General features: G+C 56.3%; 186 protein-coding genes, 1 other RNA gene and 3 pseudogenes (2 of these 190 only partly in view). 109 read left to right on the top strand and 81 right to left on the bottom strand.

The genetic code is table 11. The annotated features are described in order from the left end of the window. From HDF14_RS04510 to coaBC, 6 genes are all read right to left on the bottom strand, one after another. Positions 1 to 376 carry the 5' portion of a 23S rRNA (pseudouridine(1915)-N(3))-methyltransferase RlmH gene (locus HDF14_RS04510; protein ID WP_183973981.1) on the bottom strand. It extends 74 nt beyond the left edge of the window, so only the first 376 of its 450 coding nucleotides appear in the window; the start codon lies at positions 374 to 376; its stop codon lies beyond the left edge, outside the window. 42 nt (positions 377 to 418) lie between these two features. After that, positions 419 to 988, bottom strand: coding sequence for a ribosome silencing factor (gene rsfS / locus HDF14_RS04515; RefSeq protein ID WP_183973983.1), 570 nt, complete (start codon positions 986 to 988; stop codon positions 419 to 421). A 136-nt stretch (positions 989 to 1,124) separates the two neighbouring features. Further along, entirely contained in the window at positions 1,125 to 2,513 is a 1,389-nt protein-coding gene (locus HDF14_RS04520) for a class I SAM-dependent methyltransferase (protein ID WP_183973985.1), read from the bottom strand. A 164-nt stretch (positions 2,514 to 2,677) separates the two neighbouring features. Beyond that, positions 2,678 to 3,277, bottom strand: coding sequence for a nicotinate-nucleotide adenylyltransferase (gene nadD / locus HDF14_RS04525; protein ID WP_183973987.1), 600 nt, complete (start codon positions 3,275 to 3,277; stop codon positions 2,678 to 2,680). 27 nt (positions 3,278 to 3,304) lie between these two features. Next, positions 3,305 to 3,940 (bottom strand): hypothetical protein, encoded by a 636-nt coding sequence (locus tag HDF14_RS04530; protein WP_183973989.1) that lies wholly within the window; start codon positions 3,938 to 3,940, stop codon positions 3,305 to 3,307. 91 nt (positions 3,941 to 4,031) lie between these two features. Further along, positions 4,032 to 5,309 (bottom strand): bifunctional phosphopantothenoylcysteine decarboxylase/phosphopantothenate--cysteine ligase CoaBC, encoded by a 1,278-nt coding sequence (gene coaBC / locus HDF14_RS04535; RefSeq protein WP_183973991.1) that lies wholly within the window; start codon positions 5,307 to 5,309, stop codon positions 4,032 to 4,034. A 158-nt stretch (positions 5,310 to 5,467) separates the two neighbouring features. On the opposite strand from coaBC, the gene HDF14_RS04540 reads away from it, so the two are divergent. Continuing rightward, complete coding sequence (locus tag HDF14_RS04540; RefSeq protein ID WP_183973993.1) at positions 5,468 to 6,490, top strand: proline iminopeptidase-family hydrolase; 1,023 nt, start codon at positions 5,468 to 5,470, stop codon at positions 6,488 to 6,490. Positions 6,491 to 6,520: 30 nt separating this feature from the next. Here HDF14_RS04540 and HDF14_RS04545 read toward each other — a convergent pair whose 3' ends face one another. Together HDF14_RS04545 and HDF14_RS04550 are read right to left on the bottom strand one after the other, a co-directional pair. Beyond that, positions 6,521 to 7,177: an energy transducer TonB gene (locus tag HDF14_RS04545; RefSeq protein WP_183973995.1), complete on the bottom strand. Its 657-nt coding sequence runs from the start codon at positions 7,175 to 7,177 to the stop codon at positions 6,521 to 6,523. A 478-nt stretch (positions 7,178 to 7,655) separates the two neighbouring features. Beyond that, the gene (locus tag HDF14_RS04550; RefSeq protein ID WP_183973997.1) at positions 7,656 to 8,309 is read right to left on the bottom strand and encodes a ribonuclease T2 family protein; all 654 of its coding nucleotides are present in this window, start codon (positions 8,307 to 8,309) and stop codon (positions 7,656 to 7,658) included. Positions 8,310 to 8,375: 66 nt separating this feature from the next. Here HDF14_RS04550 and ruvA point away from each other — a divergent pair, with 66 nt between their 5' ends. Then, a complete protein-coding gene (gene ruvA, locus HDF14_RS04555; protein ID WP_183973999.1) occupies positions 8,376 to 8,975 on the top strand; it encodes a Holliday junction branch migration protein RuvA in 600 nt (199 codons plus the stop codon). 223 nt (positions 8,976 to 9,198) lie between these two features. Here the strand turns inward: ruvA and rnpB are convergent. Beyond that, positions 9,199 to 9,655: RNase P RNA component class A (gene rnpB / locus HDF14_RS04560), an RNA gene on the bottom strand. 122 nt (positions 9,656 to 9,777) lie between these two features. Between rnpB and HDF14_RS04565 the strand changes: the two genes are divergently transcribed. The 3 genes from HDF14_RS04565 (at position 9,778) to hpnI (ending at position 13,609) form a co-directional block, all read left to right on the top strand. After that, positions 9,778 to 11,001, top strand: coding sequence for an ABC transporter permease (locus HDF14_RS04565; protein WP_183974000.1), 1,224 nt, complete (start codon positions 9,778 to 9,780; stop codon positions 10,999 to 11,001). Between the two features lie 24 nt (positions 11,002 to 11,025). Then, positions 11,026 to 12,273 carry an ABC transporter permease gene (locus tag HDF14_RS04570; RefSeq protein ID WP_183974001.1) on the top strand — a complete coding sequence of 416 codons (1,248 nt, stop codon included), beginning with the start codon at positions 11,026 to 11,028 and terminating at the stop codon, positions 12,271 to 12,273. Between the two features lie 154 nt (positions 12,274 to 12,427). After that, positions 12,428 to 13,609, top strand: a complete 1,182-nt coding sequence (hpnI, locus tag HDF14_RS04575) for a bacteriohopanetetrol glucosamine biosynthesis glycosyltransferase HpnI (protein ID WP_183974003.1) — start codon at positions 12,428 to 12,430, stop codon at positions 13,607 to 13,609. A 580-nt stretch (positions 13,610 to 14,189) separates the two neighbouring features. Here hpnI and HDF14_RS04580 read toward each other — a convergent pair. Continuing rightward, entirely contained in the window at positions 14,190 to 15,545 is a 1,356-nt protein-coding gene (locus HDF14_RS04580; RefSeq protein ID WP_183974005.1) for an SGNH/GDSL hydrolase family protein, read from the bottom strand. Between the two features lie 168 nt (positions 15,546 to 15,713). Between HDF14_RS04580 and alr the strand changes: the two genes are divergently transcribed. Next, positions 15,714 to 16,907: an alanine racemase gene (gene alr, locus HDF14_RS04585; protein WP_183974007.1), complete on the top strand. Its 1,194-nt coding sequence runs from the start codon at positions 15,714 to 15,716 to the stop codon at positions 16,905 to 16,907. 102 nt (positions 16,908 to 17,009) lie between these two features. Here the strand turns inward: alr and HDF14_RS04590 are convergent, their stop codons facing one another. Then, positions 17,010 to 17,852 carry an alpha/beta fold hydrolase gene (locus HDF14_RS04590; protein ID WP_183974008.1) on the bottom strand — a complete coding sequence of 281 codons (843 nt, stop codon included), beginning with the start codon at positions 17,850 to 17,852 and terminating at the stop codon, positions 17,010 to 17,012. A 120-nt stretch (positions 17,853 to 17,972) separates the two neighbouring features. Here HDF14_RS04590 and HDF14_RS04595 point away from each other — a divergent pair, with 120 nt between their 5' ends. The 4 genes from HDF14_RS04595 (at position 17,973) to HDF14_RS04610 (ending at position 20,417) form a co-directional block, all read left to right on the top strand. Beyond that, the gene (locus HDF14_RS04595) at positions 17,973 to 18,182 is read left to right on the top strand and encodes a hypothetical protein (RefSeq protein ID WP_183974009.1); all 210 of its coding nucleotides are present in this window, start codon (positions 17,973 to 17,975) and stop codon (positions 18,180 to 18,182) included. Then, the gene (locus HDF14_RS04600; RefSeq protein WP_183974010.1) at positions 18,182 to 19,231 is read left to right on the top strand and encodes a Gfo/Idh/MocA family protein; all 1,050 of its coding nucleotides are present in this window, start codon (positions 18,182 to 18,184) and stop codon (positions 19,229 to 19,231) included. The genes HDF14_RS04595 and HDF14_RS04600 overlap by 1 nt, the downstream gene beginning before the upstream one ends. 133 nt (positions 19,232 to 19,364) lie before the next feature. Further along, positions 19,365 to 19,862, top strand: a complete 498-nt coding sequence (locus HDF14_RS04605) for an energy transducer TonB (protein WP_183974011.1) — start codon at positions 19,365 to 19,367, stop codon at positions 19,860 to 19,862. A 69-nt stretch (positions 19,863 to 19,931) separates the two neighbouring features. After that, positions 19,932 to 20,417 carry a DoxX family protein gene (locus HDF14_RS04610; RefSeq protein WP_183974012.1) on the top strand — a complete coding sequence of 162 codons (486 nt, stop codon included), beginning with the start codon at positions 19,932 to 19,934 and terminating at the stop codon, positions 20,415 to 20,417. Positions 20,418 to 20,652: 235 nt separating this feature from the next. Here HDF14_RS04610 and HDF14_RS04615 read toward each other — a convergent pair whose 3' ends face one another. From HDF14_RS04615 to mltG, 3 genes are all read right to left on the bottom strand, one after another. Further along, positions 20,653 to 21,582, bottom strand: a complete 930-nt coding sequence (locus HDF14_RS04615) for an NADP-dependent oxidoreductase (protein ID WP_183974013.1) — start codon at positions 21,580 to 21,582, stop codon at positions 20,653 to 20,655. Positions 21,583 to 21,810: 228 nt separating this feature from the next. Continuing rightward, positions 21,811 to 22,695 (bottom strand): LolA family protein, encoded by an 885-nt coding sequence (locus HDF14_RS04620; RefSeq protein ID WP_221304553.1) that lies wholly within the window; start codon positions 22,693 to 22,695, stop codon positions 21,811 to 21,813. A 162-nt stretch (positions 22,696 to 22,857) separates the two neighbouring features. Continuing rightward, entirely contained in the window at positions 22,858 to 23,835 is a 978-nt protein-coding gene (gene mltG, locus HDF14_RS04625) for an endolytic transglycosylase MltG (RefSeq protein WP_183974015.1), read from the bottom strand. Positions 23,836 to 23,976: 141 nt separating this feature from the next. Between mltG and ruvX the strand changes: the two genes are divergently transcribed. The 3 genes from ruvX to HDF14_RS04640 all read left to right on the top strand — a co-directional run bounded on the left by ruvX (position 23,977) and on the right by HDF14_RS04640 (position 25,838). Further along, complete coding sequence (ruvX, locus tag HDF14_RS04630; RefSeq protein ID WP_313899489.1) at positions 23,977 to 24,498, top strand: Holliday junction resolvase RuvX; 522 nt, start codon at positions 23,977 to 23,979, stop codon at positions 24,496 to 24,498. Positions 24,499 to 24,629: 131 nt separating this feature from the next. Then, positions 24,630 to 25,109 (top strand): GreA/GreB family elongation factor, encoded by a 480-nt coding sequence (locus tag HDF14_RS04635; protein WP_183974017.1) that lies wholly within the window; start codon positions 24,630 to 24,632, stop codon positions 25,107 to 25,109. 90 nt (positions 25,110 to 25,199) lie between these two features. Beyond that, positions 25,200 to 25,838 carry a CDP-alcohol phosphatidyltransferase family protein gene (locus HDF14_RS04640; RefSeq protein ID WP_183974019.1) on the top strand — a complete coding sequence of 213 codons (639 nt, stop codon included), beginning with the start codon at positions 25,200 to 25,202 and terminating at the stop codon, positions 25,836 to 25,838. A 180-nt stretch (positions 25,839 to 26,018) separates the two neighbouring features. Here the strand turns inward: HDF14_RS04640 and poxB are convergent, their stop codons facing one another. Continuing rightward, positions 26,019 to 27,752, bottom strand: coding sequence for a ubiquinone-dependent pyruvate dehydrogenase (poxB, locus tag HDF14_RS04645; protein ID WP_183974021.1), 1,734 nt, complete (start codon positions 27,750 to 27,752; stop codon positions 26,019 to 26,021). Continuing rightward, complete coding sequence (locus HDF14_RS04650; RefSeq protein ID WP_260698030.1) at positions 27,733 to 28,014, bottom strand: KTSC domain-containing protein; 282 nt, start codon at positions 28,012 to 28,014, stop codon at positions 27,733 to 27,735. Before HDF14_RS04650 ends, poxB begins: the two co-directional genes overlap by 20 nt. 32 nt (positions 28,015 to 28,046) lie before the next feature. Between HDF14_RS04650 and HDF14_RS04655 the strand changes: the two genes are divergently transcribed. From HDF14_RS04655 to HDF14_RS04665, 3 genes are all read left to right on the top strand, one after another. Beyond that, a complete protein-coding gene (locus HDF14_RS04655) occupies positions 28,047 to 28,967 on the top strand; it encodes an isoaspartyl peptidase/L-asparaginase (RefSeq protein WP_183974025.1) in 921 nt (306 codons plus the stop codon). 289 nt (positions 28,968 to 29,256) lie between these two features. Then, entirely contained in the window at positions 29,257 to 32,955 is a 3,699-nt protein-coding gene (locus HDF14_RS04660) for a carboxypeptidase regulatory-like domain-containing protein (RefSeq protein WP_260698031.1), read from the top strand. A gap of 156 nt (positions 32,956 to 33,111) precedes the next feature. Beyond that, entirely contained in the window at positions 33,112 to 34,137 is a 1,026-nt protein-coding gene (locus tag HDF14_RS04665) for a hypothetical protein (protein WP_183974027.1), read from the top strand. A 12-nt stretch (positions 34,138 to 34,149) separates the two neighbouring features. Here the strand turns inward: HDF14_RS04665 and HDF14_RS04670 are convergent, their stop codons facing one another. Further along, positions 34,150 to 34,749: a hypothetical protein gene (locus HDF14_RS04670; protein WP_183974029.1), complete on the bottom strand. Its 600-nt coding sequence runs from the start codon at positions 34,747 to 34,749 to the stop codon at positions 34,150 to 34,152. A gap of 90 nt (positions 34,750 to 34,839) precedes the next feature. On the opposite strand from HDF14_RS04670, the gene HDF14_RS04675 reads away from it, so the two are divergent. From HDF14_RS04675 to HDF14_RS04690, 4 genes are all read left to right on the top strand, one after another. Next, entirely contained in the window at positions 34,840 to 35,940 is a 1,101-nt protein-coding gene (locus HDF14_RS04675; protein ID WP_183974031.1) for a nucleoside hydrolase, read from the top strand. A gap of 94 nt (positions 35,941 to 36,034) precedes the next feature. Beyond that, on the top strand, positions 36,035 to 36,829 hold the full coding sequence (locus tag HDF14_RS04680; RefSeq protein ID WP_183974033.1) for an NIPSNAP family protein: 795 nt from the start codon (positions 36,035 to 36,037) through the stop codon (positions 36,827 to 36,829). Between the two features lie 58 nt (positions 36,830 to 36,887). Next, the gene (locus HDF14_RS04685; RefSeq protein ID WP_183974035.1) at positions 36,888 to 37,793 is read left to right on the top strand and encodes a D-hexose-6-phosphate mutarotase; all 906 of its coding nucleotides are present in this window, start codon (positions 36,888 to 36,890) and stop codon (positions 37,791 to 37,793) included. A gap of 49 nt (positions 37,794 to 37,842) precedes the next feature. Beyond that, complete coding sequence (locus HDF14_RS04690) at positions 37,843 to 38,445, top strand: Maf family protein (protein ID WP_183974037.1); 603 nt, start codon at positions 37,843 to 37,845, stop codon at positions 38,443 to 38,445. A 9-nt stretch (positions 38,446 to 38,454) separates the two neighbouring features. Here HDF14_RS04690 and HDF14_RS04695 read toward each other — a convergent pair whose 3' ends face one another. Next, positions 38,455 to 39,591 carry a M20 family metallopeptidase gene (locus HDF14_RS04695; protein WP_183974039.1) on the bottom strand — a complete coding sequence of 379 codons (1,137 nt, stop codon included), beginning with the start codon at positions 39,589 to 39,591 and terminating at the stop codon, positions 38,455 to 38,457. Between the two features lie 153 nt (positions 39,592 to 39,744). Between HDF14_RS04695 and lpxC the strand changes: the two genes are divergently transcribed. From lpxC to HDF14_RS04715, 4 genes are all read left to right on the top strand, one after another. Further along, positions 39,745 to 40,662 (top strand): UDP-3-O-acyl-N-acetylglucosamine deacetylase, encoded by a 918-nt coding sequence (gene lpxC, locus HDF14_RS04700; RefSeq protein ID WP_183974041.1) that lies wholly within the window; start codon positions 39,745 to 39,747, stop codon positions 40,660 to 40,662. Positions 40,663 to 40,758: 96 nt separating this feature from the next. Then, complete coding sequence (folK, locus tag HDF14_RS04705; protein ID WP_183974043.1) at positions 40,759 to 41,244, top strand: 2-amino-4-hydroxy-6-hydroxymethyldihydropteridine diphosphokinase; 486 nt, start codon at positions 40,759 to 40,761, stop codon at positions 41,242 to 41,244. 90 nt (positions 41,245 to 41,334) lie between these two features. Next, positions 41,335 to 43,752: an ABC transporter permease gene (locus HDF14_RS04710; protein WP_221304554.1), complete on the top strand. Its 2,418-nt coding sequence runs from the start codon at positions 41,335 to 41,337 to the stop codon at positions 43,750 to 43,752. Positions 43,753 to 43,880: 128 nt separating this feature from the next. Next, the gene (locus HDF14_RS04715) at positions 43,881 to 44,585 is read left to right on the top strand and encodes a CADD family putative folate metabolism protein (RefSeq protein ID WP_221304555.1); all 705 of its coding nucleotides are present in this window, start codon (positions 43,881 to 43,883) and stop codon (positions 44,583 to 44,585) included. Here HDF14_RS04715 and HDF14_RS04720 read toward each other — a convergent pair. After that, the gene (locus HDF14_RS04720; RefSeq protein ID WP_183974045.1) at positions 44,578 to 46,020 is read right to left on the bottom strand and encodes a pyridoxal phosphate-dependent decarboxylase family protein; all 1,443 of its coding nucleotides are present in this window, start codon (positions 46,018 to 46,020) and stop codon (positions 44,578 to 44,580) included. The genes HDF14_RS04715 and HDF14_RS04720 overlap by 8 nt on opposite strands. Positions 46,021 to 46,316: 296 nt before the next feature. After that, complete coding sequence (locus tag HDF14_RS04725) at positions 46,317 to 48,143, bottom strand: AI-2E family transporter (RefSeq protein ID WP_183974047.1); 1,827 nt, start codon at positions 48,141 to 48,143, stop codon at positions 46,317 to 46,319. Between the two features lie 136 nt (positions 48,144 to 48,279). Between HDF14_RS04725 and HDF14_RS04730 the strand changes: the two genes are divergently transcribed. Both HDF14_RS04730 and HDF14_RS04735 read left to right on the top strand, forming a co-directional pair. Further along, on the top strand, positions 48,280 to 49,653 hold the full coding sequence (locus HDF14_RS04730; RefSeq protein WP_183974049.1) for a DUF2252 domain-containing protein: 1,374 nt from the start codon (positions 48,280 to 48,282) through the stop codon (positions 49,651 to 49,653). A 63-nt stretch (positions 49,654 to 49,716) separates the two neighbouring features. Beyond that, a complete protein-coding gene (locus HDF14_RS04735; RefSeq protein WP_183974051.1) occupies positions 49,717 to 51,216 on the top strand; it encodes a hypothetical protein in 1,500 nt (499 codons plus the stop codon). A gap of 15 nt (positions 51,217 to 51,231) precedes the next feature. Here the strand turns inward: HDF14_RS04735 and HDF14_RS04740 are convergent, their stop codons facing one another. Both HDF14_RS04740 and HDF14_RS04745 read right to left on the bottom strand, forming a co-directional pair. Beyond that, a complete protein-coding gene (locus HDF14_RS04740) occupies positions 51,232 to 52,269 on the bottom strand; it encodes an alcohol dehydrogenase (protein ID WP_183974053.1) in 1,038 nt (345 codons plus the stop codon). Between the two features lie 173 nt (positions 52,270 to 52,442). Beyond that, positions 52,443 to 53,780, bottom strand: coding sequence for a TCR/Tet family MFS transporter (locus HDF14_RS04745; protein ID WP_183974055.1), 1,338 nt, complete (start codon positions 53,778 to 53,780; stop codon positions 52,443 to 52,445). 205 nt (positions 53,781 to 53,985) lie between these two features. Between HDF14_RS04745 and HDF14_RS04750 the strand changes: the two genes are divergently transcribed. Then, positions 53,986 to 54,795, top strand: coding sequence for a hypothetical protein (locus HDF14_RS04750; protein WP_183974057.1), 810 nt, complete (start codon positions 53,986 to 53,988; stop codon positions 54,793 to 54,795). A gap of 15 nt (positions 54,796 to 54,810) precedes the next feature. On the opposite strand, the gene HDF14_RS04755 is transcribed toward HDF14_RS04750, so the two are convergent. The 3 genes from HDF14_RS04755 to HDF14_RS04765 form a co-directional block, all read right to left on the bottom strand. After that, complete coding sequence (locus tag HDF14_RS04755; RefSeq protein WP_183974059.1) at positions 54,811 to 55,686, bottom strand: aldo/keto reductase; 876 nt, start codon at positions 55,684 to 55,686, stop codon at positions 54,811 to 54,813. A gap of 209 nt (positions 55,687 to 55,895) precedes the next feature. Further along, on the bottom strand, positions 55,896 to 57,518 hold the full coding sequence (locus HDF14_RS04760) for a multicopper oxidase family protein (protein WP_260698032.1): 1,623 nt from the start codon (positions 57,516 to 57,518) through the stop codon (positions 55,896 to 55,898). 107 nt (positions 57,519 to 57,625) lie between these two features. Next, positions 57,626 to 59,305, bottom strand: a complete 1,680-nt coding sequence (locus HDF14_RS04765; protein WP_183974061.1) for a phospholipase C — start codon at positions 59,303 to 59,305, stop codon at positions 57,626 to 57,628. A 172-nt stretch (positions 59,306 to 59,477) separates the two neighbouring features. On the opposite strand from HDF14_RS04765, the gene tgt reads away from it, so the two are divergent. Then, entirely contained in the window at positions 59,478 to 60,605 is a 1,128-nt protein-coding gene (gene tgt, locus HDF14_RS04770; RefSeq protein WP_183974063.1) for a tRNA guanosine(34) transglycosylase Tgt, read from the top strand. Here the strand turns inward: tgt and HDF14_RS04775 are convergent. Together HDF14_RS04775 and HDF14_RS04780 are read right to left on the bottom strand one after the other, a co-directional pair. After that, positions 60,598 to 62,184, bottom strand: a complete 1,587-nt coding sequence (locus HDF14_RS04775) for a glycosyltransferase family 39 protein (protein WP_183974064.1) — start codon at positions 62,182 to 62,184, stop codon at positions 60,598 to 60,600. The two genes, tgt and HDF14_RS04775, sit on opposite strands and share 8 nt — an antisense overlap. A gap of 75 nt (positions 62,185 to 62,259) precedes the next feature. Further along, positions 62,260 to 62,760 carry a heme-degrading domain-containing protein gene (locus HDF14_RS04780; protein ID WP_183974066.1) on the bottom strand — a complete coding sequence of 167 codons (501 nt, stop codon included), beginning with the start codon at positions 62,758 to 62,760 and terminating at the stop codon, positions 62,260 to 62,262. 154 nt (positions 62,761 to 62,914) lie between these two features. On the opposite strand from HDF14_RS04780, the gene HDF14_RS04785 reads away from it, so the two are divergent. The 13 genes from HDF14_RS04785 to HDF14_RS04845 all read left to right on the top strand — a co-directional run bounded on the left by HDF14_RS04785 (position 62,915) and on the right by HDF14_RS04845 (position 74,520). Continuing rightward, the gene (locus HDF14_RS04785) at positions 62,915 to 63,229 is read left to right on the top strand and encodes an MmcQ/YjbR family DNA-binding protein (RefSeq protein ID WP_183974068.1); all 315 of its coding nucleotides are present in this window, start codon (positions 62,915 to 62,917) and stop codon (positions 63,227 to 63,229) included. Positions 63,230 to 63,391: 162 nt separating this feature from the next. Next, positions 63,392 to 63,703, top strand: a complete 312-nt coding sequence (gene yajC, locus HDF14_RS04790; RefSeq protein ID WP_183974070.1) for a preprotein translocase subunit YajC — start codon at positions 63,392 to 63,394, stop codon at positions 63,701 to 63,703. 143 nt (positions 63,704 to 63,846) lie between these two features. After that, positions 63,847 to 65,454 (top strand): protein translocase subunit SecD, encoded by a 1,608-nt coding sequence (secD, locus tag HDF14_RS04795; protein ID WP_183974072.1) that lies wholly within the window; start codon positions 63,847 to 63,849, stop codon positions 65,452 to 65,454. Between the two features lie 51 nt (positions 65,455 to 65,505). Then, positions 65,506 to 66,468, top strand: coding sequence for a protein translocase subunit SecF (gene secF, locus HDF14_RS04800; RefSeq protein ID WP_183974074.1), 963 nt, complete (start codon positions 65,506 to 65,508; stop codon positions 66,466 to 66,468). Positions 66,469 to 66,578: 110 nt separating this feature from the next. Then, positions 66,579 to 67,313 carry an energy transducer TonB gene (locus HDF14_RS04805; RefSeq protein WP_183974076.1) on the top strand — a complete coding sequence of 245 codons (735 nt, stop codon included), beginning with the start codon at positions 66,579 to 66,581 and terminating at the stop codon, positions 67,311 to 67,313. Between the two features lie 117 nt (positions 67,314 to 67,430). Beyond that, positions 67,431 to 68,177 (top strand): MotA/TolQ/ExbB proton channel family protein, encoded by a 747-nt coding sequence (locus tag HDF14_RS04810; protein ID WP_183974078.1) that lies wholly within the window; start codon positions 67,431 to 67,433, stop codon positions 68,175 to 68,177. Positions 68,178 to 68,312: 135 nt separating this feature from the next. Further along, on the top strand, positions 68,313 to 68,759 hold the full coding sequence (locus HDF14_RS04815) for an ExbD/TolR family protein (protein ID WP_183974080.1): 447 nt from the start codon (positions 68,313 to 68,315) through the stop codon (positions 68,757 to 68,759). Positions 68,760 to 68,819: 60 nt separating this feature from the next. Further along, positions 68,820 to 69,254: an ExbD/TolR family protein gene (locus HDF14_RS04820; protein WP_183974082.1), complete on the top strand. Its 435-nt coding sequence runs from the start codon at positions 68,820 to 68,822 to the stop codon at positions 69,252 to 69,254. Positions 69,255 to 69,561: 307 nt separating this feature from the next. Further along, positions 69,562 to 70,656, top strand: a complete 1,095-nt coding sequence (locus tag HDF14_RS04825; RefSeq protein WP_183974084.1) for an ABC transporter permease — start codon at positions 69,562 to 69,564, stop codon at positions 70,654 to 70,656. Continuing rightward, the gene (locus tag HDF14_RS04830) at positions 70,649 to 71,323 is read left to right on the top strand and encodes an ABC transporter ATP-binding protein (protein WP_183974086.1); all 675 of its coding nucleotides are present in this window, start codon (positions 70,649 to 70,651) and stop codon (positions 71,321 to 71,323) included. The genes HDF14_RS04825 and HDF14_RS04830 overlap by 8 nt, the downstream gene beginning before the upstream one ends. 265 nt (positions 71,324 to 71,588) lie before the next feature. Next, complete coding sequence (locus tag HDF14_RS04835; RefSeq protein WP_183974088.1) at positions 71,589 to 72,410, top strand: hypothetical protein; 822 nt, start codon at positions 71,589 to 71,591, stop codon at positions 72,408 to 72,410. A 137-nt stretch (positions 72,411 to 72,547) separates the two neighbouring features. Next, complete coding sequence (accC, locus tag HDF14_RS04840) at positions 72,548 to 74,035, top strand: acetyl-CoA carboxylase biotin carboxylase subunit (protein WP_313899490.1); 1,488 nt, start codon at positions 72,548 to 72,550, stop codon at positions 74,033 to 74,035. After that, entirely contained in the window at positions 73,996 to 74,520 is a 525-nt protein-coding gene (locus HDF14_RS04845) for a biotin/lipoyl-containing protein (protein WP_183974091.1), read from the top strand. Before accC ends, HDF14_RS04845 begins: the two co-directional genes overlap by 40 nt. A 709-nt stretch (positions 74,521 to 75,229) precedes the next feature. Here HDF14_RS04845 and HDF14_RS04850 read toward each other — a convergent pair. Both HDF14_RS04850 and HDF14_RS04855 read right to left on the bottom strand, forming a co-directional pair. Then, complete coding sequence (locus tag HDF14_RS04850) at positions 75,230 to 77,479, bottom strand: glycoside hydrolase family 3 C-terminal domain-containing protein (protein WP_183974092.1); 2,250 nt, start codon at positions 77,477 to 77,479, stop codon at positions 75,230 to 75,232. A 351-nt stretch (positions 77,480 to 77,830) separates the two neighbouring features. Beyond that, positions 77,831 to 79,240, bottom strand: a complete 1,410-nt coding sequence (locus HDF14_RS04855) for an amidase (protein WP_183974093.1) — start codon at positions 79,238 to 79,240, stop codon at positions 77,831 to 77,833. Positions 79,241 to 79,349: 109 nt separating this feature from the next. On the opposite strand from HDF14_RS04855, the gene HDF14_RS04860 reads away from it, so the two are divergent. Next, on the top strand, positions 79,350 to 79,913 hold the full coding sequence (locus tag HDF14_RS04860; protein WP_183974094.1) for a TetR/AcrR family transcriptional regulator: 564 nt from the start codon (positions 79,350 to 79,352) through the stop codon (positions 79,911 to 79,913). Positions 79,914 to 80,048: 135 nt separating this feature from the next. On the opposite strand, the gene HDF14_RS04865 is transcribed toward HDF14_RS04860, so the two are convergent. Continuing rightward, positions 80,049 to 82,481 carry an ABC transporter permease gene (locus HDF14_RS04865; protein WP_183974095.1) on the bottom strand — a complete coding sequence of 811 codons (2,433 nt, stop codon included), beginning with the start codon at positions 82,479 to 82,481 and terminating at the stop codon, positions 80,049 to 80,051. 285 nt (positions 82,482 to 82,766) lie between these two features. Between HDF14_RS04865 and HDF14_RS04870 the strand changes: the two genes are divergently transcribed. From HDF14_RS04870 to HDF14_RS04880, 3 genes are all read left to right on the top strand, one after another. After that, the gene (locus HDF14_RS04870) at positions 82,767 to 83,102 is read left to right on the top strand and encodes a hypothetical protein (protein WP_183974096.1); all 336 of its coding nucleotides are present in this window, start codon (positions 82,767 to 82,769) and stop codon (positions 83,100 to 83,102) included. Beyond that, a complete protein-coding gene (locus HDF14_RS04875; RefSeq protein WP_183974097.1) occupies positions 83,096 to 85,642 on the top strand; it encodes a choice-of-anchor D domain-containing protein in 2,547 nt (848 codons plus the stop codon). Before HDF14_RS04870 ends, HDF14_RS04875 begins: the two co-directional genes overlap by 7 nt. A gap of 524 nt (positions 85,643 to 86,166) precedes the next feature. Beyond that, complete coding sequence (locus HDF14_RS04880; protein ID WP_183974100.1) at positions 86,167 to 87,531, top strand: phthiocerol/phthiodiolone dimycocerosyl transferase family protein; 1,365 nt, start codon at positions 86,167 to 86,169, stop codon at positions 87,529 to 87,531. Positions 87,532 to 87,598: 67 nt separating this feature from the next. Here the strand turns inward: HDF14_RS04880 and HDF14_RS04885 are convergent, their stop codons facing one another. Beyond that, entirely contained in the window at positions 87,599 to 90,526 is a 2,928-nt protein-coding gene (locus HDF14_RS04885; protein WP_183974102.1) for a beta strand repeat-containing protein, read from the bottom strand. A gap of 226 nt (positions 90,527 to 90,752) precedes the next feature. Here HDF14_RS04885 and HDF14_RS04890 point away from each other — a divergent pair, with 226 nt between their 5' ends. Beyond that, a complete protein-coding gene (locus HDF14_RS04890; RefSeq protein WP_183974104.1) occupies positions 90,753 to 91,505 on the top strand; it encodes a YIP1 family protein in 753 nt (250 codons plus the stop codon). Between the two features lie 138 nt (positions 91,506 to 91,643). Here HDF14_RS04890 and HDF14_RS04895 read toward each other — a convergent pair whose 3' ends face one another. The 5 genes from HDF14_RS04895 to rmuC form a co-directional block, all read right to left on the bottom strand. Beyond that, on the bottom strand, positions 91,644 to 93,173 hold the full coding sequence (locus HDF14_RS04895; RefSeq protein ID WP_183974106.1) for a sialate O-acetylesterase: 1,530 nt from the start codon (positions 93,171 to 93,173) through the stop codon (positions 91,644 to 91,646). 19 nt (positions 93,174 to 93,192) lie between these two features. Continuing rightward, positions 93,193 to 93,396 carry a hypothetical protein gene (locus HDF14_RS04900; RefSeq protein ID WP_183974108.1) on the bottom strand — a complete coding sequence of 68 codons (204 nt, stop codon included), beginning with the start codon at positions 93,394 to 93,396 and terminating at the stop codon, positions 93,193 to 93,195. Positions 93,397 to 93,513: 117 nt separating this feature from the next. Next, the gene (gene fabF, locus HDF14_RS04905; RefSeq protein ID WP_183974110.1) at positions 93,514 to 94,764 is read right to left on the bottom strand and encodes a beta-ketoacyl-ACP synthase II; all 1,251 of its coding nucleotides are present in this window, start codon (positions 94,762 to 94,764) and stop codon (positions 93,514 to 93,516) included. 3 nt (positions 94,765 to 94,767) lie between these two features. Then, a complete protein-coding gene (locus HDF14_RS04910) occupies positions 94,768 to 95,010 on the bottom strand; it encodes an acyl carrier protein (protein ID WP_179580522.1) in 243 nt (80 codons plus the stop codon). A gap of 145 nt (positions 95,011 to 95,155) precedes the next feature. Further along, positions 95,156 to 96,661, bottom strand: coding sequence for a DNA recombination protein RmuC (gene rmuC, locus HDF14_RS04915; protein ID WP_183974112.1), 1,506 nt, complete (start codon positions 96,659 to 96,661; stop codon positions 95,156 to 95,158). A 142-nt stretch (positions 96,662 to 96,803) separates the two neighbouring features. Here rmuC and HDF14_RS04920 point away from each other — a divergent pair, with 142 nt between their 5' ends. Then, complete coding sequence (locus tag HDF14_RS04920; RefSeq protein ID WP_183974114.1) at positions 96,804 to 97,487, top strand: YukJ family protein; 684 nt, start codon at positions 96,804 to 96,806, stop codon at positions 97,485 to 97,487. A 112-nt stretch (positions 97,488 to 97,599) separates the two neighbouring features. Here HDF14_RS04920 and folP read toward each other — a convergent pair whose 3' ends face one another. Beyond that, a complete protein-coding gene (gene folP, locus HDF14_RS04925) occupies positions 97,600 to 98,520 on the bottom strand; it encodes a dihydropteroate synthase (protein WP_260698033.1) in 921 nt (306 codons plus the stop codon). Between the two features lie 231 nt (positions 98,521 to 98,751). On the opposite strand from folP, the gene dacB reads away from it, so the two are divergent. From dacB to HDF14_RS04945, 4 genes are read left to right on the top strand one after another with little or no spacing between them, the layout of a single operon-like run. After that, positions 98,752 to 100,413: a D-alanyl-D-alanine carboxypeptidase/D-alanyl-D-alanine endopeptidase gene (dacB, locus tag HDF14_RS04930; RefSeq protein ID WP_183974116.1), complete on the top strand. Its 1,662-nt coding sequence runs from the start codon at positions 98,752 to 98,754 to the stop codon at positions 100,411 to 100,413. Between the two features lie 29 nt (positions 100,414 to 100,442). Next, on the top strand, positions 100,443 to 100,787 hold the full coding sequence (locus HDF14_RS04935) for a c-type cytochrome (RefSeq protein WP_183974118.1): 345 nt from the start codon (positions 100,443 to 100,445) through the stop codon (positions 100,785 to 100,787). Beyond that, positions 100,784 to 101,161 carry a hypothetical protein gene (locus tag HDF14_RS04940; protein WP_183974120.1) on the top strand — a complete coding sequence of 126 codons (378 nt, stop codon included), beginning with the start codon at positions 100,784 to 100,786 and terminating at the stop codon, positions 101,159 to 101,161. The genes HDF14_RS04935 and HDF14_RS04940 overlap by 4 nt, the downstream gene beginning before the upstream one ends. After that, a complete protein-coding gene (locus HDF14_RS04945) occupies positions 101,158 to 101,634 on the top strand; it encodes a DUF4442 domain-containing protein (RefSeq protein ID WP_183974122.1) in 477 nt (158 codons plus the stop codon). The genes HDF14_RS04940 and HDF14_RS04945 overlap by 4 nt, the downstream gene beginning before the upstream one ends. A 321-nt stretch (positions 101,635 to 101,955) precedes the next feature. Here HDF14_RS04945 and HDF14_RS04950 read toward each other — a convergent pair whose 3' ends face one another. Continuing rightward, complete coding sequence (locus HDF14_RS04950; protein WP_183974124.1) at positions 101,956 to 103,050, bottom strand: hypothetical protein; 1,095 nt, start codon at positions 103,048 to 103,050, stop codon at positions 101,956 to 101,958. A 236-nt stretch (positions 103,051 to 103,286) separates the two neighbouring features. Here HDF14_RS04950 and lipA point away from each other — a divergent pair, with 236 nt between their 5' ends. From lipA to HDF14_RS26345, 3 genes and pseudogenes are all read left to right on the top strand, one after another. After that, positions 103,287 to 104,285, top strand: a complete 999-nt coding sequence (lipA, locus tag HDF14_RS04955) for a lipoyl synthase (RefSeq protein WP_183974126.1) — start codon at positions 103,287 to 103,289, stop codon at positions 104,283 to 104,285. A gap of 56 nt (positions 104,286 to 104,341) precedes the next feature. Continuing rightward, positions 104,342 to 104,764, top strand: a pseudogene (locus HDF14_RS27385) (TniQ family protein); the annotation flags it as partial. A 387-nt stretch (positions 104,765 to 105,151) separates the two neighbouring features. After that, complete coding sequence (locus tag HDF14_RS26345) at positions 105,152 to 105,433, top strand: hypothetical protein (protein ID WP_260698034.1); 282 nt, start codon at positions 105,152 to 105,154, stop codon at positions 105,431 to 105,433. Positions 105,434 to 105,595: 162 nt separating this feature from the next. Here the strand turns inward: HDF14_RS26345 and HDF14_RS27390 are convergent, their stop codons facing one another. From HDF14_RS27390 to HDF14_RS04985, 5 genes are all read right to left on the bottom strand, one after another. Next, the gene (locus tag HDF14_RS27390) at positions 105,596 to 106,600 is read right to left on the bottom strand and encodes a TniQ family protein (RefSeq protein WP_183974129.1); all 1,005 of its coding nucleotides are present in this window, start codon (positions 106,598 to 106,600) and stop codon (positions 105,596 to 105,598) included. After that, on the bottom strand, positions 106,557 to 107,498 hold the full coding sequence (locus HDF14_RS04970) for a TniB family NTP-binding protein (RefSeq protein ID WP_183974131.1): 942 nt from the start codon (positions 107,496 to 107,498) through the stop codon (positions 106,557 to 106,559). Before HDF14_RS04970 ends, HDF14_RS27390 begins: the two co-directional genes overlap by 44 nt. 199 nt (positions 107,499 to 107,697) lie before the next feature. Next, on the bottom strand, positions 107,698 to 108,129 hold the full coding sequence (locus tag HDF14_RS27395) for a Mu transposase C-terminal domain-containing protein (RefSeq protein ID WP_183974133.1): 432 nt from the start codon (positions 108,127 to 108,129) through the stop codon (positions 107,698 to 107,700). Between the two features lie 19 nt (positions 108,130 to 108,148). Continuing rightward, entirely contained in the window at positions 108,149 to 109,432 is a 1,284-nt protein-coding gene (locus HDF14_RS04980) for a helix-turn-helix domain-containing protein (protein ID WP_183974135.1), read from the bottom strand. A gap of 67 nt (positions 109,433 to 109,499) precedes the next feature. Further along, a complete protein-coding gene (locus HDF14_RS04985; RefSeq protein ID WP_183974137.1) occupies positions 109,500 to 110,066 on the bottom strand; it encodes a TnsA endonuclease N-terminal domain-containing protein in 567 nt (188 codons plus the stop codon). Between the two features lie 418 nt (positions 110,067 to 110,484). On the opposite strand from HDF14_RS04985, the gene HDF14_RS27400 reads away from it, so the two are divergent. Both HDF14_RS27400 and HDF14_RS27135 read left to right on the top strand, forming a co-directional pair. Then, positions 110,485 to 110,700 carry a helix-turn-helix domain-containing protein gene (locus HDF14_RS27400; RefSeq protein ID WP_183974139.1) on the top strand — a complete coding sequence of 72 codons (216 nt, stop codon included), beginning with the start codon at positions 110,485 to 110,487 and terminating at the stop codon, positions 110,698 to 110,700. 611 nt (positions 110,701 to 111,311) lie between these two features. After that, on the top strand, positions 111,312 to 111,923 hold the full coding sequence (locus tag HDF14_RS27135; protein ID WP_183974141.1) for a bactofilin family protein: 612 nt from the start codon (positions 111,312 to 111,314) through the stop codon (positions 111,921 to 111,923). Positions 111,924 to 112,068: 145 nt separating this feature from the next. Here the strand turns inward: HDF14_RS27135 and HDF14_RS27405 are convergent, their stop codons facing one another. The 16 genes from HDF14_RS27405 to HDF14_RS05070 form a co-directional block, all read right to left on the bottom strand. Further along, entirely contained in the window at positions 112,069 to 112,392 is a 324-nt protein-coding gene (locus HDF14_RS27405) for a hypothetical protein (protein ID WP_406707188.1), read from the bottom strand. Beyond that, positions 112,382 to 113,680, bottom strand: coding sequence for a hypothetical protein (locus HDF14_RS05000; RefSeq protein ID WP_183974142.1), 1,299 nt, complete (start codon positions 113,678 to 113,680; stop codon positions 112,382 to 112,384). Before HDF14_RS05000 ends, HDF14_RS27405 begins: the two co-directional genes overlap by 11 nt. 228 nt (positions 113,681 to 113,908) lie before the next feature. Next, positions 113,909 to 115,696, bottom strand: a complete 1,788-nt coding sequence (locus HDF14_RS05005) for an NACHT domain-containing protein (RefSeq protein WP_183974144.1) — start codon at positions 115,694 to 115,696, stop codon at positions 113,909 to 113,911. Then, entirely contained in the window at positions 115,666 to 116,721 is a 1,056-nt protein-coding gene (locus HDF14_RS05010) for a hypothetical protein (protein ID WP_183974146.1), read from the bottom strand. The genes HDF14_RS05005 and HDF14_RS05010 overlap by 31 nt, the downstream gene beginning before the upstream one ends. A gap of 75 nt (positions 116,722 to 116,796) precedes the next feature. After that, the gene (locus tag HDF14_RS05015; RefSeq protein ID WP_183974147.1) at positions 116,797 to 117,720 is read right to left on the bottom strand and encodes a rhodanese-like domain-containing protein; all 924 of its coding nucleotides are present in this window, start codon (positions 117,718 to 117,720) and stop codon (positions 116,797 to 116,799) included. 623 nt (positions 117,721 to 118,343) lie between these two features. Continuing rightward, positions 118,344 to 118,937 carry an ACP S-malonyltransferase gene (locus HDF14_RS05020; protein ID WP_183974149.1) on the bottom strand — a complete coding sequence of 198 codons (594 nt, stop codon included), beginning with the start codon at positions 118,935 to 118,937 and terminating at the stop codon, positions 118,344 to 118,346. Further along, positions 118,934 to 119,590, bottom strand: coding sequence for a malonate decarboxylase holo-ACP synthase (locus HDF14_RS05025; RefSeq protein WP_183974150.1), 657 nt, complete (start codon positions 119,588 to 119,590; stop codon positions 118,934 to 118,936). Before HDF14_RS05025 ends, HDF14_RS05020 begins: the two co-directional genes overlap by 4 nt. 6 nt (positions 119,591 to 119,596) lie before the next feature. Beyond that, positions 119,597 to 120,544 (bottom strand): AEC family transporter, encoded by a 948-nt coding sequence (locus tag HDF14_RS27140; RefSeq protein ID WP_183974151.1) that lies wholly within the window; start codon positions 120,542 to 120,544, stop codon positions 119,597 to 119,599. Between the two features lie 9 nt (positions 120,545 to 120,553). Further along, positions 120,554 to 121,387 carry a biotin-independent malonate decarboxylase subunit gamma gene (mdcE, locus tag HDF14_RS05035; RefSeq protein ID WP_183974153.1) on the bottom strand — a complete coding sequence of 278 codons (834 nt, stop codon included), beginning with the start codon at positions 121,385 to 121,387 and terminating at the stop codon, positions 120,554 to 120,556. After that, on the bottom strand, positions 121,384 to 122,256 hold the full coding sequence (locus tag HDF14_RS05040) for a biotin-independent malonate decarboxylase subunit beta (protein ID WP_183974155.1): 873 nt from the start codon (positions 122,254 to 122,256) through the stop codon (positions 121,384 to 121,386). Before HDF14_RS05040 ends, mdcE begins: the two co-directional genes overlap by 4 nt. After that, positions 122,253 to 122,549, bottom strand: a complete 297-nt coding sequence (locus HDF14_RS05045; protein WP_183974157.1) for a malonate decarboxylase subunit delta — start codon at positions 122,547 to 122,549, stop codon at positions 122,253 to 122,255. The genes HDF14_RS05040 and HDF14_RS05045 overlap by 4 nt, the downstream gene beginning before the upstream one ends. Then, the gene (locus tag HDF14_RS05050) at positions 122,536 to 123,456 is read right to left on the bottom strand and encodes a triphosphoribosyl-dephospho-CoA synthase (protein WP_183974159.1); all 921 of its coding nucleotides are present in this window, start codon (positions 123,454 to 123,456) and stop codon (positions 122,536 to 122,538) included. Before HDF14_RS05050 ends, HDF14_RS05045 begins: the two co-directional genes overlap by 14 nt. Continuing rightward, positions 123,456 to 125,132 carry a malonate decarboxylase subunit alpha gene (gene mdcA / locus HDF14_RS05055; RefSeq protein ID WP_183974161.1) on the bottom strand — a complete coding sequence of 559 codons (1,677 nt, stop codon included), beginning with the start codon at positions 125,130 to 125,132 and terminating at the stop codon, positions 123,456 to 123,458. Before mdcA ends, HDF14_RS05050 begins: the two co-directional genes overlap by 1 nt. Positions 125,133 to 125,166: 34 nt before the next feature. Beyond that, positions 125,167 to 125,886: an RNA polymerase sigma factor gene (locus HDF14_RS05060; protein WP_183974163.1), complete on the bottom strand. Its 720-nt coding sequence runs from the start codon at positions 125,884 to 125,886 to the stop codon at positions 125,167 to 125,169. 92 nt (positions 125,887 to 125,978) lie between these two features. Beyond that, entirely contained in the window at positions 125,979 to 126,755 is a 777-nt protein-coding gene (locus HDF14_RS05065; RefSeq protein WP_183974165.1) for an alpha/beta hydrolase, read from the bottom strand. 454 nt (positions 126,756 to 127,209) lie between these two features. Further along, positions 127,210 to 133,443 (bottom strand): sigma 54-interacting transcriptional regulator, encoded by a 6,234-nt coding sequence (locus HDF14_RS05070; RefSeq protein ID WP_183974167.1) that lies wholly within the window; start codon positions 133,441 to 133,443, stop codon positions 127,210 to 127,212. A gap of 655 nt (positions 133,444 to 134,098) precedes the next feature. Here HDF14_RS05070 and HDF14_RS05075 point away from each other — a divergent pair. The 13 genes from HDF14_RS05075 to HDF14_RS05135 all read left to right on the top strand — a co-directional run bounded on the left by HDF14_RS05075 (position 134,099) and on the right by HDF14_RS05135 (position 147,473). Beyond that, positions 134,099 to 134,386: a hypothetical protein gene (locus tag HDF14_RS05075; protein WP_183974169.1), complete on the top strand. Its 288-nt coding sequence runs from the start codon at positions 134,099 to 134,101 to the stop codon at positions 134,384 to 134,386. Positions 134,387 to 134,975: 589 nt separating this feature from the next. After that, entirely contained in the window at positions 134,976 to 136,406 is a 1,431-nt protein-coding gene (gene fumC / locus HDF14_RS05080; protein ID WP_183974171.1) for a class II fumarate hydratase, read from the top strand. Between the two features lie 60 nt (positions 136,407 to 136,466). Then, on the top strand, positions 136,467 to 138,119 hold the full coding sequence (locus HDF14_RS05085) for an NAD-dependent malic enzyme (RefSeq protein ID WP_183974173.1): 1,653 nt from the start codon (positions 136,467 to 136,469) through the stop codon (positions 138,117 to 138,119). 139 nt (positions 138,120 to 138,258) lie between these two features. Then, positions 138,259 to 138,810, top strand: coding sequence for an FUSC family protein (locus HDF14_RS05090; protein ID WP_183974175.1), 552 nt, complete (start codon positions 138,259 to 138,261; stop codon positions 138,808 to 138,810). Between the two features lie 2 nt (positions 138,811 to 138,812). Continuing rightward, positions 138,813 to 139,604 (top strand): (Fe-S)-binding protein, encoded by a 792-nt coding sequence (locus HDF14_RS05095; protein ID WP_183974178.1) that lies wholly within the window; start codon positions 138,813 to 138,815, stop codon positions 139,602 to 139,604. Positions 139,605 to 139,622: 18 nt separating this feature from the next. Then, positions 139,623 to 141,023 carry a lactate utilization protein B gene (locus tag HDF14_RS05100; RefSeq protein ID WP_183974180.1) on the top strand — a complete coding sequence of 467 codons (1,401 nt, stop codon included), beginning with the start codon at positions 139,623 to 139,625 and terminating at the stop codon, positions 141,021 to 141,023. Then, complete coding sequence (locus HDF14_RS05105; protein WP_183974182.1) at positions 141,010 to 141,618, top strand: LutC/YkgG family protein; 609 nt, start codon at positions 141,010 to 141,012, stop codon at positions 141,616 to 141,618. The genes HDF14_RS05100 and HDF14_RS05105 overlap by 14 nt, the downstream gene beginning before the upstream one ends. A 408-nt stretch (positions 141,619 to 142,026) precedes the next feature. After that, positions 142,027 to 142,431, top strand: a complete 405-nt coding sequence (locus tag HDF14_RS05110; RefSeq protein WP_183974184.1) for a nuclear transport factor 2 family protein — start codon at positions 142,027 to 142,029, stop codon at positions 142,429 to 142,431. A gap of 111 nt (positions 142,432 to 142,542) precedes the next feature. Next, positions 142,543 to 143,403 (top strand): itaconate degradation C-C-lyase RipC, encoded by an 861-nt coding sequence (ripC, locus tag HDF14_RS05115; protein WP_183974186.1) that lies wholly within the window; start codon positions 142,543 to 142,545, stop codon positions 143,401 to 143,403. Positions 143,404 to 143,458: 55 nt separating this feature from the next. Next, complete coding sequence (ripB, locus tag HDF14_RS05120; RefSeq protein WP_183974188.1) at positions 143,459 to 143,983, top strand: (R)-specific enoyl-CoA hydratase RipB/Ich; 525 nt, start codon at positions 143,459 to 143,461, stop codon at positions 143,981 to 143,983. 64 nt (positions 143,984 to 144,047) lie between these two features. Then, positions 144,048 to 145,370, top strand: coding sequence for an acetyl-CoA hydrolase/transferase family protein (locus tag HDF14_RS05125; RefSeq protein ID WP_183974189.1), 1,323 nt, complete (start codon positions 144,048 to 144,050; stop codon positions 145,368 to 145,370). A 28-nt stretch (positions 145,371 to 145,398) separates the two neighbouring features. Continuing rightward, on the top strand, positions 145,399 to 146,388 hold the full coding sequence (locus HDF14_RS05130) for an AEC family transporter (RefSeq protein WP_183974190.1): 990 nt from the start codon (positions 145,399 to 145,401) through the stop codon (positions 146,386 to 146,388). A 38-nt stretch (positions 146,389 to 146,426) separates the two neighbouring features. Continuing rightward, positions 146,427 to 147,473, top strand: coding sequence for an MmgE/PrpD family protein (locus HDF14_RS05135; protein ID WP_260698035.1), 1,047 nt, complete (start codon positions 146,427 to 146,429; stop codon positions 147,471 to 147,473). Here the strand turns inward: HDF14_RS05135 and HDF14_RS26365 are convergent. Further along, positions 147,435 to 147,560 (bottom strand): annotated as a pseudogene (locus HDF14_RS26365) (LysR family transcriptional regulator); the annotation flags it as partial. The gene HDF14_RS05135 and the pseudogene HDF14_RS26365 overlap by 39 nt on opposite strands. A 432-nt stretch (positions 147,561 to 147,992) precedes the next feature. Here HDF14_RS26365 and HDF14_RS05145 point away from each other — a divergent pair. The 13 genes from HDF14_RS05145 (at position 147,993) to HDF14_RS05205 (ending at position 161,546) form a co-directional block, all read left to right on the top strand. After that, positions 147,993 to 148,568: a cysteine hydrolase family protein gene (locus HDF14_RS05145; RefSeq protein ID WP_183974191.1), complete on the top strand. Its 576-nt coding sequence runs from the start codon at positions 147,993 to 147,995 to the stop codon at positions 148,566 to 148,568. Next, the gene (locus HDF14_RS27145) at positions 148,565 to 149,947 is read left to right on the top strand and encodes an FUSC family protein (RefSeq protein ID WP_183974192.1); all 1,383 of its coding nucleotides are present in this window, start codon (positions 148,565 to 148,567) and stop codon (positions 149,945 to 149,947) included. Before HDF14_RS05145 ends, HDF14_RS27145 begins: the two co-directional genes overlap by 4 nt. Positions 149,948 to 150,480: 533 nt before the next feature. Then, complete coding sequence (locus HDF14_RS05155; protein WP_183974193.1) at positions 150,481 to 151,194, top strand: DUF4386 domain-containing protein; 714 nt, start codon at positions 150,481 to 150,483, stop codon at positions 151,192 to 151,194. A gap of 519 nt (positions 151,195 to 151,713) precedes the next feature. Beyond that, positions 151,714 to 152,664 carry a LysR family transcriptional regulator gene (locus tag HDF14_RS05160; RefSeq protein ID WP_183974194.1) on the top strand — a complete coding sequence of 317 codons (951 nt, stop codon included), beginning with the start codon at positions 151,714 to 151,716 and terminating at the stop codon, positions 152,662 to 152,664. A gap of 144 nt (positions 152,665 to 152,808) precedes the next feature. Further along, the gene (locus HDF14_RS05165) at positions 152,809 to 153,699 is read left to right on the top strand and encodes an NmrA family NAD(P)-binding protein (protein WP_183974195.1); all 891 of its coding nucleotides are present in this window, start codon (positions 152,809 to 152,811) and stop codon (positions 153,697 to 153,699) included. Between the two features lie 20 nt (positions 153,700 to 153,719). Next, a complete protein-coding gene (locus HDF14_RS05170; RefSeq protein ID WP_183974197.1) occupies positions 153,720 to 154,622 on the top strand; it encodes an alpha/beta fold hydrolase in 903 nt (300 codons plus the stop codon). Between the two features lie 52 nt (positions 154,623 to 154,674). Beyond that, positions 154,675 to 155,247, top strand: coding sequence for a cupin domain-containing protein (locus HDF14_RS05175; protein ID WP_183974199.1), 573 nt, complete (start codon positions 154,675 to 154,677; stop codon positions 155,245 to 155,247). Positions 155,248 to 155,378: 131 nt separating this feature from the next. Then, the gene (locus tag HDF14_RS05180) at positions 155,379 to 156,158 is read left to right on the top strand and encodes an SDR family NAD(P)-dependent oxidoreductase (protein ID WP_183974201.1); all 780 of its coding nucleotides are present in this window, start codon (positions 155,379 to 155,381) and stop codon (positions 156,156 to 156,158) included. A 37-nt stretch (positions 156,159 to 156,195) separates the two neighbouring features. After that, entirely contained in the window at positions 156,196 to 157,158 is a 963-nt protein-coding gene (locus HDF14_RS05185) for an alpha/beta hydrolase (protein WP_183974203.1), read from the top strand. A 45-nt stretch (positions 157,159 to 157,203) separates the two neighbouring features. After that, positions 157,204 to 158,331: an SRPBCC family protein gene (locus tag HDF14_RS05190; RefSeq protein WP_183974205.1), complete on the top strand. Its 1,128-nt coding sequence runs from the start codon at positions 157,204 to 157,206 to the stop codon at positions 158,329 to 158,331. A gap of 448 nt (positions 158,332 to 158,779) precedes the next feature. Continuing rightward, positions 158,780 to 159,886 (top strand): TniQ family protein, encoded by a 1,107-nt coding sequence (locus HDF14_RS27410; protein WP_183974207.1) that lies wholly within the window; start codon positions 158,780 to 158,782, stop codon positions 159,884 to 159,886. Positions 159,887 to 160,278: 392 nt separating this feature from the next. After that, positions 160,279 to 161,280, top strand: a complete 1,002-nt coding sequence (locus tag HDF14_RS05200; RefSeq protein ID WP_183974209.1) for a hypothetical protein — start codon at positions 160,279 to 160,281, stop codon at positions 161,278 to 161,280. Continuing rightward, positions 161,277 to 161,546 carry a hypothetical protein gene (locus HDF14_RS05205; RefSeq protein WP_183974211.1) on the top strand — a complete coding sequence of 90 codons (270 nt, stop codon included), beginning with the start codon at positions 161,277 to 161,279 and terminating at the stop codon, positions 161,544 to 161,546. The genes HDF14_RS05200 and HDF14_RS05205 overlap by 4 nt, the downstream gene beginning before the upstream one ends. A 327-nt stretch (positions 161,547 to 161,873) precedes the next feature. On the opposite strand, the gene HDF14_RS27820 is transcribed toward HDF14_RS05205, so the two are convergent. The 4 genes from HDF14_RS27820 to HDF14_RS05220 all read right to left on the bottom strand — a co-directional run bounded on the left by HDF14_RS27820 (position 161,874) and on the right by HDF14_RS05220 (position 172,456). Then, positions 161,874 to 162,104: a DUF4760 domain-containing protein gene (locus HDF14_RS27820; RefSeq protein ID WP_423247782.1), complete on the bottom strand. Its 231-nt coding sequence runs from the start codon at positions 162,102 to 162,104 to the stop codon at positions 161,874 to 161,876. Positions 162,105 to 162,349: 245 nt separating this feature from the next. Then, positions 162,350 to 165,676, bottom strand: a complete 3,327-nt coding sequence (locus tag HDF14_RS05210; protein ID WP_183974213.1) for a TonB-dependent receptor — start codon at positions 165,674 to 165,676, stop codon at positions 162,350 to 162,352. Positions 165,677 to 167,966: 2,290 nt separating this feature from the next. Then, on the bottom strand, positions 167,967 to 171,464 hold the full coding sequence (locus HDF14_RS05215; RefSeq protein ID WP_183974221.1) for a two-component regulator propeller domain-containing protein: 3,498 nt from the start codon (positions 171,462 to 171,464) through the stop codon (positions 167,967 to 167,969). Further along, positions 171,461 to 172,456 carry a hypothetical protein gene (locus HDF14_RS05220; RefSeq protein WP_183974223.1) on the bottom strand — a complete coding sequence of 332 codons (996 nt, stop codon included), beginning with the start codon at positions 172,454 to 172,456 and terminating at the stop codon, positions 171,461 to 171,463. The genes HDF14_RS05215 and HDF14_RS05220 overlap by 4 nt, the downstream gene beginning before the upstream one ends. A 736-nt stretch (positions 172,457 to 173,192) precedes the next feature. Between HDF14_RS05220 and HDF14_RS05225 the strand changes: the two genes are divergently transcribed. Then, positions 173,193 to 173,813, top strand: coding sequence for a response regulator transcription factor (locus HDF14_RS05225; protein ID WP_183974225.1), 621 nt, complete (start codon positions 173,193 to 173,195; stop codon positions 173,811 to 173,813). A 65-nt stretch (positions 173,814 to 173,878) separates the two neighbouring features. Then, complete coding sequence (locus HDF14_RS05230) at positions 173,879 to 174,244, top strand: response regulator transcription factor (protein WP_183974227.1); 366 nt, start codon at positions 173,879 to 173,881, stop codon at positions 174,242 to 174,244. Positions 174,245 to 174,382: 138 nt separating this feature from the next. On the opposite strand, the gene HDF14_RS27415 is transcribed toward HDF14_RS05230, so the two are convergent. Next, positions 174,383 to 174,787, bottom strand: a complete 405-nt coding sequence (locus HDF14_RS27415; RefSeq protein WP_406707185.1) for a winged helix-turn-helix domain-containing protein — start codon at positions 174,785 to 174,787, stop codon at positions 174,383 to 174,385. Further along, positions 174,784 to 175,623: an RNA polymerase sigma factor gene (locus HDF14_RS05240; protein ID WP_183974231.1), complete on the bottom strand. Its 840-nt coding sequence runs from the start codon at positions 175,621 to 175,623 to the stop codon at positions 174,784 to 174,786. Before HDF14_RS05240 ends, HDF14_RS27415 begins: the two co-directional genes overlap by 4 nt. A 579-nt stretch (positions 175,624 to 176,202) precedes the next feature. Between HDF14_RS05240 and HDF14_RS05245 the strand changes: the two genes are divergently transcribed. The 5 genes from HDF14_RS05245 to HDF14_RS05265 all read left to right on the top strand — a co-directional run bounded on the left by HDF14_RS05245 (position 176,203) and on the right by HDF14_RS05265 (position 182,041). Beyond that, positions 176,203 to 176,910, top strand: coding sequence for a hydrolase (locus tag HDF14_RS05245; protein ID WP_183974233.1), 708 nt, complete (start codon positions 176,203 to 176,205; stop codon positions 176,908 to 176,910). Between the two features lie 64 nt (positions 176,911 to 176,974). After that, positions 176,975 to 178,807 carry an amidohydrolase gene (locus HDF14_RS05250; RefSeq protein ID WP_183974235.1) on the top strand — a complete coding sequence of 611 codons (1,833 nt, stop codon included), beginning with the start codon at positions 176,975 to 176,977 and terminating at the stop codon, positions 178,805 to 178,807. 22 nt (positions 178,808 to 178,829) lie between these two features. Next, positions 178,830 to 179,651: an MIP/aquaporin family protein gene (locus tag HDF14_RS05255; RefSeq protein ID WP_183974237.1), complete on the top strand. Its 822-nt coding sequence runs from the start codon at positions 178,830 to 178,832 to the stop codon at positions 179,649 to 179,651. Positions 179,652 to 179,662: 11 nt separating this feature from the next. Then, the gene (locus HDF14_RS05260) at positions 179,663 to 180,595 is read left to right on the top strand and encodes a glyoxalase (RefSeq protein ID WP_183974239.1); all 933 of its coding nucleotides are present in this window, start codon (positions 179,663 to 179,665) and stop codon (positions 180,593 to 180,595) included. Positions 180,596 to 180,622: 27 nt separating this feature from the next. Further along, positions 180,623 to 182,041 (top strand): alginate export family protein, encoded by a 1,419-nt coding sequence (locus tag HDF14_RS05265; protein ID WP_183974241.1) that lies wholly within the window; start codon positions 180,623 to 180,625, stop codon positions 182,039 to 182,041. 301 nt (positions 182,042 to 182,342) lie between these two features. Here HDF14_RS05265 and HDF14_RS05270 read toward each other — a convergent pair whose 3' ends face one another. The 4 genes from HDF14_RS05270 to HDF14_RS27420 form a co-directional block, all read right to left on the bottom strand. After that, positions 182,343 to 185,033, bottom strand: coding sequence for a glycoside hydrolase family 3 C-terminal domain-containing protein (locus HDF14_RS05270; protein ID WP_183974243.1), 2,691 nt, complete (start codon positions 185,031 to 185,033; stop codon positions 182,343 to 182,345). Between the two features lie 406 nt (positions 185,034 to 185,439). Further along, positions 185,440 to 187,173: a sodium:solute symporter family protein gene (locus tag HDF14_RS05275; protein WP_183974245.1), complete on the bottom strand. Its 1,734-nt coding sequence runs from the start codon at positions 187,171 to 187,173 to the stop codon at positions 185,440 to 185,442. 141 nt (positions 187,174 to 187,314) lie between these two features. After that, the gene (xylB, locus tag HDF14_RS05280) at positions 187,315 to 188,793 is read right to left on the bottom strand and encodes a xylulokinase (protein WP_183974247.1); all 1,479 of its coding nucleotides are present in this window, start codon (positions 188,791 to 188,793) and stop codon (positions 187,315 to 187,317) included. Positions 188,794 to 188,918: 125 nt separating this feature from the next. Beyond that, complete coding sequence (locus HDF14_RS27420; RefSeq protein WP_183974249.1) at positions 188,919 to 189,545, bottom strand: SOS response-associated peptidase; 627 nt, start codon at positions 189,543 to 189,545, stop codon at positions 188,919 to 188,921. Positions 189,546 to 190,032: 487 nt separating this feature from the next. Here HDF14_RS27420 and HDF14_RS05290 point away from each other — a divergent pair, with 487 nt between their 5' ends. The 4 genes from HDF14_RS05290 (at position 190,033) to HDF14_RS05305 (ending at position 197,617) form a co-directional block, all read left to right on the top strand. After that, entirely contained in the window at positions 190,033 to 193,500 is a 3,468-nt protein-coding gene (locus HDF14_RS05290) for a carboxypeptidase regulatory-like domain-containing protein (RefSeq protein ID WP_183974252.1), read from the top strand. A gap of 229 nt (positions 193,501 to 193,729) precedes the next feature. Then, on the top strand, positions 193,730 to 194,779 hold the full coding sequence (locus HDF14_RS05295; RefSeq protein WP_183974254.1) for a tetratricopeptide repeat protein: 1,050 nt from the start codon (positions 193,730 to 193,732) through the stop codon (positions 194,777 to 194,779). Positions 194,780 to 195,299: 520 nt separating this feature from the next. After that, entirely contained in the window at positions 195,300 to 196,259 is a 960-nt protein-coding gene (locus HDF14_RS05300; RefSeq protein ID WP_406707186.1) for an ROK family protein, read from the top strand. Between the two features lie 71 nt (positions 196,260 to 196,330). Further along, positions 196,331 to 197,617, top strand: a complete 1,287-nt coding sequence (locus HDF14_RS05305; RefSeq protein ID WP_183974258.1) for a glycosyl hydrolase family 8 — start codon at positions 196,331 to 196,333, stop codon at positions 197,615 to 197,617. A 67-nt stretch (positions 197,618 to 197,684) separates the two neighbouring features. Here HDF14_RS05305 and xylA read toward each other — a convergent pair whose 3' ends face one another. The 4 genes from xylA to HDF14_RS05325 all read right to left on the bottom strand — a co-directional run bounded on the left by xylA (position 197,685) and on the right by HDF14_RS05325 (position 203,946). Further along, positions 197,685 to 199,004, bottom strand: a complete 1,320-nt coding sequence (gene xylA, locus HDF14_RS05310; protein ID WP_183974260.1) for a xylose isomerase — start codon at positions 199,002 to 199,004, stop codon at positions 197,685 to 197,687. Positions 199,005 to 199,851: 847 nt separating this feature from the next. Beyond that, positions 199,852 to 201,309, bottom strand: a complete 1,458-nt coding sequence (locus HDF14_RS05315; RefSeq protein ID WP_183974261.1) for a DHA2 family efflux MFS transporter permease subunit — start codon at positions 201,307 to 201,309, stop codon at positions 199,852 to 199,854. Between the two features lie 212 nt (positions 201,310 to 201,521). Then, the gene (locus HDF14_RS05320) at positions 201,522 to 202,628 is read right to left on the bottom strand and encodes a S41 family peptidase (protein ID WP_183974263.1); all 1,107 of its coding nucleotides are present in this window, start codon (positions 202,626 to 202,628) and stop codon (positions 201,522 to 201,524) included. Positions 202,629 to 202,872: 244 nt separating this feature from the next. Next, a complete protein-coding gene (locus HDF14_RS05325) occupies positions 202,873 to 203,946 on the bottom strand; it encodes a hypothetical protein (RefSeq protein ID WP_183974265.1) in 1,074 nt (357 codons plus the stop codon). A 524-nt stretch (positions 203,947 to 204,470) separates the two neighbouring features. On the opposite strand from HDF14_RS05325, the gene HDF14_RS27425 reads away from it, so the two are divergent. From HDF14_RS27425 to HDF14_RS05345, 5 genes and pseudogenes are all read left to right on the top strand, one after another. Further along, positions 204,471 to 204,782, top strand: a complete 312-nt coding sequence (locus tag HDF14_RS27425) for a carboxypeptidase-like regulatory domain-containing protein (protein WP_183974267.1) — start codon at positions 204,471 to 204,473, stop codon at positions 204,780 to 204,782. Continuing rightward, positions 204,670 to 205,254, top strand: coding sequence for a hypothetical protein (locus tag HDF14_RS05335; RefSeq protein ID WP_183974676.1), 585 nt, complete (start codon positions 204,670 to 204,672; stop codon positions 205,252 to 205,254). The genes HDF14_RS27425 and HDF14_RS05335 overlap by 113 nt, the downstream gene beginning before the upstream one ends. 138 nt (positions 205,255 to 205,392) lie before the next feature. Further along, on the top strand, positions 205,393 to 205,632 hold the full coding sequence (locus HDF14_RS25965) for a hypothetical protein (RefSeq protein WP_221304559.1): 240 nt from the start codon (positions 205,393 to 205,395) through the stop codon (positions 205,630 to 205,632). A gap of 15 nt (positions 205,633 to 205,647) precedes the next feature. Beyond that, positions 205,648 to 206,409, top strand: a pseudogene (locus HDF14_RS05340) (aminotransferase class I/II-fold pyridoxal phosphate-dependent enzyme); the annotation flags it as partial. 150 nt (positions 206,410 to 206,559) lie between these two features. Continuing rightward, positions 206,560 to 207,255 carry a hypothetical protein gene (locus tag HDF14_RS05345; RefSeq protein ID WP_183974269.1) on the top strand — a complete coding sequence of 232 codons (696 nt, stop codon included), beginning with the start codon at positions 206,560 to 206,562 and terminating at the stop codon, positions 207,253 to 207,255. Positions 207,256 to 207,352: 97 nt separating this feature from the next. Here the strand turns inward: HDF14_RS05345 and HDF14_RS25970 are convergent, their stop codons facing one another. Then, positions 207,353 to 207,658, bottom strand: a complete 306-nt coding sequence (locus tag HDF14_RS25970) for a cytochrome P460 family protein (RefSeq protein WP_260698064.1) — start codon at positions 207,656 to 207,658, stop codon at positions 207,353 to 207,355. Next, positions 207,565 to 207,951: a hypothetical protein gene (locus tag HDF14_RS26380; protein WP_260698036.1), complete on the bottom strand. Its 387-nt coding sequence runs from the start codon at positions 207,949 to 207,951 to the stop codon at positions 207,565 to 207,567. The genes HDF14_RS25970 and HDF14_RS26380 overlap by 94 nt, the downstream gene beginning before the upstream one ends. Positions 207,952 to 208,690: 739 nt before the next feature. Here HDF14_RS26380 and HDF14_RS05355 point away from each other — a divergent pair. From HDF14_RS05355 to HDF14_RS05365, 3 genes are read left to right on the top strand one after another with little or no spacing between them, the layout of a single operon-like run. After that, positions 208,691 to 209,920 carry an efflux RND transporter periplasmic adaptor subunit gene (locus tag HDF14_RS05355; protein ID WP_183974271.1) on the top strand — a complete coding sequence of 410 codons (1,230 nt, stop codon included), beginning with the start codon at positions 208,691 to 208,693 and terminating at the stop codon, positions 209,918 to 209,920. 2 nt (positions 209,921 to 209,922) lie between these two features. Further along, positions 209,923 to 213,087 (top strand): efflux RND transporter permease subunit, encoded by a 3,165-nt coding sequence (locus HDF14_RS05360; RefSeq protein WP_183974273.1) that lies wholly within the window; start codon positions 209,923 to 209,925, stop codon positions 213,085 to 213,087. After that, positions 213,084 to 214,475, top strand: coding sequence for an efflux transporter outer membrane subunit (locus tag HDF14_RS05365; RefSeq protein WP_183974275.1), 1,392 nt, complete (start codon positions 213,084 to 213,086; stop codon positions 214,473 to 214,475). The genes HDF14_RS05360 and HDF14_RS05365 overlap by 4 nt, the downstream gene beginning before the upstream one ends. A gap of 3 nt (positions 214,476 to 214,478) precedes the next feature. On the opposite strand, the gene HDF14_RS05370 is transcribed toward HDF14_RS05365, so the two are convergent. After that, positions 214,479 to 217,226, bottom strand: a complete 2,748-nt coding sequence (locus tag HDF14_RS05370) for an MGH1-like glycoside hydrolase domain-containing protein (RefSeq protein ID WP_183974277.1) — start codon at positions 217,224 to 217,226, stop codon at positions 214,479 to 214,481. Positions 217,227 to 217,465: 239 nt separating this feature from the next. On the opposite strand from HDF14_RS05370, the gene HDF14_RS05375 reads away from it, so the two are divergent. Then, a complete protein-coding gene (locus HDF14_RS05375) occupies positions 217,466 to 218,584 on the top strand; it encodes an oxidoreductase (RefSeq protein WP_183974279.1) in 1,119 nt (372 codons plus the stop codon). 12 nt (positions 218,585 to 218,596) lie between these two features. Here HDF14_RS05375 and HDF14_RS05380 read toward each other — a convergent pair whose 3' ends face one another. Together HDF14_RS05380 and HDF14_RS05385 are read right to left on the bottom strand one after the other, a co-directional pair. Continuing rightward, positions 218,597 to 221,014 (bottom strand): TonB-dependent receptor, encoded by a 2,418-nt coding sequence (locus tag HDF14_RS05380; protein ID WP_183974281.1) that lies wholly within the window; start codon positions 221,012 to 221,014, stop codon positions 218,597 to 218,599. 144 nt (positions 221,015 to 221,158) lie between these two features. After that, positions 221,159 to 222,340 carry a PepSY-associated TM helix domain-containing protein gene (locus HDF14_RS05385; protein WP_183974283.1) on the bottom strand — a complete coding sequence of 394 codons (1,182 nt, stop codon included), beginning with the start codon at positions 222,338 to 222,340 and terminating at the stop codon, positions 221,159 to 221,161. 483 nt (positions 222,341 to 222,823) lie between these two features. On the opposite strand from HDF14_RS05385, the gene HDF14_RS26385 reads away from it, so the two are divergent. The 6 genes from HDF14_RS26385 to HDF14_RS05410 all read left to right on the top strand — a co-directional run bounded on the left by HDF14_RS26385 (position 222,824) and on the right by HDF14_RS05410 (position 228,531). Further along, on the top strand, positions 222,824 to 224,101 hold the full coding sequence (locus HDF14_RS26385; RefSeq protein ID WP_260698037.1) for a TIM-barrel domain-containing protein: 1,278 nt from the start codon (positions 222,824 to 222,826) through the stop codon (positions 224,099 to 224,101). Continuing rightward, positions 224,098 to 225,237 (top strand): TIM-barrel domain-containing protein, encoded by a 1,140-nt coding sequence (locus tag HDF14_RS26390; RefSeq protein ID WP_313899492.1) that lies wholly within the window; start codon positions 224,098 to 224,100, stop codon positions 225,235 to 225,237. Before HDF14_RS26385 ends, HDF14_RS26390 begins: the two co-directional genes overlap by 4 nt. Positions 225,238 to 225,462: 225 nt before the next feature. Further along, positions 225,463 to 226,656, top strand: coding sequence for a pyridoxal phosphate-dependent aminotransferase (locus tag HDF14_RS05395; protein ID WP_183974285.1), 1,194 nt, complete (start codon positions 225,463 to 225,465; stop codon positions 226,654 to 226,656). Positions 226,657 to 226,667: 11 nt separating this feature from the next. Next, positions 226,668 to 226,937: a hypothetical protein gene (locus HDF14_RS05400; RefSeq protein WP_183974287.1), complete on the top strand. Its 270-nt coding sequence runs from the start codon at positions 226,668 to 226,670 to the stop codon at positions 226,935 to 226,937. A 134-nt stretch (positions 226,938 to 227,071) separates the two neighbouring features. Then, on the top strand, positions 227,072 to 227,656 hold the full coding sequence (frr, locus tag HDF14_RS05405) for a ribosome recycling factor (protein WP_183974289.1): 585 nt from the start codon (positions 227,072 to 227,074) through the stop codon (positions 227,654 to 227,656). A gap of 488 nt (positions 227,657 to 228,144) precedes the next feature. Beyond that, entirely contained in the window at positions 228,145 to 228,531 is a 387-nt protein-coding gene (locus HDF14_RS05410; protein WP_183974291.1) for a PilZ domain-containing protein, read from the top strand. On the opposite strand, the gene HDF14_RS05415 is transcribed toward HDF14_RS05410, so the two are convergent. Beyond that, the gene (locus tag HDF14_RS05415) at positions 228,528 to 229,004 is read right to left on the bottom strand and encodes a YybH family protein (protein ID WP_183974293.1); all 477 of its coding nucleotides are present in this window, start codon (positions 229,002 to 229,004) and stop codon (positions 228,528 to 228,530) included. The genes HDF14_RS05410 and HDF14_RS05415 overlap by 4 nt on opposite strands. 215 nt (positions 229,005 to 229,219) lie before the next feature. On the opposite strand from HDF14_RS05415, the gene HDF14_RS05420 reads away from it, so the two are divergent. Further along, positions 229,220 to 230,404: an acyltransferase family protein gene (locus tag HDF14_RS05420; protein ID WP_183974295.1), complete on the top strand. Its 1,185-nt coding sequence runs from the start codon at positions 229,220 to 229,222 to the stop codon at positions 230,402 to 230,404. On the opposite strand, the gene HDF14_RS05425 is transcribed toward HDF14_RS05420, so the two are convergent. Continuing rightward, positions 230,401 to 230,686, bottom strand: the end of a protein-coding gene (locus HDF14_RS05425; protein WP_183974297.1) for a TMEM175 family protein. Its footprint extends 332 nt past the window's final position; the window shows 286 of its 618 coding nt (coding positions 333-618); the start codon falls outside the window, past its right edge; it ends in the stop codon at positions 230,401 to 230,403. The genes HDF14_RS05420 and HDF14_RS05425 overlap by 4 nt on opposite strands.

Genomic DNA, 230,686 nt, shown 5'->3' on the forward strand with positions numbered 1-230,686 from the left:
TGGCCAATTGATGGGGCAGGGTCATGAGGCCCAGGGAGAGAAGGAGATCGGCGCGCTGTTTAGCCGCAGGAGACCATCCATCCGCTGGCCCAATGGCGAATACCACCCGTTGCGTCCCCTCATCACGAAGCCGCCCGACCTGAGCGGCAAACTCCTCGGAGCTGTACTGCCTCCCGCGACTGTCAAACAGAATCGCATAAGCACGCGTGCGGCCCTGCTGCCGTTCGATCCACTCAAGCAGCGCCTTCTCCGATTCAAACGCCTGCGATTCGCAAGGAGTATATCGAGCAATGCGGCTGACATAGTCATCGAACCACCGCCCCCCGGCCTCGAGGAGCGATCGCGTAGATAAAACCGCTGCTAGCGTTATCTTCATCCTCAGTCAGAATCTACCGCGCAACGACCGAGCTTCAAGGAATTATTTCTTTGAACTCTTCTTCGATGTCTTTTTCGCCGGAGCTTTGGCCACCGTCTTCTTCGAAGCAGTTTTCTTAGCTGCTGCTTTCTTTACAGGGGCGGCCACAGTTGCCTTCTTAGCCACCTTTTTAGCCGCGACCTTCACAACCGCTTTTTTCATCGTTGTCTTCTTGGCGCGACTTTCCTTGATCCGGGCGCTTACCTCAGCATCAAGATCGGCAACACTGATCGTGGTCGCGGATTTACGCAGCCGCTCAAGACCATAAAACGCCCGCTTCTCTGCCGAGAAGACATGAACAATGAAGTCGACATAGTCCATCAAAATCCATTCACCCTGGCGGCGCCCCTCGACAGAGTTGGGATAAACACCGAATTCGCGCTTCAGGCGAATCTCGATCTCATCCGTGATCGCCACGTTCTGCCGTTCATTGGTTCCATTGCAGATCAGGAAGTAATCGGTCAGGCCGCTCTCGGCCGGATCCAGCGCGAGAATGCGAATATCTTCAGCTTTCTTGTCTTCACACGCGGCAGCGGCGGCGAGCAGCAACTGGTTACTTTCAATTGAGGGCATGAGACTCCTTGGACTTCCATGGTAGCGGGTCACGCCTCCAGAAGCCAGCCTTTACGCGGACGATAACGACCTCGTATTCTCCCGGACGGGCGAGCTCCCACTCCGCCACAAGCGGGTTTCGAGCTAGAAGCCCGCGTTATCTCTTTCGAAGGTGAAAAAGAATTCGACCATTGGCCAGCGTCAGCTCGTCAGAGACGGAGAAGTCATCATAAAAGGCCTCGCGAAAGGACGCCTCGGTAATGTGCTCGTAGAGTGCTGCGCGGCCGCGCAGAAGCTCCTGAAACTTCGGATCCGTCGGTGGCACCCACTCCACGATCAGGTGTTGAGTGGTCAGCTTCCTGCACAGTTCGGCGATACTCTTCATTGGTACCTGGTTGTGAAGCAGCAGATGGTGCAACACCGCCAGCATCATCACGGTATCGAATTGCCCGGCACAGCGATCCAGAAAGGACGCGCTCTCACGATTCTCCCAGCCAGCCGCCGGGGTAGGATGGGCAAGATCGACACAGAGCGGAAGAATGTTCTTTCCGCTCACCTTCAGGCCCGCGAATAAACGATCGACCGCCTGCAGATCGGTGTCGATCGAGACCACCTCGGCTCCCACGTCTGCCGCCAGGTTTGAGTAAACCCCTGTATTGCAACCCACGTCGAGCGCCTTCGAAGGGCGTGCCTTCCCCAGTGCGACTCTCACAAACCTTCGCTTTTCCTCATGGTCGTCGTCGCTATAGTGGTTCGCGGTCTCAGCATAATCCGACCAGGTAGAGGATCGATGAGCCGGCGTTACCTTCCGCATCTGCTTCAATAGAGTCCCCAACGTCCTCAGCAGGATCTCTTTTGCAAGATCGGGATCTTTTACCGATCGCGCTGCTACGGCACCGGAACTGCCCTTCTTCGTCTTCGCCAACAGAGAAGGGAGCGTGACAGCCGACAGCGCAGGGCGCGTGATCCGCGAAGCAAACGAGAGCGCCGGGTAGACCTCCTCCGGTTCATATCCATCGCGACGCGTCAGTGACAGTTGCAGCGGCCATCCCAGACGTGAGTGAGCCAGCATCGGCAACAAAAAGGTCCGAACGAACTGGCCATAGGCGAGCCATATTGGTTGATTCGGATCGACACGCTCGATCGAAAGCAGATCGACGAAGACCGGTCGTGCCCCTCGGAACAGCACATTCATTGGTGTTGCGTCCTTCAGCTGCCAACCCTCTTTGATCAGATCACTGCACAGAGTCAGCGTAAGTTCCGCTGCGGCAAGCCACATCCCCGGACTCCACTCCCAGGGGTAGGATTGAAACGAAATGCGAGGATGGCGCAGCACCAAAATCTCCGCTGCCTCCGACACTACATCGCTGGCAACAAGCCGTCCCTGCGCGACCAGTTCCGAGGCAAGCGGAAGCTTAAGGAAGGCGAGAATCTCCGTGTCGAAGGGAGCGCGAACGCTCCGGTAAGCACCGTCAGGACGAACCTCAACGCTGCCCGCGGGATCGCGAAAGGTTGGGAGGGCGGGGAGTGTCAAAAATTCTGTCATCAAATATCACAAATCTACTTCTGCGCGTGCAAAGGATCCAATTCACAAGATAAAGGGGCACCCGTTAGGAGCAATATCTGTACAGACACATTTCGCCTCAAGAAAGTTTCGAGAAAAACGAAGTTCGGCCAGTAGCTAAAACAAAAAAAACAGAATGGATTCGCCTATTGGTAAAGGTGGTGGCTCTGTATGTAATCCAAAACGGCCGGCGCAATCAGATCGACACAAGGATCACCCGCCTCCAGCCTGCCGCGAAGTCCGGTAGCCGCAATATCTTCATGAACATTGTCGAGCAGGTGTACACGGCTCTGCTGATACACATCGAGCCCCAACAAAGAGAGGCTCCCAATCGTGAATCCCGGCCGGCTCACCACAATCCACTCGGCCAGTTCAAGCAGGCGTGCTGGCTGGTGCCATCGCGGCAGGCTCAGGAAGCTGTCCGCTCCCACCAGGTTGAAGCGCTTAGCCTCCGGCATCTTCCGCTCTAATTCGCTCAGAGTGTCCACCGTGTAGTTCGGCAGTCCGTCGGCCCGGGGAGCATCGATCTCCGATGCCGTAAACCGAGAATCTTCCCGGCACGCAAGCTCCACCATCGCAAGCCGGTCATCAAAAGAAGTGACCGTCCCATCAAGCTTCAGGGGCTGGCGGCCTGCAGGAGCGAACAGAACAGAATCCAGTTCGAGCGCATTCGCCGCCGCCGTAGCGATGGCAAGATGACCATGATGCGGCGGGTCGAAGCTGCCACCGAAGAGAGCTACGCGCATGAACTATTCTCTCGCGAACCGTCGCTCCTAAAACGGAAGATGGAACACGAAGCCCATGCTGACCTGTTTGATCGGATAGTTATGGCTATTGTTGCCGAAGGGATCAAGGCCCCCATAGCCGAACTCGGCGACGCGGTAGTCAAGGACGGGCAGCAGCTTGATATCCAGCCCTGCCAATCCCTCATATTCGAAGTTGTTGTAAAGGATATCCTGGCCGGTGGATGTGGTATTAGAGAGACCATAGTCGCTTCGACCAAGTCCCACCGAACCTTGAATATAAGGTTTTAGCCAGTTCTTCGGCGTATGAATGACGCCACGAACCCCACCGAGTACCGAGTAGATGCGCGCTCCATTGGCGTTGAAGTTGACGTCTGCGCCTCGCTTGGTCGTCAGAATCGTGCCGCGCAGATCCGCCCCCAGCGTGAACGGTCCAACCTTCTTGAAGTCGTAGTAGACTCCGCCCGTCCCACCCAGGGGATCGACAGTATTGGTAACCGCCTGAGATTTCCCATCTATAAATGGCGGCGGCGCCAGAGGCGATGACTGAATATTGCTCAGCCGGTCAACAGTGAACATGCCATAAACGCCGAACTGTGCGTGAGCGGAGGCGGTACTGACAAGGGCAACGGAGGCAAGAAGGAGAACTGCTTTGCGGAAACTCATGTGCCGTTAGTTTACTAGTTAGCGCGCCCCGAATGCACCGCCCGCCACGATTTGTGCCCCACACAACCTCTCCTCACCCAAAGATATCTCCTCAGTGAGCAGTCCCAACCCGCAGCTTCAACACCTCGTCCAGGATCCGTTCCGCCATCTCCACCTTGCTCATCACCGGAAACTCAACCGTCCCATCCTTCGTCAAAAAGCTCCCCGCGTTCTGCTCCGAATCGAACCCAATCCCTTCCTTCGAAACATCATTCACCACCACCGCGTCCACGCCCTTGCGCTCGAGCTTGCCGCGCCCATTCGCCACAACATCCTCAGTCTCCGCCGCGAACCCCACCACCAGCGTTCCATCCCGCCGCCGCCCCACCACCTCGCGCAAGATGTCTACCGTTCCCGCAAGTTCCAGCGAAATGGCCTGCGCCCCCTCGCGCTTCATCTTCCGGTCCGCAACATCCTTCACCCGATAATCACTCACCGCCGCAGCCATCACCACCACGGTAGCCTCGTTCAGCTGAGCCATTACAGCCGCCCGCATATCCTCCACGCTCACCACCTGCTCGACCTCAACACCCGCCGGACAAGGCAGCGTCGTCGGAGCACTAATCAACACCACCCTCGCCCCCCGCCGCTTCGCCGCCTCCGCGACCGCATATCCCATCCGTCCGCTCGATCGGTTCCCGATAAACCGCACCGGATCGATCGGCTCCCGCGTCCCACCCGCCGTCACCAGCACCATCTCGCCGGTAAAATCCCGCCGCTCCTGCCGCCACGCCTCATCTTCTGTACCTTCAGCCAACATCTCCGCAACCGCGGTCACAATCGACGCAGGCTCAGCCAGCCTTCCACCTCCTACCATCCCACACGCCAGATACCCGCTCCCCGGCTCAATCACCTTCACTCCACGCGCCCGCAGCGTGGCCACATTCGCCTGCACCGCCGAATGCTCCCACATATTCACATTCATCGCCGGAGCCACAATCACCGGAGCCGTCGTCGCCAGGTACATCGTCGAAAGAAAATCATCCGCCAGCCCATGCGCAAACTTCGCCAGCATATTCGCCGTCGCCGGAGCCACCACCAGTAGCCTCGTCGACTGCGCCGCCTGTATATGCTCCACGCTGCTATGCTCGCCCTCCGGGTCTTCCTCCGCCGAACCCGTCCCCGCCTCTTCGCTCCACAACGAGGTAATCACCTTATGCCCCGAGATCGCTGCAAACGTCAGCGGCGTCACAAACTTCTCCGCAGCAGCCGTCATCACCACATGTGGGTCATACCCGGCATCCTGCAGCAGACGCACCAGCTCCACAGACTTGTAAGCCGCAATCCCCCCACAAACCCCAACCGTAACCTTGATACGTTCTGCCTTCATATCTTCTTTTCTCTCACCATCTCGAGCACACAACTCTATCGTACCGAAGCCACTTCCGAGAACAGACCCCATCACCCGCCCTCGCCTTCGATATCATCTCCAACAAGAACTGTTGAATCGCATCCAACTAATCCGCGACATCAACTCAAGGGGCGTTCGTGAATCGTCGTAGTTTCCTGGCTTCAACCGCTGCATCGGTACTCGCCACCGCGACTGGCAATAAAGCCCTGGCATCTGTCTCCAATCCGCAGTTGTCTCGCTACACCGCACCGCCTAGAGACACTCTGAATCCGCAGGGTATCCGCACTGCAGGAATCCGCATGTTGCCCGTCGTGCAAGGCAAGTACAAGGTCTGGACCAAGCGGCTCGGTAGCGGTTCCACCAAGGTATTGCTGCTCCACGGCGGCCCCGGCTTCAGTCACGAGTATCTCGAAGCGATGGAGTCCTTCCTGCCCGACGCAGGCATCGAGATCTACTACTACGACCAACTCGGCTGCAACAACTCCGACCAGCCCGACGACCCCTCGCTCTGGACGCTCGCCCGCTACACCGAAGAAGTCGAAGAGGTGCGTCGCGGCCTGGGGCTCGATCACTTCGTCCTCTACGGCCACTCCTGGGGCGGCATCCTCGCCATCGAGTACGCCCTCAACTACCAGCAGCACCTTAAGGGCCTCGTCATCTCAAACATGACCGCTGGCACGCAGTCTTATCTCAAACGCACCGCCAGACTGAAGCACCAGTTTCTCTCCCCGGCTTCTCTCAGAACTTTGGAAGCACTCGAAGCAAAGAACGCCTACGACTCCCCCGAATACGAAAAGATCATGATGACGGAGCTCTACCCACAAATGATCTGCCGAACCAAACCCTGGCCCGAACCCGTCGACCGCGCTTTCCGTCACTCCAATCAAAAGATCTACAACCAGATGCAGGGCGTTAGCGAGTTCGTCGTCACCGGCAACCTTAAAGACTGGGAGCGCTGGGACCGCCTTCACGAAATCAAAACCAAGGCCCTCACCATCGGCGCACGCTACGACGAGATGGACCCCAAGGACATGACCAAGATGGCCACCCTCATGCCCAACGCATCCTCCTTCATCTGCCCCGACGGCAGCCATCTCTGCATGTGGGACGACCAGGCCTTCTACTTCAAAAACCTCCTAAGCTACCTGCAAACTCTATAAGCCGGCTTCAAAGCCCGGGGTACGAACACTCTAGCTAAAATTGAAGTTAACTCTAATTTGAGTTGTAACTTCAACGGGTTCGCCATTGAGCAAATAGGGCGTATAAGTCCACGTCCGGACTGCAGCAAGAGCGGCGATAGCAAGGTCAGGATCAGGAGCGGAAACAATACGAAGCGAGTGAATGCGACCGTCAGTCCCGATGATCGCAACAAAGGTCACAGTTCCTGAAATGTGGCGCATTCTAGCTGCTACCGGATAGATGGGGTTGGAGCCAGCGAGTTTGTGTCCGGCCATCACACCAGGAGCAACTCCGGTCGCACTCTTATCGATTGGAGCTAGTGCCGTCGGATCGATCGCGGGCAAAGGCATTGAAGCTGTCGTTTCAAGTTTGCTAATCCGAGCAGCAGCCTGTATCTGATTGCTTTCCTTCACGGTGACGTCTGTGGCCACATTGCGTGCCTGGAATATTCCGATGGCATTCCGAACTATGACTTGGGATCCAAAATCGTAACTCAACCGCAGAATGGTCTTATCCGTGTCAAAGCAGTATGTCGGAAACAGACCTAACGGCGGAAAAGGGATCTTGGTGATCTTCTGGTCAAGCATGATGCAGTCCAATGCCACCTTGCCGAAGTTCTCTTTGCGAAGATCGGGTGAGGAACTATCTATGTCTTCGTTTCTCGGCATTGGATGAACGATCTGATTCAGAAGGAGACTTATCAGAAAAGGAGGTGAGCTCGATCCTGTCGTTCTGCTCAGGCCTTTTTCATTGCGAATCTCCGTCGCGGTATAAGAGGGAAATTTGAAAACCAACTGAAAAGAAGTAGGGCTGATCCACCACTCCTCAATTGTTCCCTGTTCCGTTTGCTTGCCTTGTTCTCCAAAAAGCTGGACGTCAAGTTTCAAATGCCATGGCTTTAGACCCTCGGTGTCGAGAGAGCCGGAAATTTCAGCCTGGTGGAGACGTTCCGTTAGAGCGGCGTGATCTTCGGCGCGGGAGGCAGAGAATGAGGCAGAAAATAAAGTGAGACTCAGTACGAATGCTTTTAAAGCTCGGCGTATTCCCATGTCGAGCCAGTTTATAGTTCACTTCGCTCCCTGGCAATGAACTTATCCACCATAGTTGTAGGCTGGAGAATCCACGAAACAGATGAGCAGCCATTCGCTATCTCGTCGTGGCCACTGGCATAATCTTCAACGCCTCCGCTTGGCACCCTCGCAGTCCCTGACAAGAGATCGGCATAAGCCCATCCTTCGCCAGACAAACCTCGACCGCCGTCAGTCGCTCCTTCTCGCAACTCACCACCACGCTCCCTTGCGGAAACGGAGGATTCGCCTTCGCAAACAGATCGAGAATGTCTTTCGGCCTCAACGGCTCCTCATGCTTCAGATCACGCAGCTTCCTCGGAATCCTCACTGAATGAAACGCCTGATGCTCGAGCCCAAAGAACTCCTCCGGCGACATCGTTGTACAAGTCCCGTGCTTCTTCCACTCATGATCCAGCAGCGGAAGGTCAGGAGTGATATCTAAATTCAGCTCCGGCCGCACCGGTCCCGATCTCTCGCCGCAGTTCACTGGATAAGAGCCGTCATAGTTCTGCGGCCACAGCCCATGCAGCACAAACCCGCGTGGCGCTTTACACTCCGATCCCGCTCCTGGAACCGAACAGAACTCCGGCCCCCACGCAAGATTCATCAGGTAAAAATCGAACTTCCCCGGCTCACCCTTCTCCTGAGCACTGCTACGCAAACAAGAAACCACCAAAGCCAACAATGGCAGACAGACCGTCGCAAAACGCCGCACAGAGAAAGTCTTCATAAACCAACATGCTAATGCAGCATCCACGAACAACTCCAAAACCAACACGCTACAATCACCAACAGCATGATCGCTCACCTTCGCGGACGCCTCCTCTCAAAAACTCCCAATCAAGCCATCGTCGAGTGCGCCGGCGTGGGCTACGACGTCACCATCAGCGTCGCCACCTTCTCAGCCCTGCCTAGCGAAGGCACCGACGCCACGCTGCACATCCACACCCACGTCCGCGAAGATCAGATTGCCCTCTTCGGCTTCTCCGAAACGCAGGAGAAGCGCCTCTTCGAAAAGCTCCTCACCATCTCCGGCATCGGCCCCAAGCTCGCCATCACGGTCCTCAGCGGAATCGACGCCAGCCGCCTCATCACCGCCATCCGTTCCGGCGACCACGCCACCCTCACCCGCATCCCCGGCATCGGCAAAAAGACCGCCGAACGCGTAGTCCTCGAACTGAAAGACAAACTCGACGACCTCGCCATATCAATCCCCACCATCACCGGAGGCCCCGATCACGGCCCCGCAGGCGACGACGCCCTCTCCGCTCTGGTCAACCTCGGCTACCCTCGGCCCATCGCTCAGAAAGCGATCGAAACCGCCATCACCAAGGACCCCAACGCCGCCCACGACTTCGAAACCCTCTTCCGCGCCGCCATGGCCGCCATCCGCTAAAAATAAATCTCAAAAAGTTGGCGTATTTTTCGTCGCCCAAAAATCGTGCTCTTCCAGCCACGCAAAACACCACAACGTCACCACGTTTCACCATCCAAAACACCACGTTTCGCAACCACAATTTGCGAAAACCCCAGCAAAACACCCGTCCACCACAGTCAAAAAAAATACGTAGGAAAAAAGAGACGGCCTCGAAACCGTTTGAGCGATTTCGAGGCCATAGGTTTGCAGACGGCCCGTAAGCCGAATTCTGTTTTAGACGATCATTCCTCTACGCGACGCATTACTGCGGCGCTTTAGCAACCTACCCGCAAGTTTCGGCTCCCTTTCGAGTCTCTTCGCCTGGGCGCATCGGGCCGATACGCTCTTGCCGCCTGAAGAGGAGCGGCAAAATCCCTGCCTATTTGGTCTTGCTCCGTGTGGGGTTTACCCTGCCGCGTTCATTACTGGCCGCGCGGTGCGCTCTTACCGCACCTTTTCACCCTTACCCCAGGCCGCTTGCGGATTTACCGAAGTAAATCACCAACCTGAGGCGGTTCGTTCTCTGTTGCACTTGCCGTCCAGAGGTCTTGAAACCTCCGTCCCGGACGTTATCCGGCACACTGCCCTGCGGAGTTCGGACTTTCCTCCCCCGTCAAACACCTTGCGGTGAAGACGGCAGCGATCATCCAGCCGCCTGCAGCTACAAGTGTATCCCACGCCCCGAACAAAACCCCGCCCGATTGCGTATGAGTGAGCAAGGCAAATCTCGCTTTGGAGACCCCTGGCTGATAGTCTCAAGCGTACCCAAGGTAGACAGGCAATGGAATTCAAAGAGGCCGTAAAGATCGCGCTGCAGTCGCTCTGGGCGAACAAGCTCCGCTCCGTCCTGACCCTGCTCGGCGTCGTCATCGGCGTAGCCAGCGTGATCGCGGTGGTGACGCTGGTCAACGGCGCGAACACCTATGTCACCACAAAATTCGCCAGCTACGGCGCAGATGTTTTCACCGTCTCGAAGATGCCGCAGATCATTACCAGCCCGGAGGACTATCAGAGGTATCAAAAGCGTAAGAACATCCTCTATCCCGACTTTCAGTATGTGGCGGCGAACTGCAGGCACTGCATCGGGATTGGCGCGCAGCAGGCCGTGACAGGGAAGATCGTGCGCGGGACCGAGTCCACGACCGATACCAACATCCGGGGGTATACGTGGCAGATGCCTTCGCTGCAGAACCTGAACATTATGCAGGGGCGCGGGTTCACGGAGGCGGACCAGGAGCATGCGTCGCATGTGGCGATCATCGGGACCGATATTGAGGACCACCTTTTTGCAGGAGTTGATCCGCTGGGACAAGAGTTGCGGGTCGACGGCACTCCGTACACGGTGATTGGGATCAGCGAGAAACAGGGGAGCACGTTTGGTGCGAGCCAGGACAACTGGGTCGCCGTGCCGCTGACGGCGTTTCAGAAGAGCTATGGGACGGCGAAGACGCTGACGATTTATGTGAAAGCGGGTGAGGCTGGACCGGTGCTGGAGACCGCGGCGGACGAGGTGAGGGTTCTGGTGCGATCGAGCCGGCATGACGCTCCGGGAGCCGAGGATTCGTTTGAGCTGGATACGAACAATACCCTGGTGGGATTCTTCAGCATCGTGACGCGGTCGTTTGGTGCGGTGGCCGGGGCGGTGGCGCTGATTTCGCTGGTCGTCGGCGGCATCGTCATTATGAATATCATGCTGGTGAGCGTGACTGAGCGGACGCGCGAGATCGGCATCCGCAAGGCTCTTGGCGCGCGTCCAAAGGACATCCTGATGCAGTTTTTGATCGAGTCGGGGACAATGGCGCTGGTGGGCGGAGTCTTCGGCGTGATCGGGGGAATCCTGGTGGCGCAGGTGATTACGATTCTGGCAGGATTTCCTTCGACGATTGCGCTGTGGAGCGTGATTGCCGGGCTGGTGATGGCCACCGGTACGGGAATCTTTTTCGGTGTCTATCCGGCGCGAAAGGCCGCGCAACTGGATCCGATCGTGGCGCTGAGATCGGAGTGAAGCACGGGAGCAGGGAGGTCGTCGATGCGGATCGCGGATACGAAAGAAACGGTAACGATGGCTCTGGATACGCTGCGGGCAAACAAGCTGCGCAGCGGACTGACGATTCTGGGAATTGTGATTGGCGTGATGACGGTCATTATCATCTCGTCGGTGATTAACGGATTGAACTCGAGTGTGGCTGGTCTGGTGGAGTCGCTGGGGACGAATGTGATCTGGGTCTTCCGGTTTCCGGTGATTGGGGTGCGGCCTACGACAGAGATGCTGACGCGGAAGCAGTTGACCTACGAGGATGCGATGGCGATGAAGGATCTGCCGCATGTGCTGGCGGTGACGCCTGGATTGCAATATCGGGACAACAGCGGGGTGGAGGGCACCGTCGCGGTAAAGTACGGCAGCAAGATTTTGGAGGGGACGACCCTGGAGGGTGACACGGCGAGCGTGAAGGATGTGTATGAGCTCAACTTGAAGGATGGTCGCTTCTTTAACGAGAGCGACGTGGAACGGGCGGCTAACGTTGTCGTACTGGGGATCGATACGGCGGACGGGTTGTTCGGCGCGATCGATCCGGTGGGTCAGGATGTGACCATTGCGGGTATGACGTTTACCGTCGTGGGCGTGATGGACAAACAGAAACAGGCGTTTGGGGGAGGCAAGAACCCGGAGGACAACAAGGCGTTCTTCCCTGTGAGTACGTTCCATAAGATTCATCCGGAGGTACTGGATTACTGGATCAGCCTGAAGTTTGATGACCAGAAGAACAAGACGCTGGTACAGGATGAGATAGAGGAGCTGTTACGGCGCAGGCGGAAGGTGAAGAACGAGGCGCCGAACAACTTCGCGATCTTTGGGACTGATTCCTTAACTCGTTTATGGACCACGATCACAGGTGGCCTTTTCTTACTGCTGTTTGCTCTCTCCAGCGTGGCGTTGCTCGTGGGAGGGGTCGGCGTGATGAATATTATGCTGGTCAGCGTGACGGAGCGAACGCGGGAGATCGGCGTGCGTAAGGCGATCGGTGCGAGCAAGCGGACCATCCTCGCGCAGTTCACCCTGGAGGCCATAACGCTCTGCGCTGTTGGCGGTGTCATTGGCGTGCTTATCGGCAGTGCGATCGCTCTGGTGCTGCACCTTTTCTTTCCGTCGATGCTATCGGCGCTGTGGGTTGCCCTGGCCTTCGGCTGCTCGTGCGGGATCGGACTTCTCTTCGGCATTTATCCGGCGTGGAAGGCGGCGAATCTGAACCCTATCGAGGCGCTGCGCTACGAGTAGGTCACTACGGGGCGTTCCTGCTGGTCGCGAAGAGGTGTGTTCTGCCGACCATCGGGAGGCCCAGGGCGAAGCCGGTATACCTGTCACGAAGTGACCGCCGGCCCGCGCAAGGCGAACCGGAGCCCGCACACGAATATCTCGATAGACTACTGGGATGGCCCATGCAATTGAGGCGATTACGACACTGCTGACCCTTGCCGGGCTCGCTTATCTGCTGCTGGCGTTGTGGGGAACCCGGAACTTTGTACATTATTGGCGGCGCAAGAGTGTCGACGCCGGGTTTGCGCCCGATGTCACGATTCTGAAACCGGTGAAGGGCGTGGACCAACGCATGTATGCGGGGCTGGTGAGCCACTGCCGTCAGGAGTATGCGGGGAAGTTCGAGATTGTCTTCGGCGTGAGCAGCCTGAACGATCCGGCGGTGGGTGAGATTGAGCGGCTGAAGGCTGATTTTCCTGACTGTGCGATACGGCTGGTGGAGTGCCGGGAGCGGCTGGGCACTTCGGGCAAGGTGAGCAACCTGGTGCAGATGCTGCGTGAGGCGAAGTATGAACATGTGCTGATCAACGACAGCGATATTCGCGTGTCTCCCAAATATCTGACGCGCGTGATGCAGTGTTTTTCGGATGCCAATGTCGGTATGGTGACGGCTCCTTATATCGGCCGCACTGCGGAGACCGGAGGCGCGCTGACGGTGTGGTCGCGGCTGGAGGCTTTGGGAATTTCGACCGACTTTCTGCCGGGGGTGCTGACGGCGCGCAGGCTCGAGGGCGGGATTCGCTTTGGTCTGGGGTCGACGCTCGCTACCAGCAAGAAGGTGCTGGCGAAGGCTGGAGGATTGGAGCCGCTGGCGGAGTATCTGGCCGATGACTACGAGATGGGCGCGCGGATTGCGGGGGCAGGATATCGCGTGGAGCTTTCGAATGAGGTGGTCGAGACTACGGTGCCGGAGTATCACTATCGCGGGTTCAGGGACCATCAACTGCGCTGGGCGCGGTCGACTCGGGACTCGCGGAAGCTGGGGTACGTTGGGCTGGGCGTGACGTACGCGTTGCCGTGGGCGGTGATGACCTGTGTCGCGAGTGGGCTGGCGCTTTGGAGTTTTTCTTTGCTGAGTGTTGTGCTGCTCGCGCGGGTGGCGGTGGCGCTTTCGGTGGGGGTGGGGGTGCTGGGCGATGAGCAGGTTCTGCGCGACCTTTGGTTGTTGCCGGTTCGCGACTTCTTTGGGTTGGGCTTCTGGGCCTGGAGTTTTGCCGGCGATACGGTGGTTTGGCGGGGGGAGTTGTTTGCGCTGCGGGATGGGCGCATCAGGCCTGTCAGTCCTTTGAACTCGTGACGTTTCGATCTGGTTGGAACTGGACACGGGGTAATCCTTTCTTGGGGGTACCCCCCCCGGGGGGTTACCTTTGCATAAAACACCTGGAATGAGTAAGTTGCACGATTTTATTTTTGTAGATTAGTCCATTCAAAGGGGTTATCCGCAAATTCGTCTTTCTAAAGGGGTTAGCGTTGATAGATGGAAAAAGCCCTCGGACTTTTGGTCGCGAGGGCTTTCTTTGTTTTGCTCTGAATCAATGATAGCGGAATGTGTGTAACTTATGCGCCACGCGTAATTTGTTGATGGTGAATGGGATATTGGAAATTGGGGGTTGACAGATGGATTTGCCCTGAAAGATGAGGATTGGGGTGGTTTGTGGCTGCCCCGAAAAGTGAGTTAGAACGAGCAGCGTGAAATCAACCGCAGATCCCGGCGGGATGACAACAAAATGACAAGCAACGGCAGCGACAACCACAACGGTCGATCACCTTCGGGGATGACAAACAAAAAGACAAACAACGGCAACAGCAGATCCCCTTCGGGGTGACAACCAGAAAGACAAAGACAAAGACAAGGGTTAGGGCAAGGGAAAAGAGGCCTACTGCTTCTTCCCGATGACGGCGGCTATGGCCTTTCCGGCGTTGGCTGGCATGATTCGGGGGCGGGCGGAGGGAGCTACCTGGGTTGCGAGGTTGGGAGGCCAGTAAGGATCTGTGGCGGCGACGGGGCCGAGGGGGACGTCGGGGATCTTGGTGCTGATGGTGGTGTTCATGGTGTCGATAAAGGTGTTGGCGATGACAGCGTAGCCGACGTTGGTGGGATGGATGCCGTCGAGGGCGAAGAAGCCACCGAGGAAGCTGGAGTTTCCGGTGTAGCCGTTGATGGTGAGACCGTTGACGGAGACCTGATTGAAGAGGGCGTAGATGTCGACCAGCGTTGCATTGGCGGCCTTGGCCTGGGCGGCGATGACCTGATTGAAGGCCGTGACCTGGGACTGGACGGTGACGACCTCGGCGGCGGAGAGGAAGCCGGCGTCAGTGATGGGTCCCTTTTGCTGGCCGGTGAGGATGAGCGGGATCTGGGCTGTGCCGGCGGGGTTGACGAGGTCGCCGGGGACGATGCCTAGGATGCCGCTGAGAGCTGTGGTGGGAAGGCCGGTTTCGGCGGAGACTTCGCCGAGAACCAAGGCGGCGGGGGTCAGATAGGGGACTTTGGTGACGTCGGGGATGTTGGCGATGATCAGGTTTGCAGGGGCCTTGGTGGTGAGTTCGGTGATGAGGGCCTGGTACTGGCTGGTGAAGTTGGCGACTGAGGTCATGCTGGAGGGCATGCCGGTTTCGTCGGCGATGAGGGCGTCGTTATTGCCGATCCAAAGGAAGATGGTGGTGGGCTGGGCGTTGATGGCGAAGGTGGCCTGGCTGTTGGCCTGTCCGTAGCCGAGGCCGGGGAAGCCGAGGACGAGCTGGTTGAGCTGAGCCTGGGAGCCGGGGGCGGGGTTGACCTCGGGGATGGTGTTCATGACGTCGTTGAGCAGGGCGCCGGGGACGGCCAGGTCGGTGACCTGGGTGGCGAAGTTATCGCGGCCGGTGGAGGTTCCGGTGACGGGAACAATGACGGGCGGAGGTCCGAGGGAGACGAGCTGGAGGACGTTGGGCGCGCCGGGGTAGGCGATGAGAGGCTGGATGATGTTGAATCCGGCCTGGGCGGCGAGGACCGGGGCCCAGCCGTGGACTTGGGTGGTGTCGAGGAGGGAGCCGCTCTGGAAGCCGGCGGTGAGGGAGTCGCCGAGGAAGATGGTGTTGGAGAAGTTGCCGGCATTCTTTGCCTGCTGGGCCTGGAGCGAGGCGAGCTGCTTTGAGGCGCTGCTGCTGCCGTTGTCGTTGTTGCAGGCTGCGAGGGGTAGGAGGAGTGCTGCGGTAAGGCTGGAATGCAGCAGGACTGAACGGCTATTCATTTTCATGGCGACGAACGGACCCCTTGGAGAGGTCGCGGACTTAGGAAAGTTCGCGACTGTGTGTGCTTTCTGTAGACGTGGCTTTGTATCACACTCGGGGTGCGATGGGGAACAAGAGGTATTTGGGGAGGTATCTGCGGGAGCGAGCGGCGACGATAGGATAGGGATGTGAAGAGCTGGGTGGAGGTTTCGGAGCGGCGGCTGACGGAGAACTACAGGCTGCTGACGGGGGCGGCTGGGGACACGGCGGTGCTGGCGGTGGTGAAGGCCAATGCATATGGGCATGGGGCGGCGGTGTGCGCTCCGGTGCTGGTGCGGGCAGGGGCGGAGTGGCTGGGGGTGACCGAGGTGACCGAGGGCGCGACGGTCAGGGCGGCGCTCGAGACGGCAGGGATTGCGCGGAGGGAGCAGCCAGGGGTTCTGGTGATGTCGGGGCTGCTGCGGGAGGATGCGGAGGAAGTGGTGCGGCTGGGGTTGGTGCCGGTGGTTTGGCTGCGGGAGCAGATGGAGTGGTTGGCAGAGGCTGCGGGACGGCTTGGGATGGGGCCGGTGGCGGTGCATGTGGAGATCGATACGGGGATGGCGCGGCAGGGGATTCGGCCGGGCGTGGAGCTGGAGGACCTGCTGGCGTGGGTGCGGGGAGAGCCGGGGATTCGGTTGGATGGGGTGATGACGCATTTTGCTTCGTCGGAGGTGGCGGGGTCGCTGCAGACGACGTTGCAGCGGGAGCGGTTCGAGGAGGCGATTGGGGCAGTCGGGGCTGCGGGTTTGCGGCTTTCGTGGGTGCATGCGGGGAACTCTTCTACGGTGGACAATCAGCGAGGTGAGGGGAATCTCGGTTGGCTGCGTGAGCTGGCTGCGAGTGTGGGGGCGCGGTCGATGGTGCGGACCGGGATCGCTTTGTATGGGTACTGTTTGCCGATTGAGGGTGAAGGTTTGAGTGAGGTGCGGCGTGAGTTGCAGCCGGTGATGACGTGGAAGACGCGAGTGATCGGGCGGCGCGAGGTGGAGGCGGGAGAGACGGTTGGGTATAACGGAATCTTTGTGGCGGAGCACGCGATGCGGCTGGCGCTGCTGCCGGTCGGGTATGCGGATGGGTTGCGGCGGGAGCTTTCCGCGTCGAATGCGCAAGCTGGTGGGTGGGCGATGGTGCGGGGTCAGCGGGCGCCGATTGTGGGGAGGGTGTCGATGAATCTGACGATTGTGGATGTGAGCGGGATCGCGGGGGTGGGGTTGGGAGATGAGGTAGTGGTGCTGGGGGATGGTGTGACGGCGGAGGATCATGCGCGGCTGGCAGGGACGATTGCGTATGAGATTGTTTGTGGCGTGCGGGCGGCGCATCGGTGTGGGATTGCTGGCTAGATGCGCCCTGCGCGGGCGGCGGTCACTTCGTGACTTGTATACCCCTTCTGCTGGCGCTCTCGTTGGTCGCGATCAGATGATTTGGCGAAGCCGGAATAGGCGTCACGAAGTGACCGAGCTCCGCGTAGGAGGCCCGTCCGGCAGGACTTCGGTGACGAAGGCCAGCATGGCGGCGTTGAAGATATGGGGGCGTTGAAGCGGTGCGAAGTGGCTTACGCCGTTTAGGATGATGAGTTTTGCGTTGGGGATGCTGCGCGCCAGATATTCGGCGTGTTCGTGCTTGATGAATTCGTCGTGTTCGGCTTGCACGATCAGGACGGGTACGCTGATTCGGGATAAGTCTTGCGCGGTGTAGTTGGGTTGCGAGCTCATCATGATGCGGACGGCGGCGGTGAATTCGTCGAACTGGTCGGGCGTGGCGGAGAGCTGGGCGTAGTCCTTCGCGTGACGTGACAGGCAACGGAAGAGGAGCGGGTTTCGTTCGTCAATCTGTTTTAGGCCGCTGGGGTCCATGTTGCAGCCGAAAAAGAAGGCGCCCCCGATGCGTTTGGGAGCTTCATCGGCGAGGATGAGAGCGATGCATGCGCCGTCACTCCAACCGACTACGGCGGCTCGTTCGAGGTTCAGTGTGTTCATGACGGCAAGGACGTCGGAGGCCATGAGTTCGTAGGTGTGGGGGCGGGCGTCGCGTGTGCTGCGGCCGTGGCCGCGGCTGTCGATGAGAATGGCGCGGTGACCGGCGGCGAGGAGGTCGGGAAGCTGATAGCTCCAGTTGCCGCTGTGTCCGAAGCCTCCGTGCAGAAGGATGACGGGTGAGCCGGAGCCGTAGGTGGCGTACCAGATGTGGGCTCCCTCGTGTTCGACGTAACCTTGAGCATCTGGGGGCGTCGACAGTGTGGCGCCTTCGGCCTCGAAGTTCGTCAGATCGTCGTCACAGAATTCCACCTGGACCTCCCGTCGGTTTGTTGTCACAGGAGAAGTCTATCGTCAGGCGAAGGAAGCTTATTTGCGTGCATGGCATGTGGGCCGTTAACATCAGCTAAGAGAAACGAGAGGAAACACTTCATGGAATCCATCAGCACAGCGCGTCGTACCGAAGATATCGCGCTCGATCTACTTAAGTTCGTTGCATCGCAGGCTAATGTAGGAAGCAAATCCTCCGGGTCGACTGGTTTTGGTCTGCCGAGCTCGCCTAAGGGTGACGATCAGGTGACGCATCTGCTGGAGCTGTATGCCCGCTGCCGCGAGGCGGTTGAGGCTCCGGCTAAAAAGTAGTGGCGGGTACGCGGGCGCTGCGGGTTGCGGTAGTTGGGGCGGGTGCCTTTGGGCGCAATCATCTGCGGGTGCTGCGGGAGCTTCAGCAGGCGGGACAGGCGGTTGAGCTGGTCGGTGTGGTCGACCGCGATCCGGTGGCTGTGGCTGCGGCCTCGGAGAGGTTCGGTGTGCCGGGCTTTGAGACGATTGAGGCTTGCCTGACTGCGGTGGGTGGGTTGGATGCTGCATCGGTTTGTGTGCCGACAGTGCATCATGCTTCTGCGGCTGCGCCGTTGCTGGCTGCTGGTGTCGATCTGCTGATTGAAAAGCCGCTGGCAGCGAGTCTCGCGGATGCTGATTTGATTCTCGAGTTGGCTCGCAAGCATGGGCGCGTTGTGCAGGTGGGGCATCTGGAGCGATTTAATCCGGCGGTGACTGCGGCACAGCAGCATCTGCATAAGCCGATGTTCTTTGAGGCGCACCGACTGAGCATCTTTACGCCGCGTTCGCTGGATGTAGATGTGGTGTTGGATCTGATGATCCATGATCTGGACATTGTGCTGAGTCTGGTGGCTTCGCCGGTGCGCGAGGTAAGGGCGGTGGGACTGCCGGTGCTGTCGCGCAAGGTGGATATCGCGAACGTGCGGGTGGCGTTTGAGAACGGCTGCATTGCGAACTTTACGGCGAGCCGGGTGAGTACGGAGCGGGTGAGGAAGCTGCGATTCTTTCAGCCGCATCAGTATCTTTCGCTGGATTTCGCGCGGCAGGATCTGTTGATGATCGATGTGACGGCGGCTGCGGGGATGGATCCGGCGATGCTGGCTGCGTTGGCGGAGAAGGCGCAGCAGGGGGGTGCGCATCCTTCGGCGGGGCTGTCGCTGAAGAAGGTGGTGGTGGAGTTGGGGGAGCCTCTGCGACTGGAGATTGAGTCGTTTTTGAAGGCTGTGCGTGAGCGCACAAGGCCGGTGGTGTCGGGTGAGGATGGGCGCGCTGCGCTGGCGCTGGCGCTCGAGATCAACGAGGCGATTGCGGTGCATGCGGAGCGGGCGGGCCTTCGCGACTTTATGTAACTGCAAATGTTTCCCTGTTATGGAAACGGTGCTGATAGGCGGCCGCGCGCCCCAGTCCTCTATCGGGAACGGCGATGATTTCTTTACAGTGCGAACTGATTTCGAAACCCCGCAGGAGATATAGTTGGCTGGAATGACCGTTCATACCTACTGCCGCTCTATATTTCGGATCGTATTCTTTGTCTCCGCTCTGGCCAACTGCTCTGCTCAGGATGGCGGAATTTCCGCTAAAACGATGGAGGTCCCCGAAACAGTTATGGCTAAGCGTCTGGAGCATATTGTTGCGCCAAAGTTGCCCGCGGGGGCACTACAAAAGTGCTCGAACGCTATGGTGATACTGAAGGTTACCGTCGATGAAAAAGGAAAAGTGAGTGACGCGGAGTTCGTGAGCGGGTTTGACGAGCTGAAGGACTCGGCGATGGTAGCGATCAAGGAGTGGACATATAAACCTTACGAGCACCACGGACACGCAATCGCCGTGCATACCAGCGTTTCCATCTTTTATCTCGGAGATGGCGAATCCTTCCCGGTCTACATGCCCGACGGCAAAGGTGGCGTGAAGGGTGGAAACATGACCCAGTTGGCTCCTGGATGCGGGTCTGGGCCAGTCATCAAGAGGACCCCCGGTTAGCCTTTTCACCAAAATATAGCGACAGTTCTGTTATGGGTTTATTTGAAGTTGCGGTCTGAGTGTCTGAATATGAGAGCTTCTCGTGTTGTTACGTTTGCTTTGTGGGTGGGGCGCATTGCGCTGGCGGTGACGCTGCTTTCAGCTGTGGCCGATAGGTTTGGACTGTGGGGGCCGCATGGGTCGCCGCGAGCTTCGTGGGGGGATTGGACTCACTTTGTGGCTTATTGCGGAGTAGTGAACAGCTTTGCGCCGAAGGCGGTAATACCGGCGCTGGCTTGGGTTGCGACAGTGTTGGAGACTCTGTTTGGCGTGGGGCTGTTGATTGGATACAAGCTAGAGTATGTCGCGTATGGGTCTGCTGTGCTGTTTGCGTTGTTCGCGTTGGCGATGACCTGGAGCGGGGGAATTAAAGACCCGCTGAATTACTCGGTGTTTGCGGATGCCGGGGGTGCGCTGTTGTTGGGGGTGCTGGTTTCTGTGACGAAGAGCGAGAGACGGTCGGAGCGTGGCTCGTATTCTGTTGCGGATGCTGGGGCGCGCTGGGCGGAAGACTAGAGTGGGTCTCGCTGGTTAGTCTGTTCTCGAGATTTTGCTCTAGAGGAAAGCAGAGAAAAGGCGAAATAAGGGGTCTCTCCACTACGCTGTTCACGGTGAGACCGTGAACAGCTTCGGTCGAGATGACAAACGTCTTATCTGGGCGGTGTTCTTTTTGTGGAGCTTTTGTTTGGGTGAAGGAGAACTGGCTACGGCGGGAGCAAATGGGTTTCCTGCGGCAAAAGACAAGTGTTGATTAGTCGGCGAGGGTGATGACTACTTTGCCGTAGCCTAGTTTCTGCGGGATGGTTTTCGCGTAGGCGGCGGGTGCGTCTTCGAGTGGGACGGCGGCGTTGACGAAGGTTTTTAGCGATCCGGCGTCGAGTAGTTTTGCGATTTCGATGAGTTGCGTTTGGTTGGGCTCAACGATGAAAAAAGATTCTTTGACGCGAGGGTCGGAGCTGCTCTCGGCGTCGGCAGCGATGGTGATCATGCGGCCTTCGGGTTTGAGGATGGGCAAGGAGAGGTCGCGGGTCTCACCGCCTACGGTGTCGAAGACTACGTCGATGTCGCGGACGAGATCTTGAAAGCGTGAGGTTTTGTAGTCGATGATCTCGTCGGCACCGAGCTGTGTGACGAGATCGAGCGTTGGGGTAGAGGCGGTGGCGATGACGTAGGCTCCGTGGCGGTGGGCGAGCTGGACGGCGAAGATGCCGACGGCTCCTGCGCCTCCGTGGATGAGGACACGCTCCTTCGGTTGAAGTTTGGCGTGATCGAAGAGGCCTTGCCAGGCGGTGAGTGCCCCGATGGGGATGGTGGCCGCTTCGGCGTGGGAGAGCGTGGAGGGTTTGGGCGCGATGCAGGTGGGTATGGTGAGGCAGAACTCGGCGGTGGCGCCTTCGGCGAACCAGTCGTTCATGCCATAGACGGGCTGGCCGAGGGTGAGGCCGGTGACGTCTTCGCTGAATGCGGCGATGACGCCGGAGAACTCGTGGCCCGGGATGGCGTTTTTGCGTTCGGCTCCGTCCTTGGTGTGGGTGGTGGGGTACCAGACGAGTTCGGTGGGGGTGACGCCGACGGCGTGGACCAGGATCAAGACCTCTCCTTTGCCGGGTGTTGGTTCAGGGACGCGAGTGCGATGAAGGGAGATGCCTTCGGGAGCTTGGTAGAGCTGCATTGCTTTCATATGTCACCTTTTAGGCTGGAGCCGTGAACTTGGATGCGGAGGGGAGTTTGCTCGATTCAGTGACAGGAGTTCGCGTGCAGAGGTGAAGAACAGGCAACGGCGAAATACGAGGGTCTCTCCACTACGTGATTCACGGTGAGACTGTGAACCGCTTCGGTCGAGATGACGATGTTTGATTTTGGGTGTAGGAGGAGAGCAGGGGGTAACTCGAAGGCGGAGCGGACTGAGTTAGTCCATGTTTTTGACGGGGACGTTGTCGGGGATTCTTAGTTCGAACTGGTCGTCTTCGAGTTTTTGATTGAGCGTCAGCTTGGAGATGGTGATGGTGAGGATGTACTGGTCCTGGGGGCGCCTGATCTCGATCTTCATGGGGAAGGGGGTGTCGCCGAACTTCTGATAGTTGCTGTAGAAGGCACGGGTGACGACGGTGCCGTCGGGGCCGTAGATGTCCTGCTGGTATGGGAGCAGGTTGGCGCGACTAATGTGAATAACGCGAACGGTGTGTGCGGTCTGGCCCTTGGGCTGGGCAAGAAATTCGAGATCGTAGTCAGGCTCCTCGACAAGGTCCTTTGGGTTTTTTTCGTTTGCGACGACGCGCGTGTCCTGAGTAAGGGAGACGACCTGGTCGGGGCCGAGACCGTGGATGAGAAGCGAGTCGAAGAAGACGGCGGGGCGGAGATTTTCGAGGCCGTTGGTGGAGGGCTTGGTGACTTCGCTGGTTCCGGTCATGGCGAGGTTGTGCTTGGGGACCCAGAGCTTCCAGGTTTTGCCGTTGCTGACCATGTCGAGCGCCACCGAACCGAGAAAGGGCACGCGGAGCAGAACGCGGAGGTCCTGTGGCTTTCTTAGGAAGATGTATCCGCCGAAGCTGGGGTAGCTGGTTTCTTTGCCCTGACGGCCGCCGCCGGTGGTGGCGACGATTTCGATGGACGCGTTCATGGTCTGGATGGCGTCGAAGCGGGCATTGACTTGTTTGAGGAGGTCGCCGAGTTCGGCGTTGAGGACGACGTCGGCGGGGCGCGTCTTTGGGACGATGCGGGTATGGGTCAGGCATCCGGTGAGCGCCGGAGCCAGCCCAATGATTGCCATCGCCACCGCTTGTCTTATCCGCATGAGCACAAACTTCAAGTATATCTTTCCCGGCTCGGTTGCTCTTACTGGAGGCCGTGATGCGTCCGCTCTCGATTATTTCTATACGGCTTGGATGTTTCGTGGTTCCGAAGTGTTTCTCAAAGTTGAAGGTTGAACGTTAGCTGGAGAATGCTGATTCGGGCGCTAGTGTTTTTGAGCCTGGCGGTAGGACTGGACCTGTTGTGCGTGCTCCTGGAGGGTGGCTGAGAATCGGGTGTGGCCGGCGGCGTCGCTGACGAAGTAGAGGTAGTCGGTGCGGGCGGGGCGCATGGCTGCGCGCAGGGCTGCGATGCCGGGGTTGGCGATGGGTCCGGGGGGGAGGCCGGCGTGTTTGTAGGTGTTGTAGGGCGATGGGGATTGCAGGTCGGAGGCGTAGATGGTGCCGCGCCAGCGATTGTCCAGCAGGGCGGCGTAGATGACGGATGGGTCGGTGGCGAGGGGGATGCCTTTGGCGAGACGATTGACGAAGACGCCGGCTACGAGGGGGCGCTCGGCATCCTGACGGACCTCTTTTTCGATGAGGGAGGCCATGATGACGGTTTGGGGTATGTCGTGGATGAGGCCTAGCTGTGCGGTTTCCTGGTGGAAGCGGCGGACCATGGCGGAGAGAATTTGGAGTGGGGTGGCGTGGCGGGAGAACTGGTAGGTGTCGGGAAAGAGGTAGCCTTCGAGAGAGGCGGGGGGTGGGCCGTCGGTCCAGGCTGCGATGAGCTCGGTATGCTGGCGCTCGGCGGCGAGGAAAGCGTCGCGGGAGCCGAAGCCGGCGGCTTCGACTGCCTGGGCGATGTCGAAGATGTTGAAGCCTTCGGGGATGGTGAGGGCGCGGGTGTAGATTTCGCCGTGGAGGATGTGCTGGTAGACGTCGGTCATGGGGAGCTTGCGGTCGAAGCGGTACTCGCCTGCCTGGAGGCGGCCACCTTTGGTGAGGCGGAGGAGATAGAAGCCGTAACGACTGCGGATGACGCCGCTGCGCTCGAGTTGGGCGGCGATGGACTCGGTGCTGGTGCCGGGGGCGATGTCGACGAAGGTCTCGGTGGTGGGGCCGTAGGGGAGATAGATGACGCCGGCTGCGACGGCTGCGGCGATGAGCAGAAGCAGCAGAAGGGTACCGAGAAACTTCAAGTGGGTGCCTCCGGGTTTTGGTGCTTAGGGCTTGAGGATCAAGGCTTAGCTTCAGGCTTCGGTTGGGGTTGCTGAGCTTCGGTTCGGTCGCTTCATTTTACGGCTGAGCTGGGGAGGTCGTGAGCAAGTAGACTCAAATTCGTGACTACCGATGAGAATCCGATGGGTGCTGAGGATGGTGAGGGTGCTGACTCGGGCCCTTCCGGGTCTTCGGAGTCGACGGGTGCGTTGGTGGCTCGCGTGCTTGGGTTCGATGTAGGGGACCGGCGGATTGGGTTGGCGATCTCGGACCCGCTGGGATATACCGCGCAACCTCTGTTTACGCTGCATCGGGCGGGGCGGCGAGCGGATTTAAAGTCGGTGGCGCGAGTGCTTCGCAAGCATGGGGTGACCGAGGCGGTGGTGGGCAATCCGCTGTATATGTCGGGGGACCAGAGCCCGCAGGCGGCGAAGGCGCAGGCGTTTGCTGAGGATCTCAGGACGGAGTTCGGCATAACGGTGCATTTGTGGGACGAGCGGTTGACGACGACGCAGGCTCACCGTCACCTGGATGACGCGGGACATGCGGCGATGGGGCGCAAGGGGATCATCGACCAAGTGGCGGCGGTGTTGATTTTGCAGTCTTTTCTTGAGGCCAGGGCAAATGAACGGGCCCGGTCGTAGGGGTCGTTGAGTGACGACGGCGGGGCCAAGGGGTGGGTGTCGGCGTTGCGGCATCGTATAATCAAGTTTTGACCAGAGTGCGCCGCTGCGGTAAGGCGAGCGCGCTCGCCTAGTTTTAACCGGAAGGCCCCATGCCAGAACAAGTAAAGAAGAGGCTTGCAGAAGAGATTAAGTTGTTGGAGCACGAACTCACGACTGAACTGCCTGCAGAGATCAAGAAGGCCGTCGCACTGGGCGACCTGAGTGAAAACGCCGAATACCACATGGCCAAACAGCGCCAGGTCTTCGTCAACGCCCGACTGGGGCAGTTGAAGAAGCGGATGGGCGAACTGGCCATGGTGAATCTCGTCAATATCCCCAATGACAAGGTTGGGTTTGGCTCGCACGTGACGGTGTTCGATTCGAGCAAGGACGAAGAGATCAAATATCAACTGGTTACGAGCGAAGAGTCGGATGTGGCCAAAGGGTTGATCTCAACGACTTCGCCCATCGGACGGTCGTTGCTGGGGAAGCAGGTTGGCGATACCGCGACGGTGATTACGCCGAACGGCAAGCGCGAACTTGAGATTCTGAAGCTGTTGACCATTCACGACGTCGCCGACGAAGCGTAACTCAGGGCGTCGACGGGTGTCCTATACACGTTGCGATGTGGTATCAAGAAAGCGGTAAAAAGCGGGGTTTTCTCCCCCTGAGGATTAGTTTTGACCTGGACAAGCGCATTCGGCAAAGGCAGCGGCTGGCTGCTGCAGAAGATCGTGAACGGCCTTGCGCTGACCCGCATCTCGCCTAACGCACTGACGTTCATTGGTCTGGTAATCAACATCATCGCGGCGTGTTTCTTTGGGTTTGCGCGGCCCTATAACGCCAACCGGATGTTTTTGTATGCGGGTCTGATTATTATTGGAGCGGGCGTCTTCGACATGGTCGATGGGCGGGTGGCGCGGAAGACGAACCAGGTCTCGGTATTCGGCGCATTCTTTGATTCGGTGATGGATCGTTACTCGGATGTTGCGATTTTCTTTGGTCTGCTGATCTACTACGCGCGCGGTAACCGGTTGTTTTATGTGGGGCTGGTGGCGTTTGTGATGACGGCGTGCGTGATGGTGAGCTATACACGGGCACGGGCCGAGGCGCTGATTGGGACGTGTAAGGTCGGGTTTATGGAGCGGCCGGAGCGGATTGTTTGCGTGATTCTGGGGGCGTTGTGCAATCGGTGGGGCGTGATGGCTCCTGCGCTGTGGGTGCTGGCGCTGTTTGCTACGTTGACGGTGATTCACCGCATCCGCTACACCTATGTCGAGACCGAGCGCAGGAAGAAGTTGATTGCACAGGCGAAATAGTTGCCTCTGATTGCCCTGCGCGGGCAGCGGTTACTTCGTGACATGTATACCGGCTTCGCCTCGGGCCTTCCGATGGTCGGCGGAGGTATTTCCCGCGACCAACGGGAGCTCCAACCGAAGGGGTATGCCCGTCACGAAGTGACCGCGCCGCGCCTAGCGGTCCCGACGGAAGGTCACCCCTTACGACCAAATTCGCTGAATCACGTTGGTCTTTGCCAGGTCGACGATCTCGTCGCCGCGTCCGCTGAGAACACTCTTTGCCATGTAGAGGGAGAAGCCTTTCATCTGCTCGAGGCTGATGTGCGGCGGCATGGAGAGTTCCAGACGATTCACGATCACTTCGACCAATGCGGGGCCAGGGGTTGCGAAGGCGTTTTTTAACGCCGACTCGAGTTCGCTTGGCTTCTCTACGCGAATGCCGTGGATCCCGATGGAGTTTGCCATTGCCGCGAAGCTTGGGTTGTCGAGGTCGGTGGCGTAGGTGACGATGCCGCCGGCTTTCATCTCGAGTTCGACGAAGGCAAGAGCACCGTTGTTGAAGACGACCATCTTGATTGGCAGCTTTTGCTGGCGGAGGGTGAGGAGATCGCCGAGCATCATGGCCAGGCCACCGTCGCCGGAGAGCGTGACGACCTGGCGGTTGGGGAACGCTGATTGCGCGCCTATGGCCTGGGGGACAGCGCAGGCCATCGATCCGTGGTTGAAGGAGCCGAGGAGGCGACGGCATCCGTTCATGGTGAGGTAGCGGGCGGACCAGACGGTGGGGGTACCTACGTCGCAGGTGAAGATGGCGTCATCGGCTGCGAATTGGTCGATGAGTTTTGCGACGTATTGCGGGTGGATGGGGGTCTTGTCTTCGTCGGGGCCAGCGAGTTCGGTCAGACCTTCGCGAACTTTTTTGTAGTCTTTTGTCTTGGCGTCGAGATGGGCGTGATCGGTCTTTGTCGTGAGGAGAGGCAGGAGAGCGGAGAGAGTCTCTTTGATGGAGCCGACGAGACCGACATCGACTTCGGTGCGACGGCCAATCTGGTTGCCGCGAAGATCGATCTGGATGACCTTGGCGTGTTTGGGGAAGAACTGCGGATAGGGGAAGTCGGTCCCTAACATCAGTAGGACATCGCAGTCTTCCATGGCGTGGTAGCCGGAGCTGAAGCCGATGAGGCCGGTGAGCCCGACGTCGAAGGGATTGTCGTACTCGATGTACTCCTTGCCGCGGAGGGCGTGGACGATCGGTGATTTCAAGGCCTCTGCGGTAGCGATCAGCTCCTTGTGTGCGTCCTTGCAGCCCGCTCCGCCAAGGATGGTGACTTTGGCTCCTGCGTTGAGGATGTCGGCGGCTTCGCGAAGCTCGTCGTCGTTGGGGCGTATGATTGGGCGGGCGAGCCTGATGGGTGCAGGCTTGTGTTCGGGGGCGCTGTGGAGGGCGACGTCGCCGGGGATGACGATGACGGAGACGCCGGAGAGGTTGATGGCGGTGCGCATGGCGATCTCGAGGACCCGCGGCATCTGTTCGGGGATACCGACCATCTCGCAGTAGTCGCTGCACTCTTTGAAGAGATTTTGCGGGTGGGTTTCCTGGAAGTAGTTGGTGCCGATCTCGGCGCTGGGGATGTGAGCGGCGATGGCGAGTACAGGCACGCGGTTGCGATGGCAGTCGAAGAGGCCGTTGATGAGGTGGAGATTGCCGGGTCCGCAGCTTGCGGCGCAGACTGCGAGGGAGCCTGTGAGATGGGCATCTGCTCCGGCGGCGAAGGCGGCGACCTCTTCGTTGCGGACGTGGATCCATTCCATGGTGCCGTCTCGGCGTAGCGCGTCGGTGAATCCGTTGAGAGAGTCGCCGGGAAGGCCGTAGATGCGTTTGACGCCGGCAATCTTCAAGGTTTCTACGATTAGGTCAGCGATTGTCTTTGCCATGTAGTTTCTCCGGAGTGCCCTGTTGATGAATGCGCTGTTGGTGACTGGTGTTTTGGCGGTCTACGACGCGTTCGTACTGGTATTGCTTTGATTTGAAGATTTCGTTCAGATAGATGCCCTTGGACGGCGCGGCGCGAAAGGCTACAAACTCCTCCGGCGGAACGTCGAAGTACCGGTAAACACCTCTGTTTCCGCGATAGACGATGGTGAGGGTTCGGGCTTCGTCGTTGTAGGACATGGCGGCGATGACACTGGAAGGCATTAGGGGGTAGTCTCCCGTAGACTTGAGATGCAATGAGTGTTCAACCAGTTCTGTTAATTCATGGTGGTGCGTGGGCGATGCCTGACGATGCCATTGCTGCTCACGAAGATGGCATCGCGAACGCGCTTGCTGCTGGTTATGCGTTGTTGGGACGGGGTGCTGCGGCGGTGGATGCTGTGGAGGCTGCGGTTGCAGTGATGGAAGACGACGACACGTTTGACGCGGGGCGTGGATCGTTTCTGACTCAGGATGGCCGGGTGCAGATGGATGCCCTGCTGATGAATGGAGAGAATCTTCGTACTGGTGGGGTTGCGTGCGTGGAGCGACTGCGGAATCCGATACGGGCTGCGCGGCTGGTGCTGGATAAATCGCCGCATGTTTATTTTGTCGGAGTGGGGGCTGAGAGGTTTGCACGACAGCATGGGATGGCGCTTTGCGATAACTCTGATCTGGTAGTGCCGCGGGAGCGGGAGCGGCTGTATAAGGCTCAGGCGGACGAGCTGGCGGGGCTGCCGGATGTGACTTTTTCGGGGAGTCTTGAGTCGCACGATACGGTGGGGGCGGTGGCGCTTGATGTTGACGGCAATATTGCCGCGGGGACTAGCACGGGCGGAACGCTGAATAAGGCTCCGGGCCGCGTGGGGGATTCTTCCTTGATTGGATGTGGCTGCTATGCGGACAATCTTTCGGCGGCGGTGTCGCTGACGGGTTGGGGCGAGCCGATTATGAAGCTGGTGTTGGGCAAGTGGGCAGTCGATCGAGTCGCCGCCGGGGCGAGTCCTGATGAAGCTGCTCATGAGGCGATCGATTATCTGTTCAATCGGCTGGGTGGGCACGGCGGGATTATTCTGCTGGGGCCGGATGGCCGGGTGGGGATGGCGCACAATACGCCGCGTATGGCGTGGGGACTGCAGACGCAGGCTGGGAAGCAGTTGGGTGTCACTCGCAATTAGTCTTTCCGTTTTACCGAAATGGAATCGGAGAGTGAAGCAGGCCGGTCACTGTCTCCCGAGTGGCTGGCGGGAACGTCGCAGCGGGAGGAGTTGGAAGGCCCGCGCAAAGCCCGCAGAATAAGTGACGCTGGAGACGGTTCTCTAGGGGATTGATCAGATAAATCCTTTGGTCCCGGTTTCCTCTTGCGTACTGAATGGTCATTCATGTAGAACATCGCGTCGTTAAAGTTGTCAGTCGGGCCGTTGCCAAACGAGTTGGGGCCTGCTGACACAACGGGGAGCAACACGCATGTTCAAAGTCAATTCGCGGCTTTTTGTCTTCAACCCTCTGGCCGCTGTTCTTCTTCTGGTGAGTTCTTTTTCCACCGGTTTATGGGCTCAAAACATCTCAACGGCGCAGCTCAACGGCACGGTTCACGATCAGACCGGGGCCGTCATTCCGAACGCGACGGTCACGATCACAGACGACTCGAAGGGTTTTTCCCGCACGACGACTACCGATGGGCAAGGAAACTACCGCCTGCTGCTGTTGCCGCCTGGCACCTATGCAGTGAAGGCGACGGCAAAAGGCTTTAACACGTACGTCAGCGAGAAGGTGGTCTTGACCACGGGAGAACAGGGTGAGCTTCCTCTCTCACTTACAGTGGGGACGACGCAGGTTGTGACGGTGAGCTCGGGCGCGGACATCATCGAAACGCAGCGGAGCTCGCAGTCCACTACGGTCGACGAACTGCGCATCGACAACCTGCCTACGAACGGGCGTAACTACATCAACTTCACGCTGACGAATTCGCAGATTGCCCGGGATGCAGCTCCGCAGGTAGGTGCGATTCCGACCTCAGGGCTGAACTTCGGCGGCGTTCGGGCACGTTCGAATTCGATCAACGTCGACGGGGCCGATGCGGGCGATTACATCTCTGGCGGCACGCGAACGACGGTGTCGCAGGATGCGGTGCAGGAGTTCCAGATCATCACGAACGGCTTTGCTGCGGAGTATGGCAGAGCGTCGGGCGGTGTGGTGAATATTGTGACTAAATCGGGAACAAATGCCACGCATGGGAGCGCATTCGGGTTTCTGCGCAATCGCTATATTCAGGCGACGAACCCTTTTTCGACGGTGTACCAGCCGGCTTATACGCGGGTTCAGGCGGGTTTTACGCTTGGCGGCGCGATCGTCCCCGATAAAACGTTCTACTTCTTTTCGACTGAGATTACGCGGCGGCAGGAGACAGGTTTTTCGGATATCGGATCGAACAACTTTGGCTTGACGAACATCGATGTGAGCCGGTTCTACGGGGTTCCGGGTGGGGCTCTTACGATTCAGGGAACGCCGGAGCAGCAGGCATTTTTGCAGAACCCTGGCGTTCCAGCGAATACGCCTGGGATTCAACAGTACATTGCCCTGGTTGGATCGGGATCGACGCTGGCGACGACCGGGCAGAATCCCGCATTTCTGCAATCGACGATTGGGCCGAGGAACTTTGTTACTTCTGGACAGGCGACGCCCGCGTCGTTTACGCCGCTCAACAGTTTGATCGGCAACTTTCCAGTCACCGAAAAGACCGAGGTGTATTCGCTGCGGATCGATCACAAGCTGACGAGCAACCAACAGCTTGTTCTGCATGCGAGCGTGAGCCCGAGCTACATTACGGGAATCGAAGAGAGTGCGGCTAACCAGAATCTTGGCGAGAACTCTTTCTCCCGCACGGCGACGCAGAGTCTGCACGATTTTGCAATCGCGGGTCAGTACACAATCATCATCGGCAACAACAAGGTGAATGACTTGCGCTTCCAATTTGCGCGGCATCCGGTGAGATTTGCTAATACCGATTCGCCAGGAGGCAGCAGTACCGCGGTGAATATCCCTGGCTATGCGTACTTCGGCAAGACGCCATTTTCCGTTGTCGACCGGATTGAAGATCAAAATCAGCTGCAGGACAACTTTACGTACACGCTCGGCAGCCACACGCTCAAGATGGGCATCGATCTTCGGTATATTCCGATCAATCTGTTGCAGGGGCAGCTCTATGGTGGCGGCGACTATACGTTTGCGGGTTTGAATGCGACGGATGTTTCGCCTTTGCTTGAGGGGCTTCCGGGCTTCTCCGCAGTCCAAGCGTATGGGCTTGGGATTCCACAGTCGTTCGCGCAGGGCATTGGGCAAACGACGTTCAAGTATGACCTAAAGACGCTTGGCTGGTTCCTGCAGGACAGCTGGCGCGCGACCAGCAGAATGACGTTGAACCTCGGGATTCGGTATGACGTTGAGGCGTTTCCGACGCAGCTTGCTCTGAATGACAACACGAATGAAGCTGAGCGACTCTACGGGATTCGTGAGGGCATTCGTCTGGCGCCTACAAACTTTGCGCCGCGCATTGGAATTGCGTACGACGTGAGAGGCGATGCGAAGACGGTCATTCGTGCGAACTACGGGCTGTTTTACGATCGTGCGCCGGGAAATCTTGAGTCGCAGTCGATGATTTTTAACTCGACGACGGTTCCGCTGGTGATTCTTGGTGGGGGCGCCCCTTGCAGCGTCGCTAGTCCGAATGCTGCGGCGAGTCCACTTAATCTGAATGCTACGAATGCGTTTCAAGGATCGCTGGGAAATCCGAATTGCCTTGGCGCGAGCGCGGCTGGGGTCAACTACATTGCGAGTCAACAGCGGTTTGATCCTAATAACTCTAACTCGGTATTCGCAAATCAGAATTTTCTGGCAGCCGGATTTCCACTGGCGATTCTTCCCTCTGGTCTGCCAGCTGATCTGCACTATGTGACGCCTTACGTGCAGCAGATCTCGTTTGGGGTGGAGACGGATCTAGGTCACGATATGTCGCTAAACGTGGCTTTCAATTCGACGGGCGGTCGACACCTGAATCGACCCGTGAACGTGAATCCCGTGAATCCGCAGCTACTGACCGCGAACTGGCGGAACGCGGTGAATGCTGTGAAGGCACGGACCGCGGCTCCTGGGACTGCGAGTCCTACCTCGAATCCCTTGACAGTAGGAACAGCAGCAGGGGTTAACCCTTGCGGTGTCGGTCCAACGGGACCATTTGTTACACCGGCTCTGTTGAACTTCTTCCGAAAGTCAGGACTCAACACCTCGCTGGCGAGCTTCCTCGCGAATCCGAATGTAGGTGGCGGTCAGTGCGTTGCGCTGGCCAGCGAGATTGCGGCGACGGATGGGCTCGGCGTGGGCATTCCTGTTCCATTCGGCGATATGACACCGAACCTGACGACCGGAACGTCGAGCTATAACGCACTGAGCGTCAATCTGCGTAAACGCTACACTACAAATTTCGAGTTTCTGGTCAGCTACACATGGGCGCACGCCATCGACGACTCTACCGATGTTGTGTCCACGTCGGATGCGCCGCAGAGCAACTTCAATCCGAATGCGGAGCGAAGCAACTCTACTTTCGATCAGAGGCATCGCTTTGTGCTTTCGGGGGTTTATAACTCGGGCCATCTTGGGGGCTCGGGCTTTGTTCCGACGGTCTTCTCGAATTTCACCGTCGCGCCGATCTTTGAGGTCTCCTCTGGCAGGCCGTTCAATATTCTGACTGGAACGGACACGAACTTTGACTTCGATCCACTGACGGATCGGCCAAACGCCGTCGCCCCCGGTAGCGGGAACACCAGCTGCGGTACGGCCCCAGTGCTGTCGAAGTACTCTCCGACTGGGGCTTTCAATCTGCCGTGCTATGCCGATGCACCAGCGGATGCCGGTCCGTCGAGCAACTACTATGCCGGAGACCTTGGCCGCAATGTCGGTGTAAAGCCTTATACGGTGTTCACGGATTTGCGCATCGCGAAAGCGTTCACGTTTCCGCATCAGATCGCGCTGCAAGTTACTGCGGATGTCTTCAACCTGATCAACAAGAACAACACGCTGGATGTGAATCTGCTCTACACCGCGGCGGGTACGCCCACTGCTGCGTCTGATCCTCGTCAGTTTCAGTTTGGAGCCAGGGTTTCTTTCTAGTTGACGCTACAACTCAGCAGCCCCTTTTCAACCTCTAATTCCTTTTTATGAGATGTGTGAAAAGGGGCACAACCTCCTGCGAAAATAGGCGTTTGGGTCGATGAGGTTTGTCGATCGCACCGGAGGCAGAGAGGTTTGGTGCAGAGAGGTTTGGGGATGGGAAAGATACGCGCCTGCGTGACGGCGCTTGTGTTGGCGTTGGGCGGAGTTTGGGCGCGAGCAGATGCGGCGCTGCTGATGGAAGAGCCCTACGGTGAGTTCGGGGCGTTCAATCCAACTGGCCATGCGGCAATCTATCTGAATCACATCTGCGCGGAGTCCCCGACTTTGCTGCGGCCTTGTCGAGCAGGCGAGCCCGGTGCGGTGATCAGCCGCTATCACAAGATCGATGGCTACGATTGGCTGGCTATTCCGTTGGTGCCGTATCTTTATGCGGTGGAGCGGGTGGAGGATGTGCCGAAGACCGCGGATGCCGCGCTTGAGGCGAGCTTGCGTGATCAATACAGGCGAGACCATCTGCTTGCGCTTGTGCCCGATGTTGAAAAGGGCAAGAAGGTTGGTGAAGCTCCGGGAGGCGAATGGACGCAGCTTGTGGGAGCGTCGTACGACCGCAGGATCTATGGTTTTCAGATTCAGACGACCGCAGAGGAAGATGAGCAGTTCATGAATCAGTTCAACGACAACCGGAATGTTGGGCATTTCAATCTGCTGTTTCACAACTGCGCCGATTTTTCGCGGACGTTGCTGGATGTTTATTATCCGCACAGCGTGCATCGGAATTTCTTTTCCGACCTGGGAATTACGACGCCGAAACAAGTGGCACGATCACTGACGAAGTATGCCGATCAACATCCTGATCTAAAGTTTTCGACGTTCATGATTCCGCAGGTTCCGGGAAATATTAAGCGAAGCCATCCAATCGACGGCGTGCTGGAGGCGGTCGTGAAGTCGAAGAAGTACGTTGTGCCGTTGGCGATATTGAATCCTGAGGTGGCGGCGGGATTTGTGGTGGCTTACCTGACGGATGGGCGATTCAAAACACCGAAGGATGCTGCTGTCGAGGTCATACCGGGAGAGCCGACGACGCTGACTGGCGCTCCCTCTTCTGCGGGAGCGGAAGAGATGCGGCGTCCGTTGCCCGCGCCTGCAATAACCCCAGCGCCACTGGCTCCACAGAAGTAAGCGTCATCGAAGCTAGTTGACTTTGAGGTTGGCGTCGGCGTCCATGACTAGGGATTCGCCTTCGACGAGAAGGGAGTGCAGCTTCAGCGAGTCGAGCGAAAGGGAGTAACCTGTGGTTTCGGTCGAGCGACTGAGGAGTTGACGCATCAGGACGGCTGCGTTGACCTTCATCTGTGCGGGGACCTTGTGGCTCAGGAAGGGCGCGAGGATAAAGTTCAGCTCGCGGGATTCGCTGAGGCGTTCGATTCGCGCGTCGCGAAATCCGATGCTCTCCTCTTCGGCTTCAGGGATGAGCGATACGTCGGTGTCTGTGGTGAGCGAGACGCCGAGGCAGGTGCCGTGGACGGAGGTTCCGAGCTTCGATTTCGCGTGAACGTGGACGACGATGCGGTCCTGCATGAAGGTGACGTGGGGCGATTCTGCGTAGACGTAGCAGGGAGAAGTGGCGTCTCCGCGGATGTAGTAGCGGCCTTGTGGGCCCTCGAAGAGTTGGGCCCGGAGTGTACGCTCTAATGCTTTCGCGGAGACTTTGACCTCGATTGCAGAGGATGAGCGAGATGCAGAGAGCAGAAGAGCCAGGGGAAGCAGCAGGTAGAGCTGGGGTCGGCGCATGGTTGTTTTAACGATAACGGCAGATTCGACGAGAGACTATTGTTTTGCGTTTGCGGTCCGGCCTCGGATGGCTGGTAATCTGTGCTGACCATGACTCGAAAACTTTCTCTGTTCTTCGTTGCGCTCTTCGGCGTCTTGTCACAGTTTGGAAACGCCCAGCCCCGGCGCATGGTCTTGATCGATCAGGACGGTTCAGGTCCGGGCGGGTCCAACCAAATGGCAATGATGGCGCTGCTGCAATCTCCTCAGGTTGAGGTGCTTGGCATCACAATGGTGAGCGGGAACGCGTGGGAGCCGGAGGAGGTGCAGCACACGCTGCGAATGCTCGAGCTGATCCATCGGACGGACGTTCCAGTGGTTCCGGGAGCGATCTTTCCTCTGGTCCGGACGGAGGAGGAGTCGAAGATCCAGCAGCAGCTATATGGGACGTTTCCCTGGTATGGGGCGTGGGGAGATCTGGCGACGAACACTAGCCGCCAACCTTACCATGGGCCTTATGTCGTGCCGAAGTTGCAGGAGGGTGAACCAACTCTGAAGCCGTTGGCGGAGGATGCAGCGCACTTTCTCGTTCGTCAGGTACATGCGCATCCACATCAGGTCACGATCTATGCTGCCGGTCCGCTGACGAACATCGCTCTTGCAATTGCGATTGATCCGCACTTTGCCGAACTGACGCAGGGCATCCTGATTATGGGAGGAAGCCTGAGCCCGCAGACGGCAGATCCTGAGTTTGCCAACAATCCTCGTCACGAGTTTAATTTCTGGTTTGATCCTGAGGCGGCGCATATTACGTTGCGCGCGCACTGGCCGCGCATCGACCTGACGACGGTAGACATCTCGATAAAGACCGATTTTACCAAGGCAATGCTTAACGAGATTGCCAGCTCGCCGAATCCCGCTGCTAAGTATCTCGCAACTTACTCGAGTGAGTTTTACTACTTGTGGGACGAGCTTACTGCTGCTGCCTGGATCGACCCCGCGATCATTACCAAAGAGGACAAGCTGTACGTCGACGTAGATCTGACTCGCGGGCCATTCTATGGAGACACGCTTTCATGGACTGCGGCTGATAAACCTCATCTCGATCTGCAATTGGTACACGTACAAAAGGATCTCGATCTGCCGCGATTCAACAAGCTCTTCCTTGAGTTGATGAAGAGTCCGCCTCAGCAGAGACCTTCCGAGAGATAACAAGACAGCTTTCGACGGGAGCTTAATATTTCGGCCTGTATTCTTTGTGTAGGATTCTTCGTGTCGAAAGATTTTCAGCCAATTGGGAGGCTTGATGGAAAGACGTGATTTTTTGACTGCGACTCTTGCAACTTCCGCTCTCGCGCTTGCGAATCAGTCGTCTGCGCAGGTCTCCTCTGGTAAGCCGCGTGAATATTACGAGATTCGTAGATATCACCTGCAGACGGGACCGCAGATTAAGCTCACTGATAGTTACATATCGGACGCATTGATTCCTGCGCTGAATCGGATGGGAGTTGCGCCTATCGGGGCTTTCCGTCTGGACATAGGACCTGACACGCCGACACTGTATCTTTTGCTGCCGTGTTCGAAGCTCGAGACACTTGTCTCCGCTGAGTTACAGCTTGCTCATGATGAGCAGTTCATGAAGGCGGCAGAGCCCTTCTGGAATGCGCCGGCGACCGCACCCGCGTTTCAACGGATCGATAGTTCGCTTCATATTGCCTTTGAAGGGTGGCCTAAGGTGACTCCGCCGGCTGAGACTGCTGAGCATGGCAAGAGAATCTTTCAGCTGCGCACCTACGAGAGTCCCAGCAGTCAGGACCATGTTCGCAAGGTTGAGATGTTTCATCACGGCGAGTTTGAGATCTTTCAGCGTGCTGGATTTAGCCAGGTTTTTTACAGCGACACGCTGATCGGCCCTCGGATGCCAAATCTTACGTACATGCTGAGCTTTTCGGATTTGACTGATCTCAATGCGAAGTGGGATAAGTTTCGTGCGGATCCCGAATGGATCAAGCTCAGGAGTTCAGCGCGTTACAACTCCGAAGAGATTGTGAGTAATATTTCGAACCTGGTCATGAGTCCAACCGCTTATTCTCAGATCTAAGTTGTTATCGGCGTTTGTTGTTACGGTTGCTGGAACCCAGCTGCATGAAGAGGAAAGTATGGATATCAACCAACTGAACGAGCACTTTGGTCTGCCGGGCGTTCTTGCATTTCGCGCGACGGCGAGCGGACTCATTCGCGCAGACATCACGACTCCACACGCGACAGCAACCGTGTATTTGCAGGGCGCACATGTGGCGGCGTGGCAACCTATTGGACACAAGCCTGTTATCTTTACCAGCCGCAAAACCGAACTGATGCCGGGGAAGGCAATTCGTGGCGGAGTGCCGATTGCGTTCCCTTGGTTTGCGAACCGCCATGACGGAAAGACAGGTCCGTCGCATGGCTTTGCGAGGATTCAGGATTGGACGCTTGCCTTTGCCGCGCTTGCCGGAGAGGATCTGCACCTTACGTTTACGTTGGGGCCTAACGAGCTTAGCCGCAGTCTGGGATTCGATCAGTTCCGCCTGGCCTATCAGCTCACGATTGGGCGCACGCTCACGATGCAACTGACCGTGGCCAACGATGGTGGTGCGCCGCTTGTATTTGAAGAAGCTCTGCACACCTACTACGCGGTCACGGATATTCACGAGATTGCTATTTTGGGACTGGACGGTGTCAGCTATCTCGACAAAACCGATAACTTCAATAAGAAGCTGCAGCAGGGTGATGTCACAGTTACAGGTCCGACCGATCGGGTGTATCTGGACACAACTGCTACCTGCGTGCTGAAGGATCATGCAGGCAAGCGCCATATCTCGGTCGCGAAGACCGGTTCGACCACTACGGTCGTGTGGAATCCGTGGGAAGAGGGAGCGGCAAAGTTGGTTGATATGGATCCTACGGAGTGGCATGAGTTTGTGGCGATTGAAACGGTCAACGCAGCGACGGATGCGATCACGCTTGCTCCGGGCGCTACACACGCGATGCAGGCGCGGGTTTCGGTCGAGGAGATTGGTAGTTAGGACGCGCGATTTTGCGGATGGGCGGCGGTACCGATAGTCTCAGAGGGTGATGCTTATACTTGCTTCCGCTTCGCCACGTCGCCACGAACTTCTCGCTCAGGCAGGTCTCAGATTCACCGCAGAGGCCGCAAATCTTAACGAAGATCTTTTGCCGAACGAAGCTGCGGCCGCTTATGTTCAGCGGTTGGCTGAAGAGAAGGCGCAGGCAGTCTGGAACGCTCATCGGTCCTCGGATACGGCCGATGATCCGCTGGTTGTTTTGGGCGCCGATACGTGTGTCGTTGTTGAGGGACACATTTTGGGCAAACCTACCGATAGCGCCGATGCACGCCGCATGCTGGAGATGTTGAGTGGGCGCACTCATGCGGTGCTGACGGGAATTGCGGCGATCAGTGCGAAGAGGACAGTTCGGGATCTCGACATCACGCAAGTGACGTTTAACGTGATCACCGACGTGGAGATCGCGAGGTATATCGCCAGTGGCGAGCCGCTGGATAAGGCGGGCGCGTATGCGATCCAGGGATATGCGGCGCGATGGATTCCGCGGATTGAGGGTTGCTACTTCAACGTGGTCGGTCTGCCGATTGCTCGCACGATTGCGGCGCTGGCGCACGCTGAATCGGAGAGTGGGCCTGTCGTAGAGAAGGTTTAGACGGCCTGTTCACTCAATGGTTGCGATCATCGCTGCTAACAGAGCTGTTCGCGGCACAAGATGTTCGATGACGACAGACTCGTGAGCGGCATGGGCTCCGTCTCCGACTGCGCCCATGCCATCCAGCGTCGGGATGCCGAGGGCGGCGGTGAAGTTGCCGTCGGAGCCGCCGCCGGTCGAAGCTTCTTCGAGTGCGAAGCCGAGTTCTGCTGCAAGCGACCTGGCTTTCTTGAATAGTGCAACTGTGCCGGGTTTGCGTTCCATGGGGGGGCGGTTGATGCCGCCGGTGATGGTGAGTTTGCAGTCGGGATCGGAGACTTTGAGGCTGCGGAAAAGTTTGTCGACATAGGAGGCGTCGCTGGCTTTTGCGATGCGGACGTCGACCTCAGTGGAGGCAAGCCAGGGGACGACATTGGACCGCGTTCCACCAGCGATGACACCACAATTTACCGTCAGTTTGCGCTCGAGATTGGTGAATCCTGAGATAGTTTGGATGAGTTTTGCCAGTTCGAGGACTGCAGAGTGGCCGCGCTCGAAGTCCACTCCGCTGTGTGCGCCAACGCCTGTAACCTGCACATTGTATTGGCCTACTCCCTTGCGAGATGTCTTGTAGGCGAGGCCTTGGGCGGGTTCAAGAACCAGGACTACCGAGCACTGTTGGGCTAATTTCTCTGTGATGGGACGAGAAATGGTGCTCCCTACCTCTTCATCACTGTTCAAAAGGAGGATTACGGGGCGAGCTAACTTGAGCTGCTGCAGGGTTTGTATGGCGGTCAGAGCCATCACTACGCCGGCTTTCATGTCCAGTACGCCGGGTCCCCATAGCCGTCCCTTAGCTTTACGCCACGGCATCGTTTTAAGGGTTCCGAGGGGCCAGACGGTGTCGAGGTGGCCGAGGAGCAGAACTGGTTTCTGAGGGGAGCGGGCGGGGCCGAAACGAAGCTCCAAAACGTCGCCGAATTGGCGCTGTCTATGGCGTTTGGCTCGTCCTCCTAGGTTTCGGGACCAAAGTTCGACCAAGTCGACGGCTGCGTTAACTGCATGCCGGTCTTCACTTGGAGACTCCTGCTGGACGAGTTCCCGGAGTGTGCCTTGGACCCACCCCTTTTTCTTGTCGACGGTATTGAGGATCGCTGCGGAATCCATGGCCGGATGTTATAGCAATCAAAGGTGTTAGTTGAGTGATTTCCTGAGGAAAAAAGTAGTCATTCCAAAGGGGATTATGTGGCTTATTTGCCACATCGGCAGAATCGTTTTCCACTGTAATCTCACAAATGGTTTTGTCGGAGGCGCCGTTTCGTGGCTTTGGAAGCTCATTTTGAGCAGACAATCCGTTCGGAGATAGAGTTCAGCGGCATCGGCTTACATAGCGGGGCACCTGTGCTGATGCGATTGATCCCGGCGCCTGCCGGATCCGGTATCGTCTTTCGTCGCACTGACTTAGACAACTTTGAGATTGCTGCGATCGGGCGAAATGTTGCCAAGGTTAGTTATGCAACGAGCCTTATGCGGCAGAGCGTTCTGATTTCAACTACCGAACATCTGCTTTCTGCTCTTATCGGCTTTGGCGTAGATAACGTGATCGTCGAGGTGGACAATCTTGAAGTTCCGATTCTAGATGGAAGTGCTTTGCCTTACGTGCAAGCTTTTCATTCTGTGGGGCTTAAGCAGCAGAGGCGAAAACGCGAATACCTGAAGGTTTTGAAAGAGGTTGAGGTTCGGGAGGGATCGAAGTTTATCGGGGTTTACCCGGGGTCCGGGTACCGCATTCAGTATACGATTGACTTTCCGCAACCCATTGGTTATGAGACGTTTAAGGGTGACTTAGCGACCGGGGATTACGTTAAATTAATTGCTCCGGCGCGGACTTTCGGGTTTAAAGAAGATGAGGCGATGTTGCGGGATATGGGGCTGATTCGTGGGGTTTCGGACGAGAGCGCTATTATTCTTTCGCGGCAAGGTGTTGAAAATGGGCCACTTCGGTTCGATGATGAGTTTGTCCGGCATAAGGTGTTGGATTTGATTGGGGATCTGGCGTTGGCGGGGCGCAGGATTCAGGGCCGGGTGGTGGCCGAGAGGGCGGGTCATGCGATGCATACTGCTCTTGTGCAACGACTTATGCGGGACCGCTCGGCGTGGGAGCTGGCTCACGGGTATGATGAAGTGGCGGAACCGGCTGGAATGATGGGAAGGCTGCAGCCAGCTACTGTTTCGTAATTCTGTGGTGAAAACGCGTGGTTGGGCGATGGTGGATTGTGGTTTAGATGTGGTGATTTGTGTGGCTGCTGCGCACTGTTTTCAGGTGGTGTGCGGATGAAGGCTGTCGCGGCGATTGCGTTGGGGTCAAACCTCGATTCGGAATTTGGAGACCGGCAGGCGAATCTCGAACAGGCCGTCGGGTTGATTGCGGAGCTGGGTGAGGTGACCGGGGTCTCTTCGTTTTACGATACGGAACCGGTGGGGGTTTTGGAGCAGCCCAGATTTCTGAATGGGACGCTGCTGATCGAGACTGATTTGGAGCCGGTGGCTTTGCTACGGGAGTTGCTGACGGTGGAGCGGGCGATGGGGCGTGACCGGGCGGCGTCGGTGGCAAAGGGACCTCGGGTGATCGATCTCGATCTGCTGCTTTATGCGGATCGAGAGTGGGGCGATGTGGTGATGGAGACGGAGGAGCTGACGTTGCCGCATCCTGCAATGCAGGAGCGCCGGTTTGTGCTCGAGCCGCTGAAGGAGATTGCGCCGGAGTGGGTGCATCCGGTGCTGGGGCTGACGGTGGCGGAGCTGCTGGAGCGCGTGTAGGTTGGTTGGGACTGAGTTGGCTGGCAACGATTTTCTTCTCTTGCGTAACTATGGGTTAGTCCTATCGTCTACCTGACAGGACGGACACCCATGGACAATTTGTTCAACGATATTCGCTACGCGATGCGGCAGTTGGGTAGAGCGCCGGGGTTCACGGTTGCGGCAGTGCTCACGCTTGCTTTGGGGATCGGGGCCAACGCTGCGATCTTTAGCGCAGTGTATACGCTGCTGCTGCAGTCACTGCCGTTTCAGAGCGCGGATCGGATTGTGGGGATCTATGAGACGCACCCGCAGGTAGCGGCCGGAGCTGAGGTTACGTTTCCTGATTATCTGGATTGGAAGCGGCAGCAGAAGAGTTTTGAGCAGGTCTCGGCGTACTCTTCGAGCGCACCGGAGACGATGTCGTTGGTGGTTGATGGTCGGGCCGAGCAGGTGCGCAAGGTACTGGCGTCGGGAAACTTCTTTTCGCTTCTGGGTGCTATGCCGCAGCTTGGCCGCACGTTTGTGGAGCAGGATGACAGTGCGGGGAACAACCATGTTGTGGTGCTAAGTGCAGAGGCCTGGCAGCGATACTTTAGCCGCGACCCAGGTGTGATTGGGCGTGCTGTCGATTTGAATGGCTCGGCTTATACGGTGGTTGGAGTGTTGGCTGCGGGTGCTGCGTTTCCGGCAGAGGGCGAGGTTTGGCTTCCGCTCTCGTTACTGAGCAAGGAGGAGCAGGAGTCGCGGGTGTGGCATACGGTGAATGTGCTGGGGCGGTTGCGGCCTGGGGTTTCGGTCGCAGAGGCGCGGGCGGACATGCAGACGGTGGCCGGAAGTTTGGCGCTGAGCTACCCGGCTACGAATGGATCGGTGGGTGTGGCGCTGCGGCCGCTGCGTGAGCAGCTTGTCGGGGCACTGCGGCCTGCGATGTTGAGCCTAATGGGCTCGGTGGTGCTGGTGTTGCTGATTGCCTGCGCGAATGTTGCGAACCTGCTGCTGGTGAGGGCTGCGGCTGATCGTCGTCAGGTTGCGATTCGGCAGGCGCTTGGGGCTAGTACTGGTCGGTTGTTTGGCCAGTCGTTGGCGATGATGTTAATGCTTTGTGTGCTTGGAGGCGGGTTGGGGACGGCCCTTGCTGCGGTGACGCTGCCTTTGTTGAGGGTGGCGTTGTCGCATACTGCGGGGGTGGATCATGGGTTGATTCAGTCGATCCGATTGACCGTTCCGGTGCTGCTGGTCACGTTTGGGGTTTGTATGGTGATGGCGCTGGTCTTCGGCCTGTTACCGGTGATGAAGAGGCCGCGCGAGTTGGTGGATGCACTGAGGCCGGGAGACCAGAGCAGCGTGGGGAGGCGGGGTAAGAGCATATTGATGGGGGTTGAGATCGCGTTTGCGGTGGTGGTGCTGTTTCTTGGTGCGATATTGCTGCGCAGTTTTCAGAGGCTTGCGGCGGTCGATCCCGGATTTCGCACGGACCATCTGCTTAGCTTCGAGGTGACGTTGCCGGAGCCGAGATATCAGGACGAAACGCTGGAGACGAATCGGTTTTATGAACAGCTTCTGGAGAAGGTGGGACATGTGCCGGGAGTTTTGTCGGTCGCAAGCACTACGCAGATTCCACTGAAGGATTCTCTTTCTATGTCGCGCTTCCTGATTGCGGGTGCGCCGAAGCCAGCGGCGGGGACGTATCCGTTTGCGCAGCTTCGGACGGTGAGTCCTGACTACTTCAAGACGATGGGGCTGGGGCTGCGACAGGGACGGCTGTTTGAGCAGAAGGACATCGACAGGGGTACGAATCTGTTTGTTGTGAACCAGGCGTTCGTGGATCGGTATCTTGCTGGCCGAGACCCGGGGGAGACCACTCTTCTGCTGGGGGTGCTGAGTCCACAGCCAGAGAAGTTTCCGATCTATGGTGTGGTGTCGCACGCGCGAGAGGTGGGCGTGAGTGCGGACGCGACGCCGGTGATGTATACGCCGGGCTTCGGAACGCATGCGGTGGTGCTGGTGCGAACGAGGATCGCTCCTGAGAGTGTGGCGTCGGCAGCGAGTGCGGCGGTGCATGAGATCGACCCGACGCAGCCGATCTACCATGTCCAGACGATGGACGAGGTGCTGTCGGATACTGTGGCGCGGCAGAGAGTGACGGCGATTCTGCTGGATGTGTTTGCTCTGCTGGCGCTGATATTGACCGGTGTTGGGATGTATGGCGTGTTGTCGTACTCGATTGCGCAGCGCACGCGGGAGATCGGCGTTCGGATCGCGGTTGGGGCTACGCGGGGAGATGTGGTGAGGCTGGTGCTTGGTCAGATTGCGTGGCCTGTTGTGTTTGGACTGGTGGCTGGGGGAGTGGCGGCCTTTGCGATTGCGCGTGTGGTGCGTGGGTTGCTCTTTGGGACGAGTAGCTTCGATCCTGCGTCGGTGGCGATAACGGTTGGTGGAGTTGTTCTCATCGCAGTGGCGGCTGCGGTGGTTCCGGCGCGGCGCGCCGCTTCGGTGGATCCGACGGAGGCTCTTAGGGCTGAGTGAGTTCGGGTTCGGAGATGGGATTGGCGGACCTAGATTTCCGCATGTGGATCTACGCGACTGCTGGGGGCGCGGTACACTGACAGCATCGCAAGGTATGATGCGCGAGAATTTCTGATTGGAGCTTGATTATGTCTTTGATTTCGACGAATGCTGGGTTCTGGAGCCGTTTTGAGGAGCGCGTTGCGCCGTTCAACCTGTTGCAGCACCCGTTTTATCAGGCGTGGTCAAAGGGTGAGCTGACGCGCGAGGATCTGCGGGAGTATGCGGCGGAGTACTGGCATCATGTTTCGGCGTTTCCGACTTATCTGAGCGCGCTGCATTCGCGGCTGCCGGATGGGGAGATGCGGCGTGAGGTTTTGCGCAACCTTGCTGAAGAAGAGGGCGTAGATGCGGCGACGGCTCGTGCGCATAGCGATTTGTGGATGGACTTTGCTGCGGGGATGGGGGCTTCGCGTGGTGAGGTCGAAGGGCGTGCGGTGCAGCCTGAGATGACGGCACTGATGACGACGTTCCGCGAGCTGATGCAGGAGGAGAAGGCTCCGGCTGCGATGGCGGCGCTGTATGCGTATGAGTCGAAGGTGCCGGCGATTGCGACGACGAAGGCTGAAGGGCTGGCGGAGCATTATGGGACTGAGGGTGCTGCGGCGGGTTACTTTACGCTGCACCAGACGGCTGATGTTGCGCATGCGAGCGTGTGGCGCGAGTTGATTGATAAGCAGCTTGCGGGTGCGCCTGAGGATGAAGAGGCTGTGCTGGCGGCTGGAGAGCGTGCGGCGAAGGCGCTTTGGGTTGCTCTGGATGGCGTGGAGCGGCAGCGTACTGCGGTTAATTAGTTCGCTCGTTCGCGGACATCTTCTCGAGAACTTTTGAAACGCAGCGGCAGACCCGATTCACATCTGTGGAGGAGGTCTGCCAGTTGCAGACGCTGACGCGCATGGCTCTGCGGCCTTGCCAGGTGGTGCCGGTGAAGAAGGCTTCGCCGGTGGCGAGGATCTCGGCGATGATGCGATTGGTGAAGGCGTCGTGATCCTGCTCGGTGGCTTCGGCGCTGGGGTGGTGGAAGCGGAGGAGGCCCTGGTTGATTTGAGGCGTCCCGAGGATCTCGGCGTTGGGGAGAGCGCCGATGCGGGTGACGATTGCGTTGGCGTGGGTACAGGTACGGTCGATAAGGTCGGTTATTCCGGAGATTCCGAGTTGCCTGATAGCAGCGTAGGTTGCGAAGGCTCGGGCGCGACGTGAGAATTCCGGATTCCAGTCCATCTGGTCGCGGGCGTTGTTGTCGTCATGGGTTAGATAGGTGGCGTGATAGGCGAAGGAGGCGCGGTGGGCTGCTCGGTCGGCCACGAAGGCGTAGCCTGAGTCGTAAGGGACGTTGAGCCATTTGTGACCGTCGACGACCCATGAGTCGGCGGCTTCGACGCCGTGGAGGAGATGGCGGAGGCGCGGGCTTGCGGCTGCCCAGAGGCCGAAGGCTCCGTCGACGTGAACCCAGGCGTTGTGCTTTTTTGCGAGTGGGATGAGGGTGGTGAAGTCGTCGAAGGCTCCGAGGTTCAAGTCGCCAGCTTGGAGGACGACGATCGTGGGTGTTGTGGGTTCGGCTTCGAGTGCTTGCTTGAGTGATTCTTCGGAGAGGCGGCCGTTGGGGTCGGCGGGAAGCGTGGTGATGTTTTTTTCACCGAGACCGAGAAGACGAACGGCGCGGTTGACGGTGCCATGTTTCTCGGTGCTGGTGAGGATGCGGATGGTGGGAGAGCCGGAGAGACCGTTCTGCTCGACGTCCCAGTTGTTGCGCGCGAGCAGAGCGTGACGGGCTGCTGCGAGACAGGTGGTGTGTGCCATCTGCGCTCCCGTGACGAAGGCGAAGCTGGCGGTGAGGGGAAGGTGGAGGAGTTCCTTTAGCCATCGGCCTGCTGTCTCCTCGACGACGGCTGCTGCGGGGGAGCAGGCGAAGAGGCCGGCGTTTTGATCCCAGGCGGAGGTGAGCCAGTCGGCAGCGAGAGCAGCGGGAAGTGAGCCTCCGATGACCCAGCCGTAAAAGCGGCCTCCGGCGGAGTCGATGATGCCTCCTTCGACGCCTGAGACGAGATCGTTGAGGACGGTCTTGGGTGCTATGCAGGCTTCGTTGAGAGGGAGGTCGAGCCTTTCACGGAGAGTGGCGAGCGAAGCGGGGGCGTTCACGGGGCGGTGGTCGTCGGGGGAGAGGTGATCGAGCGCATGGGCCAACGCGAGCGTCAGGGCAGAGCTAAAGATGGAGCTGTTGTCTTCCATGGCGAGATTTTAGCTGGATTATTGAGGGGACACTCGGTTTCGTGTCTCAGGACCTGTCTAGAAAACTGTCGAGAATGGGGGATCTGCTCAGGCAGAACGAACGACAAAGGCAAAAACAGAGACGAAATACGGGGGTCTCTCCACTCCGCCGTGCGATGATACCGCACGGCTTCGGTCGAGATGACGAGTTTTTTTACACGGTTTCAGATGGCGTTTCTTTTTGACAGGTTCTCAGAGGGTGGGTTGAGTTTGAAGGGGTGGGTGGTCTGAACTTTTCTTTGCGTGCTGGTTGGCGTTTAGAAGCGCATGAACTGGCTGGATTGCTGGCGATGCCAGTTCGTTAGCTGCTGCAGGGCCTGGGCAAGGGAGGTCACGATGATGTTGGGTTTGCCACTGCCAAAGCGTTCGATGAGTTGTTCGGGGGTCTGGTCGGGATCGTTGGGGGAGTTCCAGAGGCCTACGATGATGCGGTTGTTGGGCAGGTGGGAACGGACGCGCTGGCAGATGGCGCGGGCCTGGGAGAAGGCGAAGGGGGGTAGCGCCGAGATGAAGACGACGGTGGTGGGCTCGGCGGCGAGGGAGTCGAGAATCTCGCCTGCGACGGAGGCGGCGGAGAGGAGGAGGGTGGGGTGAGAGGCGCGCTCCATGAGCTGGCCGAGCATGAGGGTGGTGAGCTCGTCGGCCTGATCGCTGACGGAGATGCAGACGACGGCGAAGTCGTTTTCGATCTGGCGTGAGATGCGCTTTGGGGTTGCCGGAGAGGTGTCGGCTGGCTGCTTCTGATGGTAGTCGGTAAGTTCGGCGACGATTTCGCCGATGGTGAGGAAGAAGAAGTCGGATCGCTTGTCGTCGAGGTTGCCCTGGTGTCGGTCTTGTTCTACGAGGGCGAGAGCCGGGATGAGGACGGAGTCGTATAGCTCGACGAGGGGCTTGCCATCGAGGAAACGATTGGCGACGGCGCGGGCTTCCTGCTGGTCCATGGCGAGGAGGCGCTCGTAGAAGAGGGCTTCGGCGGAGAGCTCGGCGTCGGTGCCGAGGAGGGTATGGAGGAAGGATAGCTGGGGGACGTGGCGGCCCATAACGACGATACAGACGGTGAGCGGGGTGGAGAGGATGAGGCCAGGCCATCCCCAGAGGAGCGCCCAGAAGATGGCCATCGCGAGGAGGGCGAGGGAGGAGATGCCGGTGCGGGTGCTGTAGAGCCAGGGTTCAACGAAGTTGGTGGCGGTGAGTTCGAGCGCGAGGAAGAGGCCGAGGATGAGGATGGGCGGCCACCAGGTGGTGGAGATGGCGACCGAGACGATGAGGGGAAGGGCGAGGCTGGTGGCTGTGCCGACGTAGGGGACGATGCGGAGGATTCCGGCGAGGGCTCCCCAAAGGGTGGCGTCGGGTACGCCGATGAGATAAAGGCCTCCTCCGAAGAGGATGCCATAGGCTGCGTTGACCGCTAACTGGAAGACAAGATATTGGCTGATGCGGGTGGCGGCCTCTTGCAGGGCCTGGGTCATGAGGTTGATGCGTCCCATGCCGGCGAGCAGGAGGATGCGGTGGCGGAGTTCCTCGCGTTTCATGAGGAGGTAGATGGAGAAGACGATGACGACGCCGACTGTTCCGATGGGGCGGAGGAAGCGCATGAGGAGTTCGGCGGTGGTTTGAAGCTGGGTGCGGTCGGGGTCGATGATGCGGACGGGTTGGACTTGTGTAGGTGCCTGGGTAGCGGTGGGCGGAGCAGTTGTGGTGATGTCGCCGCTGATGCCTTCGACCGCGTTGAAGGCCTTCTCGAGGGATTGTTCTGCGGGGGAGTGGACGGTGGCCAGCTTGCGCTGGATATTGAGGCGATAGGCCGGGAGATCGTTGGCTACGTTGAGAAGCTGGCGAGAGACTACGTAGCCGACGCTGAAGATGCCGATGAAAGCCACGATGCAGGTTAATGCGACGGCCAAAACGCGGGGTACACGGCGGCTTTCGAGGCGGCTGACGGCGGGAGCCAACAGGAATGACAGGGTAAGGGCGAAGGTGAGGGGAATGAGGAGATCGCGTGCGAAGTAGAGGATAAGGACGGTGACTGCGAGCACAAGCACAGGCTGAGTCCGGGAGATTTCGGCGGTGCTGACGCGGGGCATTGGAATGAGGGACCTCGTGGACTGCCGGATGGCTTGAGCTTACGCGGGCAAGGATACATCATCGAGCTGACGGCTGACGGATGTTTGCAACACGGGAGGACTAGACTCTTGGTTGCAGATTTGTGGAGGAGTGACGATGGAGAGTACGCGAACGTTGAGTGCGAAGGAGAGCTTTGTTTTTGGACAGCAACGGCGGAAACAGATGCGGCGTATGCATCATCGGACTTGGACCGCGAAGCAGCGGAAAGAGAATCCGCTGAAGCTGCTGGAGGTATCGACGCGTGGACGCGTTCCTGCGCTGGTGGCACTGAAGAACCAGTTGATGGCGGCGTCGCCGTTTGCATATTTTCGCGGGGCGGTGCCGGTAATGGCGTATGACCTGTCGCTGATGCCGAACACGGGGATCTGCAATCAGCTTTGCGGAGATGCGCACGTGAGGAACCTGGGGGCATTTGCAGCGCCGGATGGGCGGCTGGTCTTCGACATTAACGATTTTGACGAGACGATTGTGGCGCCGTTCGAGTGGGATGTGAAACGGATGGCGACGAGTCTGGTGCTGGCGGGACGTGGGGCGGGAGCCAAGAGCTTGCATTGCAGGGAGGCTGCGACAGTGTTTCTGGAACAGTATCGGATGAAGATGCATGCGTTCGCGAGGATGCCGGTTTTGGACGTGGCGAAGTACCAGGTGCATCGGCTGGGACAGGTGTCGCCCGTAGCGGGGATTTTGCTGATGGCGGAGCGAGCTACGCCTAGACATACGCTGCTTACGCTGACCGAGGTGGAGGAGCAAAAGCCAGTTGTGAAAAAAAAGGTGAAGAGTAGCAACGTTGCGAAGCCGGTGGAGCGGCCGGAACGGGTGTTTCGGACGATTCCGCCGAATCTGAAGCGGTTGACAGGGGGCGCCGCGGAGCAGGTGGTGGATGCCCTGACGCTGTATGCTCAGAGCCTGCAGCCGGAGCGAAGACACTTTCTGGCACAGTACAGGCCGATGGATGTTGCGTTCAAAGTTGTGGGGACGGGTTCGGTGGGGCTGCGGGATTATGTGATTTACATGGAAGGCAAAGGGCCGAAAGATCCTCTTTTTCTGCAGGTGAAGGAGGAGGTTCCGTCGGGGTACGCGCCGTATGTGGCTGGCGAGTTGAAGGGGAGGAAAGCAAAGCTGCACCACGGACAGAGAGTGGTGAATGGGGAGCGCGCGATGCAGTTGCAGTCGGATCCGTTTCTGGGATGGACGACGATGGAAGGCAGAGACTATCTAGTGAGGCAGTTGAACGATCACAAGGCTTCGATTCAGTTGGAGAATTTGAAGTCGGTTGGACTGCTGGAGTATGCGGGAGTGTGCGGGGAGATGCTGGCGCGAGGTCATGCTCGGGCTGGCGATAGTGCGATGGTCGCAGGATACCTGGGGACGTCGCCTCGGTTTGATAAAGCAGTTACGGCGTTTGCGGAAGCTTATGCAGACCAGACGGAGCTGGATTGGAAGCAGCTGGTGAAGTCGCTGAAGAAATGATGTGAGTTGAAGGACGACGTGAGGATTTTCGTCTACAGTTCAGATACGTTGTGAGAGGTAAGTATGATTCGTCTTTGGCGAGTCTCGGTGAGCCTGTTGTTCGTCGCATCCCTGTCGTCGGCGCAGGAGATGCACGACCACAGCATCCCCGAAAGATTGGGAGAGGTATCGTTTCCGATCTCGTGCGCGCCTTCGGTGCAGGAACAGTTCAACCGTGGCATAGCTTTGCTGCACTCCTTCGCCTACGCCTCTGCGGAACAGACATTTCAGGGTGTAGGGCGAATGGACCCGCAATGTGGCATGGCGCACTGGGGTGTGGCCATGACTTATTTCCATCAGGTTTGGTCCCCGAACCTGCCTCCTCCAGCGTTTCCGATGGGACAAAAGGAGATGCTGGAGGCGACGCGTCTAGGCGCAAAGTCTGACCGGGAACGGGGGTTCATCCATGCGCTTGGGGCGCTCTATCGAGAGTCCAACGGGCTCACCTCCAGCATGCGTACCGTTGCCTACGAACAGGCGATGGCAGAGGTCGCCAGGAAGAATAGCAGGGATGTCGAGTCACAGGTGTTCTATGCGCTGGCTCTTTTGGCCAATGCATCTCCAACTGATAAAACGCACGCGAAGCAAAAGCAGGCAATCGATCTTCTGCAGCCGCTGAACCGCGAGTACCCGAACCATCCGGGAATCGCTCACTATCTTATCCACGCCTGTGACAGTCAGGAGCTTGCCGAACGTGGTCTGCCTGCGGCGAGAGCCTACGCGCAAATTGCTCCCTCGGCACCTCATGCGTTGCATATGCCATCGCATATCTTTACCAGGCTGGGCTTGTGGAACGACTCCATCGAGTCCAATCTCGCCTCAAGGCAGGCCGCGCACCAGCATGGCGATACCCTGGATGAGCTGCATGCGATGGACTATCTCGTCTATGCCTATCTGCAGACGGGAGGCGACAAAGAGGTCAGCCAGGTCGTTCAGGACATGAAGGCGATGCCGAAATTGAATATGAGCAACTTCGGAATAGCCTATGCGGCCACCGCTATTCCCATCCGCGATGCAGTCGAGCGAGGTCGATGGGACGACGCCGCAAGTATCTCTGTCCCGACAGGCGCACCGCCTTCGGTTGTCGCGATCGCGGTGTGGTCCAGGGGAATGGGACTAGCACGGACTGGACATGTGAAGGACGCGCGCGAGAACGTGGATCGACTTCGGCAGATCGAGGCGCAGCTCCGCCTCTCGGGTGATAACTATTGGTCCACCCAGACCGGAGTTTTGGCGAGCGAAGTCATGGCGTGGGCCGCGCAGGCTAGTGGCGACCCACATCAAGCGTTGGTGTTGCTGCGCGCCGCAGCCGATCAGGAGGATGCCATCGAAAAGCAGCCGGTGACACCGGGACCGATTTTGCCTGCCCGCGAACAGCTTGGAGATTTGCTCCTGCAGGAGAAACAATCCGAGCTCGCGCTAAAGGAGTTTCAGACAGCACTCGCGGAGGCTCCGGGGAGACGTGGGGCATTGCTGGGCATCGCCCGGGCTTCGCAACATAACGATCGAGCGGAACTCTACTGATGTTTCCTGCGTTGGCTAACTCATGGTGAGAACGACGCGGAATTGTGCGTGGCCACTCATCATTCGTGCGTAGGCTTCGCCGGCTTTTTCCAGCGGATAGGTTTCGATCATGGGACGCACGCCGGTAAGTTCGGAGAAGCGCAGGGTGTCTTCGGAGTCGGATGGAATGCCTGAGGCCCATCCCTGAATAGATTTCTGACCGGTGATGAGTTGTACCGGTGTTACCTCAATGGGATCAAATGACACACCGATCACGATGAGTTTGCCGTTTGGTCCCAGACCGTCGATCAACTCGGATATCGACTTCGAGTCTGGCGCTGTTGCGATAATCACCTTCGCTCCGCCGTGCTTTTGCAACTCCTCCGATGCCTTCGTCGCTTTGCTGTCGATGTAGAGAGTTGCGCCAAGCTTCTTCGCAAGCGGCTCGTTTTCCGGGCCACGTCCGATGGCTGCGACCTTGTAGCCAAACTTGTTTGCGAATTGAACTCCCAGGTGCCCCAAGCCGCCGATTCCCTGCACCGCGACAAGGTCACCAGGGAGAGCACCGCTGTGCCGAAGGGCGTTATAAGTGGTAATTCCGGCGCAGAGCAAAGGCGCTGCTTCAACGTCGCTCAGGCTGTCGGGTATTGCGACCAGCGCCTCCTCGGGGGCCACCATGTATTGCTGATATCCGCCGTCATAGCTAATGCCTGGAATCTTCATGTTCTTACAGTTGCCAAAGTCCCCGCGCCGGCATTCGGAGCACGTATTGTCGTGACCGCCGTGCCAGCCGACGCCGACACGCTGGCCCTTCTTCCACGCGGAGACGCCGTCACCCAGTTCATCGACGACGCCTGCTACTTCGTGTCCTGGAATCCGGGGATACTCAATGCCGGGCCAGAAACCTTCAACGGTGAGGGCGTCACTGTGGCAGACGCCACAGGCCTGCACCTTGATCCGCACGTGTCCTGCGCCGGGCTTGGGGATTTCGCGTTCGACGATCTCGAAATCGGTCTTGGGCTTGGGAATCTGCGCTACCTTCATGGTTCCTGCTGCGACTGACGTTGTAGCCATAGATCCTCCTGGTTGAACTTGCAATCATGGTTGAAAAGCACTTACCGGCTCGACTGGAGGCGGAGGGCTAGCGCCGCCGTACCCAGCGGCCAGGGTTCTGAATTCTTCCGAACACGGCTGTTCGATGCGGCGCTTGTGGAAAGTGATGCGGGAGAATTGGATTCGGCCAACAATCAGGGTTGTAGCACGGCCCTGGGGGTACGGGTGACGTATTGGGTGACGATGAGGCCGATGAGGAGCATGGAAGCGGCGACGTAGAAAGGTGCGCCGGGAGTGCGGACGATGGCGCCGATGCCGATGGACTTGCTGAAGATGTAGGTGAAGAAGCCGGGGCCGGCAAGTCCGGCGATGCCGCGCAGGCCGTTGATGGCTCCCTGAAGCTGGCCTTGTTCGGAGGGGCTGGTTTTGCGGGAGAGAAGACTTTGAGCGGAGGGCCAGGTGAAGGACATGAGATTAAGGAAGGGGATGCCGATCCATACGAGGAGGCCGGTTTTGGAAGAGCCGATCATCGAATAGCCGAGAGCTCCGCCTATGAGGCCGATAGTCATTGCGCCGCGCTCGCCTAATTTGGCTACGACGGGTTTGATGAGGAACGCGCCATAGATGACGGTGAAGACTCCTACCACGGCCAGCGAGAGGCCCACGGTGCGGTTGGTCCAGTGGTAGCGATAGTCGTCGTAGATGACGTAGACGTTCATAAGGACCTGCTGGGCGATGTAGCCGAGCAGAAGGATGGCGGCGATGCCGATCATGCCGCCGTGGCGGAGCAGGGTGAGCGAGCCGACGGGGTTGGCCCGTGTCCAGGAGAAGGGGCTGCGGTTTTCTTTGGAGAGGGATTCGGGCAGGACGAAGAGGCCGTAGAGACCGTTGATGAGGGAGAGGGCTGCGGCGGCCCAGAAGGGCAGGCGAGGGTTGATGTTGCCGAGCAGGCCGCCGATGGCGGGACCGAGAACGAAACCAAGTCCGAAGGCTGCGTTCAACATGCCGAAGGCTGCGGCGCGACGCTCGCGTGGTGTGACATCAGCCATGTAAGCCATCGCGGTGGGGATGCTGGAGGAGGTGAGGCCGGAGATGACGCGGCCGAGGAAGAGCCAGTTGAGAGCGGGAGCCCAGGCCATGAGGACGTAGTCGAGACCGAGGCCGAAGTTGGACAGCAGGACAACGGGGCGGCGGCCGAAGCGGTCGGAGAGAGACCCGGCGATGGGGGAGAAGAAGAACTGCATGGCGGCGAAGACAGTGCCGAAGAGACCGAGCATACGGGCGGCTGAAGAGGTGTCGCCGCGGAGGAAGCCTTCGATGAGGCGGGGCAGGACCGGGGCGATCATGCCGAGGGCGAGCATGTCGAGGGCGACGGTGAAGAAGATGAAGGTGGCTGCGGCGCGACGGCCTGAGGGTGGGACGGGTGGGAGGGTCGCGTTGGCGGTGAGGTCGGCGGAGACGAGCTCGGGCTCGGTCATCATGGGATCCGGTGTTGCGTTTTGAGGCGGCGGATTTTGAGACGACTCAGCCATGCGATTGATGGCAGTCTACGTGAGTTTTATTGCGGTTTATTGGATATTTCGGCGCTATCTGTTGTGGGTGAGTCTTGCGCAGTGGCGATCGCGTCTGTAATAGAGGTTGTTGGGATTTGACCAGAATTGTGTTGTCGGCGTGCTTTACTGGTGCGGGGTGTCCCTATTGAGTTTTGTGTCGTACAGGCTAGGGGATGACAGGTTAATGCGTTTTGTTGCTGGAGTGATGGTGTCGGTCTGTCTGCTAGGCGTTGGGAGCCTGGGCGCCCAGAGTTCGAATGCGGCGAAACAGGTTGTGGACTCGATGCTGACCCATGAGAGTGATCCGGCAGAGCATCGCAATCTCTATATGTATCTTTCGGAAGAGCGGTCGGAGCGGACGGGCGGGCATCTGTGGCGAGAGCGCGTGGTGGAGACCTCGGTGGGTAAGGTGAGGCTGTTGCTGGCTGAAGATGGCAAGCCTCTGAGCGGAGATCGCGCGACGCTAGAGAGAGCAAAGCTGGCGCAGATTGAGTTGCATCCTGAGGAGTTTCAGCGGCGGGCGCAGGCGACGAAAAGCGACGAAGACCATGCAGAACAGATGCTGACACTGCTGGGAAAGGCCTTTCTGTTTAACGACCCTCGGGTTGATGGGAGCGACCTGGAGATTGGGTTTCGACCTGATCCTGCGTACAAGACGCAGTCATTGGAGGAGCGTGTGCTGCATGCGATGTCGGGTACGCTCCTGGTGGATCAGCGGACGTTACAGCTGCACATGATTGAAGGAAAGATGCCTCAGGATGTGAGTTTGGGATATGGATTGCTTGGAACGGTCCATGCGGGTAGCAGCTTCAATACGACGCATGAGATGGAGCCGGGTGGGGATTGGAAGGACGCTGTGGTGAATACCGCGATTGAAGGAAAGGCGATGCTGTTCAAAGAGATTGGCAGGAACGAGCATATGATCCACAGCGAGTTTCAGCAGCTGCCGCCGGATATCAGCGTGGCGCAGGCGGTGGAGATGCTGGAGCGGTAATGAGGTCGACTGGTGTCAGGCGGCGGCTACGCGTTGGATGAGATTGTTCTGTTCTTTTTGGGATTCGGCGCCGATGGTGAAGGCGTCCAGTACTCCGGTGCCGAGGGCGTAGCGGATGGCTTCAGCGGGCTTGTCGCGGAGGTCACCTTGTCCGAGAATCTTCATGCCGATAATTCCCTTCCCTTGTGCGCGCATCTGCTTGATCACGCTGATGACGGTGGCGGGGTCTGCGTCCATATGGGAGCCGATAGGGTTGAGCCGGACGAGATCGACCTCGACCCACGGGGAGGCTGCAGCGGCCTTTAATGCTGGAAGGCTGTGGCAGGAGACGCCATGTGCGCGGATGACTCCTTTTTGCTTCGCTTCGGAGAGGACGTCCATGACTCCGCGGTAGCGTGTCGTCCAGTCGCCTTCGGTGACACAGTGGATGAGAACGATGTCGATGTAGTCGACGCCTAGCTCTTTGCGAAAGCGGTCAAGGTCGGCGCGAACGCCGGCGGCGTCGCGGGTGTCGGTCTTGGTGAGAACGACTACCTTGTCGCGAGGGATGTGTTTGAGGGCTTCGGCGACGTAGGGGTGGCTGCCGTAGGAGTCGGCGGAGTCGAAGAAGCGAAGGCCGTTGTCGTTGTAGCCGTCGAGGAGGAGTCTGGTAAGCGGGGATGTGCCCAGGCGGGTCTGGTTGGAGGCGCCGCCGAAGCCGATGGTGCCGGTTCCCATGGCGAGACGGCTGGTGCGGATGCCGGTCTTGCCGAGGACAACCTCGTCCTGCGCGTGGAATTTCTGGGGGAGCGGGTCCGGCTCGAGAAGAGCGGCGCGAACGATGGCGGATCGGGCGAGAAGGGTCGCTCCGAGGGTGCGGGTCGAGCGGCGAAGGAAGTCTCTCCTTAGCATGGCGCGATCTCCTTGGAGTTTAGACTACGCCGAATTGCCTTTGGGAGCAGGTGGGCAGTTGGTTGCCTTTGATGGGATCGAACTGCTGGTTGTTCTGCCGGACGGGCCCACTGCGCGTGGGGCGGGCGTTCGCACGCCTTTTTAGAGCTTCGCTTGGCCCTCCCGTTGGTCGGGATTATCTTCATTTCGGCCGACAGGAGGGCGCTGAACTAGGCTATGACTTCGAAGGGGCGCATCATGTCGTTCGCTTCGTGTTCGAGGACGTGGCAGTGGTAGAGATAGTTGCCGGTGTAGCCTTCGAAACGCACGATGATGCGAGTGATGGCCTTCGGCGGGCACTGGATGGTGTCCTTCCATCCTGATTCGCTCGGAGTTGGCGGAAGGGCGTCGCTGGTGTAACGGACTTTGTTGTAGGTGTAGTAGTTGAAGACGTCGAAACGGCGGCGGTCGAGCAGTTGGAAGCGCACGAGGTGGAGGTGCAGAGGATGGGTGTCCTCAGTGAGATTGACGAACTCCCAGATCTCGGTGGTGTTGAGTTTTGGCCGCTCGGTGACGGGCTCGTGCCAGCGCTTGTGGTTGAGCAGCATGAGCATGGAGTTGCCGACCTTATCCTGATACTCGTCCAGGGTGATGGTGCGGGTGGTGACGGCGGAGGATTCGGGGATGCGCTCGATTGTGCGAAGGTTCTTTGGAATGGAAGCAGAGGAGTTGGGCGAGGTCGTTTGGGCGGAGACGCGGAACTGGAGGATGTCGAGTCCACCGTTGCGCAGGTGTAAAGTTTTCCCGGACGATTTGCTGAAGTCGATAAGAACGTCGCCGCGTTCTGCTGGCGCGAGGATCAGGTGCGGGATGTCGGCGGAGGTGCTGAGGAGGCCTTGATCGCTGCCGATCTGGGTAATGGGCTGCTGGGTATCGAGGGAGAGATTGAAGAAGCGGCTGTTAGCTGTGTTGAGGATGCGAAAGCGGTAGGGGCGCGGCTCGACTTCGACGTGAGGACGGATTTTGCCGTTGATGAAGATGCCGTCGCCTTCGAACTCGGAGACCCAGGGGTGCTCGGGGTCGCCGGATGTGGGGTAGAAGAGTTGGCCGTCGGCGGTGATCTCTCGATCGTAGAGAATAAGCGGAATCTCGTATTTGCCGGAGGGGAGATGGAGCGAATCCTCTACCTCGTCGCGGACGAGGAAGAGACCGAAGAGACCGGCGTAGGTATTGAGACGGTTGAGACCCATGGCGTGATCGTGATACCAGAGGGTTGCGGCGTCCTGCTGAAGTGGGTAGACGCAGGTTCGACTCTTGCCGGGGACGAACCAGTCAGTGGGGTAGCCGTCGGCTTTGGAGGGGACACGAGCGCCGTGGACGTGCGTGGTGGTGCGGACGTCGGGGATATCGTGGCCGCAGCCGTGAAGGCTGTGATCGATAGGAAGGAAGTGTTTGGTGGGGAGATTGTTAACCCACTCGATCTCGAGGGGATGGCCGGATCGGGCTTCGATGATGGGAGCCAGTGGAGTTGGACTGTAGCTCCACATGAGGGTGGGCGCGACGTCGCGATGGATTTTAGCGTGGATCTCGCGCATGGTGATGCGGAGTTTACCAGGGTATGCAACTCCCATGGTCTGTGGCAGGGGGAGGGGGTCGACGAAGGGCGTCAGCTCAAGAACGTGAAGCATCGGGACGGTCTTGCCGGGAGCGTCAGGGATGGTTGTGCGCGGTGTCTGGTGCATGTCGCCCATCTGGACGAAGCTCTTTGCGAAGCTGTGGCGGGAACCATGGAGGAGGCCAAGGGCGGCGGTTTGTTGCAGGAAGCGTCGGCGCGACGAGCTGGAATCAGACAACGGGTGGGCTCCGGAGTGATGTAGCGAGCAAAAAAGCACGCACTCCGCGGGGGAGTGCGTGCTTTCAAGGATACGAACTGAATGTGACGGTTATGTAAAAAGCGACCTTAGTTGCCGTTGGCGGCTAGACCCGTGTTTGGATTGAGGACGACGACGTTGGGATTTGGAACGACCGCGCCATTGGTGAAGTTGAACATGTTGTTCAAGCTTCCTGCGACGGCATCGAAGGATCCGCTGCCGATACGAGCGCTCGACAGGAAGGTGTCTTCGATGAATTTGGTGATGGAGGACTGGTCGGTTACGGTGTGATCTACGTAGTTCGCCTGAGACCAGGGGGAGATGACCAACAGGGGCAGACGAGGACCGTAGCCGCAGCGGCCCTGGACGGGGTTGGTGGTGGCGACACCGGCAAGCGCGTTGGATCCGTTGGCGGTGCTAGTGCTGCAGACGCCAGGGCTGGTGAATGCATCCTGCGCGGAGTTGGAACCGTTGATGATGTTGAAGAGATGGTCATACCAGCCGTCGGAGTCGTCGTACGCGATGATGATAGCGGTCGAGGACCAGAAGCTTGACGTCTGGATGGCATTGATCATGTTGACGACGAAGAACTGCTCGTCAATGGGATCGGAGTAACCGGCGTGAGCATCCTGGTAGCCAGGGGCCTTGAGGAAGCTGACGGCGGGCATGTTGCCAGCTTCGAGAGCATCGATGAAGTCATGCGTGTCGTACTGGTGGTTTGCCTGGTCGGTCGAGCCGATGGCAGCGACTGAGGTGGGACGGAGGTGATTCAGGTTCTGGGTGCTGGTGTAGTACTGGAAGGGTTCGTGGTGCTGAATGTAGTCGTTCTTCTTGGTTTTGGTGATGGCCGAGGTGGTGGTACGGTTGCATCCGGTTGAGCCATCGGGGTTGGTTACGGTTAGGTCGAATCCGCCTTCGAAGAAGCCCCAGGTTACCTTGGCAGCATTGAGGAGATCGCCGATGTTCTTACCGGTCATGCTGACAGTGCCGGAGCCGGAGCAGATGTCGCCGGTCGGGTCAGCGTCGCTGTTGAGAGTGAGACCGCCTTGGCCGTCGGCTACGGTTGCGCCGGAGTTATCGGTGTCAACTGCACCGTTGGTCTGGCCGGAGACGAGGTTGATCGCGCCGGGGGTAGAAGGACCGAAGGTCGTGCCGTAGGAATGGTCGTTGAGAGCGTAGCGCTGGGCGTAGTTCCAGAGGGCAGTGGTGGTGTTGCCGTCATAGTAGCCCATGGTGAGTCCGGTTGTAGCGGTGACCGCGGGAGCGCCAGTGGACTGAGAGAGAGTGGTGGCGTTTGGTGTACCGACAGAGAGCGGGAAGAGGTCCATCTTGCCGTTGTCGAAGGCCATCTGCTCAGGGCCGTAGTCGTGGTCCTGGTCGGCTGTGGAAGCCTGAGCGATGTCGAGACGGAATGGATTGCTGGCCCCGGCGGCGTTCAGAATGTTGCGATTGGGATTGTTGTTGAGCAGGTTAGCTGAGGTCAGGTTGACTGGAACGGGAGTGTTGGCCTTGGCGGTGAACTGCGATTTGTTGCTGGGCAGGTTGGCCGCAGATGGATAGGTGCCGAAGTAGTGATCGAAGGAGATGTTTTCGCCGAAGATGACAACGACGTGCTTGATGACGGCGGAGGAGGTCGTCGGTGTCGGGGGTGTTGGGGGCGGCGTGGTGTTGGCGTTGCCATTGCCAGCAGGCGTGCTGACCGTGCCCTGGCCGCAGCCGCTGAGAATGAGGGTCGTGGTCAACGAGAGAGCTAGAAGTTTCCGAATCATTTTTTTGAGGCCTCAAAATTGTGAAAATGGGTGCAGGAGCATTTCTAGGCCTCGAAAAGTCTCCGAATATGAATTGAAGTTGAACATCAGATGAATTAATAGGGGGTTACGGGAATACGAATGGAGTGTGAGTGTTGCTGTGAATATTTGACATGCCCATACAATTCAAAGGATGGGATTTTCATTTGAAGTAGATAGAACTGCTGAGGGTGGAGGACGCAGGGGGCGGTTGAGGCTGCCGCATGGAGTGGTGGAGACGCCGGTGTTTATGCCGGTGGGGACGGCGGCGAGTGTGAAGGCGGTGCCTCAGAGCCTGTTGGAGGAGGTTGGTGCGGGGGGAAAAGGGGCGCAGATCATTCTGGCCAATACGTACCATTTGTATCTGCGACCGGGGCATGAGCTGGTGCGGCGAATGGGGGGAGTGCACCGGTTTATGAGCTGGGAGCGTCCGATGTTGACCGATTCAGGTGGGTTTCAGGTTTTTAGTTTGAGTAAGTTGCGGAAGATTACGCCGGATGGGGTGGAGTTCCGGTCGCACCTGGATGGGAGCAAGCACTTCTTTTCGCCGGAGCACTCGATGGATGTGCAGATTGCGCTGGGGGCTGATATTGCGATGGTCTTCGATGAGTGCGTGGAGACTCCGGCGACGTGGGAGCGGACGCGGGAGTCGATGGGGCTGACGCATGCCTGGGCGCAGAGGTCGAAGGATCATTTTGAGGCGACGAAGCATCTGGTGCCTTGGTTTGAGGAGACGGACGGGAAGACGCAGAGTCTGTTTGGGATTGTGCAGGGTGGGATGTATGCGGATTTGAGGAAGGAGTCGGCGGAGCGGCTGGTGGAGATGGATCTGCCGGGATATGCGATTGGTGGGCTGGCGGTGGGGGAGCCGAGGGAGGTGACGCGGGAGATGATTGCGCGGACGCTTGAGCATCTGCCGAAGGACAAGCCGCGGTATGTGATGGGGGTGGGGTATCCGGATGAGATCGAAGAGTATGCGCGGATGGGCGTGGACATGATGGACTGTGTGCTGCCGACGCGGGCAGGGCGGCATGGGCTGCTGTTTACGTCGGAGGGCAGGCTGAATATTAAGAAGAAGGAGTATGCGGAGGATCAGGGGCCAATCGATGCGACGTGCGGATGCATGGTGTGCCGGCGGTATACGCGGGCTTATCTGCGGCATCTGTTTGCTTCGGGTGAGCCACTGAGTGCGGTGCTGAACAGCGTGCACAATATTGCTTTTTATCTGGATACGATGGAGCGGGTGAGGGCGGAGCTGGCGAGAGGAAATGTAACTAGTTGAGGTTGTTTTGTACGTAGATTCGGTAGCCTAGGGGTTTCGAGGAGCTGCTGCCTGAGTTGACCATGTGCGGGGGGATTCGCTCGACGTCGAGATGGTAGTTGGCGTTGAGGTAGTCGTTGAATTGGGGCCAGCGGGCGATTTTTTTGTAGTCGTAAGCGGGGCGTGCAGTGGGTGGGTCGCAGTCGTTGCTTGAGACGACGAAGATGGATGGGGGATTCTTTGTGATTGATTGCCAGAAGGCCTCGCGTGCGTGGTCGCGTTCTGGGCCGGGTTGGGCGGAGAGCATGTAGCAGTCATAGATGAAGCCTGTGGTCTGGACGAGGCGCATGTTGTAGAGCGTGGGAATGCAGCCGTCGGCCATGTCGAGGCATTGGACACGGTTTGCGAGACTCTGGCCCCCAAGGTGATTGAGGTCGGCCCGGAGCATGGTGTCGAACTCTTGATTGTGCCAATCCTGCCAGAGGGCGTGGGCGGTTGACCCGCCTCCAATGAACACGGCGCCGATGATGACGCCTGCCATTGCTAGGCTGGGCAAAAGCCTGTTGCTGACGTTGGGGCGAAGTTGCGAAGGAGCTGGATTGGTTTGGAGGATCGTAGTGAAGTCGATTCCGGCGAGCAGGAGCAGAAATGCTTCGGAGGGATATCGATGATAGGGAAAACCTTTTTTCTGGAGGTAGAAGGAGGCTAGTCCGAAGAGGACTGCGACTAAGAGCGAGGCGCGTTCCCAGGTGATCCAATCTTTTTTGAGGAAGACGATGGGAAGCCAGAGAAGGACTACAGGAAGCATCGTGGAGGAGATGCTGTGGACGATGAGATGCGGGTAGGATCGTGCGCCGAGGAGGAGGAAGTAGGGGAGGAGTTGAGAGAGCGTCTGGAGGAAGTTGGAGACGATGTGTTGGTGATGAAGCCAGGCGAAGATCAGGAGGATGGGGATCAGCATGCCGAGGAGTCCGCTGACGATGTGGGCGACGAATGGCCGGTTTCTTCGGCGTAGTGTGATGGCTGCGAAGACAAGGACAGTTGGGGCGAGGAAGAGGACGGAGGGTTTGATGGTGGCGGCGATGCTGCAAAAGATACCGAAGAGGGCTGTCATCCACGGTTTTGTCGTTTGGGAGGGAGACGCTCTCAGGCCCGTGAAGAGGAAGGCGTATGCGATCAGCAGGCTGACGGTCATGGTGAGGTCGCGTTGACCTAACTCGATGAGGCCGTCGCGGCCGTGGATGAGCGCGAAGAGAGACGCTGCGAAGAGTGCAGCGAAGCGGCTGTAAGGTTTGCAGATGACGAACATGGCCATGGCGGAGACGGCGAGGAGGAAGAGGTCGAAGAGTCGCCAGGTGAGTGAGTCGCCGCCGAAAAGGTGCATGACTGCGCCTTCGATCAGGAGGGTGGTGGGCATGTTGGGATCGACGATGTCGCGGTAGGGCGCCATGCCGTGATCCATGAGGAAGAAGATGTAGTGCATGAGGGCGGCGTCGCCCATGAGTGGCCAGTGCCAGGTGCGGATGACGAAGAGTAGAAGGCATCCCACGAGGAACACGGAGGCGAGTGTTCGGGTGAGTGAGTAAGACCGATCCGACATTGCTTCGATGCTCCTGTGCGTGCCGCCACTTCGCGGGCAAACCTTTATTAAAGTATCGCTCGAATGCGGGATTGGTTAGGTGAGGCGCAGGGAGGCGTGGTCTTGTTTCAGTTCGACGCAGAGTGCTTCGATGACGAGGTTGTGATCTTCGCGCTGGGGCAGACCGGAGACGGTGACGCAGCCGATGATTCCGGCGCCGGTGACGTGGATGGGGAAGCTGCCGCCGTGAGCGGCGTAGTCGGCGTCGGGCAGGTTGTAGCGTTCGCTGAAGGTGCGGCTGGTCTGCTCGAGTGCGAGCCCGATGGCGTAGGAGCTGCGGTGAAAGCGGGCGACTACGTTCGATTTGCGCTGCACCCAGCGGGGATTGTCGGGAGTGGTGCCGGCGAGAGCGGTGTAAAAGAGTGGTTGGTGGGGCTGGCCGAAGCGGCGAATATCGATCACGAGGGATTGGTTGCGGGAGAGTGCCAGTTCGCGGAGGCTTTGGCCGAGACGCCAGGCGGTGTCGTAGTCGAAGCTGGAGAAGTGGAGTTCTGCTTCCTGACGAGCGATGGCGGCGAGGTCTTCTGCGATGGGCATGAGGGCTCTTCCTTCTACTTTTCTGGTGTGCCATTTGAATTTACGATGGCAGGTGCAGAAGACAGTTTATGAGACTGCGATCGCGGTTACTTGTGGCGAATCGTTGCGGGCGGTGAGGTTAAGCTGTTGGGGTCTTTTTCAAGAGGGGTCGAGCATGACAGCGAAGGACTATCGACGGATTGCGTTGAGCCTGCCGGGGGCTTCGGAGGGGTCGCACCAGGGGCATGCCGACTTTCGGGTGGGCGGAAAGATCTTTTGTACTCTTGCTTATGAAAAGGAAGGCTATGGCGTTCTGAAGTTGAGCCCGGAGGAGCAGGCGGGCCTTGTGGAGGATGCGCCGGAGGTGTTTTCTCCGGTCCCTGGGGGCTGGGGACGTATGGGAATGACGCGGGTGAAACTGGATGCTGTCAGCTCGGATGTGTTGGAAGGGGCGTTGAAGATGGCCTGGAAGCGACGTTTGGCCAAGTGAGGGCGAGGCCGCTCGCCTTGACAGGGGGTGCCGGTTACGCGATGCTTAGGGGCTAGGCACTCTTTTCCGGAGTACGCGAAGGTGCGTCCAGTTGAGCGCGCTGGGCTGTCGGTTTGCTGCCTGGGCTGGAGATGATTGAGTTGTTGAACGGAGCTTTATTTGATGTTTGCGATGTGGTTGCAGAGTGCGGCGGGTGGACTGGGTAATCTGGGCAGTCTTGCACTGCCGGTACTGTTCTTTGTGGCGCTTTATTTTTTGATGATAGCGCCGAACCAGAGGAAGCAAAAAAAGTGGCAGGAGATGCTGGGTCAGTTGAAGACCGGCGACCGTGTGACCACCAATGGCGGTATTCGCGGCACAGTGCTGTCCGTAAAGGACGATCTGGTTGTCCTGCGGGTTCAGCCGGATGGGGTGAAGCTTGAGTTCGTCAAGAGCGCGATTGCCGCGGTAACGACGGACGAACAGGCTGCCTGAGTAGAAGATTTCAAAATAAGCTGTACTCAATATTTAGTTGTAGGCACGTGAGATTGAACCGTTAACAACGGATGAGGAAGAAATAAGGTTAGCGGCGGCGGGACTGAAAGCCAGGCCTGCGGCTGCACCCTTCAATAAAGATCATGGGCAAGAATCTGGCCGGGAAATCGGCATTCATCGTTGCGGTACTGGTGATCTTCTGTTTCGGCATCGTGGGCATTCCACATGGCGGGCTGACGCAGTCGATCAAAGATCGTATCCACCTGGGGCTCGACCTTAAGGGCGGAACACACCTTGTGCTCGAAGTGCATGTGGCTGAGGCGATTGCCTCGGCTACGGACCGGGATGTGGCGCGGCTTGAGGCCGATCTGCAGAAGGCCGGAGTTGCCGGAGCGACTGTGGGCAAGACGGATCCGTCGCGACCGCAAACAATTATTGTGTCGGGGATTCCGGCTGCGAAGCTGAGCGATGCGCGCGGCGTGCTGCAGGGCAGTGATTACGCGAATTACGACGTCGCGGCTACGGCCGATGGAAACTCTACGCTGACGATGAAGTTGGGTGCGGTGCGTGACCTCGAGACGAGGACGCTGGATACGTCGATTGAGACGATCCGCGAGCGCATCGACAAGCTGGGTGTCAGTGAACCGGTGATTCAGAAGTACGGACTTGGCGAGAACCAGATCCTGGTAGAACTGCCGGGCGTCGATGATCCCGCGCGGGTGGAAGAGATCATTCAGTCGACCGCCAAGCTTTCGATTCATGCGGTGACAGGCGGCCCTTATGAGACGGATCAGGCTGCGCTCCAGGCGAATAATGGGGTGATTCCTCCCGATTCGATGCTGGTGCATGGCACGGGTTCTGCTGGAGCGCCGGACCAGATCTGGTTGCTGAAGCGAGTGAGTGAAGTCGAAGGAACGGACTTCCGCGATGCGCAGCCGGGACAGGATCAGAACGGCCGTCCGAATATCCGCTTCAACCTGACGACCGACGCCGGGAATCGCTTTTACAACTACACGCAGGCGCATACGGCTTCGAGCGCAACGCCGGGTTCGATGGCGATTGTGCTGGATAACAAGGTTCGCGAGGTAGCAGGGATTCAGTCGGCGATTCGCGACAGCGGTGAGATTACCGGCGCGTTTACTCAGCAGCAGGCGAATGACCTTTCCCTGATGTTGCGCACGGGTGCTCTGCCGGCTTCGATCTCTTACCTTGAGACGCGGACGGTTGGGCCGAGCCTGGGCGCGGCTTCGATTCATCAGGGCATCATCGCTGCGATTGCCGGCATGCTGGCAGTCATGGTCTTCATGCTGATCTACTACCGCGGGGCGGGGATTAACGCGGATCTAGCGCTGATTCTGAACCTGGTGATTCTGCTTGGGTTCATGGGATATACCGGATCGACGTTGACGCTGCCCGGCATTGCGGGCGTGATCCTGACCATTGGTATGGGCGTGGACTCGAATGTGCTGATCTTTGAGCGCATCCGTGAAGAGCTGAGGGCCGGCAAGACGGCAGCGGCGGCGGTGCAGCAGGGGTTTGCGCATGCGTGGGTGACGATCATCGATACTCACGTGACGACGATCGTTTCGGCGATGATCCTATTCCTGTTCGGTTCGGGCCCAGTGCGTGGGTTTGCGATAACGCTGGCTTTCGGTCTGTTCGCCAACCTGTTTACCGCGGTGCTGGTATCGCGCGTGATCTTCGACGCAATCCTTCAGAAGAAGGAACGCGGCGCGGCTCTGTCTATTTAGATTTCGAGAGATTGCGGAGGCCTTTGGAGGCGCCGCTGAGGGTTCAAAAGCGTGGAACTGTTTCGTACAACGAATATCGATTGGCTCGGGAAGAAGTGGTACTTCCTTGGGTTTTCCCTGATTTTTTCTGTTCTCGGAGTGCTGAGCATTTTATTCTGGCATCACATTCCTCTAGGCGTCGACTTTAAAGGTGGGACCCAGGTGCGAGTAGCGTTCGACCAGGCGCCGAATGAGGATCATATTCGCCAGGCGATGGATCGTGCCGGTGTTCACGACGCGAGGATTCAGCGGGTCAGTGATCCCAGCGGACATGCGGCGAACAAGGTGATCATCGCGCTGCCTGAATCGACGGCGACAGATCAGTCGCACGATGCCGGACGGCAGAGTGTGGAGAGTGCTCTGAGCGCGAACTATCACGACTCGGGTTTTACGGTGGAACAGGTTGAGATTGTTGGGCCTACGGCAGGTAAGCAGCTGCAGAAGCAGGCTTGGCTTGCGACACTGTATTCGCTGATTGGAATGCTGATCTATCTCTGGTTCCGGTTTGAGCTGATTTATGGCGTCGCGGCGGTAGTGGCGGTGTTTCACGACACGCTGATCACCGTGGGTGCGTTCAGTTTGACGAACCAGGAGATAACCCTTACCGTTATCGCTGCCATCCTAACGCTTATTGGTTATTCGATGAACGACACAATCGTCGTCTTCGACCGTATTCGCGAGAATCTGGCGCTGTCGAGAAGAGAGTCATTGCATGATGTCGTCAATCGGAGCATTAATCAGACGCTGAGTCGAACTGTGATCTCGTCGGGTCTGACGTTTTTGACGGTGCTGTCGTTGTACCTGTTTGGCGGCGAAGTGCTGCATGGGTTCTCCTTCGCATTGGTCGTTGGAATTTTGATTGGGACCTATTCGTCAATCGCTGTTGCGGCACCGATGTTGGTGGCGTATCAGGATTGGCGAGTGAGCAAGGGAAAGACCGTGACGTTACCTGCGGGTAAGCGCGCCAAGGTGTAGAGATCGGCTCTTCTGCCAATGTATAGCTCGGGTGTAATAGCTCGGGAACAAAAAGAAGCGACGTGGTGTCTAAAGAAAAATAGCTCTTCTTCACAGTAAAGAGGCTGCATATGTTCGAATCCTCGTTGATGGAATCCGGTGGCCAGATCAAGACCAAGTCCAAGTACTGGATGATTGGGACCTTTATCTTCAATGGCGCGATCCTGGCAACCATGATCCTTATTCCGCTGCTGTATCCAGAGGCATTGCCGAAGACGGCAATGACTGCGATGCTGACAGCGCCGCCTCCACCACCTCCCCCTCCACCCCCTCCGCCGCCGCAACAGATCGTCAAGCCGATCAAGATGGTGTCGGAGATTGACGCAGGTCTTCATGCTCCTACGAAGATTCCGAAAGACATCAAGATGCTGAAGGAAGATGCTGCACCTCCGCCGCAGGTCGCCGGTGTTGCCGGCATGGCGGGCATGGGCAGCGGAAACGGTGTTCCTGGTGGCGTGATGGGCGGGATCGGCAATGCGCCGACGCCGGTTGTCAAAGTTGCTCCGCCAAAAGGTCCCCAGCGCGTATCGAGCGGCGTTGTCGCCGGTAACAAGCTTTCTGGTGCGAATCCGGTTTATCCGCCAATCGCAAGGGCTGCTCACGTCTCTGGTGCTGTGGTTCTGCACGCGGTGATCTCTAAGGCGGGCTCCATTGAAAAACTTGAGGTTGTCAGCGGCCCTGAAATGCTTCGGTCTGCAGCGGTTTCGGCGGTTCAAGGGTGGCGCTACAAGCCATATTTTCTGAACGGCGAGCCCACCGAGGTGGATACGCAGATTACTGTCAACTTCAACTTCGGCGGCGGCTAGACCGAGGCTGATTTCGCAATTACGTCTCTCGCGGGTCTCCCGAAGGTGTCGAACTTTTGGGGGATTCCCGGGTCAAGATTCTGAAAGTTAGAGTTCCTATCAGGAGGAAATATTCCAGTGATTCTCGCTCATCTCGCAACAACTTTCGCTCACGTTCCCGCTTCCCTCGCCCTGTACTTTGAAGAGGCGCAGGTTAGCTTCAGTGTTATGGGTCTTTGGTCCAACATGGGCTGGCTGGCTCGTTGCGTCGTTATCTTCCTCTTCATTATGTCCATCTGGTCGCTTGCTGTGATCATTGATCGGGCGCTCTATTTCTCAGCAGCCCGGAAGCAGTCGCGTGAATTTGCTCCTAAAGTTGCCGGCGCACTGAAAGACGGCCGATTGGATGAGGCGATCAAAGTTGCAGACCGCTCCAAGAAGTCTCACCTTGCTGAGGTTGTCACAGCCGGTCTTCAGGAGTTCCGCAGCTTCGGCTCAGGCGGCAACATCACTGAGGAGCAGATCGAAAGCTCCAAGCGCGCCCTCGAGCGCTCTGAGGCTATAGTTCATGCCAAGCTGAAGCGCGGTCTGGGAGGTCTGGCCACGATCGGTTCAACGGCTCCGTTTATCGGTCTTTTCGGTACGGTCGTCGGCATTTTGAATGCCTTTCAACAGATTGCAACGCAGAAGACTTCTGGTATCGGCGCAGTAGCCGGTGGTATCTCGGAGGCCCTCGTAACGACCGCCTTCGGTCTGCTCGTCGCGATCCCGGCTGTTATGACGTTCAACTACTTCACCGGTAAGGTTGAGGCCTTTGACGTCGAGATGGACAATAGCTCGAGCGAACTGGTTGACTATTTCATCAAGCAGAGCCACCGGTCGTAAAGCATAAGGCAAGCAGTAGTACTGCGGGAATCACAGATCTGATCAGGTCCTCCGGACGTCGCAAGCGAACGACGTCCGGAGGCCGGACAGGCATCGCAGGAAGGCAAATAGAGTAAATCGGACGGAGCATACGTTATGGGTATCAATAAGCGGGAGGAAGGCAAGAAGGTCAACTCCAACATCAACGTGACGCCGATGGTGGACGTGATGCTGGTGCTGTTGATCATCTTCATGGTCATCACCCCCATGCTGAACAACAAGGTCAACGTCGATCTGCCGAAGGCTGACGCCGCGGTGGTAATGGAAGATGCAAACAAGGAAGACGCGGTCGTCGTCGCTGTTACGCGCGACGGCAGGACGTTTCTTGGCGGCGACCAGGTCACGCTCGATGACCTCGGCCCTAAGATCGCAGCGAAGCTTGAGAACAAGACCAGCAAAGAGGTCTTTATGCGCGCGGATATCCGCGCCAACTACGGCAAAGTGATGGACGCGGTTGATGGAATCCGGTCCGCCGGTGTGAGCCAGCTTGGTCTGCTGACCGAAAGAACCGACGATAGTGGAACGACAACAGCCAAGAAGTAGTGATGCAAGGGTGTCGGACTCGCACTTACTGGAGCGGCAAGAGTATTTGAGGAGATTGCTATGGGAATGGGTGGTGGAAATACCGGCGGAGCGATGTCGGACATGAATGTAACGCCGCTGATCGACGTTCTTCTGGTGCTGCTGATCATCTTCATGGTCATCGTGCCGGTGACGCCTCGCGGTTTGGAAACGCTGGTTCCTCAGCCGCCGAAGGAGCACCACGATGAGCCGGAGAATGACCGGACGATCGTCGTTCAGGTGTTGTCGAACGGTGCCGCGGCGCCAGCGTACAAGATCAACGATAACTCGTTCAACAAGGCTGACCTTGAACCCAAGCTTGCCGAGATTTTTGCGACACGACAAGAAAAGGTTATGTTCGTCAAGGGCGACAAAGATCTCGACTTCAGCAAGGTGGCTGAGGTCATCGACTTCGGTCACCAAGCTGGAGTAGACAATATCGGTCTCATCACGCCTCGCGTCGAAGCCGGACAGTAAACTCGAAAAGAAAGCTCTCTTTCAGGCGGCGGACCGACGTGTCCGCTGCCTGAAGCTTTTTGCAAGTTTGGGAACACGAGTTGATCGAGTGCTCGCTCGCCCAAACATACGAGTTGGGAAGATAGCTTCATGGCATTCTCAATCGGTGGAAGCTCTGAAGGAAGTGGATTGCCCTCTCGGATCAACTCCGCTGAGCGACGTCTTGCTCGTCCTGCTCATACGGTGGAGGAGAGTTTTTTAGTATTACGCAGACGAATTCCTTCGGCGCTCTATTTGTCAGCCCTTGGACTTCTATTAGAATCTGATCTTGCTAAATAAACTCATCTTCGCCAATCTTGGTCATCGGCCGGTTCGAACGCTGCTGAGCGTGCTGGCTATCGCCGTCGAGGTGACGATGATCCTGACCTTGGTCGGTGTTAGCCATGGCACGCTCGACCAATCCGCACAGAGAGCACGTGGTGTAGGCGCTGATATCTGGTTTCGACCGCCGGGATCATCGGCCATAGGGCTGAGTTCGGCTCCGATGAGCGACAAAATTCCTGCGATGCTGATGAAGGAGCCAGACGTCACGTTTGCGATGGGGACGATGGTTCAGCCTTTGTCCGGGTTCGATGCAATGACGGGACTCGATCTGGACGATTTTCGAAAGTTGAATGGAGGATTTCACTATTTGAAGGGTGGTCCACTGGTCAACGATGACGACGTGATTGTGGATGAGTACTACGCCCAGCAGAAAAAACTTCATATTGGTGACACTCTTAATCTGGTCAATCACGACTGGAAGCTGGTGGGAATCACCGAGTCGGGAAAGCTCTCACGCATCTGTGTAAAGCTGCAAATGCTGCAGACGTTGACCGGAAATCCGGGCCATCTCAGCCAGATATTTATCAAGGTGGACGACCCGCGCAATGCTCAGGCGGTAGTCGATGCGCTACGAGTCAAGTATCACGGATACCAGATTTACACGATGGAAGAGTTCACGTCGATGCTCTCTATCAGCAACGTTGGAATGCTGAAGAGCTTTATCGGGGTCGTGATTGGAGTTGCGGTGATTGTCGGCTTCATCGTGGTATTTATGGCGATGTATACGGCAGTGCTTGAACGAACGAGGGAGATTGGGATTTTGAAGGCAGTGGGTGGAACTTCAGGGCTCATTTTAAATATCTTGTTTCGGGAGACGTTATTGCTGGCGCTGCTGGGGTCGGTAGTCGGTATTGTTCTGACCTATGGAACGCAGTGGCTGATGAAACACGCGGTACCGGCCAGCCTGGTGCAGGAGACAGTGTATGACTGGTGGCCGATTGCAACGGGCATTGCGGTTGTGGGAGCGCTGCTGGGTGCGATCGTTCCTGGGGTTAAGGCGGTCAAGCAGGATGTAACGGAGGCTCTGTCGTATGAGTGAGCCGCCGATAATCGAAGTGCGAGGTCTGACGAAGACTTACCAGCTAGGCGAGGTCGCGGTGCATGCGTTGCGTGGCGTTGATCTGGAAATCCGGAAGGGCGAGTTTGTTGCGATTATTGGTGCCTCAGGCTCGGGTAAATCGACACTATTTCATATTCTCGGCGGGCTGACGCCGATGACTTCTGGCACGGTGCACCTCAACGGCCGCGATTTGGCGGGCATGACAAATGCTGAGCGGACGGAGCTTCGCAAGACCACCGTGGGGTTCGTATTTCAGAAGTACAACCTGCTGCCGACACTCTCTGCCGAAGACAATATCCGGATTGTGAAGTACATTGGCGGCCGGGATGTGGGGTTCGACCCGGGGTTTCAGGAGATTCTCGGCCTGCTGGGGATCGCTGACAGGATGAAGCACAAACCTCGTGCGCTCTCCGGGGGGCAGCAACAAAGGGTGGCGATTGCACGAGGAATTGTGAACTCACCCGCGATTTTGCTGGCTGACGAGCCTACGGGCAATCTGGACAGCGAAAATTCGACGGCCGTTCTGAAGCTCATAAAAGACCTGAATCGCCGTCTGGGACAGACGATTTTGATGATTACTCATGATGCAGACGCCGCTTCGTATGCGGATAGGATCGTCAAAATGAAAGATGGGCGTATAGTTTAGGCCACTTAGTCTAGCTTTTCTCTGATCACTTGGTGGCTGGAATGCATCTATCTTCGAGGAGCAGTTCTAACTATGCAGAAGCTCCACGGTTGTAGTACAAAAGACCGACGTTGTACCCTCATTTGAGGAAGGGAAAAGAAAGCTGCTCTAGTCACGTTAGGACATATGCCATTACAATCAAGCGAATGCCGAAACTTGGTTAACTAGCTTTCCCTGGTCTCTGCAACAGAAACTCGCGCCCATTTTGAAGGAGATGATTCGCCCAATGAAATTCACCGCACGGATTCCGGTTACGGCCGCTTTGCTGGCGCTGCTGCTTATCACTGCAACCGGGTGTAATCGCCTGAAGGCTCGGGATCAGCTGACCAAGGGAGTGCAGGCATTTAAGAATGCACGATACGAAGAGGCTGTGAACCACTTCCAGAATTCGATCGCGCTTGATCCCGACTACGAAGATGCGAAACTGTATCTGGCCACCGCGTACTCCTACCAGGTGGTGCCAAATCTGGATACGCCGGAGAATCTGGCGATCGCACAAAAGGCTCTGGACGGGTTCAATGCTGTTCTGGCAAAACACCCTAACGACCTGACGGCGCTGAAGCAGATCGCCTCGATCAATCGCAACATCAAGAAGTTCGATGTAGCGAAAGAGTACGAGAAGAAAGTCATCGCGATTGCTCCCAATGATCCGGAAGCGTATTACACGGTGGGCTTCGTGGATTGGACATTGGCTTATAAGAACGCCATCACGATTCTTGCAGCCGACGGGCTAACCGATCAGGGCGATGGTAATCCGAAGAAGAGCAAGGGCGCGTGCCAGAAGCTGCAGGCTGCGAACACCGATCTGGTAAACGAAGGGTTGCAGTATCTCCAGAAGGCTGTCGAGCTCAACCCGACCTATGACGATGCCATGCAGTATCTCCAGTTGACCTATCGTCGTAAAGCGGATCTGGAATGTGGGGATGAAGCAGCTCGCAAGGCCGATATGGCCCAGGTCGATTCGTGGATCCAGAAGGCCATGGGCGCCCGGAAGGAAAATGAACTGAAGAAAGAAAAGGCCACACAGGGCGGCGTCTCAATGCAGTAGTCACTGTTGCTTGTCGCAAAAGTCGAGGCCTCCCCGCGAATGGGAGGCCTCTTCTGCGTGGGATGGGCTCGGTGAGGTCTCGGACTCCCATCATCCCTCTGGGGTAAAATTGCCGCTTGCGACGTTCGATAAAAAAAGTGCTGATTGCGAACCGCGGGGAGATTGCGCTGCGGGTAATTCGTGCGTGCCGGGAGGTGGGGGTGGCCACGGTGGCGGTCTACTCGGATGCCGACCGGGGGGCACTGCATGTGCTGCATGCGGATGAGGCATACCGGCTGGGTCCGGCACCTGCGGCTGAGAGCTATCTGCGTGGGGATCTAATACTGGATGTGGCGCGTCGGACGGGGGCGGATGCGATTCACCCTGGGTATGGGTTCCTGTCGGAGAATGCGGAGTTTGCGGAGGCCTGTGCGGCGGCGGGAGTGACGTTCATTGGGCCTCCGGCTAGCGCTATGCGGGTGTTGGGGTCGAAGACGAGGGCGCGGCAGGCGGCGGATGCGGCGGGAATGCCTCGTGTTCCGGGGAGCGTGACCGGGCTGGCGGATGTGGCGGAGGCGGTGCGCGTGGCTGCCGGGATTGGGTATCCGGTGATGCTGAAGGCTGCGGCCGGCGGCGGCGGCAAGGGAATGCGGGCGGTGTCGCGGGCCGAGGATCTGGCGGCGGCGTTTACGGCTGCCAGCAGCGAGGCAGAGCGGAGCTTTGGGTCGGGTGAGGTCTACCTGGAGAAGCTGGTCGAGCGGCCGCGGCATATCGAGATCCAGTTGATGGCGGATGAGCATGGGAGCTGCGTGTATCTGGGCGAGCGGGAGTGCTCGGTGCAACGACGGCATCAGAAGGTGATCGAAGAGGCTCCTTCCGCTGTTGTCGGAGAGGATCTGCGGCAGAGGATGGGCGAGGCTGCGGTCCGGCTTGCGCTTTCGGCTGGGTATGTGAACGCGGGGACTGTCGAGTTTCTGGTGGACGATAAGGAGAACTTCTACTTCCTGGAGATGAATACGCGGCTGCAGGTGGAGCATCCTGTGACCGAGATGGTGACTGGATTGGATCTGGTACATCTGCAGCTTCGCGTGGCGATGGGCGAGCCGTTGCCGCTGACGCAGAAGGATGTGCGGCTGCGCGGGCATGCGATTGAGTGCAGGATCTATGCGGAGGACCCTGAGAATCATTTTTTCCCGTCGCCGGGGTTGATTACGCGGCTGATTCAGCCGAGCGGGCCGGGGATCCGGGAGGACTGCGCGGTGTATGAAGGGTGGAATGTGCCTCTGGACTACGACCCGATGCTGTCGAAGCTAGTGGCGTTCGGGGAGACGCGAGAGCAGGCCATCGATCGGATGCTGCGGGCGCTCGATGAGTATGTGATTGGCGGGATCAAGACCAACATCGGACTGTTCCGGCGGATTTTGATGGATGAAGATTTTCGTGCGGCCCGGATCGATACGGGATATCTGGAGAGGCTGCTGGCGGAACCGGACGCTCCGGTCGAGGAGGATGTCCCTGAGGACGTGGTGGCGCTTGCGGCGGCGTTGTTTGCGGCGTCAGCGCGACGGGAGACGGCGGCGGTGGCTGATTTGTCCGAGGAGAGCCGGTGGGCTGTGGCGGGGCGGCGGGAGGGGTTGCGTCTGTGACGGTTTGGCTTGAGGTAGAGGGAGAGAAGCGGCGAGTGGAGCTTCCAACTGAGATTGGCGGCAGGGTGGAGTGCTCGGTCGATGGGCGCCCGGTTGTGGCGGATGTTAGGGTGCTGCAAGCTGGGGTGATGTCGTTGCTGATTGATGGGCGGCAGTACCGGTGTGTTCTGGATGGCGATGGGGTGGTGATTGGTGGGCGGCGGTTCGGGTTTGAGGTGACGGATCCGCGGTCTTTGCAGGGGCGACGTGGGGCTGGAGCTGGTACAGATGGGCCGCGGCCGGTGAAGGCTCCCATGCCGGGCCGGATGGTGCGGGTTCTGGCTGAGGTGGGCGATGAGGTCGAAGAGGGCCAGGCGCTTCTCGTGATTGAGGCGATGAAGATGCAGAATGAACTGAAGTCGCCGAAGACCGGACGGGTGGCCAGGATCGCGGTTGCGGTGGGAGACGCGGTGGGATCTGGCGATGTGCTGGTCGTAGTGGAGTAGTCAGGCTTCGGTCTCGTGGTGTCGGTCGTAGTCAGCATCGGTCCTCCTTCCCGTTCGTTGACCCCCTCCCCCTTTGAGGGGTATTTTGCGCGTAAATTATTTAGAATCATAGGCTTGGAAAGAGTTGGTGTCTGCAAAATATTGATTCCAGATGGTTTACCTGCAAAATATTATGAATAAAGGAGTTACTTGATAACGGTAAAGGCCCCCGATTCGCTCGGAGGCCTTTTTGTTTTCCTTGCTTCAAGTATATCGGCTGGCGCATAACTGATACGCCACGCGAATGTGCTGGATTGACGCGGTGATTTGCTGTTCAGGGGCTTGACAGGGTTTGACGGATATTGAGAGGGGAGTCTTTGGTCAGTGTTCGGATGTCGTCCGAGCGAATGCCCGAGCCTTTGCGATCAGGCCGTAGAGGATGAGCCCCCTGTTGATCACTAGATAGAAACGCTCTTGTCGTTCACTTTACGATTGCTGGCGAGAAGCCGACTTAGAAAAAACGATCGGCTAGACCAAGCCTGTCGAGCGGCGTTACGGCGGCCCAGATATCCCGTATCGCGTTGCGGCTACCGGGCCGCCCGCCGACATACTACTCATGACCGACGCACCCTTCCAGGATGCAGAGGCGTGAGCAATTTGTTGCAGCAAGTTTGTGAATCTCGTGGGAAGATATCGACGCCGAAGAATGTACAAGGTGCCGAGCAATTTGCTAAGGCAGCTTGACCACCTCGTGAAGCGGAAGGTCACGCGAGGACGCTCCGACGGATAGGGTGTAGGAACCTGGAACAGCCTTCCAAGTGTCCGTCTTCTCATCGAAGACTTGCAGCATTTTGGGATCTATGTGCACCTCAGCGACTTTGCTTTCGCCAGGTTGCAGCGCAAGATTGGCCCACCCGACCAGGCGGCGTGGTGGCTCTCCGGCTGAGGATGGCAAGGACGCATAGACCTGAGCGATTTCTTCTCCCGCTCTCTGCCCGGTGTTCTTGACCGCGAAGGAGACGGTAAGCGTGTCTGCCGCGATCTTCAGGTCTGAGTAGCTATAGGTGGTGTAGGAAAGCCCGTGGCCGAAAGGAAAGAGCACATCCTTATTCTCGGCGTCGTACCACTTATAGCCGACCTTCAGCTTCTCGTCGTAATAGATTTGGAAAGGCGGCAGGCCCGCACCCATCTCCGCCATGATCGCGTTCATGGTGTCCTCCAGTTTCAACTCGGAAGCGTCGGGCGGCTTGACGAGAACGGGGTGGGGCAAGTCGGCATCACGGAGGGGAAAGGTCGCGGCGAGCTTGCCCGATGGATTGATCTTTCCTGAGAGAACGGCGGCAATGGCCTCAGCGCCACGAATGCCGGGATACCAGGCTTCGACGATTCCGCTCACCTGGCCAGCCCATGGCATAGTTGCTGCCGTTCCCGTCTCAAGAACGACAATGGTTTTCGGGTTCGCTTTCGCCACTGCTTCGATGAGCTCGTTTTGTTTGGGATCGAGACTCAGCGTTTCAAGATCTTTCGTCTCGGCTTCCCATTGATAGCCGAACACGATCGCGACATCGGAACGGTGGGCTAACTCGCTTGCTGCGGCAAGGTCCTCGCCGGAGTTGTAAGTCACCTTCGCGTTCGGCAGAGCTGCCTGGATCGCGCTCAAAGGCGCATCACGAAGCCATGCTGGCCGGATCATAGAATCGAACGGGCCGGAGCCGGGCGGCGGAGGTGGGATGGGATTGCCGCCGGGAGAATCGACCTGAGCCGAGCCGCCGCCCGAAAGAACGCCGACATCCGCATGGCCGCCAATCACTGCAATCGTCTGCTGCTTGCTCGGATCGAGCGGTAGCACTGCGTTTTTGTTCTTAAGGAGGACGATGCTCTTCTCAGCTAGCCGTTGCGCCACCTCAAAGCCATGATTTACATCGACGACTTTCCTCTCGACAGGAAAATCAACAAGACCGGCAGAGAACTCAGCCCGGAGGATGCGGAGAACGTGATCGTCGAGTTCAGCCTGTGAGACTTCGCCTGACGTAACGGCCTTCTTCAATTCGCTGCCATAGTAGAAGTCATCGGGCTGTTCCATATCGAGGCCAGCGTGCGAGGCTTTCGCTGCACTGTGGGTTCCGCCCCAGTCGGAGACGACGAAACCGTCGAAGTTGAAATCCTTCTTCAGCACGTCTTTCAGAAGGTAAGAGTTTTCGCATGCATAGGTGCCGTTGACTCGGTTGTAGGCGCACATGACTGCGGCAGCCTTGGAAGTCTTCAGTGCGATCTCAAACGCCAAGAGGTCGGATTCACGCATAGATCGCTCGTCTATGTTGGCGTTCACTGCATACCGTCCGCTCTCCTGATCGTTGATGGCGTAATGCTTGATGTCGCCGATCACGTGCTGGTCCTGCTCGCCAAGCATGACGTTGCCGTCGAGCGTTCCCGCGAGGAGCGGGTCTTCTCCCATGTATTCGAAGGTTCGTCCGTTGCGCGGTTCGCGCGTAAGGTTCACACCGCCGCCGAGCGACATGTTGTAACCCTGCGCACGCAGTTCGGTGCCGATCAAAGCACCATATTCATACGCCGCCTTGGGGTCCCAGCTTGAAGCTGCGCCAAGGTTGCTGGGCAGTGCGGTCGCGTATCGGCCGTTCGCTTCGTCCCGCGTCACACCATAGGCTGCGTCGGCCATCTGGATTGCAGGAATGCCGAGCCGCGGAACCCCCACTGAAAACCCTGCACCACCGTTCGAATCGGAAGGACCTGGGTGTTCGCCTACCATGCCCTGACCATGAACGATGGCGATCTTCTCGTCCAGCGTCATCTCCTTCAACACCAGCGCCGCACGTTGTGCCGGAGGGAGAGAAGGGCTGCTCCATGCACGGGTTGTGGCTGGGTTTTGAGCCTGCGTGGAAAAAGAGGAGCATGCCGTCGCAACGCAAAGGCAAGCTGTAGCGAGAGCTGTGGTGCAGGTCTTTGATTTCGGCTGAAGCATCTTGTCTCCTTCGCCCTCTGCAACCAAAGGTTTGGCGGTGTGGGCGTAGTAGATCCTACACCGCTATAGAAAACACAGTGCTTGCCTCAGTGCGCCCGCTCTGCCTTGTGCTGTATGCCACCCACGCATAAACCTCAATCGGCGATTGCACGTGCGTCGCACCGACCAGGGACCCTTGGGACAGCCAAAAGAGGATCGCCACGTATATAGGTCCTCAGAAACGCGCTTCCCGTCACTTGACGATCGCTGGCGAGAAGTCTACTTAAGGGGATCGATCCGTCAAATCGGGGAGCCAACGGGCAGGAGCGGCTCGTCTGCTCCTGGCCGTGCTCGCTCTTTCGTTAGTGCGATTTAGAGATTCGGGTGTAGGTCCCGCACAGGGCTTACCTGCTCTAGAAGGGACGCGACGTGGAGAATCGTAGACTCGGCTTGCCAGCTGCCAACGATCTGCACGCCGATCGGCATTCCGTCATGGCTGGTGCCGAACCGCATGGAAACGCCCGGCAAGCCAGTAACACTCAACGGCGTTGTCGCGGACATTATTCCCAAGACGTTCACAGTCTGGCCGTTGATCAGCAACTCGGCCTGGCCGTGCTTGAAGGAAGGAGTAGGGATGACCGGGGTGAGCAGGACATCGTACTTCTGGAAGTACTCGGCATAACCATCCTTCAGCCGCTCCGCAGCTTGCGCAGCATCGATGTAGTCCGCCGCGGGAGTGTCGGGCAGCGAGAGCATGAACCTGGCCATGTCGCCAATTTCATCCTCGCTGCGGCCAGCCGTCGTCTCCACGAATCCGGGCTTCATCTCGAGGACATGCAGACGTGTGAATACATCAAGCGCAAAGTCGCGCTCAAGCGCCGGGATGCGTACCGACTCGACAGTGTGCCCGAAATCTTTAAGCGATTCAGCGGCAGCTTCCACCGTCGCCGCGGTCTCGCGGTCGACCGGGCCAAAGCCGGGTTCAACCAGCCAGCCCACACGAAGCGGACGGTTGTTGGAACTTCCAATCCCGTTATCGAACGAGATGGCGCTGCTGGAGTAGCCGTCCTGTCCGTCCGGTCCAGCGAGTTGGGAAAAAGCCAACGATAGATCGCGGATACTCCGCGCCATGGGGCCTACATGCCAGAAACGGCGCGGTTCACGCGGCCAAATGCCCGTCATGGGGACGCGTCCGTGGGTGGCCTTGAGCGAGACAATGCCGGTGTGGGCTGCCGGGCCACGCAGGGAGATCGCAAGGTCGGTACCCAAGCCAAGTGGAGACATGCCCGCTGCAATCGCCGCCGACTCGCCACCACTTGAGCCGCCCGGAGTCAGATCCAGGTTCCATGGGTTATTCGTTCGACCAGTGAGCAGATTGTCGCTTTCGACCCCGTAGGAGAATTCAGGAAGATTGGTCTTCGCAAGCAGAATGCCGCCTGCTTTCTTCAGGCGCGCAACGCTGGTCGCGTCCGTGTCGGGCGTTCGTCCTTTGAAGATGGGCGTTCCACGTTGGGTCGGCACCATCGCGGTGTCGATCGAATCCTTTACCGTGAAGGGCACCCCGTGCAGGGGTCCCAGCTCTTCTCCACGCTGGACCGCCGCTTCCGCTTTCCTGGCGAACTCCAACGCATCCTCGGCGATCGTGACGATCGCATCCACCTTTGGGTTGACGGCCTCGATGCGATCGAGGTGTGCCTTCATGACTTCGACCGGAGAGACCTCGCGTGCGCGGATCAGTTCGGCCAGCTTCGTTGCGTCGGAATAAATCAGATCAGTACTCATTGTGTGCCCTCTCTACCTGCCACTTGGCAGGTGTGGAATTGAGATTCTACCTGCCACATGGTAGATTCAGAAATTGAGAGGTTTTTTTCAATGAATGGGCGGAGAAGTGATGAGTGTAAATGCTCGTGAAGAGATCCTGGCCGCCGCGAAGCTTGCGGCTCAAGCTCACGGTTATGAAGGACTAAACTACCGGGATTTGGCTGCACAGGTCGGCATCAAAGCCGCAAGTATCTATTATTACTTCCCTAGCAAAGCCGAACTGGCTACGGCGGTGGCGAAGCGCTACTGGGAGGATGATGCAGCTTATCTCGAGTCTCTGCTGCAGAACTCCGTCACGCCGCTGGATGCGTTGCGTCGCTATCCGGAGACCTTTCGCTGGGCACTGGAGAACGACAATCGCATCTGCCTTTGCAGCTTTATGTCTGCGCAATTCGACGACCTGCCTGACGTAGTGAAGCCGGAAGTTCAAGCTTTCGCCGACGTCAACGTTGCGTGGTTGAGAAAGACATTGGTTGCCGCCAAGGTTGCCAGCCCCAAGGAAGCAGAAAAGCGAGCACGTGCTATCTACGCTGGAATCGTGGGTGCTCAACTGATGGCAAGGAGCCGCGCAGATATTGCTCTCTATGACAGCGTGATCGACAGCTACCGCGCCGCAGGATTGCTTCCCGCGTGAAGGCAGATGCGTACTGAGGAACGCGCTTCTCGGAGGTGCCGGTTACTGGCGAGGAGCCGACGTCTGAGGAGTAGTCACGGTGTCGGTGCGTATTGGCAAGGGCCCACTTGTCGACTGTGAGTTGTTTGGCTCAACTCATTCTTCGCGCAGCAGGATCATCGGGTCAACAGCGAGGGCACGCCGGGCGGGAACCAAGGCGGCGACCAGACCTACGCAAAGCATGGTGAGAATGACGCCGCCGAGGATGACCGGGTCTTTCGGCGTGGCCTGATACACGATCGACGAGAGGACACGGGTTGCGAGTACACCGAGAATCATGCCAGCGATCGATCCAATGGCAAGCAGGCGGAAAGTACGTCCGAGCGCTGCACCTAGCAGTTCTTGTTGGCCAGCTCCGAGAGCTATGCGGATACCGAGTTCGCGGAGGCGTTTGCTGACGGTGTAAGCGGCCATGCCGAAGATGCCGGTGATGGCAAGCATCGCGCCCAGCAGGCCAAGCGCACCGAGAGAGACGGTGGCTACGCGAGAGGCGAAGAGTGCGGAGTCCAGCTCGCTGTGCCAGGTTAGGATCTCGAGCGGCAGCGCTGGATCGAGGTTGCGCATCGAGTGTTGCAATGCTGCGGCAAGCTCTTGCGGGTCGCGTTGCGATCGAACAATGAGCCGGGCGTCGCTGGCAGGATGCTGGAGGAAGGAAAAGAACATGGCCGGCTTGGGATCTTCGGTCAGGGTTTCATATTTGCCGTCTTCGACTACGCCTACCACTTCCGCCCTGTCGCCGCCCCAGAACTTGAAGTGGCTACCTATGGCTTTGTCTACGGATCCGAAGACCTTGCGGGCGAATTCGCGATTCACGACCGCCACGATGGGAGCCTTGTCTTCGTCGTGCATGGTAAACGTTCTGCCGACGAGGAGAGCTGTTCCGGCAGCACGGAAATAGTCGGGCGAGACATTGAAGTTCTGGGCATCGGCTGCGGCGTTCGTCGGACGCAAATCGGTGGTGGCGTCGGCGTATACGTCGGAATCTCCTCCGCCAATGCTGAGTGGAAGACGACTGGCATATCCGACAGCATCGACACCGGGGATTGCGGCGGCGGCATCGAGCATGCGTTTCTGCATTGGCACACGCTTGTCGCCATCATATCCAGCCATCTTCAGATCGGTCTTTACCAGCATCACGTTTTTAGGCTGGATACCGTAGTTGCTTTGCAGCGAACGAGCCAGGCCACGCACAGCGACGAGCGAAGCGGTGACCAGGACAGCGCAAATGGCGATCTGCAAACCGAGCAGAACGTCGCGCAGTGTCAAGCGGCGAGCGCCGCCGACGCTTGTGGATCCGGAGCGGATGATCTGCCAGGGATCGGAGCGAAGAATCTGGCGGATAGGGACCAAGCCAAAGAACAAGCCACTGAAGACAGCCAGCAGGAAGGCCAGAGCGTAGGTGTTCACGTCAGGATTTACGGGGATGTTGATCGGGATATTCGGAATCGGCCGCCATGTGCTGAGAGCGCGCAGGATGACTACGGCTCCCGCGGTGCCACAAATACCTCCGGCCAGAGAGACCAAAACGCCTTCCGTGATGAGCTGGCGGAAGATGAGCTTGCGGCGCGATCCCAGAGCCATGCGGACTGCGATTTCGCGGGAACGGTCCGCGGCGCGCGCGGCGAACAGGCTACCGAGATTGGCGCATGCGGCAAGCAGGATAAGACCTGCGAGGAGCATGAGTCCGAACATAAAAGCGCGCGTGGGTCGACCGAGCGTGTTTCCGGCGAGTCCGGGGCGGGACAAGGAGAACTTGATGCCATCATCAGATTTGGGATAGGTTTTCGCGAGCGAATTTGCGATGGTGTTCAAGTCCGCGGTAGCTGCGGCTGGCGTTACTCCGGGCTTGAGGTGTCCTATCGCCCAGGCGCTATGGTTGCCACGCTCCTCGAGCGAAAACCAATCAGTAATTTGGGGGGAGTTAACGATGGGAGCCCAGAGATCGGGCGCGAAGAAGAGTTCGGTGCCGCGGAAGTTCTGTGGAGCAACTCCGATGACGGTGAAGGGATGTTTGTTGATCTGCACAGTGCGGCCCACTGCGGCAGGATCCCCGTTAAAGCTGCTGTGCCAGAGCGCATAGCTGAGAACGATCTCGGGCACGCTGTTCGGCCCATGTTCTTCAGAAGCATGGATGAATCGGCCAAGATAGGGCTGAATGCCGAGGGCATCGAAGTAATTGCCACTTACGGTATAGGGCCAGACTACGGAGGGATTTCCGTGGCCGGTATCGAGCCCGACGCCGCCCATGATGTTGTATAGCACCAGCGAGTCGAAGCTGCGGTTCCTGTCGCGCAGGTCGCGATAATCCGGATAGGACTCCGATGGAGATGAATCAGACCCGTAGGCGCGTTCCAGCATGAACAGCGTCTCGGCGTTCGGCACGTTGAGCGGTCGCAAGATCAAGGCATTCAAAACGCTGAACACGATTGCATTGGCGCCGATGGCGAGTGCCAGTGTGAGCACAGCGGTCAGGGCGAATCCAGGCGCTTTTGCCAACTGTCGGAAAGCGAGTCGTATATCGGCGTTCATGTTCTACCTCGTCACGCACCATCGCGTATCTTCCTTGGGCTCCCGGGCTTGTATAGGCTGTACGCGCCTATTGAGGCGGCGGTTCCATTTGGCGTTGCCAGTTTCTACCCAGGGGCTGGGCAGAGTGCCTGAAATGCGGTTCGTGCGGAAGATCCTTCGATGAGGAGCAAAGGGCTCGGATCAGTCGCCGCGGAGCACCACAAAAGTATCGTGCGAATCTCTCGATTTTCATTGGGTCTGTTGTGGGGGCGGGCTAGAATCCGAGGCGAACATTCCTGATTTGGTTTGGATGATGCAGTTCAGAACGCGACCTGTGGACGCGAGGAGAGATTTATAAGCGAAGCGGTAGCGAATGAACAGGTGGTGAAGTGTGTCTGGGCTCGTGTGGGACAGGGATTTGGCCGGGGTTTTGTGAATGCTGCTGTTGCGGGCGCTGGGTTACTCTCGTTGTTGCTTGCGGGATGTTCGCAGAAGTCTGGCGTTGAAAACGTGGGAGCGCCTGTTGCGTCGCTTCATCTGCACGGTTCGGCGTATGGTGGCGAGCAGCCGGTAAGTGGGGCGACGATTCAGTTGTATGCGGTGGGACGACGGGGGATGGTTCGGCTTCGACGCCGTTGCTGACTCAGGTTGTTACGAGCGATGCGAATGGTGAGTTCACGCTGGCCGGCGACTTTCAATGCCCGTCGGCTTCTACGCTGGTTTATTTGACGGCTACTGGTGGCAATCCCGGGTTGCCGACTGGGATGACGAATCCGCAGCTGGCGCTGATGGCTGCGCTGGGGAGTTGTGGGAGTATGGGATCTTCGACGACGATTAATGTGAATGAGCTGACGACGGTGGCGGCGGTGTGGCCGCTAGCTCCGTTTATGAGTTCGTATAGTGCGATTGGATCGGGTTCGGCGGATGCGGCTGCGCTGGCGAATGGGTTTGCGCAGGCGGCGATCTTTGCGGACACGACGACTGGCAGGGTGCCCGGGTTGAATGTTCCGAGTGGGACGACCGTTCCTGTGGAACAGATCGACACGCTGGCGGATGCGCTTGCCAGCTGTACCAACTCCAACGGAGGCGTGGCGGGGGATGGTTCGGCGTGCGGGATGCTGTTTGCGGCAGCGACGCCGCCTGGAGGAGCTGCTCCGGTGAACGTGATTGGGGCGGGGACAAATCTTGCGAATAATCCGACGCTGGACTCTTCGAGCATCTTCGGACTGGTGGGAGGGAAGTCTCCGTTCCAGCCTACGCTGACCTCAGCGCCTGGGAGTCTTGCGGTGCAGCTGGGCTCTCCTACCGGTGGACTGTCTATCTCTAGTTCTGCCCTGGTGTTTCCTGCTGCGTACCTGAACTTCCCGTCAATCGAGTCGTTCACTATCACGAACACCAGCCTGATCCCATCCGGAGTTGGAAGCTTTAGCATCGTTGGCGCTGGTGCTGCAGACTTTTCGCTGATTCCCAACTTCTCCAACCCCGGCGCCAACTGTCCTGGAGCTCCAGGTCTAGCCCCGGGAGAGACGTGCACGATGCTGATTGGGTTTACTCCTACCTCCAGCGGAGCTCGCAATGCCACCGTGTTGGTGGGAAGTTCCGCGGCGAATTCGCCTCAGTCTATTACCCTGAGCGGCACTGGGCTGGCTCATACAGGGAGTTCCGTGACTCTCTCGCCTTCGTCGCTCACCTTCTCGCTTGCAGGTGTCCCTCAACCGGTGACGGTTACGAATAATGGAATGACGCCGATAGTGATCGGACCTATCATGCTCAACCCTTCTGGATCGGAGACGAACAATTGCGGCTCATCCCTAGCGGCGCAATCGATATGCACCATACAGGTGGAAGCTACAGGAGGTGCAGGTGGATCTCAAACGGGAACGCTCACGGTCAACGACGGTGGAGTTCCGGGGACAGAAACGGTACCTATTGATGTGCAGTATCCGAGCAATATAACTTTCTATTGGTCCCCCATCGATTTTGGAAACCTCGCAGTGGGGGTGACGAGTCCAACCAATGCCAGCAATTCCATCTTTTCAGTTGAAGGTGCGGGCGTGGGGCCCGTTTCGATTACTGGACCTAATGCGGCCGATTTCTCGGTACAGCCAGTGCCGAGGCAGTTGGGGGACCACCTAGATACCTTTTTTTACGTACAGTTCACGCCTAGTGGAGTTGGTCCACGGACGGCGACGTTGGTTACGAATTATGGAAATATCCCACTAAGCGGAAATGGAATTCCAGATGGGCCATCGCTGACGATCACTCCGGCTTCAGCGGTGGTGGGCATGCTGGGAGTTGGCGCTCAGATATTTGCCCCCGCTCCCGGCTTGCAGTGGACGAATGACGGGAGTGTTGTTCTGACGTCGTCTGGAGCGATCACCGGGCCGGACGCAAGTTCGTTCAGCTTGACCGCTAGTGGAAACCTCACAATCGCGCCGACTCAGTCAGTCCCATTCACCGTTACTTTTACTCCTTCGCACGTTGGTGTCAATACTGCTACGCTTACGGTGACGGATGCCACTTCCGGTTATTCGAAATCGATTCCGCTAACCGGTTACGGCGAACCTGACGCACCATCGGTTACACCCAGCATTCTCAGCTTTGGCCCCACGGGGATAGGAGTGCAGAGTGCGGCCCAGTCTATGACAATATCTGCACCTGGCGGTGACCCGGTCTCGGTTTCTCCATACCCTGATAGCAATTTCGTTGTGTCATCCGGAACATGTGCGATCGAGACCCCATGTCAGATCAGCGTTTCCTTTAAGCCTTCCAATACTTCCTTCTATTCACTAGCCTATACCGTGACCGATCTTGTCACCGAGGAGTCGACCGGTTTCAATCTCAGGGGTTCGGGAGGTGTGGGATCGGTTTCGTTGTCGAGTTCTTCGCTTACGTTTGCGGCGCGAGATATTGCCACGACCTCGATCTCTCAGACTGTGATGTTGACCAATACTGGCGATGCGACGCTCACGATCTCAGGGATAACCTTTGCCGGGGCAAATATAGGGGATTTTCCGATTGAATCGAATACCTGTGGAAGTACTTTGACAAGCGGAGCCAACTGCGCAATTGGAATTTCATTCGACCCGACCGCTTCGGGTACGCGAACTGCGGTTTTGCAGATTATCAGCAACGCTGCGAGTTCGCCGGACATAATTCCACTGTCAGGGACTGCGAACTGAGTGCTGGTCAATGACGTGGACGCCACCGCGACTGCCGTTGCGATGAGGGAAGATCGACGACACATTCTAGCGAGCTAGCCTACCCTGACATTGAGTTCTGATTTGTATTTAGGGAATATTTGCGGTGGCTGCGGGTTTATAGAAGTAACTCCGTTTGGCTGATAGTGAGCAGCCGAATGATTGGAGTCGCTGGCGTTTCTCGTCATCTGTGTCTACTGCATGTCTCGGGTTCGTAGGCCTCGATGATCGATAACTAAAACGAATTGCGCATTGTTAATCAGTGTCGGATGCCGTAATGGCCTGACAGCGAGGTAGTAGCTGCGCCAAAAATGCGTTTTTGCTTATTTGGAACACGGAAGGTTTGTTTCAGCGAAAGAGGATGCGCTGCCGCCCAGCAGGTTGGAACGATGGTCACGAGCGTTTTCAACGACGGCACGACCTGGGATGGAAGCTAGTCGCAGGGGACACAAACGGGGACCTACCAGGAATCTATCGGGGACTTATCAAGGAAAGCGGGAGAGAACATGAAGACGAATTTGAAGACCAAAGTCCAATCTGATCGAGAAATCATCGAGGGCCTTTTGTTCGAGCCGGGCTCGAAGCGGGCAGCACACAATCAGGGAGTTTCTACAGGATATAGATTGCGGACTCTCGAGGGTTTGGAGGAGTTCTTCTGGCTCTCCGAGGTCACGAATCCGCATCCCGCGATGGTTGTCGCCGAGGTGGAAGGCCGGACCACGGTGGACGACTGGCGGCGGGCGCTTGATGAGGTGGCCGAGCGATACCCGCTGCTTTCGGTTCGTATTCGCAAGGAACGGGGCGAGCGTCCTTACTTCGAGACGGTGCCGGATGCAGAGATTCCATTGCGTGTGGTAGCGCTGGAGGGAGTGGATCTTGACTACCTGGCTGCGGAGGAGACGGTCACATCCTTTGGATATGGAGACAGTGTGCTGGCGCGTGCCACCCTGTGCCACAGTGCTGAGCGCTGCGTGATTCTGTTTTCGGCGCATCATGCGATCACCGATGGCAAGACCAATGTCCGAATCGTGGAGGACCTGGTCGCCGCTGCTTCGGGGGAGTATCTGGCACCTCGCTTTCCGGTGCTTCCAGCGCTGGGCGAGTTCTTTGGGCTCGGTGAACCTGGACCTTATGTTGAGGTCTCTGCTGCTGCGAAGGCGCCTGCGTCCTATGTGCGTTTTGATATGCCAGTGCCCAGGGTGGAACGTCATCATTTTGAAGCGAGCGATCTGAAGGCAGTGTGGGCGACTGCCAACGAGGAGGGTACAACTGTGCATGGCGCTCTGCTGGCGGCGTTCCTTCTTGCGGGGAGGCAACTTGCGGAGCGGTGGCGCACTTCGCCAGTGGTATGCCTTTCGCCGATAGATCTTCGGCCTATGTTGGAACTCTACGGCGTACCAGGTCCGATCATCGGGGTGCATCCTTCGGTGATGCAGCCGTCGGACAATCTTCCGTTCTGGGAGTTCGCCCGCGCGCTGAAGAAAGACATGTTGCCTTCACAGACCAAAGAGGTGACGGCGAAGTCGATGAAGGCCGTGCGTGACGTGTTGGACAGGGAGGGCGATCCGGATGATCCGAAGACGATCGACCCGGAGGGATTTTTCAAGCATGACCTGATGATCAGCAACTACGGCGATCCGGGGGTGAGAACCAACTTTGGAAGGCTGACGATCAGGGCGCTGTATCCGTCGGTGGTCAGTGGAGTCGGCGACACGCAAACGATCTCGATGGTCACGGTCGATGGGACACTGTACATCACTCACGCGAGCCGGCAGCCGTTCCGTTTGCTGGTGGAAGACGCGCTGGCCATTCTTCGGGATGCGTGTGCTGTCTCTTCGTTAATGAAGGGTGAGGTAAAGGCTCGGCGGTAGGTTGTCGAGGTAAGGAACGATGCGCATCTCGTGCTACGCGAGGTGCGCATTGTTTTGACAGGAGAAGCTAGGGGAGATCGACGAGTATGCGGGTGCCGGAGGTGAAGACGATATAGCTGCCCGAGACGGCTGAGGCTCCGTTGTAGGGTACGGTGGTTGTTCCTGCGTGCGGAAGGGTTTCGGTCCAGGTTGCGGCGCCGGTGGTGAGGGAGTAGATGGAGTAGGTGGCGGGGGAGTAGATGGAGTTGGAGTCGACGGTGATGAAGCCGCTTGCGAGCTGTGGAGAGGTTTGGAGCGGGGCGAGCTGCGGGAGTGCGGTGAGAGTGGTAAGCTGTGTGCCGGTGGCATCGTAGATGACGGCACCGGTGTAGGGCGGGTAGGAGTTGGTTCCGAGCGGGCCGAATGTGTTTACGAGGACTCGGTTGTTGTCGATCCAGCCTACTGCGAAGCCATTGACTGTGGCGGCGAGGGCACCGTTTTTGTAGATGTTGGTGGTGGATGTGGAGGAGTACTCTCCGGTGGAGACGGCGACGAGTGTGCCATCGGGGGAGAGAAAGATGGGAGTGCTTCCGGTGTAGACGCCGGAGGGCGGGTGATCGGACCAGACAACGGGCGAACCGGAGAGCGGCGTGACCTGGCGGGTGTAGTCGAAGTACAAGCCGTTGTAGGTGCCGAGGTATTGGCCGAGCGCGGTGCCTGAGTTGGAGAGGGTGAAGTCGAAGAGGAAGGGCGTTGCTGGGAGTTGGTCGTTGTACTCGTAGAGGAAGGTGTTGGTGAGGGTGCCTGCGGGGAATGAGTAGATGTTGAGGGTTCGGTCAGGCTCGTATTGGGAGTCTATGTCGCTGGCTTTGGCGGCGAGGACGGTTCCGTCCGTGGAGAGCGCGAGCTTTGAGCTGGTGAAGTTGATGGCATCGATTGCGGTTTGTGAAGAGGGTTCGAAGTCGAGAATTTTTCCGCTGGCGGTGGCGATGGCTACCCGATTGGGAGATGCTGCGATGCTGAAGGCGTTACCGTAGCCGAAGAAGCGCGGCGTGGTGGCGGCGCTGGGGCCGTCGAGGACGACGCCGTGCTGATTGCCGATGATCCATTGGGTGGGAGAGATGGCGGCGAAGGCAGTTTCGTAGGCGACAGGCAGGGTGAAGGCGCCGCTTAGCGTTGGTGTTGTGCCAGAGAGATCAATAGTCGACGCTGATCCTGTCCCGTAGGGAAGCACGCCGAGAGTGGAACCGGAGGGGATGATGGCGGTGTCGGCGCCGAAGGTGAAGGTGGTGGAGGGGGCCGTGGCACCAACTGAGTAGAGGCTAAGAATGTTTACAGGGTAAGTCCAGAACCAATTGGCGTAGCCGTTGAGACTTGTGGTGCTGTCGAGAGTAAGAAAGGTGCCCTGTTGAACGGAGTCGGCGGAGTAGATGTAGATATCGAAGGCAGGCGGAGTGGCGGGGGGACTGAGGTTTGGGGTGTTAGTGATGAAGTGGCTGCCGTCGGTGAACCAGGTGTTGAAGTTGGCAGTGAAGGCGGGACCTACTGAGGAGGTCCCACTGGGAACGGAGTCGGATTCGATGACGTTGGTGCCGGCAGGGCCGAGGGCGATTTTAATTTGTCCGGGTGCGGCGAAGGCTTTTGCTTTGGAGTAGTCGCCGGGGCGATTGAAGAGGAGATGGCCGTCGGTGGTGCTCCAGACGGAGAGACCGGAGGCATAGCCGGAGGCGATGTAGCTGCCGTCGGTCGCGAGTTTCCACCAGGCGTTCACGGCCGGGACAGGGTCGAGGCTGGGCGCGGTAAGGGTCGTGATGAGGCTGCCATCAGCACTGGAGTGGATCTCGACTGCATTTGCGGTGCCGATGGCCAGAACGGAGCCGGCCATGTCGGCTGGATACGGGGTGGTGATGTTCTGGACGAGCGGATCGACACTGGCGAGCTCGGCTGTTGTGGTGTAGTTCCAGAGCGCCCAATGGCCGCTGGTGTCCTGACTGAAGAGGCGGGTGGGCTGAAGGCGGAGGACGGCAAGCGAATTGGCGTGGCCGAGATCGATCAGGCTGAAGACGCTGAAACTGTTGACTGCGATCGTAAGGTTAGCGGTGGTCGAGCCTGCGGAATTTGTTGCGGTGACGGTGTAGGTGGCTTTAGCGGTGACGGTGGTGGGAGTGCCGGAGACTGCTCCTGTCGATGCGTTGAGGCTGATGCCTGCTGGAAGCGCAGGGCTGACAGTGTAGGTGGAGACAGTGCCGGTGACGCTGGGAGTGTCTGTGGTGATGGCTTGACCGACATTCGAGGTGATGGTGGTTTGCGGATAGACGAGTTTGGTTGGCGGCGCGAGGGTTACTGCGATCTGTATGGTTGCGGTGGTGCTGCCGGCAGAGTTGGCTGCTGTGATGGTGTAGGTAGCTTGAACGGTGGCGGTGGTGGGAGTGCCGGAGATTGCTCCAGTTGACGCGGTGAGGCCGATGCCCGCGGGAAGCGCAGGGCTGACGGTGAAGCTGACTGCAGTGCCTGTGACGCTGGGAGTATCGGTGGTGATGGCCTGGCCAACAATTGCAGAGATGGAGGTTTGGGGATAGACCAGATTTGTTGGTGGAGCAAGATTCACGGCGATCTGTATGGTTGCGGTGGTGCTGCCAGAGGAGTTTGTCGCGGATATGGTGTAGCCGGCCTGCGCGGTGGCGGAGGTGGGGGTGCCGGAGATTGCTCCAGTCGAAGCGCTGAGGCTGAGGCCTGACGGGAGTGCAGGGCTGACGGTGAAGCTGGTGGGAGCGCCGGTGACGCTGGGAGTGTCGGTGGTGATGGCCTGGCCGACGATTGCGACGACGTTGGTTTGTGGGTAGACCAGGTTTGTTGGAGCGGCTCCGTTTGTCGGTGGGGGGTTGTTGCCTGAAGAACTACCGCCGCAGCCTGTCATCGCGGCGATGAGAAATGCAAGGATGACGACAAAGGTAAGGCGAAGGAGAGCGCGAAACGATGGGTCTTCCTTGACCAGGAGCACAGGCTTGCTATTCATGGCGCTTAACCGATCTGATTACAGCGGAACTCTACCACTGCTCGTCTGAAATGTGCCGGCAAAGTTGCTACATAGAAAGCGTCATTCAGTCTTACAGTAAATCGTGCTCTTTTTCTGTCTTTTTGCCACACTGCGACCGGGGCAGGATGCGAAGATGTTTGTGGCGAGATTGGCAGCAAGCTGTAGTCGCAGGGATCTGCGATCATCACGATGTTTGGGAGGGTCTATGAGCGACGTTGTGGCAGTGGAGGCGCAGTCGGGGCAGCCGGCGTTGAGCCAGGTGGAGCGGGTGGTGGATACGTTTGTCGCTCCGTCGAAGACGTTCACGGATATCCTGCGGAATACGAGCTGGTGGCTGCCGTTTCTGCTGGCGGTGGTGGTGTCGATTGGGGTGACGTTCGCGATCGATCGGCAGGTCGGGTTTGGGCGCGTGGTGGAGAACGTGATTTTGGACAGCCCGAAGCAGGAAGAACAGATGCAGAGCCTGCCGCCGGATCAACGGGCGGCGAGAGTGAGTGCCATGACGGGCGGGTACAAGTATGTGACGTACGCGACGCCGGTGATTATCTTGATTATTTCGGCGATTGGGGCGCTGATTAACTGGGGGAGCTTCAATGTCGGGCTGGGAGCGAAGACGACGTTTGGGCAGATGTTTTGCGTGTGGATGTATGCTTCGCTACCGAGGCTGCTGAGCGGGCTACTGACGTTGGTTACGGTTCTGTTTGGGGGGAACGCGGAGAGCTTCAACATTAAAAATCCGGTGGGGACGAACCTGGCGTACTTTATGCCGGATGCGGCGCCGTGGCTGAAGACGGCACTGAGTTTTTTTGATGTGATCGGGATCTGGAATCTGGTGCTGCTGGTGATTGGGACCTCGATTGTGGCGAAGGTGAGCCGGGGTAAGGCTGCGGCTGTGGTGGTCGGGTGGTGGGTGATTGTGCTGGTGTTGAGCGTGATCACGGCGGCGGTGAGCGGATAGGGTCTTCTGGCCACCAACGGGTCCGCGGCCAGGATTTTGAGTTGCCTTGGGTTCGCCCTGCGCGGGCGGCGGTCACTTCGTGACATGTATACCGGCTGCGACCCAGGCCTCCCGATGGTCGGCAGAAGATTTCGCGTGCTACTGGGGCTGAGTTGGCGGCTGGAGTGAGGTGAAGGTGGCGGCGGGGAGGTTGGCTCCGTTGTAGAGGTTGGCCTGGGGGAAGTTGGGCCAGGCGTAACGGACGTACTGCGGGTTGGGAATAGCGGGGCTGGCGACGATGACGGTGTCGCCGTCGGGTGCGTGTTCGATGTGGGCGTTGGCGCGGAGGAAGACACGGTCGGCACCGGCTACTTCGAAGCCCTCGAGAGCGCCGAGTTTGGCGTGGAGGCCTTTGGAGTCGTCGAACCAGACGTGCATGGCGCCCTTGTCGGGGTAGGCGAGGCGGAAGAGAGGGCCAGAGGCGGCGATGTCTTCGTTGTAGACTAGGCGGCGAGCGAGTAGGGAGAGGCGCTCGCCTACGGCTTGCTTGTTGGCGGGGTGGACGTTGTGCTCGTTGCCGATATCGATCGTGACGGCCATGCCGGTATTGGCGAGGGAGAGGGTTTTGCGCTGGGCGTCGCGGAGTTCTCCCCAGTCTTCCTTGGGGGAACTGGCGAAGGCGGAGATCTGGACGTAGAGGAAGGGGAGGTTGCCCTGGGCCCAGTGTTCGCGCCAGTCCTCGATGAGGGTCGGGAAGAGTTTGTCGTAGAGGCCGGCGGTGCTGAGGGCGGAGTTGGCTTCGCCCTGGTACCAGATGACGCCCTTGATCGGCAGCGGAGTGAAGGGCGCGACCATCGCGTTGTAGAGGGCGGCGGGGCGCCAGGAGTCGGGGTTTGGGTGCCAGTCGCGCTCGGGCGTGGACTTGCCTTCGGCATGGGCTTGCTTGTCGAGGGCCTCGAAGCGGATCACAGTGGGCTCGCGGTCCATCTTTTCGGCTCGGGTGGCGAAGACCGGCATGAGGGAGGCGTTGGCGCCGAGGGCGTTCATGCTGGTCCAGGCTTCGGCGGGGGTGCCTCCCCAGGTGGAGTCGATGAGGCCGATGGGGATATGCTGCTGTTTGTCGGCGAGGGCTTTTTGGAGATCGCGTGCGAAGAAGTAGGCGACAGCGGAGAAGTCTTTTGCGGTGTCGGGAGTACAGATGGACCAGCCGGTGGCGGATTTGACGTCTTCGCGGGGGTAATCGGAGGCGTCCTTGTCGATGCGGAAAAGGCGGATGTCGGGGTAGTTGGCGTCCGCGATCTCTTTGTCGGCGTTTTCGATATGGGTGTCGGGCGCGAAGCCGGAGAGGGGCATCTCCATGTTGGATTGGCCGGAGGCGAACCAGAGATCGCCGAGGAGGATGTCGTCGTAGGTGATGGTGTTGGTGCTGTGGACGGTGAGAGTGTAGGGGCCTCCGGCGGGCTGTGCGGGGAGGTAGATACTCCAGCGGCCGGCGGCGTCGGTGATGGCGGTGTTGGTGAGGTTGTGGAAGGTGGCGGTAATGGACTCGCCGGGGGTGGCGCTGCCCCAGATGTGAATGGGCATGTCGCGCTGGAGAATCATGTGGCTGGAAAAGATTTTGGGGAGGGAGACTTCGGCTTGGGTGGTGAGGGTGGCGGCGAGGAGGCAGAGGGTGAGGCGAAGCTTCATTCAGGGTCTCCGACTACATTTATAACTGGGCGGCGAATGTGTTGACGATGGTGGGGTGGGGAAGGTTTCGTTTAGGTAGGTAGAGCGGGAGTTTGACGTTAAAAGCGAAATACGGGGGTCTCTCCACTACGCGCTTCGCGATGAGACTGCGAAGTGCTTCGGTCGAGATGACGATGCTTTGGATGGGAGATGAGGGAGAGGCAAGAGGCAACTGCGACTGCAAATACAGGGATCCTTCCCCTTCGGCTACGCTCAGGGTCAGGATGACGATTGTTTGAGGGAAGCGAGAAGCGAAGAGGCCCGACTTTTGCCGGGCCTCAATAATGATTTTGCTGAGAGACTATTCGGTCCAGCGTTTGAAGACGAGGGAGCCGTTGGTGCCACCGAAGCCGAAGGAGTTCGAGAGCGCGTAGTCGATCTTGGCGGGCAGAGGTTTGTTGGGGACGTAGTTGAGGCGGCACTGAGGATCGAGTTCGACGATGTTCATCGTCGGAGGAGCGATCTGGTGCTGCATGGCGAGGATGGTAATGCCGGCCTCGAGGCCGCCGGCTCCGCCGAGGAGGTGGCCGGTCATGGATTTGGTGGAGCTGACCAAGAGCTTGCCGCCGATGGCGCGCTCGCCGAAGACGTTCTCGATGGCCTTCGATTCGAGGGCGTCACCGAGAGGGGTCGAGGTCGCGTGAGCGTTGACGTAGTCGATTTGGTCGGGCGAGATGCCGGCGACTTTGAGCGCGTGCTGCATGGAGCGGTAGCAGCCTTCGCCTTCGGGGGCCATGCCAGTCATGTGGAAGGCGTCCGCAGAGAGGCCGTAGCCGAGGACTTCGGCGAGGATCTTTGCGCCGCGGGCTTTGGCAGACTCGAGCTCTTCGAGGATGAGGATGCCGGCGCCTTCGCCGACCACGAAGCCGTCGCGATCCTTGTCGAAGGGGCGGCTGGCATGCTGGGGGTCGTCGTTGCGGGTGGAGAGAGCACGCATGGCGGCGAAACCTGCCACGCCGAGTGGAGTGATGGAGGCTTCGGTGCCACCGGCGATCATGGCGTCGGCATCGCCGCGCTGAATGATGCGGAAGGCGTCGCCGATGGAGTGCGCTGAGGTAGTGCAGGCGGTTGCTGTTGCTTCGTTGGGCCCGCGTGCGCCGTACTTGATGGAGACGTGGCCGGCGGCGAGGTTGATGATGGAGCCGGGGATGAAGAAGGGCGAGACTTTGCGCGGGCCACCGGAGAGCAGGTTGGAATGTTCGCGCTCGATGACGTCAAATCCGCCGATGCCGGAGCCGATATGGACTCCTACCTGATCGTGGTTCTCTTCGGTGATCTTGAGGCCGGAGTGGGCCATCGCTTCGGCGGCAGCGGCCAGAGCGAAGTGGATAAAGCGACCCATCTTTCGGGACTCTTTTTTGTCGACGAAGAGGAGAGGATCGAAGTCCTTGACCTCAGCGGCGAAACGGACTGGATGGCCGGTTAGATCAAAGGCTTTGATCTCGGCCATACCGCTGCGACCGGCCATGAGACCTTCCCAGACCTCAGGGGCGGTTTTGCCGACCCCGCAGATCAAGCCAAGGCCGGTGACGACTACGCGACGATGCTCCATTGTTTACTTGGCCTTCTGGTTCTTTTCGATGTAGTCGACAGCATCTTTGACGGTCTTGATCTTCTCGGCGTCTTCGTCGGGGATCTGAATGTCGAAGGCTTCTTCGAACTGCATGACGAGTTCGACGACGTCGAGGGAGTCTGCACCGAGATCTTCCTGGAAGCTTGCGCCCGGGGTGACTTCCGCTTCATCCACCTGAAGCTGCTCGACAATAATCTGCTTTACCTTCTCGTCTACTGCTGCCATTTCGTTCTCCTGTTTACGTCTGGAATCTGAAGCCTGGATATTTTGTCGCTATGAGGTCGACACGGCCAATCTCAAGCATACTGAGCGCCTCAGTGAGTGTAAAGCAAAGCGGGTATGGCTGCAGAAGCTGGCGGAAGGATCTTTTTTAGTCTTCCTCGGCCGAGGCGGCCAGCAGTGGGGCGATCCCTGAGATGTCGTCGAAGCCGATGAGGTTGGAAATAGGGGCGCCGGTGTCGATGGAGGAGACGTTTTTTAGGGCTTTGTTGATAGCCCGGGTGCGGACGCCCAACTTTTGAATCGTATTCTGGACGGTGCCGACCTGGTCTTCGACCTTTTGCATGAGGCCGCCATAGTTCTCGAACTCTTTCTTGGCGCTCGAGAGGACGCGCCAGACCTCGTCGCCTTTTTTCTGAATGGCGAGGGTGTGAAAGCCCATCTGAAAGCTGGTAAGGATGGCCATGAAAGTTGACGGGCCGGCGATAGTAACGCGGCAGCTGGACTGTATCTCTGACTGGAGGCCGGGGCGGCGCACGACTTCGGCGTAGAGGCTCTCTGTCGGAAGAAACATGATGGCGTGCGGCATGGTGGTGGGAGGGTCGATGTATTTGTCGCAGATGCGTTTTCCTTCGGCGCGGATGCCACGCTCAAAGGCTCGGCCGGCCGCGGCGATCTCGTCGACGGTGCCGGTTTCGTAGGCGTGTTCGAGGCGCTCCCAGTCTTCCTTGGGAAACTTCGCGTCGATGGCGAGGAGCGTGTAGCTGTCGGGGCCGGTCTGTCCTTCGCCTGAGGGGAATTTGAGGGCGTATTCGACGGACTCAAGTGTTCCCGGTTTGATGCGGGCGTTCTTGATGTATTGCTCGGGAGAGAACATCTGCTCGAGCTGCTGGCCGAGCTGGAACTCGCCTACAACGCCGCGCGATTTGACGTTGGAGAGAACCCTCTTGAGATCTCCTACGCCGGTGGCGAGCTCCTTCATCTCGCCGAGGCCCTTCTGGACTTCGCCGAGGTGCGTGGTGACCTGGCCGAAAGATTCGGTGAGCCGCGTTTGGAGCGTGGCGTGCAGTTTTTCATCTACGGTTACGCGCATCTCTTCGAGCTTCGCGGTATTGGCATCGTTGAGTTTTGAAAGGCGGTCTTCGACGGTGAAGCGGAGCTTTTCCTGCTGGTCGTTGGCTTCGCCGGAGAGCTCGTTGAGGCGCGTGTGCAGGGCTTCGCGAGCTTCGATCTGATTGCGGTTGACCTCGGCAATGAAGTAAGTGAGGCGCTGCGCAATCGAGTCGAGGTTTTGCTGAACGGCGGTGCGGAGAACTTCGTCGGAGGTCTTATTGTCACTGCGGAAGGCGTTGAGGCCGTTCTGCAGAAGGCCGCTGAGCTCGGCGATTGTTGCGGTGATTTCGGTGCGGAGGCTGGTGAAGTCAGTGGCTGCTGCTTCGCGGGTGCGGCGGGCTTCGTCGGCGAGGTCGCGACGTATCTCGGCCAGTCCGCTGCGGAGGTGGGAGTCGAGGGCATCGTTTCTGGCGTCGAGGCGGGTGAGTTGCTCGGGAATCTGGGTGAGGCGAGGGTCCTGCGGAGTCGCCGGACTCTTGCGTAGCAGGAGGAGGATAACTGCGAGGAGAGTGACGAGATTAAGGATGAGAAGGGCAGTGGACATTCGACTTTCCTTCGCCTCAGGATAGCATCTGATTTCGGAGCTGGGGTGTGAATTCCGAGTGGAATCTGCCGATGAATATCCGGTAACGGGGACTGGGCGATAGCTGATTCTGTTGAAATGATTGATTATGGAGGGTAGGGACATGCCGATTACGAACTACAGTGTGCTGGCGGGTAAGCCTACGGCGGGGAAGGTGGTGACGGGGTCCAGTTCGCACTACCAGATCACGATGCAGGCTCCGGGTGGGCCGTTTACGGTGGCGGTTAATATTCAGTCGGTGGATGGATCGGAGGTTTTATATGACATCGTTGAAGACTTTACGCCGCCGGATCTGGCTGCGCTGACGGCGTTGCCGATGGGAATGACGGCGTTGAAGAGTGAGCCGGGTGGGCTGGCGTTGGACTTCGTGCGGAGTACTGTGAACGGCTCGCCGATGATTACGAAGGAACAGATGACTCTGTTGCCTCAGGCGAAGACGAAGCCGCAGGGGAGTGCGGAGGAGCAGATGACGCAGCGGGCGCGAACGAAGGCGCTTGAGAATGCTGTAGTGACGCTGCTGAATATGACGGTTGCGGATAAGGATGGCGTGATCTATGCGTTCGGAAGCTCGTACGCCGACTCGGGGAAGGTGGATGGGATCCACGATATTCATATGAATCAGGGAAATCCGGTGAGTGGTAAAGGGGGCGGGTTCGGTGGGGATAATGGTGTCTGGCAGGATGGGGCGCTGTTTATCAATTTGCCGTCGAAGGGTACCTGGACGGCGGTGTTTATTGCATTTCAAACGGAGAGCTGGACGACGGACGCTAGCGGGAATCCGGCTTAAAGGCGCGTGTCTTGGCGGAAGGGCCCACTGCGCGTGGGGCGGTCACTTCGTGACTTGTGTCCTTTTTTGCGGGATTAGAGATGTGGTCCTCCCTTTGGTCGGAGATGATTTTTTAGCTGGTGGCTAGGATCTGGTCAGCGATCGCGGCGGCCTCTACGGCCGGTCTCACGTCGTGGGTTCGGAGGATGTGGGCTCCAGCGAGGATGGCCGCTACGTTGGCGGCGGTGGTGGCGTGGAGGCGGTCTTCCATGGATGGGGTCGCGCCTTCGAGAAGGATCGAGAGGCTGGGGTTCTGGGCGAGAGTGTGGGCCAGGAAGCCTTTGCGAGAGACGCCGGCGAGGATCGGCATGTCGAATTGGTTGAGCTGGTCGAAGTGGGCCAGGAGTGGGTAATTTTCGTCGAGGCGTTTGCCGAAGCCAAAGCCAGGATCGAGGACGATTTTGTTGCGGGGAATGCCGGCGGTGATGGCGGCTTCGAGGCGCTCGGCTAGTTCCTTTAGGACCAAGGGAAGGACTGCTTCGGGGGGGAGTGGCGGGAGGTTGGGCCAGTCCTGTGGGCGGCCGCGGGTGTGCATGAGGATGGCTCCGCAGCCTGACCGGGCGCAGGTTTTCGACATATCGGGGTCCCAGAGATGGCCGCTGACATCATTGATGATCTCCGCTCCGGCTTCTATGGCGCGGCGGGCGGTGGCGGCGTGGAAGGTGTCGATGGAGAGGATGGTGTTGGGTTTTTGTTTGAGGATGGATTCGATGACGGGGAGGATGCGGGATTGTTCTTCGTCGGGGGTGAGGGGAGTTGCGTTGGGGCGAGTGGATTCGCCGCCCAGGTCGAGGATGTCGGCGCCTTCTTCGAGGAGCTTGAGGGCTTGGGTGAGGGCTCGCTCGGGAGCGTGTTGGGTGGAGTAGAAGTGGCCGCCGTCAGAGAATGAATCGGGCGTGACGTTGAGGATGCCCATAAGGATGGTGCGCTTGCCGAGCGGAAGTGTGCGGGTGCGGAGTTGCCAGTCGTGATGGCGGCGGGGGGCGAAGGGCATGGTTGGATTTTAGACTTGTCCTGCCGGACGGGCCCACTGCGCGTGGAGCGGGCGTTCGCACGCCTTTTTAGGGCGTCGCGTGGTCCTCCCGTTGGTCGGAATTATCTTCGTTCCGATCAACGCGAGGATCTCGCCAGCCGTCTTTGCAAGACAAGGTATACCCGCCACGAAGTGGCCGCTCCACGCGCAGTGGGCCCGTCCGGCAGGACACGCGGATGCTAGACTGCGCGGATGATGAGGCCTTTGGGATGGATAGCTGTTTGTCTGCTGGGTGCTCAACTGGTTTGGGCGCAGACGCAGGGTGTTGGATGCGATGTGGCCGTGGTGCTGAAGGATGGTCGGAGCGGGGCTTGTACCGAGTTGGCGCTGACGATTGCCGGGTTGCTGGAGGAGCCTGCGGTGGCGCGGGATCATTGGGGGATCGCTGTCGTGGGGATGAATGGTACGCCGATTTATTCGTTGAACGATGGGCAGTTGTTTCAGCCGGCTAGCAATGCGAAGTTGTTCACGACTGCGGCGGCGATGGCCTTGCTGGGTGCGAAGACGACCTATCAGACGAAGGTGTTGGCGCGGGGTGTTTTTGCGGATGGTGGCAAGTTGAGGGGAGATCTTGTGCTCGTTGGGAATGGAGATGCAAATCTGTCGGGAAGAGTTCTGCCTTATGTGGCTCCGGTGCCGGGGCAGAAGCGTGTTGCAGAGGACGTCGGGCCTGCACCTTTGCGTTATCTGGAGGAGATGGCGGATCAAGTGGCTGCGACGGGGTGGAAGAGTATCGAGGGCGACGTGATTGGGGATGACACGTTGTTTCCGTGGGAGCCTTATGCGCAGGATTGGGTAATCGATGATGCAGTGTGGGGTTATGGGGCGCCGGTGTCGGCTCTTTCGATCAACGATAACCAGATAAAAGTGACGGTGACGCCGGGAGAGGCCGTCGGGGCACCTGCGAGCGTTGTTATCGATCCGGCGATGCCTTCGTATTACACGCTGGATGTTGCAGTGACGACGGGGGCGGCGAAGAGCGGGAGCACGGTGCAGATGGAGAGGGCGCCGGGATCGAAGGTGCTGCGGATCTATGGGGCGGTTGGATTGCACGGTCAGCCGGATGTGGAGGAGATTGCGATACAGGATCCTGCTGAGTACGCGGCGACGGCTTTGAAGGGAATGCTGGAGGCTCGTGGAGTTCATGTGACTGGAGTGGCGAAGGCTCGGCATCGCGTGTTGATGGATACGCAGAGCTTCAGCCGAGAGTCGGGTCTAGTGGGGGATGCGATGAATGTATCGCCGCAGCAGAGGGTTGAGCCGGCGGATGATGCTGCGTTTGAGGCCGCTGCATCAGGGGAAGAGAAGACGTTGGCGACTCACGCATCCGCGGAGCTTCTGCAGGATGTGGTGGTGACGAACAAGGTGAGTCAGAATTTGCATGCTGAATTATTGCTTCGCCAGTTGGGATCGGCGCGAGGGAGAGATGGCACGATTGCGCAGGGAGCGCGGGTGGTGCGGCAGTTTTTGCTGGGCGCTGGAATTGATAAGGACGATTTTGTTTTCTTTGATGGGTCGGGGTTGAGTGGACATGATCTTGTTACGCCGCGGGCGACTGTGAGGCTGTTGCAGTATGCGAGTGGGCAGAGTTGGTTCGCGGATTGGAAGAGCAGTCTGCCGGTGGGCGGGGTGGATGGGTCGCTTGAAGGGAGGTTTACGAAGGCTCCGCTGAAGGGCAAGGTGTGGGCGAAGACGGGTTCGCTGGGGGAGGCGCGGACGCTGAGTGGGTATGTGGAGTGCGCGAGTGGGCGCACTGTAATTTTTTCGATCATGGTGGGGAATCACCTGCCGCAGACGAGTGCGGATCGGGATGTGATGGACAGGATCGTGGCGGCGATTGCAGCGGCGAATTGATTTCGCGGAGTGGATGAGAGAATAAGGGCATGATTCGGGTTTTTTCTTTGCTGATTTTTGTGGGGGCTTTTGTTGGATGTAAGTCGGTCGCGCCGCCTACGCCGCTAGCGGATTTGAATGCTCAGCAGATGCATGGGCATGCTGTGTATCAGGCGCACTGTGCGCAGTGTCACTATGATCGCAAGAGTGCTGCGTTGCATGGGCCGGCGTTGATTGGAGTCTTCAAGAAGCCGTATCTGCCGAGCGGCGCACCGGCGAATGATGAGCGCGTCACGGCGACGATTGTGCATGGGCGAAACCTAATGCCGGCGATGGGGAATACGCTGGACCCGCAGGATATGGATGATCTGCTGGCGTATCTGCATACTCTATGAGTGATAACGAGGAAGTAAAAAAACTTGAAGCGCGAGCGCATGGGATGTTGCCGGGTGTGGCGGGAATTTCTCTGTTTATGCTGGTGCTGACGTTGGTGAATGCGTTTGCCGCGCTGACTGGGAAGTTTGGAGTGGGGAGCGCGAAGTACGGTGTGTTGGCGCTGTGCACGCTGCTGGCTGCGGGAGTGTTTGGGTTGTTGCGGCTGCGGCGCTGGGGATGGGCGCTGGTGTTGGGTGGGTGTCTGACGCTGTGTTTGGGAAATCTGTTTGTGTTTGAGAAGACGCATGCGGGGCCTTACCTGGTGCAGGGATTGTTTGCGCTGTTGTTCTTTCTTTATCTGGTGCGGACGGAAGTGAGGGATCGTCTGCGATGAGCTGGTGGCTGCGGCATATCGGGTGGTGGCCGCCGTTGTTTGGGACGGGGATCAAGGTGACGCGGCTGGATAAGGATCTGCGGGCGATTGATGTGGAGATGCCGCTGCGGCCGTGGAATCGTAATTATGTGGGGGTGCAGTTTGGCGGTTCGTTGTTTGCGCTGACCGATCCGTTTTACATGATTATGTTGGCTACGAATCTGGGTCCGGAGTATGTGGTTTGGGATAAGGCGGCTTCTATACGTTACAAAAAGCCTGGATTGGGGCGGGTTCGGGCGGAGTTTCGTCTGACGGCGGAGAGGCTGGGGGAGATTCGGGCGGCGGTGGATCGTGAGGGGCGGACGGATGTGAGGTTTGTGGTGGAGGTGAAGGACGATGAGGGTGGGGTGGTCGCAGAGGTGGAGAGGGTGATCTATTGCGCTACGAAAATTGCGCATGAGGAGAGAAAAAAGTTGCGGGGTGGTGGTGGGTGAGGTTTTGGTGGACTTGCTGGTGTTTTTGAGGGGGGTGTGGGGAAATTGGTGTTTTGGGTGTGGTGTTTTGGTGGTGAGTTTGTGGTGGATTGATGGTGCGAATGTGGTGATTCGCCGTGTGTTTTTCTGGGGTGAAAATTACGCCAACTTTTTCGGGTTTATTTTGGGTCTACTCCACCCTTTTGCGAGGGAGCAGCAAAGGGTGAAGTATTTAGGGCTGAGCTTATGGGTTGTTTCTTCGCGGAGGAGTGCGGTTCGCTCCTTGCGCGAATGCCCATATCTCAAAATCGAGATATGGGGCACCCGGCACTCGGCTTTCGCTTACTTTGTTGCCTGGGTGTTGGAAGGAGCGGGTTGATTCGCGCTGGTTGTCGTCACCACAGTTGCGATGGGGACGCAGGGATGCGGGGTGGCTACCTGGCCGGGTAGCGTGGGGGCACCCGGAGCGCGCATCTGCCCAGAGGGGCATCCTTGCAGGAGTGGCACGGGGCGCAGATCGGCGGGCAGGGGTGGGGCTTCGGCGGAATCCTTTAGGTCATTTTGCTTTGAGCCCGGCCACGCGTAGGGAGCTACGCGGATCGGCCCGTAGCCCATCACCGGGAACTTGGTGGGTACGGTGAAATTTTTGTCTACCAGGACGTAAGCAGACTCAGGTGCCTTGCCGAGCAAGCGCTGGTCGGAGGTTAGCTGCACGATGTGATCGTTCACGGTTACAGTAAGGGTCTTGTCGTCGAAGGCTTTCTTCTGTTCGACTGCGGCGGGGAATGGGGCGTTGGAGACGACTGTGGTTCCGATGCCGGGGATGTAGAAGTAGATGTACTTGAGGTCTTTGATCTCGTAGTTGAGCGCTGCTTTGCCCGTCATTCCATCGACGGTGAGTGTTCCGCGGGCTATGGATACGGAGACTAGTTTAGGGGGCTTCTCTTTTGAGGGGTGTAGCTTCTTCCCGTTTTCGTCGTAACCGAGGTTGTCTTTGGTCTGCATGACGGGCTTGTTGTGCTCATCGAAGAGAGGGTGGCCGAACTTGTCACGCTGCTGCTTGACCGGCGGGTTGAACATCAGTTTTCCGTCGGGGTCCTGGCGTTGATTCCCTTCCTCGTCGAGCATTGGGGTTGGTGGCAGGACGACCAGAGTCATGGGCCCTGTGTACTCCTGCTTCCCTTTCTTGCCCTTGGCGGCGGATTGGGGTTGCGGTGCCGAGGCGGCGGGGGCTTCTTTTACATCTGCTGTTGGAGCAACGGTGTTCCCGGGATCGGCCGTGGGCTGGGTGGCGTCGGTTGGTGACGCTGGCGTGACCGATTGCGGGGTTGGGGAGGGCGCAGGCTGAGGTTCCTGTGCCAGAGCGCGTCCCGCCGAGGAGAATGCCAGCGCTAACGCAAGCACTCCAGAAAGTGATCCAATATTGGTCCGCACCATGAAGCTCCTCCTCCGTATCTCTCAGATGTGTAACGGTCTGGGACGCGTATTGATCCCAAGAGTCGGCTACCGAGAAGGATAGCCGTGGACTCGAAACTGCCCGATCACCCACCATGGTGATTCGCTACAACTTTGGTGCTATGCCGATCCTGGTTGTGCAATGCGAAGTTGTTCGATGTGAGGATGTGGGACGGCCTGATCCGCTTCGTTCGGGTGGGTTGGATACAATGGAAGGGATGACTCCTCCGGTTGAACAGCTGATTGCGCAGACTACCTCTGAGCTGGTGCAGATCGATCTGACGCCGCGGAAGCCTGCGGCGAAGCCGGCGTGGTTGAAGGCGAAGGCTCCGATGGGGGAGACCTTTCATAATCTGAAGAAGATGGCGCGGGAGCTGAACCTGCATACGGTGTGCGAGAGCGCGCAGTGCCCGAATATCGGGGAGTGCTGGAATCAGAAGTCGGCGACGTTCATGATGCTGGGCAATCTTTGCACGCGGCGGTGCGGGTTTTGCGCGGTCCCAAAGGGGAAGCCGGAGCCGATTGATTTCGATGAGCCACGGCGCGTGGCATATGCGGTGGCGCAGCTTGGACTGGCGCATGCCGTGATTACGAGCGTGAATCGCGATGACAATAACGTGGGCGCGGCGCGGGCATTTGTGAGTGTGATTGAAGAGATCCGGATGCAGGCTCCGGGGTGCAGGGTTGAAGTGCTGACGCCGGACTTTCAGGGGAACGAAGAGGCGCTGCGGATGGTAGTGGCTGCGCGGCCGGAGATTCTGAATCACAATATCGAGACGGTGCCGCGGTTGTATCGGGTGGCGAAGTCGGGTGGCCGGTACGAGAAGTCGTTGCGGTTTTTGCAGCATGCGAAGGAACTTGCCGCGGAGATGTTTTCGGATCGGGTTGGGGATCAGATTGTAACCAAAACAGGCATTATTGTTGGGATGGGCGAGGAGATGCACGAGCTGCTGGCGGTGTTTCGCGATCTGGCAGATCGAAAGGTGGATATTCTGACGATCGGGCAGTATCTGCGGCCGTCAAGAGATCATCTGCCGATGGCTCGGTACTATACGCCGGAAGAGTTTGCTTTCCTGAAGCATGAAGCTGTGGGGATGGGCTTCAAGCATGTGGAGAGCGGGCCGCTGGTGCGGAGCAGCTACCATGCTCAGGAGCAGGCGGAGTCGACTGGGCTGACTGTGTCAAATTCAACGCTAATTCGTACTGAACAACGATAATTCGTACCAGTACGAAATAGCGTTGTACACGGCCAGCCAGATAAGCGGTGACGAAGGTGTCAAATCTCTTACCATGGCATCCACGCCGTCTTAACGACGAGATTTTGTCTTCTTGGATTCTCAGGATTGCAGCCGGTAGTAATGTGTCCGCCAGAAGCCTTTGTGCATGGCTCGGGAACGACCAACCTGTTTCAGCGTTGGATCGGATGGCGCACACAAGTCCGATCATAGACTCCATCGCAGAGGCGATTGGAGTAGAAAAAGAACAGGTAATCGAGAGTCTTCCCTCCAGCCTTCATGGACTGTCTAGGACACCGGTCTATCGATCACCGGGGGGAGCCGCGCCTATGCCCTGGCGTCTATGCCATGGTGGGTCATACGGTCTCATGGGTAACCAGTATTGCCCAGCTTGTCTTGGGGAGAAGGGTCACCATCAACTTCAGTGGTCTATCGCCATATACACCTGCTGTTTAAGGCACAATTGCTTTCTACGTGAAAGCTGTCCTCACTGCGGAAAACCGTTTCGAAGTGCGTCTCGATTTCTCAACTCGGCCTTCGTTCGTTCAGAAAAGGACCTGCAGCAATGCGCATACTGCAATCGATCGGTCGCAAATTACGCGCCATCCGAGCGAGCGGACAAGAAAACTTTGAGGCTGTGTCACGTGCTGGCATCATTGGTCAGGAAATCCAATTGTGAGAGTTTTTTTGGGGTATTGGCGAGACTTCTCTACGTTATGTGCCGTCCGTCTACCTCAGCGAAGAACCTGAGGGCGCAAATGTTACCAGACTCACACCAAATGACTTCCAGACATCAGAGTGGCTCGCCGATGAATTTCGAATACCTCGATGTCAAATCGAGAGCCTATATGCTCGAGGCAGTTGTGAGTCTCTTCGCAGAATGGCCGAATTATTTAATTGAGACCCTTAGATCGACAAATCCATTGCATTATCATCTGCATTTATCCAATGATCTGCCGAGCTGGTACGAACGGGTGGAAAGGGTTGCAATGATTCCAAACTCTAAGCCCAAACCATCGGAGAGAGAAAAACTTCTTCAGGTTGCGACTCGACAAGGTTGGATAACGGCTGTTCAATTTGCCGAAGAGGCCCGTAATACCGCAGATTTTTTTCATGGCAGGCTCGTGTAGCCGGCACACGCACAAAGCAGCATCGCGGCTAAATTCTCGATGAGTAGTGAAGCAACCGGCAATTATCTACTTAGCAAATAAGGCTTTTACGATGAGATCCGTGGAAACCTACATCGCTCTCAAATCAAGACACCTCTTTGGCCGCGGGCACCTTATGTGCCTTTAGGTCCGATTTCGATTGAACTGCCGGACGAAGGAAACAAATCGCTGAGGAGGGCTGTCCAAATCCTTAAGCAAAGCGTTGTATCTTACAGCTCGTGACTCCCAAGCCAACGTCAACCGTTTCCGCAAGTCCGACATAATCCACATTGCCATTGCGACAACATGATGCCGCTCGACGATAGTGCGGGTTTCAAATGAAGACCGCTCACTCACAAGATGCACATCGGGACAATTGAGTCGTTCACGAATGAACTCCCTAAACCCCGACGCTGCTCGCTCCGACAGGATCAGTTTGCATTGCTGATGAAGCAACGCGTGGAAAGAGAAGCCAAATCGGGAGCTTCCGCGATGATTTAATTCGAGGCTTTTAAGGAACTCCACTGTTTCCAGGAATGACTTCTGGTCGAGTATGGGAATGGCGAGAGGTAATGCCGCACGAAGATCATCACCGCATGCGTGGCAGACGCTCATTGGCCCGGCTAACAGCAGCATAGGCCTGCCCAGTTCTCGGCGATGGAATGCTATGGTGGCCCCACACTGCCAACACCGATCTCTGAGGAGTGTATTGTGTTTTGGACAAAATGTGCAGTAAGCCACCCTCCATCGTCGACGAAAATACGGCTCATCATCTTCGAGAAGGCATTGCGAACAATACTGCACGCCAAATCCAAGGTATTTACGGTGGAACATTTGTAAGGGTAATATCCAGCGTAGTCGACCAGAGATATTTCTTGTTCGATAGAGTTTCCCTCTATAACCGTCCAACGTTGTAGCTGAAACACTCTGCCTCGGTACTCCGGTATGACGAACAAGGTTGGCTCGCAGCCATCGCGGCGCCAGCCTATCGACATCGCGATTCCAAATCTGGTGGCCGGCTCCAAAGACGCAATCGGAGAAGGCTTGTAGCTTCTGACCATTCCCGCGCGCTAGTTCTTGCAACCAAGACGACAGCAACTCGTCCTTACGTGGTCGGGGATGGACCGGCCAGTGTCTTATGTAATCCACGTGCCTCTCCTCTTCTCTGTAAAGGAGGTTTCCAGTTGAGCTCTGCTAAAAGCCTGCAATCAATTCGCTCCTTCTTCGTCTCGATGGCCTTTACCGCAACGCGCATGAGAAGCTCAGCGATTTCCCCTATGTAACCTTCAGTCAGCTCATGAATTCTTTTCGCAAATATGGGGGCTTGCAGCTCGGACGGCTCCCGTAGGGGTAGTCGGCATTCGAAGCTCTCAAGTAACTGTCTGAATTCTTCGCCATAGGTCCACCGTCGCAGCTCTTCCATCTCGAAGCGGCTTTCCAATTGCTGGTCTGGTGCAAGTGCGATTCGTGCGTCTGGTGTGCCCGTTGCGAAGACTGTCATTTGGATTTCATTGAGCAAGTTCTTAAGTGCTACTAAGAAGTTTCTCTGCTTCAGAAGAGGTCCCGAGATTGCAGTGTTCAATTCGTCGAGGAGAAGTTGGCGAGTGCCGATCTTTTCGAGAATTGTTAGTATCTGATTCCGCTTCTTCTGAACACGATCTTGAATCTTGAATGGCGCTTGGATGGCTTTTAGGATTGAGTCGTATAGGGCTCCTTCGTCGGGGCTTCTAATCTCAATGCTAATGACGGGGGCACGGATAGCATCCCCGCCTCGATTGGAGTCAATAGGATGCAATTCACCGTAGCGTTTGAGGAGCGCCGTCTTTCCTGAGTTTGGATCGGCGTAAACCAGCAGACAAGGAAGGCGGGGAGCCTTTGGTCGATTCAAGAGTTCCTCGGCTTTGTGGATTAGAAACTCTGCACGCGTGTAGGGAATCCACTGTGTCTTGAGATTCCAAACTCGTTTGATTCGTGCAGGGTTATCCCAATAGAGTGCCTCAGAGGCCATCTCGTGCAGCTCGCGCAGTTCAATCGCAGTCTCAGGCATCCTAGCTGAACCCCTTGACTCTTACGTACGGCTCGACATTGTCGGAGTCGAAATCAGATTCATTTCGTACGGCAGGTGCCACTTGTGGCCTTGGAGATGCATCCCACATCCGATGGCGTTCTGACTTGGTGCGGGCGGTTTTCGTCTTTTCAGCCGCAGCCTCCTCCTGCTCGCGCATTCGAAGGTGACGCTGTTTGATTTATTCCTCATCTACTTGCGAATCCGGGATCCCGGCTGCTCTTGCTTCACAACGGATCTGTTTCAGATCCCAAATGCTCATGTCGGGGAACGTTGAGTCCCGCGTAGGAATCTCAAAATAGTCATCCAAGTCGGGGTCATAAAACCATACCGAGTTGAGATGTGCGTAGAATCTCCTGAATCTGAACAGGCGCTTCAGCTTGGGACTGTCAGGATCAGGTGCATTAATCCAACGCCGTAGCACATCGTGGTAATAAAAGATCTTCTCAATTTCAACGCCATACCGTTGCACCGTACGTTCCTCGAATGGCGTGAAGTCTAACTGCAATCGGGTACGGTCTTTAGGATCTTGGATCCGAGATTGCACGCCTACAGCTGGGTGTTTCTCTGTCCCCTCGAAAATTCCGATTCTGTAACGTTCGAGCGGCGACATCCCGAGTTGAGAGTGTTTTTCAGCGTGGTATGCCGCAATTCTCTCTATGAGCCATTGGTTGAATTCGGTTGGCGTGAAGATTGCTTTGGCCTCGGAGTCGTATGAACCACGCCTCTTTAGGATTTGAAAACGTCGTGCCGGGAAGAGAATGAACAGCCTGGGCGAGGGTGCCGCACCAGCGTTCGATGTGACCTCCGAATTTAGGATTTTTAACTGGGCGCCAGATCAGGTCTATCTTGTGATCTTTGCAAGCAACCTTCAACATTTTCATGCGAAACGCATTGTCCCCGTGTAGAGCGGTCATCTTTCCCCAGACAGGCCACTGTGCGTCAGAGCCGAACCCCGAAAGCCATGCTTCTTTGGGAAGAATGGAATGAGCAATGCATAGTCCTGTTGACATTGCACCCGGAGGATCAATTGAACTGTAGATACCAGTGACCATTCGGCTGCAGACATCGAACGTAAGCGTCAGCCATGGCCTCTTAATTGGTTTGCGATATTTCTCATCGACCAACATGATATCGAGCAACGTATGATCGATTTGGACAACGTCCAACGGGCAATTTGCTCCGGGAAAGCTTCCAAGAATTGGATCGAACATGTGCTCTGCTGCGCGGGCTCCGTGTGACCGTGAGTATCTTTGCCTTCTCGGAATCGCCAGAAAGCGATTCCTGACGGTGCCTGCGCTCGGAATCTCCATTGGCTTGAAATTTCCAGAAACTGAACCATCGCAACAAGAATCCTTATTATTTGCCTTTTCCTGTGCATTTGCCGCGGCTATTTTGTCCCTAATTGTTCTGTAGATTTCAGTAAAGTGCTTATCTTTTGGTTTGAGTTCTTTGAATGTATTAGAAACTAGGTCTTCAGTCCGCGCGTCAAAGGTCGTCGTCCTCGCATCCGATCTTTGCTTTCGACCGAGTGAAGAAAGGGTTCCGTCTCCTTCATAAGCGGCAATCCATTTATAGAGTGCATTGGGCCTGTAGTTGAATTCGGATGCTCTCGCCTCAACATCTGCTCGTGTCCGATTCCGACTGTTCAGGAGTGGTTTAATCACCTCTAATCTGAATTCGGCTATCTCTCGCCACTCGTCTGTAGGTTTGAAGCCGGTTTGGTTGGTTTCGGAGTCAACTTCACTGTCGCGACGCGAAAGGTGCGAGATCTCCACTTCTAACCGGCCCCCGGTTACGAGATCTTTAACCTGCACACTGTCGAAACCGAAAACCGCTTCTATTTCGACTGGCTGCCCTTTATATAACGCGACTTCTCCTAGTCTAAGAGCAAGACCGTGTATCGGATGTGTCATGAGAGGCTCTCGATCTTCGAATCCATCGTGAGTGGCTTGGATAGATCCGAGTAGATTTGAAATGTTCCTACCAGAGAGAAGGTAGTAAAAGCGCATTTTCTGCCGGATTATCCGAGATCCCCGCCATCAGTTCCCGTGGGGAAGTTATCCTTACTTTATCTATCGCTGAGAGAATGAATTGTTTAGAGGCGTGATCGGTTCCGCGTCGAACGAACGGCAGGAGGAATTTCACACAGTCAAGATAGGTCGTGCGAATTTCTTTTTCGGTCAGAATCTTGAACCTGAACCCTTCCATTGCCGTTGCGTGAACTGCGGCACGATACGCTTGCCGTAATTTATTCCAATCGGCCCAAAGGGAGCGGCGGAATTTTATCTCAAAGATGGTCGGCTTCCTCAGTCCATCGATGTATTCGACCCGACAGTCGGGAGTATACCGTCGGCGTCGTCCGGATTGATCTCGCCAGTTGACACGAAGCGGTTGTACTTCAAACGCCTTTACGTCAGGATCAAATTCCAGTAGGAGCAAAAAATCACGTTCCAGACTTGCTTCGTAGCCGGCCTCGCCCACGGCTTTTTGAGCGGAGATGATTCCGGTGATGCATCTGTAATTTTTGGGAATTTTACGCACAGGCATATGGTCCTCCCTGTAGACGCTCTTCGTATTACCTAAATAGGTGCGGACAAATCGGCCGATTCTCCGTGTCTTTCAGACAACAAGTTTCGGTCGTATCCGAGTACAAACAGGTCCAACATCGAGTGCTCACGCTTAAATCGTGATGGGCTGATTTCCATCGCGGAGGAATTCCAACCTTCGATCTGAACTGCGGAGAAAAGATCCCGGAACAACAAGCCTGGAAATCAGATGCGAGCACTCGTTCACAATGATGCTTCGAAGATGATCTCTTTTCGTTATGAATCGACGGATCTCAACTCGGACGATGATCACCGCTCTCCAAAAGGCACTTCCTGCGGTGTTGTTATTCGGGAACCCCCAAAGGGAATGTGCACTATAGTGCACCCAAGGAGTAGAGCATACACGCGACTATCAGGTAATGTCCACCGATATTCGCGTGAAGTTCGGCGACCGCGTACGTCGCTTGCGCAAGAGCAAGGGCATAACGCAACTCGAATTCGCTGAGTTGCTTGGGGTGGGACGCAGCTATCTCTCACAGGTAGAACGAGGTAAACGAGACCCAGGTTTAAGGTTGGTTAAGTCAATTGCGGATGGATTCAAGATTCCACTCGCCGATTTGCTGGGAAAACTTTGATTAGAAGTAAAGCACGGATAGGCAGGGTGTTGCCCTCAACTCTGTTCATGCTTTAGCTCGAATTGGGTTGAGGGCTACAGCCTCCGACTCGGAGGCCCTTCTGCCTGGGTGGCCAATATGGAACTGATCACAGAAGAGGCACTTGTACGCCACTATTTTCTCGCCGAGTCTATCTGATGCCTTGACTGCCACACGTTCAGCGTTTGCCCAATTGTGGTATGACTGCTTGCGCCTACAACTGCGCCTTTCATGACGGCTGCAAAAGGCGACACCTGGTTGTTTGCAGTCACGTGTCATATATCTGCACCGATCGTTCCGCATTTTGGGAAAGCCCGATCGGATGACACCCGAGACTCTTGTCTGGGTACTCGGAATGCCTGAAATCTATTGATGGTCTCCTTCTAGGTCAGTGCGGCTGTCCACTCCGTCTCTTAATTTCGAAAAATGCACTATGGTGACACCCGAATTTGCGAGCTTACACGCGAACATCAGGACATGTCCACCGCTTGCCGAATCGCTCGGGGTTCGCCGCAGCCGTCTCTGCAAAAATCAAAAGCCGAAAGCGTATCATCAATAACAACAACAGCTCTTCGGGCTATAGTTGGAGGCTTATGCCGCGATCCGAACAAACCGAAATGAGCCGCGATCTTATGCCAGCCGCTAGGTCTCAGGCAGCATCACCGAAGATAACTTTGTCGGGTGAGCACGCAAGTATCGGTAAATCCGTCATCATTCGTGGAGAGGTTTCGGGCTTTCAGTCTTTGTATATCGAAGGGAAAATTGAAGGAACTATAAATTTTCCCGATAATCGTGTGACCATTGGGCGAAACGGTGAAGTTGTCGCCGATATTCTGGCGGGGGAAATCATTGTGCTGGGCAACGTGCGTGGAAACTGCCAAGCCACTGACCGCGTCGATATTCGCAGCGAAGGCTCCATAACCGGAGACGTAATTGCAGGTCGCATTTCTATCGAAGACGGAGCGTGCTTCAAGGGTGGAGTCGACCTCAGGAAGCCTGGAACGTCTGACGTGCAAAGTCATGAAAGCCAGAAGCATGTGATCGCTGTTGAGGGCTCCCCCCTCGCTGCTCATTATGACGCACAAGCCGAAAATGAAATTTCGCAAGGAAAATACCAGACGCTTGATGATGACTCCGATTTGGAAGAACTGATTCCAAGGTGGCGCTCGACTGCGCCTGACCTAACCCCTTCAGTGAAAGGGTAGAACTTAGACAATTCATCGAGATTGCCTGCCTTACGAGTCTCCGTGTCCCGGTGCGCGGGTTGCATACAATCCCTTCATTGATCGCTGGTCTGCCGAGTGGCGCTCTGACTCGCTTGCGTTTTCCTCCGAGACGTTGGCTGTTGCATCATGCGTTTTGAGTATCCGAACTATCGCCTGTTGGGGGCCAAACCAGATCGCTGCCTATAAGCGGGTTACGGCTCTCGCCAGCAGGTCGTCCATACGACAGCCTCCACGACTCGATGAGCGCGAGCAGCCTGAGCGCAGAGTTCTTCCTCTTCGGATCCGACTTTGTCATCTCAATCAATCGTTCTCTCAGTTCGGTCGCAGTGCGTGGCTGCAACGTATAGCTATTCGATTGATCTCCGTCGGGTATGCGCTCGACGAACGCCTCTTCGATGGCTTTCTGTAGACGGTATGGCAGTTCCGGGCTGTTCTCGTCATCCAGCAGGTTGAGGCGAGGTCAGCAATGCCTTATCGTCCTTGAGGTGCACAATTACCTCCGATAGGAGCTCTCTTCTCGGATGATCGAGGCTTGCATCGCAGAGCGCGAGAATCCTTGACTTCATTGCGGGATGGCGTTGGGCAGCCTCGGCAATACGCGGAGCAAGAACCACATCAAGCTTCGAGATGTTCAGGCCCTGAATGCCAGGAAGCGTTGGGTCGATGACACTGAGGAGGATCTCCCGTGATCTCACGTTGTCGAGCACGGCAATCGCATCAAGCCATTCCTGGCCGAAGCGTTGGATGCTTTCATCCGCGTGAACGATCGATAACAGAAGATCAACGGCCTCTTCACGCCTGCTGTGACCCAATGCCTTCACAACTTTGCGCAAGCCTTCAGACCGCATTCTGATGTGATCGAGGTAGTCCGCTAATGTAGCGATACCCGCCGAGGCGTCCTCGACAAAGGGCAAAACTCCGAGGGCGATGCCTACAAGCGACAGATCGTTGTCAGATTGCCACTTGCTGGTGAGTTGCTCTACATACCGCGCCACGAGTGCATAGGTTTTGTCGTTCGGCAGGATAGCGCCCGCGAAAAGCAGTACCTCGAGTGTTGGAAGCACCTTCCAGCCGTCGAGCGTGCCATTTGTCTGTAGCGGTGAAGCCAGTATGTCGAGAATTAATGTCGACGAGTTGCGCCCATCCAGAATAGCCAGAGGTCTGACAAGATCCTTCAGACGCCAGATCACGGAACCCTCGTTCGCGACTCCGCCATCTGATTGGAGAAGCTCTACGATGTGCTTGCGAACGTACCCGACGGCCTCTGCTCGCCGGCTTTCGTCGAAGCCTTTGATGCCGTCAGCCGAACGTGCCTGCCAAATCTCCTCAAGATTCCGGGTCCAGGTTGCCGAGCTGTCTATCCGGGCGGTGTTCGGCAGATCCGTTGTCATCGCCCATGCGACCAACGCCCAGGCCACTTCCAGCTCAAATATGGGCTCGGGCAATAGCTTTGCTAAGAACGGACCTTCACTTTCGGATTTCAGATGTCGGATCGCCTGGACATACTGGTTGGTGTAACGCATCGCCGAACCTTCCGCGAGGGGCGTGTGTTCGCGCCGCGCACGAGCGGCGAGGCCGAGTTGGATCCGCTGAACGTCGGCCGCCATCAGGACCTCAATGTCGTTGATGTCTTCAGGGTCGCCGACCCGGGAGATTGCGAGGGCGACGTGTGCTCGGAGTTCACCGCGCGGATCGTTCTCAACGGTGAGATGGGGCACCGAGTTCTTGAGGTACATCCGTATCGCCTGCTGAGAAGTCTCGTTCAGAACCTCGTCCAGCTCAGGATCTTTATCGCGTCCGCCTTTCCACAGATCTGCAAAGACCGTGAGCTCGTTGAGCGAAAGTTCCGGGGAGAGAGCGGCAAAGACGCCGTCTGCTGTGGTCTGCGGGGGAAGCGAGCGAAGGAAGTCCTGGAGCTGGCGCTCAATCGCTGACAGCTGCTGAGCCAGTGCGATGTTCTCAAGCTACCGTACTGCATTTGCCGCCTGTATCGATTCATGGAGAGTGACCATGCGGCGAAAGATGCGTCCGGCGAGTGTCGCGTCAGCGCCTATCCGCAAGAGACCCTGAACGCCCGGTACGCGGACTTCGAACAGATCTTCTGTCTCGAGACGAACGAGCAACTCTTCCTTCAGGTCCTCGTCGATCGTCTTGATCAACGCAGACCAGTCCGCTGCGGCGAGCACTCCCGCCCGAACATTGCGGATGAGGAACGTCGAACGCCAGGCTTGATCAGAGGACAAGGTTTCGAGCAGCAGCCTCAACTCTCTTTGTGCCAGCGCCCTCATGCGTTCCGCACTGCATCCGTCCAGATATTCCATCAACACGGAGTGGGCGTCGGCCTGTCCCAGGAGCACAGCATTTGCTGCAGCGATGTACCGCTTCTCCGGATCTGACGAGTCTCTGAGGACTTTCTTGTAAACCTCGAGGGCGCGTGAGCGAAAGATGGAGTGGACAATGCGAAGAGGTGCGCCCTCAATGGCGGTCTCGAATGTCTCGTCATCGATCTCCGTCAACAGTTTTGTTGTCTCGGCGTCAGTGTTGACCCTCATGAGATCTTTGAATGCCCTTGCGCGCACCTTGACGCTGGGATCAGTCAATACGAATGCAGCAAGCTCGTGGAGTGGGGCGCCGATATGAAGTATTGCCGACGCGAAATGGAGTCGAGCCTCCTCATCCCAGCTCCGCACCTCGTGCCGCCACTCGGGCCCGAGACTCGATAGCCGCAAAGCCCTCGTCGACCGGTAGACCTCAAAGCGCGCATGATTGCCGGACTCTTTAAGCAGGGGGATGAGCTCATCCCGGAAGAGATCCGATCCCGTTGCGGTCATAGCAGTCAACGCGTATGAGCGGCGATGGTTCTCCGGGCTCACCCAAAGCCCGCGAATACTGGCGCTCAGTCTCCCCGCGGCGTGTTCCTGCGCAGGCGCGCTCGACAGACTGTACAACTCGGCAGCAAAGATCAGGTCGATAGTAATTGTCAGATCGAGCAGTAGGGAACCAGCACGGATCACGGGGCGATCCGTGCTGTCCAGAGTCGAATCCGCAGCCAAATCCCCGGCCAGCATATACAGCGGTTCAGACCACGCGGACTGATTGATGTGTTGCTTCTGGAAGGCTCGAGCCGCCTCGGTCGTGGCAGCCTGATCCAGCGGCAGCTCCGGGTCGGCAAGCAACCGCCGTAGTTGCACCTTCAGAAACTCCGCCGCGTAATACTCCTGAAGTTGCTGGTGTTCGAACTGGTATGCCGGGTGTGGGTATTCCATCCGTTCCAGGACGTGCCGGGCGGTGAGAGCTTCAAGTACCTGGTTGCCTGTGAAGGTTCCGTCGATCAGGTCCGCGTCGCGCATTCTGCGCAAAGTCCGGATCAGCAGCTGTCTGACCTCCGCTTCGGCCAGATGGGTTTGTCCCTTGGAGGTCATTTCGGCCGCTATCGCTGTCAGGAAACTTCCAGCCTCCCCATGCAGCGGGCTGCTCTGCAAAATGGCGTGATAAGCGGGATCATTCTCGAGGAGGCGGATCACCTCGCGCAGGACACCCATTTTGGTATTGGGTACATCCTGGCCGGCAGCAGCGATCGATACCACTCGGGACAAGAAGAATGGAGTGCGTGTGAGTTCATCGAGTACAGGATCGTGGTCCAGTTTGCTCAGAAGGGCAGTAGCGATATCGGGAGTTGGGCGGGAGACATACTCAGCTCGTTGTTTGCGGGTGAGCAGCTTCAACCTCGTGCGGCCTGTGGTGCCCGGCAAGGGGGCGTTACCTGCCGGACGCGGGTTGCCACCAGCATTCCAGCCGATCTGTAGTCTCTGGCGAGGTTCGCGAGACCCGTAGTAGCTCGTTCCAGATCAGACTCTGCAATCTCGTTCCATCCGTTCAGGAGGAATATGACCGGCTGCGAACGATAGAGCCTACCCAGCATCGTCGCATCGATGGAACGGGTTCTAAAGGGCTCCATTCCAGCGATGAACTCCAGAATGTCCGCCGCACCTTGCGCCCAGGCCGGAAGGTGGATGAGAAACGCCAGAGTGCCTGCTGCCGCTCTGCGTTCGGCTATATGGGTCAAGGTCGTCGTCTTGCCACGGCCGGCGGGGGCCTCCATTGTCATTCGCAACCCCTGGAGTAGTAGATCTTCAAATTCTGCGAGCTCGACGACTGCGGCGGTCTCCTGACCTTGGCTGGAGAGACGATTTGCACTCAATTCGATGAGCGGTTCACCCTCGACTCTCGCCTTCCATGAGGCGTTCACGTCGGCGATAGCCTGGCGAGTAGCTTCGAGCGTTTCTTCGATCGCTGGAGGGATGTCTACGTGGATGTAGAGATGATTGGCACAAAGTGCAGCGTTTCCTGGAGAGAGGAGAGCGGTAATGACATGTTCACGAGACATCACGATCAGCGTGACGCCATATTGGCGTTTGACCTCCTGAACCCAGCGCTCTACTTTTCTTTTGCGCTTCTCCCCGACCTGATTGGGCGTGACGAAGTAGAGGACCCCAAGGTCCTTGAACTCATTCTGGGCTTCCTCGATGTCGCCCTTGACCTTGGATAGAGTGGCCGTAAGAGAGCAGGCAACTCCCCTGCCGCGACCATCCGGAAATTCGCCTCCGGGAGCGTAGCCGTCAAGCCCTAAATCGGCCTTCTTCTCATGGGCGACCAGCTTGTCACACTTCTGTGTAGCCAGAATCACGCCAAGCGATTGAAATCGCGATCCATCCTCGTGGTCGATCAGATCGGCCAGCGCTTGCTCGACTTGTGTCCGCAGTATGACGCCGCTCATCCAAAGATGAGTATACGGGCCGATGAGAACACACCTATGCTTTCACCGATTGGAGCCGGCCCTGTCGGGACCGGATCAGGAGCTGATGACTTGTGACTCCGTTGGCAGACCGGCTAGCCGCCAGCCCTGGAACCCGCCCTCCACATCCGTAGCTCGCCGCAGTCCGAGTTCCTTCAGCGCCACGGCGGCAAGGCTCGATGTGTAGCCCTCAGAGCAAATCACAATCACCTGCAGATCATGATCAGTTGCGATCGGCAGCCGCGCGCTGGATGACGGGTCGAATCGCCACTCGAGCACATTGCGTTCAATGATCAAGGCTCCCGGGATTGTGCCTTCGAGCGAGCGCTGCTGTTCAGGCCGGATGTCTACGAGGACCGCGCCCTTTCGAGCAACGGCATCGAAAGCGTCCAGAGGAGAGAAGCGGCGTAGTCGGGAACGAGCGGCAGCCAAAGTCTGCTCGATGGTCGGCGGCCCAGCATGTGTTGTTCCCACCCGCTCCAACGCCTGGCCGCGCAATATCAACTCATCTCCATCCAACTCGTACTCATTCATCTCACTAAGTGGAGGCGAGTACGCATGAATGCTGATGGCCGGCGCCGTGGAGGTGTTGCGAACGTCGTGCGCATAGTCAGGGCCAAATGCGCGTGGCGTGTTCGGAGGAATCATAACGGCCGGCTCGCCGGGGCGATACTCTTCCAGAGCGCCGGTGATTACGACGAACGCGCCCGAAGAGTTGCCGTGATCATGGAATCCCGTCGATTGCCCCGGCATCCAGCTGATCGCCCAGATGTCGTAGTCAGGGCCAAGGTGCATCCGTTCGTACCAGCGGCTCCCGTTGCGCAGCCGGACTCGATCCAGCCATCCGCCTGTGGCCGCGAATCGAGAAACGATATCGGCAAGTTGTTTCGGTGTTTGCGAGAGGGCAGGGGAATGGCCGTCGATCGAGGCTCCCACTATGCTGGCGTCACGGAAGACCTGTTCTTCAGTTGTAAGGTACAAGGCATTTCTCCGAAGCTGAACCGCTCGAAACAAACTCGGCCTAGATGCCGACTTGTTGGCGGATTGCTAATGAACCATCGATGAGTTCTGGGATGAGTTTTGGAGAGGGCGTATCAGAATCTCTGGACCTATCGCAGCTCACCCGAGGACGGGCTGGTAGCAGCGACAACAATGAATCAGAGGAAACGCCATACTCTGACGCTAGCATGGCCTAAAGATGGGGGTCACTAACACTTCCATATCGGAGAGAGCGGTAGAGCGCAGTCTGTCTGAGGTCGCAAGCCGTGTGTTTCGACCTCCATTGATGCACGACTTTGATTCTTGAAGAGTTTCTTGGAAAATTGCTCGCGGAGCATGTTAGCGGGAGGCCTTCCATTTCATCGCTTTCTCGAAAGTCCATTTGAGGGCCTTGCGGTCTTCCAACTTCGTCTCAAAACGACTCCAGAGGACTGGATCCTCTAGGCGGGCATCTCTGACAGTCCTTCGAGTTGGCTGTTCCCTCCATTCGCTGGAAAAAGCGCACCAGTTGCTGGTTCTCAAAACAGATTCCTGCCTGCAGTGTTCTATCACGAAGCCTGTCGATGGCTTCTCTGTAATCGGGTTCGAGGAAAAGCACCATTTCGTCAAATGTCGGCATGCACAGCGTGTAGAACTCGTCCGTGAGTGCAGCGTTTCGCAGATACCAAAGCTCTTTGTAGGATCCGTTCCATTCCCTCATTCGAACCTGCGATGATAATCTGCCTTGGCGCATTGATATTCCCAACGAAGACAGGATGTTCTGCGGTGTTTTCGGCCTCGACTAACTTAGCGACTTGCGTTTCGCTGAGTCCAACAATCGCAGATAGGCCATATCCTGTCGGATACAGCTGTTCCATTTGCTCCGCGCGCGAACGCACCAGACGCACGGCGTCCGAGAGCGATATCGAGTCTGCAGCAACCGCCGCCGAGAATGCTCCGACCGAGAGGCCCGCGACAGCCAACGGTGCAAGCCCGCTCTGTCGCAGTGCTCTTGCGGTGGCGACGCCGGCCGTCAAGATCGCCAATTGAACAGAAACTGCGGATTGCAGGGCTTCGGGCGTGTCGAGTTTCCGAACATCGAGTCCCAACACTTCGCTGACCTCAGACAAGACTTCGTCAACTGCGGGATGCCGGACAAGTTCGTGGAGCATTTGGAGCTTCTGGGAACCCTGCCCGGGAAAGAGGAGGGCAGTCTTCATTTTTCGTCCTTAATCACAGAAACGCTCCAGGGATCTGTTGCGAGTTGCCTGCTCTCGGGTAACCGTACAAGGACTTGTCCTGTCTCCTCGCGAGCATATTCTTCGAGCGAAAACCCACAATAGAGAGTCTCGACACGCACATCCACCTTTACTGCTGCTACCTTCATGACACTCCAGAGCTCGCGGGCAGTCTCTCTGGTGAATCGAGTTGGAGCGAACAGAGCGATGTCGAGATCGCTGGTCCCGGTTACCACCTGCTGGCCAGTTGCCAGTTCAAAACCAACGCTGCCCACCGGCCCCCAATCCAGTTCTGATTTATCCAGTTGTCCTTCAAGCCAGGATAGAGCTGCGAGAGCAGGAACCACGATGCGGGTGCGACATGCCATGTGAAAGGAAAGCTGTGAAGGGTGAAGTCTCTCTTTTACGTTTGCAACATCAGCGAAACCGCCCCAACGCTGCTGTCGATTGATGCCGCGTATTCCTACGGCTACGAGTCCGTCCGGAGCGATCGCTCGACGCACCACAACCCAGAGATTGCTGGCTGGGGAGGAGCTAACCCACGCCGGTTTGGCCACGTCTGCGGAACTCACAATGCCTGCTCGTAGAAGGAGAAGGTCGTGGACGCGAGGCGAATATTGATCAGTCGGAAGCATGGGCACTCAGAAGAGCCTTGCCGCAAACAGCATCCAGAGTGCCAGGGTGGCCCAGCCGAAGAGATAAGTACCGATCAATCCCGAGCTTGCAACCTCCGGAGTAGAATCGAAGCCTTTGCCGAAGACTAGGCCAAAGAAACCGCCGGGAATGGCGCTGATCACGGTGATGTTCCGCAGATCGTCGTGATCCATCCGAAATAACAGCATCATGCATAAGGCGAATAATGGCTGCCCCACAAGCTTTAGAAGTGTGGTGATTGCGACACCGCCGGTGAATCGGAAGCTCTGCGCGGAGACTACCAAACCGGTAAGGACAAGCGCAGAGCCGGTCGCGGCGCTGCCTAATGTCGTGAGTGTGCCTTCGACAAACGTAGGCAGATGAATGTCGAAGAAGGCTCCAACCAAAGCCAATAGAGGGGCCCAGACAACCGGACGAAAAAGAGCGTGAGGAAAGCTACGCAAGATCTGCGCGATGGAGATATCGCGTCCACCGGACCGCTTATCGGCTTCGAGAAGCGCCAAGGTGAGAGGCGAGATCGTGATCGATCCGATTGCGATCGACAATGCAGCAGTGATGATCGATTCGGAACCGTAGGCTCCCTTGAATAACGGAAGAGCTATTGCGGCCGAATTTGGGAAGCCAATGGTAAGAGCTAATACGGAGGCATCAGAAAGCGACAGGCTCAGCCCTCTGCGCGCCCAAATGTAGCTAATCAGATACAGGACACAGAAGACCAGCGTGATCATCAGGGCGGCGGGGACATGGCGTAGCAAATCAGCTTGCGATGAGCCAATAATCGTTGAGAACAGAGCGCAGGGAATCGCAAAGCTCATCACCAGCACGATCAGATTGCGGACATTCCGGTTGTCCATCGTACCGCGCCGGCCTGCGACATATCCGAGAAGCAGTCCGGCGAATATCGGGATGAGTGTGTCAAGTAAAACCTTCGTCACGACGGCTCCCTATGCGTTCTGCCACTGTGCTTCCAGCGCAGCGCGGACGGCAATCCCAGCCTTCCGCGTCTGCTTAGCAGCATCGGACTGAAGCCGATTGCTGAGGTCGGTTGCACCTCGGCGTGCATCCTGAATAGCGCCGATCAGCTCATGCTTGATAGCTTCGACGTCGGCCGCTGTGGGATTCTGGGGATCGTCCACGTGAAGCAATTTGTAGAGCAGTCCAAGCCTGGCGTAGTCGTGGACGTCATAAGACATCGGAGCAATCTGATGCCCAAGCTCTTCGAGTTCATCGACCGAGCGACGCGTGATTCTCGCCGCCGCTTCCTTGTGCATCGCGTGAATCACAATGCCAGAATCATCGAAGGATAGGATGCGATTCGCTTGATAGCCATGAGTAAGAAATCCGCCGGAGAAAGCTTGTCCCGCGACAAGCGAGATCACGGGATGTCCAGCCATCCGCGCCGAAGCATAGGCATCGGAGGACGCTGCCGCGGCGAAGAATATCCCGGCCGTCTCTTCGCGGCGCCCATAAGCCTGGCTCTTAACGTCGACGATCGCGATCACTGTACGCTTTTGTGCTCTGGGCTTTTCACGATCTTCGGCTATAACTCTACGCAGGTGATGAGCCAGGGTGAACGCTTCCTCGAGACCCACCTGACCATCTCGCACACACGGAAAGCGGCTGGATGGATTAGGTACGACACAAAGGAACAATGCGATCTCATCGCCGATCTGAGAATTAGAAGCGAGAACGGTTCCGGGGTCTCCGGACACCGGTTGATTGTTACCCGTCAGCGCCTCAAACCAAACCCTTCCTCGCAACCCGATGTGTTCACTCATCGCAGCCCTCCCGTTGTTGTGTTGTTCCATTCCCGGCGCAGGCTAATTGGATCGATCTGCGCAGACGTATCCAGGGCAGTGATTCGATCGCGGTAGAGCTCTACTTGTTGGCTTCTGTATTCGGGTAGAAGATCAGCCTGGACGTATTCACGGATTGTGGCTTTGATCTTCTCGGCGTCATCTTCGACGAGGGCATCTGCCAGCCCCATCCCAACACGCTGCTCTCCACCGTGAATGGCCCAGATGAGCGCTCTGTCGGAGGAATCGAATTCGTCGATACCCGACTCCTGCTCGATGACCTCAGGGCCATTGAGACCGAGTCGCGCCTCGCGTGTCATCACAACGTAGCTCGATACTCCGGCTGCAAGGGACATGCCCCCGAAGCAGCCAACTGTGCCGGCAATCAAGGTAATCACTGGAGCATGTGGACGCAAGGCGAGCACTGACGAGATCACTTCGGCTACAGCCGCTAATCCAAGATTGGCTTCCTGCAGACGAACTCCGCCGGTCTCGAGCAAAAGAATGGCAGCTGTCCTTTTACCAGCTACGGAGTCTTTGGTGGCGAGATCAAGGGCCGCGGCCATCTTTGCACCGGAGACCTCTCCGATACTGCCGCCTTGAAAAGCCCCTTCGAGAGCGATTGCCACGGCGGCCATGCCGCCGATTTTGCCCTTGATGACGATGCAACCATCGTCAAACTGTGGAGCGACACCTTGCAGAGGCAGCCAGGGAGATTCCATCCTGTCAAAGGGACCAACCAGTTCCTTCCAGGTGCCCTCGTCGAACAGGCTCTGGGCCCGTTTGCGGCCGTCAACTTCAATGAAGCTTTTACGGCTTACGAAATCCGGAATGGTACTTGTCTGGTTCATTGACTTATCACCTCCACCGCTTGTTCCAGCCGAAGCATGACGCTTCCTGGAGTTGCGCCGGCATCGTTGATCCGGATGCGTACGGCTCCGTCGAACTTTGAGAAGAAGCGATCGAATACAGCCTTCCAGGAACGCTGAAAGCCATCTACGCTGGTCGTGATCGAGACGTGGGCACCTTCGCTCTGTGCCGGCTCCATGAGAACTTCCATATCACCGGAGCCGACGACTCCAATATGAGCCTTCTTCGTGATGCGACGTTTCGCCGCCGGATAGTCGAACTCAATTTGCTCCATAGGGATCTCCCTCCGAAAGACTATTGTCCTCTTGCACTGCGTATTGACCTCGTTCCAGGGCGTCCAAAAAGAGAGTGGCGGCCAGAATATCCGCACTGCCCCCCGGAGAAATGGTTCGGATAAAAAGTTCGTGATCGAGCTGGAGCATTGCCTGATCTCCAGCGGCGCTTCCGGGACCGCCTGCGTGCAGAATGTCTGAAGCGCCCTTCTGTACGATTGTCAGTCCTTCCGCCCCGCCACGATAAAGAACGCAGGTATCATCGAGGCGAGCCATGATGTCGAGAAGCGCTGACAATCTGCTATTCGTTTCTGTGCAGCCTTTCTTTCTTGCCGCAAGCAGAGCGGGGAGGCCGATGTGAACGATGTGGGGAAAGTTTGCAATGGCTTCACCGCGTGCTCCGGTCACGCCATAACGGGCTCGAACCATGTCGCCGTGCGATACCAGTTGGGGGCGAACGCTATCCGGCAAAGATGCCAGAAGGCCGGCACCTTTCGCGATCGTGTCCGGATTTGATTCGATGTCCTGGCCTGCTGCCGTTACCAGCAGGCCCAGAATCCAGATCGCTCCTTTGTGGGAGTTGCTTCCACCAGTTACCTGAAGCATCGCGAATTCAGCAGCGCGTCCGATGGCGGCAACCTCGGTACGCAATGCATTGCTGAATGGCATGGATTGCGCAGCCCTCGCCATATCTGCAAAGAAGGGAGCTATCGCTGACGCAGATCGCCGCATAAGATCTAACGAAAGATCGGAGTGCGCTCCAGTTCCTCTTCGATCCACCAGCCCTGGCTTCGGAGTGAGTTCAGCTTCGGCGACCAGCGCCTGCCGTGCCAATTCCGCGAGATGCTCGGCGGCAAACACTTCTCGAACAGGTGCGACCTGTCGAAAAATTGGAAGCACGTTTGCCATTACCAGCTCCTGAACTTTGCGGGAGGTTGATACAGTCCACCGGACCAGGCGACCAGGTCTTCCATACTGCGGGCCGCGAGAAGGGCGCGATTTGCCTGGAGCCGCTGCACTCCAATGTCTTCCGGGTATGCAACGATGCCTTTGCGACGAAGTTCAGCCGTCTCGGCGGGCTTAGCATTCAGACCAACGGGGCTAATGCCTGCAACGGCTGCTAATGCTCGACGGCGCTCCTCGATTCCTTCCGTCTTATAGAGGTAAGCGATCCCTTCCTCAGTGACGACATGGCTGACATCATCGCCATAGATCATGATCGGCGTGATGGGCATGCCAGCTTTCTTTCCAACTTCAACCGCATCGAGCGTTTCGACGAAGGCAGGAACTCCACCTTTGGAGAAGGTCTCCAGAGTCTGGACGACAAGTTTTCTGCCGCGAGCGTTCGGGCTCGGGTTCGTTTTGAGGTCGAGCCACGCAGGTGTCGAATGACGGCGCCCGTGGGGGTCATGTCCCATGTTCGGCGCGCCCCCGAAACCGGCCAGACGGCCAGTTGTTACGGTCGATGAATTGGCATCGCCATCCATCTGCAGGGTTGCACCGATAAAGGCGTCGACAGCGTACTGTCCGGCAAGCTGGCACAACACACGGTTGGAGCGGAGACTTCCGTCACGGCCGTTAAAGAAGATATCGGGTCTGGCGCGAATGTAGTCATCCATGCCGACTTCGCTGCCAAATGAGTGGACGCTCTGGACCCAGCCGCTCTCGATGGCCGGGATAAGCGTCGGATGCGGATTGAGCGCGAAGTGCCGGCAGATTTTCCCGCGCAGTCCCAACGACTCTCCATACGTCGGCAGCAACAGTTCGATGGCCGCGGTATCGAAGCCGATGCCGTGATTGAGCGACTGGACCTGGTGCCGTTCATAGACACCACGAATGACCATCATTCCGGTAAGGATTTGAAGCTCAGTGATGTGGCGAGGGTCGCGGGTAAAGAGCGGCTCGACTGCGAAGGGTTTGTCGGCTTCCACAACAATGTCCACCCAGGACGCTGGAATGTCTACGCGTGGGAGCTTGTCAACGATCTGGTTTACCTGGACGATAACAATCGCATCGTGAAAGGCTGCGGCCTCCACAATCACCGGCGTATCTTCAGTGTTTGGGCCTGTAAACAGGTTTCCTTCCTGGTCAGCCTGTTCGGCGCATACCAACACGACGTTAGGGACAAGGTTAACGAGTAGTCGGGCATAAAGCTCAACATAAGTGTGAATTGCACCGATCTCGAGGACGCCATCCTCCAGAAGCTGGGCTACTCGAAGGCTCTGGGGTCCCGCAAACGCGAAGTCCACTTTCTTCGCGATACCGAGCTCAAAGAGTGTCAGATGCTCGGGCCGGCTGATGCTTGAAATGATGAGGTGAAGGTCGCGGATCTTCTTCGCATTGACCTGCACAAGGGACCGGGACAAAAAGTCGGCTTGTTTCTGATTGTCACCCTCCATGACGATTCTGTCACCCGATGCTATGACCGACTCAAGGGCTTCAACGATCTTTTCCTGTGCTAATACTGGCCCCTTCATCCATGGCTCGACTGACTGCATGCGTCGCGCTTTCTCATCGCGACGAGTCGTCCAGGAGACTGGACGCTGCTGCTGCGTCTGCTCACTCAAGCTGAGGTTTGTTTTCATGATGCGGTTCTCCACTCTCATTTGTTGACATGCCCTAATTTTCTAGCAAATCGGACACTCTCGCATCCGCACCGGCTTTCCACAAGATTGATATCTCATGAACGGTCAGCAGATTGATCGTCTGATAAGACTTCAGGTTGTTGTCGCGTAATAAGGTGCGCAAGGACAACCTCGCACGCAAGAGTCGCGATTTGGCAGACGCCTTGGAAATGCCCAGAGAATTAGCTATCTCCTGCATTGAATACTCCTGCGAATATCGAAGCTCCACTGCATTTCGAAGATACGGACCCAACCGAACAATTGCTTCCCTTAGCAGTTCCGATCTTTCGTGTCTCATATAGACGCGCTCAGGATCTTCCCTGAGGTCCCGCATTTCCCATCTATCATCGGATCCACAACAATGGTCGTCAACGTCGATCGACTGGTCATTGTTTGCGCGTTTCTTTCTCAAAATCGTAAGCGACGTGTTGATTGCGATTCTGGTGATCCACGACGAAAAACTCGATCTGCCTTCAAAACTATTCAGATGAGTAAATGCCTTAAGTAAAGAATCCTGGAGTGCATCCTCCGAATCTTCCCGGTTTTTGGTGATCCGATATGTCGTTCGCCGGATTGCACGGAAGTGACGGTCTCTGAGTTCAGCGAAGGCGTTGACATTTCCGTCTTGTGCGGCCACGACCAACCACTCGTCGCTCATCTCCTTTAAACTGTGGCTGATTACAGTTTCGTTGTTTGCCAGTATTGGTTGAGTCATTGGGATCGTCCATTCTTACGGTCTAACCGCAGGCGATAGCATCTTGGGCGCGCATGGATTGGATAGGCGTCGGTTGCATATAGTAGTCCGAACTACTTCGAGACCGCACGTGCAGCATTCTCAATTACATCTGCAACTTTCTTGGGATGCGACACATAGACGCAATGGCTGGCGCCCGCGACTTCGACCGTATGGCTATGAGCTCGCTTGGCATACCATCGTTCAAGGTCAGGGTTGATGGTTCTGTCTTTTGCCGCTACCAACATCCAGCTTGGTTTGCTTCTCCACGCCGCCGTCGTGATGACTGCCTTGAAATTCTCCGCCGCGTTGAGTACCTGCGATCGCGCCATGAATGCCGCCTGCTCCGCAGAAAGATCGGCTGCAAAGTACTCATGAAACTGCGCGGGATCGAGGTACGTGAATCCATCTGCCGTCTTCTTGAGCGCACTAGACTTGCCGAGGTCACTCGGAAAGCGCTTCCCGTCGTCTCCTTCGTTTTCCCCAGCGTCTGGCATGTGCGCTGCAACGTACACCAATCCGGCAACTGATGGATCCGTGCCTGCTTCCGTAATCACGGATCCCCCATAGCTGTGGGCGACAAGGATGCTCGGTCCGTCTTGCAGTGCGAGGATCCGCTTCACGGCGGTCACATCATCCAGGAAGGACGTCTCCGGCTCTTGGACGATGCTGACATTGAAGCCGTCCTTGACGAGAATGTTGTAGACGCCTTTCCAGCCCGAACCGTCCGCCCAGGCACCGTGGACGAGGACGATGTTCTTTACTTCAGACTTCTGAGCTTGTAACTTCGGTGTGCTCGATAAGGCAGCAGCACACAACATCGTGGCGAATAGGGCAAATTTATTGACCATACCTATCTCCAGTTGCTTCTTTGTTGAGTTCTGCAGCGCGTTTTCAAAGACTCAGACCGTCACTGCTGGTGAGGCTCTCATCCAACGGTTGCCTCTGATGCCTTACCCTTTGAAGAACGCAGCTTCCTTCGCCGTGCTCAAGTCCCTTGAAGATCTCGCGAACACTGTCTGTAATTTGCCATTTGAAACTCTCCTTGTCCTTTGCGATTTGTCTTCTGCGCTTTTGCAATTAGATAAGCAGGTATCGTGCCAATTGCTAAGTTGCTGAAAAAGAGCCAGCGTCATCATCAGAGTCATGCTGCACGCTCAGCAAAATGACGAGCGCTCAGCAGAACGTGCTGGAATCAAAGACTGACCGGCGACGGATGGACTTACTTTTCGAGTGGTGTGGTCCAAGGATAGACAAGAGAATTTGGGGGCAGGCGCCGCTCGTCGGGAGCGAGAGTCTTTCCAATTAGGACGATTGATGTTTCAGACCGTACTTGCTAATTTTCAAACGCCTGATTTTCGATTCAAGTGTTTGTCGCGGAATCCCGAGTTTGGCAGCCGCGCCTGAAGGTCCGGAAATGCGGCCATGGCAGTCAACGATAGCAGCTTCGATCATCCCTACTTCGCGATCTGACAGCGTCGAAAGCCCTTCGCGCGGCTGCCGAGACTCTGCCGACTCACGTTTTAGCCAGCTCTCATCAACGAAGAATGTGTCCGTTTCACCTAGAATGACCGCCCGTTCCACGACATTCTGCAATTCACGAATATTACCTGGCCAGCCGTAGGCTGTTAACTGCTCCAGTGTTTGCCTACCGATATGTCGGATTTTCTTGCCTGCCGCCTTAGCGTAACGCCCAACGAAATATTCGACGAGCAATGGAATATCCGCCGCTCGCTCGCGGAGCGGTGGAACAACAATCGGAACAACATGGAGTCTGTAGAAAAGATCCTGGCGGAAGGTTCCAGCAGCGACGGCAGCAGGCAGATCCCGGTTCGTGGCTGCTATTAGCCGGACGTCTACCGGAATCGGATGGTTGCTTCCCACTCGCTCAAACTCGCGCTCCTGTAGCACGCGCAGGAGCGCGATCTGCGTCTCCATCGGGAGATCGCCGATTTCATCAAGGAACAGTGTCCCGCCGTCAGCGGATTCAAATCTTCCCAGACGTCTCTGCAGGGCGCCCGTGAAGGCGCCTTTCTCGTGCCCGAAAAGCTCAGAGGCAATCAGTGATTGAGGGATGGCGGCGCAGTTCACACGGACGAAGGCTCTCGCTGCACGGTTCGATCTCCGATGGAGCGCGCGCGCAATCAGTTCTTTACCTGTTCCGGTTTCGCCGAGGATGAGAACGGTCGAACCCGACGGTGCGACTTTTGCCACTTGCTTCAACACCTGGCGCATGGGTTCGCAAGAACCTACAATTTCCTCAAACATCGAGAAGCGATCGATTTCTTCGCGCAACGTAACGTTCTCGTTTTGGATGCGCTGCTCCGCCACCTTGCGATCCTCGATGTCGACTGCCGTCGCATACCAGCGCACGAGGCGTCCCTCTTCGTCGCGGAAGGGGTTATAACGAAGGAGGAACCAACGATACTTGCCGTCTTTTCCGAGAACCCGCTGTTCGGTCTCAAACGGAACACCATTTAGGAGCGCGTTTTGCCGTACTTCTTTGAACATCTCGGTGTCTTCAGGATGAACGACGCGATCGCGGAAACTTTCCGCCCGCACCTCCTCAATCGACAAACCGGTGTACTCGAGCGCTACTCGATTTGCATAGACCGGCCGGCCATTGGGACCCAAGACGACAATCACTTGCGCTATGGCATCGGCAATGTGGCGAAGTTCGTGATCATCTCGCCGGCTCTTCTCCTCCGCCTGTTTTGCTGCGGTGATATCGGTCACGGCACCTACAAATTCAAGGTTCCCAGATGAGGTCGTCAACACGCGAGCGGAAATGTGGAGGTGCTTGATTGAACCGTCCGGCATCAGCAAACGGTGTTCAAGATCAAAGTCGGCTTTTGCTTCACACGCTCGGTCGAGGGTTTGCTGCACGAGATCTTTGTCGTCGGGATGAAATCGCGGCAGTATCATCTCCAGCGTAGGCTTTACCGCTCGATCGAGTTCAAAGATATTGTAGGTTTCCGCCGACCAGTAGATTTCTCCGCTGGCCACACTCCAGCCGAAGCTGCCAGTGTGGCTTATGCTCTGCCCCTCAGTGAGGAAAGCTTCGCTGCGTTGCAGATCTGAATAGAGGCTGGCGTTCTCCAGCGAAATTGCGGCTTGCGAAGCCAGGAACTGCAGCACGGCAACCCGGTCCGGCGTGAAGGCGCACGCAGTCAGATTGTTCTCCAGATAGAGTGCGCCGACAAGCTGCGCCCGCTCGACGATGGGCAGGCAGAGGATGGACCTGGAGCGATTCTGCCGCACATATTCGTCCTTTGAATACACGTCGTCGGCCGAAGCATCATCCAGAAGCACGCTCTCCTGCGTCCGGATCACGTAATGCAGCGCGGATTGAGGGAGATCAGACGGTGTAACCTGCTCCTGGCGAACGACCATCTCGATCCTGCCCGGACCAGTAGTGGCTTCGGCTTCTATCCGCGGCTCGCGGTCCCGAATCAGGATCAACAAACCCCGCTCGGCCCCGGCATGCTCCACCGCGATTCGCACGAGCTTCTCGATGAGACTGGAGAGGACCATCTCACTCGAAAGTGCCTGCGAAGCTTTAACCACAGTCTCGACGTCGAGCTGCCCTACGGGTGGCGCAATCGCGGTCGAGGAGGTGTGAGTCCGTTCGTCGCGAAGGCGCGGGTAGAGTTCGTCGAGTTGCTTTACTTTTCCGTCGGCTCCCCAACGCGCATAGAGAGACCGAGCCTCCTTGAAATACGCCTTTGCGACCTTCTCCAATCCCCGGGCTCGATAGAAACCCGCTGCCAATTCGTTGGCGAGCGCTTCGTTGTGAACAAAACCATTCGCTTGTGCGGAGCGGATGGCATCTTCGTAAAGTTTTTCGGCGTCGAGCATGCGGCCTTCGATGCGCGCAATTTCCGCCCCCACCAGAGCGGCGCGGTTTTCGAAATTCTCCGGGCAGTTTTCCGCCCATATTTGGAGCTGTTTGTAGTGAGCTTCGAGAGCATGGTAATGCTCCCGGCTTTGGGCCGCCGTTGCACAATCGCAGAACGCTGCACGGGCGAGCGCGCTGTAAAATTCATACTCTGCCGGCGCAAAATTCGGTAATGTCGCAAGCAGCGGCCGGGCCTTCAATGAGGCCTCGATGGCAGAAGCAAAGTCACCGGCAAAGAAGTGCGCTTGTAGCTTTCGGACCCAGTACCCCCAATGGGCCGCCGGCGGGTAGCTCTCCAGATGACGCTCGAACCCTATTTCGTCGAACTCTGCATGCTCAAAGGAACCGAATTTTGTCGTCAGGCCCCTGAGCGTTCGGATAAGACAGAGCTGCAGATTGGCCATGTCAGTGGCGAAACCGATCTTCGCCTTCTGTGCAAAGCGAAGGCCATTCTCGACTTCCCTTTGCACTTCAGCGAGCGGATCTCCCGTCGCGATAAGCAGGGTGTTCAGGCTGATACGGCTGTACGCTGCGTAGGTGAGGTCGCCGATTGTCTTTGCAATCTCGAAGGCTTGACGCGTCACATTACAGCAAGCCGAGAGATGCTGCATCCATGGCATGATGCCATTTGCGAAAGCGGCATAGGTCGCAGCCTGGAAGCGCTTCAAACCACGCTTTTCAACCAGATCATAGCCGAGCTGAGCGAATCGAAATGCATTCTTGTAGTCGCCGAACCTATGCCCCGCTACGAAGCTAAGCCAAACATAGTGGACACACGAACCGTCGTTGTTGCCGTGCTCGATGCTGAGACTAACCGCCCCACAGACGACCAGGGCAAAAAGATTCGTATCCGTAAACATTGCAGAGCTCAATACCTTAGTCAGAACATCCAGAGTCGCGATAGACGTGGGGTCGCTCATCAGTGGGAAGTCCATAACTTTCTCGATCTCGCGACTTCCGAGCCGTGACCAGATCCGTTCGTATTCGCTTCGTACCTGTTCCTCCGTTGGCTGGAGGGGCCAGTCGATACCGAGATGGTGCAGGTAGTCGAGGCCAATGGCGATTGCACGGTTCGTCTGAGAGATCGCCATATAAACATCGATACCCAGGCACGTGGCCATCGCTAGTTCGACGGTATTTGAGGCACGCGATCGAAGCATTTCCACGCGCTCGGCCGCGATGGCCAGCTCGCCAGTCAGGAACTCGCATTCGGCCCGCTGCAATTCCAGTTGGAAAATCAGATCGTGGTTGCGCTCCCAGGCCGCATCCGTCAAAAGCGCTTGGCCAGCGACGAAATACTGAAGAGCTGAGGCGTAGGCGGTAGACCCCTTGGCCCGTTTGCCGGCGATCAGGTTCAACTCAGCTACCTGGAAGCGCTCCTCTTCTGAAACGATGAGCTCAGCTCCGCGATTCAACTGATTGACGATCTCGAATACGGCCTCCTCACGCTTTTCAGGCGGGGTGTGCGCATGGAGCAATCGCCCGATTCGTAGATGTGCTTCAGCGCGGGCTTCTTCCGCAATAAGCGAATAGGCTGCTTCCTGTATGCGGTCGTGCGCAAACCGGTAAGAGTTCTCCGAGCGGACAATCAGCTCCTGGTGGAGAGCCTCCCATAGTTCCGCTTCGGTCTCTTGCTCGGACGCCTCAAGAACAGCAGAAAGTGTGGCGGCTTCGGCGCTGTTTCCAATGCAGGCAAATTGCTGCAGGGCCTTTTGAATTGCAACTGGAAGCCGGTTCAGTTTTGCAACCATAAGGTCTACAACGTTGTCGGTATAACCCTTAGCCCGAATGGCATCCAGATCCCAGCGCCATCGGGCATCTCTATGGTCGAAAGTGATGAGCCCCTCTTCAACCAGGGCATGGATAAACTGACGGACAAAAAACGGGTTGCCGGAAGTCTTCTCGTGCAAGAGTTGCGCCAGCAACAGCGCAGGCTGCGATTCACAATGGAGGGCATCTGCAATCAAGTGTGCCAAATCGGCGGGGCTCAGCGGCGTCAGACGGATCTCCTGCTCAGCGGCTCCGGCCTGACGGATTGCTGACAGCTTCCGCATCAGCGGATGCGCCGAGTCGACCTCGTTGTCTCGATAAGCGCCGACCACGAGAAGGTGTGCCAGATCCTGCTGGACCAGCAAATCCTCTAGAAAGTCGAGTGTTGCCACGTCAAGCCATTGCAAATCGTCGAGAAACAGGACCAGCGGATGTTCAGGGCGCGCGAAAACGCTGATAAACCGCCGAAATGCAAGATAGGAGCGAGTTTTCGCGTCTTGAGGCGGTAAAGCGGCAACAGGCGACTGCTCTCCGATGATTAGCTTCAATTCAGGGACGAGATCGATAAGGAGCGATCCATTCGGACTTAACGCCAATAGAAGGTCATCCCGCCATTTGCTCAGCTGGCCGTCAAGCTTACTCATCAGTGGGCGCAAAAGGCTCTGGAAAGCTTGCGCCACAGTTGCGTAAGGAATATCGCGCTTGTACTGGTCGAACTTGCCTGACGCAAATAGGCCACGCGGCGGAACAAGGGATTTGCGAAGTTCATTGACAACAGCGGATTTGCCAATGCCAGAGTATCCGGAGACAAGAACCAATTCCGGCCTTCCGCCGGCAACAACACGCTCGAACGCCGCAAGCAGAGCATCGACTTCGCGCTCCCTCCCGTAAAGCTTCTCGGGTATCAGCAACTGGTTTGGGACATCGTGTGTCCCCAGCTGGAACGGTTCAATGCACCCTCTCGATTCCCAGTCCCCGAAGCACTTTTGAAGATCGGCCTCAACGCCTAAAGCGGTCTGATAACGGTCCTCGGCGTTTTTGGCCAGGAGCTTCATAACGATCGCAGACAATGGCTCGGGCACTGCAGCGCGATCCCGAGGCGGTCTCGGCCGGCGTGCAATGTGGCAGTGGACCCATTCCAGGGGGTCGGCTGCGTCAAATGGCAGTGCGCCGGTAAGCATCAGATACAAGGTGACGCCCAGGGAGTAAAAATCGCTGCGGGCATCGACCGAACGGTTCATGCGGCCGGTCTGCTCGGGTGCCATGTAGGCCAGCGTGCCGGAAATAATCTCCGGCGGTGCGGGCGGCTGGAGCTCGCGGGGCAACCGCGATGCAACCCCGAAGCCAGTAAGCCATACGCAGTCGGCGTCGTCGACGAGCACGTTTTCAGGCTTGATGTCCTTATGTATGAGTCCGTGCCGATGGACTTGGCAGAGCGCCGTCGTCAAGCCGATCGCGATGCGCAGGGCGCGGGTCAGATCGAGCGGTTGTCCCTGGCCTCGCTCAAGAATCAGATCCAGAGGATCACCGCCAGGGTCTTTGAGTACGAGGATCGCTCGCCCTTCGTGACGAGTGAGCGCCAGAGGCTTGGCTGCCCATGCGGAATCGACTTCGCCTGCGAGCGAGTATTCGTGCTCCAGCCGCCGGAGACTCTGAGGCGATGGGTGTTCTGCCGCGAGCGCCACTACCAGAACGGGGGATGGGTTGTCCTGCTGCCGGCCGCGGTAAAGGGTGAAGTCCGCAGCTTCCCGGAGGGGTACGAGCACGTACCCAGAGGGCTTTGTTCCGGAAGGTGTCCTCGTCGCCACGGCTGCAGCTCCCAGATCCCGCGCGTCTTGCGAAAATGGAATCCCAAGTGGCAATGTAGTCATGTGGATCCCCCGAGCCAATTGCGCTTATGGCAGTCGCAGTCTTTCCGTATTCGAGCTTCGAATTGTCTCGGGCATTCAGGGATTGCTACGTGCCTTCGCTTGGGTCGAGCCATGTCTGCCATGCTCGATACTTTTGAAGTGAGTATCAAGGAAGGTTCGGAAGATTGTATTCCCCAAAGGAATGGATTTTCAACGCCATTGACTGGTGCGTATCGGATACCACTATTTAGGGGTTTGATGCCCAAGTATGTGTACAGCATCCAGCAATCGCCGGTGACATGACGTTCTGCTCTCCGTGCGCTTCGGGCACGTACAGCTATCAACAGCTAGCCTCAGGTTCAGCGAGCCAGGCAACTGGCTGAGTCCTCGTCATTTTGCCGAAAACGCAGCACCAAGAATCGATCTCGTCCATTTTGCTTCAGTTGTTTACGAATGGCCCTCGGCATGCCTACCCGGATGCTGCAGGAACGTGGATTCGCGAATCCGTTACCGATGATGAGTTGATAAAGAGGAGCAACTAATGACTTCTTCACCTTCCATCCGGGTTACTCGCGCTTTCAATGGGATTGGCGTTGTCTATGCTGACCGCTTCGCCAGGCGGGCCATGATCTCGTATCGGTAGCCCACGACCGCGCCCGAAAGGAATGGTCAACCAATGTTGAGGATTGAAAAGGAGTCGGACGGAGACACTACGAGCCTGCGGCTCAGTGGCCGAATTCAATCGGCCAATATCGACAACATACGGGCTCAAATGGACGATCACAACGTTCACATGCTCCTGGACTTGGGTGAGGTCACTCTTGTGGACGTTGAGGTTGTACGATTCTTGCGTGACTGCGAGGACGGAGGGATTGCATTGGTTCATTGTCCTCCTTATGTGCGCGAGTGGATTCTTCGCGAGCGAGCCGAAGGGGCACAGCCGCAGGTTTCGGATAACATCTGATTCGTTCGTGTCGTCCGGGCAATTGAACAAGGGAACATCGTCCGCTGGTATGGAACTAAGGCCGATATCGATCCCCGGAAGCGCTCCGAGGGGAAATTGCAGGAAGATGAGCAGTATGCGCGCGATCACCGATCGCTCTTCGTCAGCCCATCGTAGTCCTGGCGCAGGGCCGCATTTTCCGGCCCTCAGGCGAGGCTGCGAACCCTTGGATTTTTGACAAACGGTTGAATCGAAAATCAGGCATTTGGGAATCAATAAGTACGGTCCGAAACGTCAATCCTTCTAGTTGGGGCGGCTCTCGCTTCCATCGAGCGGCTCCTCCCATCACATTCTCTTTTCGTCTGCCCAGACCGATGCACCTCAAAAGGTGAGCCCATCCGTTGCCGGTCCAGGTTTTGATTCCAGCACGTTCTGCTGAGCATTCGTCATTTTGCTGAAGGTGAAGCATGAATCCGATGTTGACACAGTCTCTTTTCAGCACCTTCGCAATTGGCAGGATGCTTGCATCTATAAATTCCGAAAGTGCGGGAGACAGATCGCGAACAAGATGACACGGTGATTGCAATCCCTGAATGCGAAAGGAGAATAGATGAAGAAAGCACCCACCGACTTAGAGCAGCCGACCTTCAGAGTTGAATCCGACAGCATCGGCGAGGTGAGAGTATCGAGCACCACACTCTGGGGGGCACAGACCCAGCGATCGCTCGAGCATTTCAGCATCGGGAAAGATCTGATCCCCCGCGAAATGATCTCAGCCTACGCGATACTGAAGAAGGCAGCCGCCAACGCAAATCACGAAGGCGGCAGGCTTGATAGCGAGCACCACACACTCATTGTTCAGACCTGCGATGAGTTCCTTGCCGGCAAGCATCAGGATATGTTTCCACTGCACGTCTGGATGACAGGCAGCGGCACGCAATTCAACATGAACGTGAATGAAGTGATTTCCAACCGCTGCTGCCAGCTCGCGGGCACTCCGCTTGGCAGTAAGACACCAGTCCATCCTAACGACCACGTCAACATGTCGCAGTCCTCAAACGACTCGTTCCCCACTGCGATGAACATTGCGGCGGCGGTGAATGTGAAAGAGCTGCTTATACCCGCGGTGACTGCACTGCACGATGCAATCGGATCGAAAGCCGAGCAGTGGAAAGACATCGTGAAGATCGGCCGCACACATATGCAGGATGCCACCCCACTCACGCTGGGGCAGGAGTGGTCGGGATATGTCGGAATGTTGAGCGAAGATCTCGAACGCATTGAGGATGCTCTGAACGGTGTGTATCGCCTTGCTCTGGGCGGAACAGCCGTTGGGACCGGAATCAATGCCGCCCCAGACTTCGGCGAGGCGGCTGCTGCCGAAATTGCGAAGCTCACGGGCCTTCCCTTTGCTAGCGCGCCGAACAAATTCACCGTGCAGGGCGCTCACGATGCACTTGTTCAACTCTCGGGCACGCTCCGCACTCTGGCGGTTTCGCTCTACAAAATCGCAAACGACATCCGGTTGTTATCGTGCGGCCCGCGCGCGGGTTTCGCTGAATTGGTGATTCCGTCGAACGAGCCAGGCTCGTCCATCATGCCCGGTAAGGTGAACCCTACCCAGGCCGAAGCACTGACCATGGTTGCGGTGCAGGTGATGGCCAACGATGTAGCGGTTGGATTTGGTGGTGCAGGGGGCTACCTGGAGATGAATGTGTACAAGCCTCTGATCATCTTCAATATCGCTCACTCGGTCACGATTATGACCGACGGGTGCACAAATTTCCGGAAGTTCCTTATCGAAGGAACAGAGCCGAATTTGAAGGTGATCAAGGAGTACGTAGAGCGCTCCCTGATGTTGGTCACTGCGCTCGCGCCCGTAATCGGGTATGACAAGGCCTCTCAGATTGCCCATTACGCGCTCGACCACGAGCTCACTCTGAAGCAGGGCGCACTGAAGCTCGGCTTCGTAACAGAAGAGGAATTTGACCGCGTTGTGGATCCAGCCAAGATGGTCCGCCCGTACGTTGCAAAAAGCTGAAAGAACAACATCGCCAATTCCTACCAGCGTTGAAAGCTTACAGAGCGAAAAAGGAGAAGTATGCCGATGTCTCACAAAAATGGAATCGATTTGCTTCGGGACTCATTCGCGAACAAGTCCACGGCGTTCACGGAAGACGAGAAGGAGCGCTACGGCCTCGTTGGTCTCGTTCCCGACGTGACAGAAACCGAAGATATTCAAGTGCAACGTGTGCTCCTGCAACTCGGCACAAAGAGCACAGATCTGGGACGCTATATCTACCTGATCGATCTTCTTGACCATAACGAGACCTTGTTCTATCGCACGATCATGTCCGATCCTGCGCGTTTTTTGCCCATCATATACGACCCAACGATTGGCGAGGCGTGCTTGAAATTTGGGCACATTTACCGCCAGCCTCGTGGTATGTATCTGTCCATTACCCGCCGCGGCAAAGTGAAAGAAATACTGAAGAACTGGCCCCAGAAGGATGTGCGGTTTATCTGTGTGACTGACGGCGGCCGAATTCTTGGGCTTGGCGATATCGGAGCGAACGGGATGGGAATCCCGATCGGCAAGCTGCAACTTTACACCGGCTGCGCTGGCGTACCGCCCCAGTATTTGTTGCCGATGTATCTCGATGCCGGGACGAACAACGAGCAGTACCTGCACGATCCTCTGTATTTGGGTCTGCGCCAGACACGCCCATCCGCCGAGGCCCTCTATTCCTTCGTCGACGAATTTGTCGAGGCGGTTCAAGAGGTGTTTCCAAAGTGTTGCATTCACTTTGAGGATTGGACCGGAAGCGATGCTGTTCATCTGCTCGAGCGCTATCGGGACAAGTACTGCGTTTACAACGATGACGTGCAGGGCACAGCGGGCATCGTGCTCGCAGGGATGATCAACGCCGCGAAGATCAAGGGAACCAAGCTCAGCGATGAGAAATATCTCTTCCTGGGCGCGAGCTCCGCTGGCATCGGCCTCGCCGGTCTTCTGTGCTCAGCGCTGGTCAAGGAAGGATTGACACTGGAACAAGCTCAGTCACAGGTCTATATGTTCGATGTCAATGGCCTGCTTGAATCGACCCGCACCGATCTATTCGATTTTCAGAAAATCTATGCCCACAAACACAAGCCAACGCGGGATTTTGTGGCGGCGATTGAAAGCATCCGGCCGACGACCATCATTGGCGTCAGCACAGTTGGTGGCACGTTCACCCAGGCGGTCGTCGAGGCAGTCTCGGGGGTTAACGAACGTCCAGTAATCCTTGCACTTTCGAATCCTACGGAGCATGCGGAATGCACGGCCGAGCAGGCATACACCTGGTCGAAGGGCAAGGCCATCTATGCCGCCGGCGTTCAATTTCCGCCAGTTCACTTCAACGGACAAACGTTCCTGCCGGGGCAAGCGAACAACTTTTACATCTTTCCTGCGGTTGGAATGGCCATCTTCGCGACCCAAGCATCTCGAGTCACCGATGAGATGTTCATTGAAGCCGCGCATGCCGTCGCAGATCAGGTGCCACCTGACCTACTGAACCAGGGGCTCCTTTATCCGCTCCAATCGGGGATTCTTGAAATCGAGATTCAGACTGCCGCGCGAGTGGCAATATTGGTGTTTGATTCAGGACTCGCACGCGTGAAGCGTCCCAAAGACATGGTCGCCTTCATTCGCGAGCACGTGTACAAGCCGGAGTATGCCGCGGAACTAGCTATTGAAACGACCCCCGCTTAGGACAGGAAGGCACAATTCCGCGCTTGTAGAACAACGAAACCTCTTCCCATGAAGACTCTAGGGGTGTCGATTTGTGAGAAGCCTCGCCGTTACACGGGATTTGGCCGTCTGCGCCACATCTGGACCCAAGGAGGACTAAATGATGGAATCCACACACAATGAAGGTGTCGTCGCTGGAACTCGCATGTCACGTATGGGCCAGGAAATTGGCTTTGGAACCATGCTGGCAATCTCCTGCCTCATCAGCTATTGGCTCATCACGAGCATCCTTGCGCGCGAGTATTCTGTATCGCGCGACAATGACCTGCTGGGAGGTATGTGGGCAGTGGTCGCGACAATCTTTGTGTTTCGATACAGAACTCTCCAGAGCGATCGCGCGGCCATATCGCGGACGCTGGCGACAGTCCTTAGCTTCGCACTCTGCTTCTTATACTTTCTAATTTTTCCGTTCAATGTCTTCGGGATGGCCGCAGTTATCTGGATCGGCACCGTCATTTTGGGTCTGATTGGCCGTTCTGAGGACATTGTCACAACAGCCATTACGACCGCCGTAGTGTTCGTTGTTGCCGGAATAAGTAGGGGGCCAGCCTGGATACAACCCATTCTCCGACTTGTCGACACCGGCGTTGGCATCCTAGTCGCCTCTCTTGCTGCACGGGTGTGGGTACTTCTCAGACAGAAAGGAGAATAGAAATGATCTTTCCGGTCTCAGCCACAAACGGTTCGGCCACTCAGAAAGGACTAAGAGTTGGTCTCTTCATTCCCTGCTATATCGACATGATCTTTCCAGAGGTCGGAATTGCTACCTTGCAACTTCTGGAGAGATTCGGACTGGATGTGCATTTCCCGCTCGGCCAGACCTGCTGTGGGCAGCCCATGTCCAATAGCGGGGACGAGTCCAACGCCGCTGCCGCGGAGCACCTTTTTGTGGAGAACTTTGCCCCGTTCGATTACGTCGTCGGACCGGCTGGGAGCTGCGTCAAACAGGTTCGATGTCACTTCGATGCCATCGAACAGACAGATGATGTCAGGCACGTTCGGCAAGAGACGTATGAGTTAGTCGAGTTCCTTCACGATATTTTGCAAGTCGACTCCTTCCCATGGGCGGAGTTTCAACACTCCGTCGCTTTGCACAATAGCTGCAGTTCCATCCGTGGCCTCGGAATCGCAAAACCATCGGAGATCATGGGCGCTCCATTCGACAAGTCAGCTGCCCTGTTGTCGAAAGTAAGAGGCCTGGTCCTCGTGCCCGTGGATCGACCGGATGATTGTTGTGGATTCGGCGGCACGTTCTGCGTAACGGACGAGGCCGTCTCCGCAAGGATGGGTCTGGACAAGGTTCACGATCATCTTCGGCACGGGGCCGAATATGTTGTCTCGCCTGATATGTCGTGCCTGATGCACCAGCAAGGGATCGCGCGGCGCGCCGGTCTGGATCTCAAATACGTTCACGTCGCGCAAGTCTTGAACGGTGGCCCATTTTAAGAGGGAGGACTTCCTGCCATGAGTAACACGAAAAAAGCTGATCCGGCAGCGGCAGCTGAGCTATTTATCCTTCGTGATCAAGTGCATGAACCGATGCACGACCGCTTCTTGTGGGCAACAATGCAGCGGCGCGATGCGCAGGCAGCAGCCATCCCGGAATGGGAGGAACTGCGCGAACTTGCCTCGAAGATCAAGGAACATACTCTCACTCACCTCGATCATTATCTCGAAGAGTTCGAGGCTAATGCCACAAAACGTGGCGCGCATATTCACTGGGCGATAGATGCAGCCGAGCACAACACGATCGTCCATTCCATACTCGAGAGCCACGGCGTGAAGGAATTGATCAAGAGCAAGTCGATGCTCCAGGAAGAGTGTCAGATGACACCCTTTCTGCAAAACCGTGGAATCAAGGTCATCGAGTCCGATCTGGGTGAGCGTATCCAGCAACTCGACGGTCAGCCGCCCAGCCACATTGTGTTTCCCTCAATCCACAAAACGCGCCGGGACGTAGCTCAATTGTTCGCACGCAAGATAGGCACGGATCCAAATAATGATGATCCGCATTTCTTGACCGAGGTCATGCGGAACAACGCGCGACCGAGATTTCTGGCAGCGGGCGCCGGCATGACAGGCGGCAATTTCGCGATCGCCGAAACTGGAACCTTCATGGTTTGCACGAATGAAGGGAACGCCGACATCGGGGCTTCAGTGCCACCGCTGCATATTGCCAGCATTGGTATTGAGAAGCTGGTTCCACGAGTGGAAGATATGGGCGTCTTTTTGAGGTTGCTTGCTCGTAGCGCGGAAGGAGAGCCGCTCACCCAATATTCTTCCCATTTCACCGGACCCAGAAAAGGTGGTGAGCTTCACATCGTGTTGGTTGATAACGGACGAAGCCGACGGCTTGGCATGCCCGATTTCTGGCATTCATTGAAGTGCATCCGCTGCGGAGCCTGCATGAACACCTGCCCGGTCTATCGTCGCAGCGGCGGTTTGGCGTATGGTGCGACTTATTCCGGCCCCATCGGAGTGATACTCGATCCTACGTTCGACGAGTTCAAGTATAGTGAGCTTCCGTTCCACTCCACTTTATGTGGATCGTGCACGGACGTCTGCCCCGTGAAGATTGATATAAGCGATCAGATTTTCAAGTGGCGCAGGGTGATGGCGAAAAAGGGATACCTCCCATTGGTAAAGCGTCTAGCATTTGCGGCTGCCGGTCGCGCCTTCGGACATCCGGAAGAATTTCGCCTGATGGAAGAAGCAGGTGGTCCCGCGCTGGGCTATGCGCCGGACTTCCTGCTGTACAACCACTCATTGAATCCATGGGGACGCGATCGGCAGCTCCCTCAACCAGCAAAGAAGACTTTCCGCGAGTGGTATCTCGCAAATCGGAGTGAGCATGGAAACGACTAGCAGTCGCGAAGTGATTTTGAAGGGGATCCGATACAGCAACCTCTTTCTTATTAAGCAAGAGGCAGAGGCTCCGCAGATACCGGTCTTTCAACGCGCTGACACCCCTCTCAAACCGGAGTTTGAAGTACATCTCCAAAAAGCTGGAGGAGTCGCTCACGATGTCTCCAGTGTGGCGGAGGTCGAGACCAAACTAGCGGTCCTTCACCCAGAAGCGATGGTGATTTGCTCCGCGGTACCGGAGATCGCCGGCACACGCAAAGTAACTGAGGTTCACGATCCACACGAGCTCGCCGACGTTGATGTTGGAATCGTCCGCGCGCAATTCGGCGTGGCCGAGAGTGGCGCCGTCTGGCTGACGCAGGAAGACCTCGTCGTCGATGCTCTAGGCTTCCTTTCGCAACACCTCATTGTTCTTCTGGATCCGAATGAGATCGTGTCGGATATGCACGCAGCATACCTTCGCGTGCGACTCGATGAAACAGCATTCGGATGCTTCATGATGGGGCCATCGGCCACAGCAGATGTGGAGGCCACCTTGGTGCATGGCGCCCAGGGCGCTCGCTCATTGAACATATTCTTCCTACCGCCCATGTAAACGGCCAGCTAACGCCAACAATGGGCAGAGTGGGTCGAACATGGAGACACCAGCTACAGACTTGTGCAGCACGCGTTGGCTGCCCCTGACAGCCGTGACCGCGGCGGTCAGGTTTGCCTCGGGCTTGCGATGCGGAACGAATGCATCGGCACGCTCTCGACGTCCGGCTCCTGCCATCACATTCTCTCTCCGTCTTCCCAGACCAACCTCAAAAGGTGAGGCCATCCGTTGCTGGTTCAGGTTTTGATTCCAGCACGTTCTGCTGAGCGTTCGTCATTTTGCTGAGCGTGAAGCATGAATCCGATGTTGACCCTGTCTCTTTACAGCACGTTAGCAATTGGCAAGATACCTGCTTATTTAGTTGCGAAAGCGCAGAAGACAGATCGCGAGAGATAAGGAGCTATTCAAATGGCAATTACATCAGACAGTGTTCGGGAGATCTTCAAGGGACTTGAGGACGGCGACGGCGCTGCGTTCTTCGAGCGGGTAGCTGATGACGTCGACTGGACAGTGATGGGCACCCACCCTCTCGCCGGTCACTACGGCAGCAAGAAGGCTTTTACGGAGGGCACTTTCGCCAAGTTGAGCCAGGTTCTCCCACACGGCGCGCAACTCCATGTGGAGAATCTGATCGTAAAGGACGACGAGGCGGTGGTAGAACTTCATTCTCTAGCGACAGCAAAGAACGGCATGCGCTTCGACAATCGCTACTGCTGGGTAGTTTATTTCCAAGCGGGGTTGATTGTGCGAGTTCGTGCCTACCTCGACTCGGCAATGGTCGCCCAATTGTTCGAGGAGAATCCGATTGCCTGATCGGCTGCGTCGATCTCCCATTCCTGCCGCCTCCAACACCAACCAGACGGAATTACGGTCGACTTGATTGATCGGCGTTGAGATCAGTTGAGAACGCTTGAAGGAACTGGTATGACTCTTCCAAAATTGCAGAAATCGATTCTTTCCCTGAAGAGCTGGTTGTTCACGCCCGCGACCAAATCGGACAGATTTACGCGTGCGGTCAACGTAGGCGCAGGCGCGCTAATCATTGATCTGGAAGACGCCGTCGCGCCATCCGCAAAGAAAGAGGCACGCGCAACAGCGCTTCGCTATCTCGCCGAAGTTCCGGCTGACCACCTTCCTTATGCGCTACGAATCAATTCGCCAGACACAAGGTTCGGGTTCGACGACCTGCAGGCGCTGCTAAGTTCATCGGGAGATCCTGATTATCTGGTCCTGCCGAAATGCGGATCGTCGGCCCTCATTGGCCTGGTACGAAACCTGCTGCAAGAAGCAGGCAAGACAGCGCAGATTATCGCGCTCATCGAGAGCGCCAAGGGAGTGGGGGCTCTCGATGAGATAGCCCGAGGAGACGCCAAGCCAGCAGCCTTGATCTTCGGCGCGGCAGACATGGCTGCGGATCTCGGGGCCAAGACAGCGTGGGAGCCGTTGCTTTGGGTGAGGTCACGCATTGTTCAGGCGGCGGCATCCGCCGGGATCGCGGCTCTGGATTCTCCCTATTTCGATATTGGAAATACCGAGGGCCTCAGGCAGGAGACGGAAGCCTCGGCAAGCCTGGGCTTTCACGGCAAATGTGCAATCCACCCGGCACAAATTGCAATCATCAATGAGGTCTTAACCCCGAGCGAACAACAAGTAGCCGAGGCACGCCAGATTCTTGTCGTGAACCAGAAGGGCGTAGGTTCTGTGGATCACCAGATGGTGGATGAAGCCGTTGCGCGCAAGGCGAGACTCGTCCTTGAACGAGCTGGAATCGCTGTTGAGAAATAAGTCTTGCCATCTGGAGCGGAAATTAACGAAAGAAACGCAACGAGAAGGAGAGGACATGGAGAAGACACTATCGGCATACCGGGAGCTAGGCCCGAAGCACTATCGCGAGACATCTGGCCTTTACTACGAGGATTTCGAAGTTGGGGACGTATTCGAGCACCGTCCGGGAAGGACGATCACAGATGTAGACAACATCTGGATGACGTTGCTGACCCTGAATGTGCAACCTGTCCATTTCGATGCCGCCTACGCCTCGCAGACAGAGTGGAAGAAGATGCTGGTGGACAGCACGTTCACCCTCGCACTCGTCACTGGCATGAGCGTCCGAACCATCAGTGCCAAGGTCGTTGCCAATCTGGGATGGGACAAAGTCAAGGCGACGCACCCGGTTTTCGCCGGTGACACGCTGTATGCGGAATCGACGGTTTTATTCAAGCGCGAATCAAAGAGTCGCCCCACGCAAGGGATCGTGACGGTTTCCACACGCGGGCTGAATCAGGATGGCAAGGAAGTGATGAGCTTCGAGCGCACGATGCTGATCTACAAGCAGGGTCACCAACCGGACTCCGCGAACTACTAGATCTCGCACAAGCCCGAGCTACGCACGAATCGTCAAAACGGGTCGGATCCGAGGAGAAATCACAATGGAACCCAAATCGCTTTATCGATCGAAGCTCACCACGCCCGCAGACGCGGTCGGGCGGATTGCCTCGGGAGCCACCCTGTCGATGGGCATGGCCATGACCGAGCCGCCGGCGTTACTCAACGCACTGGCGGACCGTGCCGCCGCGGGCGAAGTCGATGATCTGAAGATCTACTACTTTGAGTCCACGCGTATCGCTGGCGAGTCGATTCTGCGCTATGAGCTTACAGGCCGCATTCATCCCTATTGCATGTTCGTCACGGGAGTCGAGCGTGCCCTGATCAAAAAAGGGATACAGGACGGGGGGCGCAAGGTGCTCACCTACGTTCCAAGCAACTTCCATCAATCCACCCGGCTCCTGACGGAACATATCTGCATCGACACCTTTCTCGTGACCGTGTCGCCCATGGATCGCCATGGGTACTTTACCTTCGGCACGGGGAATGACTACTCCAGCAAGGTAGCTCGCGCGGCCAAGCACCTGATCGTGGAGGTGAACGATCAGATGCCGCGGGTCTATGGTTCGCTGGCGCAACTACATATCTCAGAAGTCGATGTCATCGTCGAGAACAACGCACCGTTATTGGAGTTACCAGTTCCTGAGTCGGCACCGGAGGACGCCACGATTGGCGGGATCATCGCCGAGATGGTGCCGGATGGTGCATGCCTGCAGATGGGCGTCGGTGCGCTACCAAACCTGGTCTGCACGCAACTCGCTAGCCGGAAAGATCTGGGCATCCACACGGAGGCGCTCTGCCCCGGGATGATCGACCTGATTGAAGCGGGTGTGGTGACCAACCGGCGCAAGCGGCTAAATACGGGAAAGACCGTCTTCACCTTCGCCATAGGGCAAAAGGCTATGTATGACTTCCTGGACGACAACCCATCCGTCGAGAGCCACCCAGTGGATTATGTCAACGACCCGCACATCATCGCCCAAAACGATAACGTCGTCTCGGTCAATGCCGCCTTGCAAGTCGACCTGACCGGAGCTGTCAACGCTGAACACATGCTCGGTCACCAGTACAGCGCAACGGGAGGCCAACTCGACTTTGTGCGTGGCGCTTACGCTTCCTTCGGAGGCAAGTCGATCATTGCCTGCCATTCGACTGCGGCGAAAGGCAAGGTGTCGCGAATCGTGGCTCGGCTGGACGGCCCGGTGACCACTCCGCGCACCGACACGCAGTTTGTCGTCACAGAATTCGGTTGGACGGACCTCAAAGGTAAGTCATCGACGGAGCGCGCCAAAGCATTGATCAGCCTGGCCCACCCCGAGTTCCAAGGTGAGCTCACGGCGGCGGCCAAGGGAATGCACCTGATTTGAGAAGTTCAGGACAACAGGGCAAACAACCATGCTAGATACGATTTTGAGCGCACTCCTTCCGATGGTCGTCACCTTTTTACTCGGTTTCGTGTCGGCCTGGCGACACGATTTTGGGTCAAAGGATGCCTCGACCCTGAATCGGATGGTGCTTCAATACGCAGTACCGCTGGCGCTTTTTGCCGGAACGGTTATGACGTCGCGCAAGGCACTCAGTCAGGACGTGCCGCTAATTATTACCCTGTGCGTCGGCATCATTGGCTTCTACTGTGTGGTGTTTCTGTTTTCCCGACTAGTTCTTCATATGCAAGTGAGTAGTAGCGCGCTGGCCGCGCTGACGGCTTCCGCACCAGCAGTGCCTTTCGTTGGCCCAGCCGTACTCGGCGATCTATTCGGAGGGCTCAGCGCCATTCCGATCGCAATAGCCAGCCTGGTCATCAATCTCACGGTCGTGCCAATCACGATTCTGCTTCTCGCATTGGATTCGACAGGGAGAGACTCAGAGAACAAAAGTTCTGTTCTGCAGGCAGGAAGGGATTCAGCATCGGCTCCTAAATCATACGTCTCGGTGTTCACCGGCAAACTCGTGGAAACCGTCAAAGAACCGATCGTTTGGGCACCGGTCCTCGCTTTCGTTATTGTGTTGAGCGGCCTCCGCATTCCTCAACTCATCGTCCACTCGCTTGCCCTGCTCGGCCACGCATCCGGAGGCGTCGCGCTCTTTGCCTGCGGGATCGTACTTGCATCCGGAAAGATCAAAGTCAACCGATATGTCTTGTTCTTCGTATTCCTGAAAAACATCATTCAGCCCGCCCTGGTTATGGGTGGTTTGCGATGGATGGGCTATGGCAATCCTGTAGTCAGTGAGGCTGTACTGACGACGGCCATTCCAGCCATGCCTATTGTGCTCATGCTTGCTTTGCAGTACCGCGTCGCACAGGAGGAGGCAGCATCCTCCGTGTTCCTCAGCGTAATGGGCTCGATCGTCACGATGGGAGTTTTCATCGCCCTAACGCACTAAGCAAATGACTCACCTACCAGAAAAGGAGAATCCAAATCATGACTCAAGTTGAAGCTCTCGCAAAGTATGCCGCCCGCGCTTCCTTCGACGACCTTTCGGCCGAATCACGCAGGCAGATACCAATCCACATCCTGGATTCTCTAGGCTGCTCCATCGCCGCACTGGGCGCGGGCCCGGTCGAGGCTTGTCGCGAGCAGGTCGCAGAGTTTGGTGGCAGCGGGCCAGTTGCGCTGATCGGAGGCGGAAAGGCAAACCCGATCTACGCAGCGTTCTGGCACACCGCGCTGGTGCGCTACGTCGATTTTATGGACAACTTCCTGGCTCAAACCGAAACCTGCCATACCGCGGACAATTTCGGCGTGGCGCTCACCATCTCCGACTACGTTGGCGGCAGTGGACGCGATTTGATGCTCGCAGTGGCATTAGGCTACACGGTGCAGTCACGTTTTGTTGATCACGCCAGCTTCATGAGCAGCGGCTTCGACCACACCGCGCAACTGGCCTTCTCGCACAACGCCGCCGCTGGCCGGCTACTCGGTCTGAGCGAGCAGCAGATTGGACATGCCATCGCGATGGCCGCGGTCAGCGATGCTTCTTTCGCCGTTGTTCGTGCAAAGCCGCTGTCGCAGTGGAAGGGCCTTGCATCGTCCCAGTCGGCGCTCGGCGCCATGAACACGCTGTTCCTGGCCCGTCGAGGAGTGCAAGGGCCGCTGCAAGTCATTGAGGGCCCCTTGGGCATTGATCACCTCCTGAGGATGAAGATCAACGTCGATTGGGGCAAACAGGGGTACGAGGGCGTCGTGGAGAGCACCATCAAGAAGTACAACGCGATGATCCACACCCAGTCCGCGGTCCATTGCATGGTCGAACTTGTGAAGCAGAACAAAATCGATCCCGACACGATTGTCTCGATTGAGGCAGAGGTGCGCCACGTCCACGGCTCGATCGGCCCCCGCCACCAATCGACGTGCCTCCTCAAGAAATTTCTCCCCGGCAGGAGTGAGGCTCACTCGGGATTGCGCGCGATTGAACAGTGTCACGCCAATCTCCTGCTCGAGATCCCGGATCTGTGCGCTGATCGATGACTGAGAAGTATGCAGCGCTCGTGCCGCGCGATTGAATCCATTCCAGTCTGCGACCGCACAGAAATAGCGAAGATGCCGCAATTCCATAGACTTACCCCTATCTCTATTATAGAACGCTCCGTTCGAAACAAAGCGTCGCTACCTATCGCTCAAAACCTAATCTATTTGATTGTCGGTTCCGCGCAAGAACAAATACCGGACTGCCACGGCTACGACGATGAACCTTCTTCCTTTGGAGGGAACGACTGATCATGAGAATCATAAAATTGCGCTCACGCGGCCTTATATCTTCATCATGCTCCGCACTGCTGATTCTTGTCCCCAGCTTTCCAAACATCGACATTCCTCGTGGTGTCGATGGCATTCGGCGGAAGAGATACTGCGCATCTTCAAAACCGTTATGCGGGCGGCGTCCTGCGGGTCAAAGCTCTAGGAAAAGACTGGAGCACAGCGAAACTTTCAAAACTCTAGAGCAAGATCTCATCTCTCACGCAACAACAAAAATCGAAAGGAAAGAAAATGACCACAGCATTCATTGGTTTGGATTACATACACGATATCGTGCACCCAGATGGCAAGATCTCACACACTTCAGAGCATGCACTTAGCCGCGGCGTAATCGAGAAGGCGAATCGCGCCCTCGCGGTTGCTCGTGGCAAGAGCTGGTTGACGATTCTTGTTAAGGTCGGTTTTGCGAAGGGTTATGTCGATCATCCGAAGCACTCTCCGTTCTTCGGGCGGCTGCATGAGATCAAGGCGCTTGAGATGGGATCGCCGGGATTGGACTTTCATCCCGACATCCGCGACAAACTTGCGGACCTGGTGATTGTGAAACCGCGCATCAGCGCTTTTTATGGCACATCGCTGGATGCCGCGCTGCGCGCGCGTAAAGTGGACCGAGTAGTCGTGGCGGGTGTGAGCACAGCGTGGGCGGTTCAGAGCACGGTGCGTGATGCGCATGATCGCGACTACGAGGTGTACGTGCTTGAGGACGCTTGTGCGGCGGCGACTGAGGCGCAGCATGACTCCTCAATGGAGTTGCTGGGCGCGATTGCTAAGGTGATCCGAGTGAATGATCTGGAAGCCCTCTCGTGAGTCCGAAACTACGCTACGGGTTCGAGGTAGATCGCGTAGCGGCCGCGCGTTCCGTGATGGTGCTCGCTCCCATTGTTTTGCTGGCTTTGATTTCCGGCAAGAGCATCTGGTTAAGCACTACGATTGTGACCATCTCTAGCTTTATCGCCATGGAACGATCGGGACTGGCGCCGCTTGGCGTGGTTCTGCATGGCCTGGCAATTTCTGTCGGCTACATCGCCCTTCTGGCGTCGCAGGCCACGCCTTCGTTGTTTGTGGCCTGCTGCGCCTTGCTCGCGGTGGCTCCGATTCGATTGCCAGGACAGGATGAGAGGTTGCGATCGGCGGGGAGCTTCACGTTTATTCCGTCACTTTACCTAGCCTGCGAAACAGAAGAGTGGAGTATGCGGGGAACTCCGCTGCATCGCGGGGTGCACTTTCTTCCGATGATGCTAGTGGCTCTAGTGCCGGTTCTTGTGCTATCGGCAATGGAGCATTTGAAGGATCGCGTTGCCGATACGAGCTATCGACAGCATTTCGGGAGAATGCTTCGGTGGGAGATGGAAAATGGGGCGCAGCGGTATGCCGAGGCTCTGATTACGGTGATTCTTGCCGTAGCAGTCGCAGCCGCTACAGTTGTGTGGCGGCATCTGGATCATGGGCAATGGGTAATATGGTCGGCTGCCAGTGTCATCACGGGGGACCTTGCCAGCGGGCGCAAAAAGATGTGGGACCGACTAGCGGGCGCCACGATTGGTGTTCCAGCAGGAATTGGCGCAGGGCTTTTGCTACCTCACGGCCACTTTGCGTATGGATTGGTGTCCCTCGCCGGAATACTGACGCTGGTCGCGCTGCGCCCGTATGTATTCGCTTTCGGGACGCGTTGTGCGTGCGTTTCGCTGGCATTGGTGCTAACGGGAGAAACTGCTCTCACCGCCGCAGAGCGAGCTTCACATGTGTTTCTCGGGGGCCTGATCGGGATCGCTCTGACCATCGGAGTACGAATTGTAGAACGTGCCGCCATTCGGAGGAAGGTTATGTCGACGAGATTATGCGCAGTTTGTAAGACACTTATGACAAAACTGCGATTGTGGATTCGCAGCAATGGCGGACGATGCAGCAATTGCAATCGAAAGTGTCTATTTGAACGGAACATCGGGAACTATCACAACCCTCGCGTGGACCGGCCAGCGCTCGAAGTCATTGGCGAGTTCACGACCTGTGCGGCGAAGTTGTATTGGATCGCTCTTGTCCTCACTGGTGATGAGAAGACGGCGGCGAGAACCTGCGACGAAAGCCCCGGTCAAGCAGGCTGCGAAAAAAGCGCCCGCGAAGAAGGCTGCAAAGAAAGCACTTGCAACGAAGACCATCAAGAAACCCTTGACCAGGACGGCGAGTAAAAAGTCAACCGTGAAGAAGGCTGCAAAGAAAGTCGCAGCCAAGAAGACGCCGGTTAAGAAAGCCGTAAAGCAGACTGTGAAGAAGGCTGCCCGGCAGCAAAATAACTGTGAGGAAATATGGCGCATGACAAGTCAAAGAAGAAGGCCGCGAAGATGATTGAAAAAGCGGTCAGAAAAGCTGTTAAAGAGAGGCCTAACCAAGAATGCAGTAGAGGATGCGGTAGGAATTGGTTTGTCGAAGGGCTCTGGCAAGAAAAAGGCAGTCGGCAAAGCAATCTTAGCCGAGGACGCGCACGCTGCAAAAAGAGCCTGATACAGAAACCGCACCTTCATTGTGGGTTTGATGACTCAAGGAGTTCCTTACGCAATGCCGGCTCTCGAGCTCGGGGAGCGGGGCCTCGCAGCGTCCTTAGACCACAGATAGGGTAAATTCCTGGTCTGTGTGCCTCAGCATTGTCTTTGCGGAGGGTTCGCGTTATTTGAGGAACCGCCTGCCGAAGGCGAACGTACCGGATGGCATCACGAGGTATGCGATGAACGCAGACACAGCACAGCAGTACGCGCGGTGGATTGGCGCGCTGTATCTCATCTCGATCGTGGCAGGGGGCTGGGGCGAGTCCCACGTGCCTAATACGCTGCTTATCGCCAACGACTTGGCCGGAACTGCGCAAAGGGTAGCCAGTTCGGTGGGACTTTTTCGGTCTAGCTTTGCTGCTTACCTCATCGAAGCTGCCTGCGACATTACGCTCAACGTACTGCTGTATGCGCTGCTTCGGCCCGTGAGCCGCACCCTGTCGCTGCTGGCGGCGTGTTTCGGGCTGATGGGGACAGCGGTTTTTGCCGCTGGGGAAATGCTTTATTTTGCCGCCGCGCTACCGGCTGTGGATGCCGACGTTGCCCGACTGATTTCGCCGGAGGCAAAGACGGCGCTCACCTATCTCTGCCTCACAATTTACGGACATGGCTTCGGCATTTTCGCCATGTTCTATGGCGCTGCGGCGGTGGTGCGCGGGTGCTTGATTCTGCGTTCCGGCTACTTGCCGCGCGCTCTTGGCGCGATCCTCATCTTTGGGGGCGCCAGCTTCATCGCCAAGAACTTTCTAGTTGTCCTCGCGCAGCAGTGCGACCTGCCTTACGTGATTTTCCCCATGTTCCTGGCGATGACCTCGCTGACTCTCTGGCTGCTTATCAAAGGCATCGCTCGCACGCGATGGGATGAGATGCAGACGCGGCTGCCGACTGCTTAAGATAACCGACCGTACGGATCGAATCAATGACCTAGACTTTTGATCTCCGCTCAGCTGATTGCTATCGCTGCCGAAGCGTTTCACTGCTGTCGAGAAGATGCCAGCTCGTTCTAGCGAACGACTTATCGGTACTGATCGAGTGTGGGGGAGCGCATTGACGATTTCGCAACAACTGATAACGGGCGATGACTTACGAGCTGTTCCGGAAACGAGGTTGCGCCCTTGAACTCAACACAAAGGCGTTTCTCGTCACGCAAGCACCGAAGGCAGTAAAGGGGGAAGGTGCAGGGAACGGAGAACGAGACTGTTACGAAAATCATCGATCTGCGCTGACGCGAACCTCCCGGTGATGCAACCTGCGCCATAGAAAGATGGGCAGGTTTCTCAGAATCGGTCGGAATCCAAGGAACCGACATCAGGGTTATCTGGAGATGATTTTGGATCTTCTGCAAAATGAACAGTCGACGCCGATGACCGGGGTTCTGCTGCTGATGCAGCTTTCGCAAAGTAGTATTGCTCATGGGCAAAGCTCCTGACCTAAACGACGTCACTGCATTTGTCGCCGCAGCCAAGGCTGGAACTCTGAGTGGGGCGGCAAGAGATATGGGACTCCCCACCTCGACGGTGAGCAGGGCTCTTACACGTCTAGAAGAACAGGTTGGCGTACTCCTGATTCGACGAAATCAGCGAGGATTGGTGCTTACGGATGCGGGGAAGGAATATCTGACTTCGTGTAGGCGTGCTTTGCGGTCGTTGCGGGATGGCAGTGAACTCATTGAGCGGCAACGCGTCAATCCAAGCGGATTGCTGCGGGTAGCCGCTCCCGTTTGTTTTGCGAAGAACACCCTGGCGCCGCTGCTAGCGGGCTTTCTTAAAACTTTTCCCGAAATGAGGGTGGAACTCGATCTTTATTCTTCCGGATGGGATCAAGAGGGTGAAGACGAGGTTGACGTCTACTTCAAGGTACGAACACCCAAAGATTCCGCTCGAAGATGCCACCTGTACCCCAAGCTCTTGCAAGGCCTCTTCGCCAGTCAGGATTATCTGAGTGTTCACGGCAGCCCGCGCTACCCTACAGATCTGAGCAAACATCGGTGCATCGGTCTGTTGGCCGAGACGAACTTCAACTTATGGAAACTGATGAAGGGCACCAAGACGGCCTCACCGGAACTCCATTTTGTCTTGACTGCCAGCGACCCGGAGATCCATTGTCAGCTTGCTCTCGGTGGTGTTGGTATCGCCGTGCTGCCGCTCTGGCTCGCGAAGCAACCGCACGCTGAAAAGCACCTGGTACCTGTGTTGCCTTCGTGGCGACCGATCCCTATTGCTCTTTGTGCGCTGTATTCTGGCGCCTCGCGGTTGACTCCGAAGATTGAGGTTTTCATGGACTATCTGGAGCCGTTTATCGGGACGGAGCGGGACCCGTGTCTTCGTGGAGCTCCGGCTAAGGCCTGCTTTATCAAGCCATAGCTAGTACCCAGATATGCGCTGATTTCTCCATGTTGCATGCAGGCAAACTTGTTTTGCATTTGTAGCTCGTCGTTCCGACCACGGTTACGCATCTTAAGTACTAGCTCCCGACCGCGTGGGTCAGCCGGGCACAGGAGAAATTCTATGAAGGTTTTAGCGATAGGTGGCGCCGGGCACGTCGGTTCCGAGGTTGTGAAGGAACTCTTAAAGCGCAAGGCAGAAGTCGATGTCGTGGTTCGCAAAGAGGGCACGAAGGTATCAGAAGGCGCTAACGCCGTCATTGGCGATCTCCTCGATCCGGTTTTCTTGGAGAAAGTCCTGAATGGGATAGACAAGCTGTATCTGCTCAACGCCGTCACCCCCGATGAACTAACGCAGGCTCTGATCGCCTACGCCCTCGCTAAGAGATTGAAAGTTAAGCACATCGTTTATCACTCAGTTTTCCGGGTCGATCACTTCAAAGATGTGCCGCACTTCGCCTCGAAGTTCGCGATGGAAAGTGCTCTACACACGTTTGACCTTCCGTTCACGATTATCCGTCCAAACTACTTCAGCCAAAATGATCTTGGACTCAAAGACCCGTTGACGAAGGCGGGGATTTACCCAATGCCTCTAGGTCCGGTCGGTGTTTCCACTGTGGACGTTCGGGACATTGCCGAGGCAACCGCAATTGCCCTGACTACAGCAGGACACGAGGGTAAGACCTACAACCTGAACGGCCCCGATATCGTGAGCGGCCTGGGCGCAGCCGCGATCTGGTCTGAAGTTCTCGGCAAGGAGATCAAGTATGCCGGTCATGACATGGACGAATTTGAAAAGCAGATGCGCGATAAATCTCCCGCCTGGTCCGCCTTCGATATTCGTATGATGTTCCAGGGTTACATTGAGCGTGGCTTCGTTGCAGGAGAGGACGACATAGAGACGCTGACAACGCTGCTCGGCCATGCACCTCGACGATACATAGACTTTGCCCGCGAGACGGCTGTCGCATGGCAAAGCAAACCCGTAGCGCCCGGCTTTTCTACGGCGGCGTAGTGCTCATTTGAGGTTGATCCGTGAAAGACAATTTCTTACCTGCAAACATCGCCGGCTTCGCGAGCGAGACCGCACTCGTGAACGGGGTTCGTATTCACTACTGGGTCGGAGGAGATCCGAACGGACCCCCTGTGCTGTTGTGGCATGGATTCCTGGGAACCAGCTACGTCTGGAATAAAGTAATGCCCATTCTAGCGGCGGCGGGTTACGCGGTCCTGGCTCCCGATATGAGGGGCTACGGTGACTCTGACAAACCAGCAGGCACCGAAGGATATGATGGCAGGGCGCTTGCGGCTGAGTTCCGTGCTCTGGTGCATCTACTGGGATTCGGAGCAGGTCAGCCACTTCTCATCGCTGCACACGATATGGGCGCACCTCCAGCTCTTCTTTGGGCTGCCGACTTTCCGGGGGAAGTGCGTGGACTGTTCTACATGGAAGTGCCTGTCATGCTGTCTCAGATTCTCTCGGAAATCATCTGCTACACGCCAACAGCAATGGGGAAGGGTTCGATGTGGTGGTGGATCTTGCCCCTCGCGCCCGATGTGCCGGAGCGGCTGGTCGTCGGTCATGAACGCGCTTTCCTTAAGTGGTTTTTCGAAATTGCCAGTCCTTGCTTCATTCCGCCGGAATCGGTGGACGAATACCTGCGGTCGTTCTCGGGACGCGAGGGCGTGCTTGGAACGATGGGCGTCTATCGCGCGGCCTTCAAGACGATCGAGCAGACGGAGCCGTTGCGAAAGAGCAAGGTGACAGTGCCCGTCATCGCGCTGGGCGGTGCCAAGGCTCAGGGAGACAAGGTCAGAGAGATGGTCTCGATGGTAGCTGTGAATGTGACAGGTCATGTGATCCCGGATTGCGGCCATTTCCTCCCCGAGGAGTGTCCTGAAGAGATCGCCCGGCAGATTCAAACCTTTGCGAAGTGATTGAGGTATAGCCTGCGCGGTCTTGCAACAGGAAAGAAATGAGGACAACACGATGGCAGACGATAAGACATTTCCAACGACTACGCGTCAGCTTTCAGTCTCCCTTCCCACTGAACGTACAAATGTTTGTGTCGGAGCCGACACCTATTCGATCGTTCTTAAAGGCACAGATACGGACGATAAGTTCTCTTTCATGGACATGCTTATTCCACCCGGCGGCGGCCCAATGCCACATGCCCATGAGTGCGAAGAGATGTTTTACGTCATGGAGGTAGAGGTGGCTGTCTTCTGCCACGATCGGCGCACCTTGGCGACGACTGGTTCAGCGGTAAACATTCCAGGCTGGGCTCCTCATGTCTTCCATAACCTCAGCACTGTGCCGGCGCGACTCTTCTGTGTTGTTGCGGCTGCGGGCCTGGAGCGAGAGTTCCTGGAGATCGGTCCGCGTGTCGCGACGCGCACAACCCCTCCTCCTCCGGTCTCCTCTGAAAAGAAAGCCGAGATGAAGAAGAAGATGCCTGAGATCGCGAAGAGGTACAACGCACGAATCCTTCCCCCGGATACGTTCAACCACTTAATGAGCAAAGAAGAATTGAAGTTGGTCGCAGCGGCGGACGGCGAGTGAGCATACGGAAGAGGCTTTGCTACGCAGTAGTACAGACGCTCAAAGGGAGCCGCTCTCGGTAAGAGTGGCTGCACTTCTACCGAGAGAACTCTGCAACACCACAAGGTCCAAAAAAGTTCATTGGAGACATCATGACTAGATTCAAAGACAAAGTTGTCATTGTGACGGGGGCCGGCTCTGGAATTGGAGCAGGTACGGCGCGTCGCTTTCTACAGGAAGGCGCATTTGTAGTCCTCAATGGACGGCGTAAAGAGAAGCTGCATGAAACTATCGCGGGCTTTGATGCGGCACAGTCACTTATCCATCCTGGAGATGTCTCGGATGAAGAGTACGTGAAGCGACTCGTGGAAGATACGATCACTAAGTTTGGCAAGCTGGACGTGTTGGTCAACAACGCGGGGATAGCCACCTTCGGTCCGTTCGCGCAGACCACCACAGAGCAGTGGCGGAAGACGATGGGGACTGACCTCGACAGCGTGTACTTCGCGTCTCGCGAAGCATTGCCTCACCTCTTGAAGACCAAGGGCTCAATCGTCAATCTCTCCTCCGTATCGGGTTTAGGCGGAGACTGGGGGCTGAGTGCGTACAACGCGGCAAAGGGCGCCCTCACGAACTTCACGCGCGCCCTGGCGTTGGAGTATGGCTCGCGCGGCGTGCGGATTAACGCCGTGGCGCCTAGTCTCACCACCAGTGAAGCCACTGCCGACCTTGAGAACAGCCCAGCGGTCATGACAGCGTTTACTGATCGCCTCCCGCTCGGCAGAGCCGCTACGCCGGATGAGATCGCAGGCGTGATTGCGTTTCTAGCGAGTGACGATGCGGTCTTCGTAAATGGAGTGGTTCTGCCGGTCGACGGCGGCCTCAGCGCGTCCAACGGCCAACCTAACTTCCTTTCGCTTCTGGCCAAGTGAAAGGCAAACTCATTCGCGAAATTACAGGGAGACCATCATGCAAACACTTCAGGAAGATTACTGTACGGCTTCGTGGTTGGTAGACCATCCATTCAGTGCGGAAGACCAAATTGCGATGGCCGCCATGCGCGCCATCGTCGAACCTAATAAAGGCAAGCTTCAGGGTATTGCAGCTCGAGTTCCGTTCGACGCAATCATGGAGCACGTCGCTGCGCCTGCGGGCGTTGTCTACGAAGCTGGGCGTGTTGGAGGTGTTTCGGGATGGTGGTGCCGGCCTGAAACAGCGCGGCCCGGTCAGGCCGTCATGCACATCCATGGCGGGTGGTTCAACTGGGGCTCTGCACATGCGTTTCGCCATTTGGCAGGCCATATCGCTGCTGGTGTGGGGGTAGCGGCATTTGTGCCTGATTACCGGTTAGCTCCGGAGCATCCATTTCCTGCTGCTGCCGAAGACGTGCGCGCCTGCTACTTCGGTCTGGTTGAGCAAGGTTTCTCGAAGGTCGCCATCACGGGCGACTCTGCCGGCGGCACCCTGGCGATTGGGTTGCTCGTGCATCTTGCGGCGGATAGTGCTTTTGGCGTTGAAGCGCTGGCCGGTGGAGTGGCGCTCTCGCCGGTGACCGATCTAGCTTTCTCCGGAGAGAGTTGGTCGACACGCGCTCTTGCCGATCCATACTTTACCCAGCCTCAAGCCGCCGAGTTGGTGGGTTCCTATCTGGACGGGGATGATCCGGCAGATCCAAAGGCCTCGCCGCTTTACGCCGATCTGAAGAACCTGGCTCCGATCCGTGTGCATGTCGGCAACGACGAGGTGTTGCTTGATGATTCCATCCGCTTCGTCGAGGGTGCGGTCGCGGCCGGGGTGGATGCTCGACTGGATTTATGGGAAGGGATGGTCCACGGGTATCTGGGAGGCTTGGGACGCCTGGCAGCTTCGACCGAGACCCTTCAACTCATCAGTGAGTTTCTGAACGACCGATTTGCCAGGGCGGCAAAATGAACGGCAAACGGAATCGCTTATAGACAACGGAAGGGGGAATAAGAAATGTATGACCATGTAATTTGGCCTCTCCCATTTGACCCGAAGACCTCGGCGATCTACGCGCTCAACGATATTGACGTGAACGCGCCGCCTCAAGTGGTGTGGAAGCTACTCGTCGACGCCGAGAATTGGTCGAGTTACTTTCCTGCCGAAGATCAGGTCAAGATCCTGACCGGTGAGCAGGAACTTGAGCTCGGAACCAAATACAGCCGGGTGACCGTTGGCTTTCCCATGCATCTCATCGTGACTGAATACGTGCCCGGCCGCAGGCTCGCGTGGTCGACACTTGTGGACGACGACGAGACCGGTTCGAGCGCCTATCACGGCTGGATCATCACTCCAACGGACACAGGCTGTCACCTGCTGAGCGAGGAAACGCAGCAAGGCTCCTTCTTCCTCGAGGAACTCGGGCGCAAGAATCCCGGTGCGCTCTACCGCTATCACCAGGAATGGGTTGAAAGCCTTGCTCGCGCCGCTAAGGCTCGGGCGCCCCACGCGGTGAAAGGAGATAAGACAATGGCGAAAACTGACATCGAGAAAGTTTTGACGATATTTCACGGCATCAGCGCCGGGGATGTAGACGTTGTGACGCAGCACATCGACCACAAGCGATTTGTGCAACACAATCCGTACGCGACCGACGGTGTAGAAGGGCTGACGCAATTCATCAATCAGTCGCCGCGTGACCAACTGCAACTGACCGTGGTACGGGCATTCCAGGATGGGCCCTACGTCGTTACCCAGGCTAAGGGGAAGCGATCCGGACGAAACGTCTTCTTCGACATTTTCAGGTTTGAGGATGGCCTGGTTGTCGAGCACTGGGCTTTCTCCGCCATGGACGCTCCTCCCAATCAGAGTGGACACACCCAGACCGACGGCCCAACTGAGGCAAAGCGCTCAAAGGACACAGAGAAGAACAAGTCGATTGTCCGGGAGTACTACGAGACCATTCATGTCTCTGGGGATCACAGTAAAATTCCGCACTACTTTCACGGAGATCTTTGCATCCGCCACGAACCCGGTGTTCTCGATGGAGTCACCGCATTCAAACGTGACCTCGAAGAACTCACGGAACACAGAAGCATCGAAGAGATCAAGTTTGTGTTGGACAGGGAGACTTCGTTTTCATAGCTGCCAAAGGATCGCATGAGAGCGAGCCTTGCCTCTACATCGACCTATACCGAGTTGAAGACGGGAAAATCGCAGAGCGGTGGGGATTCCCCGAAGAACCTCCTCCTCATCAGGAATGGAAAAACAACAACGGCATGCTCTAACTCAGGTACGGCGTCGGCTTCTATTTACCGATCGCCTCTAGTCAGGCGGACGAATAACCGGGGCTTCTCGTACAGTTGCCTACCGTGAAGCCAGTCTCCCGTATCACTGAAGAATTCCATCTGATATCCAATAGCTCTGAGTCCAGTACAGAATATCGTTGTTAGTTCAGCTCAAAATGCAGTCTCCAGTACGAAATAGCGTTTAATCTGACAGACTGTGTCAAATACAACGCTAATTCGTACTGAACAACGCTAAATCGTACCAGTACAAATAGCGTTGCACGCGGCCAGCCAGATTGAGGGTTATGGCGAACGCGTCAAATCTCTTGCCATGGCATCCGCGACGTCTTGACGATGAGATTCTGTCGTCCTGGATGCTTAGAATTGCCTCCGGTAATGGGATTTCTGTCAGAAGTCTTTGCGCGTGGCTTGGAATCGACGACGATTGGGTTCGGGAAATAGATTCGATGGATCCCTATAATCCGCTCGTAAACCATATTGCAGAGGCGGCTGGAGTAGAGAACGAGATTGTTGTTAAAAGCCTTCCTTCCGGCCTTTACGGACTGTTTGGGGAATCCATTTCCTCCACAGACTGGTCCTGGAATCCGCAGTGGCGCCTACGAGGAGGTACGCCACCAAACAATTTGGGCAACCAGTATTGTCCCATCTGTCTTCGGAAGTTCGGGCACTATCAGCTTTCATGGACTATCGCCGTCTATAGTTGTTGTCTGCAGCACAAGTGCTTCCTTCGAGATCACTGTCCTCATTGCGGAAAGACATTTCTAGGTGCAGCCCGGTTTTTCGACTCGTACACGGCTAATCCAAAGAGAGATCTTCAACTCTGCGCATATTGCGGCAGATCAGTCGTGAATCATGAGCCATACGAGTTAGCAGATGAGAAAACTTTGAAACTCACCTACATGCTGGACTCGTTGGTAAGGAAACCAGCCTGTGTTGACTACTTTGAAGTGTTGGTCAGACTTCTTCATGTTATGTGCCGTCCTTCTGCCTTAGCGAAGCACATGAGATCACAAATGCTGCCTAAGTCACATCAGATCACATCTAGATATTGGAGTGGCACTCCGCATAACTTCGAATATCTCGACGTGAAATCTAGAGCTTTTATGCTCCAGGCGGTAGTGAGTCTCTTCGCTGACTGGCCAGATTATTTAGTCGATGTCCTGAGATCGACGAATGACCTCCATCATTTACACCACTTGTTTATGCACAAATCCCTACCAAACTGGTACGAGAGTGCGGTGAGAATCGCAGCAACAAGGAACCGTTGTCCTAAGCCTTCCGACAGGGAGCAGTTTCTCCATACCGCGATACAGCAGGGTTGGGTGACAGCTGTTCAGTTCGCGAAAAGGACTCGTGATTCTGGGCGTTTTCTTCATTTAGAGTCTGCGTAACGCCTATGTCCGGGAATCACAACTCTGGCAGTTGAACTCGCGATCAGGATGTCCTTAATCAGCTACAGTCTTCTGTAGCTAGCGAAGCCCGAGGCCGAGAAGTCACCTGGCCCGAATGCTGGTTGCAATGAGATGCTGTCACCGAATGCAACGTTATGCTGCCACTGGCGGCATTCCCGATGCACTATTATCCTGCCACCGATATGATGAAGTCCTGCCGTCCGGTACAACCCAATCTTGCCACTTGAATGGAAGCGGTCTCGATCGCCAAATCCAGCGCTCCACGACCCTATGGCGACTCCGGTCGGAGCAACAGGCAGTAAGGTGCGGTTTGCCCGTGATTCGGGAGTAGCGACAACTTCAGATAGGTCGACTCTATCAACCTAAAGTTGATGAATACCAGTGTCTGGACGGCAGATCTGATTCCGGTCTATTGCTTGGAAAGAAGTGCGGAGGACGTGGATAACCGGTCTCTTCCGTGGATCAGAATGCGCCCCGACCGTAGTACCCTCAAGATTATGGGACGCGCAAGAGCGGACAAACACTTCAACCGGATTCTCGGTTCTTCCTCGCGGATTCCGTTGGTCAGATTTGGGGCACGCGGAATTGGCACAATTCAGCATCGCGGTCTGATTAAATGCAAGCTAGCTCATGGGCAAGGTTATAGTCTTGTCGTCCCCGATATATTGTTTTTGGGTCCGCGCGCGAGGCACTGGTTTCAACCTCTTACTTTTGGCGCGACAATCATCGGAAAACTGGACGACGACAGTCACTGCCAAATTTATGTTGATGTATCGGGTGGCCATCGTGTAAGAGTTGATTTTCGGATACAAGATTTTGTTCGACAGTTGCCGGACGGGTCGGAACTGTATCGTTGCAGTCTGACTGGTCCGCAAGATCTCGCCAGTTACCGCACGGGCCTGTCAGGTCTGGGTGCGAGTTCTGTGCCCTATCTTCAGTTGTTCCATCACACCTCTCCTGACGCCAAGCAGAAGATCGAAGCGTCGGGAGAATTCTGGGGCAGTCGATGGAACATTCAAGGCACCCACAAAAAGCTCACGAACATCGCATACGTCTACTTCACTCCCGTGGATACTATCAATCAGCCTGACGATCTAAAGCTTATTGCGATGGCATCTGATGGAATTCTGCCGTTCATAATCGACGACTTCGAGCTTCCGTCCATACTAGTGGGAGATGATTGGAAGAGTGGACTGAAGGGCAAATTCATCGAAGTTCCTGTTTACCGAGCCTCAACAGAAGGCCGAACCGTCAAGATATCGGTCAAGGTGGAAAGTACACTTCTATCGCCGCAGCATTTGCTCCGTCACGCGCCAACAGCTGGCGAAGTGTGGTACGAAGTAGCAACACATTCGTCCAGAGGGTCGGAATGATGCCATCATCGACGCTGAAGCTCTCAGGCGACATTATCGAAGCTGCATCAGTAGAAACGAAACAGCTTGACTACATAGTAGTGGGTGATGCGACAACCGTTGACGGACTTGCCGCGCCTTATGATGAGGAAGAAACCCCCTATATCTTAAAGATCGAGCGTCCTGATACCGGGAACAACATCCTCGATTTCTGGGTCAAACATGCGAACAAAGATCTTTACTCGGTTAAGAATTCAGAGATAGGAGCATTCGAAGTCGTCGGCTAAATGATTGGTCAACACTTAATATTGGCGAATAAACCCTAATTGCTTCTGTTGAGTTCGTTTTTGTCCACGTTTGATATCAGTATCGATAAAATGCGCTTCTCGTCATCTGACTCCCGGTTTGTCGGCACCCTTCCATTGCCCGCCCGAACGGCCAACGACGGGTAAGGTGCGGGTTGCCCGTCAACCGCTAGCGTTTCTGAATGCTCGAACCGAGCCCTTTCCCGAAGGGCTCGATGACATCTTAATGCCAGAATCTCGTTTACGTGTGTCGGCGATCTAAGGTTGCTCTTTGAGGCGAGGACGCACAATGGTGCGATAGCTCAGGCCTTATTGCTCACTAAGACTTAGATACCGTTCCATATTGTTAAGGCGCGCTCGGCCTTTTTCGGAACCCTCGGCTAAGTTTTGAAGATTCTGGAACAACTCGGGAAGATTGTTTATTCTCCGGAATTCTTCGATATGCCGGCGTACCTTGGCGAACTTGAAGTACATTTCGGGGCAGGCATCGTAGACGAGGTCTTCCTCGAGGGCTCCGTGAAAAACCATAGTGGCAACCATGTCTCAGTATCCGTAGACCTGCAGAACGTAAGCCGTCTGTTGATCGGCTGCAGCCATCACGGAAAGAAAATCTTCCAAAGAGCGAGGTGAGAACTTTCCGCCAACGTAACTGCGTGCGGAACGCGGCTTCCCGTTTGAGGATAAGGCACCTCGCTCGACTGTAGCTCAACTCCACCGCTCAGGTCACAGAACAAGAAAACGGGGAGCCGGTTGAACAGGCTCCCCGTATAGACCATACAGTTTCGTTAGAAGGTGATGGTTCCTTTTAATTGGATGAGACGAGGTGAAGCATCGCCACCGAGGAAAGAGCCAAGAATCGAAGTCGGTGAGCTGACAGTGGTAGTGATCGCACCGAAGTTGGCATTATTGAGGTCGTTGATTGGGGTACCGAAGTTCGGGTGATTGAAGAGGTTGAAGAACTGGGCTCCCACCTGAAGGCGGCCGGTATCCGTGTGAGGAATTGGAATCTTGAAACCCTTCAGGATGCTGAAGTCGGTATCCGTGTAGGAAGGTGCAACCGTTTGGTTACGCCGCCCCTGTCCGAATGCTGTGGGATCGACGAAGTTGCCAGGATTCGCAATCGCACACGGATTTGCTGCTACGCCGGTTGCGTTGTTGAAAACTGCACTGCCGCCGCAGCTCTTGACCCCGTTGACCTGGGCTGCCAGGAAACCAGGGAAACCCGGACCGCCGAAGTTGGAAGCCTGCAAAGCGCTGTCGACAACAGAGAACGGGAAACCGGTATGGTGGAAGACCGTACCGCTCACCTGCCAGCCGTCTGTCAGAAACTTCGGACCACGGTAGTAAGGCAGCGTATAGACGTACGACGCGGTGATGTTCTGTCGTGAATCGTAGTCTGCGTTGCCATAGTTCTGTCTCAGGTTGTTTGGGTTGATGGGAGTCAGATAATTAGCTCCAACTAAGCCGAGGCCCAGAATGCCGCCGTTCGAAATCTCGTCCAGCGCATGACTCCAGGTGTAGTTGAAATTGAGCGTCAGCGATTTCGTGTGACGAGAGACGCCGACGAGGAAACCGTTGTAATTCGAGATCGCACCATTCCCAACTTCATTGACTGCGCCGAACGAGGCGTTCGGAATGGTCGTCGGAAGTCCGGTAAAGTTGATCGGAGTTACCCCGTTGAAGCCTGGACTGCCGTTATTCACCCCGAATGCGTTCACGCTCTGGTTTTGAACCGGCTCATGATATCCGTGATTGCCGACGTAGGCGAGAGAGAGGACCGTCTGCTTTCTCGGATCAAGCGCATGCTCTACTTGAAAGCTGTATTCCTCATAGGTTGGGTAGTGCAACTTGCCCGCGGCCGTCACTATTCCAGGCGCGGCGAAGCCGGGAACGCTGCTCGAAAGCGTGTCGAAACTCGCGCCGCCCTGGAACCCAGCCTGAAAGGCCACGCTGGAGACGTTTGACATGGTTTGACCGCTGGCTGGATTGCCAGGATTTGGACTGATAAAGCTGCCATTTTTCTCGGGTCCGTTCAACGTGAAACCAACATTGGTAGGTGCATTGTTCAGGAAGTTGTCCGCCACGGTCGCGGGAAATACGTCAGTGAACAGACCAAAGCCGCCGCGGACCACCGTGCTGCTGTCCGGGCCGAACGGCGACCAGGAGAAGCCGACACGCGGATTCACCGTGATGGATTGGAAGGCGGGGAACGCCTGATGTTTGCCACTCGTCAACAGGGTCGTATAAGCAGTTGCAGTGCTCGTATTCAGAGAATTGAAGGCACCGTTCGTATAGGCATAGCAGTTTGTACCGCAAGTCGGGTTAGAGTCGTGCTCCAGGCGGACCCCAGCGGTCAAGGTCAAATTCTGGCGGAGCTTCCATGTGTCCTGGCCATAACCTGCAAGGTTATAGAGACCAACAGGCTGGGTGTTCCGGAGCGGATACTGCTGAACATATTGTTCCAGCCCCATTCCGGCTGCGAAGTCCCCGTTCTCGTCAGCTTCGACTCCGGGAGTCGTATTGATAGAGGGGCTGTAGTCCGTTACATCATCGCGCCGGAAGTAGCCGCCGAACTGGATGGTATGACGGCCATGGGTGATGCTCACGTCGTCGCTGAATTGATAGTTCGTTACGTTGCGGCCCTGTGGCCAGTTGTTGTCCTCGCCGCCCAGGGTGGTAAAACTGCCCCCAAAGTCTGTAAAGTTGAGCGCGTAAGGAACAAGCGCGTTGGCTGCAGCAAGGTTAGTGTTCGTAAACACAGCGCTATACCAGATCACACCGAACAGAAACTGGTTGGTAATCTTTGAATTAATGACATGTGTCTCTCCAAGGGTCCCCTCAAACGATGGCTGAGGGCTGTCCGCATTGAAAATCGGATTGATAGGATCGGTGTAGGTCGCTTGTACACCCTTGTCCCACTTGAAATGGCCGAAGGCCGTATCTTTATCGGTAAGCTTCAAATCCACTCGAGAGGTAAGCAGGAACTCGTGCGTGAAGTTTCCTGCCGTCGAGGTATAGGACAGCGCATTCGGGTCGGTGAGGGACTGCGTTGCCGTCGAATAGCCGGGGGCGTTTTGATAGACGCTGAATAACTGCTTGTAAAACGCCTGGTCTGCCACGGGAGCGCCAGCAATCGCTTTGGCGATGTAAGCCGGGTTGGGCGCAAACACGGTGCTGGACGATGGCAGCACCACGCGCAGACCTTCATAGTTGACGAAGAAGAAGAGGCGGTCCCTGATAATCGGCCCGCCGAATCTTGCCGCAAACTGATTGACATTGTCGAAACTCCGAGGGGTCAGAGTCGGGGTCTGGTTGCGGAAGTAGTCGTTCGCATTGAGCACGCTGCCATTCCATTGGTAGACGGCATTGCCGTGGAACTTGTTCGTTCCCGAGAGCGTGATCTCGTTCACCTGGGCGCCGCCGAGGCCACCGAATTGAGCGCCGTAAGCGTTCGATACCACATTGACCTCGGACACCTCATTGTTGCCAAGCAGCAGGTTCGAGGCACCGGAGTTACTCAGGTTCAGAAATGGATCGTTCTCGTATGAGCCATTCAAGGTGAAGGTATTCGAGGTCGCGGGTAGACCGAAGACGGAGAAGTTTCCGTCGCCGCCGGACGTATTCATAATCGCACCCGGAGAGACCTGGGCCACAAATGTCAAATCGTTTCCAGGATTAGGCAAGCTCTGCACCTGGGCTTGGGAGATCGAGGTGGAGATGTCGGCGTTCTCTGTATGGAGCAGCGACGCGGTATCACTCGACACTTCGATCGTTACATTGTTTGAACCCACCGCCAGGTGGAGGTCACCGGAAGCTATCTGGCCGATCGCTACGGTCACGGTGGTCGACGACGTCTCGAAGCCACCAGCCGTAACGGTGATCCTATAGTCGCCGGGTTTGAGCAACGGGGCACGGTAGCCGCCGTTGGAACCGGAAGTTAAGGTTTGCGTGAAACCTGTATCGCTGTTCGTTACGACAATCTTCGCATTTGGAACAACGGCGCCTGATGCATCCGTTATAACTCCCGCAATATCACCGGAGGTAGTTGATTGAGCACATAAGATAGTTGGGGTGCTTAAAACACAAATGGCGCCCGATACCGTCAACGCCATGCCTACAAGAAATTTTAGGGGCCCTTGAACTTTCATGGTTCTGTGAAAGGCAATTCACGAACCATTCAGGGTCGGCCTACAACTTTAGTTACAAACCACAATATATGTGTAGCTTGAGTGATGATGTTTATCGCACGCCTCGAAAATCAGTCGATTAGGATATCCACACATTGAAATATTCGTTTTCGTCACTCAAGTATCTCTGCTCCACCTTTCAGATACCAGATACCAGCCGGGCTAGTGACCCCAAATAACAGGAAAAGTTTCGGGAGTTAAAGGCAGGCGGCGAAATTTCGCAAATTCTGTGTTCAAGATGTCTACTAACTGTTTCTTGCAGGTCAAGTTACAGAGGAAATATACTTTCCGAACGCATAGTTATACACCGATAAAAAATCCGTAAATAAGTACATGTTTTTCCCTGAAATACATAAAATGGAATCGCTGACTAGGTTCAATGACTACTAATGCAGGTGACGGGGCAGCCACGTCTCGGATCCTATGTACGGCGGGACTTCAGCGAACAGGCGCCGCAGTCGCCAGCCGACTTCACAGGCGCAAGGGGATAGTATCCCGGATAGCTCGTGACACGGTAGCAAATCTTAGCATTGGTTCGTGTTCCGGGTGGATTGTCGGCTATCCGCACCTTACTCTCCCTGGACGTCGTCCTGATCGAACCGCAACTGCGGCACGCCGTCGGCGTGGATGATATTTTGCACACCAGGTGGCAGCATAACGTTGCATTCAGTGGGCAGCATTCCATTGCACTGGGTGGCAGCATAACTTTGCACTGGGTGGCAGAATTGATTTCATTTCAGCACGAACATCTTCGGACCCTAACGCATCTCGGTTACGACGATACAATCGGCTTCTGTGCCCCGAAGAAGCGGATGGGCGAGCCGCTATCGAAACGCTAGAATTCCTGCTGGAAACGCCGTACCGCTAAAGCTCTCCATCCAGCCCGAGCTACTGAGCACTGGCGTCCCAAGATTGGGCATACCTGCAATCAAAATGGCGGACGGTCCTGACCGGACCATCGGCCACAGGCTTCTCTACCAACAAGACCTCCACCACGAGATACCGGGCCTCCTCAGACTTTAGGTTCGGTTTCGATTGAACTGCCGGGCGAAGGAAACCAATCGTTGAGGAGGGCTGTCGAAATCCTTAAGCAAAGCGCCATATCGTACAGCTTGCGACTCCCAAGCCAACGTCAAGCTGTAACGCTAGATGATTCTTGTCCATGAGCAGTCTAGCGTTCTTGGTGAACCGATCCTGCATGTAGGCTTTCATAGTTGCTCCAGCGACGTCGCGTTGTTCGTCCATTCCGAGTCGGATTGGATCAAGCGCGCCCTCGACAGAGAAGGCAACAACAAAATCACGTACGGTAGCATGAACGACTCGATGAAAATGAACCTTTATCAAGACCGCAGCGATCTCGCTGAATGTTCCGATTGGATTCACGACCTCATTAGAGGCCTCCCAGAGCCATCGCTAAGTCGCCCAAAATTCAAACAATTGTAAGTCGGCGCGGCTCATAGACCAGTCGGGCTGCGCTGTTCTACGAACTTCACGAGGTCTTCTGTGTCGTCGTATTTCCGTGCATTGCCAATTTCATAGAGATGATATGGAGACAGAACGATTCGCACTGCGGCCGATTCATGGACCTCAATTAGTAGCTCTCGCCACTCCGCATTCTTCATACAATTCAGCAGAAAGTTGTGGTCGACGTCCGCGTGCATCAGACGACCATATCATCCTGTTGAACCCAAAGCCGTCTTCCTCTTTGAAGCAGCCTTGGTCGGAGTCTTCACTAGCCAATTCCCATCTTCGTCTCGGACTTCGCACTCGCAACGGGCTTCTTCGTAGCCGCCTTCAATTTGGCGTCTGGGGCCAAGGGAGGAATCGTTGGGTATACCTGCCTCTAGTTTGCCAAGACCGATTCCGATCACATACGTCACGACACCGTCCAAGGCTCCGATCCAGGTTATTTCGAAGCCACTGGCCCACCAAGAACGAATGGTGATGAGGGCCTTCGCCGCACCCACCGCATAGTGGGCCAAGAGAGAGACGATATCGGAACTAGTAGCCTCTTGGAGGCAGTTAATGAGTGCATTGGTCTGAATGGGCCAGTCGACAATTCACGGTTGAAAATTTATCCGCGATCGTCGCCACAACACCCGGACGTAAGGCAACTTTATGCCCGCAGGGAGCCGAATTGGGATTTGGCGATTTCTAGTGCATCTATTCTGTGATGGGTCGATGTGGCTGTCGCAAGCGCGTCAGAAACACGGAATTATGTTGCCGCGGGCACTTCTACGACTGCGGTTGGCAGAGTGAAATGAAACGTCGCGCCCCGTCCATCGTGGGATGTGGCCCACAAATTGCCACCATGCGATTCCACGATTGAACGGCTGATCGCCAGTCCCATGCCGCTGCCTTGAGGTTTCGTGGTGAAGAAGGCATTGAAGATCTCGTCCGCTTGACCGACCGGCAATCCTACTCCGATGTCGCTGACTGAGATCAGCACTTGACGGCCCTCGCCTCGTTCCGTCTTGACCGTGAGTGCTCCGCCGGTCTCCCTCATCGCCTCGATACCATTGAGCATAAGGTTCATCAGTACCTGCTGCAGTTGCACTCGATCCGCGGTGATCTTGGGAAGATCTGCGGCCAGATCCGTACGAATTGAAACAGCATACTCGTTCGCTTCGCCCCGCAGCAGCAGGACCATTTCGCCGATGACCTCATTGATCGCGACCAACTCTCGTTTGGGAGGGGCCTTCTTGTACAACGATCGCAGGCGATTGATGATTTCCGACGCAAGGGCTCCCGCTTCGATGATTTTTTCCGTTCCTTTGCGAGCTTCAGTCACTTCTGGCGGGTCGCGCTGAAGCCATCGCAAAGATGCCTTAGCATGAGCGGTTGTGACCGTGATGGGCTGTGCGAGTTCATGCGAGATGGAGGCGACCAATTCTCCCATCGTGCTGACCCTATTGGTGTGTGCAAGGTCTGCTTGGAGTTGTTCCGCACGCTTGCGATCCTGAATGTCGGTCGCCGCACCGTACCATTTCACGATCTTTCCTCGCTTGTCCCGCAGCGGCACGGCGCGGGTCAAAAACCACCGATACTCCCCGTCGGTGCGGCGGATGCGCATCTCTTCCTCGAAGGGCTCACCACTTTCGATGCTCGCGGCCAGTCGTCGTACAATTCGATCCAGATCTTCGGGATGAATAGCAATTTTCCCCACTCCCTCCGCTCTTCCAAACTGCGACAGGCCGGTGTACTCAATCACGCGTCGATTCACAAATTGAGTGACGCCGTCGGGTCCAGTAATCCACGCCATCGCCGGAATGGTCCCAATGGCTTCGCGAAGTTTTCTCTCCTCCCGCTGCACTTGTTGCACTCGGAGTTGATACAGCCCCCAAAGGAATGCCAGAAATGCAGCCACGCACGCCAATCGGAACCTGTAAGTTTGATAGTAGGCCGGGGCGACGTTCAAAGCGACCGCAGTTTCTGGCCCGTTCCACAGCCCCTCGCTGTTGCTGGCGACTAGCCGGAATCGATAGGAACCGGGCCCAAGGTTCGTGTAAACGGCTTCCCGTGCTGCAACCGGCTGGCTCCAGCTGCTGTCGAAACCTTCCAGAAAATATCGAAAACGAATCCGCGTGGGCACCGCAAGGCTCAGCCCAGTGTACTCAAAGGTGATCCGCCTTGGAGATGGAGGAATTTGAACGAGGGCGGCGAGGTTTGCGGTGTTGTAATCGGCAGTGATCGTTTCGATGTGGGGCAGCGCAGGAACCGAATTGTCTTTGATCTGGGATGGATCAACAACCGAGAGGCCGCTGCTGAGTGAAAACCAAATCCTGCCCGCTGAATCCGAGACCACCGATCGGCTCCGTTTCACTCCTTCAGTGCTCTCGAGACCATCGGCCTCGTCATACTCGCGAACATCGACTGCTTTCACAACACCGCTTAGCAGTTTGTCGCGTAGAACGCGTAAAACATGATCTGAGGTCGCGATCCAGAGCCAGCCGTGTTTGTCTTCTTCAATACCGAATATTGGGGCTCGTAGGGACTCAGGTACTCCGCGGGGAACGTGCACCTGCTCATCACTGAGGTAAGCGAGACCTTCGGCTGTTCCTATCCACAAGATTCTCGTTGAATCCTGCAGGAGGCAGTTGACATCCTCGGAGGGTAAGCCGTTGTTGGCGGTAAAGGTTCGCGACCCCTTCTGCGACATGGCGCTGACGCCCTTCGGAGTCCCAAACCACATTGTTCCGTCAGGGCCCTCGGCAATCGAGGATATTGTGTTTGCCGCTAACCCGTTTGTGGTCGAGTAATTTATGAAATGACCATTCTTTAGTTTGCTTACACCATTACTGAGAGTCCCTAACCAGACGGCTCCATCACCACTCTGATGGACCGCGTACACACTGTTTTGTGCGAGGCCATCTGCCTGCGTGTAGGTCTTGGCCGTCAGCGACTTGCCGGAGTAGCTCAGATGGGTGAGTCCACCCTGTTGTCGTCCCACCCAGACGTCATCTTTGCCATTGCCGGCGAGGGAGTAGACAACATCGTTGGCGATCCCATCGGCAGTGACAACCGCACTTTTTCCTTCCTTCAGCCATCGCAAACCACCTTGAATGGGCGCAACCCAAGTGCGGCCGCCGGAGTCAACGTGTACAGGTCCCATAGTCCGTGATTTCAAATTGGGAAGAGAGTACGTAGCGAAGGCGCTGTCTCGAAGTCGCTCCAGGCCGCGCGCGCTACCGATCCATATGATTCCCTCCCGATCTTCGAACAGCGCAGTAACCGGTCCGGTGTCGTGACTACTCAGCAAAGAAAACCCGTTGGCGTTGTACCGAATCAGTCCGTGACTGGTGCCAAACCAGATGTTCGAGTCCCGGTCGCGAAGAGTGGACCGTACGTCGAGATTGAGAAGAGAGGACGGTACGCCTGCCGAACTAAGCGCTGTCCCATTCCAGCGCAGCACGCCCTTCGTCGTTCCGACCCACAATTCTGAGTTTTGAAGAGGAAGAATGCAGTTGATCTTCGTATCAACCCGCCGATTCAACGCGCTCAAGACGCGGCCATCTTGAAGATAAAAGAGCCCTCGACGCTCCGTGCCAAACCAGATTTTTCCGTCGTCAGTCTGCGCCATGGTCACCACCAGCGAGGTGAGCGCCGGCTGGCGATCAGGCATCATGCCATAGGACCAATTGAAAGGAGGTGAGTGTTGGTCAGAAGCCTCGCCGCTCGCAGCCTTTGCAGCGTCGACGGGAAGTGTTGCGGGTGACACGGTTCGCAATTTGTTGTCACGGTATGTAAGGGTTCCCAGAGGTAACGACGAGAGCAAAAGTGCACCCGACGTCCCCCGTGCAATTGCCGTTGTGCCGTTCTCAGCCTCACCGCGCATGAGCTCGAAGTTCCCATTGTTATAGCGAAAGACCTGAGTGTTTTGCAGCAGGATCCAGAGGTTATCGCTTGCGTCAACCAGGAGCGATCGTACAGGGCCAATCAGAATTGGATCGGGATGGGCCCGCTCGAACTTGTGAAAATTCAAACCGTCAAAACGAACCAGGCCTTTGTCCGTTCCAACCCAGAGATAGCCATCGGAAGTCTGTGCGATGGCCGTTATATATCCGCCCGGCCAACCTCTCTCAGGTCCCCAGGAGTCTTGGAGATATTGCGACACAGTCCGAGTGGGATCGAGCGCGGATGCCGGCGCAGCGAAGCAGATGGCCGTGAGTCCGGCGATGACGCACCTGAGTAGCCAGCATCCGCCAAGACTCACGGAAGGTACTCAAACCTCTCAACCACAACCTCGCTTGCCTTCTGCATAGGATTTTTGTCGCTCGCAACGATGTAAAAGATCAGGCGGGGTTTTGCGTTACCCGGAAGCGGTATGCCAGATGTGAACTCATGTTCAGAAACGAGTTGCGCTCCGGCACCCGCAGATCTTCCGCGAAACGTTTTGAAAGTTGCATGTCCAGGTTCCCAGCGCAGGACATAGGTCAACGTGCCTGAGGGCGCAGCAAAGGTGAACACGTTTCCAGGGGTGTAGAACGGTTGAACCACATATTGTGCATTGTTCTTATTGGCAGCGTCACCCCAACGACTGACCTCTACGTCCATCTCGCGATAGCGTTGCTCGCCTGCCAAGTCCTCGAAGGTATACAGGGTGAAGACCGCAGCGGGCTCTATGTGAGAAGTATCACGCAAAGTTACCGAATACGTGCCGTACCCGAGACTGCGATTCAGGAATATTTCTGCACAAGACCACCTGTCCCCTTTCTTCTTGATCAGCATGTGGAGCGCCCCGTTCGCATCGGTCCATGCATTTTCTGCATCGAAGAGGTTGTTCGTGCCTCCCTTGTCATTCGCAATCATGCGAACGCCCCAGTCATAGCCGCTGAACTTAAGCGATCCGGTCGGGTCAAGTTGCGGCGGTCCAACGCCCTTCACAATTGTCACGAGAGCGACGGAACCCCCTTGGGTCGGAGCTACATCCATCTCGGGCTGAGGATAGTAATCGCGATCCACCAATAACGCAGCATACTCAAATCCCAGATGAGTTTCCGTGCTCCACGTAGAGTCCGCTTTGATGGGAATGAAGGGACGATCGGGCCATGGCTGCACCCACCATGGCCCGGCGTGCGCATAAATGACAATCTGCTGCTGTGGTCGAGCGTTTCTTACCCGTCCAGAGATCGTATCGACTCTTTCTCGCCCACCTTGCGCCGCCGGCGGAATATGGGTGAACTCGATTGAAGGTCCGGAATTCACTTTATGCGACTGGCAACTGGTCAGCGCAATGCATAAAACGAGCAGCTGCGATCGCTGCAAGAAAACTGTGACCAGTCGCAGTTGCATATACCCACAGAAGAGGTCGCAATCGCCGGCGGGAACAAAGGACCGGACACGTTGGGGTGTTTTCCTCACAAGACCCATATTTTACTCGTAATCCACTACAGTGAACACGAGCTGACACGGCAGAAAAGGCCTACGCAATTTGCAAGTAGCGGGAAGTTGGCACTCCATCGCAAAATCCGGAACGCTAACTTTACGACGCGAATCCGCAATTCCGCGTCCGAGATGGAGCTTTCGAAGGAGGCATCAAATGCATTCGTACCTGCCACTCGCTCTGGGCAGTGATGGTCAGTGCCAAGCTTTGACTGTCTTCGTTATGCTCACGGTCAATTGAAGCGTTACGCAAACAGGCCGAAACAAGAAGGAGTGTCCTGCTGTTCACCATCGCCTACGTTGTGATATCGCCTCTTTCAGTCGGTTCGCTAAAAGTCTAAACTCCTCTTTCCTAAGTGAGAGTCCAGGCTTACACCGCAATTGCGTTCCGAGGCTATTCCATATTTATGTAGTGCCCTGACTGTCTGAGTAGACGGATTCTGGTATGGGTTCGTCGATATAATCGGGCTAATGTCAAAGGGCTCTGCGAGGCATGTCCCGATTGCACTTTTATCGCCGGGCCAGAGATCGTCGAGTGGTTGTTCCGAAGGGGGCATTCATGGAACATGAGCTTGTGTATATCGTGGACGATGAGCCTAGCGTCGGAGAGGCGTTGTCTGCGCTGCTACGGGCTAATGGCAAGCACGTGCAACTCTATACGTCCGGACAGGATTTTCTTGATTTTGCTCGCCGAGATTCTTGCGCTTGCCTCCTTCTCGATCTCAAGATGCCCGGCTTGGGTGGTCTGGAAGTCCAGAAGCTGATTTCGGCAACGACTTCAATACCAGTGATCTTTATCACCGGCCGAGGCGACATCCCATCAACCGTGAGAGCGATGAAGGGAGGGGCGGTGGATTTTCTCACCAAACCGGTTGATGAAGAAGCCCTTCTCGCTTCAGTTGAGCGGGCGCTGTGGCAGCATCGCGCGAGCCGTCAAAAGGCGGAGGAGCATGCCAGGCTAGTTGCCCGGTATGAATCCTTGACACTACGCGAACGAGAGGTCCTCCCGCTTTTGGCAAGAGGTTTTCTGAACAAGCAGGCAGCCTTCGAGTTGGGGATCACCGAATACACCGTCCAAATCCATCGTGGGCACATAATGCGAAAGATGGAGGCCGATTCTTTTGCGACATTGGTCAAGCTCGCGGGTAAGCTCAAAATCGGGGACGACCAACGCATCTAATGGGATACGTAAAGAGAGTGTTTCTTCAATCTTCGGTAGCGTCTCTATAGACGCAGGGGTTACCCATGAGCGTGCAGGCTCGTACGATTGCGGTTATAGATGACGATCGACGAGTTCTTGAATCGCTCGTCAATCTATTGTCTTCATTTGGATACAACGCAGAAAGCTACAAATCCGCAGAGCAATTTGTGGAATCGAGCACACTTTCTCGCATCAGTTGCATAGTCACGGATGTTGAGATGGGACAAATGAGCGGTCTCGGCCTTCTGCAACATTTGAAGAACAGCAACTGTACCGTCCCCGTGATCATCATTACCGGAAAGCCATCACAGTCGGAGGCATCTTATCTGGAGAGTGGTGCTGCAGGCTTCTTCAGAAAGCCGGTTGACGGAGATGCTCTGGTCGAATTGATCGGTTCAGTCTGTCTCTAGCTGGGTTTCGCAACCGACTCGGCGAAGTGAAGATAATGCGTTGCTTGTTGCGGGGATGCAGACCAACGGTAGTACTGAGCTGTATAACAAGCCAGTCCAAAGACCTGCATACTGTTCTCAAGCGGGTGCTTCCTCAGGTCATACCGAGGTCTGTCTATCTGCGAAGTAATAGCCGAAGTGAGAGTGGGTCAGCAAATACTGCGGATTTTCGGGATCGACCTCGAGCTTTTTGCGGAGTTGACAGATAAACGTCCGGAGGTATTCAGATCTTAGGCCGTATCTGGATCCCCAGACCGCAGCCAATAGTCGCGAATGCCTAATTGGTCGACCGGCATGGCTCATCAACTGTTGAACCAACTCGAACTCTGTCGGTGTAAGGTGAACTCGATGACCAGACTTCTTTACAGTTCGCGTTGCTGGATTCAACTCGATGTCCCCTATACACATCGTGTCTAGCTCTGTGTCCGGAGGGTTCAGTTGGATAGCGCGGGAGGATGAGACTTCGCGATTTGTTCTGGATATGAACGATTGTTCCATGTTCATCTACCTCCAACCGGGCTTAGTTCCTCATCACCCGGGTGAACCGTTTTCTTCCATAAGGGGTTCATTACTTTTCCCGAAACAAAGTTGTATTCGCCCAGGTCAGGGCTAATACCGTTCTTGCCTTTGCGACTCGTTGGAGAAGCTTTGATATCACCGCTGCCGTTTTTTGAAAACACTGGCTGGTTTGCCCACATGGGCTTAACCTTGGTAGGCGATTTGCCAGCCTCGCGTTGTACGAATCCACGTAACTTTATTCTTGCGCGTAAAAGCCTCGACTTAGCAGCGGCCTGCGAAATGCCCAGGGATAGTGCGATCTCCCTCATTGAAAGATCGCCTGAGTATCGAAGTGCAACAACATTACGAAGTTTTGAGGGAAGTTGCTCGATAGCCGATTGGATCAAGTCGGCTCGCTGTTTCTTCTCGAAGCATTGTTCCGGGTTGTCCCGGGGATCCTTGAAATCCCATTCGCTGAATGTCCCTACTTCGTCGGTGTTGTCAATCGCAATCTTTATAACACCGCGCCTCTTTCGCAACAGCATCAAGCCGGTATTGATCGCAATGCTCGTAAACCAAGTCGAGAAGCTAGCTTTACCCTGAAATGAATCAAGATGCAGGAATGCTTTCATCAGAGCCTCTTGAAGTGCATCTTCTGCATCATGCCAATTGTTTGTAATTCTATAGAGCATACGCAATATGCGTTCTGAGTGTGGCTTACTGAGTTCGACGAACGCGTGTGAGTCCCCGGAGCATGCCGCTAAAAGAAGCAACACATCACCCTGTTTGTGTTCATCATTAGCTACGGCCGAAGGACTTCCGTTCTGCTCACTTGGATTCATCAATACGACACCTTTCGCGATAGGGTGGAACGTCTAAGTGGGTGATCAGCTACTTCCTATTACGTCCACCATTGCGGTGATCTGTCTGACTGCTTCGGGGGGGACTACCGGGACATGAAATAAATCAAGGATGGCCTGACTGCCGACTACCAGCACTGTCGGTCCGGTCGTTATCTATCGGTGCTCCTCCATCGTGAGCCTGATGGTAGCGGTCGACGCATTTGTTGCCAATCACATGTTTCTACTAGTCAAGAAAAGTGTTCAGTTTGTCCATGCATATCCGTGCATCATCTTTGTGCGAGGTCAGCTTGCGAACATTTCACTTGCAGGTTCGTCCGTCGCACCATGAGCTAGATCCGCGCGAATGCGTTGTCAGCAAATGGACGTGGTCGCCGGATGACAAATCTCCAAGACGCCCCTACATAAACATGTAATTTATCTCGCTCTTCAGCGTTGCTAGCATCGACGGGTTCACAGCAGTTTTGCGCGCATGCGCAATCGTGCGAAGGCTGCGGACATCGCAAACGGCTGCGAGGGGCGATTTTGAAAGTGCAACTGCAAACCAACGGAGGAATGAACATGGGGCAAAATAACGGGACATCGAAGCGTAGTGAAAAAGGGCTTCTCACACCAGACAACTGCGTCGTGGCGCTGATCGATCATCAACCGCAGATGCTGTTCGGAACGAGTAACTTCGATCGCCAGTTGATCATCAACTGCACTGTCGCATTAGGAAAAGCAGCGCGAGTATTCGACGTGCCGGTGGTTCTGACGACTGTCGAGACGAAGAGCTTCAGCGGGAACCTGTGGCCGCAGATCCGAGCCGTGTTCCCGGGCCACGAACCGATCGAGCGTTCCTCCATGAATTCCTGGGATGACAAGAACTTCGTTGCGGCAATCGAGAAGACAGGGCGCAAGAAGATTGTGCTGGCCGGGCTGTGGACGGAGACTTGTGTGGCTCTCCCGACTGTGCAGGCGATCCACGATGGCTACGAGGTTTACGTCGTAGAAGATTGCTGCGGCGACGTTAGCCAACTTGCACACGACAACGCCATGCATCGTGTTGTCCAGGCGGGAGCAAAACCGGTCACGGCCCTCTCTGTAACCCTGGAATGGCAGCGCGACTGGGCAAACCGGGATACCTACGATGCCGTGATGGATCTTGCGAGAACGCACTATGGCGCTTATGGCATCGGCGTCGAGTATGCCTACACGATGGTTCATGGCGCTCCCGCTACGAAGTTTCCAGAATACGTTGTCCCCGCGGCGGAACTCGCACACAAATAGAGCTTGTGAGGGCAGGCGACGCCTGCCCTCTGAACAACAGAGCTTTGCTACTAAGGAAACCTTCATGGAAGTTGACACAATACTTTACAACGCGAAGATCGCGACAAATCGAGTACCAGCGTTTGTCGAAGCGGTTGCCATTACTGGCGGAACAATCAGCGCCACCGGCACAGACGAGGAGATCCTTCGTCTGCGCGGGCCAATGACAATGGTCATTGATGGAAAGCGGAGAACAGTTATCCCTGGTCTTAATGACTCCCATATGCATCCGATCCGCGGTGGACTCAATTTCAACCTGGAGTTGCGTTGGGATGGTGTGCCATCGCTCGCCGATGCACTGCGAATGCTCAAGGAGCAAGCGGCTCGGACGCCCGCGCCCCAGTGGGTGCGGGTTGTCGGCGGGTGGACGGAGTTTCAGTTTGCCGAGCGCCGGATGCCGACGTTGGATGAAATCAACGCGGTGTCCCCGGACACCCCGGTTTTCGTTATGCACTTGTACGACCGAGTGTTGCTCAACCGGGCAGCGCTACGCGCTGTGGGTTACACAAAGGACACCCCCGATCCTCCCGGCGGCGAGATTCAACACGACAAGCAGGGCAACCCCACAGGTCTTCTGTTGGCCAAACCGAACGCAAACATTCTGTACTCGACCTTGGCGAAGGGGCCCAGGCTGTCGCGTGAAGACCAGCTCAACTCATCCCGCCTCTTCTTCAGAGAATTGAATCGTTTCGGCATCACCAGTGCAATCGATGCGGGCGGTGGCTTCCAGAACTACCCTGACGATTATGGGGTCGTGAACGAACTCCACAAGAAGGGTGAGCTCTCGATTCGCCTGGCCTACAACCTGTTCACTCAGAGACCTAAGCAGGAACTTGCCGACTTCCAGAATTGGACAAAGATGACCAAGCCTGGCGATGGCGATGACTTCTATCGCGTGAACGGTGCAGGCGAGATGCTGGTCTTCTCTGCCGCCGACTTCGAAGACTTCCTTCAACCTCGGCCGGACATGGCGCCCGTCATGGAGAGCGAGTTGAAGGCGGTGATTCATCACCTCGCGGAAAACCGATGGCCTTTCCGTATGCATGCCACATACGACGAAACCACCTCTCGGGCCTTGAACGTGTACGAGGAAGTTAATCGCGAGATTCCGTTTGACGGACTGCACTGGTTTTTTGATCACTGCGAGACGATCTCCGACCGGAACATTGAGCGGATCAAATCACTTGGTGGTGGTATTGCCATTCAGAACAGGATGGCTTTTCAGGGCGAATACTTTGTCGAGCGTTATGGCGCACAGCAGGCGAAGCGCACGCCTCCAATCCAAAGAATGTTGGAGATGGGAGTTCCGGTAGGAGCGGGCACGGACGCCACGCGGGTCTCGAGCTACAACCCCTTCCTTTCTCTTTACTGGCTGGTGACCGGGAAGACTATCGGTGGGTTGAGCTTATATCCGGAGAACAACCGGTTCGATCGCGCGAAAGCGCTCGAGCTTTATACCGTTGGGAGCAGCTGGTTTTCTACAGAAGACGGCAAGAAAGGATCGCTAGCTCAAGGACAGCTCGCAGACTTGGCTGTCCTCTCCTCGGACTACTTCTCAATTCCTGAAGAGGAGATCAAGAACCTGGAGTCGGTGCTGACTATTGTCGGGGGCAAGGTGGTCTACGCGGCAGACGAATTCTCAAGCATGGCGCCTCCGGAATTGCCCGTGAGTCCGGACTGGTCCCCTGTCAAGAAATACGGTGGATATGCGGAGAGCGAGGAAGAATCGACCGTCGGGGCAGCGAGCCACGCGATGTCGCTGAACGATGGCAAGCATTCCGTCGCTCATAAGACGCACCAATGGATCTTGGGCGACAAGGGACTTTGGAGTCTCGGCTGCGATTGCCTCGCTTTCTAACTTCAAATTGAAAGGGTAAGCAATGGATCAATCTCCAGAATTGCCCAACAATGCGGGGCGTGTAAGCTTTGGTCGAGTGGCGCGAGACAGCGCGTTTGAGCTGATCCTTACCTCTGTTCTGCTTTTCGGCGTGGTCAGTATCGTGAGGTGGGTGATTGGACCGTCGCCCATCTCACGGACGATCCCCGGAATCCATGCGGAACTCTGGATCGTGGGTGCTGCTGTCGCACTTCTGCTTGCCGGGCTGATTCTCAGTCCGCCGGGAAGGGCCTCCGGGGGGCATACTAATCCGGCCATCTCGCTGGCCATGTGGCGTTTCGGAGTTTTTCCCGGAACTGGGGTCATCCCCTACACCATCGCACAATTAGTAGGTTCCGTACTTGGGGTCGTCGCCTCCCGCAGGGTGTGGGGCAATGTGGTGGCTGAACCGTCGGTAGTATATGGCGCGCTCCAGCCAGGACCGGGATGGTCGACCTGGGAGCTATTCGCAACCGAGGCTTTTGGCATGGCGGTCATCGTGTTCGTCGTCGGGCTCTGCCTCGCGGTACAGCGACTGACGCCGTTCGTGCCTTGGATTGTTGGGGCTCTCGTAGGAATCGGGATCGCGGTACTAGGAACAGCGACCGGAGGCAGTCTGAACCCTGCCCGCCAGTTTGGGCCCGCGGTCATTTCGGGACAAACACGGTTCCTATGGGTGTACTTGATAGCCCCAGTGGTGGGAGCAGCAGTCGCGGCATGGCTGAGATCGCTCATTCTGTATCGTCGAAAGGTATTGACCCATAGGCTATGCGGCATCATCGGGAATTCGGAACGAATCAAATCTAAAATACCGGTCCCGAAGTAAAGGAGATCTCAATGCGTACCACCAGATACCTTAGCGTGACCACCGTCGCCGTCCTCCTGATCTATGGAAGCGCAGGTCTTTCATGGTTGTTAGGGACTACGCCGCCGGTCGTCCACGCTTCTACGTCAACGCCGAACCCGGGAGTGGCACCGCAATACGATACAACTCACGTTTATGTCTCGCCGGAGGATTTCGATCGCTTCGTGGCCAGTCTTCTTGCGACCTTTGGAGGCACGACCACGAAACAAGGCGTCTTTACCGTGACGCCAACTCCGAGCAGCACGATGTCGCAACTGGTCTTGACACCAGTAGGAAGCGTGTCGGTGTTTGGTTTTAAGACACCAATACCCTATCCATTCGGCGCGGAGCGGACAGGTTATTTGGTGACGGATCTGGATGACGCGACCCGAACTGCAGTCGAGGATGGAGCAGATGTGCTTGTGAGCCCATTTAATGATCCGATCGGACGCGATGTCGTCATCCAATGGCCGGGCGGCGTGAATATGCAGCTGTACTGGCATACCACCGCTCCGTCCTACAAAGCGCTCCAGACAATTCCGGAAAACCGGGTCTATGTCTCCACCAACAAAGCGGAGGCATTTCTTCGGAGCTTCCTGGACTTTTCTCACGGCAAAGTGGTTTCAGATGACCCGCACGCGCCCGGCGTAGAGATCGGACGGCCGAAGGACATCTATCGCAGAATCCGGATCGAATCGTCCTTCGGCAAGTCGACCGTGCTCGTAACGGATGGTCATATTCCCTATCCTTACGGACGCGAGACGACCGGCTATGAGGTCGCAAACCTAACGGATACCCTTGCCAAGGCAAAGGCGGCCGAAGTAGAGATTCTGGTCCCTCCCTACACTGCGGATCAAAGGAATGCGGCCCTCGTTCAATTTCCTGGCGGGTATATTGCCGAGATCCACTCGTCCTCAAGCAAATAGAGTCCGCCCGTTGATAGAGTGTGTTTGATGAGAATTGTTCTAATCCTGGCGGCGGCCCTCTTGATTGGAGTGCCGAGATCCAATGCCCAGGCAGTGGCAACAGCCCCATCTGTAATCCAAGATCGGAGTTACGAGCTGCTGAGGGAGGATGAGGACTGGAGTTTTTTGCGCGACAGAAGTCTCCGGGAGGACTTTTGGGACCCCATCAAATACATCTCGCTGCGCAAGAACGCCGATGACTGGTACATGACCATGGGCGGCGAAGCCCGCGAGGTCTGGGAGCAGATCGGAAACGACAACTGGGGCGAATCTCCTTATTGGAACGGTTACCTCAATGAAAGGTACATGCCCTATTTCGATTTGCATTATGGCAGCCATGTCCGTACTTTCATCGAACTGAAGAGCGGATTAAATTCATTCCGTAGAGGCGGCCCGCGTCCCATCGATGAAAAGAAGCTCGACTTTCAGTCAGCGTTTCTGGAACTCAGTAGTTCGTCAAATTCGAAATCGATCGAGCTCCGAATCGGAAGGCATGAGCTTGAGTACGGCTCCGGGCGCTTGATTGATGTGCGGGAGGGCCCAAACGTCCGGTTGAGCTTCGATGGCTTTATGGTGAAGAGCAGAATCGACTCCTGGCAAGTGGATGGCTTTGCTCTGCGTCCGGACGAGGACAACCCTGGGTTCTTCGACAATGCACCGGAAAATACCGTTAGTTTTTGGGGTCTGTATGCCACTCGGTCTTTGCCCCACAAAGCTTCCTTAGACCTGTACTACTTAGGCTTGGATCGGAAGGCGGCGACCTTCCAACGCGGCACAGCGCATGAGGTCCGCCAATCCCTGGGCGCCAGGATATCTCGCCCGATAGCCACCGAGCGTCCAGGATGGGACTTTGACGATGAGGGCCTCTGGCAGTTTGGCACATTTGGCTCGGGGAATATTCGGGCATGGACGATCGCGACTGAAACCGGCTACCGCTTTCCGACTGTACCCTTGAAACCGCGTTTCAGCGTGAGGGCTGATATCTCGAGCGGAGATCATCCAAGCTCGAATACCCTCGGGACCTTCAATCCGTTATTTCCAAAAGGCAACTACTTTGGCGTGCTTGCCACAACGGGTCCCGGCCCCATCAATTTCATTGACGTTCATCCTCACATCGAAACGGCGCTTCCGCATAGTGTGTCTGTGTCTATCGACTGGATTTTTCAGTGGAGACAGAGCCTTGAAGATGGCGTCTACGCTGTGCCGGGGTTCCTGATCAGGGCCGCCGATGGTAGTCATGCACGATTCGTCGGACATAGGCCCGGCACTGAGATTCGATGGCAGGCGAATCGCCACCTCTGGTTTCAGGCGGATTACGGGATCTTTTATGCGGGCTGTTTCCTGAAGGAGACGCAACCTGGGCGCAACCTCAACTACTGGGCTCTGTGGACCGGCTACAAGTTTTAGTCTGACGAGGAGAGGGTTGATTTATGCGGAAAGCGCTACCGTGAAGCCAGTATCCTGTATCGCTGAAGAATTCTATCTGGCATCCAATACCTCTGAATCTAGTACAGAATATCGTTGTGAATTCGAGCTTGAAATGGGCTCTCCAGTACGAAATAGCGTTTAGTCTGACAGGTTGCTGGTGGTGGTGGCTGTGAAATAGAGGCTGTGAAATAGAACGCTACTTCGTATTGAGCAACGCTAATTCGTACCAATACGAAGTAGCGGGTCTCGCCGCTGATAATTGGATGTGAGATACGAAGATTTACTTCGGTAGCGACATCGTCTTACGGATAACGAAAGTCGTTTTTGATGATTCGGAACTCTGACCGGGTTGGGCGCTCCCCAAGGTTAGTTGATAGGTGCCCGGTAGAATGGATCGCTGCCCGAGATCATCAACGCTTGAAAGAGAACGGGGAGCAAGCACGAGCGACACACTGCGGTGCTCTCCAGGATTCAGATGCACTCGTTGGAATCCCACGAGTGTCCGCACAGGTCCATTCACCTGGGGAGTTTTCAGGTAAGCTTCGACTACTTCGTCTCCTTCTCGGCTTCCGGTGTTGGTCACCGCCACGGTTGCTGTAAGTGGATTGCCCGCATCAAGCGACGTCGCTGAAAGAGAGATCTGGTCGTACTTGAACGTCGTGTAGCTCATTCCGAATCCGAATCCCCAAAGCGGTTCCCCAGAAAAGTATCGATAGGTGCGGTTCTTTAAGGAGTAATTCGTGAATGCGGGGAGATCTTCGGTTGCTGCATAGAAGGTTACCGGAAGCCGGCCGGCGGGGTTGTTTAGGCCAGCGATGGTTCGTGCAATAGCCGTTCCGCCATCAACACCGGGGTACCACGCTTGTATGATGGCGTTCGCGTGTTGCTTGGCCCATCGAAGCGCAAGCGCACTCCCACTCAAAGAGACTATGACCACTGGCTTCCCTGTGGCAGCAACAGCTTCGAGCATGCGCTGCTGCGATGCAGGTAAATCGATGTTGGTGCGGTCCCCTCCGCTAAAACCCTCAATTTTAATAGGCATCTCTTCTCCTTCTAACTGCGGAGAGAGGCCCACGAAGACAACAACGACATCGGATTGCTTCGCAGCCGTTACGGCTTCGTCGAGCTGTGCCTGCGCAGGCGCTTGCCATTTTAGCGTTAGTCCTCCGCCAGCGCGCTCGCCCAAATGGCTATAAAACACCTCAATGTTATGCGGCCTGGTATCGTCAAAATTTAACTCAAAGTTCGCGGGCTTGGACCCCGACATCACCGGAGGTGCAGTTGGAGAGGCGCCCGACTGCACGGAGAAGGCACCCATCTCCAGCTTTCCTCCGTTCAGGTTTCCTTCGAGCAAGACTTTTCCGTCAAAGACCACCCGGTAGCTTTCTTTGGGAGAGTAAGGAAAGCTCTGACCGCCTTCGAGCTTAAATCTGTATTTACCAGATGCAGGCATCTGGATTTTCCCGCTCCAACGAACAGAATAGTCGTGGGTCGCAACTTCGGGCGTTGGTGGCGAGTCGCGCCAATCGTATTGAATCTCGTGATCGGTCCGGATAGCCACAGGCCGTCCCGTCCAGTCTGCTGTCGCGAAAAACTCCGTCTTCAGACCCTCGACAAAAACAGTGCGAGGTACGGGAACCTCCGCTCCATCGGCCAGCGACGCGCCCTGTGCGTAATGAATCTTCGCATGCGGGAACTGTTGCTCTATACCATCCAGTGGAGAGACAGGATGCAACGCTGTACCGTTGTAGTTCCCCTCCAAAGAGACCAATAGATCCGCGGTCGGTCCTATAACAGCGATTTGATTGGGGCTCTTCTCCAACGGCAATAATCCATCATTCTTCAAGAGCACAAGCGATTCTTCTGCTGCCTTCAACGCAATCGCGCGATGTTCGTCTGATGCATTTACCGAATACGGAATGGCGTCGTAAAGGCCCGAAGTATCGAACATTCCAAGTTGGAATCGCGCCGTATAGAGTCTTTGCGCAGAGCGTGTCAACAGATCCTCTGGAACTATCCCTTGGCGAACGGCTGCAGCCAAGGTATTAAAGCCCGGCGACCAGATGCTGCAAGACAAATCAGTGCCTGAGCGGATTGAAAGGGCTGCAGCGTGCAAGATATCTGGAGCATTGTGATGTCCGTTCGTGACATCTACGATCGCTGCGCAGTCGGAAACAACGAAGCCATTGAAATGCCACGCCTCACGCAGATGCTGCTTAAGCAGCATGTCGTTCGCGCAGGCCGCAACGCCGTCCACAGCATTGTAGGCACACATTACTGACTTCACATGTCCGTCGACTACAGTAGAACGAAACGCAGGCAGGTAGGTTTCTTCCAGATCCCGCGGCTCGATCTTCGCGTCGAAGACGTGGCGCTGCGACTCTGGACCACTGTGTACGGCAAAGTGTTTACTCGTTGCAATCGCCTTAGGATGCTCGGGATCAGATCCTTGCACGCCGGTAATGAAAGCTACGCCCATCTTGCCAGTGAGAAACGGATCCTCTCCGTAGGTCTCCTGTCCTCTGCCCCAGCGTGGGTCGCGAAAGATATTAATATTCGGCGACCAAAACGTGAGCCCATAGAAGATTCGATGATTGCCCTCTCGCTGCGCCTGGTTGAACTTCGCACGTGCTTCTGTAGAAATAACATCGCCAATCTGTTGAACGAGCGCCGTATTCCATGTGGCTGCCAAACCGATCGCTTGTGGAAAGACTGTGGCAAATCCCGAGTTTGCGACTCCATGCAGAGCTTCACTCCAGGTCTGATAGTCCGGCACCCCGAGCCGGGGAATGGCGGTGGCCCAATCTTCCAGTTGTGCGGCTTTTTCGTCGAGCGTCATGCGGCTGACCAAGTCAGCGGCTCGTTGCTGTGCAGGAAGATGGGGATCTTGATAGGGGAGACGATCTGCTGTCTGACTGAATGCGTAGGGACCAAGCGAAATAGCGAGCAGTGTCATGCCGAATCTGTGCATATGTAAGACTCCGAGCCTTGCAATGAATTTTGAACGGGCGCCCACTTCGATCAAGGCTTCTTGCCAAAGCAACCTGGCTAGCGGGTGCTCTCAATTTCAATAATTGACGCGAGCAATCCTGAATATTTCAACTCTTAAGTCTTCATTCGGTCTTCACTCCGCGGCCAAAATCTTTTTGTATAGAAACCCCCCAAAATAGAGAGAAGGAGACCCCACCAAAATGTGGGATGAAGTTGGAACAAGACTGTATGTGCTTCTCGTCCTGTCGCCCAGGCCCAAGCCCCGTAGGGGAGAAGTACGATGCCATAAAGAAGAGTTAGAATGCCTACAAAAAACCAAATAGAGAGTAAATCGCCACGCCCGGTGCCTTCTGCCATGAGGGTGCCCCTTTATTTACAATTCGGCCCTAGAAAAAAATGAGATTGAGAAAGACGAAAATTACTGCAACTACGCCGGCCCAAAAGATGGGCTTTTGCAGAAGAGTTCTTGACCCATCGTCCGGAATAGCTGTTGCGCCGTAGACGAGTCCATTCAATTCACTGTCAGATTTTGGTTTGGTAACAAGGCTTACCCCGATCGTGATGACAACGCAAAGAATCCAACTCCATAAAGCGCGATACATATTTTCGGCCATAGGTTGCGCATCTGAGGAGAGTGCAATGCGTGAAAGGGCCTGCTTCCCCCCCACGTGCACGTAAATAAACATTGCGATGGATCCTATTGTGCCTGCTAAGAGACCCCAAAACCCACCCTCTTTAGTAGCACGTTTCCAAAGCATGCCGAGGATAACTGTTCCAAATAGCGGTGCGATAAAGAAGCTAAAGAGCGCCTGGACATAGTCCATAATTGAGGTTGCGTGTGCAACGAGGTAGGCGGTCAGGATCGAGATCAACATACCTACGACTGTTGACCATCGCCCCATCGCGACATAATGCTTATCGCTCGCTTTTTTGTTTATATAGGCGCCGTAGAGATCATAGGTCCACACGGTTGAGAAGGCGCTGACATTTCCAGCCATGCCGCTCATAAATCCTGCCACCAGCGCGGTGATGCCAAGCCCTAAGAGACCTGGTCCGCAATATCGGATGAGCATGAGTGGAAGTACTTCGTCGTAGGCGTGCTGCCCGGTAATTTTTGCGACATCGCCAGGAACTAAATGCATCAGGCTTCCGTCTGCATTTTTTAAAACGGCAAGTGCCAGCAAACCTGGAACTATCACGATAAGTGGGACCGCCATCTTGAATGCTGCGCCTATTACCGGCGCCAACTTAGCGGAGCGCAAGTTATTAGCAGAGAGCACACGCTGCACTACAAGAAAATCGGTGGTCCAGTAACCAAAGCTAATGACGCCACCCAGGCCAAAGACTATTCCCGTCCAGTGGATGCCCATCGGATTCGATTTAAAGCTACCCAACGTAGACCAAAGATGCGTGTAATCGTTCGATCCCACGTTTGCTGCGATTTGAGCTTTGAGATTCGTCCATCCTCCAGCCTCAATAAGGCCAAGGATCGGAATTAGGGCTGCACCAGCCCAGATCAAAACAAACTGTAAAACTTCGTTAATGATCGCCGAGCGGAGACCGCCCAGCATTACATAAATTGCAACTGTAATCGCACCGACCCATATCGAAAACGTCATATTCCAGCCAAGTACGGTTTGCATTACTACGGCCATGGCATACATATTCACGCCCGACATCAGGATGGTCATAAAAGCAAAGCAGGCAGCCGAAAGACCCCGGGCACCCTCGCCAAATCGCAGCTTGAGATACCCCGGTACAGAGTGGGTTCGTGAAATGTAATAGAACGGCATCATCACAATGCCGAGAAAGAGCATTGCCGGAATAGCCCCGATCCAATACCAATGCATCGCTAAAATACCGTACTGATAAGCAGAGCCCGCCCATCCCATGAGCTCCAGTGAACCTAAATTCGCCGAGACAAAGCTCAGCCCGGCAATCCACGCGCTCATTTCACGGTTTGCAAGGAAGAATTCCTCGCTCGTATTGGTAGAACCTTTTACATAGAATCCGATAAAGATGACGACAGCAAAATACAGCACCAAGATGAGGACATCCAGCGGCACAAGATGAGTCAGTTGCGAAGAGGCGAATAGAACTGCCGCTGAGGCCAAATGCATTTAAAGACTCGCCTACTTTAGATTTTTTACGCGCCTCGAAATATATGAGCATGCACGTGTCATTGTCAATGAAAAGTACCGATCGAAATCAATACTCCGTCGAGAATCTGCGACCCGTTTTCGTGGGTATGACAATCAAATCTATGATCGGTAGAGTTCTCGCAGTCGTTCGTTATATCGATGACGAGATAAATCATACTGAGCACGAAAAGTCGCTCGCCGTTCGGAGGTCGAGTGTCCATCGATACGGACACACCGATCCGTTACGCTCTGAAATGTTTGGGCGATCCCATTCATTCGACTAGAAGCTACCATCGCCTGGATTGCCGCTCCGAGACAGCCCGACTCTTCTTCGGCTGGCACACTGATTTGAGCGCCAGTTGCATCAGCGAGTAGTTGCCTCCAGGCTGAGGAACGAGCCCCTCCTCCAATGACCTGGATAGACTCTGCCCGCTTTCCAGCGAGCACAAGGTCCAACCCGTTCAGGAGACCGAAGGTCACTCCCTCAACAGCGGCGCGAAGAAAATTGGGCTTGGTGTAATTGGTCGTAGAGATGCCGACCAGCGATCCCCGCGCATTGGGCATATCAGGAGTGCGCTCACCGTTGAGAAAAGGCAGAAAGGTCAGACCACCTGCTCCCGGTTCGGTCAGGTCGAGAGCCGTGTCGATGTCTGCCAAGGTCTTGCCTATAAGGGCAACCGTCGCGGTCACTACGTTTGTAGCATTCATCGTGCAGACCAGGGGCAACCAACCACCGGACGAGGAGCAGAACGGAGCGACATTGCCGGTTGGGTCTCTGGGAGCTCTCTCGCTGAACGAATATACGGTGGACGAGGTTCCGAGGCTTAGCGTGACGTTGCCCTCGCGAACGTTTCCAGTTCCGATTGCGCCCATCATGTTGTCGCCTCCTCCTGAGGAGACAACGGTGGTCGATGGCAATTTTAGTTCTGCAGCAACCTCCGGTCGTATCCGACCGACAACATCGTCGGAGCCGATCAGGCGTGGTAGAGCGGCGAAGAGTTGTCCGGTGCCACCGTCGATAAAGTCCAGGATTTCACGCTGCCACGTCCGGGTGTTCACATTGAAAAATGCAGTTCCGGAAGCATCCCCGGGTTCAGCGCAAACCTCACCAGTGAGCCAGAAGTTCAGGTACTCGTGCGGTAGGAGAATGTGACGTATACGAGTGAAGTGCTGCGGCTCTTTTTGTTTCAACCACAGGAGCTTTGAAACTGTGTAGCCTGTGAGCGGAACGATGCCGAAGCGGCGAAACCACTCCGAACGTCCGCCGAACTGTTGAATCAATTCCTCGTTCTGAGCGGACGTTTCCGTGTCGTTCCATAGTTTTGCCGGTCGAATGACCTGATGGTTCTCGTCCAAGACCACTAAGCCGTGCTGTTGCCCTGAGACTCCAATTGCAATGACGCGATCTGCCGCGGGAGCGATCGCTTCCGATACTGCGAGTCGTAACGCGCTAATCCACCACTCTGGGTTCTGCTCTCGAGCCCCAGATTCACGTTCGATAATCTGATGTCGTGCATAGCCATGACCGCATGGAAATCCATTTGCATCGACCAAAAGAGCCTTTGTACCTTGAGTTCCGCAGTCAATTCCGAGATACATGATTATCCTGTCATTTGCGAGTGCGGCGATCGCAAAAGTAGCGCGCCGCTTCAGTTATAGAATCTACAGTATTTTTCGCAGACGACACCTAATTGAGCCGACGGTCAAGAGGTTGGCTTTCACACTCAGTAAGCGTCATCTTTTCTGAATGCTAGTGGGCGAAGCAGGTCGTACGGCGGGTTGCTCTTTTCGTCTCTCGTCAGCCATCGATCATAGTTGCACGTCTCGACGATTACAGGCATTCGCGTACTCACGCCATCTAATAAATTGTTAGATTGCGTGGTGATGATGCTGTAACTGAGGATCTCTTGATCGTTTAGAGGATTCTTCCATGAGTCCCACAGAGCGGCGAGCGCAAATGGCTTTCGGTCTGTCATTTCCACGGCGTAGAATTTTCTATCCAGGTCAGAGTCTTTCCACTCATAGAAGCCTGAGACGGGTACGAGGCACCGTCCGTTATATAGCGGGTCAAGCCACATTGATCGCATCGATAACGTTTCAGCTTTAGCATTCATCGTGGCAGACCCTCGAAATTGCGACAGAGACTTGGCGAAACGAGGAATCATGCCCCACCGCATTGTGACAAGCTGGCGACTCCGTGAGGACGGTATTTCTAAAATGACAGGCTGAAATGTCGTGGGGTTAACATCGCACCTTTCCTGAGGAAATATCGCCGAGTTGTCCGTCGTACTGAGACCGGCCAACGGTTCCGTTCCCGATTCATGAAATGAACGATAGTACCTTCTGCACATCCGGAAGGTCTCCTTTCACGCGTCGTCTGCTCGTCACCGTGTAAGTAACTAATCGAGCTATCTAGTCACCACAACGGAAGATACAGTGTGTGCACGTATCGAATACGAGGGTCCGTCAATTTGCGCTTGACAGCCAACCCCGAAGACCGATACTATTCGCGGCGCAATCATTAAAACGTTATAGCACGATTTATTTCGCTGGGGAAACAATTATCAAAACGTCCAAGAGCTTTTGTAATTGGACCGTGCAGATACCGGAGATTCCTCTGAACTTTTCGACTGACGGTTGCCGCTGGACGTTCGAATCTAGCTGCTTTCTAGGCTTTAAAATTGGCCACATTTCAAAGAATTGCCTGTTTTTCTACTACGAACCCAACGCATTTCAATTTCAAACTGAAAGCCAACGTATGGGTGCACTAACCACATATTTTTGTTTGCCCGAAATAACACTACGTAAGACTTTTGAGGCTAGGACGAGGAGAGAGTTATGAAATTTTTCACAAGCGCTTTGAAGTTCTTTATGTTCGTCGTTTGTACGACGCTCCTGGCAGGAGCCCAAGAGATCACCGGAATTGTGACGGATCCGTCTGGAGCCGTTGTTCCGAACGCCACGATAAGCGCAACGCAGCGGGCGACAGGAACCGTTCGAACAACGCAATCAGGTCAATCCGGCCTTTACGACCTCTCGGGATTAGAGATCGGAATCTATGACTTGAAAGCTACTTCCCTTGGATTTAAGACCTTCTCAACATCGGGGCTTGTACTGAACGTTGCGCAAACGCTCCGGGCGAACATCACGTTCTCCGTGGGAGCAGAGTCGCAAACGGTAACAATTGAGGCCAACGCTCTTCAGGTTCAATCGGAAACCAATGAGGTCAGCTCTCTCATCACGGGAAAACAAATCGAGCAACTGGCGACGAATGGCCGCAATGTGATTTCACTGACGACTTTGGGAACAGGCGTCTCCACCACCAACCCATCCTTCAATGGTGTTACCGCGCAGGGCAGCAGTTTCAATCTGAGTTTTAACGGCATGCGTCCGGACCATAACAATTGGCTCATTGATGGTGGCGAAGTTTATGACCGCGGGAGCGGAGGCAAACTGGATGTAATGCCATCTCCGGATGTAATCGCCGAGTTTCAGATACTGGGTAGTAACTACAGTCCTGACTATGGAATTTCGTCGGGCGGCACTGTAACCATGATTCTCAAATCTGGTACTCATGATTTCCACGGCGGGTTGTGGGAGTTCAACCGCAACGATGCCTACGACGCGAACAACTATTTCTCGAAACAGGCCGGACAACCGAAGCCAGAACTCCGTTTGAATATTTATGGAGGAGACATTGGAGGCCCGGTTTGGATTCCCGGCCTCTACAATAAGGATCGCAAGAAGACCTTTTTCTTCTGGAGCGAAGAGTGGCGTAAGTTTGTTCAGGGCGCCAATCCGAACGCTGCGCAAACGATCCCTGCTTCGAATTTCCCTGTTGCGGGACAGGATCTGAGCTATACAGATTACGTCGCAAACAATGCTGCCGTGCTGCCTCTGGTTCCGGTGACGACGGATCCGGCCAAACTGGCGCAATACAGCTCATTAGGCCTGACGGCCGGGCAGCCCTTTGCGCACACATGTTTCAGCGCGACTGCCTGTGTCTCAACGATTCCTCACCAACTGTTTGACTCCAATGCCGTCCTCTTCATGGGAACCGGGGCAATTCCAATGCCTAACGCTCCTGGCAATCAGTACATTGCTTCCCCAAAACAGCCTACAGATGTCAGAGAGGACGTCGTCCGAGTTGATCACAACATCAACGACAAACTTCACCTCATGGGTCATTGGATTCACGATCAAATGTCGCAAACTATCTTCCCAGTTATGTGGAGTGGCGACAGCTACCCCACGGTAGGAGATGTCTTTGCAAATCCATCATGGGCTTCCGTCATCAGTCTGGGGCAGGTTATTTCCCCAACCCTCTTGAATGAGACCGCCCTGAATGTTAATGGCAACACGATCGATATCACAAACGCAGGTATCTACCAGCAACCCGCCGGTTGGACAGCCACGGGAATTTTTACCGGTAACAATGCGCTCAATCGGCTGCCATCTGTTGCCTTCTCTGGAGTCGGGCCTGGAACCACTTACACGACCAACTATTGGCCCTGGCATAATTCCTTTCTCGACTACCAAATTCGTGACGACCTGTCCTGGACCCGAGGGAGGCACTCCTTCAAATTCGGCGCTGGTTACATGCGAATGGACAAAAATCAGCAGCAACAAGCCGATACGCAGGGTGACTACACTTTCAATGACGGAGCCTATGCGAAAGATTCCTATGTAAATTTCCTGCTTGGATTTGCGAACGGTTATACCCAGCTCCAGGCTCAGGAGACTGCTCACTGGGTCAACAACACCTATTCGGCCTATGCCTTAGATAATTGGCATGCTCTACCCAGACTTACTCTAAACCTCGGTCTGCGGTACGATGCTCTGCCACACGTCTATGAAAAGAACAATCGTACGTCGAACTTCATCCCGTCAGCCTTCAACCTTGCCAACGCTCAAGTTCCTCGATCTGATGGAACTCTAAATCCCAACGGAGCTGGATTCAGTCAACCCGCAGGAGCACCAGTGCCGTTCTATTTGAATGGCGTGGCGCTCGCAGGTCAGGGAATTCCGAGGGGGCTGGTGCAAAACTCCTACGGAACCATTCAGCCTCGCGTCGGCTTTGCCTATGATCTCTCAGGTGACGGAAAAACTGTTATCCGGTCGGGCTTTGGTATGTTCTTCGAACGCGTTCAAGGGAACGACATCTATGGGACTGACGTAAATCCACCGTTCGCCTATCAACCGTCAGTAAACGCTATCTATTTCTCCAATCCAAATCAGAGCAGCCTGAATGGAGCTCTCGCTTCATCCCCAACTTCTCCAGCGAACTTCACCAATCTGGCGTACAACTATCCGAATCCCGGAACAATTCAATTCAGCCTGGGAATCCAACGCGAAGTGGCACCGTCCGTTGTAGCGTCGGCACAGTATGTTGGCGTGACGGGTTGGCATCAGAACGTCGAACGTGCGATCAACACTCTACCTCTTAGCGACCCTGGTACCGGCTTGTTCACGGAACGCCAAGCGGTTGCAGGCGGAGAAAATGCGAACTTCTTCAGGACCTATCCCGGATGGGGTAATATCACGCAAACCGAGAACACCACCAACAGCAGCTATCATTCATTGCAGACAGCCCTGCGCATGGAAGCCAAACACGGCTTTTCCATCCAGCTCGCGTACACCTGGTCGCACGAGATTGATATCCAAAGTGGCGATCTTACCTCCTCCACTTTGTCCGGTTCGGGTGGACAAGTCTCAGATCCATTCAATCTGAACTATGACCGCGGGTCTGGCCTCTTTGATCGCCGCAATATCTTCAACGCAAACTACATCTATGAACTCCCGTTCTTCCTCCATTCGAACAGTGCCTGGGAACGTAATTTGATCGGTGGATGGCAGATCTCAGGAGTAACGGTTGCAGAGAGTGGCGTTCCGATCAACGTCAACTACGGAACCGATACCGTTGGCCTAGGAGGCGGTACCACCAATCGCCCGAATCTCGTTAGCCAGGTCGGTTACCCCAAGAAGCAGCTCGCGTGGTTCAACACCAATGCTTTCGCAGCACCTCTCGCACCCTGGGCTGGTGGCACTAATCAGGGCTACGGGAGTGCTGGTAAGGACGCGATCGTTGGCCCTGGTCTTTTCAACTGGAATCTTGCCGTCTTCAAAGAGTTTAGGCTTACCTCTCACGAAGGGCCAAGGTTCCAGTTCCGAGCCGAATCCTATAACACCTTCAACCACACTGAATTTAATAACGTTAGCACCGGATTTACCAGTGGCAACTTCGGACAAGTCACCTCGACCTACGATCCACGTGTTCTCCAGTTTGGAGCGAAGTTCTTGTTCTGATGGATCAATACATTTCAAGCGACATAACCCCGAGCAGTGGCTTTCTCTCAGCCACTGCTTTTCTTTAGCTTCACCGTTGAACCTGCAATTGTTCCGATAGCATACTTCTATATATTCCTTCGGCTCCATGATGCGTCTATTCCACAAAACTCGGCCGCTGCTTCCTTTCGTCGTATGCGCCGCAACCTTTTCGCACGCTTTCGCTCAGACACATTCCGCACCCACCAAGATGCAACAAGCTCTCGCGTATGAAAAACGGGGCGACTTCTCAGCAGCTGAGAAGATCTGGTCCGAACTCGTCACAGATAACCCCCGGAATTCGGATGCCTGGGCTCATCTAGGTTTGATAAGAGCACTCGAGGGAAACTATCCGGAAGCCGTGATCGCGTATCGAGAGGGGCTCCAACTACACTCGCATCTGCCAGGACTTGAAGTCGATCTGGGACTTGCTTTATTTAAACAGCAAAAGCTCGAAGAAGCGGTTCAACCTCTGCAGGCTGCTGTAGCCGAATCTCCCAATGACATCAAGCCAAAGCTCCTTCTCGCCATGAGCTACTACGGACTGGGGAAGTATGCCGAAGCCGTGCCCTATCTGACAGCCGCCGTCAATTCTTCTCCTGAGAATCTCCAGTTGAGAATGACTCTGGCTCAAAGCTGTCTCTGGGCAGAGCAGTATCTGTGCACGCTCGGCCAGTTTCAAGAGATTGTGAGACTAAGCCCCGAGTCGGCTCAGGCCGACATGTTGGCAGGTGAGGCTCTCGATGGGCTCAATAAAACTGAAGAAGCAATCAAACAGTTCCGCGAGGCAGAAAAGGCATCGCCTCAGGAACCCGACGTTCACTTCGGACTCGGATATTTGCTTTGGAAAGAACACAACTTCGACGAAGCAGGGGAAGAGTTCAAGCTTGAACTCAAAGATAATCCGAATCATGCACAGGCATTAACTTATCTAGCCGACATAGCGATCAAACAGAATGACGACAGCTCTGCTAGAAGTTATCTTCAGCGAGCATTCTTGCAGCCTAAAGTTATTCGGTTAAGTTATCTCGATATGGGTATCCTCGATGCTGCCGCCGGTGCTAATGAACAAGCTAAAGCTAACTTCTTGCGCGCCATTGAAATGGACCCCGCTCAAAAAGATGCGCACTGGCGGTTGGCACACCTTTACCTTTCCGTGGGGCAACGAAAAGAGGCACAGGCCGAATTCGCCAAAATGAATGAACTGGAACAGAAGGATCGAGACACGGTTGCCAGACAGATGGCACCAAAAACGCAATAGTTTACGGCCTCTCCATTATCCTTGGAAAATGCAATTTGGAAGCCATCGTACGGGCGTCGATGTTCAGTTGGTCACCTTTGCGGTTTTCTTCAAAGGAAAATCGAACTTACGACGTCTCATCGATATTGGCATCTAGTGTTGCATCTGACGAATGCTTGTTCCACGGTACTTTCAACTTATATGCTTCTTCCAGAACTTGTCGCACTTTGCTCAGGATTCAAACCAGAAGGGGTTGCTAGTGAGGTCTATCGGAAGCCCGAAACGGATTCTTACCAGTCGCGGATCGAAACGGATCGATCTGGCCTACGCGGAAGTCTCTTCCAGCGAGAAAGCACGAGAACACAATCGCGACATTATCCTGGAGCTAATCCGGTCTCGGCAACCGGTTGCTCGTGCGGACCTCTCCAGGCTGTCTGGCCTCCAACCAAGCACTATCTCGTCTATTGTTGATCAACTCATAGCCGAGCGGTGGATTATTGAAGGGCAGACAGTGCGTAGGCCACGAGGGCGGCGCCCGACGATGCTGTCATTGAATTCAAATTTGGTTACAATCGTCGCGGATGTGCGGCCCCGCCAGGCTTATCTGGCAGTAGTTGATTTCAATGGCCGTTTCCTCGCGCAGATGGCGACCCCGATTACCTCGGATCCAGAACAGTCTGTCTCTAAACTCGGCATTGCGATGCGTAGCCTTATGGACCAACACCCGGAGAAGACTTTTGAAGGCGCAGGTGTCAGTCTTCCGGGTCGAGTCGACCCGGACACGCAGCGACTAATACTCGCGCCGAATCTCAGCTGGTCGGGGTTTGATATCAAAAAAGTTCTTCAGCAGAAACTGAAGTTGCAAGTAGAGATGGACAATGATGCAAATGCATGTCTGCTCTCAGAACTTTGGTTCGGGCGGATGGATGGAGTTCGGAATGCAGTGCTCGTGAGTTTGTCAGAGGGTCTCGGAACTGCGATTCTCGCAAATGGGCAGCTCCTCTCAGGAAAAAACGGTCTGGCTGGAGAGTTCGGTCACATTCCACTTGATCCCACAGGCATATTATGTGGATGCGGATTGCATGGATGCTGGGAGACTTTCGCATCTTCCGACGCGGCGTTGCGCTTTTATGCTGAGTTAGCTCCTGATGCGCGGAAGGTGACAATCCATGATTTGCTCCAACTTACAGAGGAGGGAGACAAGCAAGCCATTCAGGCAATTTCGAAGCAAGCCAGCTTCCTGGGCAAGGGCCTCCGTCTCATCACAGCCGCAATTTCCCCTGAGGTCATTTTGATCACGGGAGCGTTGACCACCTATTGGAATCGTTTCGGGCCGATCGTTGAAAATGAGCTGCGGGCCACAATGCTCGCGGGTACTCCGCCTCGGCTAGAGATCGCGAGCGGCGGCGAATTGGCCAGATTGAGAGGTGCCGCAGCGATCGTCCTACAGCGCCACTCTGGCTATAACCGATCAACGCATCCTGTGCGCGCCAGAGCCTGAAGCAGCTTTAGATCGCAACGCCTCACGCTTAAGCTCACTCGCCGGATTTTCGCCCATCGGAGGTCAACCTCATGTTTCGGATTCGTTGCGTGCTGCTTACTACCGTGCTAGCACTATGCCGAACCCTACTTCCGGCAACTGAGAAAGATGCGGAAGGAGGAGCCTTTTACACCGGGCAATATCGAGATCTGTTCGCAGAAATCGGACACTCACCGGACGAAAGCCGCGCAAGAATAGACGCAGCCTTTCAGCAGCTCTTTCATGGTGATCAGCAGACACAGACTCTCTTCTATGAAGTTGGAGGCAATAAGCAAGGCGCTCTGGCCTACATCACGGATATAGCCAATCACGACGTGAGAACAGAGGGCATGAGCTATGGGATGATGATCTCTGTTCAAATGAACCGGAAACACGAGTTTGACGCTCTCTGGAACTGGGCCAACACCTACATGCTCATCACTGACCGTAAAGATCCTGGATTCGGCTATTACAAGTGGTCAATGAATATTGATGGCTCTCCTCATTCGTCTACGCCGGCCCCGGATGGTGAAGAGTACTTCGTAATGAGTCTTTACTTCGCCGCAAATCGTTGGGGATCGGGAAGAGGCCTATACAACTACAAAGCTCAGGCTGATCGTTTACTTCATTTGATGCGTCACCATCCGGTGATGACCGGGTCAACGCATTCAGGAATTCGCACTATCGGTCCCATGGTTGATGAGAAGCATCACATGATCCGGTTCGTGCCCGACAGTCCGAATGAAGACTTCACCGACCCCTCGTATCATTTACCCGCCTTTTATGAGTTGTGGGCTAGATGGGGACCACCCGAAGATAGAGCATTTTGGGCCCAGGCTGCAGAAACAAGCCGCCGATTTTTCGTTCTTGCGACAGATCCAAAGACGGGGCTCTCACCGGATTACGCCAATTGGGACGGATCTCGACGACCCAGCTTTAACCGATTTTCTACCGATTTCTCCTACGACTCGTGGAGGACAGCTAGCAATTGGAGTGTAGACGCATCATGGTGGGCAAAGAGTCCGGAGGAGGCAGAACTCTCGAATCGAATTCAGAAGTTCCTGTTTTCACAAGATCTCACGGAGTTTGACGATCAATACACTCTTGCAGGTTTGGCTCTCTCCCAAAGGCACTCAGTCGGTATGGTCGCCACGATGGCGGTCGCATCCCTAGCTGCAACAAACAATCACGCTAACGCTTTCGTCGAAAACCTCTGGAATTCGGCTACGCCTTCTGGCGAACAACGCTATTATGATGGGCTGCTATATCTCATGGGCCTACTCCATTGCTCAGGAAATTTTCGCATTTACGGACCTACGTACATTCGCACGGGGCTTTAGGGATTTGTACCCGAGTGATTCCGGAAAACGCGTCCCAATCGTCAGTGAGCTTCCTCGTGCAGCACACTCACCAGATCATTCTTCCAAGAAAGCTTTCCAGCAACTCCTGCTTGCCTGAACGCGGCTTAGGATTGACTCCACGTGCTTCAGTGGCTGAGGCAATCTGGTCTAAGGTCAGATCGCCCCTGAGCATCGACTGAGCCTGCGGTGTCTGCCAACCAGAGTAGCGTTCGCTAAGGATTTGGGCATACCGTCCGTCTTCCACGATCTGAGCTGCTAACAAGAACGCTCGGGCGCACAGATCCACACCTCCTATGTGGGCATGAATCAAGTCCTCCGGATCAAAACTCTGTCGCCTGACCTTCGCATCAAAGTTCAATCCACCCTTTCCGATTCCTCCGGCTTTTATCACCTGATACATAGCCATGGTTGTTGCTTGGAGATCATTCGGAAACTGATCAGTATCCCACCCTAACAAAGGATCGCCGCGATTCATATCCAGAGAGCCGAAGATACCAAGTGTTGCCGCAGTCGCAATTTCATGTTCAAAGCTATGACCAGCGAGTAGTGCGTGATTCGCTTCGATGTTGACCGCAACCTCACTCTCTAAGCCGAACTTTTTGAGCAAACCATAAACAGTGGCAACATCAAAATCGTATTGATGGGCGGTCGGTTCCTTTGGCTTCGGCTCAATGAGGATCTGGCCCTCAAAGCCGATCTTGTGCTTATATTCCACAACCAGAGTTAGAAAACGCCCAAGCTGCTCGAACTCCTGTCCCATGTTTGTGTTCAATAAAGTCTCATAACCTTCTCGTCCGCCCCAGAGCACATAGTTCTCACCTCCAAGACTCTTGGTGACATCCATGCAATGTTTGACCGTGGTTGCCGACCAGGCAAACACCTCTGGGTCAGGATTCGTGGCGGCACCGGCCATAAAACGCGGATGAGAGAATAGGTTTGCCGTACCCCACAGCAGCTTTGTTTTATGGGTGCTCATCTTGTCGGCGAGATATTCTGCCATTACGTGGAAGTTCCTGAGGGACTCCGCAAGAGAATCGCCCTCGGGAGCTATGTCGCGATCATGAAATGTATAGAACGGAAGATCGAGCACACGAAACAAGTCGAATGCCGCATCCGCCTTGTTTCGAGCCGCGTTCATGGCGTCGCTATCGAGCATCCATGGTCGTTGAATCGTGGGTCCGCCAAATGGATCACTCCCGTTCATTGCGAGACTGTGCCAATATGCGATGGCAAAGCGGAGATGCTCGGAGAGAGGCTTTCCAAAGATAACTTTACTCGCGTCATAGTAGCGATAAGCGAGCAGATTTTGCGAGTCTTCTCCCTCATATTGAACCGTAGCGAAGGCGCTAAAAATAGATTCGATCAATTTTCTCTCCTGGCGTCGATCACGAACTTACGGTGATGCATAAGGCGAAGTTGCAACTTGGCAAGAGCATTGACACGTTCTCTGCATTCGAAGGCGACTGTCAAAAAATTTTGGAGCACAACTAAATGCTATTTTCTCAGTCACAACGTCTGCGGTTCACACATTATTTCTTTATGGAGATCACTCTAGACATGGTTATAAAACCCGAGATTATCAAATGATCCTTTGAACCGATGGAACGTATTGTTTCGAGTCAATCAAGTTTATTCGATCATAGAACAATATTCTACAGACCGGCCGCAGGAAATACCTTGAAGACATAATTCCGGCTGTTCTGTTCGGTCTTCGTGCAAGTCGTCTGCACTGTCGGCCGCGCTGCTGCTTGGGTAAGCAAATTGATGGGAAGAAGAAGATTCGGAATGATCGGCTGGTTGCTGTAGCCAACGCAAACCATATGTATGCCAATGTTCGAAAGTTGAAGGACCTCCCGAAGAAGTGGCTCGATGCTTGCCGCCAGCATCGATGCGTCTGGAGCTGCTTTCGGGTGTGTCGGTCTCGCTGCATTCGCACTGGTTGTATGGCGATCGTTGACTCTCTGTAATGCGTTTGGTGCGATTGCCCTGGCTGTAACCTGCCGGGCGGCGTTGTCCTATCTACTATAGGCGACCAGAAAGAGCTGATCGCTATGACAGCTGGTAGCTCCTCGCCATCTAAACAGGAGCAGCGTCCGAATGTTGAGAGTGCGGGCGTGCAGTAGGAATTGACTAAAGAACAGGCGACAGGAAGGCTTAACGGTAACCACGTTTTCGAGGCTCACCTTCCAGCGAACAAAAGCCCTCCAGCGGAGTCATCCGCCCGGATGAATCGCTTTCTGTTGACTCACGGCCCTACCGTCTTCCTTCTTCAAACTGCCAAAGACAGTCGTCGAAAGGATCGTCAATACTCCCAGCGACAAAAGGGCCTTGTGTAGGCCATCAATCATCAAGGCCGGGTTCGACTGAGAATGCTCTGGAATGAAAAATGCCGTCGCCAATCCCGCCGTCGCAACCCCGAAGCTGATCGCCATCTGCTGCACCGTGCTGAAGATGGAGTTCGCCGCACTGGTCTCCTCCTCCGTCGTATCCGCGTAGACCAGCGTATTCATGCTCGTGTACTGCAGCGAGCTGTAAGCCCCATACAAAAACGCCAGCGCAACAATCACCCAAATCGGTGTATGGACTCCAATCGTCGCAAACACAAGAAGCAGCATACCAATGATGATCGTATTTGTGATCAGCACGCTACGGTAGCCGAAGCGCGCCAGAAGGCGAAGTATCACCCAATTCACGCCGATCGCCGCCAGTGCCTGCGGCATAAGCAGTAACCCCGACTGAATCGGTGTAAAGCCAAGACCGACCTGGTAGAGAAGCGGCAAGAGAAACGGCACACCTCCAATTCCCAGCCGCGTAAACAAGCCGCCGCCAACGGCCGCGCGGAAGGTGCGGATCCGGAACAGATTCAGTTGCAGCAACGGAAACTGAAGCGTCTTTGCATGGATCCAATAACCCGCAAGGAGCGCAAGCGACACTACCAGCAGCCCCGTGATCTCGCGCACGCCCAGCGTATGGTCGCCAAAGACCTCAAGCACATACGACAGTAGGGCGATGCCCGAGCCAAATAAAATAAGCCCGACAACGTCCAAGGGATGCGTCTTTTTTTCGCGATAGTCCGGCAGATACAGATACACCAAGACCAATCCAGCCAACCCGATCGGAATGTTCACAAAAAAGATGAACCGCCAATGAAGATAGGCCACGATCAGGCCGCCGGCGATTGGCCCAAGCATGGGAGCGACCAGCGCCGGTATCGAGACAAAGCTCATCGCGCGGAGCAGGTCCGACTTAGAGAACGTCCGCACCAGGGTCATCCGTCCCACCGGCACCATCATCGATCCGCCCATGCCCTGCAAGATGCGGCACGCGACCAGCGCATCAATATTGGTGGAAATACCGCAGAGAAACGACCCAAACGTGAACAACCCAATTGCAGCGGCAAAGACCCGCCGCGTTCCGAACCGGTCCGCCACCCACCCGCTGATTGGAATAAAGACCGCAAGGCTCAGCGTATAGCTAGCCAACACCGCTTTCATGCTGAGAGGTTTCACATCAAGCGCTGCGGAGATTGCAGGAACAGCCGTATTAAGAATAGTGGTATCCAGCGACTCCATAAAAAACGCGAACGCTACCAGCCACGGCAGCAGATGCTTACTCGCCTCCGACGGGACCTGTACGGGCGGACCCACAGCCGATAGATTGGAAGGATTCATAAGTGACTAGGACGACGATCTTTCGCGATGTTCGTGCGATGTCTTTTTCACCATGTTCGATTCAACAAAGTGACCTCTTCATCGTAACTGTTCTCCACCCTCGTCTGTTCGATCGTCGCGGCGTTGTGCCGTGAATCGGCGCATCGATTGATGGTTCACGAATAGCGATAAGGAAGAACGGACGCGCAAACTCGCCATCCCAAACCTGGGCCTTATTGCGAAGAGAGCCACGAGGTGGCAGCTAGTAGAACCGGATCAGTAGTAGACTCAACGGGCAAGCTGGACGGTTCGGCGAAGGTGACATCAGGCTCGATGCCGTTGTCGTAGCGTTGATGAGTTCGATCTGCGTCAACGGCGCTGTTGAGGAACAGCGAGGCGCCATCGGGCAACGGTAACATTTCATTGGCGCTCGAAAGTCCGAAGGTGTGAGTGCCAAAGAAACGTGTGTGTGGACGGCCTGCAAAAGAAACAGCGATAGCTTCGCCGGAACTGATGGTGCCGCTGTCAATCAATATTGCTACTGCCGGGAGGTGCGGCAACGAAAGCGGTGCGTCAACAGCGAAGTCATTCATGTTTTTTGTTCCCAGCAGCGCCTCACCGTGTTTGTACGACCATTCGGACTGCACGGTGCCGTCAGACGAGACAAATGAGCCGGCAACGCCTTCGCCAAGCACGAAACCAATTCCGGCGAGCATGGGCCACATGTTCCCTCCTCCATTGCCTCTTAGATCGATCACCCAGCCTTTCGGATGAGCGGCCGAGAGATTAGCGGCGATACTATGTAAGTTGGTCGCATAGGTGTGGAAGTCAGCGAGGTTGTCGTGCCAGTTGGAGTGCCTGGCGCCACACGCGGGAACAGAAACCCAGGCGAAGGCTCGCTTTCCGAAGTGCACCAGATGCCCATCCGGTTGCCTGCGGATGCTGAATGGCGAGGGCGGGGGTACTTTTGCTTCCCGAGCCCAAGGGCCGAGGATGGTTCTCCTCGCGGCAGTGTTACGCTTCTTATCTGCGTCGGAGAGGTCATCAGGCACGCGCAGGAAGCTGTGGTGTTCGCGCAGCTGGGTCAACACGAAGTAGATGCCTGGGTAAGTGTCGATTGAGGTTTGCGCACCTTCAGAATGAAGGAAGGCACCCTCTCGAACAGCAGCCCAATCGATCTCCTTGCTATGGAGCGCATTTTGCTGCATCAGATCCAGGGCGTGATTCAGATACTCGGCAGCGGGCTTGGAAATCGGTGCTGAGGGAGTTGAGATCTGTGAGAATGCCCAGAAGGAAGCAACGAGGAGAGCAAGGCTAAGCAAACGGTAGGGAGTGTGCATGGTAGCCGCGTGACGATTCTAAGCCCTTATAGCCAAATAAAACGCTAATTTGTATTGAGCAACGTTATTTCCAGTATTCTGCTTCGGCCTCGGAGAAGCTTCCATGCACATTTGCGAAGTTCATCCACTCGTGTGTACTCTTCGAAGAGGCTGACCCACGCGTCCTATGACCCAGGAAAGTTTTGCTTTGTCGAAGGTCTTGTCCAGCCGCCAGTTCCAGTGCCCTTACCGCTCAGGCATAGCATTAGGCCAAAAAGCCGACTGCTAAGATGGCGATCACAATGAGATAGGTCAGCGGATATGCCCATCGTCCCATGGTATGCAGCTTCACTGCCAGCTTTCGCTTCCCCTGCTTTTGCAGAAGAAACACACCCAATATCTCGAAGATGCAAAGAAAGCAAAGCGTAAAGCTGGCCAGGAAGATCGCATCCAGAAATGAGACGTAGCCGATGCGCGGCAGATCGCGCGCAATCGTAAATTCGAATGCCACCATTGACAGCATCATGGTCATCGGGATCTTTAACAGCCAGTCAAACATCTCTGCGTCGATCCAGAACACCACGCCTGGAATGAGCGCCAGCATCATAAGAGGCACGATGATCTTCCAGATGTAGAAGCCTGATCGCCGCTTCATCGGAATCTGAAACACGGCCTCGTTTGTCGACGGCAGATTGAGTCCCCCTTTTACCCTGTCTACCGTGTACTTCACTTCCCCAGAGCTCCAGCCTGAGAGTTCCGTGTCCCGGTCGCGACTTATCCCGGTCGAAGGCAAAGGCTGAGGAGCAAAGCGAACGTCTTCATCCGAAGTGAAGAAGGTGTGAAATTCAAGCCGAAGTAATTGTGTATCGAAAGGGAACCTTCGAAAGTCGAAGTTGTTCGATACGATCGAATCGAAGCGCTCCACGTATGTGACTAAACCATCTTGATCGGCAGTAAGCCAATACTGCATTGCCTTGTGTGAGATCGTATTCGCCGATTCGATGGATGGAGCCCAGATATCACCCAATCGATAAACTCTCTTCTTCTGATCCGTTGCAGCGATTGGCAAAGCAAGCCTGGGATCTTTCCATTTCGCGGTAAGGTAGCCGCTAACCTCGAACGTCTCTTTCGTCTCATCGATGGCCACAAAATTCGTGACATAGAGCGCAACGGCCACTTCAACCGACTGGCCACCAAGCGACGGAGGCTGAAGCAGCTCGACGTTCTCTGCTTTCTGTTTATCCGAGGGGTCCTTCTTAGTCGCAGCGCCCACAGTCAGCGTCGCCAGACACGACAGCATCGCTACGTAGATTATGTTTCGCCAAAAGAAGATTCGCATGCGATCAGTTCCGATAGCAGAGGAAAAGCTTATACCATTCACAATTCGGCATGACGAAACCGGCCTTTCGCCCTCTGAATGGCTTTAGCGCGACTGAGCGAGCTGACTACCCCATAGCGTGATTCATTTGAACTATCCCATTGCTGTTTCGTCCCGGCCTTTTTTCCTGCGAAGAAGCGACTTGGGCCGCTAGACGAACTGGCTCGCGCGTGCTATTGACCAACGCGATGTTCAAGATTATGCTGTCGCTATGCGCATCCTCAATGTGCTTCATTGTTGTCGCTCGTCGCAGGGTGTTCCTGTCGAGTTGAGTGGCGTTCGTTGTTGTTGCTAGCCTCTCCTCATAGCTCTCATCAGGCAAGTCTTTTGACCGCACCACCCTTTTGCTAAAAGGCGTGGCGTTGCGTCTGTTCCGCGTTGACTCGTCTGCATAACGGCAGCACATTCTCAGGAAAACCGTCTCATGGCTTCCTATCAAAAGCAAGGACTCACGTCTTAACGTACATCGGCTTTCCACTCTATTCGTGGTTCTGCTTGCGCTGAATCTGCCGGCAATCGCGCAGACCTATTGTGGTGGAGTCCGCGGCTCCATTACAGATCCCGGAGGTGCTTCTGTTGCGGGCGCTTCCATCACGCTGACAGACGAGAGTACACATCAGACACGCAACACAACTTCAGATAGCGCTGGGACCTACGCTTTCAGTGCTCTAAAGCCGTCGATATATGGCCTTCAAGTTACAGCAGGAGGATTCGGTCCTGCGGGGTGCGCCACATCGTCCTGGAAGCACAGGATTTTTGACACTCGATATTTCGCTTGCCCTGGGTACAGCAAATAGCGTCGTCCAAGTATCTGCAGATGCTCCGCTGGTAGACTCGTCGACCGCATCCGTGAGCACGGACCTGGACCAGCGGTGGCTTGAAGATCTACCCGTTCTGGGCCGCAATCCATACATTACTGCAAAGCTTTCCGGGGTTTTCGTGAATACGGGTAACCCGCAATTTATCCGCTTCGCGGACCAGAACGGTACGTCAACGACATCGGTTGCGGGTGGGCCCGTCGCTGCAAATCTTTACCTCGTCGATGGCGTACCAATCACGGACCCAAACAATCGCCCCATCGTGATTCCGACGAGCGTTTTGATTCGCGACAGGCTGAATATCCAGTTCCGCGCGCAGACCTTCAACACTTTCAATACACCTTTGTTTGCGGGCCCAAACACCGCGTTCGGAAGCGCAAACTTCGGTGCAATTACGGCGCAGGCCAACTTCCCACGCTACCTTCAGCTTGGTCTCCATATAACTTATTGACTCAGCTACGGCACTTATTAGTAGAGGAAAAAAATGCAATCAGTGCTCACTCGCAGGTCTCTTCTAAAGAACTCCAGTCTCGCCTTAGGGGCGAGTTTCCTTCCGACGTCGGCGATCGCGACCCCGATACCCGGAGAAATGATCCACCTCAACCTGAACGAAAATGCATTTGGTCCGTCACCGAACGTCGACATTGCTTTGAGAAATGAGCTGCCGCGCCTCTCCCGTTACGCTGATGTGACGGCTGCCCACACATTCGTAGAACAGATCGCAGTTTACGAACGAGTGCCCGTGGAACAAGTGGTGCTAGGAGAGATCCTGGGAGAACTGGGTCTCTATTTCGGAAGCGAGAAAGGTTCTGGCGGTGAATTTCTATAGTCAACACCTGGATACCTTGCGCTCATCAACGGCGCCTCACGGGTCGGAGGAGTTGGAGTAGGCGTGCCTCTGAACGAAAAGTATGAAAATGATTTGCCGACATTGGCGGCAAAGGTAAACGACAAGACGCGAGCCCTCTACCTAATAAACCCCCACAACCCTACAGGCACCGTAAGCGAAGACAATGCATTCAAGAAGTTTCTTCGCGACGTTTCTCAACGTGCTCCAGTAATCGTTGATGAAGCTTACCTTGAATACACTCCAGATTTCGAAACCCGTTCAGCCGCATCTTTGACTCGTGATGGCGCGAATGTCCTCGTCTTTCGCACCTTCGATAAGATTCATGGACTTGCTGGACTTCCCATCGGCTACACTCTTGTTCCGCGTGAGCTTGCCGCCACTCTGCGCAAACAGGGAATCGGGGATGCAGAGTCTCTCGGACGTCTCAATATAGCCGCGGCCTCAGCTGCTCTTGCAGACACATCCCACGTCCGCCGGACTCGATCCATAACCGTCGCTGAACGAGCCAAATGGATCTACACTCTGGATGAGCTTGAGTTACCCCATACAAACTCTCAAACCAATTTCATCTTCTTCAACTCTGGTCATCCACAATCTGAACTCGCAGCTGCAATGCGTGCTCGCGGGATCGATATTGGCCGAAGTTTTCCCCCCTATTCCAATTGGGCCCGCATCACGATTGGAAAAGTCGATGAGAATTCCTTTGCTCAACAGCAGCTACGTCAGGTGTTGAATGAGCTATCGTCGCGTTCCTAAAATCTACCGCTGAAGGCAGGTCTTCCCTTCGTTGCCGATCCACCATCCGCTCACGCTACCTATCGTCAGTCCGTCTACACTACAAGTGCGGCCAACCCGCCGGGCCTCCTCCGACCCGGTCCGCGCCAGGACGCATGAGGACCGCCCACGATGCAGCAGCCCCTCCACAGCGGAGTTTCCATTGCGATCGCTCCCCGCTTCTATATCACCGGGCGCCAGCCGCTAAGCCCCGTCGCCATCCTGTTGGCTATCGTAGCCGCCGTCGGTGCGCTCATCTCGGTGGTCTATGCTTTGGCCCACACCGGACATTCTCATCTCTCCTCCGGCAGCTCAGGACGTTCCGCTAACGCTGCAACGGAGGCAGCCTCGGCAGCCGACGAGAAAGACGATCCATCCCAGATCGACACCATCGTACTCGGCGATCCCGCGGACGCTCCTGTGCCCGCGCGCCGGGGAGACCACGTCAGCCCCGTTCATCCCACCATCCTCGTTCGTCTGCCCCGCTTCGGCGACCAGGTGGGCCTCATCCCCGACACTCCGGCCGGCCGCCTCCTCTACGATTGGCTTGCCGCCTTCAACCAAGCAAGTTACCCCGCACTGGGCAACGCCCTTCCGAATGTCGCACTCGCCTCCGCGGTCGCTGCACAGATTGAACTACGGCAGCAGACCGGCGGCTTCAATCTGCTGTCTGCCAAAGAGGTTCAGCCGGGCATCCTCGTCTTCCGACTACGCGACCAGACCACCTCGCGGACCGAGGTTCTGGGCACCCTTCAGGTGCGTCCGAACTCCAACCCCACAGCCATCGCGAGCTTCAGCCTTCGCGCCGTGAGTCTGCCGGAACACTGAAGCGATCCATCGGTCCCAACGCTGCCGACAACTGGTAACAGCGGCATTTGTCCAGGTTGTTCCTAACGTGAATCGCGAACCGGTGTGACCCTGCTGCCTACTTCATCTCCGCCACATAGGCGGGGTTCAGCGTCCCGAGGCGCGCCGCGATCGGTAACAGGGTCGGATAGAACTGCACGAAGGTCGTGTCCGCTGCTCCATGGGCCTCGTGGCAGGCATAACAGGCCGCCGTGTAAAGGATCTGTTTGGCAGGCGTCGCGCCCTGGATCTCGAAAAAGCCCCAGCCGCCCTTAAAACGCGCTGTGTCCTTCACGTGGGCTTCGAGACCCATGATCTCGTCGGTCTGAAACAGTCCCAGGCGGTTGATCGAACCCTTCGACTTTGCCCCTCGGTTCTCAAGCAGGAGGACGGTCTTATCGGGCCAGACGCCGGTGCGCTTGAATGCGGCGTAAGGGTGGGCAGGGCGAATACATTGTCGAATATATGGGCGTCGGCCACGGCAGGATGTTCACTGTAGCTCATGTCCACGCCGGCACTCAGGAACACCCAGTCGCGGTAGTCTTTCGGCACCATCAACCGGCCGTCCGCGTCGTACCTCGGTGCGTCCGGGTTCGCCGGCGCGTTGCCCGCTGCGTAGAGAAAGAGGGTTGCGGCTAATGCGGTGATGGCGGTGAGCGGGTTAGGCGAAAGGCGCATTCTGAGGCTCCTGGAAGATGCTGTTGGTGGCCGAAGCGACGGCGTTGATCGCTCGGGTGATGCCGAACCGGCCTTCGAAGGCCCTGCGGACGCCGTCGCTGAGCGTACGGCGTCGTGAGCAGTACGCGCGATTATTTCATCAGGTATGGTCCTCGAACCTCCTCCAGCAAAGACAATCTGACTCTCAAGAATTTTAGACAGTACTCGTCATGCTCAGGAACGACGTGGAGCAACGCATGGTATTGCCTGCCGCTTTGCAATGACGATCGCTAACTCGCCCAGAAGGCATTTTGTCCAAAAATAATGATCAGACCGCGCTTGTCTGAGTTGCCGATCATCGTCCAGGGTTGAGTGACGCGTTTAGCGATACTGATCAATCCACGCCTACGCCTCAGGTCGTGGATTGAAAAATAACCTTCAAGGTATGGATATGGTGCTATCATGGCCATCTTCAAACAAGGGAAACTCTGAACTGGTGGCAAAATCTTGATGTCCGGGAGAAAGGGCTGTGATGCGAGGATCGAACTCCCACTTTCCATCTTTGCTGTTTCCTAATCACCATTGCTTCTACAGCTGCTCCTCGAAGAACGAGAGGCGGTCAGCTGGGGCTCCTGAACTTCGGGACTAATGTGTAACCGCTACAGGATGCACTCTCGCAGCGAGTCTTTGAGCGCAACGAGACATAAGGCAGAAGCAGTACCAAGACAGCGAAATTGCTCCAGTTTTCTGGAGGGACAGAATGTACGCACGATCCAAGGTTCGGAGTCTCCTTTATTTCGGGGTGGACAAGCTGGGGGTACGTTACTTGCCGGATAAGCCGAAGCTCAGCGCTGATGTTGCTGCGATCGTTGCCGGGACGATCCTGTTGTTTGGGAGCGTCGGTTGCGAAAAGAAGGAAGTTGCACCACCTCCAATGCCCCCGGAGGTTGAAGTCATCAACGTAGTGCAACAGAATGTTCCCAACTATCAGGTGTGGGTGGCGCAGCTGAACGGTCAGGTAAATGCGGATATCACCCCGAAGGTGCAGGGTTATCTGTTGAAGCGCGCCTATACCGAGGGGTTCTTCGTTCACAAAGGTCAATTGCTGTACGAGATCGATCCTCGTCCTTTTATCGCGGCGCTTGACGAAGCAAAAGCGCAGGTGGCGGTTGCTGTGGCGCAGCGCACTGAGGCGGAAAATAATGTCACGCGGGACCGTCCACTTGCTGAGCAGCATGCGATACCACAGAAGCAACTGGATACGGATATCTCCACACTTGCGGCCAACGTAGCGCAGGTAAATGCTGCACAGGCAAGCATGGTTCAGGCTGAGTTGAACCTGTCGTGGACGAAGGTGTTGTCCCCGATCAACGGCCTGGCCGGTACTTCCAATTCGAACGTTGGCGACCTTGTGGGAACCACAACCAAGATGACGACCGTCTCGGATATCAATCCGATCCGAGCCTACTTCAACATCAGTGAGAGCGACTATCTTGCGAGAGCGCGGTTGATCTCGCAGGCGGTCCGCGGTGGCAAGGCACAAGGACCGTCCTTTCCGGTTGAGTTCATCCAGGCAAATGGAACTCCCTTCCCGGCGAAGGGCAAGATCATGCTAGTCAATCGAGAGATTGCATCGCAGACGGGCACGATTCAGCTTGCAGCGGACTTTCAAAACAAGGATGGCATACTTCGGCCCGGCGGCTTCGGAAATGTTCGCATTGAAACTGGAGTGACCAAAGGGGCGTTGCTGGTTCCACAGGCAGCCGTCATCGAAGTGCAATCGATGTATCAAGTTGTTGTCGTCAGTCCGGAGAATAAAGCGATGTTTCGACCGGTCAAAGTGGGAGATCGCGTTGGAACGAATTGGATCATCACGGATGGGTTGAAGCCTGGAGAGAAGGTCATCGTGCAGGGCTTCATGAAGGTGCGGGAAGGTACGCCTGTCAGTGCTAAACCATATGTCGTTGCGTCCGTGCCCGAGGGCAACTGACTATGTCGAAATTTTTTATCAACCGGCCGATCGTGGCGATTGTTATTTCGATCCTGATGGTTCTCGCGGGCGTTGTCTCGATGTTGAGTCTGCCTACCGCCCAGTTTCCAAACATTGCCGACCCGCAGATCCAGGTTATCGGCAACTACACGGGCGCGGATGCGCAGACTGTCGCACAATCTGTCGCGACGCCGATCGAACAGCAGATGTCGGGCGTCGACAACATGAACTACATGTATTCGCTGAACGCCAGCAACGGGCAGATGTCGTTGACGGTGGACTTTAACATCGACACCGTCGCAAGCACCGATCAGATTCTGACCCAGATGCGTGCCTCGCAGGCGAACTCGCAGTTGCCGAGCGCTGTGTTAAATCAAGGCATCACGGTTCAGAAGTCGACTGCGGCACCGTTGATGCTGATCGATCTCAGCTCCCCCAACAACAGTTACGACAATATCTTTCTCGCGAATTACGCGACGATCAATTTGAACGATGCACTGACGAGGGTGCCGGGCGTCGCTTCGGTATCAGTCTTTGGTGCTGGTCAGTACGCGATGAGGTGCTGGGTCGATCCGGACAAACTGGCGAGCCTGAAGATTACAGTTCCAGAGATTATCAACGCGATTCAAGCTCAGAATAACGTGAATCCCGCAGGCCAGATTGGCGGTAATCCTGCACCGGCGGGACAACAGTTCACCTACACGGTGCGGGCTCCCGGGCGTCTGCCTTCCGCGGAGGAGTTCGGTCAGATCATCGTGCGGGCGAGATCGGGCGAAGGCATACTGCGCTTGAAAGACGTAGCGCGAGTGGAGTTGGGAGCGCAGAACTACAACATGATTGGCCGCTTGAACGGCAAGCCCGCTGCGCTGATCGCGATCTACCAGGCTCCTGGGGCAAACGCGGTTGCGACTGCTGCCGGAGTTCGGGCGTTGATGTTGGAATCGAAGACGCGCTTTCCTCAGGATCTCGATTATGTGGTGGCACTCGACACGACTCTCTCAGTCACCGCCGGGATCAAGGAGATCGAACACACGCTCTTCGAAGCACTGGCACTAGTCATCATTGTCGTCTACATCTTCCTGCAGGGATGGAGAGCTACGCTCATCCCACTGCTTGCGGTTCCGGTATCGCTTATCGGAACGTTTATGATCTTCCCGCTGCTGGGTTTTTCTATCAACACGCTTTCACTGTTCGGACTTGTGCTGGCGATCGGGCTGGTGGTCGATGATGCGATTGTCGTTGTCGAAGCTGTCGAACATCACATCGAAGCCGGCATGACTCCGCATGACGCGACCATCAAGGCGATGGAAGAGGTAGGCGGCCCTGTAGTTGCAATTGCTTTGATATTGAGCGCCGTGTTTGTGCCGACTGCGTTCATTCCCGGAATCACCGGACGACTCTATCAACAGTTTGCCGTAACCATCGCAGTATCCGTTGCATTCTCGGCGTTTAATGCGTTGACACTGAGTCCTGCTCTTTCGGCCATGCTGCTGCGACCAAAGAAGGAATCTCGTGGTCCGCTGGGAGCTTTCTTTCGCGGCTTCAATCGCATCTTCGGCAGAGTGACGGATGGATACGTTGGCGCTTGCAGACACCTCATCCACAAAGCGGGGTTCGCTTTTCTGCTGTTGCTGGTGTTTGTAGTGGGCGCCGGGTATTTTGGAAACAAGACACCGGGGGGCTTTCTTCCTGATGAAGATCAGGGTTATATGTACGGCGGTTTGCAACTCCCGAACGCATCGTCACTCGAACGTACCTCAAACGCGTCAAAGGTAGTCGAAAAGATCATGATGGAGACGCCGGGCGTGAAGTATGTCAGCTCCGTAATTGGCTACAGCATGCTGAGCGGCGTGAATACTACGTACAGTTCATTCTTCTTTGTCTCTTTCAAGGATTGGGAGGAGCGCAAAACTCCAGAAGAGAGCTATGCCGGAATCAAGCGACACTTAATGGGTGCGCTTTCCAGGGTGACAGCCGGAATCGCTTTCGCTTTCCCGCCCCCGGCCATCCCGGGCGTGGGAACATCGGGTGGATTTACGTTTGTACTCGAAGATCGATCTGGCAGCCCAATTGAATTTCTCGAGAAAAACACACAAGTGTTCATGGCGGAGGCGCGCAAACGCCCGGAGCTAGCTGGAGTGATGACCACTGCGTTGTTCGGAGTGCCACAGGTGGGGGTCACCGTCGACCAGGAGAAGGTGCTGACTCAACAGGTGAGTCTGGCGAATGTTTACCAGACTCTACAGACGTTTATGGGCGGATCGCTGGTGAATTACTTCAATCGATTCGGCCGACAGTGGCAGGTCTACGTCCAGGCAGAGAGCAACTATCGAACTTCGGTGGACAATCTCGGAAAATTTTATGTGACTAACGCCACTGGGCAGATGGTGCCGTTGAGTACGCTTACGGGGAATGGCCCACGGAGCGGGCCAGAATTCGTTATGAAGTACAACCAGTTTCAGTGCGTTCAGATCAACGGGTCTGCTGCCCCCGGATATAGTTCGTCCGAAGCGATTGCGGCGCTACAGGATGTGTTCAAGAAGACGATGCCGAATCAGATGGGCTTCGACTATCTCGGCATGTCATATCAAGAGGTCAAGGCCGCACAGGGAGTCAAGCCGATTGTGGTCTTTGGGCTTTCCTTCTTTATTGTTTTTCTGATTATGGCTGCGCAGTATGAGAGCTGGACGCTCCCGCTGAGCGTTTTGCTGGGCGTTCCAATCGCGGTCTTTGGCGCTTTTGCCGCACTCTATCTGCGACGGCTCGACAATAACGTTTATGCGCAGATTGGCCTCGTGATGCTCATCGGGCTGTCTGCCAAGAACGCTATTCTCATCGTCGAGTTCGCCAAGGCGGAATATGAAGGTGGCAAATCGTTGATCGATGCTGCGCTCTCCGGCGCAAAGCTGAGGCTTCGACCGATTTTGATGACTGCGTTTGCCTTTATTCTTGGGTGCGTTCCTTTGTGGACGGCTACGGGCGCAGGCGCTATCTCGAGGCAGGTACTTGGTACGGTGGTCATTGGCGGCATGCTGGCAGCTTCATTGCTTGCGATTTTCTTTATCCCCGTTAGCTTCGATGTGGTTGAACGCTTCGGCAATCTCTTCGGCAAGAAGAAGGATCCGGAGATCAAGACAGAGTCTGCTTCTAAGGGGCCCATCACATGATCGGCACGAGAAAATTTGCGGCCGTCCTCGCGTCGGTACTTCTGTTGAATGGTTGCAAGGTAGGGCCAAACTACAAGCGCCCAGTAGTGGTGACGCCGGATCAATACCGAGGCGTGGCGCCCGACCTGACTGGCCAATCAACTGCGCAGCCATTTGCGGAGATGCAATGGGAGACGGTCTTCCAGGACGAGGCGCTGCGAGCACTCATCAAGGAAGCCCTAGCCAATAACTACGACATGCTGATTGCTGCCTCCCGCATTCTTCAGGCGCAGGCAGTGGTAGGAATAACGCGTGCCAACCAGTTGCCCAATGTCTCTGGGTCAGGAGGCGTGGATTATCAGCGCAACTCCTTCGCCCTCAATGGGCCAACTGTGGATTCGCTGGGCATCTCGCTCAATTACATCGTGGACTTCTGGGGCAAATATCGCCGTGCCACCGAAGCCGCTCGCGCACAGTTGCTCGCAACCACCTATGGACGCGATGTAGTCCAGACGACCTTGATTTCCAACATAGCAATCGCCTACTACGCGCTACGGCAATTTGACGATCAATTGGAGTTTTCGCAGAGAAACGTTGCTGCCGACACCGACATCGTACGGATTAATACTGTCAAATACACAGGTGGCGACAGCGCAATCACCGACGTATATCAGGCTGACCTGCTGTTGCAGCAGGCCCAGGCTCAGGTGATCAGTGCCCAACAATCGATCGCTCAAACTGAAAACCAGATCAGCATTCTTCTGGGACGCAACCCAGGACCGATCGCTCGCGGCATCGCTCTGGTCGATCAGCCGCATTTGGCCACTGTTCCGACCGGGCTTCCTTCAGCCCTGCTTGAACGTCGGCCCGATGTCCGGCAGAGTGAAGAACTACTGGTCGCCGCAAATGCAAACGTCGGAGTGGCCAAGGCGGCCTACTTCCCACAGATATCTTTGACGGGTCAGTTTGGAGCGGCAAGCACTGCGCTGACCAGCTTCCTCCAAGGGCCGGCGACGGTATGGTCGCTGGGTGGACAGGTACTGCAACCGTTGTATGCCGGTGGCGCGATTACTAGCGCTTACAAGCTCGCCTGGGCGCAGCGCAATGAGTCTGAGTTGACCTATAAACAGACGGCGCTCAACGCCTTTGGCGATGTAGCCAATAGTCTAGTTGGATATAATCAGGCGCGTCTTTTCCGGATGAAGATCGAAGAGCAGACGAACACCTACCAGGAGACTGCGCGTCTTGCGAACGTACGGTTTTCAGGCGGAGTAACAAGCTTCCTTGAAGTGCTTGTTACGCAACAGCAGTTTTTCACTTCGGAGTTGGCGCTGGCAGCTGCCTGGAATACTGAGATGCAGAACTACGTTCAGCTGTATCAGGCACTGGGCGGAGGCTGGCAGCCGTAGTTCCTATTGCGCGTTGTTACGCATCTCGCGAGATGTGTAGAGCGCTTGGATCAGCGTTGCAGCCAGCGCGGTCCAGCCCGTCTGGTGCGAGGCACCGAGACCGCGCCCCGTATCGCCATCAAAGTACTCACTAAATATAACCAGGTCTTTCCAATACGGATCGGTAGCGTAACGTTCCTCCCGGCCATGGCTGGGGCGGTGTCCATCCTCTCCGGGGAGGAAGAGATTCACCAGACGCCGTGCAATGTCCTCGGCAATCTCGATCAGCGTCCGCTGCTGCCCGCTGCCGGTGGGGTATTCGAGCTTGAAATCATCACCATAGACCAGCGAATAACGCTGCAACGCATTAATCAGCAGCATGTTCATAGGGAACCATACGGGGCCGCGCCAGTTACTGTTGCCGCCGAACATACCGCTGTCTCCCTCCGCAGGCGTGTAACGAACTTTGAGGCGTTGTCCCGCAAACTCTACTTCGAACGGATTGTCATGATGATGTCGTGACAGTGCGCGTATCCCATGCGGGGAAAGAAACTCTGACTCATCGAGAACACGCTGCAAAACACGTTGAAATCGGTCGCGAGGTGCGATGGCAATCCACTCCGAACCATTGACTTTTTCGTTGCCACACTTAGCGGTACTGACGTACTCCGAGAGTTCTTCCTTATTGGTCAAAAACCACTTCTTGCGTTTCTCGAAATCCTTTAACCCCGCTATCGTGTCGCGCTTCATAATGCAAACGGCGAAGAGTGGGGCGATGCCAACCATGGAACGCACTTTCAGCGATATACTGCGCCCATCGTCGTGATCTAACTTATCGAAATAGAATCCCTCTTCTTCGTCCCACAGACCGGAGCCACCAACGGAATTGATGGCGTCAATGACAGCGATATAATGCTCGAAGAATTTGCTGGCAATGTCTTCGTAGGCCTTTGAGCGGTGATGGGCAAGCTCGAGTGCGATCTGCAGCATGACCGCGCAGTACAGGCCCATCCACGCGGTGCCGTCAGCCTGATGCAGGTTTACACCGTCCGGCAGAGTGACGGAACGATCGAAAACACCGATATTGTCGAGCCCTAAGAAACCACCACCGAAGAGGTTCCGTCCCTTTTCATCGTTGCGGTTGACCCACCACGTGAAGTTCAGCATGAGCTTCTGGAAGGCGCGCTCCAGGAAGTCGAGATCGCCGACGCCGTTCTCACCTACGCCTAAACGATAAACATGCAACACAGCCCATCCGTGAACTGGCGGATTGACGTCGCCAAAGGCGAATTCATACGCGGGCATCTGCCCATTCGGGTGCATGTACCACTCGCGCAACAGCAGGAGAAGCTGATTCTTGGCAAACTCAGGATCAATCCTCGCCATGGGAATCATGTGGAATGCCGTGTCCCACGCAGCGAACCACGGATATTCCCACTTATCGGGCATCGAAAGAATGTCTCGGCAGAAGAGATGACGCCAGGCTTCCGACTTCTTCATCCGCTCCGGCGGCGGTGCAATCTGTGTGGGGTCGCCGCTCATCCATCGCTCAGCGATGAAGTAATAAAACTGCTTGCACCAAAGCAGGCCGGCAAACGCCTGTCGTGAGACGTTTCGCTCCTCTGCAGTAACTTCCTGTGGGATCCGTTGCGCGTAGAAGAAGTCCGCCTCAGACTTGCGTGTTGCGAACAGGCTTTCCGCCTGCGCGATGTCGATCCCCGCTGGTTCAATGTAAGCGAAGGTCTCAGTTTTTTTGTTAGTCGGCCCGTCGCTATCGAGGCGTACGAGACGGAGGTAAAGCGTTTGGCTGGCGCTAGGCTGCAGATCAAATCGGTATAGCAGAGCGCACTTTGTGCCACTGCCCTCCTTCACCGCGTTCTGGTCAGCGTGAACAACGTATCGATCGAAGGCGTCTTTGCTGAAATGGTCGGGGCCTCTGTAGTTTGGGTCCAGACGATGCATATTGCTATCGTTTTCGGTGAAGAGAATGCGCTCTGGCAATATTCCATTTCCATCTAAAGGTTCGAGTCGATACGCCCCCAAAATTTTGTGTTCCGCCCGTACTTGGAAGGAGCCGGTCTGCGAGATGACGGGCTTTGTCTTTCCTGTTGCCTCCAGGTTCTTCCACGACCAATTGTTGCGAAGCGTAAGCTGCGGCATGATTGTGAGTGGCGCCGCCTCCGGTCCGCGATTGTGCGCCGTGATCCGTATCAACGTATCTTCGGCGTCGGATTTGGCGTACTCAATGAAGATGTCGAAGTAGCGGTTGTCGTCGAAGATGCCTGTATCGAGCAGTTCATACTCGGGCATGTCATAGCCGCGGCGCTTGTTTTCTTCCCGTAGCTGATCGTAAGGAAAAGCAGTCTGCGGATACTTGTAGAGCGCCTTGCAGTAGCTATGCGTCGGAACCGCATCCAGATAATAAAACTGTTCTTTAACATCTTCGCCGTGATTGCCTTCGTTGTTGCCGAGGCCGAAGAGCCGCTCCTTCAGAGTTCGGTCCTGGCCATTCCAGAGCACCGTGCTGAAGCATAGACGGCACTGCCGATCCGTCCATCCCAGCAGGCCATCCTCACCCCAGCGGAAGGCCCTGAACTGCGCCATCTCGTACGGGAACGAATTCCACACGTCTCCGTTAAAGGAGTAATCCTCCCGGACAGTGCCCCACTGACGCTCCGGCAGATAGGTACCCCATCGCTGCCAATTTTTCGTGCGATCTTTGTTTTCAGCTAGACGTTGGTCTTCTGCGGTTTTCGGGGCTGTGTCGGGCATGATCCATTCTCACTCAACCATAGGCTAACAATAGACTGAACAGCGCACTATCAGCTATACGCTGTTGATGGGATAGCGCCAGCTTGCGGCAGCGTCCGGAGCGCTGCCGCAAGGTGATCAGAGCGCGGATTCATCCTGGTGGATGAATTCTTGATAAGAAAGTGGTCCGTGATTTGACGCGGCTTCAGCGGCATTCCTATACTTCTCCACGCTCCATAGCCGGTCCAAGGAGGAATTCTATGTCAAAGCGCTCGCTGCCGCTCATTCTCTTGATTGCCGCTGCCGTTCCTGGCGGGTACGCACAAGATGCATGGAAAGGTCATCAACCCACCCTCACTCCACAACATAGTGGCACGACGCAGCTGCTGATCGCCGTCAGTCCGGTGAACTCCCGAGTCGTTTGGGCAGCCGGAACCGGCGGTACTTACGTGGTTACGACCAATGGCGGTGCGACCTGGAGATCTGGTGTCGTGCCAGGCGCCGAAAGTCTGCAATTCCGCGATGTGCAGGGTGTAAGCGATCGAGTTGCCTATCTCATGTCCATCGGGGACAACACCGGGGATTTTCGCATCTACAAGACGGAAGACGCGGGCGCACACTGGACTATCCAGTTTACGAATAAGACGACGAACGCCTTCTATGACTGCTTCGCGTTCTGGTCGCCAGATCGTGGCATCGCGCACAGCGATTCGGTCAACGGAGTATTTCCGGACATTCGCACCGACAATGGCACGACCTGGCACTCGATCGCCCCCAGGATGCCACCTGCCTTGTCAGGCGAAGCTTCGTTCTCATCCAGCGGAACCTGCATCACGACACAAGGATTGCAAAACGCCTGGATTGCTACCGGGGGCTCAAGCATCGCACGGATCCTGGCGACTCGAGATGGCGGCTACACCTGGAATGCCTATGACACGCCGCTGGTGAGCAACCCCAATGCGGGCGGCCTCTCGGTGGCGTTCCGCGATCCCTGGCATGGCATTGTGGGTGGCGGCGACTTGACCAACGACAATGCTACCCAGGCCGCAACTTCGAATGATGGCGGCCAAAGATGGACGCTAACCACCAAGCCCCCCATTCCAGGAGCGATCTTCTGTCTCGCCTATGTGCGCGGTGTCGAGCGCTTCGATGATTGGTGGCATCGGGACGACTTCGGTCGTCAACACGATCGGAGCGTGGTGATCACGACAGAGACTCAGCCGGACTTCAGCTCCGGTGCAGCTGCCTGGTCTCCCGATGAAGGCCAAACCTGGTACAAGCTTCCAAACGTGAGCGGTTACTGGGGTGTCGCTTTTGCGAGCCCGGAAGCTGGATGGTTTGTCGGTAATAACGGCCAGATCCTAAAGATTAGCTTCTAAACAAGGATTTGGTTAGCGTACGAGCTGAAAAGAAGCAATGAGATCGCGCGGGCTACCCGGATAGACAGCGAAGCGTCCGCTGGCACCGGAGAAGTAGCGGCGGTCGAGGAGGTTATTTGCGTTGAAGGCGAAGCGATACTTCCAGTGTTCGTCCTTAGCTCGCTCATACGAGACTCCCGCATCCACGCGCGCATAGCCGGGCACCAGGTACGAGGTCGTCGGCGCAGCCTGCGTAATGAGCTGGCCTTGCATCCTGCTGACTCCCGAGACGCCTGCGCCGATGGAAGCACCCGTCAACAGTCCATGTGTCTGGTTGTAGCGTATCCACAGGTTTCCAGTGTGGCGCGGAACCGATTGAAGAAAGCTATCGACCAGATAGGTGTTGTCTTTCGCAATGGTCGCGTTGGTGAGCGCATATCCGGTAATCAGATCCAACTGGCGGGTCACGTGAGTCGTCGCATTGAACTCGACGCCTCGACTGCGCTGCTCGCCGAGTTGGATCGAGAAACCGGGATTGTTGGGATCGGCCGTAATAACGTTGGTCTGATTGATCTGATAGGTGGAGGCTGTCCCCTGAATCCGATGATGTGCGGTATCGAACTTGAATCCAGTCTCCAGAAGGCGCGCTAGCTCAGGCTTGAAAGCTACTCCGTTTACATCCGTTCCGGTCTGCGGCTGAAACGAGCGATTGTAGGTCGCATAAAAGGAGATTGCCTGGATCGGCTGATACGTGAGGCCGACCCGCGGAGACCAGGCGGTCGCACGGCTCGATGAACTCACCGTCACGAAGTAGCCGACGTCCTTGAGCTTCGCAATGTCGTAACGAATACCGCCGGTGACCTTCAGTTTAGAGGTAAGCGCGACCTGGTCCTGAAGATAAAGTCCACCATAACCGTCACGTGTCTGATCAATGCGCGAAGTCTTTAGGGAGCGTGGCGGCAAAGCAGCATAGTTCGGATGGTAGATGTTCAGCATCTCCGCAGGAGCTCCAGCCGGTGGCCGGGCTGTATTGGTGTCGTAGATCTCGTAGTTCAATTCGACGCCGCCGAGAAACGTATGCTGAATCCTGCCAGTGTTCATTGTTCCTGTGAGCTCATTGACCCAGTAGTGAGCCTGGAAATACTGGTTGGTCTCAAGGTCGTTGAGGGTCACAGTTTGCTGGTCTTTGGATAGTGCATTCACGACGCGCGCGTTGTAGTTTGCCCACCCAGTTGAAGAACGCTCATAACTCCGAAACGTCCAGCGTTGCCCGATCGCCTGATCGTAGCTAAGGCCCGCTTTTCCTTGCCGATAGGGATAGACGAGCGAGGGATCGGCTAAATAGCGGCTTACTGGAAGATTGGCTGGCCTTGTGCCGATTGCGATTAACCCACGATCGTTCAGATTACTTCCACCGAGGAACTCCGTGTAAAGACGGAAGCTGGTGCTTGGAGATGGTGTCCAGGTCAGAGTAGGCGACACGAACAAACGCCTTGTGAAGTTGAAGTCACGAAAGCTCTGGCTGTCCTGTCCGGACGCGATGAAACGATAGAGCAACGTTCTGTTGGCGGTAAGCGGTCCCGAGGCGTCGATGGTCGGACGCAGCAGTTCGTAGGAACCACCCTGCATCGTCACGCTGTAGTAGTGTTCCGATAACGGTTGTTTGGTCACCAGATTGACGACACCACCCGGGTCCAGTCGACCAAAGACTGTAGACGATGGTCCCTTCAGAATGTCGACGCGCTCTACATTGGAGAAGTCCGGAAACGTTGCGTTGTTCGTTGGACCATTGCGAAACCCGTCCTGAAACGTTGTATCGGTCACGAAACCACGCATGGTCACACGCTCCTGACGCCCTCCTGCATCTTCCGCGATGGTAACGCCACTCACGTTTCGCACAGCGTCCGCGAGCCGAACAACCTGCTGGTCACGTAACAGCTGCTGCGGAATCACATAGACTGCTTGTGGGATCTCTCGGATAGGAGTGTCCGTGCGTGTCGCCTCGTTGCTTTCGTTGACCTCATATCCGTTCGCACCAGCCCGAACCTCGATAGTGCTATTTTCCTGTGCAACGTTCAGCATCAGGTCCTGTGAGTTATTCCCGGTGCCCGATACTTTGAGGTACTGTTCCTTCGTCGTGAAACCCTTGGCCGCGACTGTCAGATTGTAGTTACCGGGGACGAGTTGAAAGGAGTATCGCCCCGTCGCATCGGTTGTCGCCTGAAGCTTGACTGCCCCGCAGGACAATGTCACGAAAGCATCATGCAGCATCGCACCTGATGGGTCGGAGACGAATCCTGAAAGCGGTACCTGCGACGCACTGGTTGCAACCGCACATTGGCTTGAGACATCCGGAGCTTGCGCATAGACGAAGTGAACTGAAATTGCTGCGGAGGCACCGACAAAGAGCGAGACTGCAAAGTGCTTCAATGATGACAACAGGCGGAGCATGGTTTTACCTTTCGTGCATGCGGCCGGCGGCACTGTCTGGAAGCAGTCACCAGCCACGGTTGAACCGTCTCGAGGTCATTGCGGCGCTTCGCCAAAAGACTCCGCAATGGCCCGTCCACATCTACGATTTGATTTGTTGAACTGTCAGACCCGCGCAGCCTCCTGCACCGGGGACTTCGGCTTGCTCTGACCAGCGACATTCCCATGCGAAGCTTTGCGTCTTCTCCAGGAAGCGAGTCGACGCAACGAGAGAGAAAAGCCTGTCCACACCAGCATGAATGCGCTTATGCACGCCAGCAGTGCGACGATCCTGCCCGCTGTACCGAACATCTCCCCGGTATGAACAAATCGTGCATAAAGTCTCCACCGTCGTCCCGGTGAGTTGTTAGAGAAGGACTCCACCCGAACCACATGGCCGTCTGTCCGAGCGAGAACGACTTGCATACGCTGACGTGGATCGCTGCCATCTCCTTCGTCGAGCCTGAAGGCTACATTCGGGTCCTTGTCGGAGGGAAGCCGCATCTCCAAGCTCTGCCACTTCGCATCCTGCGTCATTGCGTCTCGGATCGCCAGATCGAGCGACGCAAACTTGTCAGCAGGTAACGGCTTCGCTCTCCTCTGTTCTGTTTCAGCCCTCTCCGTGGGACGATCGCCCGCGGCTCTATAGAGGAGAGCGTTTGCCCACGGATAGGCCATGATGGTGCCTGATAGAGCGATCACCGCGAGCGGAGTGGCCATCCAGAAGCCAAACACGTTATGCCAGTTCCACTCCCTCGCTCGGCCACGAAGATCTCGTCGGAAAAATACGGCGGGTCGAAGGTGCTGCCAGGCCAGCTTTCTTGGGAACCAAATCACGAGGCCGCTAAGAATCATGAACACAAACGCAAAAACGCAAAAATCCTTGATGCTTCGCAACCGTTCATGCCTTACACCATTGAGCGCGACCCAACGATGCAAATCTCTTACGCTCGAAAAAAAACCGCGCAGTTTTCCCGCTCCGTTGCCAATCACTTGTCCATCACAGCTATTTACCAGGACGACTGAATCCGCCCCAAACGATACTTCGCCGGGGCGGTGCGGATCGGAGAAGAGGACAAGAGAAGTTGCTGAACCAGGTCGATAATTCGAAGCGTTCTTCAATAGATCGGAAGGAGCTACGCACGGACCTTGAGTGGGCGACGCGACCTGAGCGCTCTTTTCCGCGAAGGCAACAATCTGCGGTTGGAAAGTGAGAATCGATCCGGTAACGGCAAGAAAGCCGATGACTAAACCGATGATGACCCCGACACTGAGGTGAACCCAGAACAGCAATCGACGGAGGGTCATCGCGCGACCGCCGATATTAGCCGGCCGGAATGCCCGACATACTTCATCTGTCGTAGAAGCTTCCTGCACACTATCGTCGCCAAGCCAAAGCCTCCCTCGATACCCAGGTGACGGCTCGCTCGGCTATACTGCAAGCAATCGCCAGCCTTCGGGTTGTCGGTCTCGAACCTCCCTTGGTGCTTCGCCAAAAAGACAGCCGGGGGAGGTTTTCCGGTTCATTTCCAATCTACGACAGCTTTAGTCCGATTTCAAGTTTGTGTCAGCCCCGGCAGCTTCTGCACCGACTCATTCGAAAGTTAAAGTTTCGAAAGACTTAGCCTCAAATCCGACAAATGGTTTTTTCGGACAGGTATAGTTGCGCAGCCACCTGACTCGATCTACGCAACAACTTGCCAGGAGTCTTTGCGGGATGGAGATGTCGTTATGGTTTGGTCAAGCGTGCGCGCTAATGACTTGTCGATGAGTGCAAAAGGAGATGCTTGCATGCATGTACTGGGGACTAGGAGCCGGGAGATCGGTGCGCTGCATTGGTCTGTTGCGATGTTGGTCTGGATTTGCTTTGGTGGAATTGCCGTTGGACAGCAGATCGTCGCGAGTCGGGGCGACGCTACGGTGTTGATTGAGCCCTATGCGGCGAATGTGGTGCGGGTAAGTTTGAGTTTGCGACGGAACGATGCGTTGGCTGGGCCCGGGTATGGGATCTCTGCGAAGGCGGCGGGAGCGGGGTGGGTCACGGAGTCGACCGAGGGGGGCGATGCGCTCCGGTCTTCGCGCATGGTGGTGACGGTCGCGCCGGCGGGTAGGCGTGGGCCTGAGTCAGTGGCGGGGGTGAAGGGAACGCAGGCAGATATTGCCAAGTTTTTTAATGGGTCTACGCCGGGAGTGAGGATTTCGATTAGGACGCCGGAGGGGGCGTCATTGCTGGAGATGCAGGGATGGCAGATGTCGGTGCCGAACCATAAGGACGGAAACGCGGATATTTTGTATGACCGTCGGCCTAAGGATGCGCCCTTCTTTCAGGTAGGGGCCACGTTCGCTTCGCCGAAGGACGAGCACTACTACGGTCTGGGACAGAATCAGGAAGGGTATCTCGATCGGCGGGGGCATGTGGTTCGCTGTGCGCATGACTACAACGCTCCGGCGGGGCAGAGCGTATGTGTTCCTTTTTTAGTTACAAATAAAGGATATGGAATCGTCTGGGACAATCCTTCGGCCACGACGGTATCGTTTGGGTTTAATGATGTGACGCGGTGGACTTCGGATGTGGGTCAGAGGGTTTCGTTCTTCGTGATTGCAGGCAAGACGTATGACGAGATCTATGCAGGGTATCGGCTGCTGACGGGAGATGTTCCAATGCTGCCGAAATCGGCGTATGGGTATATCCAGTGCAAGCAGAGGTACACGAGTCAGGAGGAGGTGATGGCTGTGGCGCGAGGGTATCGCGCGCGGCATCTGCCGATCGATGACCTGGTGATCGACTGGTTTCACTACACAAAGATGGGTGAGATGGATATGGATCCGGCGCGTTGGCCTGATCCCATCGCGATGAACGAGCAACTGCATGCGATGAACTTTCATACGATGATTAGCGTGTGGCCGCGGTTCGTGCCCGAGAGCCGTTACTACGAGACGGTGTTGAAGAATGGGTGGTTCGAGGCGTTGGCAGATGGGACGCCGACAAATGGGCTGCCGTACGATCGCGCTGGGTCGGATATTGATTCGACGAATCCCGCGGCGGCGAAGTGGTTCTGGGGATTGTGAAAGAGAACTATGTTGCGAAGGGGTTCGATTCGTTTTGGGCGGATGAGACGGAGCCAGACCTGCCGCCGAATGGGAGCTATTGGAATATCGGACCGGGGACGCAGTACTTCAATGTGTTTCCGCTGTTTCATACGGCGGCGTTTTATGACGGGTTCAGAAGGGATTTAAAGACGCGGGCTTTGATTCTGGCTCGTGATTCTTATCTCGGGGCGCAGCACAATGGGGCGATCTTCTGGTCTTCGGATATCAATGCGAACTGGGATACGTTGAAGCGGCAGGTCCCGACGGGGATTAATTTTGTCGCGTCGGGGATGCCTTACTGGAGCACGGATATTGGCGGCTGGCAGTATCTGCCGGCGGTGCACAAGCCAGAGCGGACGCCATTGATCGCTCCTTCGGATGCGCGTGCAAATGTGGGCGGGTATGACGACTATCCGGAGTTGTATGTGCGGTGGTTTGAGTATGGAGCGTTTCAGCCGAACTTTCGGAGCCACGGAAGCCGGCCGCAGAATGAGGTGTGGTCGTATGGGAAACAGGCTGAGCCTATTCTCGAGAAATATCTCAAGTTGAGATATGAGCTGATGCCGTATATCTACTCGCTCGCGCATGGAACGCACGAGAATGGCGCGCCGTTTATGCGTGGATTGTTTATGGACTTTGGCGGTGATCCGAAGGTGGTCGATGTTGGCGATGAATATATGTTTGGGCCGTCGCTATTGGTCGCTCCGGTAGTGGAGCAGGGCGTCACTTCACGCGAAGTGTATCTGCCGGCTGGGACGGATTGGTATAACTTCTGGACGAATGTGCGGATGCACGGCGGGCAGACGGTGACGGTGGCCGCGCCGATTGATGTGATTCCGCTGTTTGTGAAGGCAGGGTCGATTCTTCCGCTAGGCGAAGCGGTGGAGAGTACGAATGAGCGGCAGAGGGTCGCGAAGGTGAAGGTTTATCCAGGTACGGACGGGGACTTCGAGCTGTATCGCGACGATGGGACAACGTATGAGTACGAGAAGGGGAAGTCGGAGCTGACGCAGTTTCATTGGTCGGATGGGGCAAAGAAGCTGACGCGATCGGGGGCGAAGGCAGAAGTGGTATCGGAGGACGGATTGGTGGAGGTTGTCGGCGTGGGGCATTAGCTTTGGTTTTGTTGGGAGTCCTGCCGGACGGGCCCACTGTGCGTGGCGCGGCCACTTCGTGGCGGGTATTACCTTGTTCCGGGGGCTTCCATTGGCCCTCCGTTGGTCGGGTTCAGGATGGTGCGGCTTCGGCCGTACCACTCTGTTCTTGTGCTAGTCGGCGCTCATCGGACGTAAGATGATTGGACGCTGGGCTAAGGGTTTTCGTTAAAGGGGGATCGTGTTATGGGGCAAGTTGAGATTTCACCGAGATTGGGGCTGAGTCAGTTGGCGCCGCGGCTGGTGCAGTCGGAGATCCGCGCGATGAGCGTGGCGTGCGATGCGATGGGTGGAGTAAATCTGGCACAAGGAGTGTGCGATACCGAGGTGCCGGAGGTTGTGTCCGAAGGAGCGATTCGCGCGATTCGGGATGGGTTCAATATCTATACGCGCCTGGACGGGATTGTGCGTCTGAGAAAGGCGATTGCGGGGAAGGTGGAGCGAACGCTGGGGATCGTAGTCGATCCGGAACGCGAGGTGCTGGTGACCAGTGGGGTGACGGGCGCGTTTCAGGCCGCTGCGATGGCGCTACTGAATCCGGGCGATGAGGTGCTCGTGTTCGAGCCGTTCTACGGGTATCACGTGAATACGCTGAGCTCGCTGCGTGTGGCGGCGGTGGCGGTGCCGTTGGCCGCGCCGGACTGGGGGCTCGATCTGAAGGCGGTGCGGGCGGCGATTACACCCAAAACGCGGGGGATGGTGATCAATACACCTTCAAATCCTTCGGGCAAGGTGTTCACACGGGTGGAACTGGAGGGATTGGCGAAGATAGCGGAGGAGTTCGATCTGTTCTTGTTTACGGACGAGATCTATGAGCACTTCGTTTATGGAGGAGCAACACATCTGAGCCCGGCGTCGATTCCAGGGATGCGAGAGCGGACGATTTTGATGTCGGGTTTTTCGAAGACGTTTTCGGTGACGGGATGGAGAGTGGGATACCTGATTGCGGACGCGCGATGGCTGGGGTCGATTGGGTACTTTCATGATCTGACGTATGTGTGTGCGCCTGCGCCCATGCAGCAGGGCGTGGCAGATGGGGTGGAGCAACTTGGCGACGATTTTTATAGCGGGCTGGCGCTCGAGCACGAGGTGAAGCGCACGATGATCGTGGACGCGCTGCGGGAAGCGGGAATGAGGCCGCATGTTCCAGATGGCGCTTACTACGTGCTGGCTTCTGCGGCGGCCCTGCCGGGCGCGACAGCGGCTGAAAAAGCGAGAGCTCTGCTGGCGAAGACGGGAGTGGCTGCAGTGGCGGGGTCGGCTTTTTTCAGGCCGGGCAGGGGAGAGGATCTGTTACGGTTTTGTTTCGCGAAGAAAGATAAGGATCTGGCAGAGGCTTGCCGGAGGCTGCGGACCATGGGGTCGCCTGCAGGTCTATAAGATGAAGAGGTATGCCGTCTTTCTCCGAAGTGACGCGGATTGAAGCCGCGATCAAGAATAAGAACTCGAAGGAGCTGGAGTGGTCGCTCTGGTACTGCCGGATGCGGCAATCAGTGCCCAGTGCGTTGCCCGGGGATGTGAAGTACTGGCGGGGGATCGAGGTACTGGTGAAGGACGCGCTGGCGCCTCCCGTAGCCGCGAAGATTTATCCGGCGAAGAAGAAGAAACCCAATCGCGGGCTAGGGCTAGGGCCTGTCGAGACTGATGAGAAAGGGAGTTAGACATCAACGCTTGTGACATCGGAACTGCCAATTTGGGGAACCACGGATATGGAGCGGCGCAGCGGTTTTTGTCGGCCTGCCTCGCACGGTTGGTTACGTCTCTGTAAAATATCGAGTGCAGTAGAGGAGAACGTATGGCATCAGCAATGGCAGGGATTGAGGCGTTGAAGGGGACACATCAGCAGCTGAAGGCGAAGATGGAGAGCACGGTGGAGGACTTTCGCGGGCATCTTCTCTCGGCGCGGACCGGGCGGGCGAACGTGCATATGCTCGACCAGATCAAAGTGGACTACTACGGCACGGACACGCCTGTGGCCCAGATGGGCCAGGTGTCAACGCCGGAGCCTACGCTGATCCTGGTGCAGCCTTACGACGTAGGAATGGTTTCGGCGATTGAGAAGGCGATTCGTACGTCGGGGACGGGACTGAATCCGATGACCGATGGAAAGGTGATTCGCGTGCCTGTGCCGCCGATGACCGAAGAGCGGCGCAAGGATGTGGTGAAGCAGCTGAATAAGACGCTCGAGGATCACAAGACGGCGATCCGCAATATCCGCCGCGACGGGAACGATCAGATCAAGAAGGCGGCGAAGGACAAGCTGATCTCGGCTGATGATGAGAAGCGAGCGAACGAAGAGGTTCAGCAGTTGACCGACGTGGAGATCAAGAGGATTGAGGACCTTTTCAAGGCGAAGGAAAAAGAGATCATGACGGTCTGAAGTTTTCAGATGGTGAAAGATCTGGTAATCGAGTGGAAATGGACGGCCTTCACTGCACCTGGTGGAGGCTGTCTTTTTGTGAGGATGGGTTCGCATCGAGTTGTTCGTTGCGAGAGATGCGAACTCGCTGGCCTCGTGCCCTCATGAATATGCGGCTTTTGCAGTCAGAGCAGATCCAGGGGAAGTAGCCGAAGAAGGGGAAAAGGCTCTCTTCGAGGAGGCCGACGCGCTTTGTCCTTGAGAGTTTGCCATGGTGGCATTTTGTGCATTGCATCGGTGTCTCCGCTCGGCCTCGCGTGCACAGCCACAAGCTGGTTAGAAGTACGGTGGAGAACGCGGGGTTGGATTGGTGGATTGAGATTTTTGTAAAAAGAAATTGGGCGTGGAGGCTGGCGGGGGTCTGAAAGCTGTGATGCTTTCAATGTTTGTGCCGATGATTGGATCAGCCGTCCTCACCGTGCGGGATGTGCGAGATATTGGAGGCGGGCGTGGACGAATTCGAGGGCCGGGAGTTGGAAGGACAGGAAGAGCGGCGAGGAGTGGCGGCCGAGGGGATCGTCGACAGGCGGGAGCATACGCGCTATGCCGTGGATGCCTGGGCCGAGGTGATGGTGAAGGATGGAACCATGCTGTTTCGCGGGCGGGTGCTGGATGTGAGCGCGGGCGGGTGCTACATCGAGACCGAAGCTCGACTGCGGCTGGCCCCGGGAACGCCAGTGGAGATCGTGTTTCGGGCGCATGACCGGGTGTTGAAGTGTGATGCGACCAGCAGGATGGTGAGGACTAGGGGAGCTGGATTTTTGTTTGAGGCCATGACGCCTAAGGTGCGGGCGGGGCTTGAGGGACTGATTGCAGAGCTGAGCCGGGAGGCTTAGCTGGTGGTGTGATCGACGATGATCCTCCAGCCGTCGGTGGTCTTTTCTAGAACCAGGGAGAAGATACCTCCAGCGTTCCCACCATCTTTTTTGGCTCGGTCGAGATGGTATTTGCCGATGCAGACGGCAAAGTTTTCATCGAGAGGGTGGACTTCGAGGTCGGTGAAGGAGAGGGTTCCCATGGCGGCCCGGGTCGGGTAGTCGCGCTTGTACTGGTCAACCATACCGGCGTAGCCGCGGGAGAGCTGGTGGCCAATGAAGAGAGTGTCGGGGGAGTCTTTGTAGCCGCTGGCGAAGGCGGTGAGGTCGCCTTTGTTCCAGGCAGCCTCTTGGGCGAGGAGGACCTTGATGACATCGAGTTCTTGGCGGGACGCGGTGTGGAGAGGGTCTGCGGCGGTCTGCGCGGGAAGGGTAACCGGCACGAGAAGGACAAGAAAGACGGCAGCAAGGCGAATAGAAGATTGCAGTGTCATGAGAACCTCGATGGGGAAGCTGTCTGATCTGGCGCTGCTTCGTGCCGTTGCTTCACAGGACGCTTGTCAGGTTGGATTGATAGTAGACCATGTCAGTAAAAGATTTGGCTTCGTAATCTCTTCTACAGTAACTTTTCGAGCACTCTTCGAGGGAGTCTTCGATCTCTATCGGGACGGAGTGAGGATTGCCGGTTATTGTTTTGACAAAGGTATTGATGAAACGAGCGAACTCAGCGCGATTGCCTGGTCTGGACACGTTGCGAGCCGTCGCAATTGTGGCTGTAATGCTGTATCACCTGGAGTCGTTTCTCCCTGAGAGGATGACGGCTGTCGCGCAGTTTGGATGGATGGGTGTCGATCTGTTCTTTGTGTTGAGCGGATATCTGATCGGGACGCAGTTGTTGAGGCCATACTCTACTGGCGAGAAACCTTCCATCTGGGAGTTTTATCGGCGGAGAGCGTATCGGATTCTTCCCGCCTATCTTGTTGTTTTGTGGCTCTATTTTGCGTTTCCCGCGTGGCGAGAGTCTCCGGCCCTGCCGCCGCTGTGGCAGTTCTTGACGTTTACGGTCAATCTGCTCTTCGTCGACTTTAGCCATCATGCTTTTTCGCATGTCTGGTCGTTGTGCGTGGAAGAGCACTTTTATTTAGTGCTTCCGCTGTTGGTAATCTGGCTGATGCGGAGACCATCGTTGCGGAAGACGGTGCTTGTGATCGGAGCTGTTGTTCTGTTCGGGATCTGCTATCGCGGCTACGAATTGTTACCGTTGATTGCGCCATCAGGATGGAGCGGTCGCGGAGTTTCCGACGACTTCGGAACGTTCTATTACAGATACCTTTACTATCCGACTTATTCACGACTTGACGGCCTGGTTGTGGGCGTGACGCTGGCATTGGTGCGGCTGTTCAGACCAGGATGGTGGGAATGGATGACCAGCAGAGGACATGAGGCGCTAGTGTTGGGATTGGCGCTGACCGGGTCTGTCTGTTGGATGTTTCGCAATGATGGAATGGCAGACGCAACTAAGATTGCGGCCTGGGGTACGCTGGTTGGCTATCCGCTGCTGGCGGCTGGGTTGGGATTGCTTGTGGTTTCAAGCGTGAGCAGCAATGGGTGGCTGAGCAGGTTTCATGTACCCGGAGCGAAGTTGCTGGCGACTCTTGCCTTCAGTCTTTATTTGACGCATAAAGAAGTTGCGCATCTGGACCGGACGTACCTGCCGTCGCTTACCGAGGCCCGCGATGCGAAGACTGTCGTGATTTATGCGATGACGTGTTTGCTGGTGGCTGCTTTGTTGTATGGGTTCGTGGAGCGTCCATTCCTGATACTGCGGGATCGCTTCGAGCGGAAGAAGACCCAGAGCGTCGATGTGGAGATGCTTCGCGAGCCGGCGCTTTAGCGCAGGTTAGACGTTGGAGAGGATGCGTCTTCCCGAGGCTTAACTCCCGCGGTCGGCGTGACCCAGATGACAGTGACGAAGGCGCAAAGGCCGAGAGCTATGTGCGGGTGGTAGAACGCCGACGGAATCGCGACAAGGTAGGTGAAGAGTGAGTACAGATGCTTGTGCTGGACTGAGGTGTCCTGAGTTTCCAGCTTGCCCGCAAGACGAAGGCGCCGCGCGATTGACAGCCGGAGAAGAAGAAAGCTGAAGCCGGTGACGACCATCGAAGACGCGTAGAGG

This window comes from Tunturiibacter gelidiferens, assembly GCF_014201335.1.
Lineage (GTDB): Bacteria > Acidobacteriota > Terriglobia > Terriglobales > Acidobacteriaceae > Edaphobacter > Edaphobacter lichenicola_E.

Coding starts and splice junctions, on each gene's coding strand:
- rsfS (WP_183973983.1), bottom strand. CDS start 988: ATGCCCTCAATTGAAAGTAACCAGTTGCTGCTCGCCGCCGCTGCCGCG.
- HDF14_RS04520 (WP_183973985.1), bottom strand. CDS start 2,513: ATGACAGAATTTTTGACACTCCCCGCCCTCCCAACCTTTCGCGATCCC.
- nadD (WP_183973987.1), bottom strand. CDS start 3,277: ATGCGCGTAGCTCTCTTCGGTGGCAGCTTCGACCCGCCGCATCATGGT.
- HDF14_RS04530 (WP_183973989.1), bottom strand. CDS start 3,940: ATGAGTTTCCGCAAAGCAGTTCTCCTTCTTGCCTCCGTTGCCCTTGTC.
- coaBC (WP_183973991.1), bottom strand. CDS start 5,309: ATGAAGGCAGAACGTATCAAGGTTACGGTTGGGGTTTGTGGGGGGATT.
- HDF14_RS04545 (WP_183973995.1), bottom strand. CDS start 7,177: ATGCCGAGAAACGAAGACATAGATAGTTCCTCACCCGATCTTCGCAAA.
- HDF14_RS04550 (WP_183973997.1), bottom strand. CDS start 8,309: ATGAAGACTTTCTCTGTGCGGCGTTTTGCGACGGTCTGTCTGCCATTG.
- ruvA (WP_183973999.1), top strand. CDS start 8,376: ATGATCGCTCACCTTCGCGGACGCCTCCTCTCAAAAACTCCCAATCAA.
- HDF14_RS04565 (WP_183974000.1), top strand. CDS start 9,778: ATGGAATTCAAAGAGGCCGTAAAGATCGCGCTGCAGTCGCTCTGGGCG.
- HDF14_RS04570 (WP_183974001.1), top strand. CDS start 11,026: ATGCGGATCGCGGATACGAAAGAAACGGTAACGATGGCTCTGGATACG.
- hpnI (WP_183974003.1), top strand. CDS start 12,428: ATGGCCCATGCAATTGAGGCGATTACGACACTGCTGACCCTTGCCGGG.
- HDF14_RS04580 (WP_183974005.1), bottom strand. CDS start 15,545: ATGAATAGCCGTTCAGTCCTGCTGCATTCCAGCCTTACCGCAGCACTC.
- HDF14_RS04595 (WP_183974009.1), top strand. CDS start 17,973: ATGGAATCCATCAGCACAGCGCGTCGTACCGAAGATATCGCGCTCGAT.
- HDF14_RS04605 (WP_183974011.1), top strand. CDS start 19,365: ATGACCGTTCATACCTACTGCCGCTCTATATTTCGGATCGTATTCTTT.
- HDF14_RS04610 (WP_183974012.1), top strand. CDS start 19,932: ATGAGAGCTTCTCGTGTTGTTACGTTTGCTTTGTGGGTGGGGCGCATT.
- HDF14_RS04615 (WP_183974013.1), bottom strand. CDS start 21,582: ATGAAAGCAATGCAGCTCTACCAAGCTCCCGAAGGCATCTCCCTTCAT.
- HDF14_RS04620 (WP_221304553.1), bottom strand. CDS start 22,695: ATGCGGATAAGACAAGCGGTGGCGATGGCAATCATTGGGCTGGCTCCG.
- HDF14_RS04635 (WP_183974017.1), top strand. CDS start 24,630: ATGCCAGAACAAGTAAAGAAGAGGCTTGCAGAAGAGATTAAGTTGTTG.
- poxB (WP_183974021.1), bottom strand. CDS start 27,752: ATGGCAAAGACAATCGCTGACCTAATCGTAGAAACCTTGAAGATTGCC.
- HDF14_RS04650 (WP_260698030.1), bottom strand. CDS start 28,014: ATGCCTTCCAGTGTCATCGCCGCCATGTCCTACAACGACGAAGCCCGA.
- HDF14_RS04655 (WP_183974025.1), top strand. CDS start 28,047: ATGAGTGTTCAACCAGTTCTGTTAATTCATGGTGGTGCGTGGGCGATG.
- HDF14_RS04660 (WP_260698031.1), top strand. CDS start 29,257: ATGTTCAAAGTCAATTCGCGGCTTTTTGTCTTCAACCCTCTGGCCGCT.
- HDF14_RS04665 (WP_183974027.1), top strand. CDS start 33,112: ATGGGAAAGATACGCGCCTGCGTGACGGCGCTTGTGTTGGCGTTGGGC.
- HDF14_RS04670 (WP_183974029.1), bottom strand. CDS start 34,749: ATGCGCCGACCCCAGCTCTACCTGCTGCTTCCCCTGGCTCTTCTGCTC.
- HDF14_RS04675 (WP_183974031.1), top strand. CDS start 34,840: ATGACTCGAAAACTTTCTCTGTTCTTCGTTGCGCTCTTCGGCGTCTTG.
- HDF14_RS04680 (WP_183974033.1), top strand. CDS start 36,035: ATGGAAAGACGTGATTTTTTGACTGCGACTCTTGCAACTTCCGCTCTC.
- HDF14_RS04685 (WP_183974035.1), top strand. CDS start 36,888: ATGGATATCAACCAACTGAACGAGCACTTTGGTCTGCCGGGCGTTCTT.
- HDF14_RS04690 (WP_183974037.1), top strand. CDS start 37,843: ATGCTTATACTTGCTTCCGCTTCGCCACGTCGCCACGAACTTCTCGCT.
- HDF14_RS04695 (WP_183974039.1), bottom strand. CDS start 39,591: ATGGATTCCGCAGCGATCCTCAATACCGTCGACAAGAAAAAGGGGTGG.
- folK (WP_183974043.1), top strand. CDS start 40,759: ATGAAGGCTGTCGCGGCGATTGCGTTGGGGTCAAACCTCGATTCGGAA.
- HDF14_RS04710 (WP_221304554.1), top strand. CDS start 41,335: ATGGACAATTTGTTCAACGATATTCGCTACGCGATGCGGCAGTTGGGT.
- HDF14_RS04715 (WP_221304555.1), top strand. CDS start 43,881: ATGTCTTTGATTTCGACGAATGCTGGGTTCTGGAGCCGTTTTGAGGAG.
- HDF14_RS04720 (WP_183974045.1), bottom strand. CDS start 46,020: ATGGAAGACAACAGCTCCATCTTTAGCTCTGCCCTGACGCTCGCGTTG.
- HDF14_RS04725 (WP_183974047.1), bottom strand. CDS start 48,143: ATGCCCCGCGTCAGCACCGCCGAAATCTCCCGGACTCAGCCTGTGCTT.
- HDF14_RS04730 (WP_183974049.1), top strand. CDS start 48,280: ATGGAGAGTACGCGAACGTTGAGTGCGAAGGAGAGCTTTGTTTTTGGA.
- HDF14_RS04735 (WP_183974051.1), top strand. CDS start 49,717: ATGATTCGTCTTTGGCGAGTCTCGGTGAGCCTGTTGTTCGTCGCATCC.
- HDF14_RS04740 (WP_183974053.1), bottom strand. CDS start 52,269: ATGGCTACAACGTCAGTCGCAGCAGGAACCATGAAGGTAGCGCAGATT.
- HDF14_RS04745 (WP_183974055.1), bottom strand. CDS start 53,780: ATGGCTGAGTCGTCTCAAAATCCGCCGCCTCAAAACGCAACACCGGAT.
- HDF14_RS04750 (WP_183974057.1), top strand. CDS start 53,986: ATGCGTTTTGTTGCTGGAGTGATGGTGTCGGTCTGTCTGCTAGGCGTT.
- HDF14_RS04755 (WP_183974059.1), bottom strand. CDS start 55,686: ATGCTAAGGAGAGACTTCCTTCGCCGCTCGACCCGCACCCTCGGAGCG.
- HDF14_RS04765 (WP_183974061.1), bottom strand. CDS start 59,305: ATGATTCGGAAACTTCTAGCTCTCTCGTTGACCACGACCCTCATTCTC.
- tgt (WP_183974063.1), top strand. CDS start 59,478: ATGGGATTTTCATTTGAAGTAGATAGAACTGCTGAGGGTGGAGGACGC.
- HDF14_RS04775 (WP_183974064.1), bottom strand. CDS start 62,184: ATGTCGGATCGGTCTTACTCACTCACCCGAACACTCGCCTCCGTGTTC.
- HDF14_RS04780 (WP_183974066.1), bottom strand. CDS start 62,760: ATGCCCATCGCAGAAGACCTCGCCGCCATCGCTCGTCAGGAAGCAGAA.
- HDF14_RS04785 (WP_183974068.1), top strand. CDS start 62,915: ATGACAGCGAAGGACTATCGACGGATTGCGTTGAGCCTGCCGGGGGCT.
- yajC (WP_183974070.1), top strand. CDS start 63,392: ATGTTTGCGATGTGGTTGCAGAGTGCGGCGGGTGGACTGGGTAATCTG.
- secD (WP_183974072.1), top strand. CDS start 63,847: ATGGGCAAGAATCTGGCCGGGAAATCGGCATTCATCGTTGCGGTACTG.
- HDF14_RS04805 (WP_183974076.1), top strand. CDS start 66,579: ATGTTCGAATCCTCGTTGATGGAATCCGGTGGCCAGATCAAGACCAAG.
- HDF14_RS04815 (WP_183974080.1), top strand. CDS start 68,313: ATGGGTATCAATAAGCGGGAGGAAGGCAAGAAGGTCAACTCCAACATC.
- HDF14_RS04820 (WP_183974082.1), top strand. CDS start 68,820: ATGGGAATGGGTGGTGGAAATACCGGCGGAGCGATGTCGGACATGAAT.
- HDF14_RS04830 (WP_183974086.1), top strand. CDS start 70,649: ATGAGTGAGCCGCCGATAATCGAAGTGCGAGGTCTGACGAAGACTTAC.
- HDF14_RS04835 (WP_183974088.1), top strand. CDS start 71,589: ATGAAATTCACCGCACGGATTCCGGTTACGGCCGCTTTGCTGGCGCTG.
- HDF14_RS04850 (WP_183974092.1), bottom strand. CDS start 77,479: ATGCTTCAGCCGAAATCAAAGACCTGCACCACAGCTCTCGCTACAGCT.
- HDF14_RS04855 (WP_183974093.1), bottom strand. CDS start 79,240: ATGAGTACTGATCTGATTTATTCCGACGCAACGAAGCTGGCCGAACTG.
- HDF14_RS04860 (WP_183974094.1), top strand. CDS start 79,350: ATGAGTGTAAATGCTCGTGAAGAGATCCTGGCCGCCGCGAAGCTTGCG.
- HDF14_RS04865 (WP_183974095.1), bottom strand. CDS start 82,481: ATGAACGCCGATATACGACTCGCTTTCCGACAGTTGGCAAAAGCGCCT.
- HDF14_RS04880 (WP_183974100.1), top strand. CDS start 86,167: ATGAAGACGAATTTGAAGACCAAAGTCCAATCTGATCGAGAAATCATC.
- HDF14_RS04885 (WP_183974102.1), bottom strand. CDS start 90,526: ATGAATAGCAAGCCTGTGCTCCTGGTCAAGGAAGACCCATCGTTTCGC.
- HDF14_RS04890 (WP_183974104.1), top strand. CDS start 90,753: ATGAGCGACGTTGTGGCAGTGGAGGCGCAGTCGGGGCAGCCGGCGTTG.
- HDF14_RS04895 (WP_183974106.1), bottom strand. CDS start 93,173: ATGAAGCTTCGCCTCACCCTCTGCCTCCTCGCCGCCACCCTCACCACC.
- fabF (WP_183974110.1), bottom strand. CDS start 94,764: ATGGAGCATCGTCGCGTAGTCGTCACCGGCCTTGGCTTGATCTGCGGG.
- HDF14_RS04910 (WP_179580522.1), bottom strand. CDS start 95,010: ATGGCAGCAGTAGACGAGAAGGTAAAGCAGATTATTGTCGAGCAGCTT.
- rmuC (WP_183974112.1), bottom strand. CDS start 96,661: ATGTCCACTGCCCTTCTCATCCTTAATCTCGTCACTCTCCTCGCAGTT.
- HDF14_RS04920 (WP_183974114.1), top strand. CDS start 96,804: ATGCCGATTACGAACTACAGTGTGCTGGCGGGTAAGCCTACGGCGGGG.
- folP (WP_260698033.1), bottom strand. CDS start 98,520: ATGCCCTTCGCCCCCCGCCGCCATCACGACTGGCAACTCCGCACCCGC.
- dacB (WP_183974116.1), top strand. CDS start 98,752: ATGATGAGGCCTTTGGGATGGATAGCTGTTTGTCTGCTGGGTGCTCAA.
- HDF14_RS04935 (WP_183974118.1), top strand. CDS start 100,443: ATGATTCGGGTTTTTTCTTTGCTGATTTTTGTGGGGGCTTTTGTTGGA.
- HDF14_RS04940 (WP_183974120.1), top strand. CDS start 100,784: ATGAGTGATAACGAGGAAGTAAAAAAACTTGAAGCGCGAGCGCATGGG.
- HDF14_RS04945 (WP_183974122.1), top strand. CDS start 101,158: ATGAGCTGGTGGCTGCGGCATATCGGGTGGTGGCCGCCGTTGTTTGGG.
- HDF14_RS04950 (WP_183974124.1), bottom strand. CDS start 103,050: ATGGTGCGGACCAATATTGGATCACTTTCTGGAGTGCTTGCGTTAGCG.
- lipA (WP_183974126.1), top strand. CDS start 103,287: ATGACTCCTCCGGTTGAACAGCTGATTGCGCAGACTACCTCTGAGCTG.
- HDF14_RS26345 (WP_260698034.1), top strand. CDS start 105,152: ATGCTCGAGGCAGTTGTGAGTCTCTTCGCAGAATGGCCGAATTATTTA.
- HDF14_RS04970 (WP_183974131.1), bottom strand. CDS start 107,498: ATGCCTGAGACTGCGATTGAACTGCGCGAGCTGCACGAGATGGCCTCT.
- HDF14_RS27395 (WP_183974133.1), bottom strand. CDS start 108,129: ATGTCGCCGCTCGAACGTTACAGAATCGGAATTTTCGAGGGGACAGAG.
- HDF14_RS04980 (WP_183974135.1), bottom strand. CDS start 109,432: ATGACACATCCGATACACGGTCTTGCTCTTAGACTAGGAGAAGTCGCG.
- HDF14_RS04985 (WP_183974137.1), bottom strand. CDS start 110,066: ATGCCTGTGCGTAAAATTCCCAAAAATTACAGATGCATCACCGGAATC.
- HDF14_RS27400 (WP_183974139.1), top strand. CDS start 110,485: ATGTCCACCGATATTCGCGTGAAGTTCGGCGACCGCGTACGTCGCTTG.
- HDF14_RS27135 (WP_183974141.1), top strand. CDS start 111,312: ATGCCGCGATCCGAACAAACCGAAATGAGCCGCGATCTTATGCCAGCC.
- HDF14_RS05000 (WP_183974142.1), bottom strand. CDS start 113,680: ATGTACCTCAAGAACTCGGTGCCCCATCTCACCGTTGAGAACGATCCG.
- HDF14_RS05010 (WP_183974146.1), bottom strand. CDS start 116,721: ATGAGCGGCGTCATACTGCGGACACAAGTCGAGCAAGCGCTGGCCGAT.
- HDF14_RS05020 (WP_183974149.1), bottom strand. CDS start 118,937: ATGAAGACTGCCCTCCTCTTTCCCGGGCAGGGTTCCCAGAAGCTCCAA.
- HDF14_RS05025 (WP_183974150.1), bottom strand. CDS start 119,590: ATGCTTCCGACTGATCAATATTCGCCTCGCGTCCACGACCTTCTCCTT.
- mdcE (WP_183974153.1), bottom strand. CDS start 121,387: ATGAGTGAACACATCGGGTTGCGAGGAAGGGTTTGGTTTGAGGCGCTG.
- HDF14_RS05040 (WP_183974155.1), bottom strand. CDS start 122,256: ATGAACCAGACAAGTACCATTCCGGATTTCGTAAGCCGTAAAAGCTTC.
- HDF14_RS05045 (WP_183974157.1), bottom strand. CDS start 122,549: ATGGAGCAAATTGAGTTCGACTATCCGGCGGCGAAACGTCGCATCACG.
- HDF14_RS05050 (WP_183974159.1), bottom strand. CDS start 123,456: ATGGCAAACGTGCTTCCAATTTTTCGACAGGTCGCACCTGTTCGAGAA.
- mdcA (WP_183974161.1), bottom strand. CDS start 125,132: ATGAAAACAAACCTCAGCTTGAGTGAGCAGACGCAGCAGCAGCGTCCA.
- HDF14_RS05060 (WP_183974163.1), bottom strand. CDS start 125,886: ATGACTCAACCAATACTGGCAAACAACGAAACTGTAATCAGCCACAGT.
- HDF14_RS05065 (WP_183974165.1), bottom strand. CDS start 126,755: ATGGTCAATAAATTTGCCCTATTCGCCACGATGTTGTGTGCTGCTGCC.
- HDF14_RS05070 (WP_183974167.1), bottom strand. CDS start 133,443: ATGACTACATTGCCACTTGGGATTCCATTTTCGCAAGACGCGCGGGAT.
- HDF14_RS05075 (WP_183974169.1), top strand. CDS start 134,099: ATGTTGAGGATTGAAAAGGAGTCGGACGGAGACACTACGAGCCTGCGG.
- fumC (WP_183974171.1), top strand. CDS start 134,976: ATGAAGAAAGCACCCACCGACTTAGAGCAGCCGACCTTCAGAGTTGAA.
- HDF14_RS05085 (WP_183974173.1), top strand. CDS start 136,467: ATGCCGATGTCTCACAAAAATGGAATCGATTTGCTTCGGGACTCATTC.
- HDF14_RS05090 (WP_183974175.1), top strand. CDS start 138,259: ATGATGGAATCCACACACAATGAAGGTGTCGTCGCTGGAACTCGCATG.
- HDF14_RS05095 (WP_183974178.1), top strand. CDS start 138,813: ATGATCTTTCCGGTCTCAGCCACAAACGGTTCGGCCACTCAGAAAGGA.
- HDF14_RS05100 (WP_183974180.1), top strand. CDS start 139,623: ATGAGTAACACGAAAAAAGCTGATCCGGCAGCGGCAGCTGAGCTATTT.
- HDF14_RS05105 (WP_183974182.1), top strand. CDS start 141,010: ATGGAAACGACTAGCAGTCGCGAAGTGATTTTGAAGGGGATCCGATAC.
- HDF14_RS05110 (WP_183974184.1), top strand. CDS start 142,027: ATGGCAATTACATCAGACAGTGTTCGGGAGATCTTCAAGGGACTTGAG.
- ripC (WP_183974186.1), top strand. CDS start 142,543: ATGACTCTTCCAAAATTGCAGAAATCGATTCTTTCCCTGAAGAGCTGG.
- ripB (WP_183974188.1), top strand. CDS start 143,459: ATGGAGAAGACACTATCGGCATACCGGGAGCTAGGCCCGAAGCACTAT.
- HDF14_RS05125 (WP_183974189.1), top strand. CDS start 144,048: ATGGAACCCAAATCGCTTTATCGATCGAAGCTCACCACGCCCGCAGAC.
- HDF14_RS05130 (WP_183974190.1), top strand. CDS start 145,399: ATGCTAGATACGATTTTGAGCGCACTCCTTCCGATGGTCGTCACCTTT.
- HDF14_RS05135 (WP_260698035.1), top strand. CDS start 146,427: ATGACTCAAGTTGAAGCTCTCGCAAAGTATGCCGCCCGCGCTTCCTTC.
- HDF14_RS05145 (WP_183974191.1), top strand. CDS start 147,993: ATGACCACAGCATTCATTGGTTTGGATTACATACACGATATCGTGCAC.
- HDF14_RS05155 (WP_183974193.1), top strand. CDS start 150,481: ATGAACGCAGACACAGCACAGCAGTACGCGCGGTGGATTGGCGCGCTG.
- HDF14_RS05160 (WP_183974194.1), top strand. CDS start 151,714: ATGGGCAAAGCTCCTGACCTAAACGACGTCACTGCATTTGTCGCCGCA.
- HDF14_RS05165 (WP_183974195.1), top strand. CDS start 152,809: ATGAAGGTTTTAGCGATAGGTGGCGCCGGGCACGTCGGTTCCGAGGTT.
- HDF14_RS05175 (WP_183974199.1), top strand. CDS start 154,675: ATGGCAGACGATAAGACATTTCCAACGACTACGCGTCAGCTTTCAGTC.
- HDF14_RS05180 (WP_183974201.1), top strand. CDS start 155,379: ATGACTAGATTCAAAGACAAAGTTGTCATTGTGACGGGGGCCGGCTCT.
- HDF14_RS05185 (WP_183974203.1), top strand. CDS start 156,196: ATGCAAACACTTCAGGAAGATTACTGTACGGCTTCGTGGTTGGTAGAC.
- HDF14_RS05190 (WP_183974205.1), top strand. CDS start 157,204: ATGTATGACCATGTAATTTGGCCTCTCCCATTTGACCCGAAGACCTCG.
- HDF14_RS27410 (WP_183974207.1), top strand. CDS start 158,780: ATGGCGAACGCGTCAAATCTCTTGCCATGGCATCCGCGACGTCTTGAC.
- HDF14_RS05200 (WP_183974209.1), top strand. CDS start 160,279: ATGAATACCAGTGTCTGGACGGCAGATCTGATTCCGGTCTATTGCTTG.
- HDF14_RS05205 (WP_183974211.1), top strand. CDS start 161,277: ATGATGCCATCATCGACGCTGAAGCTCTCAGGCGACATTATCGAAGCT.
- HDF14_RS27820 (WP_423247782.1), bottom strand. CDS start 162,104: ATGGTTGCCACTATGGTTTTTCACGGAGCCCTCGAGGAAGACCTCGTC.
- HDF14_RS05210 (WP_183974213.1), bottom strand. CDS start 165,676: ATGGCGTTGACGGTATCGGGCGCCATTTGTGTTTTAAGCACCCCAACT.
- HDF14_RS05225 (WP_183974225.1), top strand. CDS start 173,193: ATGGAACATGAGCTTGTGTATATCGTGGACGATGAGCCTAGCGTCGGA.
- HDF14_RS05230 (WP_183974227.1), top strand. CDS start 173,879: ATGAGCGTGCAGGCTCGTACGATTGCGGTTATAGATGACGATCGACGA.
- HDF14_RS27415 (WP_406707185.1), bottom strand. CDS start 174,787: ATGAACATGGAACAATCGTTCATATCCAGAACAAATCGCGAAGTCTCA.
- HDF14_RS05240 (WP_183974231.1), bottom strand. CDS start 175,623: ATGAATCCAAGTGAGCAGAACGGAAGTCCTTCGGCCGTAGCTAATGAT.
- HDF14_RS05245 (WP_183974233.1), top strand. CDS start 176,203: ATGGGGCAAAATAACGGGACATCGAAGCGTAGTGAAAAAGGGCTTCTC.
- HDF14_RS05250 (WP_183974235.1), top strand. CDS start 176,975: ATGGAAGTTGACACAATACTTTACAACGCGAAGATCGCGACAAATCGA.
- HDF14_RS05255 (WP_183974237.1), top strand. CDS start 178,830: ATGGATCAATCTCCAGAATTGCCCAACAATGCGGGGCGTGTAAGCTTT.
- HDF14_RS05260 (WP_183974239.1), top strand. CDS start 179,663: ATGCGTACCACCAGATACCTTAGCGTGACCACCGTCGCCGTCCTCCTG.
- HDF14_RS05265 (WP_183974241.1), top strand. CDS start 180,623: ATGAGAATTGTTCTAATCCTGGCGGCGGCCCTCTTGATTGGAGTGCCG.
- HDF14_RS05270 (WP_183974243.1), bottom strand. CDS start 185,033: ATGCACAGATTCGGCATGACACTGCTCGCTATTTCGCTTGGTCCCTAC.
- HDF14_RS05275 (WP_183974245.1), bottom strand. CDS start 187,173: ATGCATTTGGCCTCAGCGGCAGTTCTATTCGCCTCTTCGCAACTGACT.
- xylB (WP_183974247.1), bottom strand. CDS start 188,793: ATGTATCTCGGAATTGACTGCGGAACTCAAGGTACAAAGGCTCTTTTG.
- HDF14_RS27420 (WP_183974249.1), bottom strand. CDS start 189,545: ATGTGCAGAAGGTACTATCGTTCATTTCATGAATCGGGAACGGAACCG.
- HDF14_RS05290 (WP_183974252.1), top strand. CDS start 190,033: ATGAAATTTTTCACAAGCGCTTTGAAGTTCTTTATGTTCGTCGTTTGT.
- HDF14_RS05295 (WP_183974254.1), top strand. CDS start 193,730: ATGCAACAAGCTCTCGCGTATGAAAAACGGGGCGACTTCTCAGCAGCT.
- HDF14_RS05300 (WP_406707186.1), top strand. CDS start 195,300: ATGCTGTCATTGAATTCAAATTTGGTTACAATCGTCGCGGATGTGCGG.
- HDF14_RS05305 (WP_183974258.1), top strand. CDS start 196,331: ATGTTTCGGATTCGTTGCGTGCTGCTTACTACCGTGCTAGCACTATGC.
- HDF14_RS05315 (WP_183974261.1), bottom strand. CDS start 201,309: ATGAATCCTTCCAATCTATCGGCTGTGGGTCCGCCCGTACAGGTCCCG.
- HDF14_RS05320 (WP_183974263.1), bottom strand. CDS start 202,628: ATGCACACTCCCTACCGTTTGCTTAGCCTTGCTCTCCTCGTTGCTTCC.
- HDF14_RS05325 (WP_183974265.1), bottom strand. CDS start 203,946: ATGCGAATCTTCTTTTGGCGAAACATAATCTACGTAGCGATGCTGTCG.
- HDF14_RS05335 (WP_183974676.1), top strand. CDS start 204,670: ATGGCCTTCAAGTTACAGCAGGAGGATTCGGTCCTGCGGGGTGCGCCA.
- HDF14_RS25965 (WP_221304559.1), top strand. CDS start 205,393: ATGATCCACCTCAACCTGAACGAAAATGCATTTGGTCCGTCACCGAAC.
- HDF14_RS05345 (WP_183974269.1), top strand. CDS start 206,560: ATGCAGCAGCCCCTCCACAGCGGAGTTTCCATTGCGATCGCTCCCCGC.
- HDF14_RS26380 (WP_260698036.1), bottom strand. CDS start 207,951: ATGCGCCTTTCGCCTAACCCGCTCACCGCCATCACCGCATTAGCCGCA.
- HDF14_RS05355 (WP_183974271.1), top strand. CDS start 208,691: ATGTACGCACGATCCAAGGTTCGGAGTCTCCTTTATTTCGGGGTGGAC.
- HDF14_RS05360 (WP_183974273.1), top strand. CDS start 209,923: ATGTCGAAATTTTTTATCAACCGGCCGATCGTGGCGATTGTTATTTCG.
- HDF14_RS05365 (WP_183974275.1), top strand. CDS start 213,084: ATGATCGGCACGAGAAAATTTGCGGCCGTCCTCGCGTCGGTACTTCTG.
- HDF14_RS05370 (WP_183974277.1), bottom strand. CDS start 217,226: ATGCCCGACACAGCCCCGAAAACCGCAGAAGACCAACGTCTAGCTGAA.
- HDF14_RS05375 (WP_183974279.1), top strand. CDS start 217,466: ATGTCAAAGCGCTCGCTGCCGCTCATTCTCTTGATTGCCGCTGCCGTT.
- HDF14_RS05380 (WP_183974281.1), bottom strand. CDS start 221,014: ATGCTCCGCCTGTTGTCATCATTGAAGCACTTTGCAGTCTCGCTCTTT.
- HDF14_RS05385 (WP_183974283.1), bottom strand. CDS start 222,340: ATGACCCTCCGTCGATTGCTGTTCTGGGTTCACCTCAGTGTCGGGGTC.
- HDF14_RS26385 (WP_260698037.1), top strand. CDS start 222,824: ATGCATGTACTGGGGACTAGGAGCCGGGAGATCGGTGCGCTGCATTGG.
- HDF14_RS05395 (WP_183974285.1), top strand. CDS start 225,463: ATGGGGCAAGTTGAGATTTCACCGAGATTGGGGCTGAGTCAGTTGGCG.
- HDF14_RS05400 (WP_183974287.1), top strand. CDS start 226,668: ATGCCGTCTTTCTCCGAAGTGACGCGGATTGAAGCCGCGATCAAGAAT.
- frr (WP_183974289.1), top strand. CDS start 227,072: ATGGCATCAGCAATGGCAGGGATTGAGGCGTTGAAGGGGACACATCAG.
- HDF14_RS05415 (WP_183974293.1), bottom strand. CDS start 229,004: ATGACACTGCAATCTTCTATTCGCCTTGCTGCCGTCTTTCTTGTCCTT.
- HDF14_RS05420 (WP_183974295.1), top strand. CDS start 229,220: ATGAAACGAGCGAACTCAGCGCGATTGCCTGGTCTGGACACGTTGCGA.